The following is a 168,485-nucleotide window of genomic DNA, read 5'->3' on the forward strand; positions in this document are numbered from 1 at the left end:
TTACAGCTTCAACTCGGGAATACACACCCAATTTATTGAATATTTCTGTTATCGTGTATTCAATTGACCTTTGACTTAAATTCAATGTAGAAGCTATACATTTATTTGTCATCCCTTTTTCTATATAGGATAAAACTTCGATTTCTCGATGATTCATCGATATAGGAACTACTCCATTTTTATTAATGTTGATATGTGAATAACGTTCTTGGATACGTAATTGTTTAAACAACTCATATGGAATAACAATCTCTTTTCTCATGATACTTTCAATGGCATTGATTATTGATTCTTGAGAAGCTGTTTTACTTATTATCCCCATTACTCCAGTTTCAATAAGTAAGTTAAAATGCGGTTCAATATCAAACCCAGTATATATAATTATTCTTGCATTAGGATCCTCTTTTAAAATTTTTTTTGATATCTCTAACCCATTTAAATTGGGCATATATAAATCTACCATATATACATCATATTTTTTATTACTCAAATGTGTTTGAAGTTTTTCACTGTAAAACAATACATCGGCTTGTATATTCTCTTGCTCTATTAATACTTTTGTTCCCATACCAACAGCTAAGTGATCATCTATAATCAGTACTTGAATCATTATATTATTCTCACCTTCTCTATCATTTGTACTATTTATATACACTATCCTTGTTAAATTTAATCTTTATGCGTACACCACTACCATGAGTGCTATCTATCGAAACAGAACCGTGTAATCCCCTTACTCTAGCAATAACTCCCGGTATACCTATGGTTGATCTCAAATCTCCTACTTGTTTCCCAATCCCCATGCCAATCCCGTCATCAACATAATATAAGCAAAGGTAATTGTTTTGCTCAAATAGCCTTAATTTTACTACTGTAGCTTGTGAATGTTTTATCGCATTATTTAATAACTCTTGTGTAACTCTATATATACAATGACTGATTTCTGAATTATATATACGCAACTCTTTCTCAATTTTATAATCTAACAAGAAATTTGCTTCTCGATTAATCTTTTTGATTAAATTTAATAACGCTTTTTCTAATCCTAATTCTTCTAAAAATGGAGGCCTGAGATTATTACATGTTTCTCGTGTTATATATATGTGATCCATTATTTGTTCACGTATTTGCCGTAAGGTCACTTTAAATTCTTCATTAGTCTCTTTTTTTTCACGTACCTCTATTTTTCTATATAAGCGTAATTGATCTTGTAGAATGCCATCATGTATATCTCTTGACAAATTTTCACGTTCTTTTTCAGCAATCATAAAGGAAAATCGCGCATACTCTGCTGGATAATTAGTATCAAAATTTACATATTCTAGACTCTTTGCCAGTATTTCTATTTTCCGTAAACATTCAAATTGAAGGTTCGCATAGTTAGCAAGGGTCTCCAGCCATATAATTTCATCGATATTAAATTTTTTTCCCTTTGCTAATAGTACGACACGGTAGTCTGGTAATATAGCAATTATTATTACAGAATACCCTTCTATGTAAATGATAGAACCAATACCATAACTATTCCAATTAATTTTATGTAATTTGGATAAAGAAATACTTTGTTCTTTTTCAAAAAAACTTATTTTATTACTCATATTGTTGACTGAAATACATATAGGATTCGTAACGCTCAGAACATCTTTCACTTCTCTTTTAATAAACTTTATTATTTTTTTTACTTCATACTCTTTCTTTGTCTGATGCATAAAACGATTTAAGCTATTTGTATAATTTTTTTTATGATTATATAAAATTTTGCGAAAGGTAAAATCTAAATAGTCTTTCAAATAAATTGCTATTAATATACTAATATATATAAGAATACTGAATTGAATAACTTCTAGTAAACTCTCTCTTCTTTTTTCAAAAATAATTAAGTTAATTATAAATAAAACACCAGAAATTCCAAAAGAAATCAATAAATAGTATTGTAATCGATTTATAATTAAGTCAAAATCAAATTTTTTAAAAATTAATATATACAGGGAGTATACGGGGATAAAAATGAAGCATACTGCTGATAGTTCAAAGGTAATTAACTCTTTATCTAAAATTAAATTTGGTATAATAAATAAAACTATACGGGTAAATATCGTTGGGGTTATTATATGATACATTCTTTGTTTGTCACCTTTTTCATATGAAACTCGGTATTTAAGTAGGTTATTCCTATGCATTATATCAATAGTATCTATTTTTTTAACTCTCAAAAAGGTCTTTAATCTTATATTTTTATTTAGTTCTTTATTGTTAACCTTTCTAACAATGCCTCCTACCTGTATTCCGTTTTTTGCAGTCAAAGTATTTTCATAAATATATGTAGTATAATAAATTGAATTTGATTTTTTAACTTCAATACCCGTGAATGGATACCGAAAAATGGTGCTTAAAAAATAAGATAAAAGAACAAGAGATAAAATTAATAGTAACAGCTCATTTATATATTCTTTCAAATAATCCATTACAGATTCACCTATTTTAGTCCAAAAAAATATTTTTCAGCTGAATTATATCTAACATAATGAGAGAGAATAAAAGAATCATAGAATTCATAATTAAATACCAACTCCTTTTCATAAAATTAAAATATATTATGAACATTTTTCTTTTTAATAGAAAGAAAAATGACGATTTTCTACCATGTTTATTTCAACTATTTTAAAATTATTAATTATCTAATTTAAAAAGATCTCAATTCATGGAAGGAAAGCATTTGAATTATCATTTGTTAGGTGAAATTAAAGGAATACCATATACATAATATTTATATTGAGTGAAAATCCAGTTAATAATACACTTGCACTACTGATTTACCCACTACTGGAATTTTATAACATTCTTTCATCTTCCTGTATCTAACCGCCTCGCTTTTTGTGAACATTCTTTTTTTAAGACTTTTAGTTTTTAAATACGATATAAACCTCTAACTTTTTCTTTCTCCATGTAAGTTTTTTTAATATAGACAAATATTTAGAATTTTCAAAAATAACAGCTGAGCCAGCGATTTTAATAATTAAATATTAGCTTCAGAAATTTGGTTATAAATCTTTTATTTACTAGTACATTCATACTATATTCTCATTTATTTTTATTTCGTTTATACAGATATTTATACATTCCTATTATATAATATGGATATTTTTTAAAAGTTAAATTATTGTTTGTTTACGATGAAATTTGTGTAAATATCCCCTTATTTTGAATACACAAAAAAACCATGAGGATTAATCTTCATAGTTTTTAATTAATGTGTTATGAAAGATCGTAAAGACTGAAAGAAAATAAACTCCCATTCTCCATTAACCATCACAAATAAAAATCAACCACCCCCGCTACTTTCTCCTTACAACGCTCCCAAAAAGATAACTTCTCAAAAAACTCTTTCGTCATTTCTTTTGAATCATGAAAATCTTGGGCTAATGCTTCGTTCACTTCTGATACAATAGTTCCACCATGAATATACAAGTTCATTTCATCATTTATATTGAAGCTACGCGAAGTAAAGTTTGTTGTGCCAATAACGGTTAATTCATTATCAATAAGCATTAATTTACCATGGAACATTCCTTTTTTATACCCATATACAGTAATCCCATTATTAACAGCTTGACGTATATATGGATACGCTGCTTCTTTTATAAGAGGTAGATCTGGTTTATATGACCAAAGTATTTTTACTGTAACACCACGCTTTTGTGCTGCAATTAAAGCATTCATTGATTCTTTATTTTTCGCTATAAAATACGGCGTTGCAATTACAATTGAGTGCTGAGCTTGTTTTATTAGCTCTATATATTTTTTAGCAACGTAATGTCCATTGTAACTGACCATAGTATGCAATGTATTCCCTTTGCTAGCCTTATTTGTGCTCCTCTTTATATCCTCTTTCGTATCTCGTTTCCAATCTAAAGCAAATTGTTCCTCTAAATCTTTTGCTCCTTCTCCTTTAAGCCGCACATGATAGTCACGCCAATATCCAAATCGCTTATCTTTTCCTAAGTACTCATCTCCTATATTAAAACCACCCGTATAACCAATCTCTCCATCAATCGTCGTAATACGGCGATGATTGCGATGGTGAAGTGAATAAAACCCGAATGGTAATTCAGGTTTTCTACTATACGTAAAATGTACACCACTTTCCCGCAATACATTTATCATCTTTCTTTCAAATGATAAATCATTAATGCGATCCACTGATAAATAGACGTTTACTCCTTCTTTTGCCTTCTCTTTTAATAAATTTAAAAAAGTATGGCTACTTTTATCATCCGACAAAATAAAAAAATACGTGTAAATAGATTGCTTTGCTTCTCTTATGTCAGTAAATAGCTGTTTATAAAACGACTTCCCTTCTACATATAATTGAAAATCACTATAGTGAGGAGCATACTCTGTCGGCATATTTTTGCCAGCTTCCATTTTCCTTCCTAAGGTAACGTCAATATGCATCCAAATTAAAATAAAAACGAAAATAGCAATAATAATAGAAGTAACTCGCAATATTTTTTTAATCATTTTAATTTCCTTCCGCTCGTTTTCTTTCCTCCTTTCTATTTTGTCATTCAAATTTAGATTTCATGCTTCATACAAAAAAGGATGTGACTTTACATCACACCCTTTTTGTATTAAACAAAGTTTCTCGCATCATTATTTCTTCCAAATTTATAAATGGCAATTAAGAAGAACGCAATCGCAAAAGCGAATAAAATTAATATGTTTAAATACAACTCAGAGAACGGAATTCCTTGTTGTAATTTTGCTATCGTATCTAATAACCAACGCTGCGGAAGAAAATTAGCTACTTTTTGTACTGCATTTGGCATAATGTCGTACGGGAAATAACATCCAGCAAGCAAACATGTTGGTACTATCACTAAATTTTGCATTGCATTTGAAGCAGCTGAACTTTTTGAAAAAGACACAATGACTAATGATAAACCAATTGCAATTAAAGCGAATATCATAAGCACACCAATCATTACTATGAAAGGCATATTAATATTTGTATGAAAAACATTCGTCAGAAATAGTACTGCAATGACAATTTGCAATGTTAATATCATCATATTTACTGCCACATTGGATAATATAAATTTCTTTCCGTCAATTGGTGTTGATAATAATCTAAAATACGTTCTATTCTCTTTTTCTTTTAAAATAAATCCTGATAAGTTCACTGCTGAAAACAGCATAAACATAATAAGATAACCCATCGTTTGATTTGTCATATCTTTATTTTTCGAAGTATCTTCTAGCGTCTCCGTTTTCATTTTAAATGAACTTTTTTGATACCCTGCGTACATCTTATCAAATGCACTTTGATCTGTTCCTGCTACTTTACTAATAGCTGCTACATTATCAATATAATTGTATAAATATGATTTTATAAATCCTGTTACTTGATCACCTTTAATCGATGCAATTTCAACATGATCTGGTTTCCCTTCTCGAACGCTTTTTGAAAAACCAGAAGCTAATGTAATAACTCCATCAAGTTTTTTAGAAGTGAGTTTATCTTCTATTTCAGACTCCTTAACCTTACTCACATTCACATGATTTAATCCTTCCAAAAACTTTATCGTATCGTTTGCTATCGGCTCATTTTCTTTATTTACAATCCCGATATTTAACGTTCCTTGCCCTGCATTTCCGTATATCGAAAAAGAGATGAGCGTCCCGATTATTGGCAAACTAATAATAATCAATAACCCTTTTTTATTTTTCAAAAGTACAGATAACGTTTTTTGTATGAGCCATAAAATATCTTTCATACTATAGCCCCTCCCGTCTACGTAATGCAATAATTGCAATTAATAAAAAGAGTGCTGATATTCCAATATTTAAAGAAATGACTGGTAGTGCTGCCCCTACATCATTCGCATAAATAATTTTCATAACAGCTGTATTTGCCCACGTTAATGGTGATAAATTCGTAACGAAATTTTCTTCTATTACGAAATATGCACCGCCAAAAATAGAAGCTAATTGCACGACTACCATAATAATTGCTCTTGATGCTTCAGCTGTTTTCGTAATATATCCAATCCCTAAACCGAAGCTAATTGCTAGAAAGACTTCTGTTAATAAAATAAGAAATATGATTCCAAGGTGATCTCCCCAATTCGCTTGAAAGACAAATTTACTAAATAACATAACGAGTAATATGCACAGGGCATTTGCTACTAGACTACCAAGCACTTTCCCAATGAAAATTTCAGCCTTACTTATAGGTGCAGCAATAAGACGATCTCCTGTTTTACGTATTCGTTCTCCTCGAATTAGAAAACTTGCTCCCATCGCAGCATACAGCGCAATCATCGTCGTCATTACAACCGCATAGTAATCCATAGAACCCGGTTTATTCGCAGCTTGTAAAGATGTTTCTTTTATATAATCATTATGATTTCCATTTGAAATAACTGCGCTCACCTTACTAGGATCAACTTTTGCAACTTCGGCTGCTACATTGTACTTATCAACAAATGTTATAAGCATACCTTCCACAATACTTCCCTCAATACTACTTTTGTCACTTCCGTAAGTTTTTGCACCATCTTTATTTAATTCTACATAAGCAGCATATTTATTTTGCTTCACTGCTTCCTTCCCATCTATACCTTCAGAAGCTTTTTTAAAATGAATCCCCGATTTATCAACTTCTTTCGCAAATGCTTCAAATGCTTGAGAAAACGTGCTACTCGCTTCATCTTTATATAGCACCCGTATATCTTTAATTGAATGACTATCACTATTAAACGCATTACTTAATGCTGTACCTAACACAAGCATAAGCACAATCGGAAAAGCTAACATAAAAACTAAAGTTCTTACGTCTCTGAAATCTCTTTTCATATGCATAATTGCAATATTGAAGATGTTCAATTGATGAACCTCCCTTTACCTTTTCTTCATTTACTCTTTATTTATCTCGTAAGTTTCTTCCAGTTAACGTAAGGAATACCGTTTCTAAGTTAGGAGCCTGCTCCTCTAACGAACGGATTTCAATGTCATGATTGATGAAGTGCTGAACAATTTTATTTAAATTATTTAATCCTGCATCAGAATTTACTTTAATTACGTTCTCTTCAATTTGAACAGCTTTCACACCGTTTATCTCTTTTAATTTTTCTACATCTAAATTCTCTACCGATTTCACTTCAATCCAAATATCTTTCGTATCAGTAATAATCGCTTTTAACTGCTCTTTCGTTCCTTCTGCAATCACTTTACCGTGATCTACTATCGCTATTTTCGTACAAATCTCTTCTACCTCTTCCATATAGTGACTCGTATAAATAATCGTACTTCCCATTTCGTTTAATTTCCGAACAGACTGCAGGATATAATTTCTTGACTGTGGATCAATTCCAACTGTCGGCTCATCCATAATAATTAACTTCGGTCTATGAGCAATTGCACAAGCGATATTCAGTCTTCGCTTCATCCCACCAGAAAAGTTCTTTGGATAGCTTTTCTGTTTATCACTAAGTCCTACAAATTGAAGAGCTTCCTCGACCCTAGCTTTTAATTCAGCTCCCCGTAATCCGTACAATCCAGCAAAGAATTTCACATTTTCATAAGCTGTTAACTCTTCATAAATTGCAATATCTTGCGGAACAATACCGATATTCATCTTCGCAAATCGATTATGTTTCTTTATATTTTTTCCTAGTATGCTAATTTCACCTTCATTACTTCTTAACAAACCAGCAATCATGTTGATTGTCGTACTCTTACCAGCACCATTCGATCCTAAAAAGCCAAATATTTCTCCTTCTTTAATAGATAAAGACATATTATCAACTGCGATGAAATCACCAAATTTTTTCGTTAAATTTTTAATTTCTAAAGTATTCATCGTTTCACCCCTATTTCGGTTTCTCTGCTTTTAGTATAAACAAAAAGAATGAACCTGCTCAGTGCAGAAGTTCATTCTTTTCACATGAGATTATTCACTTTTTTCATATGAGATGATTCATCCTCATATCGGCAGCAACATTGTTACTGAAAAACCACTTGTTCCATCTACAATAATTTTACCATTTACAGACGCCGTTCGTTCCTCCATCCCCATAATCCCGAGACCTTTTTTAACAAGTGTTGCACCTTTTCCATTATCCTTCACTTGCACTTTCACCATCTTGTTAAGTACATGAATATCGATTGAAATGACTGTCGCATCAGCATATTTCATCGCATTTGTTAATGCCTCCGTAACATTTTCACCGATAATCTTCCACTGAATCGGCGAAATCATATCTAAATTCCCTTTATATACGAAAGGAATATTTATATCATGCTTACCGGCAAATTCCTCTATGAATAATTTCATACGATGAATGCCAATTTGCTCAGTTGGTGGCTTCATATTTTTTAATGTAATCCGAATGCTTTCAATACCATCTTTTGAAATATGAATTGCATTTTGTAATAACTCGGCAGATTTTTCTTTATCTATCCCCATTAATCTCTTTGCTGCTTCCATTTGAATGAGTGCCCCTGTCATCGAGTGGCCAATTTTATCATGAATTTCCTGTGATAACCGGTTTCTCTCTTCTAACTTAAATGTGTACTCCGATTGTCTTATATACTCTTTATTTTCATTTAAGCTTTTCGTCAGCCGCTGCATATCTTTTCGCATCTGATCATTTTGTGATTCAAGCTTTAATACGCGCGATATATACCGTTCTGCCATAGTTAATACGAGAAAGGAAAATGCAACAATTAATCCATATGTCATTCTAATACTTTCATTTGTAAAGATAATAGGAATCATCATAATGATAAAGAGTTGCCATCTCTTCTCTATATAACGGAATATAATTTCATATAAGTTCAATGGTAAAAACAATATAAAGAACGAATGAATCTTCCATGTAAATAACATAACTAAGCCAATCGATACAGAAGTTAATATGTTTTTGTACGTATCTTTTTTACATATAGAAATTAGCACGTTTACAGAAAGATATAAAAGCAAAGTAAGTATAATCCATGGTAAGTTCGCAACATTTAAATACATGTAACTAAACACAATATATATAAAGACAATTAATTTACTTACAATTAACCAAAATTCCATATCTTTAATCTACTTTCCCTGTTAAATAATAAATCGCGATTTGTGTACGATGTTCCAGTCCAGTTTTCCCTAAAACTGACGTAATATAATTTGCAATTGTTCCTTCTGATATGAAAAGTTGCTTCGAGATTTCTTTATTCGAAAAGCCTTTTGCAATTAATGCGATAATACTCAGCTCTCTTTCAGTAAAAAGACTTTTATCTATTTTACATTCTTCCTCTTTACTTTCCATTAAATTAGACTTAATTTTATCGAGAACTATATCTTGCATAACGGTTTGGCCGTTATATACTCCTTTTATCGCATCACGAATACGCTCTGGATCATTATTTTTTAATAAATAACCTTTCGCTCCGTTCTTCACTGCGTCCAAAATATATTCATCATCATCGAACGTCGTTAAAATTAGCGGCTTCGTTTTCGTCTCTTCACAAATGACTTTCGTCGCCTCTACCCCGTTCATATTTGGCATGCGAACATCTAAAAGGGCGATATCAACGTCGTTCTTTTTGCAATATTCCACTGCTTCTTTCCCATCATTTACTGTATCTACTACTTCGAACTCTTCATATGTATTTAAAATAATTTTCATGCCTTCTCTAATAAAAGAGTTATCATCTGCTATTAATATTTTAATTTTCATGTTTGTTAGTATGGACCTTCCCCTACTAACATTCACATCCTTTCTTCCCGTAACATTTCTTACTTGCTCATTATATACTTCTCTTTACCATTTTTTCACACCTTTTTTCATCTAGCCCCCTTCCTAAAAATATATTATTCTTTTTTTACAACATGTGTAGGGTGACTTATCATTCTTTACGTCTATATAATAGAATGCGTCAAAAAGGAGGGAGAGACCCATTGAGGAAAAACAATTAATTGAAAAAGCACAGCAAGGAAGCGAACATGCTTTTCGTATCCTTGTGCAAACATATCGTCATTATATTTTTCAAGTTATCTTTTCTATTTTAAGACATGAAGAAGATGCGAAAGATGTTACACAAGAAGTATTCGTAAAAATTCACGCCTCTCTCCCAAATTATCAATTTCGCGGATTAAAAACGTGGATGGCGCGTATTGCCACCAATCACGCTATTGATTATAAGAGAAAGAAAGCTAGAGAAAACGAAGAGCTCTCTTTATGTAAAGAAACTGAGGAAAATATAAAATCCTCTCATAATATTGAGACTTTATTATTGACGAAAGAGCAAAAATTACTCATTGCTCAAAAACTGAGAGAACTTCCCAATAATTACCGTGACGTCGTTCTCGCACATTACTTAGAAGAAAAAAGCTATCAAGAAATTGCTTTACAGGAAAACATCGAAGTGAAAACAGTTGAAATGAAACTGTATCGGGCAAGAAAATGGATTAAAAAACATTGGAAGGAGGAAGAGTTTCTATGATGCATTATTCAAAAGAAGATTGGCGCAATTATACATTAAATGTTATAGAAAGCAATGAACGTGAATCTATGGAAGAACATCTTTATGAATGTGATCATTGTTTAGCACTTTATATGGAAAGTATTGATGAACAACAGGAAAACCTTCCAATGATAAATGATGATTCATTTACGAACGAAGTTATGACGCAAATTAATTTTGAAACGCTACAACCTAATGAAAATATAAAAACAAACTCACTAAAGCGCACCATCGTTCACTACATAATTGCGACCGCGGCTACAATTATTTTTATGGTAAGTGGTTTATTCCAATATATTTTCACAGCGACATCAAATTTCGAGAAATCTTCAAAACATAACGAGTCTTCTATCTCACAACAAATTGTAAACAAATCGGTAGACACATCAAAAAAGGACGGAGGTTCAAAGCATGAATAAAAATCCCTTTTTAGCACTTGTATTAGGGCTAATTCCTGGGCTTGGACATTTATATTTAAAGAAATTTGGACGGTTTATTTTATATAGCGGGGGAGCTTTATTTCTATTTATCTTCGCAGTATTTTGTACAGTAGAATTAGGAGAGCGCACCATTGCTTTTCTTTCCCTATTTTTACTAGCTGTTTTATGGGTAATTAACTTACTAGATTTAGTTATCACCATTATAAACCAAACGAAAAAACAAGAAGCTGGAGAATTGACAGATTCCTCTAAAGAAAGCGAACGATTTTACATCATTCTTCTATCAATCATTCCTGGACTTGGACATTTTCAACTAGGACTTATGCAACGTGGACTTACATTTTTAGTAGCTTGTACAGGAATTGGAAGTATGATCATTTTCGTTGCCCTTTTAACATCTCAAGAAAGTTTTCTTATCTTTCTCGTGACATTACCTGTTTTATGGATTTACAATTTCTTCGATGTTGTTCAGCAACTACAGAAAAAAGAACGTGGTGAGCAATTAGTTGATCGTACTATTTTCGAAGATTTTGAAGAACATCGTGAACAAGGAAAGAAAAGTAAAACATTCGCTTCTATTTTAGCGATGTTCCCTGGAGCAGGACATATGTATTTAGGTTTACAACGCCGCGGTCTTCAGCTTATGGCAGCCTTTTTACTATCTATTTATTTACTCGACTTATTAAGACTTTCTGCATTTTTATTTTTAGTGCCAATCATTTGGTTCTATAGCTTTTTTGATGCTTTACAGCAAACTGCAAAATATGGAAAAGAACGTGTAAATGATGAACCTATCATTGATTATTTTATCAATCATCAAAGGTGGATCGGTATTGGATTAATTACACTCGGTGGTTATTATTTATTAGATCAAACAGTCCTTCCTATTTTGAATGATTACTTCGCAACTATATTTAACATTCATCTTAGCGAGCTGTATTATCGCTATTTCCAAACATCTATCGTTGCACTCCTCTTAATTGGTGGCGGCTTTAAATTGTTACTTGGAAATAAAGAAAATAAAGGTGGTACGAAAGAATGAGAACATGGCGCGTTGGAACATTTTCAATGGGGCTTTCTATTATTGCATTAGGTTGCTTCTTACTATTTTCAGTTATAAAAGGTACTGAGGTATTAGATTCTTTAACAGCATGGTGGCCTGTTTTACTTATTATACTTGGCGCGGAAATTTTACTTTACCTTCTATTTTCTAAGAAGGAACAATCATTTATTAAATATGATATTTTTAGTATTTTCTTTATCGGTGTTTTAGGAAGTGTTGGCATTGCTTTTTACTGTTTATTATCAACTGGATTGCTAGAAGAAGTTCGCTACGCCATTCATACAACTAGACAAACGAACACGATTCCAGAAAGCAAACTTAGCATTCCTGAATCTATCAATAAAATTGTCGTAGATGCAGGTACAGACAACCATCCTCTAACGATAGACGGAAGAAACTCAAATGAAGTTAGCCTTCTTGGAACATACGAAATGACAACAAAAGGAAATGAAAAACCAAATTTAAAACAAGAAGATTTTCTTTCAGTTCAAACGACCGGAGAAACAATGTATATAACATTAAAGTCGTTACCGTTTCATCAAAGACTGTTTGGTCATGAACCACGCGTAAAGCCGACACTTGTACTACCGCAAACGAAACATGTAGAAATTCGTGCTTCTAATCGCGATCTTTCTCTTTATCCAGGTCAATTACAAAACAATTGGTTTGTACAAGAAAGCTCAGGTGTATCTGTTCATTTAATAAAAGAAAGTGACATCTCTCTAACAGCAGTAACAAACCAAAAAGAAGCTATCGGAAATACACCTTGGGAACAAGTAGAAGATTTAACGAAAAAAGAAAATAATTCTTCAGAAGAAAATCCAGAATTCAACGGGCAAGAACATTGGTATAAAAATTCTATTAAAACTGGAAATGGAACGTACAAGTTAAATATTGAGAAAGCTTACAATTTAAATATGAGCGTTATTGAAAAATAAAAAAAACCTTCCGCAATTGCGGAAGGTTTTTCTCATATAATCGCTTTAATTCCCTCTAACACTAAGCCAATCATAAATCCGCAAACAGCTCCGTTTACTCGGATCCATTGCAAATCTTTACCGACGTTATTTTCAATCATTTCAATTAACGTTTTATCATCTAACTTATCAAGATTTTCTTGCACAAGCTTTCCGATTTTCGAATGGTTATTCTCAACAAGCTTCACAACTTGTTTTTGTAACCAATCTTCTATTTTTTGAACAGTCACTTCGTCATCTTTTATTTTATTCATTTGTTTTTGTAAAAATGGAATAACATACTTATCCGCAAATTCTTCATTGTTTACAAAGGCAACTGCTTTTTGCTGCACTTGTTCCAGCATCTCTTTAATTTTGTCAGTAGCGTTCCAATTGGCAATCCATTTTTCTTTCCAATTTTCTAATTCTTGTAGTAAAGCTTCATTTTCTTTTACATTTATTATTTCTTGACGAATTTTCGCTAATATAAGTTGTCTCGTGCTATTATCAGCATCTTGTAAGCTGCTAATATTACTAATAATAAACTTCTGCAAAATACCGCCAATTTTATCTTCATCTACAATATTCATAAATGATTTCAAAGTAAACTGCAAGAATCCATCTACTTTTATATTTTCCATCGCCTTCATACCTAAGCTTCCGAGTTGGTAACGCGCTTCATCTTGCGCTGTCCAGTCTTTCACTTTTACTAATATGTAATCAAGTGTCTTTTCATCATATTCTTGCACAACTAATTGATCAACAAGCACTTGTAAAATGTTACTTGTATTCATTGTATGCAAATATGTTTTTAATTCTTTTTCAATAATAACCGCTAATTTTTCCGTATCTATTGAAACAATCGCTTTCTCCGCAATCGTTACAATCCCTTTTTTCACAGCATCAGACTGCATTTCTCTCTCTGCAATTTGCAGCACCATTTGTGCTAGTTGCATTTCTTTTACTTTATTCGTAATACTTTCTTTCGTTAGCCACTCATTTTCTAACGTATTGATGAGCCCTTTCGTTACTCGTTTACGGTTTTTCGGTAACAAAGCTGTATGCGGAATTGGAATTCCCATCGGGTGACGGAATAATGCTGTAACTGCGAACCAATCCGCAAGTCCACCAACTAACCCAGCTTCAAATCCACCTTGAATAATCTCACCAGCTACCGTCCCTTGAAAAGGAATAGAAGCCGCAAAACCTACTCCCATAACCCCAAGCGAAATACCCGCTATATATTTAGTCTGTAATGACATCGTATACACATCCTCTTATTATGTAAAATAAAGCTTTTTTGTTATATTTATTCGATCTTAGTAATCCTTTATATCTATACTATAAAGAACATATGTGAAAATAACAAAGATTTTTATGTACATGAAAAAATGAGACTATAACTAGCCTCATTTTCCTTACAGTATTAATTCTAAACCTTTCTTATAATACCCATTCATCACATCTTCTGGAACCATACTACCGCCAGTTCCCCACACAATATGAGTACCTTCCTTCATCTTCTCTGTTAACTGTTGTTTTTGTAAATAATCATCTTCTGCACATACTTTCACTGGTCCTATCATACCGGCTAATGCAGAAGGCTCTAAATAAATCTTTTCCGTATCAGCTAGTTCTTTTAATAATCTATATAACTCTTCATCACTTACTGTGTAATTTCCACTCAAAAATGGTTCTATCGTTTTACCGACAAATCCAGACGGTCTTCCTACCGCTAGTCCGTCCGCGTCTGTTACATTATCAATCCCGATATCTTGAACGGCAATTTTATCATGAAGTCCTGTCATTAAACCGAGTAACATGCATGGAGAATGCGTAGGCTCGGCAAAGAAACAGTGTACGTTGTCTTTATACAATAACTTTAAACCAAATGCGACTCCGCCAGGCCCGCCCCCTACTCCGCATGGTAGATAAACGAATAAAGGATGTTCTTCATCCACTACAATCTCTAACTCTTCTAATTGTTTTTGTAAACGCGATGCTGCTACTGCGTATCCTAAAAATAAATCATGTGAGTTTTCATCATCTACAAAATAACAGCTAGGATCTGCATCTGCTTGCCTTCTTCCTTCTTCTACAGCTTTACTATAATCAGCTTCATATTCAATAACATTTACACCTTTGCTTCTTAATAAATCTTTTTTCCATTGTTTCGCATCTGCTGACATATGAACCGTTACGTTAAAACCTAGTTTCGCACTCATAATCCCAATGCTTAGCCCTAAATTCCCTGTTGAACCGACCGCAATTGAATATTTGGCAAAAAACTCTCTACATGTATCACTATCTAAAATGGAATAATCATCTTCTTCTGTTAACATACCTTGCTGCAAAGCTAATTGTTCAGCATGTTTCAACACTTCATAAATGCCGCCTCTAGCTTTAATTGACCCTGATATCGGAAGATGACTATCACATTTTAATAATAATTCCCCTAAAATAGGTTGCTTGTAATGTTTCTCTAAAGCTTGTTTCATTGAAGGGATTTTTAGTAAGGGTGATTCAATTATGCCGTTAGTCTCTTTCGTTTCAGGAAAAACTTTCGCAATATATGGTGCAAAACGCTTTAATCTCTCTTCCGCACCTTTTACATTCTCTTCATTCAGTGGCGAATCTTTTATTGCCGTTTCATACTTTTCCATGTTCGGATTCACCCAAAACACTTCTTCTGTTGCGATTAATTTATTTAAGAGTGGATATCCCTCTTTTAATTTCTCTATTCCCTTCATTTCTCTTCCTCCTCATCACCTTGTAGCTTACGATTTAATAAATTATAATTAAATTAATTTTAATATAGTTTAACATAAATTTTTCACTTTAGTTAATTTTAATTTAATTTATTTAAATATAATTTAATAATTAGTAAGGAGATTTTCATTATGGAAAATATAGATATTGGTAAAAAAATTGAAAAACAAAGAAAAGAAAAAGGTTTAACGAGTAAAGAACTTGCAAAGATGGCTGATATTACACCATCTATGTTAAGTCAAATTGAGCGTGGATCTGCTAACCCTTCTATCCAAACATTAAAAGTACTCGCTAAAGCTCTTGATGTTCCAACATTTAGCTTTTTACTTGAAGATACCAATACAGACGATTTAATTGTACGTTCTCATAAGCGCAAAAAAATGATTATCGATAATTTATCATATGAAATGCTATCACCTGATTTCACAGGAAATTTAGCAACAGCAATTATGACCGTCCCGCCGAATACAGCTTCATCAGAAAATGTGCTAGAACATAAAGGTGAAGAATTAGCATTTGTATTAGAAGGGAAAATCACATTACATTTAAATGAAGAAGAATACATATTAGAAACGGGTGATAGCGTAAAAATACCCGCTTATTTAAAACATAAATGGGTAAATCAATTCGAGAAAAATGCCATTGTTTTATTTTCTGTTACTCCGCCGATTTTTTAATAGATGTAATAAAAATAGCCACGTGCGGATTCCTCCGTACATGGCTATTTTTATCTTTTCGGCACGAACAAAATCCCTAAACTCATAACAAAAAAACTTAGTATTTGCTGCATCGATAAACCAAATAGAACTGAATTCTGTTCACTAACAAGCGAAATAATAATATGAGCAAACCCCTCAATAATTAGAAAAACACTTATATTCTTTCCATTTCCAAGTCTTTCATTTTTCATCCATAACAAGCCCACTATACAAAGAGCCAGGATGATCTCATATACGAATATAGGATGATATAAAAATTTAGATTCATATATTTTCACACCCCAAGGCAATGTCGTTTGTACACCTATTTTGTGGTGGAATAGAAAATAAAAAATAATACTCATACAAAACCCAATAGGCAATGCATCAAGTAAAATACGAAGCGAAAATTTCTCCTTTTTACTTTTCCAAACAATGTATACACTTGCAATTATGCATCCTACTACAATGTGTTTCATACTTCCTATAGCTAATATCGCTTGCAATGGCGACCTAATGGCCCATACTGGATTTAAAAACGCCGGTGCAAATTTCCATACAAATACGATGATAAAAAAAGCATTTGTTACTGCATCCATCATTTTTTCATATGGTACACTTTGTTTCTTCATCTTTCGTTTCATCAATATAAATCCAATTAAACTTCCAATTATAAGAGATACGGGTTGTAACCTCACGATCCACTCCATTAATACAAAATCCCCTCTTTAACTCTCAATTAATTTCTTAAATTTCTCTTCTAATTGATCTGGAGGTAATACGCCTCGTACTTGCTCTACAATAATTCCATCTTTATTAACAAAAAACGTCGTTGGTAAAGAAAATACTTTATAATCTAATCCAGCTACTCCGTCCATATCTAGTAAAACAGGAAACTGAAATCCATGACGATCTGCAAAAGCGCTCGCTTCTTGCACTGGATCTCCTATTGTTGCATTTACCGCAAAGATTTCAACATCCTTTTTATATTTATCATACATACGAACTAAGTCAGGTGCCTCCATTTCACATGGACCACACCATGATGCCCAAAAATTAATAAGATATGGTTTACCTTTTGCATCATTTAACGAATACAGCTTCCCGTCTAATCCTTTTAATGTTATGTCTGGTGCTTTAAATCCTACTTGTGGTAATACTTCTGTTTTCTGTAATTCCGCTTGTTTCGCTTTTCTTTCTTTTTCTTCTTTCTTTGCATTATAAAAATTAACTCCGGCCCAAATTAGTGCTCCGGCTAGTATAATAGCAATTAGTTTCTTCACTTTTCTTCCTCCCAAAACACTACATAAAGTAGTGTTAATTCTTAAAAAAAAGAGGCTATATGCACTCTCCTACAATCAGTACAACCGACATACAGAATAAACCTACTGTTACATATACCGAATTCGTATGTAACGGAATAGTAAGCTTAACAACTTTTTCATGTAACACTTGCTCAATTCGTAAATTTATTGCTGTTTTTGCAAATGAAGCTGTCACACATCGGTTTTCCATTGCCTTTATTTTAATTAATTTTAATAACGCGCTACCTAACTCAAACGAAGACTCCATTTTTTGCATCGCATATTTATCAGCAGCTAGCTCCTGATACGTGTGATACCGCTGTAACAACCCTTTTAATATCGGTATGTACATCATTCCTTCTGCTAATAACGTAAAACAAAATAATTTTAGCGGATCTCGATTGTTTTGATGATATTCTTCATGAAAAATAATCGCATCCATTTCTTCATCTGAAAATGTTTGAAGCATCCCTTTTGACACGACAACTTTCGGACGAAATAATCCAATTGTAAATGCCGCAACTTCCGCATTCGGCAATATATATATTTGTTTTCCTTTTCGAACGAAAGGAATAAGTACTTTTTGTAATCTTTTAGTATCAAAAAATTGTCGCCACATTCTTTTGCACACGATAAACAATGTAAGTAGTAGAAATCCAGCGATTATAATACGAATGAGCGATAATTCTTTCATATGTTTTTCTAACTGAAACAAGCAAAAATTTGAAAGAAAGAACGCCTTATTTTGAAAAAGAAATGGATATGTAACGTAATACACTAACATACTGAAAAAGACGGTACTAACAATTATTGCTAACAATACGATTTTACGCATTTGCCATTTCATTTCATTAATCCTCTTTTTTTAACTGACTCAATTTATCTTCTAACTTTTTTATTAAAGTCGGATCAACTTGCTCTAACTCATCTAGCATATGATTTACAACCAAATCTCCAAATTCCCCCATCAATTCCTGTGTCATTTTCTTCGTTTGATTGGATAAGAATTCTTCTTTTGTTTGTACAGCACGATATATGCCACTTCTTTTCACAGTCTGTTTTTCTAAATGTAATTTCTCTACTAACCTGTTCATAACTGTCATCACAGTATTAAAATTCACAGGTGATTCTTCGCTTAATTTCTGCTGTACTTCTTTAATCGTAATACCCTCGCTAGACCAAACAATCTCCATAATTTTTGCTTCAAGCGGTCCAAAGAAATGATTTAACCCTTGCTCATTTAGCTTATAGTTTTGAGTAAACATCATGCGTCTCCTTTCACACTACGAATTGTAGTATAAATTAATTGAAAGGTCAAACGTAGATGATATATACGAAAATGAACTACCTATAAATACATAGGCAATTCCATTCATTTTAAACCTAATTTTTCTCCAAATGTATCAAAGAGATACTGCTCTAATATTTGTACACTAAATTTCTCATTACGCCCAAGTGCAAACAATTCCCGATTTTTCGCTACGATCGTATCTAACGGGATAACGACATTATCTACTATTTTTGTAATTTCAATGATGTTACTTTTTACATTTACCTCTGTTTTAAATTCAATGTTTTCTAATACGATATGCGAGCGTCTTCCTGATGCAAAAAAAGTAAAGTTAGGATTTTTATAAATACCAATTTCACTCTCTAGCGGATATAAATACTGAAAAATGATATCTCTATGTCCATCTTTTATTATTTTTTCATCCTTCTCATCATCCAAGTATTCCTTCACCTTCGTTGTAAATTCGAATCGAAAATCCACTTTTCTCACGCTCCCTCTTTGTATTTTTATATTAAATAAATATATTGAAATAATTTTACCATATTGTAATACAAGTTCCTATTAAAAGTAAAAACTCATTTGTAAAATCTCTATTATTGCCGATTCCTTTTTAAAGGATAAGTACTCATTCAATATGAATACATGCTTCTTTATATCCATTTAAACATATTGTTTCCATATTTTGAAACAATAGTATGAAGTATTATATATTAATAAATTGTTTCTAATTCATTTCTCAATATAACCAGCCTTTGCTTTACTATTCCGATATATTCAAACTATACTTTCTACTTAATCATTACATCGCAGAAGGAATGTAACTCTCTTCTATCGAATTTTTATATAACGAAAATGATTAGGTGGTGCTTTACTATGAAATTAGCTGTCATTGGTGGCGGTGATTTACAAGATTCAAATCACTCGCCTATTAATGAGCGACTTATAGAATTAACAAATAAACAGTATCCGAAAGTATTATTCATTCCTACAGCTAGTCATGATGATGAAAGCTATATAAAATTATTTTTAGACACATTCGAAAAACAATTACACTGTGACGTACAAATTTTACGTATTATAGCCGATACACCTTCTAAATATGAAATAGACGAAATGATTCAGTCTGCTGATTTAATTTATCTCAGTGGCGGAAACTATATTCAAATGATTTCAGAATGGAAAGAACATAAGCTCGATGAAAAATTACTATCGGCTCTGCAGCAAGGAACGCTCATTGCAGGGTGTAGCGCTGGTGCTATGTGCTGGTTCACATCTAGCATCCGCTCAGATTATGAAGGTTCCGGTTATATAGAGAGCAACGGCTGGGGAATTGTGAACAAAAGGTTTTGTCCACATTATAATCAATTAAATAGAATGAACGCCTTCCATTCCTTTTTACAAAATCATCAAGGGAATATAGAAGGCATTGCACTAGAGGATAATTGTGCCTTATATATTACAGAAGAATCTTTTGAAATTATCGGTGAACCAGAAAAAGCGTGGGAGTTTTATATGAGTGATAACAAACTCATTAGACAACATTTTGATATTACTTTAAAAAGCTATTTGTAACCTACACTTACAAAAAATGTCCCTAAGTATAATAACTTAGGGACATTTTCAATATTTAACTCACTAATCGTGTAATTCGTTTCTTCTGCCATGAAAGCTTATAATATGCATATTGTAGTATTAAACTGACAATAAACGCTGCTGGGTACCCAATCCATATCCCTTCTATGCCAAGACTTGTATGGTAAGAAAGGTAATACGCTACAGGTACTTCTACAAGCCATATTGATACGACGCCGATAACAGTTGGCCATAATACTGTACCACTCGCTCGCATTGTCGCACTAATAATTTGCGCATGCCCGAAAATTAAATAACTCCATAATGTAATCATAACTAGGCTATGAGCAATTTCAATTGTAGTTTGACTCGTTAAAAATAGTGATAGAATGTCTCTTGAGAACAAGTAAATGAGAGATATTAGCACACCACCGATGACGTAGTTCATAATAATTCCGGCCTTCACAACTTTCTGCAATCGATCAAATTGATTCGCACCAATTGATTGGGCAGCAAAAATGGAGACTGTAATACCAAGACTAACTGCTGGCATTTGCACATAACTTGCAACTTGGTTCACAACGCCATAAGCTGCTGTTGCATCCGAACCGTAACGATTTACAAACGCGATTACCGCAATTTCTGATAATGAAACTAATATCATATTAATACTCGCTGGAATACCAAGTCGTAGTAAAAGCTTTAATAACCCCCAATCCATTCGAAGATATTTCCTTACCGTACTATCTAATTGTAGTGGGTGATTTTTTTTCTTTAAATACACTAACATGACAATAAACGTAATAACTGTAGATATAACAGAAGCATAGGCTGCTCCATACACATCTAATTTTGGAGCACCTAACCATCCAAAAATAAGGATTGGTAATAAGATCATATTTAGCGCTGTACTTACAATTAAAAAGTAAAATGGCGTTTTAGAATCTCCTGTACCTCTCATAAACGTTGTGTATGCGAAATATAAAAATAAGATTGGCATCGATATAAATAAAATACGTGCATAATGTACACTTATTTCAATAATATTTTCTGGCGTCCCCATAAGGCGCATAATATCCATCGCAAAAATACTACCTACTATCGCTAACACAACTCCAATAATAAAGGTAAATGTTAGCGTCGTACCAACAATCGCTTTTAAACGATCTTCGTTTTTTGCCCCAAACGCCTGACCAATTAAAATGGAACTCCCTGAACCAATACCAATTACGAATGAAACAAGTAAGAAAAATAATGGGAAGAATGCCGATATGGCCGCTAAATCATTCACTCCAAGCCATCTTCCTACTACTACCATACCGAATAATTGTCCAACTGATTGTAGTACATTACTTAATAGTAACGGTACTAAAAACATGGACATCGATTTCCAAATCGGTTTACTCTCACTTTCTAACTTATGTGACTCCGCACCTTCTTTATTGTTATTTGTAGGTGGTTTCAAATTTCATTTCTCCTTTTATTAAAAATCTGTTTTTCAACTTCTATCTCTTTGTATAGTTGTTATAACGATGTGCTTCTATTCATTTTCTTGTCCCTATATTATAACTTCACCCAATATTGGCTTCCATCAGCTGTTCTATCTAAAAACCCGTATTCGATTAAATATCTTCTCAAAGTTACAAAATCCGGATATACGCTTTCTATAATAGCATTTACTTCTTTTTCAGTGTACTTTTTATGACTATCAAACTTCGTCACTAAATGACGTAATATAATTAATTTACGCTTTTGCTTTTTTGGAAATTTAGAAAGCGGTCCATCTAATCCCTCTGTAAAATGTGTTTTTAACACTTCATCATTTTCTTCTTCTGTAATATTGTAACGATCATCTACCATCGTTGCTGTTCTATGAATGGGTACAAATTTCGTTTGTACTTTTGATTTTTCTTCTGACAGTTCCATTAACGCTAAAAACACTTTCGCTTGCTTCATTTTCTCTCGAAGTGTAAACCGATGATTGCGGATGGTTGAAGTACTTCCGCCATCCATCTCTTTCACAATCTCTTTATCATTCAGCCCCATATGGAAAAACTGAACCATCTTCTTTTGCAAATCCGTTAAACCCGTATACTTCTTATCAAGGTTTAATAAATAGTCAAACATAGATGTATGTTCGTTTTGCACATGCAATTGTACAAACTTCTCTGCTTCATACAAAACTTGATTATCTTGATAAATAACACCCTTAATAAACGTTTCTCCACAAGCTAAACAAATATACTCTTCCGTTTCCTCATCAAACACATACCCTTTTTTCAATTCCTCTACCGACGCATCCCAAAACTTCTCTGAAACATCGTTCATACTAAACACTCCTTTAAAATGTCCGTTTTAAAATAAACAAATTCCAATAACGTTTATTATTACTTCATCATCTTAACATAAACGAAATAAACATTTCAATGTTTCGTTTACCTATTTTTCAAACCTTTATAAAAAATGTCTATAAAATATTCTTTAAAAAGGACATGAAGCAATAAAAAGCGAATGTATTTAATAAATAAATTACGATAGGATGTGAAACAAAACATGACTATTCTGCACGACCCTTGGTTTACTGTTAAACAAATTGCCCAAAATACATATGCAATTAGTGAATATGGACATTGGGAGAAAGTACATTCAATTTTAACTACAAAAAAGGTGTTTCCGTATACGAAAACACCTTTTACTTTTTATATATTCTATTTACAGTCTCTACCAAAACCTTACTTGCTTGTACAAATGTATGCTTTCGGTTTCTATCTTCAACAAATGTATTAGCACAACTTCCCATAATCACCATACAACTAATTATAACTAACGCTATCTTTCTATTCTTGTAAGTCACTTCATGCCACTCCACTATTACAAAACTTCTTTTGAATGTATCCCATCAAGAAATTTTACATGAATAATAAAACGCGTGAATATGCAATTCTGCATATTCACATGTTTTATTACGATGTTATGATTTAATTTAGTTAAAGTACACGTATACCGAGGTGACTAACTTGAAATTTAAAGCGAAAAAAAATCCATTTCACGTCATTTTTATTACAGATTTTCCGAATAGGAAAGCCCACTACGGTGCGATAGTACCCCCTTTAGGGGTGGGATGATAGTGAGGTCAAATGCGATGTATAGATAAAATACCGAAAATATGTTCTGTACATCAAGTATTTGAAATGGTATAATTTTCATAACAGACGAGTGAAAGTCTCTAAAACAATCTTGTTCTCTGAAAACAGAATACATATGAGGTTGGAGTAACAAATTCTTCTGCTCCGTAAAATGTATTGAGTCGTCAAGTACAAGACGCTAAAACACATTTGAGAACTCACAATCTGACTCGTTTGGTAATAGAACGAGTGCCGTATCTGCTAGATGCACTGGATATGGAGTGGTGATGGCACACCGCAATCTTGCACGTCAGCGATACTAGAAATAGACTTCGCCTTTGGTAGCAAGAATCCCACTGACGTTAGTCAGCTTGCGGCTTTAGCCGTGGGAGTGTCAAATTATTTATCATGATTTTTTTCATTTCACTATTTTTCCAAAATGAAAATTCTATTTTTTTCACCCTCATGATGCTGCTAAATATCGTGAATCTTTCTTCATTCTATTTCTCTCACTACAACGTAACAGAATCATCTCTTTTCGTAAAACACGGTTTCATACTACGTACTGAAATTCCCTTTGAAGATATTCGCCACATTAAATACTCTGGTAAAAAACTTCATTCAAAGAAATGGACTAGACAGCAATTAGAAATCCATTATAATTTATTCGACTCTGTGACAACTTTCGTACCACAAGAAGAAGAAAAATTCATTGCACTTTTAAAAGAAAACTGCCCACATATGAAAATATTGAATATGTCTGCTAACAAATAATATATTTTGGCATTTACAGTAATAAAAAAACCAAGATTCTAAACAAAGAATCTTGGCGTTTTTATTACTCTTTCGGAGCAATCATTTTTTTCGGATCGACAATTTCATCAAATTGTGCTTCTGTTAGTAATCCAGATTGCAATGCTGCTTCTTTTAAAGTTAACCCTTCTTTGTGAGCATGCTTCGCAATTTTCGCTGCATTTTCATATCCGATATGCGGATTTAATGCTGTAACAAGCATTAATGAACGATTCACATTCTCTTTAATGACTTCTTCATCTGCTTCAATACCAACTGCACAATTATCATTAAATGAAACAATTGCATCTGCTAATAAGTGAGCAGATTGTAAGAAGTTATATGCAATAACAGGTTTAAATACATTTAACTCAAAATTGCCTTGGCTCGCTGCAAATCCGATTGTTGCGTCATTTCCCATCACTTGTGCTACAACCATCGTTAACGCTTCACTTTGCGTTGGATTTACTTTACCTGGCATAATAGAGCTTCCTGGCTCATTTGCTGGAATAATAATTTCTCCTAGCCCACTACGTGGACCACTTGCCAGCCAGCGCACATCGTTAGCGATTTTCATTAAATCCGCTGCTAATGCTTTTAATGCCCCATGCGTATATACAACTTCATCATGACTCGTTAATGCATGGAATTTATTTGGTGCAGAAATAAATTGCTTACCTGTAAATTGGCTAATTTCCTCAGATACCATCTCACCAAATTTAGGATGGGCGTTTATACCTGTTCCAACCGCAGTACCACCAATCGCAAGCTCTTTCATATATGTATTGCTCTCTGCAATCATACGCTCTGTTTTTTCAAGCATACGGTGCCATCCACTAATTTCTTGTCCTAATGTTAACGGTGTCGCATCTTGTAAATGTGTACGACCAATTTTTATAATATGTTCAAATGCTTTTACTTTTTCTGCTAACGTTTCTTTTAATTTCGTAATTGCTGGTAACACGTGATTTTCTACTGCGAGTACACATGCTACATGAAGCGCAGTTGGGAAAGTATCATTTGAACTTTGAGACATGTTCACATCATCATTCGGATGAATATGTACGTCAAATCCTTTCTCTTTCAAAATTTGATTCCCTCGGTTTGCAATTACTTCATTCACATTCATGTTTGACTGAGTACCACTACCTGTTTGCCATACGACAAGTGGAAAATGTTCATTCCATTTCCCTGCTATCACTTCGTCAGCTGCTGTCACAATTGCTTCTGCTTTTTCTTCTGATAGCTTTCCTAATTTTTTATTAGTAAGTGCTGCACTCTTCTTTAAAATGGCAAATGCTTTTACAATTTCAAGCGGCATTTGCTCTGTTCCAATCGGGAAGTTTTCTTTACTACGTTGTGTTTGTGCTGCCCATAATTTATCAGCTGGAACTTTAATTTCTCCTAATGTATCTCTTTCAATTCTGTACTCCATGTTTTCATCCCCTTGAAAATATAATACCTACATTTCTTATAATAACAGACTTCCATTTGAATGATAAGAATTCTCACTCATATGAATAGATATTTTATATTTATTTTAAAAACTCCTCTTGACCTAAACTTAAGTTTAGGTTGTATTCTTTCCTTTGTAACCTACTATAACAATACTGGAGGAATTCAATATGAAAAAGTATGTTTTCATAATAAAAAATCACCTTCTACAACACGTAGAAGGTGATTTTTTATTTATGACGCTTCTTTTCCTTTTTCAGCATCATCTACATACCAAATGAACTTGCCTGTATATCCGTAAATAACTGCTAAAATTAACGATACGAAGCTTAACCACATAAATGGAATGTATGATATCGTCGCAACACCTAAAATACCAGCCATAAAAATACCGTTATCCGACCATGGAACCATACCTGAAGTTAATGTTCCACCTACTTCTGAGTTACGCGCTAATACGCGGCGGTCGATTTTTAGTTTATCATAACTTTCTTGCATAATTTTCGGTGTTAAAATAAGTGATACGTACATCGCACATCCAAATATGTTCGCTAAAAATGCAACGATTAATGTAGATAATGTTACATTACCAGCAGAATTTAATTTCTTTTCGAATTTTGATACGATTACTTTTAAAACACCTAATTTTTCAAGTAATCCACCAAACCCTAAACCGAAAATAATTACGGCTACTGAACCGAGCATACCGTTAATTCCGCCACGGTTTAATAACTTATCGACAAACTCAACGCCTGATTGAATTGAGAATCCATTATATGCTGTTCCAATTGCGTCTCCAAAGTGCATTCCTTGGAAAACAGTTGCCCAAATTGCGCCAAGTAAAGCTCCCATTGCAATTGTAGGCATAGAAGGCTTCTTCATTGCTAATAGGACAATGACAATAATCGCCGGAACTAACATCCATATTTTAATATCAAAGTGTTTTAATAATGATTCCTTTAAAAATTCTACTCGATTTAAATCTACGTTATCTCCGCCATACATCCAACCAGCTACAGTAAACATAATGCTAGTAATAATATACGCTGGAACGTCTAATACAAGCATAGCTCGTACGTGTGCAATAACATCTACTTTTGCCATAGATGCTGCAAGTACTGTACTATCAGAAAGTGGCGATAATTTATCCCCGAAATAAGCACCTGAAAGAACTGCACCAGCAACAAGTGGTAATGGTAACCCAAGACCTTCACCAATCGCCATCATAGCAATACCTGCTGTTCCTACCGTTCCCCAAGATGTTCCTGTTGCGATAGAAGTGATCGAACAAATAATTAATGTTGCTAATAGGAATATACTAGGGTGAATAAATTCTAATCCATAATAAATTAATGTTGGTACTATCCCACCAGCAATCCATGTTCCAATTAAAGCACCTACTGCAACTAAAATGAGTATTGCTTCTAATCCGTTAGAAATCCCTTTCGTAATTGCATCTTGCAATTCTTGATAACGAAATCCTAATCTTAATCCAAGCGCAATTACTAAAAACCATGAAATAAATAGCGCTAATTGAATTGGGAGATCAAAAATCGTTTGGAAGGAAAAGACAACAGCAAGAAATAATAATAAAAGAACTATGATTTCTAGCATCGATGGTAATCTTACACTTTTCATTTTTTTCTCTCCTTACAAGTCGATAACATGACGTGTGTCGTCTTACATGTATGTAATATACAATTAGCGAAGACAAAACAAAATTTTCATATTATTTCGATTTATTTTTCCAGTATAATATATTGGACACCTTTTCTATTGTAAAAGTAGATGCTACTTTTCGCAATGGAAAATATAAAAAATGTTACATTTTTTATATTTAACAATCAAAGAGTAACTTTTTTAATATTTGCCAACATAAAACTTTTTACTATTATCCTCACCGTTTAAAGGAATATCATTATTCCCCACACAAAAAAGCACGCATCATTCAAATGATGCATGCTCCACTTTTATTTATACATATTTTGTATTTCTTCTTTATTTTTAAGTATTTCCACAAACTTATCGCTATAACCTTTCGGAAATAATACGCCGAGTCCATATGAATGCTGGAACTGAAAATGAGGGTGCTTTGCTGTGACTTCATCCCAAAACTTATACACGCCGAAGTTTCGATCTTTCACCTCAATATCATGAAATAACACAATACCGTTATTCGCAAGTTTCGGTAACCATGTTTTATAATCATGAGAAACTGCTTCATACGTATGATAGCCATCAATATGCAACAAATTTATCGTTCCATCTTGAAATTGATCAACAGCCTCATCAAAAGTAGATTTAATTAAATTACCTATATTGGGATAGCTCATTTTCACCACTTTATCTACAATTTGGAAAACACCTTCTCCATATGGACCTGTATGCCCGTCTCCTGTCCAAGTATCTACAGCATAACATTTTGTAGATAATCCCCCATCCTTTACCCCTTGACAAAAACTGAAAAAAGAAGCGCCTAAATGTGTACCTAGCTCAACTAATATTTCTGGTTTTTCAAATCTTACTAAATCGTATGCGAACTCCAAATGCCCAAGCCACGCAGTATTCGCACGAATAAATGGACTAAAATTATCAAATTCAAATGTTGGTTTATGAGTAACCCAGTTCATCGCGTATCTCCTTCTACACATATTTTTAACAAACCAAATTACTCTTATCTTTATTTTTTTATCCGCTTGATTATGATTTAATTTTATAATTTTCTCTCACTTTATTTAACCTGCTCGCTTGTATCGTAAATATAACTGGAACTATTCAAATCTCCACCATACAACACAGAAATTTCAGTTTATTTTTTATTCATTTCGTGATATATTGCATATTGTATATAAGATATTTTCTGAAAGGAGGACTCTATACATGATGGATCCAAATCGTTTAAAAGGAATCATTATGGTTGTCATCGGTGCTTGTTTATGGGGCTTGTCCGGAACAGCTGCACAACAACTTTTTCAATATGACAATATTTCTACTGAATGGTTAGTTACAATTCGATTGCTTATATCGGGCGTTATCTTACTCATTATTTCATCATTCGGAACGAGAAAAAAAGAAATATTCAGCATATGGAAACAAAGATCTGATGCTACTAAAATGATATTGTTTGGCCTATTCGGTATGCTTGCTGTACAATACACGTACTTCGCTTCTATTAAAGAAGGAAATGCTGCCGTTGCAACATTATTGCAATATTTAGCTCCTATATTTATTACTGTATACTTACTTTTCAAATGGAACGTTCGTCCATCAAAAATTGATTTTATTTCAATTGCCCTTTCATTAGTAGGCACTTTTCTCTTACTAACAAACGGGTCTGTTCATAACTTAGCTGTTTCTACACCAGCTATCGTTTGGGGTATTTTATCTGGATTATCTCTTGCTTTTTATAGTTTATATTCAAAAGAATTACTAGATAGATGGTCTTCCTCAGTTATCGTTGGATGGGGCATGATTATTGGGGGTATGGGTGTAACGATTGTACACTTTATTACTACGAAAGAATTCATTTTATTGTCAACGATGAAATATGTAAAACTAAATACCTTACCGCTCATCACATTTGTCATCATTTTCGGAACACTTATTGCCTTTTATTTATACTTAGACAGCATACGATACTTAACCCCGAAAGAAACGACATTATTCGGTTGTACAGAACCACTCGCAGCTATTATTTCTTCTGTACTTATATTACATGTACCGTTTCAATCTTTTCAGTTATTAGGGGCTTTTTGTGTCATTGTAATGGTGCTTATCTTAAGCCAAAAACCGGATGAAGGGAAACCCGAATTAAAGCTTGTTCATGAGAAAAAGGAAAATATACAATGAAAGGATTGAATTCACTATGCCTATCCCTCAAAATAATAAAAAACTAGGAAGAGTTTCAGCAAAATCACTCGTTTTAAATCAACTACAAGATTGGATTATTGAAGGTGTACTGAAGCCCGATGAAAAAATTAATGATGGGGAACTGGCTGAAGCACTAGGAGTAAGTAGAACACCTGTAAGAGAAGCACTTCAAATATTAGAGCTTTCTGGATTAGTGGAAATGGTACCTGGGCAAAAAACAAAAATTGCTCCTATTCAGTTAGACGACATACCTACTATTTATGAAACGATGGCTGGTCTTCACTCTATTATAGGTAAGCAAGCACTTCAAAACATTACAGACGCTGATCTGAAGCTACTTTCTGAAATAAATGATGACTTTCAGTACTCTATAGAGAAAAAAAACGCAAAACAAGCTTTAGAATTAGATATACAATTTCACAATGCAATTTCTTCTATTGCTAAAAATCAATATATTGAACCCTTTCTAGAAAATATGCAACTTCACGTCTTACGCCTTGAATATTTATTTTTCCAAAACTTTGTTCCAGCAAGTCAATCTATTGATGAACATCACGCTATCATTCAAGCACTGCAGAAGCAGGATGAAAAACAAATGGAACAAATGATGACTCAAAACTGGCTCCGTCCAATGAAAGAAATACAAAAAATAATTTCTACGAAATAGAAAGAGAGCTGGCTACATAAAATCGTAACCAGCTCTCTTTTTACTAATATATATAGTTACGCCTGAATATTTGCATAATCTTCCATATCTTCGTATTCTTTTTCCAATTCCTCTAAAGACAGCTCGTATAATTGTCGATCGCGAATTTTAAACACACCTGCTCCAATTAACTCATCAATTAAATGCCTCTTACGATTTTCAACAGCAAAACGGAGTTGACTACTCATCTTTTAAAAAAACTCCTTTCTACGATTATTGAAAATGATAATCTTTATCAATTACCACTTTTGATTATAAAAGATGACTCTTTATAAGTAAAGTAATTTCATGAAATATTTACCTTACAAAGTATTTGTGGCCACATTATATATATGTATGCCGCGCGAAAAATGTTATGACACTTTTTCTTATCCTTTTTCTTTCATACTTTGCAAGTTGTCTCACTATGATGAAATTCACCATCTATTTCTACTTGAATGGTGACATGTTCTACATGAAACTTCTCTTTTAATACTTCCGTAGCCTCTTTTAATACACTTTGTGTTTCATTTCCTTTAATAATCAAGTGGCAAGTTAATACTTGAAAATCCGATGTGACAGACCATATGTGCAAATCATGAACTTCTTTTACAATCGTAATATTTAACAATGTACTTTTTACCTCTTCAACATTTATGTTCTGCGGTGCACCTTCCATTAATATATGGACCGTATCACGTGTTACACGCCATCCACTAATAATGACTAAAATAGACACAAGAATACTAGCAATCGCATCTGCAGCAGTCCATCCGAAAAATTTAATAAGTAACGCAGCAATAATCGCTCCAACTGATCCTAATAAATCGCCTAATACGTGTAAGAAAGCACTTCTTAAATTTAAATTACCCTTCACATCTCCGCCTCTCATTAATATCCCAGCTGATAAAATATTAATAAGCAGACCAAGTACAGCAATAATAAGCATCCCATTACTAGCAATCTCAACTGGCTCTTTAAAACGGCGAATTGCTTCAATAAAAATGTATATTGAAATGACAATAAGGACGACACCGTTACATAATGCCGCTAACATCTCGACTCGCTTATATCCATATGTTTTCGCAGTTGTTGCTGTTTTTTCTCCGAGTTTAAACGCAAGTAAACTTAAAGCTAAAGATACTGCATCACTTAGCATATGCCCCGCGTCAGATAGTAGTGCTAAGCTATTTGTTACAAATCCCCCAATAACTTCAGCGATCATAAAACTTGTTGTTAGTAAAAATGCAAGTAATAACGCTTTTTTATTATTAGAATTACCATGATTATGTGAATGTCCCATACTAATGCTCCTTTAAGGATAATATCTGTACATTAGTATGAAACAAACTCCCCATCTTTATCCCGCTTCCTCTGTATAAACACTTCGCTACATTTCAAACAAGTCCTTTTTCTCAACAAAAAATAAGACTACTTCTTTTTCAGCTTCATATTGTTTACTAATGAAAGAATTTTTAAGGAGGTTACGAAAATGAAACGTTTATTTCTCTGTATGGAACGTGAACTTGTTGTAGTGAAAGAACGATATGGTAACTATGAAGCGGCGTATCACTTACAAAATATGCAACCTACCTGTATCGCTGTTGATCCATTTCAAAAAAATCGTGTATATTGCGGCACTTTTGGACGAGGTCTCTGGTTAAGTGACGATAGCGGAGATTCATGGAGACCAATTGGAGATTCTTATCGTTACTTTGATTTTCCAAAAGAAGATGGTATTTTACATTCTTCGATCACTTCCATTACGATAAGCCCGAATGAACAAGTTAACGGATATGGCGTCGTTTATGTCGGCACAGAACCGAGTGCTTTATTCCGTTCAGAAAATGGTGGTGAAACATGGACGGAACTGAAAAATATGAAATCATTATTATCTTCTTATACGTGGGCTTTCCCGCCTAGACCTTTTACTCATCACGTACGCTGGATTACAGTTGATCCAAACAATCCAAATACAATCCACGTTTCAATTGAAGCTGGTGCTGTTATTCAAAGTAACGATAAAGGCCATACATGGATTGATAAAAAATTCGGTGCTCCTATCGATGCTCATCAATTACTTATGCACCCTGAAGCCCCAAATCGTCTTTATGCATCATGTGGTGACGGATTTATGGGCGGACCTGATCGTGCATACCTTGAAAGTTATAACAGTGGAAACAGCTGGATTTCATGTAGTGACGGACTTGAGCATCATTACTTATATAGCATGGCTATCGATCCAGCTGATTGTAATACAATTCTCGTTTCTGCCGCACCGAGTGCAGATCTCGCTCATCACCGTATTCCTTATGAATCTTATATTTATCGTAAAACGAAAGACACTCCGTTCCAGCAAGTACAGCAAGGACTACCATCTGCAATCGGTACAGTCATTTCGATGTTTGCGACAAACGAAGCAGAACCACATACATTTTACACTTTAAATAACAACGGCGTGTTTCAATCCAATGATAGCGGCGAATCGTGGGAACAACTAAACATTCCGTGGAAAGATGAGTATAAAACGCAGCATCCGCATGCATTACTTGTTACTACTCCTTAACGAAAAAAAGACTGCCTAATGTTTTAGGCGGTCTCTCTTTTATTTCTTTAAATCAATAACGATATCATCTAAAACAATATCTTTGCTCTTCGCTTCTTTTTTCGGTACTTCTATTTTCTTCTCTTTCCCATTCACATACTCCACTCCACCATGATTTTCAGGTGTATGAACCCGCAAGTGCACATGAGGTGTAACAATAAGCTTTGTTGCATTTTCGTTTAGCTTTTGGAATGTAGAACTCCAACTACTTTTATGCGGTTCTGCTACTGTACTAGTTCCACCATTTCCTTCACCTGCATATTTATTTCCTAAATCATCTTTTATTTCTAATTCCACATCAGCGCTATCCCATATACTTCGTAATGCCTTAGATTCTTCCTGATTGAAAAAAACGATAAATGACATCGGAGTTACTTCCATTTTGTCTATATTTACTTTTATTAATTCATTTTCAGAAACCCCATTAACCTTTACTTCTTTACCCTCCATTGCTTTTAAACTAAGTGCGAAGTTCCAATTCCCCTTAATTGAATTACCTTTATAATCCAACTTAATCTCTTCCATATTCCACCAAACATTTGCAACATCTAACCTTTTACTACTATTACCACTCATTGTAGTCATACCTACGTACTTTTTCTCTCCAACTTTTGTTACTTGAGAGCTTCCTCCCCCTCCATTAAACCCCATCACCTGCGGATATCCAAATATATTTGGCTTCTCACCTAAATCTTTATCACTCTCAATAGAGTATGTGATTGTAATTGTTCTACCATCGAATACAGCATCATTAATTGTAACCTTAACCCCATTACTCTCTCGCGTCATATTCAGCTCAGTCGAAAACTCTTTATAATTTTCATATAACCCTGTTCTACCATTATCTAAAAATCGGAATATGTCACCTACTATTGGTAATCCTCCAGCGTATGTCGGAAATCCGATGCCAAGCATGGCAACCGATACGCCGACTAAAATAGATGCAGCAGCAACGCCTTTTTTCCAACTTTTCATCTTTTTCTTCGTACGCATCGATTGTTTTACATTACGCTTCACTTTTTCTTTTTCAATTTCAGAAGCCTCAATTTCCTCAAGTTCTTTTTCATCTATATCAATATCATTTAATAGTTCATAAATGTCTTTCATATTACACTACCTCCAAAACTAATATTCGTAGCATTTTGTTGTAGTTTCTTTTTCCCACGGTACACTCGATTATCAATTGCTGCCCGGGTTAATCCTAACTTGTCACCTATTTCCTCCGTCTTCATACCGAGTAGATATTTCATAATGAATACTTTTTGATCTAGCGGTTCTAATTGATTAATAAGTTTCAATAATTCTTCTCTATCTTCCATAACAATTAATTCATCTTCCGCTGACTTTTCTGTACTGATATGAAACTCATCCGAAATAATTTCTACTTTTTTAGTTGCCTTCCGGTAATAATCAATTGCTTTAAACTTCGCAATCGCTGCAATCCATTTTTTAAAATCATTTGGTTCTCCATGAAATTTATTTGCGTTATTCCATATGGAAAGAAATATATCGTTTACACATTCCTCTATGAGTCCATCATTTTGAACCGGAAGAAGAACTTTGTGGGTTATTCCTTTTATGAGCGGTAAGTATGTATCGACAACAAATTCTAGCGCATCTTCTTTTTGTCGCTGTAATCTTTTTATATAATTTTTCTCATTTGATTTCATGTAGCGATTCCCCTTATTTTTTTGTAAAAGCTTTTACACCCTATATAACGTCTAAAAAAATATTTTCTCTCATCTTTTAATTATTTTTTGTATGTAATGGAATACTTTCCCTTAGCCATTGTCTCACATAACTATGCATCCAAAGAAAATTTTCTCAAGTCTGTAATTTGATTCATGTAGTACACTATTTATATAGCCATTCTTTAACTTAGTGTACATTTTATTTCGTTAACCTACTATTTAAAATTAGGAGATGAGATGTGTATGTGTGGAATTACAGGTTGGGTAAATTGGAAAGAAGACCTTTCAAATCAACATGTTATTTTAAAAAAGATGGCAAATCGTATTCAGCATCGTGGTCCGGATGCTGAAGGGTTTTGGTTTTCACCTCGCGCGGCCTTTGCACACCGGCGTTTAATTGTAATTGATCCAGAAGGCGGGACGCAGCCGAAGACATTTCGTGCTGGTGATTATACGTATGCTCTTACTTATAATGGAGAAATTTATAATTTCCGTGAGCTGAGAGAACAACTTAGGAAATGTGGTCATACATTTGAAACGCATTCAGATACAGAAGTGTTACTACATGCTTATTTAGAATGGAAAGAAGACTGCGTACAACATTTAAACGGCATTTTCGCTTTCGCCTTATGGGATGATCAGAAGCAACAACTGTTTTTAGCACGTGATCATTTAGGCGTAAAACCACTCTTTTATACAGAAAGAAATGACAGTATTATTTTCGGATCTGAAATTAAAGCATTATTAGCTCATCCATCTGTCCCTGCTGAAATTGATACGGATGGCATAAATGAAATATTTGGATTAGGGTTATTTCGAACTCCAGGATGTGGCGTCTTTAAACATATTCAAGAAGTGCGTGCTGGACATTCTATAACGTTTACACGTGATAAAAAAGTAGTTACGAAGTATTGGAATTTAGAAAGTAAGGTCCATACAGATTCTATAGAAGATACATCATCGCATATTTTATCTATTTTACAAGATACAGTAAAAAGACAATTAATTGCCGATGTCCCTCTCGTTTGCATGTTATCAGGAGGATTAGATTCTAGCGGTATTACTGCACTAGCGGGGAAAGAATTTGCTGCTGAAAATAAAACACTTCATACGTATTCCGTTGACTTTGTAAATAGTGCAAAAGATTTCGAGCTGACCTTTGCTCGCACTGGTTTAGACGCTCCTTGGGTAAAACGCGTTTCTGAACATGTAGGGACATCTCATCATGATATTATTGTGAATGCTGAAGAATTAGCAAATCACTTATTCGTTCCCCTCCATGCAAAAGATTTACCGAGTGCTGGCGAAATGGAAACTTCACTATATTTACTATTTTGCGAAATGAAAAAAGATGCGACCGTAGCTTTATCCGGCGAATCTGCTGATGAAGTATTCGGTGGATATCCTTGGTTTCATCAAGAAGAATTACTATATGTAGATAAATTTCCTTGGCTAACAAATTGGAAAAATACATCTCCTCTTCTACTACATGAAGTAAGTAACCAATGTAATCTAGAAAACTATATTGATACACGATTCCAAGAAGCGATACTTGAAGTACCTACTCTTGAAGGTGAAAGTAAAAAATCCGCGAAACAACGTCAAATGTTTTATTTATTTTTAACGAGATTTCTTCCGTTCTTACTTGACCGTAAAGACCGTATGAGTATGGCTGTAGGATTTGAAGTTCGTGTACCGTTTTGCGATTATAGATTAGTTGAATATTTATGGAACGTTCCTTTCAACATAAAAAGCATTGATAATATTGAAAAAGGCATTTTACGTAGAGCACTGAAACCTGCTTTACCTGACGATGTACGCAATAGAAGAAAAAGTGCGTATCCAACTTCACAAGACCCACATTATTTACAAACAATTCGTCATTTATCACTCGACATGTGCAGTAATAAAAACAATCCTATTTTCTCACTTATTAATCATTCCACATTACTTGCTATTGCCAATCAGAGTAATAAAGAAATTAACAATTTCGAAGCAAGAAGCGCTATGGAATACATGCTACAAGTAAATGAATGGTTAAAAACGTATCACATCCATATTGCTTAACAAAAAGGAGTTCAAGGATAAAAACCTTGAACTCCTTTTATATTAATTAGCACATTGTTTATTTTCAGTGTCAATGGACCATCCAATAATTGTAGCACAATCTCTACCTTTCCACTGCAGTACATTTGTTAATACTGGCTCAATCTGTAAGCAACTTCCGTCGTGTAATATTTCTATCAAAGATTGGTCATCATCAAACCTTCGTTTATCACACTCTAAAATACCGTCCGTTGCCATTACAATGTGATTCATTCCTTTTTCTAATCCTCTTACACCTGACGTAAAGCAAGGTGTATTTGCTGCAAAAATATTTTTCCTACCGATATATTCGTAATTCTTCCGTTTATTTAATCGCCCTTTCCCATTCTTCGTTTTCTCAGAATGGAATAAATATGCGAAACAATTACCAACTGATAACCAATATAAAAATTCGCCTTTTCGCAAACATATTAAACATGCGAGTTCCTCATCATCTTGATCACATTTTTCAATAAACAGCTCATCTGTAAATAAAGCTAACAAATACATATGTGTATGATGAAAAGCTAAATGTATCGGGTAGGAAAATAACTCTTTTAGTTTCTCTTTTCTTTCCGAAATTGCTTCTACTATATAATCTATATTTTTTGTTTTGTGATGTGTATCAAAAATCATAACAAATTCAAATTGTAATTCAGGATCCCACCAAGCAAGCACCGCATCTCCTCGTTCATATGCATCACTCTCTTGATTTCCCCCATATACGCCGACTGAAAGAGGACCACATTTTTCAACATGTATTTCATCTACATACATCTGTTCATGACTCATCCATTTGAATGTATTCACAGCTATCATCCTCTCTCTTGCTAAATGTATACCTTTACACATAGATTACCTTATATTTCAATAAAAATAAACTTTTTCAACATTTTTTATCCAAATAAAAGGATTTTATTTCTATACCAACGAATATATCTTAATATACGATATAAAAACAGGAGGATTTATTATTATGAAAGACATCAATCAGCATTGGGAGAACATTTATTATCACTTACGATATGAATATGAAGACAATCTTTCTCACCAAGCCATTCGTATTTTACAAATCATTTCTCGTGAGAAAGATATAACAATTGGAAAAGTCGCTACTGAGCTTACTCTCTCTCATAACACAGCATCTGAACACGTAAAGCGCCTTATTCAAAAAGGATTTATCATGAAAGAAAGAAACAAACAAGATGAAAGAGTTGTGAACCTTACTTTAACGAAAGAAGGCATTGAAGTATTAGAAAAGCATACTTTACTAGATAAAGAAAAGATAAAAGTATTAGAATCGCAGTTATCGAAAGAAGAACAACAATTAATTGAAAAAGCTTTTTCATTATTAGCGAAGGAGGCAAAGTATGCATTTCCTCGTTAAAGTAATCGTTTCGGCACTTATTATCGGTGTTATTACTGAAGTAGCTAAACATTATAGTACGATTGGCGGGTTTATTGCTGCCCTTCCTCTCGTAAGTTTACTGAGCCTATTTTGGATTTCTTTCGAAGGCGGGAACAAACAAGAATTAAGTCAATTTGCTTTAGGTGTATTATATGGATTTCCTGCATCCGCACTACTATTATTTATCGTTTATATCGGTTTAAAAAACTCATTTGCACTTAGTACATCTGTCCTATTCGGTATAGGTGTCTGGTGTATTGTTTTCGCTTGTCAAAAATTATTTCAAGCTTAATTAGGAGGGTTTACTATTTATAAATTTGTAGAAGTATTGGGGCAAACTATAGAAGTATATATAAAAGGATGTAATACACAAACTGTAGTCATTCAAACCGGAATGGGTTGCTCATTTTATAATTGGCTTCCTATTATAAACAAGCTTTCACAGCACTTTACAGTCGTTTCCTACCATCGCCCAGGTTACGGAAAAAGTGAACTAGGAAATGATTCGCGTACTATAAGGCAAGTGACAAAAGAATTACATATGTTACTACAGAAATTAGCTATTCACGAGCCTATCATTCTAATTGGTCATTCCTACGGAGGCTTATGCGCACAACATTTTACGATGTTACATGAAGATAAGTTGCAAGCACTTATTTTAGTTGATTCTACTTCTATGAACTTACACAGATTAGATGAACTTCATTTACCAATTTCTGATCAGACTGATTCTGATGATATGTGGCTTCAAAAATATAATACATATTCCAAAATGGGTGTAGACCTGCTTTCTAAGGAACTAAAACCTATGCTAGCCGGTCAATCAAGACAGCAAATTGAATTTTCTACCTCTCCTTCATTATATAAAGCCACAGCTTCTGAACTATCGGAGTGGAAAAATTGTGCTCGCTCAATAAAAGAACTCTATAAAACATTAGAAGTACCTTTAATCGTTATCGGTAGAGACCCTCAATATTCTATTACTCAGTTGACTGAGGGCGGCATGCAAAAAGAGGAAGCGACACAACTTGAAGCAATGTGGCAAGAACTGATTCATGAACAATTACAACTCTCAATAAACAGCCAATATATACTTGCTGAACATGCTGGTCACGGAATAGAAAATGACCGACCAGATATTATCATTGAAGCTGTTCACTCCCTAAAAATAAAAAAAGGAAGCAACTAAAGCTGCTTCCTTACTTATCTATTCATAATCTTCTTCATCATCGATTTCTTCGTAATACGCATTCCCATTACTTACATATATAGGACCATTCGCAACGTCAATACGTAATACCCATGCCCATGGCACAGCTAAACGCTTATGTATTGCTCGCCAAAAGCTCATTGATTTTCTTTCGTACTCCTGGAACTCCTGAAGTAACTCTTTGTAGGAGGAACCGTCTAACTGAATATTTGTTTCTAACAAACGAGAATGGGCATAGTACTGCAGCTCTAGCTCAGCAGCAATTTCCATTTCTTCTTCCGTTGCCATACCTATAATTGTTCCATCTGCTGGTGCAATTTCATATACGTTGTGAACTTCAATAAGCCCTTCTTTCTCTTTCTCAAACATGTAAACAGCCTCCTTTAACATATATTTTTTATGTTACAAAGTCATACTTCTACAATAACATCTCTCTTTCCTCTTTTTTTGATAAACTTTTACAAATTATTTATCTGATGACCCGTATTCTCTATCCTTTCGGCAGAAACTAAATCTTCATTATGAAAATTCAACTTAAATATATCAGGCATACGAATTGTTTTCCAAAATCGAAAATCATATTTTGAATCAAAATAATTCATGAGTAATACCATAATATTCCCATGAGTTCCTATTACAATATTCTTATCTTTATATTTTTTTAATATATTTTGCATACATATTACAGCACGCCTTTGCGCTACATCATTCGATTCTCCGCCTTCGTGTGCAAAATCCCAATCTTCCCACACATTCTCAATGGCATCATTAAAATCTGCTACCGGCTCTGAACTTAATAACCTTTCTCGTAAATCTTCTTCTATTTCTATTGATACATGATATGTATTCGCAATTCCTTGTACAGTTTGAATTGCTCTTTTGTACGGGCTAGAAATCACTACATCAATATGTCTATCTTTTAATAAGTTTGTTACATTCTCTGCATCCAAGTGTCCTTTTTCTGATAAAGGACGCTCCCGTTCTTCTTTTGTATAGGTAGAATGGGCATGGCGAACGAAATATATTGTTGTCATTATTCAACTTCCTTTCTTATTTTCAATCTATATTCAATAATAAGATGGGGGAATCCTGTATTTAAAAAGAGCGCTTTTCATAAGCGCTCCTTTGTTTACATAATAAAATTATTTCATTATAATTTATTTCTAAATTCCTCACTTATGACAATATCTCGAGTAAAGTAATCCATATTACTTAGAAGTTTTTCAAATGCTTTTTCACTCAAATTGTTCATCATAAAGACAATCTCAATCTTATTCCCTTTTTTATCAGTACCATAGAAACTATTTGTTAATACAAATGCCGTAGAACCACCTTTCTGTCCAGCAAATTCGAACATACCCTCTCCTACGGTTCCTTTAAATATATTCTCAATCTCACCTTGCATTTGTGGTGTAAAATAATTTCTGCTATTTATCTTTTCCAGTAAACTCATGTAATCTTTCGCATTTGCACCTACAAACCGATCTGACCAAATACGCTGAGAGTCCATATCGGCTTTTAACGATATATCGTGTTTTGTCCATTCTTTCTCGTCTTTCATCCATTCATGTATTTGCCATACATGCTTAACATATTCATCATTAGACATATTACGTAGCTTGTCCAATGCTTTATTTTGAGGAATATGCAGTTCTTTTTCAACATAGCCCCTCATATATAGTGCCCCTGTATACGTTGGATAAAATTCATCGTGACTATTTAAGCCTAACTCTTTCAAACTTTCATTTATCCGCGCTACTCCAAGCTTGTCCAATAAATATGATGCATTTGCATTCGAACTATGATGGATCATTCCTTTCACTACTTCTTCTAAAGAAGTTTGACCACCCTTCACTAACTCTTTAGCTTTTACATCATCTAGCCATGCAGAGTGTGCACCACCATCAGTATTTTTCACATAGTATTTTTCTAATTCTTTCAATGAAATTTGCTCGTCTTTTCTTATTTTCCCTCCAGCTACTTGCTTAGCATATTCAATTGCTATAACGATTTTCGACATACTTGCTAGCGGTAATTTTTCTTTTTCATTTATTGATGTCAATGTTTTACCATTTCTTTTAACAATTAAAGAAGTTGTTTTATCATCCTTATGTTCTTTTATGTAATTTAGCACATAATTAGAATCTTCTTTGGAATTGACATATTCCTTCACTGAAAAGAAAGCTATACAGCCTACTATAGTAATTCCAGCTATAGTTCTAACAATTTTTAACCCCCTCATAATACTCCCCCTAAAATGAATATATTATATATTATACTAAATCAATTTACCTTTTTAAGTAATATTTAGATTAATTATACAAAATTACTTCTTTTCTTAAACAACAAAAAACATGCCTTCATTAGACAAGCATGTTTTGTGATATCCTTCACATTATTTAGCTAAAAATAAACTTTTTACTTACCATGATGTAACATTAAATCACTAAGTTCTTCTTCAATGTGATTTAATTTCGCAACGCCTTCTTTCCATTTATGAATATAACGTGAAACCCCAACAAAAAACAAAACAATAATTGTGGAAAGAATAATACCATATACGATTGCTACAGTACTCATAGTTACACTTCCTTATAATTAGTAATGTGGTTATTAGTTATATTTTTATTATAAACCTTTTTCTTTTAAAATACTTCAATTTCAACTTTTTGTAACAAAATTGATTTTTCTAATATTTCGTTCGTAAAAATGGCATATTTTTCACAAATTATACAAAACTTCACCATATGTACTATTACCATATGAGTTATATTATTAAATAGAATAAAGGGGATGATATACTATGACGACTTGGTTTATTGTAATGTTAGTTGTATTTGGAGCATTTAAAATTATCGTTTCTAGCCTTCCTAACACTGTTATTGAATCCATTATTAGCAAGTACGAAACACATCCAAAACTTGAAGAAGAGAATGTGACTATTACAATTCACGGAAATAACGTAGAAGGCGAACAGAAATCAAAAATTATTCATGATTTTAACGAAGGTTTATTTTTAGATCGCTATTATGCACCACCCCATAATGAAGGCACTCCTTTAATTATCCATGCAAAACGTGGTAAAAAAGATTTCACATTTTATATTTACAGTCATGAAGAGCATGTTGATGTTGTAAAACAATATAAAAAGAAGGTAGTTGCTTATAGTTTACGCTCTAAAAATCTTCAAAATAGTGATATGTTCGTGTCAGCTGATTTAGCTTAATACTCATATATAAAAAGGAATCCATGGCATATGGATTCCTTTTTACTATTTACTGAAAAATAAGCTCTGTCTTCAAACTATCTTTCGGTAACAACCAGCCTTTTTTCTCTAAACTCGCCATTAATAATTCCCTTTGTTTTGTCGCAATACTTTCTTCATTTGTTTTAAATGACACTTCTATTACGAAGTCATCTTCTAATTTCCCAGTATTACTTAGTGGCCACACTTCAATATTCGTTTTACTATTTTCAAACTCCCCTGTATACCGTTTCATTAATACAGGACCATAAATACGAGAATTCTTAAGCATTTCTTCTCCCCAATTCGTATACAACCATTTGTTCATTTTCCCTGGTAATTTTTCTATTAACATGTTTTGAGCAGCTTGTTTATTTGGTAAATCAAGTATTCCATATCCTTTCGCACTGTAACTTTTCTTATTTGAAATGCTTAATGTTTTCTTCTCAAATCCCCAGTCTATTTCCGCCTCATAACTATCCGTATTACTATCGAATCCTTCTTTTTTAGCTACTTCTAGTGCATCTTGAATTACACCATTTGGAATAGGATATCTTTTTTTATATGTTAGCTCAAAATCTTTACTAAATTCTTTCTTTCGTATTCTGGCAAACCAGCCTTCATTACTTAAATTTTTATTTGCAGTATCTAAAAACTGTACTTGTATTCTTTCATAATTTGTACCAGCCTGGAAATGCTCTAGTACATCTTGCTTCATCTCTTTGTTAGGACCTAGTACTTGTTCTGGCTTTAATAATAACTTCACTTCAAAACTAGGTGTCATTGGACTAGCGGCAAATCCTTCCTTAACGTTATAAAGGAAACAACAAAAGAAAATACTTACGAATACAAATACGCTTTTCATATACCTATCCCCTTTACATTTCAAATGACTTCTATTCGTTCCATAGTAAGTGAATATACATTTTCATACCCTGCGGTGCTAAGCTTTTTTTGTAATCGATCCGTATCCTCTTTCAAAGCGTGTACTAACACCGTATGTTCTGGTGATAATGTATTTAACATCTCTTTCACATCTCTTATACTTTGGTGAACTTTATATGGAACTCGCTTCACCCTACATTCTTTACCTACACGTTCCTTCAAAACTTTTTCTGCAAAACTCCCTTTCGCAATATGTCCAGTAAAGATAATAGAATTTCGTTCGTCACGTCGAAGTTGTTCATAATATAACTGCGCTCGCTTCGTTTGCATATTCGCATCACTCATTACAACTATTCCATAACTATGTTGCGTACCGCTGTCATCATCCATAACTATTATGTTTCTTTTTAAACTCTCCATTAGCTCTTCAAGTTCTTCATTATTTTTGATCCAATCTTTATATGCGAACATCTGTTGAAATCCATCCAAAATTTCTTGATCTACTATAATAGGGAGTTCTTTATATTTTTTATATAAATACAATACGATATCTTGCGCCCTACCAAGGGGGGGCAATGGTAGTAATGTTATCCCTTTGTTCCCGGCGGCGCGTTCAATTTCTGTACATAGTTCGTTTATTCGTTCATGTTGCGAAACATCATCAGTATGATAAGCGGCATCTACGATTGCGACTTTTATATCGCCGTGCAACTTCTCAGGTAAATTAGCTCGCAATATGTTAGACTCTGCTGAGTAATCGCCAGAATAGAATACATATGTATGATTCATATCCACTAAAAACCAAACAGCTCCTAATACATGCCCACTATACCCCCATTGAAAACGCAATGTAGGAGTAATCTGTACCCATTCATTCGGATTGCTAATCTCATCGATATATACATAATTTAAATCTTTTACATTTTGGTCGGTATAAGGTACATGCCATCCTTGCGCCAAATTGTAGTTTCTCCATTTTTCATAATAAGCGGGAAGTTGCTCCTTCGTATAACGAGTTGTCCATATTTTTTTCTTATATCCATACTTCGCTAATAAAGGTAAGCCCATCGTATGATCTTCATGAATATGTGACAAAAATACTGCATCTAAAAACGGTACAACTTCTCGTTCTATTTTTGGATAACTATCCTCATATGACCGATTAATACCACAATCAAATAATATTTTTGTCTCTTTATTTTTTACGAAGTAGCAGGAGCGACCGTATTCTCCCGCTCCTCCCCACACTTCTACCCTCATCATGCTACCCCTTTTCGTTTGTGCTCCATATGCTGCAGAAGTAATAAACATAGTGTTGTAAGTCCAACTGAAACGACAGCCATCGCCATTCCAATAGATACTTCTCCTTGTTCAAATTGAGCAAAAATAAATGTTGCTGACGTTTCTACCGATGGAGGTAGTACGAGAAGCGATGCTACTAACTCCCTTATCGAGATTGTAAATGTCATCGCCCATCCGGCAAGAATACCCGGGATAATAAGAGGGAATATTATTTTTCTAAAAATATACATATAATTCCCAGAAAAAATACTTCCTGCCTGCACGAGAGAATCATCAATTTGCCCGAGCGATGCTTTTACATACTGCACCGTATAAGGTAAAAAAAGAACAACGTACGTTACGATTACCATGACTGGTGTATTGTAAATGGACAGGGGCATATAGGGGGAATTCCAAAATAAAATAAGCCCTACAACCATTACGATTCCTGGTACCATGTTCGGTAACATACCGCACATATCCAGCCATTTTTCAGAGGACTTTTTCCCCTTTCGAATCATAAGTGCTAAAAAGACGCCAATCATAACAGCAATAATCGCTGTTATAAGTGAAAAAAGAAAACTGTTCCATAGAGCTTCTAATCCTGGAGATCCGATTGTAAATAATGCTTCATAATGGCTCGTTGTAAAGTTATTTACATGTAAGCCACCGCCTCTTAATTTTGATAAAGAAGCAATCAATATAGAAAAATACGGGATTCCAATTGATACGAGTAATAAACCAATTACATAGCCCCATGTTACAACACGCGTAACGATAGACAAATTATACCTTTTAGATTTCACACCTTTTCCACTAACCATTGCATATGAGTACTTTCGATTCAATACATTTTGCATATACCAAATGAGCATACACGCACTAAGTAATAAAGAAGATAATGCTGTTGCACTACCAAAATCAATCGGCCAACTCGAAATAAATTTATGAATCTCAGATGTTAACACATGAAATCCTATTCTTCGTCCGAATGTAGCTGGTGTCCCAAATTCAGCAATCGTCTTTACGAAAATGAGTAAGGCACCCATTACATAACTTGATACCAATAGCGGCAATATGATTTTTCGTAAACGATAGAAAAAGTTTCCACCATGAACTGCTGCCGCTTCTTCTTTACTACTCCCAATTTGAAGTAATGTATTCTTCAACATGAAGTAAAGAAATGAGAATAAATGCAGACTCATAATTAAAACCATACCTCCTAAACTAAAAAACGAGGATGATATCGTCTTTAGCATCGGAAAAAACTGTTCGAAATAGCCGTTAGGTTGCATGAACAAAATCCAGCCCATTGACCCAATATACGGCGGTGTCATAAATGGGATCATAAAAACAACATCTAACTTGCTATACTTTCCAACATCTGTTTTGCTCATAATGAACGCTAATGGAAATGCAAATACGGTAGCTCCTATTACTACAAGTACACCGAGAAGCATCGAATTTAGAAAAATCCCAGCTAATCCACCACTCTGCATCACTTCAAAAGGCTTTAAAAAATTCCAACTACTATTTTCATATACACTAGAAAATAAAATGAGAAAAAGCGGAACGACGATTAACATCGCCACAAGTAACAACGCTACCGTCATTCCAATTTGCCTTACTGATACGAATCGATTTACCATGTAATCACCATCTTATTGAAATACTTTCTTAAATTGTTTTCCTATTTCATCCTGTTCTTTCTCCACTGTTTTCCAATCAACATTTAATACTGGAATCTCTTCTACATTCGGTCTATTTTCAGCTTTTATATCTGTTCTACCAGGCAATAAATATGCTTTAGAAATTTGTTTTTGCACATCATCTGATAATAAATAATCAATAAACTCTTTTGCACCTTCTACATTTTTACTATCCTTCATAATGCCTGCTGCGCGTGGACTAATGACTGTTCCGCTTTTTGGATATACGATATCAACTGGTTCACCCTTTGCTTTTGCACTGTACGTCATATAATCAACACCCGCAATGACCATATCTTTTGCACCTGTTACTACTGGATCTAATGCTTCTTGGTTTGCCCCCGCTACTGTAACTTCATTTTTCTTAAGCTGTTCAAATAAATTCCATCCATCTTTTCCATTCTTTTTCACGTATCCTGTTACAAAGTCTAAAGCCGAACCTGAAAGTGCTGGATCCGGAAAATTCACCTTCCCTTTCCATTCTCCTTTTGTTATATCGCTCCAATCTTCAGGTGCTGCCTTCACATTTTTTGTATTGTACACAATTCCTAATGCTGAAGCACTATATCCGAAATAATGCCCTTTATCATCCGACCATTCAGAACGAAGCTTATCAGCTTGTTTCGCTTCTTTATAAGCTAACGTTTGACCATCTTTCTTTAATCCTTCCATCGCTGGTAAAGAAGCAAGTACGACTACGTCAACGACTGGTTTTTTCTTTTCGGCTTCCATTCGCGCTAAAATCTTACCTGTTGTTCCTTGAAACATTTCCACTTTTATACCCGTTTTCTTTTCAAAGTCCTTTTGAATTTTTTCTGCTAATCCTTTTGGTCCAGCACTATATACAACAATTTTCTTTTCATTCGTAGTTTTACTTTTTGCATCTGCATTACCTGTCTTTGAACTACACCCTGTTACTACGGCAGAAAATAATAAAGTACATACAAATAACGACTTAAGCGAACTGAATTTCTTCATACGATTCTCCCCCTATATGATGAATACATTTTTTCGGTACATATAACGATACTGGCTTTCCGATGCTTATCTTACTATTGTGATAAGCTGTCCATATTCCGAGTGTCCCCATATTTACTTTCACTTCATAACGCTCTCCTACATATGTAACGTGCTGGACTTCACCTGTATACATTTCACACACTTCATTTTTTGTCCAGCTCACATGCTCTGGACGAACCATTTGTTTACCCTCTACAAGCCAATTTGCCTTACCAACAAATTTTGCAACAAATTCATGAGATGGCTTCACATAAATATCTTCTGGTGTTCCTTTTTGTAATACTTCTCCTTGTTTCATGACAATAATTTGGTCTGACATTGACATAGCTTCTGTTTGATCGTGGGTTACATACAATGCCGTTAAACCAATGGAATGAACGATATCCATAAGCTCTAACCGCATTTCTTCTCGCAAAATTGCATCGAGTGCACTAAGCGGTTCATCAAACAAAATAAAATGCGGCTTTGTTACAATCGCTCTAGCAAATGCGACACGTTGCTGCTGTCCGCCAGAGAGTTCATGCGGATATCTTTTCTCCATCCCTTGCAAACGAACTCGCTTTATTGCCTCTTCTACTTTTTCTCGTAATTGATTCGTTTGCTTTGTAGCTCTTAAACCAAATGCAACATTTTCAAAAACAGTCATGTGCGGCCATAAAGCAAAATCTTGAAATACCATTCCGATATTACGTTCATGAGGAGATGTTTTTATTTTTTTAGAAGAAGAATACATGCACGTATCTCCAAAATATATTTCACCTTTATCTGGCTCTTCCAGTCCTGCAATCATTCTAAGTAATGTCGTTTTCCCGCATCCCGAAGGTCCTAACAGTGTGGTGAATTCACCTTGTTTCATCACAATTTGTAACGGCTTTAACGCTTGTACTTTTCCAAATGATTTTTCTAATCCACTAATTTTAATATCCATCGTTTCACCTCTCTCCCCTCACTCTTAACCTGCTTTCATTCTATATGGAAGATTTATACTGAATGTTAATGTACTGTAAAGATTAAATTAAAAAACTTCTAATAAACTATTTATTTCTATAGATTTTTTCTATAGTTAGAAGAAAAAGGGGCAACTTGCCATGAATCTCTTAAAATTAGAAATTGTAGTGCTTATTAAGAAATACAAAAAGCTCACGATTGTTGCAGAACAGCTTGGTGTTAAACAACCTACTATTACATTCCATATAAAAAGCTTAGAAGAGGAACTCGGTGTACCTTTATTTGAATTACGTTCTGGAAGATATTTCTTAACAGAGGCTGGCGAGGCATTGCATCATTATGCTTGTAAAATAGATGCGCTTATGAAAGAAGCTAGGCGAGTCACGCAAGAGTTTAAAGATTTTCATAAAGGAGCTATAACAATTGGCGCTAGTTATGTACCAGCGACATATCTTTTACCAGAAATTGTTCATCAATTTCAATGTGAATTTCCAAATATAAAAATAACACTCATGGTAAAAACAGCTCCTGAAATTCGAACGATGCTACAAAATCATGAAATTGATCTCGGTGTAATTTCAGCAGCACCGTTTGATGAATCACTTTTAAAACAGACGAATGTAATGCCTGATACACTTGTTCTTGCTTTCTCCAAAGAACATCATTTTTCAAAAAAAGAAAATGTATCATTACAAGATATCGAAAAGGAACGGATATTACTACATCGTAATCCATCTACAACAAGAGATTTACTTACAAAATGGATGTTAGCTCATAACATTACATTCCAATCAGAAATTGAATTAGATTCATTAGAAACGATGAAACAAATTTTAAAATACGGTAATGGGGTTGCCTTTATTTCTAAACTTGCTATTGAACAAGAAGTACAACGAAATGAACTACGCTACATACCCATCCCTGAATTTGAATTTCAACGTAACATTTATACGATTCATCATGAGGACAGGTGGAATTCTAAAATTATTTCTTTTTTACTACATAACATCACTTCTTATGCAACAAAAAATTAAAAGACTGTCGCTTTACACGACAGTCTTTTAAGCTATAACTCTATTTATTTTTCTTCGCTTCAATTTTTGCTTGCGCCTCTTCAGCCTTATCTAATGCTTCTGAAACTTTTTTCTCTTTTTCTTTCACATCATCTATACTATCTACAGCTTTAATGAGTTTATCAATTCCTTCTTCTTCTACTTTTCTACGTTTTGCTACTCTTTCATTTACTTTCTCTTCTACATCTTTTGCTTTTTGAAGCATATTCTCTGCATTTGATGTTACAGCTGTTTCAAGTGCATCGTCTTTTTTCATTTGTAACACTTCATTTGCAATGTCTTTCGCTTCTAAATACTTACCGTCTTTTAATGCCGTTGCTCCATTATCCATTTTCTCGGCCATTTCTTTATATGATTTCGCTTCATTTCCCGATTTCTCTTTTTCTGCTTTTTCAAACCACATTGTTGCATCACTATATTTTTCATCTTTCAATGATTGCATACCTGTTTCAATATATGTGTCATAATTACTACATCCAGCCATTACGACTAACAGAAAAAGCATAACAAAACTTAATTTTTTCATGCTGTTGTCTCCTTTTCTTTACCTGCTCACTATACTGTAACATACATGAAAAAGAGTTTCAAAAACTAAAATACTAATTTGGTCATTTTTATTATTTTCTTGTTTTTAAGCCGACACATCCACTTGTTTTTTCGCCATATGTTGCCTTACTCCAACTAATACAACTAACAATAAACCTCCGCCTATTGTCATCATAACAATGCTAGTTGGCAACATGTCTAACAATAATCCATATACAATCATACCGAGCGGTGCGATTGCAGTCGCAATTGTTTCAAGTAGACCAAACACACGCCCTAAGTAGCTCGGATCTGTCGTCTTTTGCATATGTACTTGCATCGGAATATTTACAATCATAATTGCTATACCAGTTAACATCATGAAAGCAATATAGTAAATAAAACTTGCTACTTTTGGAATGGTAACTAACAACGGGAATACTGTACATAAACTTAAACCTGCAAACAAAAACAGTCCAGTATAAATAGAACGAAACGGATTATTCACTTCTTTACGCACTGATAAAGTAATCGCACCCATTAGCATCCCGACCGCTAACATTCCCTCTACAGTACCGAGTTGCTTTGAAGATAAATGTAATGTACGTATGATAATGTATGGCAGTGCAACGGTTAGCCCACAAGCAAAAAAGTTTACCCACAATGCTATTTTCATTAAACCGTATATTTCATGTTGTCGTTTTACATATGAAAAACCTTCTTTTATACTCGTCAAGAAATGTTCTTTTCTTTCAGCCACTTCTTTTTTATATAAATCAAATACGATAAACAATTGCAAAATCACCGCTAAAAAGAACGTAATACTATTTAATAAAAAGAACGACTGAATGGAAAAGAAACCAAATACAACTCCGCCAATAATCGGTCCTAAAATATTTGATAAAGAAGCTGCCGTTTGATTTAAAGCACTCGCTTTTTGAATACGCCCCTCATCTACTAAATTAGGAATAGACGAAGTTAATGCAACAGAATAAAAACTTGCACAAATTGATAATAATGCTGCTGAAACATAAATAAAAAGAAGTGATGGTCCAAATATAGTAGCAAGGATAAACATGATAAGCATCGTTAAACTACTTAATAAATCAGTACCGATGACAAGCCATTTTCGATTCACACGGTCAGCTACAGCACCCGCAATTGGTCCACAGATCATCCTTGGAAGTGATCCGCAAACGAGCGTAGTAGCAAAGCCCATCCCAGAACCCGTTGTCTTTAATACGTATAACCCCATTGCGAACGTATAAATACCTGCGCCTAATAAAGACGTCATTTTTCCAATCATCATTAAAATGATATTTCTCGTTGCAATCTTCATTCTTGAATCGGTTTGACCTATACTTACATCTTCCATTCTGACACTCTCCCTTTAAAAGTTAAATTGTGTTAAACTTATTATATAATCAACTTTCCAATTATCACAACAAAAAGTTTAATTGTATTTAACTTTTTAATTATAAAGGAGCTACAATATGGCAACTCTCGGAGAAAAAATTAAAGCATTACGAAAAGAAAAAAAGCTTACGCAAACAGCACTGGCAGGTTCGGAACTGACAAAAAGTATGCTTAGTCAAATTGAAAATGGAAAAGCTACACCTTCTATGAAAACATTACAATATATTGCAGAAAAACTTGAATGTGAACCGAGCTTTTTATTAGAAGAAGATGAAGGAAAAATTGTAGAACTCATTCAAAAAATGGAGCCACTAATAAAGGCAAATGGCGATGAAGTATACAAAACTTTACTACCTATCGTTCAAACAGATTTACCTCCAACTTTAAATACAGCACGTTTATATAAACAGTTCATAACTGGAGCGGCTATTATGAACGATTATAATATTGAATATTACGTTGAAACAGCTGTTTCTATATTTGAAAAATATACTTTGTATCGCGAAAGTACTGAAACGAAACTACTGTTTTACTATATGCTCTTCAAACGTAAAAAATATAAAGAATGTTTACAGTTGATCGCCACAATTCGTGATGAATATAAGGCGAAGAATTTAGAAATGGATCTTATTACACATATACAACTATACTTAAAAGAGGCAATTATTTTACTCGCATACGGCAATTATGAAAAATGTGAAAAAGTCATTTTAGATGCACTTGCATTTTCAAAAAAACATCAAGTGTATTATAAAACAGATGAATTTTACCGTATTTTATCTTATCAAAAAATCATTGTAGCTGATAAAGAACGATATTTATATTACATAAAAAAATCTGAGCAATTTGCCATTTTTACAGAAGATACTTTATCCGCTGCAAATGTAGATATATTAAAAGCTTATTACTACAACACTGTTACGAATGAATATACAATCGCATTGGAACATCTAGAACAATTTCGAGAAAAACTAAAAAATGATCCAATTTTCCAAGACGATGGGCTGTATTATCTTGAAAAAGGAAAATCTTTGTATGGTTTAAAACGTTATAAGGAAGCTTTGGAAACATTAAAACACGCTACCATACCAGATTATATGAATCATCCACTTGATCAATCGTGGGTATTAACAGCTGGGTCTTATCGTGCCCTTTGCTATATAGAACTTCAAGATAAAAAATCTGCCTTAACAGAGGCAAAAGAAGCTGCTCAAGCAATAGATAGCCATCCTGATTCGATCTTCACTTCATTTATTAAAGAAACATTACAAATAATACAAAAACTTTAAGAATGTCTCGAAATGGTATATTATTCCTCTTTTTTAGCAAAGATAATAATGATGGGAGGAATATAAATGAATATTCAACGTGCAAAAGAGCTTTCTGTGTCAGCGGAGCAAGCGAATGTTAGTTTTCAAGGCATGCCTGTTATGATTCAACACGTCGACGAAAGCAATGAAACCGCCCGCATATATGAAGTAAAAAACCCAGGACGCGAATTAACAGTTCCAGTTAATAGCTTAGAGGAAATATAAGAAATGCCACTTCATTTTTGAAGTGGCATTTTTCTTTTTCTATATAAATGTCATTCCTATTTTCTCTTTAGTAATCCATACAAACCAATACAAATTACAATGAAGCCTACTATTCCACAAGCTAGTTTTATAAATATGTCTCTTGTTTCATAGCTTCTAACTTCGACTACACTCTTTTTAAGACGTTTCATTTCCTTTTGCTCACTTTCTACTCGCTCCCCATATACTAACAAACGATATTTACTTGATGTATATGGTTCACATGTAAGCAGTGTAACTTTATCTTTTCCTTTTATTACATTTAATTTATCTACTTGATTTGGATAAATGATTTCACGGCCAATTACTTTATACACGTGCTGCTTTCCAAATACCTTTACATAGAATACATCTCCATCACTTAACCAATCAAGATGACGAAACATCATTGCCCCATGATATCCACGATGTCCTGCCAATACAGCATGTGTATCATTCCCACCAATCGGTAATGAAGTCCCTTCAATTTGCCCTACTCCTTTACTTAAGTTTTCTTGACTTGCTCCTAAGTAAATTGGCAATTCCTCTTTTATTTTCGGAATAGAAATCGTACCAAATATTTCATCTTTGTTTATATAATGTAACGGTTCCGTACTTATTTCATCATCCTGTACAAATGGGTCACTCATTTTGAAAATAGTTTTCCCTAACGATTTATTATATGTTTCCATCTTTCGAAACTTCTCATTTACATCTTCTATTTTTAAATCATCAACCATTTTTTCATAACGTATCACTTCTGTCTTATATACATACTTGTTTATATAATTAGCAATCATTGGATATAAAAATAGGGATAATCCTGTAAGAAACAATACTACGCTTATAACTCCCCTTCTCACACACTCACCACACAATACATACTATTTTCGTTTTTTTAAATAGATTATTAGAAGGATAATGCAAATAATACCAATAGGAAAAATGATCATCCAATCTTCTAAAATGAAAGGTTTTGTAATCATTTCTTTTTCTCTAGCATCATATGGAACACGGTGTCCTCTCACTAGTAACCTGTGCGTGTTCACTCCATAAGGGGTACACGTAATTAATGTTGCGTAATCTTGTCCTTGTACTACTAATAAATCTTCTGTCTCATTTGGTAACACAACTTTTATTTGATCTACCTTATAGGCAAGTACTTTATCTAATATATGAATATAAAATATATCTTTCTTTTCAATTTTGTCTAAATGAGTAAACATTATCGCTGAAGGTAAACCGCGATGTCCCGTTAAAACTGTATGCGTATTTTCTCCTCCTACTGGTAATGAGGTTTCATTCAACTGACCAATCCCACGGCTTAACACTTCTTCTGTTGTCCCTTGATAAATTGGAAGGTTCACATCAATTTTTGGAATTTCAATATACCCCATAACATCACCAACATTTAACATATCCACAGTAGAACTTTTACGTTCACCATCCTTTTCCCGAAAAGGATCTGAAAATGTTTGCGTTGTATTTTGGACCTTCTTATTATACTCTCGTGCTTCCATTTCTTTACGATCAATCTCTTCCTGCTCCAGCCTCTTTATCGCTTCATCATATGTACTTACTTCTGAATAATGTGTTCTTGTTGCAAACCAATTGCTTACAGTTGGATAGAGAAATATACTTAATCCTAGTAAAAAAATACTTCCAAAAATTATATTTCGTTTCATAATAGCCTCTTTCACTACGGATAAAATGTGGAAAAGAGGAAAGCGATATGCCTTTCCTCTTCTCAAAACTCAATTATTATAAACATATAAATTAAGAATTCTTTACAGGTTTTTTTCTAAAGAAAATAAATGTTGCTACCGCCATTAGCATAAGACCCACTACCGTGAAGAAAATTGTACCCATACCACCTGTTGCTGGAATAATCCAACCGCTCTTATTATTCTCAACTTGTAGCTCTATTTTTGGGTGTTTTTCATCAATTGTAATATCAATCGGATCTCTTAACTTTTGATAGTGCTCGACTGCACCGTCTTTATCTTTATACTTTGGTGCTTCCGTTTCAACAATTTGATATTCACCGTACGGGATTTCATTCCATGTAATAATACCATTTGCATCTGTTATATCATTCATTTCTTTCCCATTAACTTTTATAACATTACCTTTTTTATCTTGTAATTGGAACTTCGCACCTTCTAATTTAAGCGTCTTATCCTTACCATCAACTTTTTCAATTTTAATATTTCCCGTTGTCGGTGTAACCACCACTTCATTAGATGGCTTTCCGTCTTTTTCTGATGAAACATCATCTTTGTTTACAAAATCAAGTACTGCTTTGTTTGGAATTTTCACTCCAGATTCAACATCACTTTTAATTTTTGCAGTAATTTGCAAATGAAGTTCTTTCCCATTAATTTTTGAAAAATCTTCAATTGTAGCGGTTACTTTTTGACCTTCTACAACTACTTTTACACTACCATCTTCAACTTTCTTTCCGTCAATCATAACAATTGGTAGGCCTTTTATTTCCAAACGATCATCTAAAATATCTTTTACAACATATTTTTTATATGATTGAATATCTTCAGGAAGTAGTGTTTTAATATCATACGTATAATCTGTCTCTTTATTAATTCCAGCTACTTTTGAACCGTTATTTATACTTTTAGTAATGGTAGGTTCTTTATAGTTCTTTATATCATCCAGCTTAACGACTTCACCAGATTCCTTAATAGAGAAAGGACGCTCCTCTTTACTAGTTAAATAACCTGTTGGAGCCTTATGCTCAATAAAATAATAATAATCCCCATATTCTAGCGAATCAACACGAACTTTACCATCTTCACCTGTTACTAATGAACTCGGTGTCTTAACTTGTGTGCTTGTTCCATCTTTATTCTTTTTAAATAAATGGAACTCTGCATCTTTTAATACTTTACCGGCTTCACCTCTTTTTACGAATTCTACTGAACCACGTTTTGTTTCATTTTTAGGGTAAATATGAACATCGTAATTTAAATCTTTACCGTCTGCACTTGTCATTGGAATATCGACAATAAAAGTAGTCTTATCCAACGCAATATGTTTTGGACCCTCAATTGCTTTTACTTCATAACGCCCTAGCGGAAGATTTGAAAAAACAGCTTCCCCTTTTGCGTTTGTTACCTTTGTTATTGCAGCGTCTTTTACTGGTTTTGCATCTTCTTTTATAACAGTTCCATCATTTGAAATTTTTTCAAATGACTCAATTCGTTTAATTTCAAAAGTTACACCTTCTAAAGGTTTTGCATCTTCTGGAACAGTTTGTCCTTCTTTTCCATTACCTTCTGTAGTTGTTTTTAATTCTTTACTTCGTTCAAACTTGTGAATCGTTAAAGTACCTGTACTTTTTGATTCCGCACTAACAATCATGTTAGATAACGTCGAAAAAGCTAACATACAGATTAAAAATAAACTAAAAATCTTTTTCATTGTTGTCCACTCCCTATCATTTTGCATTGCCTTTGTTATTTCTATCTCTCATTATTTCTCTTTCTAACAAAGAGGAACAATGTAACAAACATCAATATTCCACCAATTACATAATAAATAATTGTCCCTATTCCACCAGTCTCTGGAATAACAAATTCACTCTTTTTATTTACTACTCTTATTTTTTGTGAATCCATTCCAGATTTCACTTCAATTTCTACTGGTTCTCTCATTAACATATATCCTTTTGGTGCTTGTACTTCTTTTAATGTATATTTGCCAACCATTAATGGAATAGAAGTTGCCAAACCATCTTTATTGGTTGTTAATTTACATACTATGGTTCCATCTTTACTAATCACATCAAATACTGCGCCTTCCAACTTGAGATTTTCATCGTTCGCATCTACTTTTTCAATCTCAAATTTCCCTAATGTTGGCGATACTACAAACACTTCGTTTGATACAAAATTCTTCTGGTCAAATAGTAATTCTGCTTTATTTGGAATACCATCATTTGCATTGTATTTCGTTAGTATATCTGCATCTACATTATCGTTTAGTCTTGACTTAATATGCATTGTATACGATTGATTCGCAAGATAAGTATAATTTCCGTCCTGCTTCGGTAACTCAATACTTACTTTCTTTAATTGTTCATCAATTTGCGGTATAACTTCTATTTCTTCTCCATCGCTGTTTACAAGTTTTACTTGTAAGATAGTTAAAATATCCTCTAAGTCATCCTGCAATACTACTTTTTCAAGGTTCATAATGTCATTACCAAAATTATAGTTTACATGCCATGTAAACTCTTCATCTATACTTTGTAATGTCGCTTTTTCCACTTCTTTTTCATCTGCATCCGAAACCATCTTTCTTACTTTAGGTTCCTTTGCTTCCACATTCGTTTTTACATTCGGTTTTTGTGGAGGTAAATCTTCATTATCTGGTGTTTTTCCCTCAACAACTGCTATGTTCTCAATTTCCTTCGTTTTTAATGCATCTTGCGTAACTTTCACTTTAAAAGTTACCGTTCGTTCTTCTGTATCAAGTACGTCACCAAAGTTTAATTTAATCGTGTTATCCTCATACGATCCCTCATCCTCGTCAACTGCATCTGTCAATAAATTTCCATTTAACTTCATGCTACCAGTTATATACTCTATACCTTCAGGAAGCTTATCCGTTAGACGCATATCTTTAATAAGCCCATTTTCTACCTTATTTCGAAGTTTAATTTGATACTCAAATTCATCATTAACATGAAATTTTTCTTGCTTTATACCAATAATCTCTTTTTTCGACTCTAGTTGTCCAGACAACGAATCGACCGGTGTTTCAACTTCTGGCTTTTCCTTATCTTTCGAACTATCAGTCTCAACTATTGCTATATTTTTTATTTTCTTATTTGCCATCTCCGGCTTTACAACAACTTCAAACGTAATTGCTTTCTCTTCCTCACCTTTAAGGTCACCGAGATGAGCATAAATCGTTCCATCTTTTATATGTGCATGATCTTCATCTTCAACATCCGTTTGTTCCTTACCGTCTATCTTCAACGTATTTGGAACATATTCTACTCCTTCAGGAAGTTTATCCGTAATTTTAACAGATTTTAAGAGAGAATCTGGCACACTATTTTTAGTATGAATTGTATACTCTAATTTGTCGCCAACTTTCAGCGTACCGCCGTTTATATCTTTAGCTAGTTTAGTGGTTACTAACTTCCCAGGCTTCTCTTCTCTTTCTGGTAATACTTTAACTACTACTTTATTAGAATCGTTAGCTTCAACCTGACTTCCTGTTAACTCATCAATCCCTTGAACGACAGCGATATTAGGAACTTCTGTTTCTACCTTTTCTCCCCTTAGTTTCGCTTTAAATTCAATGATTGTCTCAGGTGTTTTATCCGTATAGATTCCACCTTTTGTAGCAATTGCTCCTTCACCAATTCTTATTGTTAACTTTCTTGTCTTTGCATCATAGTCAACTTGTTCTGTTTCATTTCCAGCATTCGGACCAGAAATGATTTTCGCCGAATTTGGTACAAATTCTAGACGCGAATCTAAAACATCTTCAATTTTTGTATTAACAGAACTCGAATTTGGTTCAATGTTTTTCACCCGTAAACGATATGTAACCTCATCACCTGGCTCATACTTTTCTTTTGCATCTACTACTTCCTTATCGATGACAAGCTCTGGCGCTGTTGCATTTACTGCAAAAGCTAATGTGTTTAAGACGTAGTCATCACCAGCTGTCGCAGCTTTTAGGCGTATTTCTTTTTGCTCTGGTTTAATATATCCTGCTGGTAACTTAATTAAATCTGCATCAACTCCCAAATTATTTTTATAATCTGGATTAAATGTACCTGGATACTTATCTCGCATATGTTCCTCATATTCAGAAATAGTGGAATTGAATATATTACCTGTTGGATTCAGCTTATCAGTAACTTCCTTCCAAGTATTATCTGTATGAACAAAGAGTTTATCACCTTGCCAATATCTATCACCTTGGACAGCAAAAACAGAAACTTTTGGATCTAAATCTCCAGTTTTTGAAGCAAGAAAGTTTTTCACAGTGAATTCTTTTTCACCAGATCCAGTAGCTCTTTTCAATCCACCATCATAAACAGTAAATGCTTTTCTTGTTTTTGACTTATCTTTCGTGATCACTAGCATGTACCATCCGGCAAAAGAATAATATCCATAATTATACGCAAGCTTTGTATTTGGATAAGGAATATTTGCTAAAGTATAGCTTCCTCCTTTTGAATTAGAGGACTGTAAAAGCTTTGTAACATCTGCATAATTAGAATAATAAGTACCATCAATACCGAAACCATAAAGCAAGCCACTTCCGTAATACGTATTACTTGGTTTTACTTGAAAGCTCTTCCCTGCCGGAGTCGTGAACTTAACTGGTGCTACATACTGTTGCTGCGTTAATTCATAACGTGTTGAACTCCAATATAATCCAGCCCATTCAATTTCAGCATCTTCTGGAACGGGAATATATGCCTTAGATGAATTTGTAGTTGTTGGATCATCATCTATATCAATAAGTTCACGGGTATAGCCATTCGGTGCTGTATACGCAATATTCGTTATATCTGAATACAATGCCGTTTTCTTCTGAGATTCAGTAGCTTTAATACCTAAATTCACATTACCGGTAGAATACATCTCACCTTTATGAATAGATTGATAAGTTGGTTTATCAAAACCTTCTTCATCTGTAACTGCTGCCGTTGCCGTATCAATCGGACTTAAAAACTGTAATTGGGATAATAGCAAGAATAAACTCATAACAACTACAAATACATTTAATATTTTTTTATTTTCTTTCCTCCTACTGTGCAAAGAGGTCACCTCCTTCAATAAATTTTACTAACATATTATACATATATACTTTATATGTATTATTCTAATATGAATCACATATTTCGTTAACAAAATATGTGATTTTTTCCTATTTTAAACATTTATATATAAATATATTTATATTTAGCGATAAAAAATTTCGAGCATCAATATAGAAACCATCTTACTTCATTCAAGTGACAATAAAAAAACGAAATATTAATAAGAAGCCATAACTTCTTTTCTATTTATTACATGCTAAACTATATGAAAAGGGGGAATGTATATGAAAAATAATTTACAAAAAACAAGTCATTATTATGCAGTTATTTTCACTTCTCATTTATCAAATGATACGACAGATTATGGTGTCGCCTCTGACAAAATGGAGGAACTTGCAAAGCAACAACCTGGATTTCTAGGTGTAGAAAGTGCACGAGATCATTCAGGGATCGGAATCACAATTTCTTATTGGGAATCACTTGAGGCAATTGAAAGTTGGAAACAGAACGCCTTACATAAAGAAGCAAAACAAAGAGGTCGTGAGCAATGGTATGAAAACTTTCAACTACGTATCTGCCTTGTTGAGCAAGAATTTAAGTTTCATAGGGATACATTGTAATTATGAAGAAAAAATTAGCTCTCGTTATTGTTCATGAAATATATGGTGTGAACGACCATATGCATCATGTTATAGACCGCTTCACTTCATCTCAAATAGATGTATTCTGCCCTAATCTGCTACAATCGCAACATGCATTTCCTTATAGTGATGAAGAAAAAGCATATCATTTTTTTATGAATCATATTGGATTTGAAGATGGAAAAAAGCAAATTGAAACATTCATTACTTCTCTTTCTAGTAGTTACACACATACTGGACTTATCGGCTTTAGTGTTGGTGCTACCATCTCATGGCTATGTAGTAACAATCCGAACATAGATTTTATTATCGGATGCTACGGTTCCCGTATACGTGACTATATTCATATGAAACCAACATGTGCTACCTTACTTATTTTCCCTGAAAAAGAAGCTAGTTTTTCAGTATCCTCTTTCATTCAAACATTGCAGCAACAAAAGAACCCTTTATTAGAAATACAGCAACTACCTGGTGAACATGGTTTTCTAAATCCGTACACTGAAAAATATAACGGGCACACTACAAATCAAGCATACAATGTAATAGATTCATTTCTTGTAAAAAACACTCTTATAAAGGAGATGTAAATGACACTTACATTACTCTTACTTATTTTCCTATTCATTGCCTTTTTCTCAGTACTAACTATTATTTTAGCAACTGTAAAAAAGGGGGAGTTTTCCAAACGTCCCTACTTACAATCTATTATCGTTTGCATTTTATTTTTTACAAATTGGATTTTATATTTATCAACTTTTTATGCGTTACTTCCCGAGAAAATTAGCGAGTTCCTATTTCTGCCTATTTGGTTTTTCCTTTGTATTTTAGGTTTTATCACTTTTTGGCGCGAATGGAGAAACAACCGTGTGTTCTCCATATGTATCGGTTTTCTTTCCTTTATTAGTTTTTTATTTGGGGTATTGTTGTTAGTTCTTTCGGGGATGTGACTGTTATAAGGAGGATAAAAATCCTCTTTATAACAGTCTTTTTCGTTCCATAACGAAAGGAATTATTAAATAAAGAGCGTAAGCAATTACCATCCAAATGGTAAATGACATGATTTGCTGTGAGGTTAATTGTGAGAATATATTAGAAGAATGATACAAGATGTAAGAATCTAAAGTTAAACCAATCGCTGTGCCACATATACCTAACTTAATAACTGCATATTTCGAGGTATCCAGTTTTTGATATAACCACATTACAAAATATAAAGCTATAGCTGTCCCTAATTCAAGCAACGCCATTTGTAGAAAAAATCTATTTGAAGTGTATTCTAATAAAACAGAAGAACCGAAAATAATGAAGAACACTGAGGCAAAAAGCCAAATGCCGATAGAAAATAAAATAGTGAGCCAAAGTCTATTATTCACTGACATTACCTCCCTTTTGTAGCACTGTAAACTTTTCCAAGAGCATATATAAATCACCATATACTTTGTCTGTAGAAAAAGATGGATTGAATAACGCTTGCAATGCCAATCCATCAATTAATGCATTACATAAAACGCTCCACGTTTCAGTTGAAATTTGAGATGTCATTGTACCTCCTATTTTTTTATTTAACACTCTTGTCAATTCTTGGTTTTCATAATGTAACAATCCACCAATTTTATTTTTCATCGCATCATTTTGTAATCCACTAGCTACTAATTGAAAAAACAAATGATGATACATTGAATCTTTCACGCATCTACTTTCAGCAGACTGTAAAGCCTTTTCTAACTGTACATCCTTTCCTATTTGTTCCCACGACGCTTTACAAAACGATTCAGTTACTTCAAGTAATAATTGATCTTTCGTTTTAAAATGATAATATACGGTACCTTGAGTAACTTGAGCACTCTCTGCAACTGCTTTTAATGTCAACTTTTCCATCCCATGCTCTGCAATAATTTCTTTTGCTGCTTCTAGTAACTTCTCTTTATTAACAACATTCGGTTTTGCCATTTCTATGCCCCCTTTTAAGTTAGTTGGATAACTAACTTAAATTATACAGAAAAATCAGACAAAACAAAAGGAAGAAAAGCCACCATTCAACTTTTCTTCCTTTTATGTTTACCTTTAGCTTTCACTGTCACTGATTCACAAGGTGTATAATATATTTGAGGTGTCGCCTTATCAACAAACATCATAAACGTAATAAAGCCGATAATAAAGAAAATAAACAACGTTAACAAAATTGCTCCTATCGTTAAAAGTATCATAACACCACCCCTATATTTTTCATGTTATTACACTTTTCGCTATTATATGAGCGTAATCCTTTTTAGAAAAAGAAACGTAACAAAATAATCACAATCACTCCCGTTAATACTGTACCTAATAAACTACGGGTATATATGGCGACAAGAAATGTTGGAATTGCTGCGATCAAGTAATCCCACTGCATCGTCTCATGCATAAATAAAACTTGCGCTAAAAGCGCTGCTAATATCGCGATTGGTATGTAATTTAACCATTTTAAACCCCAGTCTGGAATTTGTAGTTTGCTAAATACGAGTAGAGGTAAAATACGTGGCACGAGTGTGACAGCTCCTGCTGCTAATAAAAGTAATAATACGTCTAATCTCATTTCCATTTTTCAATCACCACTCCAATCGTCGCAGCTAGTAATGTTGCGATAATAACCGCTATACTATCTGGCATAAATAAGTGCGAAACGTACGCAATTATAATTGCTACAATTGCAACAGTAAGATGAATTGCCAGTTTCGGTTTACTACTTATGAGCTGAAGTACAAATAACCCGATAAACATTGCTGGTAATGCATAATCCATGCCGTACGTATGTGGATCTGGTATCCACTCACCAAACAGCCCGCCGATAATAGTAGCAAGAATCCAATTTAAATACGCTGTTACGTTAAGACCAATCATCCATCTTTCACCTAAATATCCTTTTTGCGCTGCATGCTGCACTGCAACACCAAACGTTTCATCTGTAATTTGCGAACCGATTAGTAAGTTTTTAAATAGAGGCAGTTTCGTAAAGTACGGCGCAAGTGCAGCACTCATAAGAAGGTGACGCAAGTTAACAAAAAATACAGTAAAAATAATTGCAGAAGCAGGAGCACCAGCTGCATACATACCAGCTAATATAAATTGGGCAGAACCTGCATAAATTAAAGTGGACATAAACGCAATTTCAATAATGGAGAAACCAGCTGTTTTTGCAATTACACCAGCTGCTATACCGATGCTTAAATAACCAAATACAGTTGGTAAACAATCTTTTACTCCTTGCTGAAATGTATCATCGCTCTGCAAAGCTACATGAGCCTCAGCTTTACTCATCTCTATCATCCCCCATTCCTTTTAAAGTTCGTTTTCCTGTTACGACATGAACTAAATCTATATTTTCACGCCACAACGTATCTAACTTATCAGCTCCAAATTCCTTCGTAATTTCTTCAACCATAATATCGTGTCGCACATACTCTGTAGCAACGAGAACTAGAGCTGGGTCATACGTTGTAACAGCCCATGAAGTGCTATCATTTGAGAAGTTCGCAATTAATACTTCTTCCCCGTCACGCGCGATTACAGTTAAATGACCACCCATTCTCTCTTCAACAACGTGAGGCGTCATATAATTATGGTGAAACGTCGCGCCTATTTTTGTATCAGGAGCGCCAAATAAGATTGAAAATATATGTACACCTTCCTCTTCCTTTTGATGAATGTATGGCTCAATTTCATGCACTTGATCTTCCCATACAGAAATCCATAACTCTTCCTTCGCTCTATTAATTATATTGCATATTTCCTTCAAAACCCGATCATTTGAGCGAATATGCGAAATTACATCTATTTGTCGCTCTTGTTCTAAACTATTTAATTTCTCATCTAAAAATTCAAAGGACTTTTCAAAGTCTTTTCGCATTCGATTCATTAATTCGGTAGCCGGTACTGGTACATATTTAACTGGTTCAGAAGGTACAATATGTACCGCTCCTTTATCCATTAACTTACCGAGTACCTCGTAAATCATAGAACGAGGTACTCCTGTTTGTTTACTCACTTCATACCCAGTTACTGGGGAATGTTTTAGTAATCCAATATACGCTTTACATTCGTACTGGGAAAAACCTAACTTTTGTAATTCTTTTATAATTCCATCCATCAGTACCCCTCACAATCTATATAACTCTCATTTCAAAACGATGTATGCACATTAGTAGTTATTAGTATACCTACTAATATAAAAAAACAGACCTGCAAAGTCAATTGAGAATTCTGAAATTTAAATGGGAAATAAAAAAGACTTCCACTAACGGAAGTCCTTTATCTCAATATTTCATTCGCTTCTTTTTCATAAATTTTATCAAATGAAGTCATAACGCGTTGTGATGCTGAAATCATTCTTTGATCCGTCATAAGATCTGCCATCTCTTTCGTCATATCTACATTTGAATTTTCTAGCATATGATTTTTCACTAATCCTGTTCCGTTCGGTAAATCAGCAATGTTTCCTTCTGCTAGTGTAAAGCTTTTGTTTTCACGTTGCACGAGACGATTATTCGCTTCTGCATCTACTGTTTTCGTTTGCAGGCGAGCAATATTATTTTGTGTTACTTCATCATATAATGTACCATCTGCTTGTACAGCTACCTTTGCTCCTTCAGGAATACGAATACGTTCATTATTCTCTCCCATAACAAAAGCACCAGATGATGTTTGCAAGTAACGATCACTATTTATTGTAAAACTACCATCCCTCGTTAAGAATGTTTCATCGTTTTTAGATGTAACGAAAAATGATGTTGTACCGTTTGCACCGTCATCTAAAAAGAAATCTGTAGCACTATTTGTCATTTGTATATTTCCTTGTACTAAGTTCACATGCGTTGCGGCTGGCACTACAGCATAATCGACCGAACCGATATTTGTTACAGCCCCATCTCCGCGACGATATGTATCTTGTACATCAAATACTTTAGAAGTCATATTTTCTGCTTTAAATCCTGTCGTTTGCGCATTTGCAACGTTATTCGAATGAACATTAATGCGCTGCATGTAATTCATCATACCCATAGAACCTATATAAAGACCGTTCATACTCGTTTGAATAAGGCAGTTGCCTTATCCTTCACCTCTTTTCTATGATGTTTGCAACATTTGTTTCGCTAAATGTTCCGCTGTAGCAATATGTATGTTTTTCTTTACGTCTTGTCCGTCTGTCATTAATACAATAGGAGCTGATGATACTGCTGGAATTTTCAACAATTCACCACTACTTGCCGTTTCATCAAATTTCGTAAAGACGATACCATCAATATGGATATCCTTAAAGTTCGTAATGATTTCGATCATGTCTTTACTTTTCATCGAAGCTGATAACGTTAAACAAATATAATCTGGCTCTACTTGTCCCATCGTTTCAATCATTTCTTCCACTGTTTCTGACGCACGATAATTTTTTCCAGCTGTATCAATTAAAATATAATCGACGCGCGCTTCTTCTTTAAAGTACGTAAGCGCTCTTGTCATTGCAGCTTCATCACGTACAGCGATTACTTCAAATCCAATTGTCTTTACGTAATCTTGCAATTGCTGCACTGTTCCAATGCGAGAATGGTCGGTCGTAATGAAACCAACCGTTTTTTTCTTACCGTGAAATTGCCATGCCATTTTCGCAAGTGTCGTTGTTTTTCCAACACCCGTTGGACCGATTAATGCAATTGTTTGTACTTCTTTTTCAAATACGTTTTCTGTGTTGAAATGAGAGCTCATATCTTCCAATATATATTTGATCACTTCTTCTTCTGTAATCATCGTTGCATTCTCAAACTTCACTTTTAACTTTTCAGCATATGCATGAATGAAGTATTGTTCTACGTCGTTTTGCTCTAGCATACGAATTACTTTTTGAATAATAAATGGTACAGATTCTTGCTTTTCTTTCTTTACAACCACTTCTTCTTTCTTGACAGGAACGACTTTTTTCACAGCTTTTTGCTTTTTCGTTACTTTCGTTTCTTCCGTCTGTTTCACAACGACGATACCTTTTTCAAACAGCTTTAATAGTTTCTCTTTCTTTCTTGCCCATTCTTCACTATTTCCTGTTTGCATCGCCGCGTATGACATAGGAGTCGTCACGTTTTCTAAATTGTGCAGTACCGATTGAATTCCGTTCGCCTTCACAATTTGTTCTGAAGGATCATTCACAACATCCATTAATTGTTCATGAAATTCAGCTGTACCTTCGTTCACTTCTTCCTGTTTATCCTCTGGAAAAGCAACTAACATTTCATAATTCTTTTTCCAAAAAAACGGGATATTTCGTTTTACACTTTCATCGACAACGTAATAATAATCTGTACCATATTGGTCAAATAACTTTCGATACAATTCATTTTTCGAAGCTGCTTTTATTCGCATTAACGCTTCTTTCTTTTCTGTACTTTCCATTACTTCACCCCCTACTATTCAATATAGGCAATTTGATCTACAACAATTTCTGGTGCTAATTCGCTAATACAAAGTACTTGCGCTTCTACTTGGTAGCGCTCAAGAAGTCTTACAATCGCAAATCTGAAATCTTTTCTACGCGTTAATAATACTGGTTCTCTTCCCATTAACCTCGCTTGTTTCAATACGCGTTGTACTTGCTCAACGACTCGCGTTTCTAAATCTAAATCCCAGTTTAATAAATAACCTTGATAAGAATTGTTCACAACGTCTGCGTCTAACTCAATTGTATCTGAGAAGAGCGCCGCATATATTTTACCGTCAGGATTTTTCGCATTTTCACAAATCACTTTTGAAATACATTCACGGACGAATGATGTTACACCGTCAACATGATTTTGATAAATTTCTTTTCCGTCAATAATACCTTCAATAATGGTTGGTAAATCACGAATAGAAATACCTTCTTTTAGTAGTTGTTTAATAACATTTTGAACGAGTGATAAGTCAATTTCTTTCTTCTTAATCTCTTCTAATAAAACGCCGTTATCATTTTCAAGCGAATTAATTAAGTCTTTTACATGTTGACGCTGAATTAACTCATGAAGATTACGTCTAACGACAACATCTAAATGCGTAATTAATATGCTAAGTGGCTCTAATACTTGATAGCCTTTCATTTGTGCATCTTGTACCATATGCTCTAAAATCCAATATCCATCCTCGCCAAAAATTGGATCTTTCGCTGGTTCTGCATCTAAATCGGCCATTACGTTCGGTGTTTTCAGTGCTAATAAGTAACCTGATTTTAAAACACCTTCAGCTGCCTTCGCACCTTTAATACGAATAATGTAACGTCCACGTGGTCTAAAACTCGTATTATCTTTAAAGTTAATTCCAGGAACGTTAATACCAAGGTCGGTAATAATCGATTTCCTCATAAGAACAACTTTATCACGAGCTGTTTCCCCGTTAATTTTCTGCTTTACAAGTGCTGCTAAATCTAAGCCGAGTTCTACAATAATTGGATATTTATCTGTAAATACGCCAAATGAATCTTCCACTTGTTGCAGTTGTTCATCTTCGCCTTGAATCATTTCTATTTCTTTTTGAAGCTCGTCTTCTTTTTCTTTCTTTATTCGGTTTTTATTACGAATTCCTAAGAAGATAATTGTTCCACCAACGAGTGCAAATGGTAGAAATGGTAGCGGAGTAAAAATACCCATTGCGATAAATAAACCACCGAGCGCATATACAACTACTTCATGTGCTAATAACTCTTTAAAGATACCTTCCGTTACCGTATCCGGTGAACCGTCAAATACACGCGTTACAATAATACCAGTTGAAATCGCAAGCATTAAAGAGCCAATTTGGTTTACAATCCCGTCACCGACAGTTAACTGCGTATAATGAAGAGCCGCTTCACCAAAACTCATTCCTTGCTGCATCATTCCGACAATTAAACCGAAAATAATATTTACGAATAAAATGACAATCCCGAAAATAACGTCCCCTTTAATGAACTTCCCGGCACCATCCATCGCTCCGTAAAACTCTGTTTCCATATTTAATTTTTTTCGTTTTGCCTGTGCATCTTTTTCTGTAATAATGCGCTGGTTTAAATCAGCATCAATCGACATTTGTTTCCCTGGTAAAGAATCAAGTGTAAAACGTGCTGCTACTTCAGCTGTACGAGATGCACCGTTTGCAACGATAAACTGGAATATGATTAATACTGTAAAAATAACGATACCAATTAATAAGTTCCCGCCAATTACGAATTGACCGAACTCTTCAATAACATGACCGGCATTTCCGTTTGTCAAAATCGCTCGCGTCGTCGATACGTTAATCGATACGCGGAAAATCCCGATTAATAACAACATCGTCGGAAATGACTTTAATTCATCCCACTCGTTAATACTTGTCGCTCGCATATAAATAAGCACTGACATACTTAGTAGAAAAACGATAATGATATCAAGTATAAATGGTGGAAGTGGAATTAAGAGCGCCACTACGAATGACGCTGCTAAAAAGATAGAAAAATAGGTTCTTGCAGAATCTATCTTAAACAAAGAGATCTCCTCCAAACGCGCTATTATACTTCAAGTTCATTCGTTTGAATTAAATAGCGCATAACTTCAATTACAGCTACGTATAAATCTTCTGGAATCGCCATATCTTCCTCGACTTGATAATATAAAGAACGAGCAAGCGGACGATTTTCCACCATTGGTATTTCTTGTTCACGGGCAAGCGTTCGTATATATAATGCGAGTTCATCTTCCCCTTTTGCAACGACAATTGGTGCTGCATCAACGTGTTTATTGTATCTGAGTACGACCGAAATATGAGTCGGGTTATTTACAATAAATGTTGCGCCATCCATCTTCTTCGCAATTGTTCCTTGCAATATGGCATGCATAAAGTTTTTTCGTTTTCCCTTTACTTGCGGGTCCCCTTCATTATCTTTATGCTCTTGTTTTACTTCTTCTTTTTTCATCTTAATATCTTGTTCGTACTCCCACTTTTGATAAATAAAATCAATAATAGAAAGAACGATTAATATAATTAAAATAGCTAAGAAGATAAATTTAATTTGCCTAATAATTTCAGTAAGTGACGCAGTCCAGTTAAATCCAATCATACTCACGATTTTCTCTAAATTCTTTTTAAAGAGAACGTAAGCAACGTAACCGATTAATCCCATATAAAACAGTGATTTCAAAATATCTACTAAACTTTTACGACTAAACAATCGCGTAAAATAGTTTTTTGGGTTAATACGTGACGCTTTCGGCTTAATAACTTTAGAAGAAAATAAGAAACCGACTTGAATCATATAATTGAATAAATGAAAAGCGTATACGAGTATTAATATGGGAGCTGATACTTTTAATAGTAAAATCCCCATTAAATAAAAGTACTCGGTCGAATCTGTATTTTTTCCAATTTGATCAAACAGCACCGATACGGAATTGGCAATCTCAAACCCTAGCCAATCTCCGAAAAAGTAAACGACAACTGCTAATACAAGAATGGAAAATAAATTATTTAAATCTTTACTCCGGGCAATATTCCCTTCTTCACGCGATTTCTTACGCTTCTGCGGGGTGGCCTTTTCTGTTTTATTATCCTTTGCCATGAGCGTCCCCCTACTTCGTTAAGAAAAAGTTAAATAGTTTCGTATATTCCTCAAGCAATACATCCGTCATATTTTTAAACACATAACCGAGCATCGGTACACTCATCGCAATAAACAAAATGCCACACGTAATTTTAATAACATACGCATTCATAAAAACGTTTAATTGCGGAGCGTTTTTTGCGATTAAAATTAAAACAAAGTTAATGATGAATAAACTTCCCATGAGCGGAAGAGCAATTTCAACCGCTGATGTGATCGCAAATAATAACGTTGCGAGTAGACTATCTAAAAAACTAGTCGTCAGCAATTTTGAAATCGCCTCTGTATATTGAAACGACTTTAAAATCGTGGCAACGAAATAATTAATGCCGCCAAGTGAAATAAAAATAATAAGAAAAAATATATCAAAAATGGTTGATAGTAAAGTAGACTGTGAGCCTGCATTTACATCAAACAAACTTGCTTGTGATAAACCGATATCAAAGTCTAAAATATGCCCGGCCATTTTTGGAATGTTCCACAGCATTTCTACAATTTTTGAAAGTGATAATCCAATTACAATTTGCGTACCAGCATAAGCTGCAACGTCCCAAGTTGTCTTTATGTGAGAGACATCCACTTGATCGGCAACAGTAATGGAAAGAGCAAGTCCAAATGTAACCTTCGCCATCGCTGGAATGGATCGACCTGAGAAAAACGGTAAAAAATATAAAAATGAAGTAATGCGGCAAAACGCAAAAAACGTCGCCGCCCATAATTCCATATTCATTTCAGTTCCCCTATCTTAGTACGAACGCAATAGCGATGGAATTTTATCAAATAAATCTAAAATAAGCGTCGTTAACTCTTGAAACATCCACGGACCTAAAATGATAATAACGAGTACAATACTCGCCATTTTCGGTAAAAACGTCAGCGTTTGTTCTTGAATTTGCATCATCGCCATAATGACAGCGATGATAATAACGACAATCATACTAACACCGGCAACCGGCATTAAAATCATAACCCCTTTATAAAAAAAGGTTTGAAAAATATCTATAATTGGTGACGTATTCATTTATATGACTCCTATCACATAGCATCAAACGCTTCAGGCGACCGTTTTAAACATAATGTCGACGATTTTTGTATATCCACCTAAATATACGAAAACGAGTATTTTAAATGGTAAACTTAAAATCATCGGCGGTACCATCATCATCCCGAGGTACATTAACAGTGTACTAATAATCAAATCTATAAATACAAACGCTAAATAAATGAACATCCCTGTTAACAATCCCTTTTGAATTTGCGTTAACGTAAAGGATGGTACGAGCGTAAATAGTGAAAGATCTTTTAAATCTTTCGGCAACTCTTCTCCGCGCACTTTCAGCATCATTTTTAAATCATGCTTATACGTATGTTTTGACATATACTCTTTCATAATCGGCGCTGTCGTTTCCGCAGCTTGACTTACCGTTATTTTCTCTTTCGTCATCGGATCCCACACATCGCTCTTTAGCTGCCCAAGAACAGGCTGCATCGTAAAGAGTGATAAAAATAAGGCAAGTCCAACAAGTACTTGGTTCGGTGGTAAATTCATTACCCCAAGCCCTTGACGTGTAATCCCAAGAACAATCATAAAATAAGTAAAATGTGTAAATAATAGAACGATAGATGAAGATAATGATAAAAGGGTAACGAGCGCAAATAGCTGTACACTTGAATTACTCGTAAACTCTTTTCCATTTTCGAAATTAATAAAACCGTTTTGGGCTGCATACGCTGGATTTACAAAAATAATTGAAAAAACGATAGAAAATACGAAAATAACGGCTAATAACGATAACTGTTTCTTTATTCTCATGATGGATCCTCTACTTTTTTCGTTTCACTCTTCACCGCGTCTTCTAGCGCTTGTTGAAACTGATTTCCTGTTCCTGTTAATTGCACAGATTGTACACCGTTATTACTAATAACAGTGAACACTTGCTTGCCGTCTACTTCAAATAAAAAGGCGCTCGTTTGATGATTTAAATAAACGCCGTCTTTTACCTGAATATGACCATTTTCACCTTGTTTAAAAAACTGCTGTTTGCGCGTCTTTTTCGTCATATAATATGCACCGTAGCCGAGCGCACCAAACAGTAAAACGACTTGAAATAAGGTCGTCATATACGACATATGACTCCTCCTCTACTCTTTATCTTGCATTTGACTTTGCGCTTTCATAAGCGCAGCTTGCTTCTTGTCAGCTTCAATTTCAGAAATGATAATACCGAACTTCTCGTCCATTACGATCGCTTCCCCAATGCCGACTTTCATATTACTTAAATATACATCTACTTTATGTCCTAAGTTTTTCTCTACCTCCAGAACATCGCCCACTTTTAACTGTTTCACATCACCGAGCCTAATAGATGTTTTCCCAAGCTTTACACCAAGTTCAATCGAAATATCTGAAACAGTATCAATATGTGCTTTACTTGCTTCATTTCGCTTTCCTGCAAATTCTTCTAACCCCATTAATGACACAGGAGATACTTCATGCTTCATATGGATCCTCCTACTCTACAAAACTTTTAAATAGGAGCGCCTTACGCGTTCCATCTTTTCCAATAAAACAATTAAATTTATGCTTTCCATCTACATAACCAATTAATTCATCTGAAACTTTCGTATGAAGCGGAATAATATCGCCCTCTTCAATTTGTTCAATCTCGCCCATCGTCATCTTCTGCTCACCAATTGCAACGTGAACAGGTTTGTACACTTGATTTACTTTCACTTCCACTTCAGACGTATACTTTTTACGTTTATCTGAAGAATGTTCAACAATATTTTCAGACGTTAACTTATCCATAATTTCTTCAACAGATAAGAACGGAATACCGATACGAACTGTCGTATTCCAAAAATCCGTTTTCATATTTACATTCATTAATGAAATAATATCACTCGCTGTCGTAATCTTAAGTGCATTTGGATCTGTCTCTGTCGTTACAAATGTCGGTTTAATCGCTACAACACTTTCAAACGATTGCTCTAAATTTTTGCATAGAAGCGCAAATATATTATCAAGCGTTAAAAACTCGAATGCCGTCAGTGGTCTACGCATCGTAAAATTACGCTTACTATCTCCGCCAAGCCAGCACTCATGAATGTAAATAACAAATGCTAAATCAATCTCAATAACAATTTCTCCAAGCTCTGGAAGTCCGAGATCAATGACGCAATATAAATAGTAATCTTTCGGCATTTTCTCCACATACTCACTCGTAAATGGAACTTGCTCCACTGTCGAAGGCTCTAAGTCAATCGGAATACGCATACGCGCTGACAACGTCTGTGACGTCTGTTTACCAAACGTAGAAGCAATCGCTTGCAAGCTACGTAAATGTTCAACACCGAACTTCTCCGGTCTATTAAAATCATACTCTTGAAATTTATCTTGCTTCCCTGCTTCTTGTGCGAAAGCTGGCATTTCCTCGCCTTCATTTACCGCCTTCAGCAGGGCATCAATTTGCTCTTGGCTTAATTTATCGCCACTCATGAAAATCCCCTTCCCTACCTTTTCAATTCAACGATTTCAACGTACATTTTTCCATTCTTCGTCAAAATCTTTCCGGTTCCAATCTCTTCATTCTCAAGCATAAGACGCACCGTATTTTTCGTTGAATTTTCAAGACGATACAATGTACCTTTCGTAATATGAAGCAGATCTTCAATTTTCTTTTTCGTATTTCCGATTTCAAAATAAATTGTTAACGGAATATCATCTTGTAATTTCAATCTAGCCACTCCCATATCATGTTCACGAAAATTTCATGTTCTCTCTATATATGAAACTTCTTATTTTGAAACGTCGATATTTAATATTTTTTTAATATATCCTTGCGTTTCTTTAAATGGTGGTACGCCTCCGTACTTTCTCACATTACCAGGGCCAGCATTATAAGAAGCAAGCGCTAAAACTAAATCACCGTTATTTTTCTTTAAATAACCACTTAACTCTTTCACGCCGCCTTCAATACTTTCAGCTGGTGAAAATGGATTTTTTATACCCATCTCTTTCACATTCGCTGGCATAAGTTGCATAAGGCCCATCGCCCCTGCATGCGACACCGTTTTCGGATTAAAATTAGACTCTACTTCAATCATTTTTTGAATTAACGTTTTCGGAATTCCGTATGTACGACTTACTCTATCTATAATATCCTCATACTTCCCTTCGTTTGAATAACGTATTTTTTGAATATTATACTTCTTCGTTAATCCCCACGTATCAACTGCCTCATTTTTCGTTTCCGGGAAACGTCGTTCAAACTCTTTTTGCGCGACTTGCACGTCATCAACTTTCTTCGTTTCAGGCTTTTCTTCCGGCTTACTTACTTCCTCTACTTTATGAATAGATGCTTCCGGTTTATTCACAACCGCTTCTATTTTCGTAGATTGTACAGGCTGACTCATATCTTCTACTTTAGCCGGTTGCGCCGTAGCCTTCGTCTCCTTCATAGGTTCGCTCTGCAACTTTTCTTGAAAGCGACTACTAACGAAAGCCTCCGGACTACTTAACTTTTGCTGAAACTGTCCTTTTTTATATGCAAGTACTTCTTTTACTATATTTCCAATTACCATAATATCACCTTTTCGGTAAACAAAGATAATCTAATATTAGAGTTTTTTCGTAAAGTTTGCAATAATCCTTTGCAATTATATTGTAATAAAAAAACGACTAAATTGTTAAACTGTTATTTTTTTATATTTATTAATTCAAATTTTCAGTTGACACCCATTATAGCAAGGCTTACAATAAATTCGAAATTGTTTTTTTTGCATATTACCGTTTTTCAATTTGCAGAAAACTCAATATAAAAAAATGGGGGTTCTTAACATGAGAATTAATACAAACATTAATAGCATGCGTACACAAGAGTACATGCGCCAAAACCAAGCTAAAATGAGTACTGCTATGGACCGTTTATCAAGCGGTAAACGTATCAACAGCGCTTCTGACGATGCAGCAGGTCTTGCAATCGCAACTCGTATGCGTGCACGTGAAAGCGGTCTAAACGTTGCTTCTCGTAACACTCAAGATGGTATGTCTTTAATTCGTACTGCTGACTCAGCGATGAATTCTGTAACTAATATCCTACTTCGTATGCGTGATCTTGCAAACCAATCTGCAACTGGTACGAATACGAAAGGTAACCAAGCTTCACTACAAAAAGAGTTTAGCGAATTAACAAAACAAATCACATATATTGCTGAAAACACAAAATTCAATGACCAAAGCTTATTAGATGGAAATGAAAGCCTAGCTGATACCTCTGGTAGCGGTGGAGCTTCTGGTAGCGGTGGAGCTTCTGGTAGCGGTGGAGCTTCTGGTAGCGGTGGAGCTTCTGGTAGCGGTGGAGCTTCTGGTAGTGGTGGAGCTTCTGGTAGTGGTGGAGCTCCTAGTAGCGCTCCTGCAGCTACACCTTCTAATACAGGAACAAAAATTACAATTCAAACTCTTGATTCAAATGCAGGAGACCAGCAAATTGATGTTAAAATTGGTAGTGTAACTTTAGCATCTTTAGGATTAGGTAGCGTTTCAATTGGTGAATCAACTGTAGCTGAAAATGAAGTAAATAATGCCGGTGATGCTACTAATGCTCGTAGTGCACTTGAAGCAATTGATAAAGCTCTTACAAAAATTGCTGATAATCGTGCAACACTTGGTGCTACATTAAATCGTCTTGACTTTAACGTAACAAATCTTAAGAGCCAAGAAAACTCTATGGCATCTTCAGCTTCTCAAATCGAAGACGCTGATATGGCGAAAGAAATGTCTGAAATGACTAAGTTCAAAATCTTGAACGAAGCTGGTATCAGCATGCTTTCTCAAGCAAACCAAACTCCACAAATGGTTTCTAAATTATTACAATAATCCATTTGAGATGAATAAACCTCTCCGCTTGCGGAGAGGTTTATTTTTTCTATATAGATAGATTCAAAGCTTTCTTTTTAGCTTAAATAGAAGCTCTAGCCATATTTTGAAGCGGTCAGGGCTTATTTTCGTTCTCTTCCCTTGTTTTAAAACAAAAAGATACAATAAGCATAAGGCTTTCTATCCTTCCATAGCCGTTTATTAGCCTTAAAACACCTACCGCATATACCAATCTATAAAGAGTTGCTATTATGCGTATTGATACGAATGTTTTGATTATGATTGCTAGGCAGTCGTTGTATGGAAATGAGCAACACATCAATACTATGGATTATTTTGCGCCAAGTAAGACGTTAAATGCACTTCAAATAATCCACCCCTGTGGCTCATTTTTATGCAAAAGCAAAAGGGAAATACATATAAACTATGTACTTCCCTTTTATTTTGTACCCAATACTTTTATGGTGCTACCGTCATAACTTGTCCTCTACGGTCGATCCTTATTTTCATTTTTCCGTCTTGTGCGTTATATAGTCCTAATTTATTTAATTCTGTTTTACAATCTTGTACGAAAGTTGGTAATTTACGAATTTGATCGACGTCAGAACTTTTAATGAAATAAACTAACTGTTGCGTCATATCTTTCACATCTTGCACAAGTTCTTCTTTTTCTCGTTTTAATCGTTCATTTTCCGATCGTAGCGCTCGCAACTCACTTTCCAGACTACTTCTATTAGACTCTTCTTTAAAATGCCCTGCGGCCATGCTAGAAAGCTTATAAATACCTTCCATAAACTGATGCAGTTCATCTTCTTTTCTTTCACTATGTTGACTAATTGTTTCAAAGTTATCAACGATACCCGATATAACTGTTACGAGGCTTTTTTCACTCTCTTTATGCTGTACTTCCTCTTTTAATACTTGATTGTTTTCTTTTTTTGTTTCAACATTTGTTTCTTTTACAGGTATATATTTGCGTTTTCGTCCAGGTTTTTGTTTTTCAATATTTTCAAACGGTATTTCACGTTTTTTTAATTTGTAATACGTATTTTGTAACTGACTTTCTGTTTTCGGGAAAAGATTTAGTTCGTTTTTACTAACATACTTTGAAATATTAATAATGTTTAAACCGTGACGTTGGCAAAATTGATACACTTCATACAGTAACTCCAGTTCAGATTTGAGCCATGTAATCGTTGATTTTTCATATGCTCGCATCCCGCCATGTTTTTCTATATCTATTTGAAATAATACCATTCTATTATATAAATCAACTAGTTCTTCATATTTCACTTGGAATTGTTTTTCTATTTTTTTAAATTCCACTTCTAGTTGCATATCGTTCATTTTATTATTTGACATGTTTTGTAAGAGACTTAATACATTAATTGCTGTGTGGTGATACATAATCTGTGCCACTCCCCCTCATCCTTTCACAATTCTCATCAGACTCCCATGTCCATTCAGAAAATAGAAAATTTTACATATCCATATTATAACATTTCGAAATTGTCTGTCAAATAATAAACATACAAAAATGTATAGAAAGTATAGAAATAGAAAAAGATTTTTTCATTTATATGCATAATTGCATATGAATGACTTTTAATTATATTATATGGTATTTAGAATGTAATTTCACCGAAAAAATTTGCGTTATCACGAAAAATTACTAAAATAATCCAAGAATATTTTTTATATTTTCAAACCAAAAATCTTTAAATGAAGATTGTTTATACATACAGCCACAACCACTCCAACAACGTTCCATCTTTCCAACTATACAGCATATAGAACACCAAAAAGGAACTAACCAATACTACACATGGCTAGTTCCCTTCTCTCCACTAAAAGGATAGAGCTATAAATAGAATCTACAAATCTTCAATTAAAATCTCACATCGCACGGGGCTCTATTAAGCACTGACCGCTCCACACATGGCTAGTTTCCTATTCTAGAAAAAAGTAGAAAATTGTTCACCAGTTCTTCTAAAAAGCTCTCGGCGATCCACTTCTTCCATTCCCCCTAAAGCCTGCTCGACATCTCTGTTCTGAACATGGCATGGGACTCTATTAGGTACCGACCGCCACCACACATGGCTAGATCCTCTATTCCAGCTAAACAGAATAAAATTGTACACCAACTACCACTCTCGATGTCCCACTTCTTCCGTTTAGCTAAAAAACTAGCTCCATATCTCTGGTCTCACATCGCATGGGGCTCTATTAGGCACTGACCGCCACCATATATGGCTAGAGCTTCTATTCCAGCTAAAAAAGCTTTTAAAGCACTAACTTATCTACTAAACCGATTAACTCTTGAATATCTGGCTTACTTACTTGCGCATTTGCCCCTACCGCTTCGCCTTTATGGAATAATTCATTTGTAATTAAGGAAGAGAAAATAACGACTGGTAAACGATTCATTATTTCACTATCTTTAATTACTTTCGTTAAATGGTGTCCATCCATTTTCGGCATTTCAATATCCGTAATTAACATGTGAATATGTTCAAACATTTTTTCTCCTTGCTCTTTCGCTAGCTTTTCAATTTGCGCTAACGCTTCTGCACCATTGCTAAAGAAGTTCATTTTCGTATATCCAGCTGATGATAATGTTTCTTCTAATATTTGACGAAGCATTGCTGAATCTTCCGCAATATAAATAATTTTTTCACCGCGATCTGTTTTTTGTTCTAATTTTGAAAGTGATTTATTATCATAACCAGTACCGCTAATTTCACATACAATTTTCTCGTAATCTAATAGTAAGATGATTTTTCCATCTAGTTTTACAATACCAGATGTCGTTTCTTCTAATCCCATAGATAATGAAGCTGGTTCATCAATTTGCTCCCAAGAAATACGTTGAATACGATGCACTTCATCCACGCGGAAAATAACTTTCATTTGGTTTAATTCTGAAATGATAAATTTCGTTTGATCAAGTGGCTTTGTCGATTTTAAATTAAGAGCTGTCGCTAAGTTAATAACTGGTAAAATTTCACCGCGTACTTGAACAACACCTTCAACTGCATGATGAGATTCTGGCACAGTTGTAACAGGGAATGGATTAATGATTTCACGTACTTTCATTACGTTAATACTAAATAGGTTTTCACCAACAGTATATGTAACAATCTCTAATTCATTTGTTCCGCTTTCTAATAAAATACTTTGTGCTTGTGACATAAAAGTGTCGCTCCCCTTTCATTATTTCCGTATATCTAATTATTAAGCTTTATTAAAACGAAAAAGTCAACTACCTATATAAAAAATATAGATAGTCGAACGATTCATTTCTTTATTTAAACAGGCGATTAATCTTTTATAAACGAAGCAAGGGCCTCTAGTAACACTTCTTGTGCTCCTACAATTTCTGTCGGCATCGCTTCCCATTTTTTTGAAAGCTTTGCTTCGACTCTTATTCTTAACTCGGTATTCATTACTTCTAGCACATATTCTTTCGTTGCTATATCAACATCCAGTAGCGCAAGTGCATATAATTCCGGATCGTTTATTTTTTCAAATAATCGCTTTAATACTGCCGGTGCTATATGTTTTAATTTTTCAATATGAATCTCTTTATCTGAAAATAGCAACTCATATTGAATGAAAGTAACATTTTCTTTCATCACTTTAAAATAGCAATTATTTTTTTTATCATTTACAAAATAACCATTCGGATCAGCAATAATACCCTCTACTTTACGAATTAAATCTGGCAAACTACTCGCCGTCATTACAGTCCGCTGCTCAACCTCACTCGGCGAAATGAATGTAACGCGATACTTATTCTGCGCCATCCTCCTCACCTCTCCTTTTATAAAAATCTATCACCACAAATAAACTTATTAGTCCATCTAACACGTTAAAACCACAGGTATTATTCATACTACACTTCGCTTAAATCTTCTTAAACTAACCTAGTAACTCTTCATATCTCTGGTCTTACACAACGGTCGAGCACCTACATAGGCACTAACCGCTACCACACACCGCTCGGCCCTCTCTCAAAACCTAAAAAAGAGCTTTTAAGAGCTTTTCCAACTACACTTCACTTACCTCTTCTTCAACTAACCTAACGACTCTCCATATCTCTGGTCTTACACAACGGTCGAGACACTATTAGGCACTGACCGCCACCACACATCGCCAGGTCCTCTCTCAAAACCTAAAAAAAGAGCTTTTAAAATCTTTTAAGATCTTTTCAGTAACTCGATGTTATTAAACCAAAACGCAATTTGCTGATCCGTTATCCCTGATAACGTAACAAAAAACTCACGGCACTTCATCTCATCCTTAAACAGTTGATACTTCCACTCGCCTTCACTACCAACACTTACGAAATAAAACTCGTGAATACGGCCAATGATTGCTTGTTTTTCACCAAATGAGTACGGAGGTACTTGCTTAATTTCAAATTGATCTGGTAAATATACATGCTCTTCTCGTTCCATTTTTAACACTTGCTCGGCAAGTTCACGTTTATTTTCGAAAAAAGGCAATTGTAAAATTCGCTCTTGTCTTGTCATACGAGTAAAAAACCCTTTCTACTACATTACAATTTTTCTTTATTATATATTATCGAATTAAGTTTACAACTTCATTTAATACTTCATCTGAAATTTTAATTACTTTCGCATTCCCTTGGAAACCGCGTTGGTATAACATTAAATCAACGAATTCTACAGATAAATCTACGTTTGCGCCTTCTTGCGCACTACCACGTACTTTCCCTGCACCATTTTGACCAGATACGCCAAGTGCTAAAATACCAGTTGTATTTGTCGCTGTAAAGTTACCATTACCAGTTTTCATTAAGCCACCTTCATTCGGGAACATACCAATAGCTAATTGACCTGCCGCTTTCATACTTCCATCAGAATACTTTACCATCACATATCCACCATCAGCAATAAAGCAATCTTTCACAGTGGCCGCTGGTCTACCATCTACATTTGTTACTGCTATCGTTTTCTCAGTCGGGTGGTTTGTTAATTTACTAAAGTCTATTTTTACTGTTCCATTATTAAATGGTATATTCGCTTCAGGGTTTACCGGATCTGGCTTCCCTACCTCATTGAATTTTACATTACCACCTGCGCCTTGAACCTCTGTAAACTCTGTTTCTTTCTTCGATTCGTTACGCATCTTTACTGTATATTTGTAATTATGTTCACCATCTTGTGTAAACTCTACGCGCATTGTCCATGTATTACCGGCATCATCGTATGCAGGCAATTCTTGCGTAATTTGTTTTGCATCAGCTGGAATGTTTCCTCCAACGATTCCTTGTGACGTTCGAATACCACCGATTGCTGATCCCATTGGAATTTGCAATGGTCCTGGGATACCAGATAAATCAACATTACCAGTTGATGGATCAGCTGGATAAGCAAATACATATTGACCTTCTGTATTCGTAATATAATAATCTGAAGATATTGTAAATGTCCCTTTACGTGTAAATTCCATATTTCCGCCTTTTGAATCACCTACAACGAAGAAACCATTACCTTCCAATGCTGCTTGTGTTTTACCACCAGTTAACGTAATTGTACCATCGGTATAATCCGTCACCGTTCCGCTCATTTTCACACCGTTACCGATACTTTTTGGGTTCGTCCCTGCGTATCTATCGTCACCTTTTGCACCAACTGAATTGTTGTACAGTAAATCATCAAACATCGCTTTTTGTTTTTTATAACCTACTGTTTGTGCATTCGCAATATTATTTGAAGTTACACTTAATGCATTTTGTGTTGCATTCATCCCTGAAATACTTGTATATAATGCTTTAATCATAACGTATGAACACTCCCTTATGAATTTGTTGTTTTTACTTCTTCAGTTACTTTCTGGTCGTCTTTCTTTACATCTTCTAGATTCGTTTCTCCAATCGGTTTATCAGACACTCTCTCAACAAAGCGAAGAGAGACAACTTTATTATCAATTACGAGCTGTACATCGTTATTTTCTGCAAGGCGAACTGTCTCTACTTGACCAGTTACTTTTTTACCGTCACCGTCAATACCTCTTACGTACTTCCCTAAAAACTTCATCCCACCATCAAGCGCTGTTGAATACATCGTTGATTGCAGTTTATCTACCGCTTTCGTCATATTCTGTACTTGTTCCATAAGAGATAATTGTGCTGTCTGATTCATCATTTGATTCATATCCATCGCATTAAATGGATCTTGGTGCTGGAAACTCGATAAAAACAATTTCAGAAAATCATCTTTTCCCATTACTCCAGGAGTTTTTTGTTCTCCTGCTGATACTCCATTCATTTGCCCTACTGCCGGTTGTGCACCGTTAACAGGTGCGTTCCTATTCTGCGCTCCTGCTTGCAACGGAATATGATTTGTACTCGTTGTATTTAATCCAACTGTTGGCACGCTTTATTCCTCCAATAATCCCGCAAATTCTTTTGATTCTTGTTTCTCATGTTTCGTACTTGCTAATTGCTGCTTTTGCCTTTGCTCTTGTTCTCGCTGTTCTTTACGATTTTCATCTTTATCTGAATAGCTAATTTGAATATTAATTTCTTTTTCTTTTAACTTCAGTCTCAATTCATCAAAAATGATTTCAACACGTTTCTTCGCATCGTGTTTTTCCATTTCCACATGAACATCAATTTGATCTCCATGTTTTTTCATAAACACTGTCAATGTACCAAGTTTTTCTGGATTTAGCTGGAATAAAACACGCTCTTGTTTCACTACAAACTTTTGCAAGGCTTCTACTTGTGCTTCCATTTTCTTTCCTAAGTCAGGCAATGAAACTTTCTCAGCGCCACTATTTGATTTCCCTATGTGATCGGTACTTATCGCTTTATTTAATAACTCTGCACCGGCAGAATTCGAATCGTTGAATACATCACCTTCTGGCAACTCTACCTTGACATCTTCGCTCTCAGCTTTCAGAAGATCTCCATCTAAGTCTTTGAACTCTTCCTGTTGCTTTGCAATATTACAAGCTTCTTTTTCTACAACGTTCAATATTTGCATCATTTGCTCTAGCATCTTCACTTTGTCTAATGCCATTTGCATTGTATCTTCTAAACATATAGCATTTTTGATATTCATATTAGAAATGAGTTCTTGTAATTGTTGTAATTCACCTGCGGGTAATTCGTTAAGTTTTATATTTCCATATTCTTTATATAGCTCTTGTATTTTTTGTATGTATTGATATAACAATTCTGGCTGCACACGTAATTGCTCAATTGCAACCATTTGCTCAGATACAGCTAACAATAACTGTTCTGTCTCTTTTTTTTCTTCTTTCTTTACATTAGGCTCTTCTTTCGTTGCCGATTTTTTAGAAAGAATGTTTTCTTTTCTATCCCCTGGTGCATTTTCTTGCTTTGTTTTCTCCGTTTTCGGCTGCTTTTTGTTTTCCATTCTCATCGCACGATCGAATGAAGAATCTTCACTTTTAGATTGTACTTCTAGCCCTTTTTCTTTTTGCGGAGGTAAACTTTGTTGCACCGGTAATACAGACTGTATCACTACATTCACCTCATCCATTCATACACATTTTCAAATCAAGAAGCATTTTTTCTTCCTGCTTTTCTCGTATTTTCGCAAGCTTTCTACAATCTTCTTGATACATCTCATCAATGACACGTTCTTTTTCTTTTACTTGTTCTAAAAGGCTTTCATTTTTTCGAATAAAATCCTCTGTTTTTTTAATTTTCCGATTCCATTCTTCTATTCTTTCAGGTGAAAACGTATGTGACGAAAGCATGCCAGCCATTATACGTTGCCCAGCTTGTACAACTTTACTACGCGATTTTACAACATATAAATCATATTCTTTTTTTTGTTCTATTTTTCTTTTTTCAGCTGTTAATTCATACACTTCTTTCAAAATCTGTTCTTTTTCTTGATTTATTTGCAATTTGATCGTGTCGTACTGCTGCTTATCCACCTGTTTTCATAGCCCCTTCCTATTATAACGTTCTCTTTTTCTATTATATAGTTTTTTTCCAAAAAAATCTGTGAAATATTAAAAAACAAAAAAATAAGACCTGCGAAGCGCAAGGTCTTATACTATATGGTGCATTGCTTCAACAATATCGTTAAATTGGAAACTATCAGATCGACCTTGTTTTAAAAACGTATTTATACCTTCTACTTTATTTTTACATTCAAAAATATAAGCATTTTCTGTATTTTCTTGAATCGTTCCTAATTTGAAATACAATTCATTTTCTTTATAAATAGATAAAATTTTTCGCATTTCATTTGCCAGTTGCCAATGAGTTGGCGACACGATTTCTTCCATAATCCGACTTACTGAGTCTAGCACTGAAATAGCAGGATAATGACTGAGCGTTGCAAGTTCACGTTTTAATACAATATGTCCATCTAAAATACCACGTGCTAAATCCGGTACAGGACCGTTTAAATCGTCTCCATCAACGAGTACAGTATAAATACCTGTTATAGACCCCTTTTGCGTTTTTCCAGATCGCTCTAACAGCTTCTTCATATAACTTTCCATTAAAAGTGTTTTACCACCAATCGGTAACTCTTTAACTGCAATATCAACACTTCTACGCGCGTCAGCAAAACGTGTGACAGAGTCCATCATAAGTAATACGTTATTGCCTTCGTCTCGGAAGTATTCAGCAATAGATGTTGCAAGCTTAGCTGCACGAAGCTGCATAAGGTGACTTTCATCTGACGTCGCTACGACAACGACGCTTTTCCTCATACCTTCCTCGCCTAATTCTTTTCGAATAAAATCTTTTACTTCCCGGCCACGTTCTCCTACTAAACTAATAACGTTAATATCCGCTTTTGCGTTTTTTGCAATCATTCCAAGTAAAGTAGATTTACCAACACCTGACCCAGCAAAAATACCAATCTTTTGACCGATACCAATTGTTAGCATTGAATCAATTGATTTTATTCCCGTTTCAAATACTTCAGTAATCTCTTCACGTTCAAATGCATGAATCGGCGGAGCATCTAATTTTATTTTTTGTAATGGAATGTTTTCAGCATTCTCATTTAACACTTCACCATTTGCACTTAACACTTTTCCAAGTAAATGTTTGCCACGAGGTACAGCAACATCTTCTGCAATTAATGTAACTGAATCTCCGTAACATACTCTTTCTGTTTGTTCAAATGGAAGTAACATATTGTTTTCTTTCTCAATCGCAATTACTTCACATAAAACATTATGTTCCCCAACGAAGCAAACATCTCCAATTTTTGCTTTCGGTCCTTTCGCTACGAAAAACTGTTCTTGTACACTATGAACTTTACCGACTTTCGTATAGAACGGCGTTTCAATAAACGTATTCCATTTACTATGTTCGATTATGAGCTGGTTGTTCATACATTTTGCTCCTCAAATAATTTCTCTTCTTCCCATTTTTGACGAAGTTTCGCAAATATAGGTGCAAATTTAAATTCAAAGAACTCTTTCTCTTCTTCCAGAACAAATTCACCAAACTGTAAGGAAAAATCATATTTCCATTCTACTAATTGTAGTAGCCAATACTCTTTCGTATTTTCCTTCTCTTCTTGAATACGTTCAAATGTTTCTGGATGTACTGTAATGACTAGTTTTTCAAACGAAGTGGGCAATGTTTGAACAATACCAGTTAAAATAGGTAATACATCAAGTAATCGCGAATCTACTGCTTGGTTCACAATTTTTTCTGCTAGTTGGAAAGATTGATCCCATAATAATTCTGTCCATTCGTATGCTGTTTCTTGTTGCTCTTTTTGAAACTGCAAACGTGCAGATTCTATCTGTTCCATTTGCTGCTGAACATGCATTTGAAATTGTTCCTTATCTTGCAATAGCTGTTGACGCTCTCGTTCTAACACTTGCTGCTCTTGCCTTAGTTGGTGCATTTCAATATGTAACGATTCTTGCTGTGCACGAAGCTCTTCATGATCTACTTGTATTTCTTCTTCAGCGTAAACTGGTATTGGTTTTGGAAATTGTAATTCATACGTTTCTTCAGAAAAAGAAACAGAATTCTTCGGAATTCTGTTTTTAAATAAGGACATCATCTTCACCTCTTTGAATGATAATTCTTCCTTCTTTCTCTAGCTTTTTCACCGCACCTGTAATCATTTGCTGCGCTTTCTCAGCATCTGTCATCTTAAGTGGTCCTAAGCCATCTAATTCTTCCAGAATCATCTCTTTACGGTTTGAAGACATACATGTAAATAATTTCTCTTTAATTTCTTCTTTTGCAATTTTAAGCGCTTTTGCAATGACACCGTTATCTGTAATTTCCTCTAACACACGGCGAAGCGCAAGATCTTCAAGACCAAGTAAGTCTTCAAAGACAAACATATTTTCTTTAATTCTCTCAGATAACTCATAATCAACTTCATCGAGCTTTTGAAAGACTGTTTTTTCAACGCCTCGTGAAACGTTATTTAAAATGTTCACGATTGTTTTCAAGCCATCTGTTTTATTAATTGCACTAAATGCCATATTATTTAATTTCGCTTTTAATAGCTCACCAATTTGATTAATGAGTTCACCGTCAACTTGTTCTAGTTTCGCAATACCCATTACCGTTTCTACTCGCTTATGATCTGGCAATCTCTCAATTAATTGAGAAGCAAGTTGCGGTTTAATGTAAGAAGCGATAATTGCAATTGTTTGTGGTGATTCATCATTAAGCACTGTAAGAAGTGGCTCTAAATCTGTAAGTGAATTTAAGAATTCAAATGGATTATCCTTGTTGTACCAAAGGTCTTCCAATAATTTTTCAAGCTCGTCTTCTGGCATATTTTTAAATATGCGACGAATGTACTCTTTATCTGGAGTGACTAAGTTCAATTCTTTTACATTTAGTTCATATAAGAACTCCCCTAGCACATTCTCTAACGTTTCTGGTTTATATACACGAAACTTCGCGATTTCACGAAGCAACACTTCTTTTTCCTCAGCCGTCATATATTCAATGACTTTTGCTGCCACCTCTTCATCTAATGTACGAATGAGGATGGCAGCTTTTTCTTTGGAGGAGATTTCATCTAACATCGTTGTTCCTCCCTTACTGTCCGTTTAACCATTTTTTAATTACTTTTGCAGTACCTTCTACATGTTCTTTCGTAGCATCCTGCACTTGTTCATCTAACGTTGGTTCTTTCGGTTGTTCTGGCTCTGGTTTTGGCTCTGGTACTATTTTCTCTTCCGGAATTTCCATAATACTTTCACTACTTGCAGCAACTTCCTCTTCTGCTAAGTATTCTTCATATTCCTCTTCTTCTTTCTTTCTCTTACGTCTAGCTAAGAAGAACCATATTAGACCAAAGAGCGCTAATAAGCCACCTGTAATACCACCGATTAACCACCAGTTTATACCACTTTCTTCTGGTTCTTTCTTCTTCTCTTCTTTCGGCTGATCAAACTGAACAGTTACAACGTTAACTTGACCATTTGTAAAGTTCCCATTTGGATCAGCTTGAAGTCCAGCTGCTGTACCAATCGCTTCTTTGAAAGTCGTCATATCAATTCTTCGTTTTACTAACGTATCATTATCCACCCATACAACAACATTTGTTTTCGTTAACTCTGGGTGTTTCTTAATCGTTTCAACTGTTTTATCTATTTCATAGTTTTCGATTTTGTTACTATTGTTATTCTCATAGACGACCTTACCGTCTTGATTATTGTTCGTACCGTAATTTGGCACTTCACCGTTCGCTGTAATCCCCGCACTCGGCTTCGCATTATCTTGTGCCGTCGATCGCTCTTCTTGCTCTTGTTTACTACGCAACACACCTTTATCGCCATATTTTTCAGATTGACGTGTAACTTCATCGTAGTTTACAGATACTTTCGTATTCACTTTATATTCATTCGGCTTAAACATCGTCATTAATGTTGCATCGATATCTTGCTTTAATTTCCCTTCAATTTGGTGCTGCATCTCTACTTCTTTCTCATAAGAAGAGGAACTAGTAGCATGCGCTTCATCTGCCCCTTTTGAGATAACACCTTTTTTGCTATCAATAACACTTACTTCTTCTGCTTTTACACCAGGAACTGCTGCACTGATCATTTGCTGTACACCCGCAACTTGATCAGCCGTTAATAGTTGACCACGCTTTACACCAACCGTAATTGCGGCTGTTCCTTTTGCTTTTTCTTCATCAAAAATTGTTTCTTTTTCAGGTAATGTAATTTGAACATTTGCCGTTTCAACTGTCGCAAAGTTTCTTACAATGTCTTGCTCTAATTGCTTTTTCGTACCGACAATTTGCTTCATTTTTTTATCTTGCTCACTTGAACCGAGCGAGCTTTCTAATAAAATTTCCTCACCGCTTTTTGAGTTAAACGGTAAGCCCATTCCATTCATTTCTTTTCGAACCCATGGAGCATCATTTTTTTGCACACGAATCGAACCATCGGTTGCTAATTGGTAATCGACACCTAGCTTCGATAATTCTGCTGTAATCTCTTGCTTGTCTGCATCATTTAAATTTTGATATACAACAACATATTTATCTGGCAAGGTGAAGTATAAAAGTGCTCCTGTTACAATTGCTAAAAGCGCAGCACCAATGACTAACTTATGCCACGTTTTTAACGATTGGAAAACATTTTTTAACTTTTCCATTTAAACACACCCGTCCATTTTCCTAAATTTGCATATTAATTAGTGACTTATAATTTTCAATAAGATTATCACGTACAAGAGCAGCCGTTTTCATTTGAGACTCAGCTTTCTTTTGCTGAATTAAAACGTCATGTGTTTCTCCTACTCCTTTTGTTAATAAATCATATACAGCTGTTTGCGCATTGTTTTGTGTTTGATTCATATCTTCCAATAAATCGATAAACTTCTTCCCCTCGACTACAGATGTTTGTGTATTTTTCGGTGCACCAATTGACTGAATCGCGCCAAATGGCTGTGTATGTAACATTGGTTGGATTTTCATCTTCCCATATTCCCCCTTTATCCTCGGCCGATTTCTAAATCTTTATCCAGCATTTTTTTATTCGCATTTAATACACTTGTATTTGCTTCGTACATTTTTTGAGCAACCATTACATTCGTCATTTCAGCAGTCACATCAACATTCGGATAACGTACATATCCTTCTTCATTTGCATGCGGATGCGTCGGATCATACACTAAGTTTTCAGTTTTGTCTGCCTCAATACTTTTTATTTTCACCCCGTTAGTCGGTGCACTGTCTAACATATTCGCAAAACTATTATTTGATTCAAGCACTACACTACGGCGCTCATACAAATCCGCCCCCGGAGCTGCCGTTGTATTTGCATTTACAATATTATTTGAAGTAACTTCCATCCATTTTCTCGCTGTTGTTAGCCCTGATCCACTTGCATTAATTGCCTGAAACATCGTTGTCTCTCCTTCTACTATTAACGTCCGCGAGCTGCTTGGTTAATTGCATATTGTGTATTAATTGCATTAATTGAGATCCCATACAATTGGTTTGCTTTCATTAAATCTAGCATTTCTGTCGTTACATCCACACTATTTCCATCTTTATTCGTTTGCATTGACTTCGTTTGAATCTTTGCATATGTATTTTTCGCATTTACTGTCGGTAAGTGCATTTCATTCGTTTGATATAAATCTGCATTAGTTTTTAAATCCGCAGTATTACTCTTATATAATGCACTACTTTTATTCATTTGCTCAGCAAATGTAACGTCTTGTGCTTTATAGCCAGGTGTATTCGCATTTGCAATATTACTAGAAACAGCATTTCGTTTCGTCACTAAATAATTCATATAATGGCTTACATCAGTTACTAAATCTGGCATACTCCACACCCTTCCTTTTTAACTTATCATTTTGGCATAATAATCCACTGATGGAAGTTTCACTTCATTATTTAATTTCTTATATGTATTTATTAAAATATTAACTATTATGTACCCTTACATATTTTATTCCATTTTTACATTGTTGTCTTTAGAAAAATACAAAAATATAAAAAAGAATACAAAAAAACTGTATACGCGTAGTAATCTATATACTATTTGAACATATTTACGACTAGCTGTAGATTATTTTTATATTATTTAGATTACTTCTATTTTTTACAGTCATAAAATGAAACCTCAATCAGCGGAACTCTTTATTTACATGAAGGAATGGACCCCCTTGTAATAAGGGGGATCCGTTTCCACACTTTATAATTAATATTTACCGTAAAATGAATTGGCTTTCATTCGCCCATCATTTGTCATAATCATTTCTTCCAAAATCTTTTGCTTATCTCGAATATGCTGTGCTGCCTTAATAATAAATGGACTTACTTCTGCCGCAACTTGTGCGCGCGTTTCTTCATCCAATGTTATCATCCAGCGATTTAACATCGCACTCTTCTCAGCAAACTCTTCATCTGACACTTGCAATTCACCGATTTCATTAAAACAGCCGACAAATGCTCGATAAATATCATTGTTCATTTTCAAGCGCTCCGCGATAACCGTCTATTAAATCTTGTAACACTTTCACAATCGCATCAATATCTTTCGCTTCACGTGTTACTTTCATCGTTTGAATTTGAACGCCAATCCAATCATATAAACTATAAAGACTATCATATAAATCTTTCGTAATCTCAGGGTTTAATTGAAGCTTTAATTCTTCAAAAATACGTTCTAACTTCTCAAGAAGCGCATCTCCCTCTTGTAGTTTAAAAGTATGTAAAAGCTCTTCTAAATTACGAAACTCTACAATGCATCTTTCATAAATAAAAATTGTATTTTTAATCGGATTACTCGTCATAATATCATTTTGCATATAACGTTGCCATGCTTGCATACGATCACTTCCTCAACTTTCATTAATCATCACTTTTTTGTTTTGTCATTGCTTTAATTGTTTTTAATTGGCTATCTAGCGCCGCTAATGTACTTTCTAGCTTTTGATACTTCTTCACAATTTCATCTTGTTTTTGCAAGTTTTGTGCTTCAATATCTTTAATCTTTTTATCTAAATCACTTACACGTGAATCAATACTTTTTACTCGTTCTCCTACTACACCTTTATCACCAAATAATTTTTCAAGTGGTTCTTCCATCATTTTTCCTATACCATTTGAACTAAAGAAGAACTGCTTCGCTGCATCCGGATTATCTTTTAACGCCTTAGTTAATTTTTCATCGTCCACTTGCATTGTTCCGTCTTGTTTTAATTGAATACCATACGTGAACAAATAGTTACCGTCCTTTGAAAACGTGACAACATTATTCATCATTTGACGTACACTTTGCATAACTGCTTGTCCTTGAAAAGCACCATTTTTCCCATCGAAAATATCAACTGTACCTACAGCTTTATTGTAATCAGCAACCATTTTTTTAATTAAATTAGCTGCATCTGTTACATTTGAATCACTAACTGTAAACTTTAAATCTATACCTTTTTGGTCTGCAGCTTTTGTATCTGTACCCGTTTCACCACTAGGCTTATTATCAACAATTGGATCTGTTACTTTTAAAAGCTCAATCTTTACACCAGGAAGTGTTTCAATTGTGTTGCTTGCGCTTTTTTCTTCAATACCATTAATACTATATATTGCATCTAACGCTTCATTAATTGTATTTAATTTCATTTCCGTTTTTGGCAAGCCTGTTTCTGTTTCTGTTTCTTTAACTTCCACCTCTGAATAAAACAACTCTGTTAGTACGTTAGGTGGTGTCTGTTGTAAATTAATAGCGTGCGCTTCCCCTTCTTTCGTAGAAGACATGAAGATTTTTTTACCAAGTGTATATGCTGATACGCCATAATCTCCATCATTAATTTTAGTAATTAAATCTTTATATGTCATATCAGTTGTTACTTTAAGTTCTTTTTCACCTAGTTTTATCGTTTCATTTCTAGGAAGCTTGTCATCTAATTTAATTTCTTTAGATGCGATTTGATGACGCTGTGCAAGTTGATTAATTTTTATATTAAATGTCCCTGCAATAGCTCCACCATCTGCTTTTATGTTAATATAGCCATCTTGTGATGTCGTTACTTTTTTCTCATTCCCTTTAAAAGCCGCTAAGTTTTTAAAGGTTTGCGTGAAAGAACTAAATTCCGATTTTAAACTTGTATATAATAGTTTATCTTGAGAAAGTTGGTTTTTTTCATTTGAATACGGTGTTTTTCTCATATCTAACGCATTCATTTCTAATTCAACGAAGTTAGAAGTATCGATCATATTATTTCCGAGATTCCAAATCTGTTGTCTACCGCCAATACCTGTTATCGTTCCTGCCATATTTCTCACTCCTTATTCTTTACATGTAGTCTAAAATACTCGTTTTACTCATCGTACTAACTGCTTTAAGCGTCGCTTCATACGTCGCATTTATGTAAGCTAACTCTGAAATGGCTGCTGCTAAATCAACATCTTCAATTTCTTTACGGTTTTCTTGAAGCGCTAAGTTTTGCTCACTTAAAATCGTCTTAAACGTATCTACAGTGTTCATTGTTGATCCTACTTCTGTTGTACGGTTAATAACACTGTCTAAGTTTTTCTTATTTTCTTCTAAAAACGGTTGTAACGCTTTTTGATCACCGCTTTGCAAAGCATCTTTCATTTTTACTAACGTTTGAATAACAGGGGTTAATAAATCTTCACCTTTACGAAATGCTTTAATTTCATAACCATCATTTAGCTTCCACATTACATCTTTTTCGCCACCTTGGTATGTCCCATCATCCGCAAATGGAGGTTTCTCTGCACTATTTCCACCAAAAAGATAACGACCTTGCTCTTTCGTATTTGCTAAATAAACGACTTGTTTTAGAAGTTGATCCACTTCTGCTCCAATTGCTTTTAATTCTTTTTCACTATTCGTGCCATTTAACGCTTGTATCGTTAACTGATCCACCCTCGTTAAAGATTTCGCAATACCTTGCAATGTATTTTCTGTTTGACTTAGCATATTTCTAGAATCCGCTATATCTTTTTGCATTTGTTCAATATTCGCCAATGAATGTTGAATCGCAAATGATTTACTTGCTGCAAGTGGATCTTCACTCATAAGAAGATTTTTCTTCCCTGAAGTTACTTGATTTCTATGGTATTGCTGTTGGGCATTCAAATCCATTAACTGGTTCTTTGCCCAGTTTGCATTTTGAAATGTAGATACTCTCATTTCTATCTCCTCCTTTATCTATTGAAAATTGATTGGAAGCTGAAACCGGAACTATACTCCGCTGGCTCTTTCTTCAAACATAAAAGAAAAAGGTTTTGCTTTTACCTCTCATTCATCGTTATACAAAAGGTGCTACAAAGCGTTCCATTCTCAAATCTAGGTCGTTTCCTCTTCTACTTTATCTGGCACCCGCTCCATATCTCTGGTCTCACACCGATAGGTCCTCTATTAGGCACTGACCGCTTCTACACTCTGCTGGCCCTCTCTTCAAACATAAAAGAAAAAGCTTTTGTTTTTACCTCTCATTATCTAATAATTGAAAACAGACTATCAAACACTTCATTCATTGTAGTAATAGCTTTAGAATTCGCAACGAAGTATTTTTGGAAGGCCATTAAATTAACCATTTCTTCTTCCATATTCACGCCTTCGATACTCATTTTTTCTTGCTGAATACCATCCAATAAATCGCCATGAATACTTTGATAAGCATTCACTGCACTTTTGTCAGAAGCTATTCCAACTATGAATTGGTCTAATGCTTGTTTATAAGAAAGTCCCTCTTTATAATCTCCATCTGTAATTCCTGCCAGTTTATTTGCTGTTTCAGCAGATATTTTCATTTTCGAAACATCTTGTGCAAATTCCGGATTTAATTTCATCTCTTGCGCATAATCTCCAACGAAGAAATCTTTTCCCATCACTGTATTCACTTGGTTTTTCACTGAACTCATTAAATCTTCAAGATTTTTCTTATATCCTGCAATCTTCGCTTTCGTATCTATCGCAGATTGAATTGCACCACTAGTTAAAGGAATTTCCGAACCATAAATTTCAACAGACATTGGTTCTTTTTCTTTATTTAATTGAATTGGATATGCATCTTGTCCATTGACTGTTAAAACACCATTCATTCTAACACTTGCGATATTAGGATTCATAGATTCATAAGATACTTCTATATTTGCATACTTAGACATCTCTGTAACGATACGATCACGTTCGTCTAAAAGTTGATTTGGTACTTGTGTACCAGCTTGCCCGATTTTTTTATTTGCTTCTGCTAAACTAGCCGCAAGACGATTAAATTCATTAACATGCGCTTCAATATCTTCGGTCGTCTGGATTTCCGCTGTAGCTAAATTCTTTGCAAGACGATTTACCTGACTTGTGAATTTCCCCGTTTCAGCAATTAATGTATCATAGTAATTTGATTGCTCCGGATTTTTTGCAACTTCACGGAAAGCATTAAAGAAACCGTCCATTAAACTAGATAACGAATTCTTTCCAGTCACACCTACCATAGACTCTACTCTTGATAAATTAGAATTCATATATGCATAATAAGAGAACTGTGACAATTGATCATTATATTGCTTCGTTTTCACTTCATCCGTAATACGATCAACACCTAATACTTGTACACCGTAACCAATTCTTTGTGCTGGTATATGGCCATTACCCGCTCCAGCAGAGGTAATATTCACTGCTTGACGTACATACCCAGGAGTATGAATGTTAGATAAGTTTTGCTTTGTTGTTTGTAACCCCATTTGGGCCGCTAACATACCCGATAACGGGGTATTATAATCAGATAATCTCATAATGCTTCACTTCCCCTTTACAATAGTTCGTTCATAAAGATTTGCGAATTATTGTTTCGTTCTAAGTTATATTCAGAAACTGAATCCACAATACTTTCTGTAGTTTTTAATAGTACGTTTAAGTAATATTGATTTTTCAAAAGAAGCATTTTTACATTTTCTTCTAATCCAATTAAGTTTTTTTGTATTTTTTCCATTTTCTCAATTTCTTCTTGAGAAAAATGCGAAAATAACGCACTTACGCGAAATGATTCCACTCCCTGTTCTTTACAAAACTGAACAACCATTTCTTCAAATGATCTCGATAATTGTTTTAAACCTTCAATGTACTGCAATTGCTCTGCTTGTAACTTTTGAACTGCATTTACATTTTTATTTTTTAAATTCTCATATATTTGTTCTCCAAGCGTTTGAATGTTTTCATATGCTTTTTGAATAATAACGAGCTTTTCATATAATTGTATATACATATAGCTTCCTTCCCTTTTACAAGACTAAATTTACAATTAAACCGTGGATTTCTCCAATTTGATTTAACATTTCTAAATGTCCCGTTTTTGTATTAATTAAGTTCATAACATCTTCTAACTCATTCAATCCCATTTCCGCCTGCTTTACAATCGTCATTTTCTGTGAATAGCCATAACGCGGATGACGAGACATGACATCTTTATATTGCAATACATTATCAACGTAAAAATTCAAAAATGATTTTACTGTATTTTTGTATTCCATTACGTTATCAAGTGTTAATTCCATTTCGATTTTTTCTTTAATTTCTCCAATATTATCAACAAACGCTTCCATTTGTTCTAACAACTTATCTTTTTTCGGATCTGCATGCAAATTATCCGAAAATGCAAGTCCAGTCCTGACATTTGCTTCTTTCGGCATTTGAGTAGCAGGCGGTATATGCGATAAGATTGGATTATGCGAGATTGAACGCAGCATATATATCACCTATTTATTTTTTTATTTCTTCCAAAAGTTAATCGTAAAATCTAGTTATTTATAATTATACTCTGAACACTAATATTTTGCAGTTATTTTTTATAGAAGATATGTTACAATTTAGCATGAGGTGGCACAATTCTATGAATATTTTTCTTTGTGGTTCAAATCAATTAACAGCATTAGATCAAGAAGAAATTAAAAAATTTTTAACTGACTATGCTCACAAACATAAAATTTACATATTATGTTATAAATCTATTGAAAATGAGGTACTTCGTTTTTTCGTTGAAAACGAAAGGCTCGCTCAAAATTTATGCCTTTACACGCTCCAACCGTTACAAGCAGTAACAGATGAATTCCAAGAAATCGTAGATTATTTAAAATCACACGGAGCCGAGTATGTTGCTTTTGATCATCCTTCCGACTCTATTTATCGATCTGATTATATGTTTTTTGTGAAACAAATTATTGAAGATACCGATTTAGTTCTCTGTTTTTATAACGGAGACAAACATACATCTGTCATTCCCGTTGACATTGCAAAAGAAGCTGGGATTGATGCTGTCATTTATGATTTACCAGGTTTACATGAAAAACAAATGAAAAAAAGCTTTGAACAAAAAATTCGTATAATGTAAAGGGGGCGGCACAATATCGTTATTGTGCCCATTGTAAATATGATAATTGAACAAGATTATGATCATTTTATCACGAGTTTTAAACAACAATTCAATATGGATATCGCTTCGTATAAACAAGATAGGATGCGCCGTAGAATCGATGCTTTTATTTCAAGAAAAGGTTTTGAAAACTACACTACATTTTTAAGTACTTTACGTGTTGATCAAAACTTATTTTTAAGTTTTATTGACTATATTACAATTAACGTTTCAGAGTTTTTTAGAAATAAAGAACGTTGGCAAACGTTAGAATCGAAAGCACTGCCAAAATTACTCGAACAAAATAACGGAAAATTAAAAGTATGGAGTGCCGCTTGCGCTGCTGGTGAAGAACCATATACACTCTCTTTAATTTTATCGAAACATCTCTCTCCATTTCGCTATGAAATACTAGCAACGGATCTTGATTTTCATATTTTAGAGAGTGCAAAACGTGGTCAATATACGGAACGTTCTTTGAAAGAATTACCTAGCGATTTGAAAGAACGTCATTTCACAAAAGAAGATGATATATATTCATTACATCAAAATATTAAGCAACACGTCACGTTTAAACAGCATGACCTATTAATGCAATCGTTCGATACAAATTACGATTTAATTGTTTGTCGTAATGTAATGATCTATTTCACAGAAGAAGCAAGAGTCAAGCTGTATGAAAAGTTTAGCCGTTCTTTACGAAAAGGCGGTGTGCTATTTGTCGGTAGCACAGAGCAAATTTTAACACCTGAACGATTCAATCTTCAGCGTTTTGATACATTCTTTTATGAAAAAATATAGAAAAAAGCAGGATTATTGCACCCTGCTTTTTTGTATTTATTTACTAAAATCATAACAAAGAATTGCGTGATTCCGTTCATTTTTTATATAACTCGAATTAAAATAATACAAGCAACCCATATAAAGAGAAAAAGAAACGTCATAGACCATTTATGTTCTTGCACCGTTTGTTTCAATGCCTGTGATAATTGTGTCATATTCATTTCTGCAAGTGCTCTCCATACACTTGCATCCCGCTCTTTAGCTGTGCGATCCGTGACGCTAATTAAAATGGTTTCGTTAGACAATTTCGTGATATACGCAGTAATAACCGTTACCATTAAATTTATATTTCCTTCTGACGAGTCACTCTCCACGCTAGAGAGGAGTGCACTTACATCTAATAACGGAATGTGTACCTTTCTACCAAATGATAGTTGTACTTCAGCGAAATCATACGTTCCATCTAATAAAGGCAGTTCTTTTATATGCGCCTGTTTCACAAGCCCTTGTAAGCTTCTCATTACTTGTTCAAATATTTTATCTGTTTGCTTTCCTTCTCCAGATAATGTATGTAACTTTTTAAAGAGTTGTAATACTGTATCCATCTCTTTAGAAAGCATTTCCTTCATAACCTTTCCATCACCTAAACTCGCAAGTAAAATCCCTATTTCGTTATTTTTCGAAATAATTTTAGACTGTCCAGTAAACACTAGATTGCTATACTTTCGTTCTTTCTGGATTTCATGTTCTGAAATAGCTGCAGGCTGTTTTAATGGTTGTAGCGTCTTATTTTCAATTGTCGTACGTTTAATTTCCATTTAAGCGCCTCCACTATGATGAAATTAATTAGCCCCATTCTTTATTGCTCTTTAAAACTAAAAATAGTACGAATAAACCTGACATAATAGCAAATACATTAGAAGCTTGTATTCCATGGTCACTTTTAGTTTCTTTCTTATCTTCTGGCTCTTCTTTTTTTTCTTTCTTCTTCAAAATGACTTGATTGTTATTATCTTTATCTTTTTGAGCCTTCGTATTATTTACTTCCTTGTTGTCTGTGAGAGGCTCTTTTATAACATAAGTAATTTTTTCTTTCTCTTTCAATGGTTCTTTTATAAGGTCGTTTACTTTCTCTTCTTTTTTCGGAATTTGAACAACTGGCTGTTTTTCTTCCTGAAGCGGGATTTCTACTTTCGTGTCTTCCTGCTTCTCAGTTTCTTTCTTATCTTCTAGTTTATTTTCTAATTTATCTTCGTTCTCTTGTTCTTCTGTCTTTTTATCCTCTTCTGTTTTTTGTTCCAAAACAGAAACGACATACTCACTTTCTTCAACGAGTTTATTTCCAGCCGCATCTACTACCTCTACAAGTAGCTCGTATGTCCCATTTGATAGTGCATCCGTTATTTCAAATACTTTTTGCCATTCCATGTCGCGCTTATTGTAATCTAATAAAAATGTAATCTCTTTATTTTCTTTTCCTTTTAATGTAACACGAACTTCTTTCACAACCGATTCCACGTCTGCCGCCTTCACTCTTACACGTATAGAATCGCCTCGTTTTCGTTCGATTACATTCTCCTTCGCCTCGTCAATAGTGACTTTATGCAACTTCGGCATCTCTTTATCTATTGTTGGCGTTTCATTATTTATACGAATAAGTGGGACTTTCACTTCATTTTCTATCAGCTCTTCTTTCTCATTTTCTTTAAAACTTTGAATAAGCTGAAGGTTCCAATTACCTTGCAAATCAAAAATCCCGACCTTATAGTTAGCAATCCATCGCTTCGTCTCTTCTTCATAGTCAAAAGGTATCATTCTTTCTTGCTCATACAGATTACTGTTTTTTGGCAAACGCAACATACCTTTTATACTTTGAATATTTGTCTCTTTTGGCTCTACAATAATCCGTATTTCTTCGCCAACTTTTAATTCTCGCTTATTTATTGTAATAATCCCTTGATCCGTCTCTATCTTTTTTTCGGTTTCTTGCTCATTCTTTACTTCTTGTTGTTCCTCTTTATCTTGCTTTATTTCCACTTGTTCTGGCTGTTCTTGAACTTCCTTATTCTCTTCTTGTACATCCACTTCATTTATATTTTGTTCTGGCACATTTTGCTCTTCCGCCTGACTTTGCAGTGGGAAGAGCAAGCACACATGTATGCATAGCCAGCAAATTAGAAAAAACTTTACGCTTTTCATCTACTATTTCAACGCCTTATAGTGATTTTGTCACTTTTACTCCGAAAAATCCATCTACATTTACAAGTTCACCATACGCCACCAATACATCATTTACATAAATTCGAATTGGTTCATCAATATCTTCATCTAATACAACGGCTTCATTTTCTTGTAAACTTAATATATCTTGAATCGTTTTCACTGTACTTCCAAATACAAATTTCACATTCATTTCTACATTTTGTAGAATAGATGTATCCATATACACTGGCTCAATTTGTTTCACTTCTTTAAATTCAATAGGTTGTACAACAGGTTCTACAACCTCTTCTTCCATTTCTTCCTCTGCAATCTCTTCTTCTGCTTCCACCATTGGATATAGCAGTCGTCTTACCATTTCTTTCGCTTCTGAAATCGGTAAAATTTGATACATTTTCGATTGAAGCAAGTCGCCAATTTCAAGGTTGAACGTAATTTGAACGAGTTCATCCACTTCCATTGACTCTCCCAAATATTCCATTTCTTCTTTTAACGTGACAAATTTGACGTCTGGCGGCGTCATGTCCATCTTCTCTTTAAACATTTCTGACATCGCTGTTGCCGCATGCCCCATCATTTGGTTCATGATTTCTTTAATACCGCTCAGCTCTAATTCACTAAGCTCTTTCTCTGGATCAATCTCCCCTGTTCCCATCATCATTAAATCTACCATTGTCAAAGCAACATCTTTCGTAAATACGAATACGTTCTCATTCTTTAAACCTTCAACAAAATCGACATTTAAAATCACAAAGGGAACCGGTACACCGTCATAATGACGCACATTAATCGCTTCTACATTGGGTGTACTAATCGTAACCGGCTGATTTAAAAGCGTTGATAATACCGTTGAGGCTGAACCGATGGAAATGTTGGCAATTTCCCCAAGTACATCTTTCTCCTCTTGCGTTAACTGCTCTTTTTCAACATGTTCTTCTACAATCTCGGCTTCCGCTACTTCTGCTGGCTCGTCTTGCTCTTCTACGCCACCAGATAATTGTAGTAATTTATTTATCATTTGTTTCGCATGTTCAACTGAAACAATTTGTACGAGTTTAGAGTTTACAAGATTATCTATTTTAAGGTCAAACGACACTTTCACAATCGTGTTATTTCCAGTTATTCCAGAGATTTTCTCCATCTCTTCTAATAACTTTACAACTTTAATTGTCGGTGGTGACATGTCTACTGTATCTTGGAAGAATTCCGACATAGACGTCGCTGCGAATCCCATCATCTGGTTCATCGCTTCTTGTACAGCACTTAGCTCTAATTCGCCAAGTTCTTTTCCCTCTTCCACTTCACCTGTCCCCATCATCATTAAATCAGCAATAGATAAAGCAACATCTTGTTGAAGGACAAGTAGATTTTCCATATCTAATCCTTTTGTAAAATGAATATTTAATACAACATGAGGAACCTCAACATCACTTGTATCGTATAAATCCACTAACTCTACATGAGGAGCAGTTATACTTACTTGCCTATTTAAAATCGTTGATAATACTGTCGAAGCAGAGCCAAATGATATATTTGCAATTTCGCCAAGAATATCACATTCTTGAGGCGTTAAAAGCTCCTTTTCTTTTTCTAGCACAATTGTGCTCGTATCCCCTTTTGTGTGTTGCTCAGGCATTTTCCCTGCCTCCTCATTTTTGTTTTTCTATTAAATAAATACACTCATTACATTTTAACAAATTTATTACGTAAATCGTGAACATGTATTTATTTCCTGTTATATATTAGTATGTAATTAACCAAAAAGCTCCCCAATTGTATACAAGTGGGGAGCTTTCCTTCATTCCTATTATAAACCTTCTGGGTTTAAAATGAGGACCACTCGTCCATCGCCGAGAATCGTCGCGCCAGAGAAATAGTTCGAACTCTCTGCAAAGAAATCGCCTAATGACTTTAAGACAATTTCTCTTTGGCCGATAATTGTGTTTACAATAAGTCCATAGCTACGATGTGTATTACGAACAATTAACACAGGAACCATTTGACTTTCATATGATTCAAATGCCTCATCTACTGATTTTTCACCAAATACAGTACTCAAATGCTTCACTTCAATAATTTGATCACGATAGTTTAACACGTCTTTTCCTTGTAAGGTTTGGATGTCTTCTCTCTTAATACGAATCGCTTCAACAATGTTACCAAGAGGTAGAGCATAACGTTTATCATTCGTTTGAACAAGCATAGATTGAATAATGGACAACGTTAATGGAAGTTCAATTCTAAATGTACTTCCCTTTCCTTCTTCTGAATCAATAATTAAATGTCCACCTAAACTATGGATTGTATGTTTTACAACATCTAATCCAACCCCGCGCCCTGAAAGATCCGATACTACTTCTGCTGTACTAAATCCTGGTTGGAAAATGAGATCAAACACTTCACGATCCGTTAATTTATTTGCCTCAGATTCTGTTACAACACCATTTTTAATCGCTTTTTCTAATACTTTCCCTTTATGAATTCCATTTCCATCATCCGTAATTTGAATTACGACATGATTTCCACTATGGAACGCTTCTAATTTAATTGTACCCGTCTCATTTTTCCCTGCATCACGACGTTTTTCAACAGTCTCAATACCATGATCAATTGCATTACGAATTAAATGAACGAGTGGATCACCGATTTCATCAATAACAATTTTATCAACTTCTGTATCTTCACCCGTAATTTGCAAATCGATTTTCTTCCCTAAATCTTTCGCTAACATACGCACCATACGCGGGAAACGATTAAAGACTGTTTCAATCGGCACCATACGCATGTTTAGAAGTACATTTTGAATATCTTTTGAAATATCGCCTAATCGATTTAAATGCTCAATTAATTCTTTGTTTTGAATTGCTTGTGCCAATTCATCTATGCGACCACGCTCAATTACACTCTCTTCAAACATGTTCATTAATCGTTCAATTTTCTCTAGCTGCACACGAATGGAACGATTCTCACCTTTAGCATTTTTCGTTTTTGCAGTGCTTTTAGTTGGCGTAGCACTTGCAGGTTGCTTCGTTGTCTCAATAGGTGCTTCCACCTGCGCAACTACAGACGACTGTATCATTTCTTCTACTCGCGTAGTTTCTTGCGTAGCAACCATCGAATCTACTTCCTGTAATGATTCTCCTTGTTTCACTACTACTTTCTCAATTTCAGAAACGTGAAGCACTACCTGTTTCACTTCTTCTTCACTACGATCCGTATTCATAAATACTGTAAACTCAAAACCGAAAGCATCCGCTTCGATTTCTTCAATACTAGGAACCGTTTTTTGTATATCGCCTATATTTTGCAGTGCTTCAATACACATAATGGCACGTACTGCTTTTAAAATAGCTTGCTGTTCAACGGTTATATGCACTTCATGCGAAACTGCATCATCATTGTTTATAGACTCTTGCTCTACATGTTCCATAGAAGTTTCTACATTTCCGTTCAATAACGCTTCTAATTTTTGCTTCGTTGCGACTACATCAATATTACCCATTCCGCCTTGCTGCACATCTGCAACCATTTTCTCTAAATTATCAATGCATTCAAAAATCACATCAATAATATCCGCACGTACTACTATATTCCCATGACGAATTTCATCTAAAACGTTTTCCATTTTATGCGTTAAATCCGCCATTTCCGTAAATTCCATACTCGCAGACATACCTTTGAACGTATGAGCTGAGCGGAATATTTCTCCCACTACATCCATATCTGTAGGATTCTGCTCTAAAATTAGCACATTTTCATTTAGCGACTGTAAATGTTCTTCCGACTCTTCAAAAAATATATTTAATAGATCTGTTTGCATTTTCATCCCCTACCTGTCTAACAAACATTTCATTTATGTATAACAATTTAGTGTTTTAAAATGAGAAAAAAGGGGCCACACATCTATCCGTTATCACTGTTTTGATTCCTTGTGGCACCCCTTTTATATTAGCTATTTGCTACTTTTGTTAAAGCTTCGATTACGCGATCTGCTTGGAATGGCTTTACAATAAAGTCTTTTGCCCCGCCCTTAATTGCATCTAATACCATACCTTGTTGTCCCATTGCTGAACAAATAACAACCTTTGCACTTGAATCAATTTTCATAATTTCTTTTAATGCTTCAAGTCCGTCCATTTCTGGCATAGTAATATCTAATGTTACAATATCAGGTTGAAGTTCTTTATATTTTTGAATTGCCTCCACTCCATTTTCCGCTTCTCCGATTACTTCAAATTCAGTATTACTTTTTAATAAGTTTTTAATCATTGTTCGCATGAACATCGCATCATCTACAACTAAAATTTTATGTGCCATTCTTTTTGATTCTCTCCTTCTATGTATAAATATATCTTAATATTTCACCTTATCATTCTCACTCATTATACAAAATAAAACGATAAAATTTAATATTTTTTTAAAAGAATTTCTTCATTTTAGTATTTTATTACTAAAATACTAAAATACTATTCTTTAATATAAATGACAACGCGACGGTTTTTCTCCCAATTTTGCGGTGAATCATTCGGTACAACTGGCTTTGTGTCTGCATATCCTACCGCAGCTAACCTTTTATCCTCCACATTATACACTTCAATTAAATGGTGGATCATATTAGCTGCTCGTGCTGAAGATAATTCCCAATTAGAAGGGAACTTTTCATTATGGATCGGTCTACTATCTGTATGCCCCTCCACAACAATTGAGTTTGGTACGGATTGAAAAAATCCGACTAATTTGCTAATAATTTCTTTTGCTTCAGGCTTAACGTTCGCATCACCTGTATCAAATATTAAATTATCTACTATAACAACGCTTACCCCTGTATCTTCTCGATATACATTCACTTGACTAATACCGTTATTATCTACATATGCTTTTAACTTTTTGTACAAGTCGTCCATTCGCTTTTTTGAGACCATTTTTTCATCATTTTTTTCATGTGAAATATCTGGTATAGTATTTTCCATTACTTTTGCATCAACTTGCTCCGTATCACTAAACTTTTCAAGCATCTTTGACAATTTTACTGCATCCTGCTTTGAAGTAGCAACTAGTAATACAAAGAAAGTTAATAATAACATCGTTAAATCTGTAAAAGTCGTCATCCAACGAGGCGATCCCTTTTGCGGTCGTTTTATCATCACCATACCACTCCTTGCAATATTAGGCTGCTCGTTTTACTTTTTTTATCTTTGTTTCGTATACATACGTATCGAGTTTTAACTTTAATTTAGACGGAATTTGTCCACGATACAATTCTGAAATTGCTTCAATAACAAACTTCTTCTCTGTATATAAATCTTCAATACCACGATACACTTTTTCAGCAAGAGGGATTGCAATCATATTTGCAAGTACTGATCCATACAATGTCGTTAACATCGCAACTGCCATCCCTGTACCAATTTGCGATGTGTCTTGCAAGTTTTGAAGCATAATGATAAGACCAATTAAAGTCCCTATCATACCCCAAGCCGGAGCGAAATCGCCAATTTTATCTAATAATACTGCCCCTTTTCTTAATTCATACACTTCCGTTTCAACATCTTTCATTAACACTTCTTTTAATTCATCTTCATCGTAACCACTTAACATTAATCGAATTCCTTTTTGAATAAAAGGATTGTCCACCTGCTCTCCATCAACCTCTAAAGAAAGCAAACCGTGTTTTTTAGATTTTTTTGAAAAATCAACAAACAAATCCGTTAACTGTTCTAAATCTTCTTCTTTTCTATGTAAAACAGTAAAAATACTTTTCGTATATTTTTTTATTTCTCCAAATCGATATGCCACAACAATTGTCGCAGTTGTTCCCCCTATGACAATTAAAATAGATGAAACATCTAAAAAGTTTTTAAAAGCTTTTATTCCGCCTCCACCAAGCATAATTGCCGCTATCACTATGGCAAAACCTACTAAAATGCCAAATGGGCTAGAAATGTCAAACTTCCTTTTTTTTCTTTCCGGTCTAGCAAATCCTTGATTTTCGTCTCCCATATTCCTGCCCTTTCCTTTTCATTTTTATAAAACATTTTTTTATTTTAATAATGCGTTTTCACATATAATGCTTATTATACGCTCATCATCTATTTATCGCAATATACTCATAAAATTGACACATTTCATTTCCATATTAGAATTATAGTATGGAAATACGAGGAGGATCACGATGGAACATAACATTTTACAAGTCATTGCACTAGCAGAAAAACTAAAATATGAAATGCGACATAGCTGGCTTTCTAACGGACGTCAAGAAAGTGTTGCTGAACATACGTGGCGCATGTCTCTAATGGCCATTTTAGTTGAACCTTATTTAGATCAGAAAGTAAACATTGAAAAATTACTTAAAATGGTTATTATTCACGATCTAGTGGAAGCAGAAGCTGGTGATATTCCTGCTTTTGATACAATGAATAGTCATGAATTACAATTACAAAAACAAATAAATGAACAAGAAGCAATTTCAAATATTAAACGAACATTAAAAGGTTCTCTCGGCGAGGAATTATATGATTTATGGATGGAGTTTGAAGCGAAAGAAACGTACGAAGCAAAAGTTGCTAACGCACTTGATAAACTTGAGGTAAAAATTCAGCATAACGAAGCTGATATTGATACGTGGCTGCCAATTGAGCATAAAATGACATTCCAAGTAGCAAAGCATACAAACTTTGATTCTTTCCTATCTAAATTACAAAAAATCATTGAGCAAGATGGTGAAAAAAAATTATTAGCTGCCGGCATTGACGTTGAAGCCTGCAAGCAATAATGAAATAAGACACTCAGTACGAGTGTCTTATTTCATTATTGTTGATACAGCCTGCTTGTAAATAAGTTGTTGTTTTCCATCAACTAACATTAAAACGGTAAATTTGTCTATTGCAACAACTTCTCCTACTATTCTAACGCCACTCTTTAAAAAAATTGTAACAATACCTTTTTCTTCTTTTATTTGTTTATATAGCTCTTCTTGTAAATGTTCCAAATATATCTCTCTCCTCTTTGTTGAATATCTTAATATAAAAAACTACAAATTATTTATTTATGTACTTTATCTTTCACATTCATAAACTTATTAATAAGTATATCTAAATCTCGGCTAAATAACAAAACTTTATCATGATCCAATCCATGTCTAGCAACAAGTTGAATTAGCTCTTTCTTTTTAGTTTCTATTTTATTTTGTAGTTGTCCCATCTCCATCTCTTCACTAAAACTCCCTTTTCCCATAATATTACTTGTAAAATTATAGTACAAATCCTCTCATAAAAAAATATAAAAATGGTTTTTTTTACAATTTTTATGTTTTTTTATGAACAAATCGCGAAATATATAACGATTTCTTCACATACACCTAGCTCCATATACAATCAAAATGACCATACAGGCATTTGTCTAATTACAAAAGAGACTGGCTCCTTTTCCATACGAAAAACATACTGTATACAGTAGTCCATGAATTATATAGATTAACTTACTCAAAAGGAGGAAAACATATGAGTTATGGTGGAAGTTGCGCTGGTTTCGGCGGTGGATTTGCTTTGCTTATCGTACTATTCATCCTTCTAATCATCATCGGATGTAGCTGTTGGGGTGGCGGCGGATACGGATACTAATATATCCTATCCTTAACAAATGAACGAAAAACTATAAGAAAACAGCTCATATTTGAGCTGTTTTTTCATACTTTCGTATGAAGTTATGTCCCTCCTTTTTCTGATTTCAACTCATAAAAAAACGTTTACTATGAAATAAGAAATATTTTTACTTAGGAGGATTACAATGATTAAAGGTCTTTACGAAGCACATTTACCCGTCCGCAACTTAGAGGTATCAATATCTTTTTATGAATCACTTGGACTGAAATTATATAAAAGAGGAGATGATATTGCTTTCTTTTGGATTAAAGAAAATGAAAGCTGGCTCGGCCTTTGGGAAGGTACAGAATATAAAGTGAATTATCATCCCTCTTTACGACACATCGCCTTTCAAGTAAGTTTACATGATTTAGAAAATGCGATTCATTGGCTAAATCAAAAAGGAATTTCAGCACGAAAAGACTTTGGAATGGAACCAATTGAACCAATTGTTTTTCCTGAATTAGCACATGCTGCTGTATACTTTAACGATCCTGATGGAAATAGTTTAGAATTGATTGCACAATTACCAGTTGGACTTCCTACAGGGGAGAAAGTGTATTTAAGTGAGTGGAAAAAACAAGTTCAAGCATCATTATTACATAAAGATTAATCTTTTATGTCAGTTTCTTATTCCGCGCTTCTTAAAACAAATACTAACTTCAAAAAACTATTTTATGGGCAAACATTAAGTGTGCTTGGAGATTGGTTTCATACAGTAGCTTTATTAACATTCGTCTATAGCATAACGGAATCTCCGTTTATGATCGCACTTACTTTTATAAGTAAAGGTTTACCACAACTCCTTCTTAGTCCATTCATAGGCGGAATTGTAGACCTTTTTTCTAAAAAGAATATTATGATTTTTACCGATATTACACGGGGAATTCTAGTCCTTACATACTTATTCGCCAGCTATAAAATTGAAATTATTTTCATTACTAATATATGTTTATCTGTACTTTCTTGCTTATTTGAGCCGGCTAAACAAGCAACCTTAAAAAACATCGTACATCAAAATCATTTCGTAACTGCTAACTCTCTTTCTAGTACAATGAATGGTTTTATGTCTATTATGGGTGCTTCTGTAGGCGGGATAATTGCACAATCTTTACATATTGAGTTCGCTTTTTTAGTAAATAGCCTATCATACTTTATTTCAGCCTATTTTATTTATAATATGAGTGTTCCCTCTTATGATACTTGTAAGAAGAAAAAAGCATTTTTTACTGATATAAAAGATGGTTACACATACATATTACAAACAAAAATCATTTTAATATTAATTCTTGTAGGCATTTCATGGGGGCTTATTGGAGGTGCTTATCAGCTACTTCTAACAATCTATGCCGAAAAAATTTTCCACACGAACATTGGGATTTTATATACGGTTCAAGGGTCTGGGCTTATGATAGGAAGCCTTCTCGTTAATCTTTACATATCCAGCAATAAAGAAAAAATGAAAAAAGCATTTGGTTGGGCCTACTTCCTACAAGGCTTTTTCTTTCTTGGATTCATTCTATCCGATCAACTTATTTTCGGTATCATTACATTACTCTGTATGCGCATAGCAGGAGGAATCATCGTTCCACTTGATACGACATTACTTCAAACTTACACGCGTGAAAATATGATTGGTAAAGTTTTTTCCTTTCATTACTCTATTTATAGCTCACTTATACAGTTATCTATGCTCATGACAGGATGGTTATTAGAAATCCTTTCTCCTCAAATAATTGGTAGTTTTCTAGCTACATGTTGTATTTTTGTTAGTTTTATATGGCTGTTCTTGTATTATCGCGGGAAACTTAATGAAGAATCTACTATTGCTTAATAGCATGTTTATGTACATGCTATTTTTATTTATGTCGAAATATAAAGGAAAAAGACGATTTATTTTCCTTACGTTCTATTTTTTTAGAATGTACAATAAATTTAGATTATAAGAAAGGGGATGCCATAATGTTTGACGATAGACTTACTATTTCAGCTGAACAGCAGAAGCTCATTTCCAACGCAACTCGTATTCAAATTCTTCACCTTTTAAAAGACGAAGCTCTCACTGCAAAACAAGTAGCTACGAAACTAAATAAATCTACTGGTAGCGTACATTATCACGTTCAAATTTTATATGATGGAGGGTTACTTGAATTAGTAGACACGAAGGAAAAACGAGGGATTATTGAAAAATATTACAAGGCAAAATCTGCTCATTTCTATATTGAAGAAAGCGGCACAGAGGGAACGAATACAGGTAGTCATATTGTTTCTCATTTATTTTTAACTCCAGAGGAATTACAACAGCTTACTTGGGAGGTTACACAAGTTTTATTACGCTGGGAAAACAAAACCGCTCGTCAATCTAACTCTGAAGAGGAATACGCTATTTCCTGCAGGATAAAAAAACAATGAAAGAAAGGTTCAGCTGCTCATGAAAAATAAATTATTATTATTGTCGGGAACAGGAATTTCTCGTTTAGGTGATTTTATGTATCTCATCGCCTTAAACGTAATGGTGTTACATAGCACAAACTCTCCTGCTGCTGTAGCAGGATTATGGATTGTCGGTCCAATTGCGACCGTTGTTACAAAAATATGGTCTGGTAGTATAGTAGATCGATTAAACAAACGGTCTATTATGCTCATCACAGATATCATTCGGGCAGCTCTTATTGGCTGTGTTCCACTATTTGATTCTATTTGGGCCATTTACATTTTTATCTTTTTGACTCGCATTGCTGCATCATTTTTCGATCCAGCTTCATTTTCTTATAAAACAATGCTTATACCTGCTGAAGAACGCGCTCAATTCAACGCTTGGAGTAGCTTTTGTACAAGCGGGGCTTTTATTATCGGTCCAGCTCTTGCTGGAATACTTCTCACCACGCACTCAGCATCCTTTGTAATTTACTGCAACTCACTTTCCTTTCTACTTTCTACTATTCTCATTTATTTCTTACCTAATATTACGTTACAAACAAAGCAAAGCGAAGAAGTTGCAAATACTTTCGTACAAACATTACGAAGTGATTGGAAACAAGTTTTTTCATTCGCTCGAACTGAAACGTACATTATTCTCATATTCGTTTTATTTCAAGCGACTATGCTTGTCGCTATGGCACTTGATTCACAAGAAGTTGTTTTTACAAGACAAGTACTGTTTTTAACCGATATAGAATACAGTATGCTTGTTAGTATAACTGGCGCTGCTTACGTTTCCGGTTCATTTCTTGTCTCTCTCTTTGCCAAACGTTTACCAATTCAATATTGTATCGGATTAGGGACAATTTTCACAGCAATAGGCTATGTAATTTTCGCCTTTTCAAATTCATTTATCGTCGCGGCAGGCGGTTTCATTTTACTTGGCATTTCTTCATCATTTGCTGGTACTGGCTTTTTTACATTTTATCAAAATAACATCCCAGTTCATATGATAGGACGTATCGATAGCGTATTTGATTCCATAAAAAGTTTTATCCAAATCTTTTTCATTTTAGCAATTGGAGCATCCGCACAATTTCTTTCCGTTCAAATGACTGTAATAAGTAGCGCATTACTCATTCTTTTCCTTTCCTGTTTATTAGCAATCCGAGTAATGACTCCTTCACGTGAAAAATATTTTAAGGCTACAGGATCATCATTGGAATATTAACCGCAACATAACAAGCGGCGATTTGCTAGGTAGTAAGCCCTCACTGATTAAAGTTTTACTTTATGTTAAAATATTAATGAAATTTGATTATGTGGGGGGGCTTTTTTGAATACTATATTCATGTTCATTTGTATTATATTAGTAGCTTCTATTTTACAAACAAGTACCGGTTTTGGCTTTTCTATTATGGCAACATCTTTCTTACTCATGTTATTTCTACCACAGGAAGCTATACAAATAAATATCATTTTATCATTCATTATTTCTATATCACTCATTTGGAAAATAAGAACGGACATTGATTGTATTCTACTGAAAAGATTAATTTTCGGCAGTATAGTTGGTGTTCCTTTTGGTATTATCATTTTCACTTCTATTAACATCAACACATTTAAATTAGCAATTAGCATCCTACTCTTACTATTAACTTTGATGCTAATCTGTAACTTTAAGATTCAATCAACAAAATCTAGAGATTTCATAGTTGGCGGATTATCCGGTCTTTTAACGACAAGTATCGGTATGCCAGGACCACCCCTATTACTGTACTTTACAGGAACTGATACAAAAAAAGAGAAGCTGAGAGCAACTACTTTAGCTTTTTATCTATTTATATATTTCATTAGTCTACTAACGCAAATACTCTTTACTGGCACAAACAAGACAATTTGGGAATCAAGTTTTTACGCTATTCCAATCGTATTTCTAGGTTTGTATATAGGCCAAATTATTTTCAAATGGCTTAATCAACGGATTTTTAAAATATTTACGTACATCCTTTTAAGTTGCACGGGCATATATCTTCTTATTGAAAGTTTGCATTCGTTATAGAAGGTGCTTTAGTATGTGTCATAACGGCGGATAAGTTTTCAATATTTTTAAACGTGATAACAATAAAAAGCGGCTATTTTGCCGCTTTTTATTTTCAAATTAAATATTTTAAAACTAGAAGCCCACCTACCGCTATTACAAACACATTGAAAAAAATCAACCAACCTTTTTCAAAATCTTTATATCTCTCTTCTTTCACTCCACGTTGTTTTAACTTCTCAATTACGTTTTTCAATTCTTGTTCATGCTCGGTACTTCCTAATTGTATATAGTTATTATCTATAGTAATTCCATATACATTCTTCATTTTTTTATGTCGCGAAACTGCTTGAATTGAGTTTATTAGTACATTGTATTCATTTAATTTTTTAAAATAACAATCTAACGCTATAATGTGTAACCTTGTATTAGTTAAAACAATGTAATAATAAAAGGTAGCACCTGCCGTGAATATATTCGGTATAACTTTAGAATTTACAAGGCTCCCCTCTTCCACTAATATTTCACATTCAATTTCTTCTCCTTCTTGTAACTCTTTACGAACTGATTCTTCCAACATTTGCACCGTTAATTTCTTCAATAATTCTCCGTTTTTCACATAATACTTATCTACATTTATAGTCTCATCCGCTTCTTTCTCTAAACGTGTAATCTCTTCCTCTGAATATTGGAGCTCATTTAACATAGATAATAATCTTTTATCCATATTACACACTCCCTTTCCACAGTTTTTGAATTTTTTTCTTCCCACGAGAAATTCGATTGTATATGTAATCCACCGTTACTTTTAATTCTTTCGCAATATCATCAATGGAATATCCATCAATATACCTCTTTAAAAAGATATATCGATCTTTCTTATTTAAATCTTGAACTATTTCCATAATCTCTTCTTCTTGTTCTATTTCATACCTATCATGGACACCTGTATCTATTTCTACGTCTTTATCGATTTTATTCTCTTTATATACTTTCTTTTTATATTCCAGTGCCTTTAATTTAGTAATACCAATCATCCAAGATTTTAAGTTCCCCTTGTCTATATCAAATTGATCGATATGAAACCAAATGACAGTAAATACATCGTTATAACAATCATCCACATATTGTTTCTCCATAGGGGTACTTAACGATTTATGAATAATGTACAAAATTAATTTTCCATATTGATCAATCACTTCTTTCAAAGCATCTTGATCGCGTTTTTTCATAGCTATAATTAAATCCTCTTCAGAATTGAAAATCATAAGCATCTTCCTTCCTCAATTCCCCTTTAGCAGCTGCCTTTACTTACTATTGGCATTTCATTCTCATTTTCTATCACTTTTGTAAAAAATTATTAATTTTTATTTCTATGTATATGATAACAAACAAAATACCTAAGTTCAGAAAGTAGTATCTACATTCTGAACTTAGGTATTAACAATCAAACTATTCACTTATGCTAACGTTTCATCACAAGTCTCTGTTACGTTTTTAAAATATTGCAAGCTCTCCTTCGCTGCAGGTCTGCCTTTTTACTCACTTCTTATTAAATCCTTTTTCACTTAAAAACTCTTTCATATGCATTCTTTTTTCTTTAGACATAAACGAACTCATCGATTCCGTCCATGTTACGTTTTTTTGATTTGATGATCTTTCTTTATAATACGCGCTCATCGTTTCGTCGTATTCGTTTAATAATTCATCATATTTCTTTTCATCATATCCATTTTCATGAAGGATTGCTGCTATCGGTAAACGTGGTTTCACTCCGTGATCTTCATCTGGTACACCGACTGTCATTCCGAATACAGGATATACTTTATCTGGTAAATGAAGCAATTCACTCACTTCTCTTGGGTTATTACGAATACCACCAATGTAACAAATACCGTATCCTAACGATTCTGCTGCTAACGCCAAGTTTTGTGCGAAAAGTGAAGCATCTACTGTTGCTACGATAAAGTCTTCTACTCCTTCATGCTTTATCTCGGTACCATGTTTTTCACATGCCATTTCAAGTCGTTTTAAATCTGCACAACAAACAAAGAATGCTGCGCAATCTTTCACATGACGATTTCCGGATAACTCTGCTAGTTTCGCCTTTAAGTCTTGATCGGTTACATATATAACAGAGTAAGCCTGTACAAAATGCGAGGAAGCAGCATGCTGCGCAGCTTGTACCATTCTTTCTACTACATCTTTCGGAATAGATTCTTCTTTATATTTACGAACTGAAACGTGTTGCTCTATTTTATGTATCATCTCATTCATGAAAATCACTCCTTTTTCTCTTCATAATGAAAAATTAACATATCTTTTCCAATATTCACAACTTATAAGCACAAAAAGAGCAATTCTTTTTGAATTGCTCTTTTTAAAAGATCTATTAATACGGTAAATGAAATTATATCGTCGATTTTTTCAATATATCAACGATTCCCTGCACTATATCGACGATTTTTCAAATATATCGTCGATTCGACAAAGAATATCGACTTACCGACAAATAACGACAAACTCACTACGAATTATTCCTTATCTTATTACGCTGTTTTCAACACTTTAACACCTTTTACGATATTCCAAATGAAGTAATAAATTCCTACAAGAATGAACACTGCATATGTGATCATGATCCCAATTCCAGCACCATCAGATTGATTGAATCCTAAACCGTATATTCCTGATATCGCTACCCCTCCGAATAAAATTGCATATGGGAAAATATGTGACCAAAATGCTTTTTTCGCGTGATATTTCACTTCATCCTCTGCAACGAAGTACACGATAATTGGTAATAAAAATGGGGCAAAAAAGATACTAAAGTAACATAGTGAAGATAATATATTATTTCCTTTCATCCGATTCACCTCTAAATAGTTTTTGTTATCTTCATTATGTCAGGAATCCATTCTAGAAACTATCGCTTTACCTTTCATTAAGATGACATATTTGTAAGATTCCCCTCAAAAAATCCCGCCTAGAATGCTAGGCGGAATCACTTCCACTATATTCGATTCATAAACCAATATTGCGTAATGGCTAAATATTCACGTATATTCGATGGAATGACAATTCGCTTTGGCGTTTCGGCCGGAAGACCTTCTAATTGTAAACCTTGCTTAGCTGCTATTTTTTTCGCTCTAAACATGTGGAAATCGTTTGTTACGATCATTCCTTTTTTCATATTGTCCGGAATTAAAGGTTTTGAGAATTTAATATTTTCATCTGTACTCGTTGACTTATCTTCCATGATAATGCGGTCTTCTGCAATTTTTAGTTTCATTAATCCATTTTTCATTGCTAATGCTTCTGAAATATCTTCCCCTTTTCCTTTTCCTCCAGACACAATAGCAATTGCTTTCTCATGTGCTTTCAAATACTCAGCTGCTTTATCGATACGATATTGCAATGAGTACGATGGTTTCGTTCCGTTTACTTTCGAGCCTAAAACAATGATATAATCAGCTTCATAGGTCGCATTCATGTGCCCATGCTTATAAATGTTATATTGTAAAAATCCCACATAAACGGCGCAAACCATTATAATTCCTATCATATACTTCATTATTTTTTTCTTTCTCATATCTATATACTCCTATGTTCTTTGCTTCTTTCATGATAATATCCATTTATTTGTTTGTATACAGACAAATTCCAAATCACCCTAATTTATCCTCTAGAAAGTAATATTTATATTTCTTTCGGGAACAGTAAGTACAACTTTGCACGAAGGAGTGTCTCTATTGCTTCTCTTTTTATGTAACGTATCGTTCTTTTTTATTTTATTTTTACTATCACTTAAGATGCTCGGTAAATCAGCTTTAGCACAACTAACTCCTCATGATTTTGGTGCTATTATCTTTTTATCTTATTTAGCTTTTCAAGCCATACCAGTCTCTGGTGCTTTGCAAGCTTTTCTCGGTATGGTTGTAATTACATGTTTACATTTAATCCTTACAAAATTAAGTCTATTCAACAAACTAAATCGTTTTATTCTCGGGCACCCGATTATTTTAATTAAACATGGTGATATTATTTTTGAGAACTTACAAAAAAGTAGGTATCCCATTGCTGAATTACTTTCTAATCTTCGCGTCGCAGGATACCCAAGTGTTCATGAAATTGAATACGCTATTTTAGAAGCGAATGGAGCCATTAGCATTTTACCAAAGCGTGAACTTGTACCATTAACTCCGAAAGATTTGAATATAGATGTTAAGTATGCTGGATTACCAATTGCCCTTATCGTCGATTCACAAATTCAATACGATAACTTAAAGTTAATTCATAAGGACGAAAAGTGGTTATATAAAGAATTAAAAGAAAAAGGAATTACAAACATTAAAAATGTTGCCTTTGCGTCTGTTCAAGAAATTGATGGATCTTTTGCTATTAGTTTAAAAAAATAGAAAATCCCCTTCATTTCTTAAGGGGATTTTCTTCATTATATCGCTTCTTTCTTTCCCGCCATATTTAATGGAACAGGATGTTTCATACGATTCATCGTAAATACGATAATCGCTGTCAATACTTCCGCTACTGGCATAACGAGCCAAATTCCGTTTATCCCAAATAATTTCGGCATAATCCATAATAATGGAATAATAAATAGTAACCCTCGGCTCATTATAATAAGTACTGATTTTGTCGTTTGTCGCACTGATTGGAAGTACTCTCCATATACAATGTTATAGCCTAAAAATACATATTGGATAAAGAACAAGCTCATACCCGTTAATGTTAACTCCAATAACTCTGGAGATTGGACATCAAATAGACCAATAATATATTTCCCAAAGAATAATCCGACAATTATTGCAACGCCTCCAAGTACAACTGCAATTTTCACAGCAAACTGTAATCCTTCACGTAATCTTTCTGATAAATTTGCACCATAATGGAAACTAGCAATTGGTTGTAAAGCAGCACCTACACCAAAGAATAATAGTAATGTCATTGCATGAATACTATTCACCATCGCATAAGAAGCGACTCCTACTTCTCCTGCATATTGAACGAATGCAATATTAAAACCAATCGTTACAATCGCTACTGTACTTTCTGCTGTAAAGCTCGGGAAACCGATTATCATAATTTGTTTTACTGTATCCCATTCAAAATGGAATTTCGTCCATTTTAAAATACTACTTTTTCTAAAGAAATGCGTTAATAATACAAGGAAACCAATCGCTGCCGAAAGAATAGTTGCTGAAGCAGCTCCTGTTACGCCCCATTTAAAGATGAAAATAAAGATATAGTCAAACACTATATTTAATACAGCTGTTACAACTAAACCTGCCATTGCTAAATTAGGATTTCCATCATTTCGTATAAATGTACTTAAAATATTTTCTAAAACGTATATCATTCCAAATGTTAATAATACGTGTAAATAGTCTAATGCATACGGTAAAATCACTTCGTTTGCACCGAATAAGTATGCTAAATCTTCTATTCTCCATAAGCAAATCGCCGCTAAAACGCCTACAATAATGACTGCTACTGTCATGGATTGAGTAAAAATAGACCTTGCTCTTTCAATTTTATTTTCACCTAATGCAATGGAATATAACGTTGCCCCGCCCATTCCAATCCATAATGAAATAGAGAAGAAAATTGAAAACGCTGGAATAGCCACGTTTACTCCTGCTAAACCGTTCGCCCCAACTCCTCTACTAATCATGACCGCGTCAATTACAATATTCACTGACATTAATACCATTCCAAGAACGGCTGGTATTAAATAAGAAATAAATAAATTTTTTATCGGTTTTTCTCTTAATTTTTCTGTTGCTTCCATACTATTATGCTCCTTTTTTCAACTCTCTTTTCTTAGTTTAAACCTTCAAGTAACTTGAAGGTCAATAGAGAATTTGAAAAATAGGTAACTTACTTATCTTGTTTCATGCCAATTTGTAATGATACGAGTGCTACAACTTATTGCTTTATTTTTTCATTATAGGAATTTGAATTTCTGTTACTTGCTCCTCTGGATTTTCTGTTACAGACCAATCGATTAATCCAATCTCAATCGCATCTCCACTTACCTCATATCCTTCTTGATCAATGTATGCAAGTAATTCCTTATACGTTGCACCTGTTTCTTCATACGGTCCATGATGATAAGAACAAGCATATAAACCTTCCTTAATCTCATCTGAACTCTGTACTTGGAAAGGCATGTAATCCAAAAGAATAAAAACACTGCTATATGCTTGAAACTCATTTTGCATGAATCCTTTTTTCGCGACTGTTACACCGATATCTCCAGAAAATAAGCTATCATCCATTTGCCTCATATTTTTTTGCAACGAATGAATGTAGTACTCAAACATATCATCCGTCGTATCCGGGGCAACCGCAATAGCTGTTATTTTTCGCTGCGGGATCTCTTTTATTACCACTTGTTCAGCTTTTGCTTTTGTTGCTTCCTTAATTAAATGAATTCTATGCTCCATTTTCGCCAAAGCATACTCAATTTCTCTTTGTTTTTTCAACATCATCTCTTGTTGTTTTTCCAGTAAATTGAGTGCATATGCTGGATTTCTTTCATCAATATATTTCTTAATTTCCTTTAATGGAATGTTTAATTGGCGTAAAAACTTAATCGTATCTAATAGTGAAAATTGATCGATTGTATAATAACGATAATTTGTTTGCGGGTCCACAGTGGACGGATGAAAAATTCCCTTCTCATCATAATAGCGTAAAGTAGATTCCGCTATATTATGCATTTTTGCCATTTCTCCAATTGTAAAGCGTTTATTTAATAACATCTTTTATTTCCTTCCATTTCTATTTATTTCATTATATGTTCATTCTGTCTTCAAAACAAAAAAGAATTCCCCTACGAGAATTCTTTTTATTAACTCTTAAACCTCTATTATTATAGGAAGGATCATCGGTTTTCTTTTCGTATTAGTATATATAAACTTCCCTAAAGCCTCTCTTACTTCTCTTTTCAAAATACCCCAACTATTCACATTCTCTTTCTTCAAATTATTAATTGTAATAACAGCTAATTTATTTAATTCCTTCAAAAATTCTTCTGAATCACGAACATAGACGAATCCACGAGAAATAATATCAGGACCTGAAATTATTTCTCCATCCACTTTATTAAAAGTAATAACTATAACGAGCATTCCATCTTCTGAAAGTTGTTTTCGATCACGTAATAATGCATTTCCAACATCACCAATTCCTAATCCATCTACATATATATTTCCTGCTTGTATTTTTCTCGATTGAATTGCCACTTCATTACTTATATCTACAACATCTCCATTACGAACGATAAAGATATTCTCTTTTTCAACACCAATTGATTCCGCTAGCAAGCTATGGTGATGTAGCATTCTAAACTCTCCATGAATTGGGATAAAATATTTTGGCTTCATTAATGTGAGCATTAACTTTAATTCTTCTTGATATGCATGGCCAGATACATGGACTCCAGTAGAACTGCCTGATCCGTAAATCACTCTTGCCCCTAATGCAAATAAGTTATCGATAATTCGCGAAACGTTACGTTCATTTCCTGGAATAGGAGTCGCAGCTATAATAACTGTATCTTCTGGTAAAACATCTACTTGCCTATAGTTTCCACTAGCTAAACGGGCTAAAGCTGCCATTGGTTCTCCTTGACTTCCTGTACAAAGTATTGCGACCTGCGATGGATCTAAACGATTTACCTCACTTGCTTCAATTAACATACCATCTGGAATATTTAGATACCCTTTCTCTAGAGCAACTTCTACTACATTTACCATACTTCTGCCGAGCAAAGCCAGTTTTCGATTTGTTTTTATACAAGCTTCAACTATTTGCTGAACACGATTCACATTAGAAGCAAATGTAGAAATAATTACTTTTCTATTTGCTTTCATAAATATTTCCTCTATCCGTTCTCCTACCGATCTCTCTGATGGAGTAAAACCTGGTCGTTCTGCATTTGTACTTTCCGATAGTAAAGCTAGTACACCTTCACTACCTATTTTAGCCATTTTATGAATATCAGGATGTTGGTTATTTACTGGTGTTAAATCAAATTTAAAATCCCCAGTATGTACTACATTACCTTCTCGAGTATGAAACACAATACCGAGACAATCTGGAATACTATGATTCGTTTTAAAAAATGTCGTCTTAATAGAACCGAGATCAATTTCTGATTCTGCGTGAATGACGATTAATTCTGTATCATTTTGAAGATTATGCTCTTTTAATTTAATTTCAATTAAACCTAACGTTAACTTCGTCGCATAAATTGGTACGTTTAGTTGTTTTAAAAAATATGGTATTCCGCCAATATGGTCTTCATGTCCGTGCGTCACGACTAACCCGCGAATTTTTTCTTTATTTTCTTGTAAGTATGTGATGTCTGGAATTATTAAATCAATTCCTAATAAACTTTCATCTGGAAATTTAGATCCACAATCAATAACGACAATATCATTTTCATATTGAATAGCGTACATATTTTTCCCTATTTCATTTACTCCACCTAAAGCAACGATAGACAAGTTGTTTTTTAATGAATTCAAATGATAAAACCTCCCTTTCACATTTATAATTCGTGAAATAGCATTTAGGCTTTATTATTTGTAATAAAAAAGGACTTCATACTATTTCATACATATAAAATCCACACGCTAATCTTATATGTATATCTCTAATAACACCGTCTCTCTCTAAAAAAGCTCCCATTTTTTCATTGATTTTTTGCAAAATATATTATATATTAATTACAGGTTCAAATTACGAGTTCAAAAGAACTTGTAATCAGACCCTTTGTTTAATGGGTTTTACATATTTTCATTAGGCAAATTCCGAGAAATCGTATGATAAAAATAAAAATGATAAGGAGAGGATCCGATGGAATTCGAATTTTTCTTTCAAATTGCACTTATTTTATTAAGTACAAAGCTTGCTGGTGATCTTAGTGTTAGATTAGGCCAACCTTCTGTACTAGGTAAATTAATTGTCGGTATCGTTATCGGTCCAGCTGTATTAGGTTGGATTGAAAACTCAGAACTTCTAACACAATTAAGTAATGTTGGTGTTATTCTTTTAATGTTTATGGCAGGACTTGAAACAGACTTAGAGGAATTAAACGCAAATCGTAATTCTTCTTTAGCTGTTGCACTTGGAGGTATCATTCTTCCATTCGTAGGTGGTTACGTTTCTGGTCTTATTATGGGAATGGAACAAGGAAATGCTGTATTTTTAGGATTACTTCTATGTGCGACAAGTGTTAGTATTTCCGTACAAACACTTCGCGATTTAGGAAAGATGAAAACACGTGAAAGTACAACTATGCTGGGCGCAGCTGTATTTGATGACATTCTTGTCGTTATTTTATTAGCATTTGCAATGAGTTTCCTAGGTACAGACGATGTTAACTTAACAATGATTATCTTGAAGAAAGTTGTATTCTTCGCTTCTATTATTTTAATCGGATGGAAAGGTGTTCCTGCGATTATGCGCTGGTTATCACCGCTACGCGTATCTGAGTCTATCGTGAGCGCGGCTCTTATCATCTGTTTCTCATTCGCATATTTCGGCGAATTATTAGGAATTGCTGGTATTATCGGTGCTTTCGCAGCTGGTATCGCTATTTCTCAAACGAACTACAAACATGAAGTAGAAAAGAAAGTAGAGCCAATCGCTTACGCTATGTTCGTTCCAGTATTCTTCGTAAGTATCGGTATGAATATTACATTTGACGGTATTGGCGATCAAATTTGGTTCATCCTAGCATTAACAGTAATCGCTGTATTAACGAAACTAATCGGTTGTGGCTTAGGTGCACGAATGACTGGATTTGATGCTAAGTCTTCTGCAATTATCGGTTCTGGAATGGTTTCTCGTGGTGAAGTTGCACTTATCATCGCAGGAACAGGACTTTCTTCAGGTCTACTAGCACAAGATTACTTTACAGCTATCGTTATTGTCGTTATTTTAACTACAATGATTACACCACCAATGTTAAAATACACTTTTGGTGCAAAAGATAAAGCAATGAAAGCAAGTAAATAAGTTTAATAAAAAAGAAGCTTACTATCTTATAAGATAGTAAGCTTCTTTTTCGTTTTATCTTTAAACAATCCCGTTCGTTTTTAACCATTTTTCAAAAATAATTCGTGCTTCATCATCATCAATACCATTACGAAATGAATACACCATAATGCCATAATCATCTACATATTCACCTAGCTTCATTTCCTCCACTTTCTTATAAAAATCGTCTACCTCATAGTGTGGAATATACGCATCCCAAACTGGTTCATGTATTCTTTTGTACGCTGTCACTTCTAAATCATATCCGTCTTCATAATATCCGATGTGATAATGTTGACTAGAATCATATTTCTTCATAATAAATTCCCCTCTCTTTGAAAATTTATCATATTTCACATCATAAACAAAAGCGAGCTGTATATTACAGCTCGCTTCATTCATTAAATACGTTCCATCGCTGTCTTCAACGTTCCAACAACAAAGGCAATTTCTTCACTTGAAATAATAAGCGGTGGTGCTAGCGTTAAAACGTTATTATATCCTGCTGTTGTCATACCGTTTCGTCCTATAATTAACCCTTTTTCTTTACAAGCATTTACAACACTTGCAATTTTGTCGTTATCAATTGGCTCTTTCGTCTCTTTATCATTTACTAGTTCAATTCCAACTAGTAGTCCTTTTCCTCTAATATCCCCTACAAGTGGATGTTCTCCAATTTCTTCTTTTAATTGCTCTAATAAAAGCGAGCCCATTTGTGCAGATCGCTCAATTAAATTTTCATTTTCCATGATCTCTAAGTTTTTAAGTGCTAATGCACAAGCTGCAGGGTTCCCACCAAATGTATTAATGTGGCGTAAAAATTCATATTCTCCTTTTCCTTTAAATTCTTCATATATTTCTTTTTTCACAGCTGTTGCTGATAATGGTAAATATGCACTTGTAATCCCTTTTGCCATTGTAATAATATCTGGTTTCACATCATAATTCATAAATCCAAATGCCTTTCCTGTACGCCCAAAACCGCAAATCACTTCATCGCTAATGAGCAAGGCACCGTGTTTTTGACACGTTTCATGAACAGCTTTCATATAGTCTTGTGGCGGCATTAAAATGCCTCCGCCTGTAATAATTGGTTCCATAATAAAAGCTGCAATCGTTTCACTTAGTTCCCATGTCATGACCCGATCTACTTCTTTTACACATTCTACATCATAAATGTTCTCTCTTTCTATTCCAGGCATACGATAACAATCTGGCGGCGTTACATGTAAAAATCCTGAAGCAAATGGCTCATATTGATATCTACGCTGTGCTTGTCCCGTCGCTGCCATCGTTGCCATTGTATTCCCATGATAGCCGCGGTAACGTGACATAAATTTATAACGATGTGGTTCACCTTTTTGCGCATAGTATTGTCTTGCTATTTTAAAAGCTGTTTCGTTCGCTTCCGAACCACTATTAGAGAAGAAAATAACATACTCTCCTCCAAGCCATTCATTTAATTTTTCTGCAAGCTTTATAGCCGGTTCATGTGATTGTGACATTGGAAAGTATGATAATGTTTGTAATTGCTTATATGCCGCTTCTGCAAGCTCTTTTCTGCCATATCCACTATTCACACACCAAAGACCACTCATACCATCTAAATATCTTTTTCCTTGTATATCTTCAACCCAGCACCCTTCTGCTTTTGCCCCTACCATTGTACTATTTGGACTAAAGGGACGCATTCCGTGCCAAACATATTGCTCATCTTTTGCTAATAATTCATCAGTCTGTTTCGTTTTCATCATTTCTTCCACCTTCCATAACAACTTATTTTTCACAAAAGCTGCGCTGGTACCATGATGATTTAAATTTCTCCCTGCTTATTTTCATTCCACAAAATTAAGACAAATCCTACTTACAAAGCAGTATTATTTACAAGAAAATGACAAAAGAAAAAGGAGCTTTTCTTATCTATCGAAAAGCTCCTCTTTTTTAATGCGAAGACGCGTCACTAATACCATGCCCAGTATTAGATTTCACGAGAATTTCATCAAATTTCGCTGCATCTTCTTTCTTACTAGATAAAACAGTTCCTAAATACGCTGCAAGAAATCCAAGCGGAATCGAAATAATTCCAGGTGTCGTATATGGGAATATCGCTTCCCCAACAAATATAGCTTTTCCAGCTACAGGGTTCCATACATTTGGGCTTAACGCGACAAGAACAATAGCTGATACAAGACCAGCAATCATACCAGAGATGGCACCTGTTGTATTGAAGCGCTTCCAATATATTGTAAATAATATAACTGGCAAGTTTGCACTCGCTGCAACTGCAAATGCTAACGAAACTAAAAATGCTACGTTCAATGTTTGAGCAAATAACGCTAGTATAATAGACAATACCGCTACTCCAATAGACGCATAACGAGCCATGGATACTTGCTCTTTTTCCGTTGATTTCCCCTTGCGGATAATTTCATTATAAAAATCATGTGCGAATGCGGATGCTGCTGTTAATACAAGGCCTGCCACTACAGCTAAAATCGTTGCAAAGGCAATTGCTGATACGAAAGCAAATAAGAAATCTCCGCCCAGTGCTTTCGCTAATAAAGGTGCTGCCATATTACCAGCAGGGTTTGCTTTCATAATCGCCTCATTCCCTACAAACGCCGCTGCCCCAAATCCTAAGAAAATTGTCATAATATAAAATGCGCCAATTAACCACGTAGCGTATACGACAGATTGACGTGCTGTTTTTGCATCACGTACTGTAAAAAAGCGAACAAGAATGTGTGGTAATCCTGCCGTACCAAGGACTAGTCCTAAATTTAAAGATAGTGTATCAAGACCATCTTTATACTTTACTCCTGGATTTAAAAACGAATCTTTTAATGGAGTTGCTGTTTTCATTTGAGCAAACATTTCCGTCACACTAAAATTAAATTTTGCGAAAACGATAACAGAAATAATAAATGTACCAGCCATAAGTAATACAGCCTTAACAATTTGCACCCAGCTCGTCGCGGTCATTCCGCCAAAAATAACGTACACTGTCATTAATGTACCAACAATTAAAACGGATGTTGTATATTCAATCCCTAATAATAACTTAATAAGTGCACCCGCCCCAACTAATTGTGCAATCATATAAAAAATTGAAATCGTCATCGTATTAAGCGCTGCAACTCCGCGAACTTTTTTCGCGTCAAAACGCGCCGCAATCATATCCGCTAACGTGTACTTCCCTAAATTCCTTAGCGGTTCTGCGACAAGGTATAGAACAACTAAATAAGCAACTAAAAAGCCGATACTATAAAAGAAACCATCAAACCCAGTTAATGCGATCGCTCCAGCTATACCAAGAAAAGACGCAGCAGACATATAATCTCCCGCAATGGCCAGACCATTTTGCCAACCAGTTAATCCCCCTCCAGCTGTATAAAACTCACTCGCATTTTTCGTTTTTTTCGATGCAAAATAGGTTATGACGAGCGTACCAAGGACAATAATTAAAAATAGTGCAAATGCCGTCGTATTCAAGTTCAGCCCCTCCCTTTTTGCATATTTTGTAGAATTTTTTGCGAGATTTCATCAAAGGATTCCGCCTTTTTGCTATAAATCATACATAAAGCCCAAGTCATAATAAATTGTGCAAAAGCAAATACCCACGCCCACGTAACATCACCAAATGCCGGTGTATTGAGTACCTTTGAATACGATGTTAAAATAGGTAACGCAATAAAAAAACTTAAAAAGAAAATACTCATTGGAACGATAAACTTCTTTTTCTTATTTAATAACAATTGAAATTCTTCTGACTGAACAACCTCTGTATAATTCACCTCATTTTGTAACTTACGTGCTGACGTATCATCTCTTTTCATTCTCTTATCCCCTCTCTTACTAGAAATGCAATTCCCCCTTGTATACCTAAAGACTAAATTTTATAAATATTCAGAAACTTATTTTCATTTTAGACAATCCATACATTCCTGCAAAGATTTTTCGATAGACATTTTTCGGCATTTTCCCCTAAGTTTTTAATATACTTTTTCAAAATAAAGTGACACCTTACTTATTTTTTCCTCATTAAAACAAAAGCAGTGCTTAACGCACTACTTTTTTCTTTTTTTCCTTTTCTAAATTACGAGCTGTTTCGCTTAATTCAACGTCTTTTCCATCTTTAAGCGTTCCAAATATGAAATCGAATACTGGATTTGAAACACCAAACCAAAACTTTTCATTTTTATAATGGTGTAATATGTGCTGTTTTTTTAGCCATCTTCCAAACTTAGTAACAGGACGAATTGGCTTATGTGCAATATAATGTTTCCATTCATAAACGAGAAGCATAATAATCATTCCAATTCCGAACGAAAGTGCAATAGTAACACTTTTTGTTATAGCATATGATATAAGTAAATATATAGTAAAACTCGGTATACTAAACCATACAGGTAAAAATAACAGTTTTAAATCATCTGGATAGACGTGATGGTCATAATGTAATCTTCTTAGCATTTTTAATAAAAATACGTTTTTAGGTGGTTTTAAGTGAAATAAAAAACGGTGTGTCATATATTCGTTTAGCGTATAAAAAATAATACCAAACAAACAAGCTAACAAACCGATCCATGTGAAAAATTGCATTTTTAAAATAATGATAAAAACAAATAAAATACTATACATAATAACGATATCATGTTGTAAAAAGAACTCTTTCCCCACCCTCTTCATCTTCCTTCCCCCTTTTCAAAAAAAACAGTCGCAACATATCGTTACGACTATTTCTTTTCTATATCTTATTCTATACGCTTTACAAATTTGCCTGTTGCTCTATTGTCGAGAAAAAATTGTTCGGTCCAAATATATTTTGCTTCGGAATAATATGTTCCACCGCAAACACTGTTACTTCTCCTCTTTGTACCTCTCCAATGATAAGCCCAAATATTTCATGATTTACAGCAAACGTTGGTTGCTTTGTTTGTAGTAATCTTGCTGCATTCTGAAATACCGCTTCATATAGTGGATTTCTATCAGTAATTTCTTTTCTGATTTTTGGTGCTAACGTAATAATGATTTCTTTTCCGTCAATAGTGGTTCGATACATAAAAATCTCCCCTTCAATCTTATGTGAACAACTGTAAAGCTTTGTATGCAAAATGGATAGAATATCCTACTAAAATAATACCTGCTCCGGCTGTTATATAGCCAAGTGCTTTTTGCTTTAATAAAGTTCTGCCAAAATGGACAGAAAAAGCAATATTTACATTCCATAAAATAATACCAGCGATAATACAAAGACTATACAAAAAGGCTTCTTGTTTCGTTACCTTCGTAAGCAATGAGCTAAGTGTACTTCCGTATATACCAAACCAAAAAACAAGATTTAATGGATTGGATATCGCAATTAAAAAACCTGCTATAAACGATTGTTTAAGGCCGCCTACCTCTTCTTTTTTATATTCCATATTCGATTGAGAAATTCCTTGTTTTACACTTTGAAATCCTAAATAAAATAATAAGAAAAACCCTGTGCAATACATAAAAGCTTGTACATATGTATACATAAACAGAGAAGATAAACCGAAATAGATGAGAAGCATAAACAAAATATCTGCTGTCATTCCACCAATTCCAACAACCCACGCATGCCAAAAACCTCGTTCAATTCCTCGTTTTAACATTTCAATATTAATCGGACCTACTGGCGCAGCTAATGAAATACCTAATACAATTTGTTGTATTATCGCTCCAAACATCACTCTATCCTTTCTACTTCCTTTACTATTAAGTAATGATGTAATAATTAAAAATAGACTAGCTTCCCTCAAAATATTTACTACTAAAATACCCTTTTTTATCCAAAATATGCAAAAGAGCCATCCAGATGATGACTCTTACTTTTCTATCTTATGAAGAAAAGGACATTTTCCTTTTAACGGTTCTACATCGTCTCCTATAAAGTATTGTTTCCATTCACGATGATCCGGATCACCATAATGACTAATGTTAGGATGTTTCGGCAGCTGATCCCACTTTTCAACTCGCTCACGGACCGTTTGCCTAGAATATGCTCCTTTAGGACGATCCCCTTCTAATCCATCAAATATAGTACGTGGCTGAAATCCAATAACGAGAGAATTTCCTAAATGCCTAGTTTTTCGTTGTTTATAGGCTGGTGCGTTTCCAAATGCGAATATCGGTTCCCCGCCAAATGAAAATTCCCATAAGTAATGGTCTGGGTCTTTAGGAATTTGCTTTGGCCATGTTTCCTTATCGTTTTCATGTAAATATTGTAGTACTTTCCAAAAGTAATCACGGTAATATTCCAGTGATTGCTCCTCACATTCCGGTTCTACAAAAAGAAAAAAGCCTCTTCTTACAATTGGACGCTCTTTCATTAGCTCTAAAAAAGATAACATTGTATGCGGCAAATGACTCCAATCATTATGAGATAGAAAGGAATAGCGAAGTTCATTCTTTTTCAAAGCAGTTAAACCAAAATAACATGGGAAAGTTGGTTCTAATACGACGTTAGAAAAATTTTCAAATTCTTTTGCAACCCAATTCGGTATATCCGTTCTCATTCTCATTCCTTCATTATCTAATAAATAAGACTCATTCATTCTTTCACCCCATTATGTATAGCATTCAATTAAGACTATTACATACTTGGCCTGTCCTATACCTATTTAAAAATTTGGTTAAAAAATTATTTAAAAATACAAAAAAATAAAATCGCTTACTTGACTAAATTCTCCCAATTCGTGTATATTTAAATTAATCATTTAGCAGAATATTCAAGATTATAGCATTTTTAGTTTATATTATCTTTTCAAATGAATTTCACTAAATGAAAAAAGCAAATGTTTTTAGGAGGAATTGTAACATGCAAGGAAAAGTAAAATGGTTTAACAACGAAAAAGGTTTTGGATTTATCGAAATTGAAGGCGCTGACGATGTATTCGTACATTTCTCTGCTATTCAAGGCGAAGGCTACAAAGCTTTAGAAGAAGGTCAAGAAGTATCTTTCGATATCACTGAAGGAAACCGTGGACCTCAAGCTGCTAACGTAGTAAAACTTTAATCCAACATATGACAGGAGGTTACCTTACTTGGTAACCTCCTTTGTTATTCCTTTGTATATTTCCGTTTTCCAGAGCAAAAACTATGTGAAATGCGCACTATACAAAGGAGGAATTATTAATGGGATCAGAAGTAAATGATTTTGAAGAAGTGAAATTCCGTGTAGAAACAGCACAAAAAATGGTAGGATCAGCGACAATTTCAATGGATCCAGATACATTAGAGCATGCTACTACTGCTGTAGAAGCAGCTCGCTCTCAGCTTGAAATTATGAAATCTGTTGCAACAGATTTAGACGAGCCATTTTTAATAAATGAGGAAAAGAAATTAAGCGAGTGTGAGCATCAATTAAATGAAGCGAAGCACTAAAAAACATCCAGAGAGTTTTCTCTGGATGTTTTTTCATGACAACTGTTCCCCATATTTTTTCAATGTTTCTCCAACTGTACATTGTCTTATACAAAAGGAATGAGCATAATACTTACTATTTGTCTTTCGATTATGTTCTCGCAAAAAACATCCTTCACAATACGTTTCTAATAAGTCATTTACCTCTGTAATGAGTTGCTTTTTATCCACCTTTGCACCTCTCTATTCGGTTATTTCTTTATGACTATCAATCACTGTTCCTTCTAATGCTTGCGTAGCTAATTGATGTGCTTCTTTATTTTGTTTTCTTGATATAGGCTCACATACAAGTTTTAATTTCATTTGCTTTGCTTTTTGCTCAATTTGGTCTAAATAATGATTTAAATGTTCATCATAACAAGGCCATTCTCCAGCCAATTGCTGCAGTACAACTTGAGAATCTCCGCGAAGCGTGACCGCTTCATACTTAATCCCTAATTCCTCGAGTATATTCATGCTATATAGTAATGATGCATATTCCGCTTCATTATTATCATATATGCCTTCTATATATGCATTACGGCGAATTCGGTATTTTGTATTTCCTTTTTTATAGTATACACATATGCCTATACCAGCTTCTTTCGTCTGTACATCATAGCCGCCATCAAAATAAACGAGTATTTCTTGGGGTTCTTCCTCCACTTGTTTGCTCAGCTTCTTCATTTCCTTTAATGACCATTCTGCATCCATTTCATCGTAAAATAATAATTCTTTCACTCTTCCTGTTTTCTCGAAATCCTCCGCAAATTGAAGTGCTTCTTCTATGTTCATATAATCTGTCGTTAATTCCGTCTGAAAACCGCGTTTTGTTTTATACAACCAATGAATTTTATATTTCATACTAGATTCCCCTTATGTAAGACTTCTTATATGTATCCAGCTAATGAAAGCCTCACTTTATTTTATTATATTTTATCAAGAGTCAAAGAATTATATTCAATATTATCACATGCAAAAAGAGCTATCCCTATAGGAATAGCTCTTTCATCTATTACATAAATCTTTCAAATTGTACTCGTTTATTAATCCAGTACATTACAGGCATACCAATCGCCATAACAACAAATTCACCGATTGCACATGTTAACCAAGTCAACATGAATGGTAAATCAAATGCAAGATGAAGTTCAATTGCAATCATAAACATTGTAATTGTAAAAATGACTGTATTAAAAATCATACGAGCCCAAACACCTTTAATAAATCGCATAGAAATAATCGTTGCAACTAATGCAAGAATAGATTGCCCTACTCCAAATACTAAATCGTAAGCGATCATAGGTGAGAAAAAGAGATTCGTTAAAAATACACCTAATACAATTCCGTAAATTGCTTTCTTATTAAATACAACGAGATGATTAAACATCTCTGAAATACGAAACTGTACATTCGTAAAGCCAAATGGTTGAATAAGCATAGAAACAGCAATATATAATGCCGCTAAAATACCATTACCGACTAAAGTTCTAATATTCATGACAAAATCTCCTTAGTTTTTTTACGTGGGATGGTTTCGAACCACGTTATTCGTTTTTTAAGCAACAAGATTATATTTTACGCGGTAGCCCCCCTTTCGTCAATAGATTCCTACCATGAACTACCCTTTTTCTTTTAGACAACGTATAATGAAATATATGAAAGATTTAGGAGGTTTTACTTCATGACTGCAACAATTCAAAATGAAAAAGTGATCGTTTCCATTTCTGACAAAGGTGCAGAATTACAAAGCGTTCGCTTAAAAGAAGATAACACTGAATACTTATGGCAAGGCGATTCTACTTATTGGGGGCGCCGCGCACCAATTTTATTCCCAATTGTCGGTCGATTAGTAGATAATACATACTACGTAGATGGTAAACCATATTCTTTAACACAACACGGCTTTGCTCGTGACCTTACATTCTCTGTGAAAGAACAAAGTGAAACGAAAATCACTTATATTGTTACTAGTAATGAAGAAACATTAAAAAAATATCCATACGAATTCGAATTACTTGTTTCTTATGAGCTAGACGGACAAATCGTTCATGTAACATATGAAGTAACTAATCCTGCTTCAAAAGAGATGTTCTTCTCAATCGGAGCACATCCTGGTTTCAACTTCCCATTATTAGAGGGCGAATCATTTACAGATTATCATTTATCCTTTAATGGTTCTGAACGCTTAGAAACTAGCGTATTAGAAGGTCCTTACCTTTCAAGCAAAAAACAATTAATCGCTGAAAATACGAATGAATTACCACTTACATACGATTTATTTAAAAATGATGCACTTATTTTTGAAAATATGAATACGGATGAAATCTCTATTCGTTCTCATAAACATAATAAATTTGTAAAAGTAGAATTTGATGGCTTCCCATTTGTCGGCGTATGGACACCAGGCGAGAATGCACCTTTCTTATGTATTGAACCTTGGTACGGAATTGCCGATGAAGTAACTCCAGCAAAAGATTTCAAGGAAAAAAAAGGAATTCAATCTTTACAAGCGAATGAAACATTTACATGTCGTTATAGCATTACAATCGGCTAATTACTCTATCCCCTACTTCAAAGAAACATATAAGTAGGGGATTATCTTATCATTTGGAGGTTTCTCATTTTGATTGAAGTATATATTGATGGTGCATCAAAAGGAAATCCTGGTCCTTCTGGTGCGGGAGTATTTATTAAAGGGATTCAACCAGCTGTACAATTATCATTACCCCTTGGGACAATGTCCAATCATGAAGCAGAATACCACGCTTTACTTGCGGCATTAAAATATTGCACGGAGCATAATTATAACATTGTCTCTTTTCGTACAGATTCGCAACTTGTTGAGCGAGCTGTCGAAAAAGAATACGCAAAAAATAAAATGTTTGCGCCACTATTAGAAGAAGCACTGCAGTACATAAAAAGTTTCGATCTCTTTTTTATTAAATGGATTCCAAGTAGTCAAAATAAAGTTGCTGATGAGTTAGCTAGAAAGGCTATTTTACAAAATTAACGGGGGTATGAGTGTGAAAAAAGATTGGATTGCTCCTCTAGCTTTATTATTTGTCTCTTTTATTTGGGGAGCTACGTTTGTTGTCGTTCAAAATGCTATGTCTTTCGTTGGCCCATTTACTTTTAATGGTATTCGCTTTTTATTCGCCGGAATTATTTTATTGTTCGTTCAAATGATTTTCGCAAAAAAAACTTCAAAACAAGATATAAAACAGAGTAGTCTTGCCGGATTAATCGTTGGATTCTTTTTATGTGTTGGCTATGTATTACAAACATTCGGCTTACTTTATACAACCTCTTCAAAAGCAGGATTCTTAACAGGGCTTAGTATCGTTATGGTGCCCATTTTGTCTTTTATCTTTTTAAAACAAAAAGCTACTATTTTTATCGTAATGGGCATTGCTGTAGCAACGGCAGGTTTATACTTATTAACAGCTGGTGATTCATTTCAATTAAACATTGGAGATATACTCGTTCTCGGTTGCGCAGTTGCTTTCGCTGCTCATATTCTCGTTAACGGCTTCTTCTCTAAAAAAATATCACCTTTATTGTTAAGCACATCGCAAGTATTAGCTGTCGGTATATTTTCTTCTATTTGCGCCTTTTTGTTTGAAGATTGGGAAAAATTATTTTCAGTAGCACTATGGACGAATTCTTCCTTTTTATTTGCTCTCTTTCTAACTTCCCTATTTGCAACATCCATTGCTTTTTTCATTCAAACATCAGCGCAAAAACATACGTCTCCAACGAGAGTAGCCATTATTTTCGCAATGGAGCCCGTTTTCGCTGCCTTAACAGGCGTTCTCGTTGCAAACGAACAACTTTCTATTTCTGCTATTATCGGATGCCTATGTATTTTCCTAGGCATGGTTTTTGTTGAATTACCTTCCAAAACAAAAAAAGAAGCGCAGGCTGCGTGAAGTTACGCTTGTAACTTCCGCATAAAAGCCTTAGCGCTTTTTTTATCTGTAATCTCTTCTTCTTTCAATCGTTCTAATAACGCAACAAAATAACTCCCATCAAACTGTAATTGATGTTTAATTGTCGCTTCTATTGCTGCGTTCACAATTCCATCAGATGCACCAGTATATCCTTGTCCGAACATAATAAATCCTTGTGCTTCCTCTGATAGTTTAAATCCTTTCGTATGTAAGAATGAAAGATAATCTTCTACTGTTTGCATGTTATTCCCACCTACTCAAAAATTCTCCATCTCCTATCATACATGTTTTTACACGCTATGAGAATGAAATTTCTTTGACAACTTTGTAAATCAATCGTCTACTTCGTTTGTAATGGAGGATTTCCTAACAATATAAAGGAATATGTACAGTGGAACTTATTTCATATTAAAGGGGAGACACGATGAAACAAGCACTATTAATTATCGATGCGCAGCAAGAATTAATGGATGGAAATGAACAAGAAAAAGAAGTTTTTCGTAAAACCGAGTTACTATCTACACTAAATACAGCCGTACAGAAAGCGATAGATGCAAATGCCCTTATTGTTTTCGTAAGAGATATCGATGTTGCTTCTGGTAGCGGAGAAGGATTTGAAGTACATAATGAAATTAAAGTACCTCAGTCTGCAATCCTTATTAATAAAGCAGCAACAAACTCATTCTATGGCACTTCTTTACTTGAACTTTTAAAAGAAGAAAAAATTAATCATATTGTTATCGGTGGATGTAAAACAGAACATTGCATCGACACCGCCGTTAGAACAGCTACTGTACAAGGATTTGACGTTACATTAATTAAAAATGGTCATTCAACAACTGACTCTAACGTGTTATCTGCAGAGCAAATTATTGGTCATCATAATAAAACTTTACATGGCCATTATAACGTTGATCATTTTTCTATGGTGAGAGATATCGAAGAAGACCTCTTTCAACCAACTCACGACCAATATCGTGATTAAATTACCTAAAAAAGAATCCTTACGTGAAAAGGATTCTTTTTTCATCCAAAAATTTGTGCTGCAATGCTATATAGCCCATTATTCCGTTTTAATAATTGATCACTATTTCTCATCATAATTGGTGGTGTATTAACCTTTTGAAAGCCAACAGCCTCTAATTGATTTAGAAAATCTTTTTTCCCCTCTGGTACATCAATTCTTACTTTACCATGATGTTCTCTTGCTAAATCATGTACAATTCTCATTGCCATCGCATCATTTTTAGCAACGACCGGACCTATTATTTTATTTTCGGGTGTTTGTACACTCAAACCATATCCTAATGCATTTTGTTCCTTATCCTTTACAACGATACACTGTTCACTTTGCATAATTCTTTTCATTAAAAACTCTTTTCTATTTGTTCCAAACGCATATTCATCTAATTTTATTATTTCTTCTAAATCATACTCTTTATAATTCATTATATAATCTTCATTTCCTATACAATAATCATTCACATTGTACGAGTTACATATGTATTTAGAAACATAGCTTACTGCTCTAAATCCTAATTTTTCATATAAAAGTTTTCCCTCGTCCGTAGCAATAAGCATAATTGGAGTTTGAGTCGATACGCTCTTAATACATGAATCTGTTATCGCCTTTCCAATCCCCCTCCCCTTATAATTTGGATGTACAATGACCATTCCGATAGACGCTAATTCCTCCCCATATAATATTATTGCCGCGCTAGCAATAAGTTCCTTCCTCCCATTCCACACACCGTATACAATACCTGAGTCAAAAATAGTCTCAATTTCTTCTCCGTTATAATCCCAGCCAATATAAGAAGATAATGAAACAATATCATTTATACTTTCTTTTCTAAGACGCTCCACTCTCATTTCCAAGTCAATCATTCTCCATCTCTTTATCTAGACTCTTAAATCATTCTTTCCGAATCAACCTGTACATGTTTCCCTTTATTTGTCACATACATATCCTATTTTGACCAAGACTATATTGTAAATGAGGTGACAACATGCCCATTACGAATCGATTTTCTACCACCACTAACGGCGCACTCGCAATTACAGGGAATACTTTAGGTTTAAGTAAAATTAGTAATCAAAACCGTGCTGGTACAATCGGGGCAATTGGTGCATTCGCAACTACGAATACCGCTTTACAAGTACCTACTTTTCCTGCTGGTACAACGTTAAACTATACACAAAATAGTTCTACCGCCCTTTTAAATATCCCTGCTGGTAGTACTATTCTTTACGCAGAACTCGTTTGGGGAGGAAACTACTTATCTCGTGATCAAAATATTACGAGTGTATTAGGAAATCCTATTTCTTTTACAACACCTGTGTCAACATACTCGATTACCCCTTCAGGTGTTACAGCCTCTAATCAAACATTCGTTTCTGGATCTGTCACATTTGGATTCTATACACGATCCGCAGATGTAACATCGCTCATTCAAGCCGGAGGGGCTGGCTCTTATACAGCCGGCTCTGTCCCTGGACTTGTAGATCCTATAGATGCTTCTAATGGAACAATTAATTCAGCTGGATGGACACTTATCGTTGCTTATCAAAACGGGACATTGCCTGCAAGGAACTTAACCATTTATGTAGCTGGTAACCGTGTTTCTGCGGAAACTGGTAGTGCCGATGTATCTGTTTCAGGATTTTTAACACCTTCAGGAGGACCTGTAAGTGGGAGGTTATTTTTAAGTTCTACTGAAGGAGATGCTGATTTAACTGGGGATCAAGCATTATTTGGACCAAATTTCAGTTCATTAAATGCTTTATCCGGGCCAAATAATGCTGTAAATAATTTCTTCGGTTCTCAAGTGAATAATGCTGCCGGAAATTTAGATACAACTGGGACATTTGGAACACGGAATCAAAGTGCTTCTACAAGTACAAATATCTCGGCAGGAAGGCAAGGCTGGGACATTACTTCTATTGATATTTCTCCTTATTTAACAAATTCCCAAGTATCCGCTGCAATCCGTTTAACAACTAACGGAGATGCATATATGTTAAATACAGTCGGATTACAAATTAATATAAATTCACCTAACATACAAGCAACGAAAAGCGTGAATAAAAGTGTCGCTGCAATTGGAGACGTCCTCACTTATACCGTTACGATCCCTAATACCGGACTTCTTCCCGCCAATAACGTTATTTTTATAGATAGTCTTCCTAACGGCACTTCCTTTATACCTGGCACTGTAACGGTAGATAACATACCACAAACAAATGCAAATCCGGCTGCGGGTATATCTCTTGGAACAATTAATAACAGCGCTTCTCGTACAGTAACTTTCCAAGCAACTGTCGTTTCTCTTCCAAATCAAAATCCGATTTCTAACACTGCGAACATTACATTTCAATATACACCAATAGCCGGTGGAACGACTTTTAACGGTCTTGCAACAAGCAACTCTGCAGGAACACAAATTAACCTCGCAGATATTAATGGAACAAAATCAGTTAACAAAATCTTTACTGATATTGGCGAAACGTTAACTTACAGTATTGCCTTAGCTAATATAGGAAATATCGCCGCAACGAACGTTTTATATACAGATCCGATTCCTAGCGGGACTACTTTCATTCCAGGAAGTGTAACTATTAACGGAGTTACGCAAGCTAGCGCAAATCCCGCTAATGGCATAGCAATTGGATCTATTGCCGCTAATTCTACGACTACTGTTTCATTTCAAGTATTCGTTCCTTCTATTCCCCAAACAAATCCAATATTAAATAGTGGTACAACAACATATCAATATATTCCTGTACCAAATCAGCCTGCAGTAAGCGGGACTGATACGACGAATATTGTCTCCACTCAAGTGAATAATGCTACTGTAACAATGACGAAAGCAGTAGATAAAATTTTTGCAGATATTGGTGATACGCTAACGTACACTGTTTCCTTTACAAGTACAGGTAATACGAATGCAAACAATGTTATTTTTACAGATGTCATTCCTACTGGAACAACATTCGTTCTAAACAGTCTAACAATTGACGGTACGACACAAGTTGGAGCAAACCCCGCCACTGGTGTGAATATAGGATCTATTCCAACTGGTACAACAAAAAATGTTTCATTTCAAGTAGTAGTAAATACAATTCCAGCGTCGAATGTCGTATCTAATGGTTCAAGCGCTTCTTATCAATATACCGTCAACCCTAGCCAATCACCCGTTACGAAAAACATTTCTTCGAATCTCGTTTCCACTCAAATTAACAATGCGAATGTAACATTAACAAAATCAACAAATAAACCATTTGCTACAGTTGGCGAAACAATCAGTTATACAATTCTTATTACAAACAGTGGAAATACAGCTGCAACTAACGTACAACTAACAGACCCACTTCCAAATGGAACGATATTGACTCCTGGTACTGTAACACTAAACGGAGTTTTGCAAAATGTAGATTCTCTCGTTGCTTTACCTATCGGAACAATTCCTGGCGGAGCTACTTTTACTCTTTCTTTCCAAGTAACAGTTATCAATATTACCGCCCAAAATCCTATCATTAATAATGCTTTCGCTTCTTATCTATATACTGTAAACGCAAGTCTGCCACCAACTTCAAAAACAGCAAATTCTAATTCTGTTACATCAACAATTAGACTAGCAAACATTCAAGCTACTAAGTCTGTAGATAAAACATTTGCGGAAGTTGGAGATGTATTAACTTATACCTTTTCTCTTACAAACGATGGAAATGTTTCGGCGAACAATGTAGTACTATCCGATTCAATTGCGAATGGTACTGCCTTTGTACCAAACAGTGTTATAGTTAACAATGTTACTCAACCAGGCGTTACACCAACTAGCATTACTATTGGTAGTATTAATGCCGGTACTACAATTACAGCTTCATTCCAAGTATTAATAACTAGCATCCCAAATCCAAACCCTATTTCAAATAGCGCTTCTATTTCCTATAACTTTATCGTGGATCCAAATGCTTCCCCTGTAAGTAAGAACACAACTTCAACCACTACATTTACTCAAGTAAATGACGCAAATGTCATTTCAGCAAAAACAGTGGATCGAGCGTTCGCTACTGTAGGGGATGTATTAACTTATACCGTCGTTTTAACGAATGAAGGAAGTGTTTCCGCTGATAGTCCTACTTTCGTTGATACGAATCCAGACGGTACTACCTTTATCCCAAACACTTTCCTTATTAATGGTGCACTCCAAAATAACGCCGATCCAAATGTCGGTGTTCCGTTACCTTCTATTCCTGCTAACGGCTCACTTACTGTCTCTTATCAAGTAACTGTCACCTCTTTACCAGCGCAAAATCCAACAATAAATTCATCTAGTACACAGTATAGCTTTATTCTAAATCCAGGAGATCCACCAACTATAGAAACATCTTTAAGTAACACTGTAAGTACACAAATCAACTTAGCAAATGTAATTATTTTCAAGGATGTAGATTTAACTATCGCCGATGTTGGGCAACCAATCACATATACAATTGCCCTAGCTAACCCTGGAAATACTCCAGCAAATAACGTAGTCGTTACCGATATACTCCCTCCTGGTACGACACTCGTACCAAATAGTATTTTTATAGGCGGTGCTTTACAGCTAGGTGCGGATCCAAGTGTTGGTCTTCAAGTTGGTACGATTCCCGCTGGCGGCATTACAACAATTGTTTTCCAAATTAGTGCAAATAGTTTACCTTCACCTAATCCAGTTCAAAACAGTGCTGCACTTCAATATAGCTTTATTGCAGATCCAAATTTACCTGCTGTTGTTAGGAACGCTATTAGCAATATCGTAGCTACACAAATTAATACTGCTAATATTGTTGCTACGAAACTAACAAGCACAAACTTTGCTGATGTTGGCGACATCATAACGTATGCAACGATTTTAACGAATAACGGCAATATCCCTGCCTCTAATGTAACGTTTACAGATATCATTCCAGCTGGTACCATTTTCCTTCCTAATACTGTAACGATTAACGGTGTCCCTATAGCTAATGCAAATCCTGCTAACGGCATTTTAATTGGTACAATTGGAGCGAATTCATCACGTACTGTTGCATTCCAGGTTTTTGTACCAACTATTCCTAGTGCAAATCCGCTTACAAATCAATCCGGCACTACTTTCCAATACACATATGACCCATCTAAACCAGCTATAATGCAGATGGTTGCCTCCAACACCGTACAGACAACTATTAATAACGCTACGATTACCTCTGTAAAATCTGCAGATAAGCAGTTTGCGAACGTAAATGATATCATTACGTACACGACTACTTTAACGAATAACGGAAACACACTTGCATCAAATATAGTGTTTACCGATGCAATTCCAAGCGGTACATCTTTTATTCCAAATAGTGTAACAGTAAACGGGAATATACTGCCTAATGTAAATCCAGCAAATGGAATAGCGATTGATCCAATAAATCCGAATGCAAATACGATAATTTCGTTCCAAGTGCAAGTAAATTCCATCCCGAATCCGAATCCAATCCCGAACCAAAGTAACACAACGTACCAATATGTAGTAGACCCGAACTTACCTCCAGCATCCGCCAATGCATCAAGTAATGTAATAACAACTCAAATTAACAACGCTACTATTATCGCAACGAAATCAGTGAACACACCGAATGCTGCAATTGGAGATATCGTTACTTATACGATTGCAGTTACGAACACAGGAAACATCCCTGCTAGTGCTACAGTTTTAACAGATGGACTTGGACCAGGTGCATCCTTCATCCCGAATTCTGTTACGATAAATAACGTATCTCAACCTGGTTTAGACCCTTCATTAGGTATTCATTTAGACGATATTTCACCAGGAGGGACTACTTTTATTACATTCCAAGTGAAAATTCTTGAGATTCCTCCTAGTGGCACTTTAACGAATAACGCCCTTGTAAATTATGAATATACAGTGAATCCAAACCAAACACCTGCTGTTGGAAGCACTGTAACAAACACGACAGTTACTCCAATTATTGACGCTACTTTAGTTTTAAATAAAAATGCGAGTACAACTTTCGCTACGATTGGTGATATGATTACATTCACTTCATCTGTTACAAACACAGGAAATACTACTGCGAACAACATTGTATTTACAGATACAATTCCAAACGGTACCACCTTTGTCCCAAATAGCTTTAAAATAAATGGTGTAACAATCCCGAATACAAATCCACAAAACGGTATCAATATTGGTAACTTAAATGCAAATGCATCGATTACACTCAGTTTTCAAGTAAACATTACAACTCTTCCAAACCCTAATCCAATTCCTAACAAATCATCGCTTCAATATAGCTTTATTGTTGATATAAACGAACCTCCTGTTTCACGAACAGTTCAATCCAATAAAACTTTTACACAAGTAAATACTGCCTCCGTTATCGCAACAAAAACTGCGAGTAATGCATTTGCCGCTGTTGGAGATACAATTACGTATACAACTACTCTCACTAATAATGGAAATACTACCGCTAACACACCTGTTTTTATCGATATATTACCACCTGAACTTTCATTCGTACCTGATAGCGTACAAATTAACACTATCCCACAACTCGGCTTTAAACCAGATAGCGGGATTTCTTTAGACGCAATTCCAGTTGGAGGAACGACAACAATTAGTTTTCAAGCGATCCTCGGCTCAATACCAGCTACAAACCCAACATTGAATCAATCTAGCACAACTTATTCTATCATTGTGGATCCTACCCAGCCGCCAGTGACAGAAACCGCTACAAGTAATCCAACTTTAGTGCAAATTAACGAAGCAATCATCCAAGCAACGAAAAGCGTGGATCGTCTATTTTCTGACATCGCTCCTGGAAATTCATTTTTAACGTATACAGTTTTATTAGACAATATCGGGAACACGACTGCTACGAATATCATTTTTACAGATCCAATTCCAAATAACACAATATTCATAGAAGATAGCGTTCGAGTAGGTGGAGTTTTATTACCTGGGGTAAATCCAGCGAATGGAATACCAATTGGGGATATTATTGCAGGAGATTTTATAAACGTTACCTTCCGCGTGCAAGTAGTTAGTATCCCAAATCCTATTTTTACAATCGGACCTGGAGGGCCAAATTCACCGGTTGTAAACGGATCTTCCATTGATTATCAATTTATGACAGGACCTAATTTACCACTTGTTTCACGAAGTACGACATCTAATTCTGTTTCAACACAAATAAATTCTGGAGAAGTTGCGGCAATCAAATCTGTAGATAAAACTTTCGCAACGATTGGCGATACAATTTCTTATACTATTTCTTTAAGCAATCCTGGAAATGTAGCATCACAAAATGTGATATTTACTGATATTTTACCTGAAGGCACAACATTTATTTCTGGAACTCTTATAAATGAATTAGGCACTCAACAAATTGGAAATCCAGCGAACGGGATTCAGGTTGGAAATATAAACCCTGGCAGTACGGTTTCTATTACGATAAACGTACTTGTTACAAACATTCCAAGTATAAATCCAATTTCGAATTTTAGTTCTGTGCAATTTGAACATGTGGTCGATCCTAGCCAACCTGCCGTATCACAAACGAATGTATCTAATGCAGTTTCAACAACAATTAATAGTGCAATATTAAATACGACAAAAACTGTTGATAAATCTATTATTTCCGTCGGGGATACAATTACGTATACAACTACGATTACGAATACAGGAAATACACCAGCAACGAATATTACTTTTACAAGTGCCATTCCTCCTAGCACTACTTTCGTACCAGATTCGGTCACAATAAATGGTATCCAACAGTTTGGTGCACAGCCAGCACTTGGAGTAACTATACCAAATATCGCTCCAGGTGAAACAGTAACTGTTACTTTCCAAGTAAATGTTATTTCCGTTCCCCCTTCAAGCTCGATTATGGGTAACGATACGATTTTATACTCTTATACTGTTGATCCAAACGGAGCCCCTGCTACTACTTCTACTTCAACGAATATTGTTACAAACCCTGTATTAGATGCTATGATTACGATGATTAAATCAGTCGATCAAACACTTGTAACGCTAGGTGATACCATTACCTATACGACAATTTTAACGAATAGTGGTAATACAAATGCTACGAATATTACGTTCACTGACCTTATACCAGATGGTACAACATTTATTGCTGATAGCGTTACAATTGATGGCATCACACAAATTGGACTTAATCCTAATACAGGCATAACAATTGGAGCAATTGCTCCTAACAGCTCAATAGCAATAGCATTTCAAGTTACCGCTACTTCTACTCCTGTTCAAAATCCTATTGCCAATTCCGCTAGTGCTTCTTACACATTTATCGCTGATCCTAATGCCCCTATTGTTTCAAGGAATGTGAATTCAAACACAGTGTTCACTACAATTAACACAGCTACCATCCTTTCATTAAAACAAGTCGATAAATCCTTTAGTCGTATTGGAGACACACTCACCTATACCGTCACCCTATCAAACAACGGAAATTCCGCCGCACAAAATGTTATATTCACTGATACAATGCCAAGCGGAACTACATTTATTACAAACTCTTTTTCTATTAATGGCATTCCCCAAAGCGGTGCGGACCCATCGAACGGTGTAAATATTGGGACTATAACAGCTGGGACTACAGTAACAGTTTCGTTCCAAGTTACTGTAGCTTCATTACCAACCGAAAACCCAGTTGTAAATTTCTCATCAACATCGTATCAATTAGTCTCACCGCCTGATGCAGAAACTTCAATTAGCAATCCTGTTTCAACGCAAATTAAAGAAGCTATATTATCCATGACGAAAAACGAAAGTGTATCCTTTATAGACGTCGGGCAAACTGCCTTTTACACTACTTCTATTTCGAATATAGGAAATGCGGATGCGACTACTATTGTATTCACGGATGTATTACCGAGCGGACTCACATTTGTTCCTAACACATTAACTGTTGATGGTATTTTACAACCTGACGCGAATCCAAATACCGGTGTATTACTTGCAACACTTCCGCCTAATGAAATATATAGTATCGTCTTTCAAGTTACAGTGAACAGCATCCCACCTATTAATCCTGCACCAAATACAGCATCAACGACGTATGAGTTTACTGTTGATCCTGTCAATCCTCCCGTTTCAAGTACAGCTAATTCTAACACGACGCTTCTTCAAATAAACAATGCAACTATTATTAGTACAAAAACAGCAAATCTTAGTTTTGCGGATGTTGGTAATACAATAACATTTACACTTAACCTTCCTAATACCGGGAATGTTGCTGCAACCGATGTTACCGTTATCGATATACTTGATAGCAATTTAAGTTTCGTCCCAAACAGTTTTACAGTTAATGGGCAAACTATTCCAAACGCTGATTTATCTACTGGTGTAAATATCGGTTCAATTAATGGTGGAAGCACATCAATTGTCACATTCCAAGCCATCGTTTCAGCCCTTCCAATCAACAATCCTATTTCTAATTCAGCACTTACCAATTACCGTTATATTGTTGATCCAGATCAGCCGTTCATTTCAACTTCTAATCAATCTAATACAACGACAGCGCAAATTAATAGCGCTATCCTTACTGCACAAAAAAATTCAAATGTATCAACAGTAGATATTGGGCAAGATATTATCTACTCCGTTACGATTACAAATAGCGGAAATGTTAGTGCGACGAATGTTATTTTTACCGACCTAATTCCAGATGGAACTTCCTTTGAACCGAATAGTTTTACACTTAACGGAACTACCATCCCAAATGCAGACCTAATTACAGGCGTTCCAATTGGTGATATCGCGCCAAACCAGTCAGTCATCGTAGCATTTCATATTAATGCGGATGAAATTCCGCCTATAAATCCAATTTCTAATCAAGCTAGCGTTAGCTTCCAGCATATCGTTAATCCAGCTAATCCTCCTGTTTCAAAAAACATTACTTCAAATAGTGTTACAACAACAATTGAAAGTGCTATTTTAACTACTACTAAAATCGGAGATAAAGCTTTTGCAACAATTGGTGATACGATTACGTATACAACTACGATTACGAATACAGGAAATATCCCTGCTAATAACGTTATTTTCTCAGACCCTATACCATCGTGGACACAATTTGTTGCAGGATCAGTTATTGTTGATGGTACTCCGTTACCATCCGCTTCTATCACCAGCGGTATTGGCATAAATACGATCATTCCAAATCAAACTGTAACAATCATATTCCAAGTTCAAATCGTAAGTAATCCAACAACATTCACACCTGAACTCCAAAACTTAGGATTTGTAAACTTCCAATATAACGTAGGAAATGCATTACAGGCTCAGCCTGGAAATGTGGAAACGAACGTCTTCGTTACTTCTATTAACTCAGCAATACTTTCAGCTGTAAAAACTGCTAGTACAGCCTTTGCGAATATTGGAGACACGATCACTTATACAGTTCTAATTCAAAATAGCGGCAATACAAACGCTACGAATGTAAATTTCTCAGACCTCATTCCGGCAGGAACGACCTTTGTTGAAAATAGTTTTGCTGTAAATGGAAGTACCATTCCAGGTGCAAATCCAAATAACGGAGTTAATATCGGGACCGTGAACGCGGGTAGTTCCTTAACTGTTACTTTCCAAGTCGTAGTTACATCTACTCCACCTTCGAACCCAATTACAAATGTTGCATCTATTCAATTCGAATTTATAGTTAATCCGGCCTCTCCTCCTGTTACAGGTACAATAACTTCTAATAGTGCTTCCACACAAATTAATAACGCGACTGTTACTACTGTTTTAGAAGCAAATCGTACAATCGTATCTATCGGCGATATCATTACGTATACAGCAACATTAACGAATACTGGAAACTTCCCTGCAAATTCTGTATTACTCATTAACGGAGTTCCTGAAGGGGCATTATTTGTTCCAAATAGTGTTACGCTTAATGGAATTTCACTTCCAGACGCCAGTCCAACTCTCGGTATTCCAGTTGGCATTATCGCACCAGGTGATTCTGCTACGATTACGTTCCAATTTCTTGCAAGTTCTATTCCACCGCAAGGAGCGATTATAAATCAAGCACTTACAAGTTACACGTATATTGTCGACCCAAGTCAACCTCCAGTTACAGCAACATCTTCATCTAATACGGTAAATACAGCTGTCGTTGATGCATCACTATCTATAATTAAAAATACAGATTCCCTCGTACAGTCTACTGACGGTACAATCACTTACACTGGAGTCATTCAAAATAACGGGAATACAACTGCAAATACAGTTACTTTAACAGATTTAGTCCCAGAAGGAACTGCATTTATTCCGAATAGCGTGACCATTAATGGCGTTTCAGCCCCAGGTGCCGATCCAAACGTAGGAATCCCCTTAAACGCCATTGCACCTTCAGAAATCGTCACAGTCACATTCCAAGTTATCGTTCAATCCATTCCAAGCGTGAATCCAATTTCTAATATAGCTCGTATTGACTATACTTTTATCGCCGATCCAACTGCTCCTATCATCTCTCGAACCATTACGTCTAATCCAGCTTTCACACAAATTTCGGATGCAAATGTTCTTTCTTTAAAAGCAGTCAATGCAGAGCAAGCAACAACAGGCGATATTTTGACCTATACGATAACACTAGAAAATACTGGAAATATTCCAGCTACTAATCTATTATTTTCAGATACGATTCCAGAAGGGACTACATTCGTAGAAAATAGTTTTACACTTAACGGAACAGCTATACTTGGTGCAAATCCAAATGTAGGTGTTACTTTGCCTAACCTAGCAGCAAACGCTACTCACCTAATTTCATTCCAAATTCTAATTAACGATTCATTCTCGCAACAATCGATTACAAATCAATCTAATACAACATATACAATTCAACCAGACCCAGGACAACCGCCTATTACTGAAACATCTACAAGTAATATTGTCATTACAAATTTCGTGCTAGCACAATTGACAGTTACAAAAACGTCCAATCCAATAACTGTAGATATTGGCGGAACTATACTTTATATTTCTGAAGTGAAAAATATCGGCAATGTTGACGCAATAAATATTACTTTTACAGATGCTATTCCAGCTGGGACTACATTCGTTCCAGACAGTGTCACAATTAACGGTGTACTTCAGCCTGGTGTAACTCCAGAAAACGGAATACCAATTGGAACGATTCCACCAAACAGTTCCAAAACAATACTATTTCAAGTACAAACAAATAATCCACCTACTGAAACCGAAATTGTAAATCAATCATCTGTAAATTACCAATATGTAAGTATTCCTACAGCTCCACCAGTGAATCGCACTGCAAATTCTAATATCGTTACAACATCACTTCAAAATGCAAATATTATTTCTGTTAAACAGGCGGATGTTACTTTCGTATCCACCGGGCAAAATATCACCTACACAAATACACTACAAAATATAGGAAATGTTCCAGCTAACAACACGGTGTTCATTGACAACATTCCAGAAGGTACTATATTCATTGAAGATAGTTTATCAATAAATAATGTCATTCAGCCTGGTGTAAACCCTGAAAATGGAGTAACCCTCGGCACAATACAACCAAATGAAACAGTCACTATTTCATTCCAAGTACAACTTATAAGTATACCAGAGGGCAACACAGTCATTAACATTTCAGACACTTCGTATGAATATCAAATTGATCCTAGTTCTCCGATTATTCAGCGCAGGTCATTATCAAATGCAGTAAATACTGAAGTGCGGACGGCAAATGTTAGTGCAATTAAATCCGCTAACAGATCTATTACACGTATCGGTCAAATCATCACATATACAATCGCAGTTACAAACGCTGGTACAGTACCTATTACAAATACTCTCCTAATTGACGCAATTGCTGCTGGCACCACATTCGTTCCAAATAGCATTCTTGTAGATGGCATACCAAGACCTAACGAAAATCCAATTACCGGAATCACCCTTGATATTATCCTTCCAAACAATACAATTATCGTTACATTCCAAGTAAATGTAGTCTCTACACCTTCTCAAAATAACATTAATAATATCGCCGTCATCCACTATGAGTATCGACCAGACCCAAGCTTACCACCAATTTCAGAAACGACATCTTCCAATACTACAAATATACAATTTATTGATGCCATTCTTATCGCTACAAAATCCACTAATACAGTATTAGCTAATATTGATGAAACCATTGAATATACAGTACTCATTCAAAATAACGGATCCACTACAACTAACTCCATCTTTTTTACTGATATTATAGAAGATGGAACAGTATTTATTCCGGGGAGTGTAACAGTTAACAACACTGTACTTCCTGCAGCAGATCCAAATATCGGCTTTTCTATTCCTAATATTCCGTCAGGTCAATTGACTACAATAACGTTCCAAGTTTCTGTTACAAATTTACCTGCTGTAAACCCAACACCTAATACTGCAAACATCGTCTACGACTTTATTTTCAACCCTGACTTTGCACCAATTCAAAAATCTACTACTTCCAATACTACTTTCGTTCAAATTAATGATGCTGATATCGTTTCACTGAAAACTGTTGATTTGACCTCTATAGCAATTGGGGACATTTTAACTTATACAACAACTTTAACGAATACAGGGAATACAGATGCTACTGCTGTTATATTTACAGACAGTATTCCTGATGGAACTACCTTTATAGACGGTAGCGTTTTAGTAAATAATATCCCTCAGCTTAACGCGAATCCAAGTACTGGTATACTTGTAGGAACGATTGCTCCTAACGTTTCTATCCCGGTCACATTTTCAGTTACCGTCGTAGCTCTTCCAGCTAGCGGTCGCATTCAAAATCAATCAACTTCTCGTTATACGATAAACGGGGCAGAACAAATATCGACTAGTAACATTACCTTCACTGAAGTTATTTCTGCTAATGTAACCGCAACAAAAACAACGCCTATCCAATATGCTGACCTACAAACGATTATCCCTTACACAATTTCCATTACAAACAATGGGAATATACAAATAGAAAACATTATTGTTACAGATATCATCCCAGCAAATACGAGCTTTATAGAGAATAGTGTTATTGTAAATGGAAACACTCGTCCAAATGACAATCCACTTAGCGGGATACAAATTGACAACATTCCGCCCAATACAACAGCAACTATTCTATTCCAAGTACGGGTTACTTCAATTCCGCAAACAAATCCAATCTCTAACACGAGTACAATTGAATACCAATACACGTTACCGAATCGACCACCTATTACCGAAACTATTATTTCATCAGCTGCCGTAACAACAATTAATCATGCGACTTTGAATAGTAATAAAACTGTTGACCTAGCATTTGCAACAGTCGGTGATACGTTAACGTATACGATTACGCTCAATCAAACTGGTAATGTTGCAGCAAATGATGTAGTCATTCAAGATATTATTCCTCAAGGTACTACATTTATAGAAAATAGCGTCATTGTAAACGGAGAAACTCTTCCGGGAGTTAATCCAGTAAGCGGTATACCAATTGGTCCTATAACTGTTGGCGGAAATGCTATCGTTTCATTCCAAGTTTCTGTGACTTCTATCCCAACACCAAATGAACTCAACAACAATGCAATTACTACCTTTAACTATACAGTCAACCCAAATAACGCACCTGTTACGAATACAACTACAACAAATACCGTCACAACTACTGTCCAAAATGATAATGTCACTACCATAAAATCTGTTGATGTAACGAATGCCTTACCTGGTCAAACTTTAACGTATACAATTACGATTACGAATGGCGGTAATATAACGATTGAAGATCTTCTTGTCCTAGACACCGTACCAGTAGATACAACCTTCGTTACGGGCAGCGTTACAGTTAACGGAATCAATCAACCTAATGCAAATCCTGAAAATGGTATTACATTAGGAAACCTTGCTCCTAATGAATCTACTATCATTACTTTCCAAGTAACAATATCTCCTTCAACTCTTCAATCTGCAATCAATAATGATGCTTCTGTTTCCTACACTGTTATCATTGATCCAAATGAACCACCTATTACAATTACAAAGCAAACCAATACCGTTACAACACCAATAATCGAGCCAATAATTAATATTGAGAAAACAGCCGACAAATCTATTGTCGTTATAGGAGATATTATTACATTCACATTAGAGATATTTAATCATTCCCCAATTCCTACAGTAAGCACTTCCGTTTTAGATACTATTCCAGCAGGTACAACATTTATAGAAAACAGCGTAACAATTAATGGCACTCAAGTTCCAAATGTCCGTCCAGATACTGGTATTAATATCGGCTCTTTACCTGCAGATTCAGTAGCAACGATAACATTTAAAGTTCTCGTCACTTCTATCCCTTCAAACAGTACAATTATCAATTCCGCTTCCGTCACAGCTGCCTTCCAATTGACACCACAGGACCCAATTATTACTTTTATAGTTAATTCAAATATCGTTCGTATACCAGTTCAATTTATAACTGCAGCAGTAGTAAAAAACGCTTCCGTCAGCTCAGCTTATTTAAATCAATATTTTGATTATACGGTGCGCATTACGAATACTTCTGATATTTCACTTTCAAACGTTTCGTTACAAGATACCATTCCAGCAGGTTTACAATTTACGAATGGCACTGTCTTTATTAACGGGGAACGCTCTCCACTAGCGAATCCGAATATTGGTTTCCAAGTCGCTACTAATCTGGAACCGAACGAAACCATTATCGTGTTATTCACAGTGCAAGTGATACATCCACCTGTTAATAATGAATTTAAAAATAGCGCAAATGTTTCATTACAACTTCAAGTCTCGCCTACGGATCCACCAATTACAGTAACGGTTACAAGTAACGAAAACATCGTCACCTTTGTTCCAGAAAATCCAGATGAAACACTTCCAAACTTTAATTGTTTCTTTGACGGGGAACGTTTTATACGCATTACTCCTCGAAATATACGAAACTACTTTTGGATATGGTGGAAGTAATTAAAAAAGAAAAAGCTTCAAGTTTGGATCCGTATCCAAACTTGAAGCTTTTTTCATGAACAAAATTATAATACTCAATTACTAGCCGCTCTGTATGTGACATGTCGTTTCTCAATTCTCTCTTCAATTTCTTTCATATTTTCTTTATTATTTAATAGTGATTGTTTATTTTCAATTAATAATTGTTTAAATGATTTTCTCACTTTTTTTCTCATTTTTATTGTCCTCCTTGGGGGATGGTTTATATAAAAGATAAAGAATTATCTGGTTGTTCTTATAATAATTGATTGTTGTGAATTCCATTTGAACTTCATATGAAAATTCCGTTTATTTTCTGACAACTTTGTGAACACGAAAAAAAAGAGATTCTCCTAAAACCGTTTTGAAGTTGCTATTTTCATCATCTTATGTCGAATTATCTCTTAAAATATTTATATATTTTAAGAGAAATTCCACATACTTTCACTTACTAAAATTCTCTTTTTCAAAATAATAAAGAGGGATGTTGCATAAGTCGAACTTTGACTTATGCAACATCCCTCTCTCAAAACTATTTACAGCATATTGATTAATATTTCAGGTCTTCCCCAATTCATTTCTTCACAAACGAATCTTAGCTTTTCTTCATCCATTGTGTGTAATCCTTCTTCTAGTGAACATGAAATTGGAACTTCACAATGAATTTGCGCTAATTGTAATGAAATATTTAAATTTTCTAAATCACTTTCAATCTTCGTACGTTGTGCTTTCGTTAAAGATGCCACATTTTCTAGTACAGTTGCTACTGTACCATGCTCTTGAATAAGCTTATATGCTGTTTTTTCACCGATACCTTTTACACCTGGATAATTATCGCTCGTATCTCCCATGAAAGCTTTTGCATGCACGATTTGCCACGGTTCCACACCTTTTTCTTCCATAATTTTCTCTGGTGTGTAATACTCGTAATTTCCAATTCCTTTGCGCAGAAGCATAACTGTAACGCTCTTATCAACAAGCTGCAGTAAGTCCGTATCACCTGTTAAAATGTAAACTTCCGCTTCATTACAATATTGTTTTGCAAGCGTACCGATGCAATCATCCGCTTCATACCCTTTCATACCGATAACTGGAATAGACAATTTCGCAGTCATTTCTTGTACTAAATCAAATTGCGGAATTAATTCTTCAGGCGGCGCTGCACGATTCGCTTTATAATTTGAGAACGATTCTGTTCTAAATGTCGTACTTCCCATATCCCAGCATGTTACGATGTGTGTCGGTTCAATTGCTTGCATAGCTGTTAATAAATGTTTCATATAACCATGAATCCCGTTTGTAGGGGTACCATCTTGTCGTTTCATAAATTGTCCATAGACACTTGTTGCATAAAAAGCACGAAATAATAGTGCCATACCATCAACTAATAATACTTTTTTCATAATTCCTCTCCTACTACAAAAAATAATAACCTCACGTCATCACGTAAGGTTATATAAATAGATTACCATTCTACGTTTTTTCAACTTTGTCTATTATACATTGTTTTTGTATATTTAGCATCATTTACACATTAAGACGTTCTACTGCAACAAGTATGAAGAATTCCTGAATACGTATTTTTCCCAGTAGAAACAACTACAGCTTTTGCATTTCCACCAACAATATACGTCCCTTTGAAACATACATTTTCAAGTTCAAGTGGATTATAGTCTTTCATTCGTTTTAGAGGAATAAATCGTTTACGCTCAAGATGATAGCAACTTTCAAATTTCTCAATACTTGCATCTTTTCCTGTTAACACAGATTCATTTACTAATAAATCATTCGCGTAAATGATACGTACATCTGCTGGTACTGTATCACCTTCTGAAAGAAAAATCATATCGCCAGGAACAAGCTCTTGTACTGGCAAAGTCATCATTTTCAATTCACCGTTTAAACCCGTTACACTAGAACATTCTACTCGAGACACAGTAATTTTCTCACATTGTAATCCATCACGCACATGTTGTTTTGAAAGACCTGGGATCATTCTAGTTAGCTTCATCATGACTTCCGCAATACGCGCTCTTTTTGAAATTAATTCATTTCGGCCGTATACTTGAATACGTTTTTGTGCCTCTTTCATAGATAATCCGTCTCTTGTTGTTTTAAAATACGCAAATACAGATTTTACATCTCTCGTTGCGATTTCAATTAATAAATCTTTATTTTTTTGAAGCATTGTTTGTTCTTTCATTGATTTTTTACTTAATTTATATGACGTGTTACCCACAGTTTTGTTTGCATATAACATATTATCGTCTCCTCCATTACAACATAGGAAGAAACGCTTTGTTTCTCAATTTATCCACTTTACTGTGAAAGTGTCTAGCGCTTAAACATACATATAAACGCTACATGATGATAAATATAGAGGGAGGAACAAGTCGTTTCCTGCCTACATCATATATTTTTGATTTGAAGTATATGGGTAACGGAACCGAGTCAGAATTTGACATGCTCCTCACCTCCTCGTTTCATTTTATAGTTTATACTATGAAATTACTCATAGCTTTGTAACAAAAAGACCTTTACTCCGAAAAGAGTAAAGGTCATGACATACACAAATAAACGATTCCTAATACAATTAGAAATCTACGGACCTCTCCCTCGCCGAGTTTTAGCACTGTATAGCATAGGTTCATTACCAGCTACGTTAAGAAAAACCTTAATTCGATCATTCCTGTTGACCCATTGGCGTCTCTCGACATTTTTGGGCAGTAGCATTTCTCTATACAGGAGCCTCACCTAACAGAGACTTATTTTAATTACATAGAAAATGTTACTCTTATTTAAAATAGATGTCAACACTTTGAATGGAATCTTTTCCTTATTACAACAACCCCCTCTCATAATACACTACTTCTCTTTCGACTCATTAAATGAATCAAACACACATTTCAAAATTAGCAAAAATAAAAACCTTACGTTTAAACGTAAGGTTTTTAATAAGTTATACAACCAGCAATTACAATCCCAATTGAAAGCGATACAAACATAAGAAAAAGACCGACTGCTTGATTATCTTCTTCAAGACTTTTATTTATATTAAAGCGTGGTGTAAGCCACTCAGCTAAATAAAAGACGATAATTTGAGCCAAAATCCCAACTGCTCCCCACGAAACCATATCAAGAAGTGAAATAGAATTAGCTGCTGTTGAATATAAAACAATAGCTAACCCAAGTAATCGCCCTCCAAGTACATAGCTTACCGCCTTATTCCCTTGGGCCATTAGCTTAAACTCTTTTACTTTCGTTGTTACTTCCATTAGGAAAAGACCAAGGCATAAAAGGCCAAGTGTTACTGCTAAATATAATAAAAAATTAATCATATACTTTCCTCCTTTTTTATACCTACCGGTAAATAGTACGATTCATTCCCCGTAATTTTTTCCCCCGCACGAATACCGATACTACTCGCTTTTCCGGCAATTAAAAACGAACCAAACACATACGACAGTTTCTCCATCCCTTTTTCTGTTTGCAAGGATATGATTGGAAGTTCTGTATATTTTTGAAATATCGGCAGTGACGCTTTATACGTTTGATGTGCATTTTGAAGCATAATATGTTCGTCCTTATCGCGAATGGTAATTGTGTCCCCTTCTCTACCAAATGAAGGTTTTTGAACGAAAGAACCTTTTCCTAAAAATAAATCTGGTTCTAAATATGTAGGTAACATATATTCTTTAATCCATTGTTGTTCCTCATTTGTATAAAAGGCCCCTTCTTCTGCTAACCCCCAAATAAGACACTGGATTGATTTTGGCTGAAGTAAAAATGCTGACAATGGATTTATTATAAAAAGCTTTCCGGCTTTTACAAGCTGCAACAGTTCCACACCTACCAGATCTCCTGTTTCAGGATCTTGATCCTCAATTAAATCTTCTATCGGATATGTTTGGCGATATAAAACATCAATTTGCACTCCATCCCTATCCACTAAAGCATCTTTTGTAATTCTAAGTTCTGACATTGGCACTACTTTATTTTCAACATGGCATAACTGACTCAAATACATAGTCGTATTCCAATCCTCAATATGTTCATGATGTGCTGTAAAAACAACATTTGGGTTATCTATTCCCTTTGTCGCTTCCATTACGGCTTTTGTAATACCAGAAGATAGTAATCGTTCTTGATCCGAATTTGGGTCATCATAGCCTAGTTGCTCGCAAACTTTCCCATTCATTTGAAAGCATTCCATAATAAAAGTTGGTGTATCACTATTAAATTCAAGCATTTTAATTTGGTTATCATCTGTTAAAACGAAATCAAACCGTGAAATAACAGATTCAGGATATAATCCTTTTATTCTAATGAACGATAAGCTCGCAGGAGGAAACCCAAGTTCAAGAAGCTGGTCATCATTTAAATTACGCAGAAGTCTAGCAGTCTTAAAAAATATTTTCCCCATTCGTTCAGTTGCTAACTGTAATTGTTTCATAGTCTCATTTGTTATAGAGAAAACATGAAACAAACTATACTCACATTCATATAAATCCGACCAAAAATTCGGATATTTCGAATAAAAATCCTTTCGATCCCTTATGTATTGCGACATATTTTAGCCCCCAAATCCTCCCTTTGAACCGCTTCCAATTCCACCTTTAAATTCCGCAGACGATTGATACGATTTAAACGCCGATGAATTTTTGAAAGTCGATTTATTTTGATAGTATCTCCCGCCATAGAAATAATGCCCACGATATCCTGAACTACTATCATCACACTGCCATACCCCAAGTTCATCATCCCAATCCCAATCTGCACAACTTTTATCATTCGGTTTTGGGGGAAGATCTTGTGCGCAGCCAAATAAGGTGCCGGTCATTAAAGACGTTACGACACCGCCTACTAGCCATTTCGTTTTTGTCACCTTCGCACTCCCCTTTTTAAATTCTATTCCTATTATATAGGATAGCATGATAAAGTAGAAGAAAAAGGAAGAAGAGGGATGAAATGCGCTTAGAATATCGACTTAATGATGAAACAAAAGGGTATCCTGCTTTATGGAACTACGCAAATATTTCTAATTCTGAAATCATCGCACGCATGACTTGTGAATATTTTATAAAAGATAAAAATACATATGTTGTTACTGCAACTTCAGTAGATCCAGATGGAACAGCAGTTATATATATTCAACAAGAAATTTTTTCTAACGATCCTTCAGATCCTACTTACTTCCACATCGGTTTTGAAATTAGAGAGCTGAAGGATACGAGTTCAAACTTGATTAAAAGTAAAGATGTATGGAACTATGAAGAAATTTTACCATCTCTTCATTCCGATATCATATATATTCAGCGCGACGGCATGCATATGGAGTTCACTTTAGATTCAAGAGAAATTGATGAAGACAGAAAGTGCTATATTTATTATGGAAATTTCACAGGTGAATCAAGATAACATGGATAAATGTATGCAATAAAAAAACCTTACGTATAAAACGTAAGGTTTTTATTTAGCCCCACATATGCCGTTCTCTCTAGATGTCCATAAACCTGCTCTCACAGGTGGATGCTCTCACAAATGTTTGTAACTTCCTTCTTAAAAAGATGGCTTGTTAGCTACATTTAAATATTGAACTTCCATATTAAACTTATTGGTTTAAGACATACATAAGCTACGTACACCGTAGGAATTTTATATAATGTTAGTTGAAATAAGACCCCCGCACGTGCCGCTCCTCGTAAATGTCCAAAAACCCGCTACTCGCAGGTGGATGCCCTCACAGTTACCGTACATCTTCCTCCACAAGGAAGGCTTGATGATGGTCGCTAAATATTGAGCTTCCGTATAACTAACATCGGTTTTAGACATAAATAAGTTACGTACACCGCAGGATGTATTATTTACTTGTCGTTATATTATCACATTGTTTCCAATGTGTAAAATACAAAGTTTTTCGAGCAATCTCTTGCTTGTGACCTTATTTTAATACAAATTATTTTTGCATGCAAGTGATTAATCTTCTTCTTTTGCAATTTGATTTTCTGGATAGGAAATCCAATCACTCCAGCTACCTGCATACAATTTCACATTTTGGAATCCAGCTAATTTCAATGCAAGGATGTTTGGACATGCTGTCACACCAGAACCACAATACACAATTGTTTCCTTATCTTTCGCAAGATTTTGGAATCGTTCTTGTTGCTGAGCTTCATTCTTAAATTGTCCTGATTGCAGTATTCCATCCTTCCAAAAATGGTTTACTGCTGTTGGAATATGTCCTGCTTTTGAATCAACAAGTTCCTCTACACCAGCATAACGTTTTGGCTCTCTAGAATCAATTAACGTAACATCTGCACCTGCATGAATATTCTCTTTGACCGTTTCCATCGTTACAAGCATATGATCTTGTACATTTGCTTTGAATGCATTTCGTTTAACAACAGGAATTTCCTTTGTTACCCGTAGTCCATTCTCTTTCCAAGCTGGAAATCCGCCATCTAATATATATACTTTCTCATGTCCTACATAGTTTAATAACCACCAGAGACGCGAAGCATTCGCACCCGCTTGACTGTCATATGCAATTACTGTCGTATGTTCATCAATACCAGCTTGCGAAAGCTTGTCTGCAAACTCCTCAATATTTGGCAACGGATGGCGACCACCATGTTCTTTTACAGGACTTGATAAATCTAAATTCAAATCAAAATATAACGCATGAGGGATATGTTCTTCCTCATACTTTTCTCTACCCCAATTAGGATTCGCTAAATCAAAACGACAATCGATTATACGGACGTTCTCATCTTCTATATGCTCACGTAACCATTCGACTGTAACTATCATCTTTAACGACCTTCTTTCTCTTGTAAACGACTTACATACTCCATAACCATTTCTTCTGTAACATATTTACGCTCTAGTGTAACACCATTTTTCGCAAGATCATTAATTTGCTTTGTTACAACATTAATGACATCAACCGAAAATTCTTTCCCATTTGACGCAAGAGATACGGCTGCTTCAATAGCTGCTTCACGCTGCGCATCTAATTGTAAACATGCTTTTACACTTTCATTTTGTTTACGAGAATGTGCTGTAATTGCTTTATGTACTTCCATCTTCTCTTCCCCCTAAATAAGTTATATGTTCTAATTCAATTCCATTGCAAGCCGAATCATATCACGGCATACAATCCCATTTTCAATAATCTCTTCTTCATAATGCTTCGAAAAGTAATCAAAATCAATAGAAAAAATACGAAATCCACATTTTTGATATAAAGCGAGTTGTGAAACACTAGAATTACCTGTACCAACTTCAAGTTTTGACATACCATATCCTTTAGCAGTTTCTATAGCATGACTTAATAGCTTCTTTCCAATCCCTTTTCCTTGCAAATGCTCTACAACCGCAATATTCATAATTTCCATCGTCTTCGGTCTTGTTTCCAAAAGAACGTACGCACCGATAACTCTCTCCTCTTGCTTAGCTACATATGTTAATCCTCTTTGTACATATGCATCAATTTGCTCCTCACTTGGATCAGCAAGCAATAATAAAGGTTTCGGTATAGCTTCTTTCGAAATAAGTTCTATTACAACAGGCATAAAAATTTCCCTCTTTTCTATTGTTCTAATCCCTCCTTGTCTACCATAAATAATAGAAAGGAGGGATTCACCATGGACAACAATGAGAAAAAGTGCAACGTCATCTCTATTGATGGAAAGAAGAAGAAAAGCGACACGTATTCCTATCCAAAATTAGTAGTAGAAAACAAAACATATGAATTTTCTTCATTCGTCTTATGCGGTGAAACACCAGACGGCAGACGGCTCGTTCTTACTCATATGATTTCTACCGATGAATTTGCTGGGTTTGTCAAATCTTTAGATACAGTACTGCAAAAGAAAATTGAACGAATCTTTTTCTCATAACGACTAGATCACATAAATTTCTTTTTCAATCTCCACTAACTGCTTTTGCAATTGTTCTTTACTTTGTTCATATAGTGATACATCAATCGTTTCAGCCAATGCAAATAATATACTTTCATAATAATTCATCACATCTTGCTGCATCACTGTTTGGAATACATTCCATTTCATATCCCATTCTTGTTTATAATGATGAACAAATAAATCTTTTTCATCAGCTACATAGTTTGATACGAAAGGCTCTAATACAAGTTTAGCCTCTTCTTGCATGAAAGCTTTATCGTTCTTTTCAAAAAAGCTTTTTTCATTTTTAAAATGTGTCAGTGCTTTTTTGAAATCTTTGATTTCCACTGAAGGGAACGGTTCTTTATGTGTGATATCTTTATACTCATAATCCACTGTTCCACTCATAGAGATTGATTCATTTTCTACTTTACAGTTCACCACAATTTCATTCTTTGCACGCTTCATCGCTTCATCTATCCATTTTTCAAGGCGTAATGATGTCGCACGCATTTCTTGTAATAAATCATGCTGAATAAATGCGACTAATTCCATAACGCACTGTTGCAACTGCACTTTCACATTTCCGTCCGTTCGAAGCGATGCTGGATTAATAAATTCAGTAAACACATCGTTATAGCGTAGGAATAGACGCTGTTGTACGTAATAAAGCAATTCTTTCACTTCATTTTGCATCGCTTGCTCTTCAGCAAGCACACTATATGATGAAATAATATGAAGTAGTTGATCACGCTCTGCTTCATATTTTTTCGTTTGCTTCTCTTTCTCCTCATTCCCCTGCTTTGCACCATTTATCATATTTACTAAAAGCTGATCCGCTCCTTGCAACGCACCATATAAAGCATGAACAGATACGAGCATTAAATCTCTCATCATAAAGGATGTAAATGATTCCTCGAACTTAGCAACCCCAGAGTTTTGTAAAATACCGTATTTCTCTTTTTCAATATATTTTCCTTGTTTCTCTTCAAGCGCACATAAACTTGAAATCGCAAATAAACGCGGATTTCTAATACCGTATTGCAGTAGCTGGTCTGCAATATACCCTTTTACCATTTCAAGTTCTTCTTCAGACTCTGCTAAATCGGCCGCATTAATTAAGAAGAACATTTTATCAAGAGCGAAAGTATCCTTTACACGACCAAGCTGGATTAAAAATTCACGGTCAGCACGGGAGAACACATGATTATAATACGTTACAAATAAAATAGCATCTGCATTTTTAATATATTGGAACGCAACGTCCGTATGACGGGCGTTAATAGAATCCGCTCCTGGTGTGTCTACAAGCGCTACGCCTTGCCTTGTTAATGCACAATCATAATAAAGCTCCATGTACTCAACAAAACACGATTTTTCTTCATTCGCTACATAATCAGAAAACTCTTCTAATGTAACTTGTACTTGCTCCCCTAAATGAGCAGAAACTGTATCATACCCTTTTTGTACCGCTCGTAAAAAGCTAAATGTTGTTTTTTGCTTCCCAGTTGGTGAAGGATATTTCATAACTTTATCAATTTGTGCTAACGCTTCATCTAACGTAGTAATCTCATAATGAAATAGCTTATATACAGCTTTCATATCTTCTAATAAAGCTTGCTTTGATTTAAATTGAACTATTACTGTTCCGTGTGGTTTTTCTTCTGTAACCGGCAAAATTTGATTAATTGTTGCCGTCGTCGGATTTGGTGACACAGGAAGTACCTTCTCACCAAGCAATGCATTGGCAAATGATGATTTCCCAGCGCTAAAAGCTCCGAATAACGCTACTGTAAATTGTTTCGTTTCCACACGACGCCTTTTTTCTATTACTTCTTGCTGTACATGTTTCAGCGCTGGCAACGGCTCTAATATCGTTTCAGCTTTCTTCACTTTCTCTAATATACGCTGAATATTTAAAGCTGCCGTCCCTTTTATCTCTTCTTCACGAGCTGCTACGTTATCATTTACAATTTCCTGCGCTTGTAATGTAAATTTCTCACTAACAATTTGTTTTTTACTTTGTAATATCTCCTCTATTTGCAATCCTTCTGGTGTAGCAACACGCTCATGCCAAACATTTTGTAAATAGCTTTCATATGTCTCCAAATTGTTACTGTATTGCAATTTCGTTTCTTTTGCCGTTTGCAACATCGTATATTTTTCAATCTCTTCTTCAATGCGAGCAACTGCTTCCTTCACCTTTTGCTTTAAAACAACTGCACTTTTATCAAAAATTTGCTGTGCTTTTGTAAAATAACGTTTCTTCAGTTCATTCGCTACATCCGCTGTATAAAGAAGTAAGTAATCACCTGTGAAACCTGCCCCTTGTTTAATAACTTCAGCCAACATTTCTGGCCTAAAAGCAATCTCTAAAGCATATATGTCTTTCCCAAGTTCCTCTGTAAACAATCCTTCTTCTTTTAAGAAGGCAACAATAAACTCTTTCACATGAAAATCAAGTTGCGTTTCAACAGTCTTTTGCAAAGCAGAATAAAAAGTATCTAAACGTCTCTGTTTTTCTTGCTCCGTCTTTCCTTTCGCAAATAGCAAACCAACCTTAAATTTTGTTAATTTCGTTTCTAAATACGCATTTGCCAACTCTCTCATTTCAAATGGCATTAAATACGCGTTATCTAATATAGCTTGTAAGCCTTTTATAAATTCGTTTCTCACATGAGACTCTTTACTAGCCTCGCGATGTTTCGTTTCCGTTAGCTCTTCTTTCTTTTCAACTATCTCTGAAATGGAAAGCGGTGATGCTAACTCTTCCTCATATTTCAAAAGAGCTTTTTCATTTTCAGAAAGAATAAACGAGAAATGTTCCCCCATTAAATATTCTGTTTCTCTCTCCATTCCATCTCTTACATACTGCTCTTTTTCTTTCATAATAGAAGTAATTAACGTTTCTAAGCTTCCAATTTCATTATGTGGATGGTTCATCATTCGTAATGACGTATAATACACTCCATCTACTTCAATATCCCAATTAGAAAACGATTGTTTTACACTACCTTTATAATTTTCAAACGATAATTCGTTTTCTTTATGTTTATCTATTTGATTTACAACGAGATAAACCGTTTTATTACGTTGTTTCAATTCTTTAACAAATTGCAAATTCACTTCCGATTGAACGTGATTGTAATCCATCATATAAAAAATCACATCTGCTAGATGCAGCGTTGATTCTGTCGCTAGTTGATGGGCATCATCTGTTGAATCAATCCCTGGTGTATCAACTAACATAACTCCTTCAGGAATTGGCGCATCATTCCGATAAATGTGAACACCAATTACCTCATCACCATCTTTACAAATTTGTTTTAATTCTTCAGCTGAATATGCACCGTCATACTCGTACTGCTCTCCAGATTTAACTGTTACAACTACACGATCCATTCCTTTTTCAATTTTGACAACGTTAGCGCTTGTCGGAATTGGACTTGTCGGTAATAACTGCGCTTTATATAGATGATTCATCATCGTTGATTTTCCTGCCGAGAAGTGACCGCAGAACGCAATCATAAGTTGCTCTTGTTTATACTTTTGAATCACCTCAAACAACTTTACACTATTCTCTGCATCGCCGTGTTTTTGCCACTCTTCATAAAAACAAACAAGTTTTTTCATACCGTTTGTCTGTACTATGTTTGTCATCCCCTTGTTCCCCTTTATCCAAGATGTATATACTTTTCCCCGCAATTTGCGAGCTCGTAATCAGTGAGAGTTACACCTATCCATTGATTACAGTTTCACTTTACTATCATACTAAATTTTCAGCATATTCTCATTAAAAATAAAAAATCCCTTTCATTCTTTTTACAAATGAAAGGGATTTTATGTCATATCACTCATTTTGCTGTTCCTACTCCATTTAAAACATACTTTGCAATAACTGCATATACAGCTACTGTACCTGCTACTAATGCATATACCATGCTGATGCACCAACCTTTTTTGATAATGATTATCACTTTTGAATACATTTTATCATTAAAGATAATCATTATCAACACTTTTCATAAAGAAAGCCCCTTATAAGAAGGAGCTTCACTGCCTGTTTTGAAAAAGGGTAAAACTTGTTGTGCACTCTTATTATATCTCATAATACACATCTTAACAGTTTTAAAAATTGGAAATTACCTATATACCCTTCCGTTTACATTTTGTATAATAAAAGGGAATTACTTAACAAGGAGGAAAATAATGACACAAAATATTTCACAAGGCGAGAGGATACACTCCATCGATATTATTAGAGGAATAGCTGTACTAGGTATTTTTCTTGTGAACTGGCCTGTTATCGCCGGGATTGACTCACGTGATATTTCAGGAATTTATGAAGGAATAGACAGCTACATCCGTCTATTTTACGATATGTTTATTCAAACAAAGTTTTATACTATCTTTTCGTTTTTATTTGGCCTAGGCTTTTACATTTTTATGACTCGTGCTGAAGCGAAAACAGATCGACCAAAAACTTTATTTGTTCGTCGCTTACTTATTTTATTATTATTTGGTTTCTTACATTACGTTCTTTTATGGGACGGAGACATTTTACATACTTATGCAATCGCTGGATTTTTCTTATTTTTATTTTATAAGAGAGAACCTCGTACCATTTTAATATGGGCAATCGTTTTATTAAGTATTTTTCAATTTTTCATGCTACTCGCTGGTATTATGATTGCATTCGTCCCAAAGGCAGAGTTAGGATTTTCCTTACCTATCATGCCACTAGAAGACTGGGTGTCACAAATACAAAATCGTTTCCATGCATTTTATGCTGATGGAATTGAACTAAACGCATTCATGCTCCCAGAAACAGTTGGGCTATTTTTACTTGGTTTATACGCCGGCAAAAAGGATATTTTCCGCCGCACGAAAGAGTTAGATCCAAAGCTTAAAAAATGGCAAATTATTATGTTCATTTTAACATTACCAATGTGGTTCTTCATGGTCCGTTATTTCTTATCAAAACCATCTTATGAACCAATTTATATGCAGGTCTTTACAATGTTTAGTGGAAAGACATTATTCATATTCTACATTTTCACGCTCATGCGTTTATTACAAAAAGAAAGATGGCAAACATTATTACGCCCATTCCAATACGTTGGCCGAATGGCGTTAACAAACTACATCTCGCATACAATTGTTACATTACTTGTATTCGGACTATTACTCAAAAATTATTATCCTGCTCCATTGTGGGTAGGACCACTATTTTGCATCGGTTTCTACACATTACAAATCTTTATTAGCCGCTGGTGGCTGTCACGCTACCAATTCGGGCCACTTGAATACATTTGGCGCCTTGGTACGTATGGAAAAATGATGCCACTTAAAAAGAAAAGCAAGGTCTCATAACGAGACCTTGCTTTTTTATGCTTCCCTTACCGCACTTTGCATAGCAACTGGCTCTTCTTTTACTTTCACTTTACGCTGCGGCACCATATTGAATACGATATTTAAAAGTACTGCTGACGCACTTCCAAGTACAATTCCGTTATCTGTTAAAATACGAATATTTTCAGGAAGTTGTGAGAATAAAGTAGGAACGACTGTAACTCCAAGTCCAATTCCGACAGAGCATGCAACGATTAATAAATTTTCTTGTTTACCAAAATCAACGCTACTTAACATTTTAATACCATATGCCATAACCATACCGAACATCGCTAACATTGCACCACCAAGTACTGATTTCGGAATGATTGTAGTAATAGCTGCGATTTTTGGAATGAACCCAAGAACGATTAACATACCACCACAAGTATAAATAATAACGCGATTTCTTACTCCAGTTAATTGAACAAGTCCTACGTTTTGAGAGTATGTTGTATATGGGAACGCGTTGAAAATACCACCTAACACCATTGCTAATCCTTCTGCGCGATACCCTTTTGTTAATTCTTTTTCACCGATCTTTTTATTGCAAATATCAGATAATGCAAAGTAAACACCTGTTGCTTCTACAATGCCTACGCAAGCAACTAAAATCATCGTAATAATTGGCGTCAATTCGAACGTTGGTGTACCGAAATAAAATGGCTGAATACCATGGAACCAATCCGCTTCTCCAACTGCTTGCAAGCTTACTTTTCCCATAAATGCTGCAACGATTGTACCGAACAATAGACCTAGTAAAATAGAGATTGAACGAATAAACCCGTCAAAGAAACGATACATAATGATGATAAATAGTAACACACCAAATGCTAATGCTAAATTTTCAAGACTACCGAAATCTTTACTTCCTACTCCTCCAGCCATATCATTAATCGCTGCTGGAACAAGTGTAACTCCAATTACAGTAACGACAGATCCTGTTACAACAGGTGGAAATAGCTTTACAAGCTTTCCAAATAATTTCGCAAAGATAACAACGAATAACCCGGCGGCAATAATTGCTCCATAAATAGAAGACACGCCGTATTGTTTCCCAATTGCAATCATCGGCCCAACCGCTGTAAATGTACAACCAAGCACAACTGGAAGTCCAATACCGAAAAAGCGATTTGATAGTGCTTGTAAAATTGTCGCAACGCCGCACATTAATAAATCAATTGAGACTAAGTATGTTAATTCTTTTTGATTTAAACCAAGTCCACCGCCCACAATAAGCGGAACGATAATTGCACCAGCATACATAGCGAGCATATGCTGCATACCGAGCGATGCGATTTTAAATGGATGTTGCTTCATCGTTTATTTCACCTCCGCAGTTTCTTGCTGTACAAATGTAACTGCGTTATTATCAAGTGATGCAATTTCTGCTAGTGACTCAACACGAACTCCTTGTTCACGAAGCTTCTTTCCTCCATCTTGAAATGCTTTTTCAATAACAATCCCAATACCTGCAATACTGGCTCCTGCTTGCTCTACTAAACTCATTAAACCTAAAGCAGCCTGACCGTTTGCTAAAAAGTCATCGATAATTAACACGCGATCATTTTCATCGATATGATTTCGGGATAATGAAATTTCATTCGTTTCTTGTTTCGTAAATGAATATACGTTTGCAACATACATATTATCTTGTAACGTTAACGATTTACGTTTTCTTGCAAAGATTACTTTTACACCAAGTTCTAATGCAGCCATAACCGCTGGTGCAATGCCTGAAGATTCAATCGTCACGATTTTTGTAATGTTCTCTTCTTTAAAACGTTTAGCAAATTCTTTTCCGATTTCTTGCATAAGTACTGGGTCAATTTGATGGTTTAAAAAAGCATCTACCTTTAATACGTCACCAGATAAAACCTTTCCTTCGTTCAAAATCTTTTCTTGTAATAATTTCATGTTTGTTCCCCCTCTTATGCAATAAAAAAACTCCAAAAGCAGCCACCACTCGTTACAAGTGAGAGACGCGCTTTTGGAGTTTCGCAAAAAAGAATGCTAAACAAGCAAATATATTCGTCCTCACTCATAGTCAAAGTATTTACGGTACTTCGGTAGAAACTTGCAGGCCATATCCCCGCGATTATATGAGTGTAGCTAACTATTTATTTTATAGATGGATTATAACGCACTTTTTATACTTTGAAAAGTATTTATTAACAAAACACGTACAAATTTTATCAAAACATCATTTTCGTTCGAGTTTTGTAAACTCTTACATATTATTTCAAAGCGTCGTTAAAACGATTGGTCCATCTTTTGTAATGGCAATTGTATGCTCATATTGCGCTGATAATTTCCCGTCCATCGTTCTTGCAGCCCATCCATTTAAATCTACTTTCGAATATCGCATACCTACATTTACAATTGGCTCAATTGTAATTACCATTCCTTCTTGCAGCTCAGGCCCTTGTCCTTGTTTCCCAAAATGAAAAATTGCTGGTTCTTCATGAATCTCCTTACCGATTCCATGTCCCGTAAAGTCTCTTGCGACAGAAAAGCCTTCATTTGCTACGTAACTTTCAATTGCATAGCCAATATCTCCAACATGATTATCGATTACCGCCTGATCAATTCCTTTATACAATGCATTCTCAGCTACTAACAATAACCTTTCTGCTTCATCAGAAACTTTTCCAATTCTATACGTCCAAGCAGAATCTGAAAGACCACCATTTAAGTTTACTACCATGTCAATTGTTACAATATCACCCTCAGTCAAAGGAACATCGGCCGGAAATGCATGACACATTTCATCGTTTACAGATGCACATATCGCATATGGATATCCGTTGTACCCTTTCTGCTCAGACGTTGCACCATGTTTTTCTAAATACGCTTCCACAAACGTATTAATTTCTTTTGTTGTAATACCTGGTTTCATTATCTTCGCAATTTCTCTATGACATGAAGCAAGTAACTTTCCAGATTCATGCATTAAATCTATTTCATTTTTCGTTTTAATTGTAATCATGCTTATCTCTACCTTCCTTGCTAGACCTACTATTTGCTACTAAATTTCAATGATACACATACTCTTTCAACACTTTCAATTAATATTACATCTAGTATTTTTAGTTGATGTTTACTTATAAACAAAGTATATTGTTACTATACTATTAAAAGGAGGATTGTTAAAGATGATGCACGCAGGAAGACTACGTCAGCAAACTTTGAACACTAAGTAACTTAATATGTTCAAAGGCTCTGTTTTCATAAAGCAGAGTAAACGGGATTAGTCTGCACATTTTTAATAATCTTCAACGGAAGAGTACACTTTCCACATGGAGAAAGGCAGATATACATCTGTCTTTTTTTTCGTATATTTTTCATACAAAGAGAGACGTTTATTCCTTATATCCTCGTTTACTCTTAACCACAGACAGAAGCCCGTCTGTGGTTTTTTTATGATTACATTTTTTTAATCATATTGATGTATTTAGGATGATTAGTAACAGAAAACGTATAAAAGCATTAAAATCAAAATAAACAATTGGAGGAAATAAAAATGAATACATTTAAAGTGAAACAATTAGCAAATAAAAAAGGACTAAATATCTTAGAAGATTCAATAGAAATCAATGAATCTGGCGTTGACTTTCAAGTAGCACACGTTACAGAACAAAACGGAGATAAATGGATACTAAGAATTCCTCGTAGACCAGAATCCATGAGACATGCCTTACGAGAAAAAGAAGCGTTAGAAATTATGAAAAAACATGCAGCATTCCAAGTTCCTGATTGGTCTATATTTTCTGAAGAACTAATTGCTTATAAACAACTAAATGGCTTTCCTGCTGCTACTATCGATATAGAACAACAAAGATATGTATGGAACTTTAATGAAAAGAATGTACCAACCGAATACTATATTTCATTAGGAAAAGTTCTAGCGAATGTACATTCATTACCTCAGCAAAAATTTAATAATATAGGTGTTGAAATTCTTACGGCTAATGAATTAAGAACTTCTATGCAACAAAGGATGAATCGAGTGAAGGAACAATACCATATTAATCAAAACTTATGGGATCGTTGGCAAGCATGGCTAGCTGAAGATTCTTTTTGGCCATCTCACGTGGGAGTAAAGCATGGGGATATACATCCAGGTCATATTCTGATTGATAAAAAAAATAATGTAACTGGTTTAATCGATTGGACAGAAGTAGGGATAGGTGATGTATCTATAGATTTCACATCGCATTATCTACTCTTTGGGAAAGATGGATTAACAAAGTTAATTCACTCTTATGACAACGCTGGTGGTAAAACTTGGTCAAGAATGGAAGAACATATTATCGAACTTCTAACAACAAGTAGCATCACTGTTGCTGAATACGCTCAAGTATCAGGTTTGAAAGACATGCATGAAGCAGCTATACACATGCTAGCAACTGAAAGTTAATACAGTTGCTAAAAAAAAACATTAAACTAAAAAACAGAAGAACTCTCTTCTGTTTTTTAGTTATCTTTACATATATAATTCATTTTCAAAAACTCAAAATAACTACCATTCGTCTTCTGTATAAACGTCCCAACTGCTTCAAACCCTGCCCTTTTATACACTTTAATCGCTCTTTTATTAAATGTAGCTACTGATAGTGTTATATAATTACATCCATATTTTTCTTTACTAAAAGCTAGTATAGCATTTATGAACTGTAAACCAAATCCGTTTCCAGTTATATTAGGACTCATTCCAAGACCTATATCAACCGTCCCATCATTTATTTTACAAACAGTAAAATAACCAATGAGAGCGTCATTTTCCTTCACAGAAAATGTATGATCTCCTCTACTCTCATCATGTAAAAATTCGGCTAAATCTTCTTCATCTGCCTCTATATCGTAAAAGGAATATTTCCCTTCATAATGCCAGTTGTATGCAATTTCTTCTGCTTCTTCTTGCGTCATTACTGTATATGTATAATCCATTCTCCCATCCCCTAAAAAAAGAGCTGCAAGTAAGTGAACTGCACCCCAATTGTTAGACACAGTCTAACAATTGGAGGTGCAGTTTTTCTATGGCTAAATTTACAGCTGATGAAAAAATACAAATCGTTCTACGTTATTTGAACGG

The 168,485-nt window shown here is 34.6% G+C and carries 171 protein-coding genes, 2 other RNA genes and 3 riboswitches (1 of these 176 only partly in view); of the genes, 45 read left to right on the plus strand and 128 right to left on the minus strand.

Annotated elements, in window-relative coordinates; all coding sequences use genetic code 11:
- The 8 genes from ACTFNE_RS14290 to ACTFNE_RS14325 all read right to left on the minus strand — a co-directional run.
- Positions 1-610: the 5' portion of a response regulator transcription factor gene (locus tag ACTFNE_RS14290; protein WP_000616900.1), read on the minus strand. Its footprint begins 44 nt before the window's first position; the window shows 610 of its 654 coding nt (coding positions 1-610); it begins with the start codon at positions 608-610; its stop codon lies beyond the left edge, outside the window.
- A gap of 31 nt (positions 611-641) precedes the next feature.
- The gene (locus ACTFNE_RS14295) at positions 642-2,465 is read right to left on the minus strand and encodes a sensor histidine kinase (protein WP_046197741.1); all 1,824 of its coding nucleotides are present in this window, start codon (positions 2,463-2,465) and stop codon (positions 642-644) included.
- Positions 2,466-3,309: 844 nt separating this feature from the next.
- Positions 3,310-4,521 carry a cardiolipin synthase gene (gene cls / locus ACTFNE_RS14300; RefSeq protein WP_046197742.1) on the minus strand — a complete coding sequence of 404 codons (1,212 nt, stop codon included), beginning with the start codon at positions 4,519-4,521 and terminating at the stop codon, positions 3,310-3,312.
- Between the two features lie 110 nt (positions 4,522-4,631).
- Positions 4,632-5,777, minus strand: a complete 1,146-nt coding sequence (locus ACTFNE_RS14305; protein ID WP_046197743.1) for an ABC transporter permease — start codon at positions 5,775-5,777, stop codon at positions 4,632-4,634.
- Between the two features lies 1 nt (position 5,778).
- Entirely contained in the window at positions 5,779-6,888 is a 1,110-nt protein-coding gene (locus tag ACTFNE_RS14310; protein ID WP_270704787.1) for an ABC transporter permease, read from the minus strand.
- Between the two features lie 37 nt (positions 6,889-6,925).
- Positions 6,926-7,864 carry an ABC transporter ATP-binding protein gene (locus ACTFNE_RS14315; RefSeq protein WP_001093819.1) on the minus strand — a complete coding sequence of 313 codons (939 nt, stop codon included), beginning with the start codon at positions 7,862-7,864 and terminating at the stop codon, positions 6,926-6,928.
- Between the two features lie 123 nt (positions 7,865-7,987).
- Positions 7,988-9,088: a sensor histidine kinase gene (locus ACTFNE_RS14320; protein WP_270704788.1), complete on the minus strand. Its 1,101-nt coding sequence runs from the start codon at positions 9,086-9,088 to the stop codon at positions 7,988-7,990.
- A 4-nt stretch (positions 9,089-9,092) separates the two neighbouring features.
- Entirely contained in the window at positions 9,093-9,731 is a 639-nt protein-coding gene (locus ACTFNE_RS14325) for a response regulator transcription factor (RefSeq protein ID WP_270704789.1), read from the minus strand.
- 283 nt (positions 9,732-10,014) lie between these two features.
- On the opposite strand from ACTFNE_RS14325, the gene ACTFNE_RS14330 reads away from it, so the two are divergent.
- Genes ACTFNE_RS14330 through exsE form a run of 4 tightly spaced genes read left to right on the plus strand, consistent with a single transcriptional unit; the run spans position 10,015 to position 12,959 of the window.
- Complete coding sequence (locus tag ACTFNE_RS14330) at positions 10,015-10,497, plus strand: RNA polymerase sigma factor (RefSeq protein ID WP_333563679.1); 483 nt, start codon at positions 10,015-10,017, stop codon at positions 10,495-10,497.
- Complete coding sequence (locus ACTFNE_RS14335) at positions 10,494-10,937, plus strand: hypothetical protein (protein ID WP_000972367.1); 444 nt, start codon at positions 10,494-10,496, stop codon at positions 10,935-10,937. Before ACTFNE_RS14330 ends, ACTFNE_RS14335 begins: the two co-directional genes overlap by 4 nt.
- On the plus strand, positions 10,930-12,000 hold the full coding sequence (locus ACTFNE_RS14340) for a hypothetical protein (protein WP_270704790.1): 1,071 nt from the start codon (positions 10,930-10,932) through the stop codon (positions 11,998-12,000). Before ACTFNE_RS14335 ends, ACTFNE_RS14340 begins: the two co-directional genes overlap by 8 nt.
- Positions 11,997-12,959, plus strand: coding sequence for an exosporium protein ExsE (exsE, locus tag ACTFNE_RS14345; protein WP_270704791.1), 963 nt, complete (start codon positions 11,997-11,999; stop codon positions 12,957-12,959). Before ACTFNE_RS14340 ends, exsE begins: the two co-directional genes overlap by 4 nt.
- Before the next feature lie 32 nt (positions 12,960-12,991).
- Here the strand turns inward: exsE and ACTFNE_RS14350 are convergent, their stop codons facing one another.
- Complete coding sequence (locus ACTFNE_RS14350) at positions 12,992-14,239, minus strand: DUF445 domain-containing protein (RefSeq protein ID WP_000058329.1); 1,248 nt, start codon at positions 14,237-14,239, stop codon at positions 12,992-12,994.
- Between the two features lie 156 nt (positions 14,240-14,395).
- The gene (locus ACTFNE_RS14355; RefSeq protein ID WP_270704792.1) at positions 14,396-15,727 is read right to left on the minus strand and encodes a D-serine ammonia-lyase; all 1,332 of its coding nucleotides are present in this window, start codon (positions 15,725-15,727) and stop codon (positions 14,396-14,398) included.
- A gap of 150 nt (positions 15,728-15,877) precedes the next feature.
- Between ACTFNE_RS14355 and ACTFNE_RS14360 the strand changes: the two genes are divergently transcribed.
- Positions 15,878-16,423 carry a helix-turn-helix domain-containing protein gene (locus ACTFNE_RS14360; protein ID WP_000427640.1) on the plus strand — a complete coding sequence of 182 codons (546 nt, stop codon included), beginning with the start codon at positions 15,878-15,880 and terminating at the stop codon, positions 16,421-16,423.
- A gap of 50 nt (positions 16,424-16,473) precedes the next feature.
- Here ACTFNE_RS14360 and ACTFNE_RS14365 read toward each other — a convergent pair whose 3' ends face one another.
- From ACTFNE_RS14365 to ACTFNE_RS14385, 5 genes are all read right to left on the minus strand, one after another.
- Complete coding sequence (locus ACTFNE_RS14365) at positions 16,474-17,154, minus strand: prolipoprotein diacylglyceryl transferase family protein (RefSeq protein ID WP_270704793.1); 681 nt, start codon at positions 17,152-17,154, stop codon at positions 16,474-16,476.
- An 18-nt stretch (positions 17,155-17,172) separates the two neighbouring features.
- Complete coding sequence (locus tag ACTFNE_RS14370) at positions 17,173-17,727, minus strand: TlpA family protein disulfide reductase (protein WP_046197751.1); 555 nt, start codon at positions 17,725-17,727, stop codon at positions 17,173-17,175.
- A 55-nt stretch (positions 17,728-17,782) separates the two neighbouring features.
- A complete protein-coding gene (locus ACTFNE_RS14375) occupies positions 17,783-18,595 on the minus strand; it encodes a M56 family metallopeptidase (RefSeq protein WP_270704794.1) in 813 nt (270 codons plus the stop codon).
- Between the two features lie 4 nt (positions 18,596-18,599).
- Complete coding sequence (locus ACTFNE_RS14380) at positions 18,600-19,013, minus strand: BlaI/MecI/CopY family transcriptional regulator (protein ID WP_000495065.1); 414 nt, start codon at positions 19,011-19,013, stop codon at positions 18,600-18,602.
- A 107-nt stretch (positions 19,014-19,120) separates the two neighbouring features.
- Positions 19,121-19,519: a DUF3942 family protein gene (locus ACTFNE_RS14385; protein WP_000347533.1), complete on the minus strand. Its 399-nt coding sequence runs from the start codon at positions 19,517-19,519 to the stop codon at positions 19,121-19,123.
- A gap of 393 nt (positions 19,520-19,912) precedes the next feature.
- Between ACTFNE_RS14385 and ACTFNE_RS14390 the strand changes: the two genes are divergently transcribed.
- On the plus strand, positions 19,913-20,611 hold the full coding sequence (locus tag ACTFNE_RS14390; protein WP_000762143.1) for a peptidase E: 699 nt from the start codon (positions 19,913-19,915) through the stop codon (positions 20,609-20,611).
- Between the two features lie 55 nt (positions 20,612-20,666).
- Here the strand turns inward: ACTFNE_RS14390 and ACTFNE_RS14395 are convergent, their stop codons facing one another.
- On the minus strand, positions 20,667-22,076 hold the full coding sequence (locus ACTFNE_RS14395) for an MATE family efflux transporter (RefSeq protein ID WP_000804168.1): 1,410 nt from the start codon (positions 22,074-22,076) through the stop codon (positions 20,667-20,669).
- 98 nt (positions 22,077-22,174) lie between these two features.
- Positions 22,175-22,939 carry a DUF2087 domain-containing protein gene (locus tag ACTFNE_RS14400; protein WP_046197754.1) on the minus strand — a complete coding sequence of 255 codons (765 nt, stop codon included), beginning with the start codon at positions 22,937-22,939 and terminating at the stop codon, positions 22,175-22,177.
- 225 nt (positions 22,940-23,164) lie between these two features.
- On the opposite strand from ACTFNE_RS14400, the gene ACTFNE_RS14405 reads away from it, so the two are divergent.
- Both ACTFNE_RS14405 and ACTFNE_RS14410 read left to right on the plus strand, forming a co-directional pair.
- The gene (locus ACTFNE_RS14405; RefSeq protein ID WP_046197755.1) at positions 23,165-23,398 is read left to right on the plus strand and encodes a hypothetical protein; all 234 of its coding nucleotides are present in this window, start codon (positions 23,165-23,167) and stop codon (positions 23,396-23,398) included.
- Positions 23,399-24,144: 746 nt separating this feature from the next.
- Positions 24,145-24,510, plus strand: a complete 366-nt coding sequence (locus ACTFNE_RS14410) for a PH domain-containing protein (protein WP_043896957.1) — start codon at positions 24,145-24,147, stop codon at positions 24,508-24,510.
- Positions 24,511-24,574: 64 nt separating this feature from the next.
- Here the strand turns inward: ACTFNE_RS14410 and fumC are convergent, their stop codons facing one another.
- From fumC to ACTFNE_RS14425, 3 genes are all read right to left on the minus strand, one after another.
- The gene (gene fumC, locus ACTFNE_RS14415; RefSeq protein WP_000456627.1) at positions 24,575-25,963 is read right to left on the minus strand and encodes a class II fumarate hydratase; all 1,389 of its coding nucleotides are present in this window, start codon (positions 25,961-25,963) and stop codon (positions 24,575-24,577) included.
- Between the two features lie 254 nt (positions 25,964-26,217).
- Entirely contained in the window at positions 26,218-27,621 is a 1,404-nt protein-coding gene (nhaC, locus tag ACTFNE_RS14420; protein ID WP_000843974.1) for a Na+/H+ antiporter NhaC, read from the minus strand.
- 332 nt (positions 27,622-27,953) lie between these two features.
- Entirely contained in the window at positions 27,954-28,613 is a 660-nt protein-coding gene (locus ACTFNE_RS14425) for a class I SAM-dependent methyltransferase (protein WP_046197347.1), read from the minus strand.
- A gap of 253 nt (positions 28,614-28,866) precedes the next feature.
- On the opposite strand from ACTFNE_RS14425, the gene ACTFNE_RS14430 reads away from it, so the two are divergent.
- Together ACTFNE_RS14430 and ACTFNE_RS14435 are read left to right on the plus strand one after the other, a co-directional pair.
- Entirely contained in the window at positions 28,867-29,832 is a 966-nt protein-coding gene (locus ACTFNE_RS14430) for a DMT family transporter (protein WP_033674222.1), read from the plus strand.
- A gap of 16 nt (positions 29,833-29,848) precedes the next feature.
- Positions 29,849-30,520: a GntR family transcriptional regulator gene (locus ACTFNE_RS14435; protein ID WP_002163700.1), complete on the plus strand. Its 672-nt coding sequence runs from the start codon at positions 29,849-29,851 to the stop codon at positions 30,518-30,520.
- Positions 30,521-30,576: 56 nt separating this feature from the next.
- On the opposite strand, the gene fbpA is transcribed toward ACTFNE_RS14435, so the two are convergent.
- Positions 30,577-30,747 carry a Fur-regulated basic protein FbpA gene (gene fbpA / locus ACTFNE_RS14440; protein ID WP_000098302.1) on the minus strand — a complete coding sequence of 57 codons (171 nt, stop codon included), beginning with the start codon at positions 30,745-30,747 and terminating at the stop codon, positions 30,577-30,579.
- A 194-nt stretch (positions 30,748-30,941) separates the two neighbouring features.
- Entirely contained in the window at positions 30,942-31,841 is a 900-nt protein-coding gene (locus ACTFNE_RS14445; protein ID WP_000510072.1) for a cation diffusion facilitator family transporter, read from the minus strand.
- A gap of 189 nt (positions 31,842-32,030) precedes the next feature.
- Between ACTFNE_RS14445 and ACTFNE_RS14450 the strand changes: the two genes are divergently transcribed.
- The gene (locus tag ACTFNE_RS14450) at positions 32,031-33,104 is read left to right on the plus strand and encodes a WD40/YVTN/BNR-like repeat-containing protein (RefSeq protein ID WP_046197346.1); all 1,074 of its coding nucleotides are present in this window, start codon (positions 32,031-32,033) and stop codon (positions 33,102-33,104) included.
- A 39-nt stretch (positions 33,105-33,143) separates the two neighbouring features.
- On the opposite strand, the gene ACTFNE_RS14455 is transcribed toward ACTFNE_RS14450, so the two are convergent.
- Positions 33,144-34,250 (minus strand): DUF4179 domain-containing protein, encoded by a 1,107-nt coding sequence (locus tag ACTFNE_RS14455; RefSeq protein ID WP_046197345.1) that lies wholly within the window; start codon positions 34,248-34,250, stop codon positions 33,144-33,146.
- Positions 34,247-34,813, minus strand: coding sequence for a sigma-70 family RNA polymerase sigma factor (locus ACTFNE_RS14460; protein WP_000840043.1), 567 nt, complete (start codon positions 34,811-34,813; stop codon positions 34,247-34,249). Before ACTFNE_RS14460 ends, ACTFNE_RS14455 begins: the two co-directional genes overlap by 4 nt.
- A gap of 264 nt (positions 34,814-35,077) precedes the next feature.
- On the opposite strand from ACTFNE_RS14460, the gene asnB reads away from it, so the two are divergent.
- Complete coding sequence (asnB, locus tag ACTFNE_RS14465) at positions 35,078-36,901, plus strand: asparagine synthase (glutamine-hydrolyzing) (protein ID WP_270705552.1); 1,824 nt, start codon at positions 35,078-35,080, stop codon at positions 36,899-36,901.
- Positions 36,902-36,943: 42 nt separating this feature from the next.
- On the opposite strand, the gene ACTFNE_RS14470 is transcribed toward asnB, so the two are convergent.
- Positions 36,944-37,771, minus strand: a complete 828-nt coding sequence (locus tag ACTFNE_RS14470; protein WP_046197343.1) for a protein phosphatase 2C domain-containing protein — start codon at positions 37,769-37,771, stop codon at positions 36,944-36,946.
- Between the two features lie 124 nt (positions 37,772-37,895).
- Between ACTFNE_RS14470 and ACTFNE_RS14475 the strand changes: the two genes are divergently transcribed.
- The 3 genes from ACTFNE_RS14475 to ACTFNE_RS14485 are packed head-to-tail and all read left to right on the plus strand — an operon-like array spanning position 37,896 to position 39,516.
- A complete protein-coding gene (locus ACTFNE_RS14475; RefSeq protein WP_270705553.1) occupies positions 37,896-38,306 on the plus strand; it encodes a MarR family winged helix-turn-helix transcriptional regulator in 411 nt (136 codons plus the stop codon).
- A complete protein-coding gene (locus tag ACTFNE_RS14480) occupies positions 38,290-38,619 on the plus strand; it encodes a DUF3147 family protein (RefSeq protein WP_000545636.1) in 330 nt (109 codons plus the stop codon). The genes ACTFNE_RS14475 and ACTFNE_RS14480 overlap by 17 nt, the downstream gene beginning before the upstream one ends.
- 36 nt (positions 38,620-38,655) lie before the next feature.
- Positions 38,656-39,516: an alpha/beta hydrolase gene (locus ACTFNE_RS14485; RefSeq protein ID WP_046197341.1), complete on the plus strand. Its 861-nt coding sequence runs from the start codon at positions 38,656-38,658 to the stop codon at positions 39,514-39,516.
- A gap of 18 nt (positions 39,517-39,534) precedes the next feature.
- On the opposite strand, the gene ACTFNE_RS14490 is transcribed toward ACTFNE_RS14485, so the two are convergent.
- From ACTFNE_RS14490 to ACTFNE_RS14510, 5 genes are all read right to left on the minus strand, one after another.
- A complete protein-coding gene (locus ACTFNE_RS14490) occupies positions 39,535-39,906 on the minus strand; it encodes a hypothetical protein (protein ID WP_000461770.1) in 372 nt (123 codons plus the stop codon).
- A gap of 89 nt (positions 39,907-39,995) precedes the next feature.
- Entirely contained in the window at positions 39,996-40,571 is a 576-nt protein-coding gene (locus ACTFNE_RS14495; RefSeq protein WP_046197340.1) for a histidine phosphatase family protein, read from the minus strand.
- Between the two features lie 116 nt (positions 40,572-40,687).
- Positions 40,688-41,779 carry a serine hydrolase gene (locus ACTFNE_RS14500; RefSeq protein ID WP_001214642.1) on the minus strand — a complete coding sequence of 364 codons (1,092 nt, stop codon included), beginning with the start codon at positions 41,777-41,779 and terminating at the stop codon, positions 40,688-40,690.
- Positions 41,780-41,955: 176 nt separating this feature from the next.
- Positions 41,956-42,117, minus strand: coding sequence for a hypothetical protein (locus tag ACTFNE_RS14505; RefSeq protein WP_000108701.1), 162 nt, complete (start codon positions 42,115-42,117; stop codon positions 41,956-41,958).
- A 65-nt stretch (positions 42,118-42,182) separates the two neighbouring features.
- Positions 42,183-42,299: a hypothetical protein gene (locus ACTFNE_RS14510; protein WP_002011946.1), complete on the minus strand. Its 117-nt coding sequence runs from the start codon at positions 42,297-42,299 to the stop codon at positions 42,183-42,185.
- A 41-nt stretch (positions 42,300-42,340) separates the two neighbouring features.
- Here ACTFNE_RS14510 and ACTFNE_RS14515 point away from each other — a divergent pair, with 41 nt between their 5' ends.
- The gene (locus tag ACTFNE_RS14515; RefSeq protein ID WP_000214586.1) at positions 42,341-42,763 is read left to right on the plus strand and encodes a YfmQ family protein; all 423 of its coding nucleotides are present in this window, start codon (positions 42,341-42,343) and stop codon (positions 42,761-42,763) included.
- Positions 42,764-42,812: 49 nt separating this feature from the next.
- Here ACTFNE_RS14515 and ACTFNE_RS14520 read toward each other — a convergent pair whose 3' ends face one another.
- From ACTFNE_RS14520 to ACTFNE_RS14540, 5 genes are read right to left on the minus strand one after another with little or no spacing between them, the layout of a single operon-like run.
- Positions 42,813-43,646, minus strand: a complete 834-nt coding sequence (locus tag ACTFNE_RS14520) for a hypothetical protein (protein ID WP_046197339.1) — start codon at positions 43,644-43,646, stop codon at positions 42,813-42,815.
- A gap of 20 nt (positions 43,647-43,666) precedes the next feature.
- Positions 43,667-44,929, minus strand: a complete 1,263-nt coding sequence (locus ACTFNE_RS14525) for an MBL fold metallo-hydrolase (protein ID WP_046197338.1) — start codon at positions 44,927-44,929, stop codon at positions 43,667-43,669.
- Positions 44,926-46,596 carry an ABC transporter permease gene (locus tag ACTFNE_RS14530; protein ID WP_270705556.1) on the minus strand — a complete coding sequence of 557 codons (1,671 nt, stop codon included), beginning with the start codon at positions 46,594-46,596 and terminating at the stop codon, positions 44,926-44,928. The genes ACTFNE_RS14525 and ACTFNE_RS14530 overlap by 4 nt, the downstream gene beginning before the upstream one ends.
- A gap of 12 nt (positions 46,597-46,608) precedes the next feature.
- The gene (locus tag ACTFNE_RS14535; protein WP_270705557.1) at positions 46,609-47,634 is read right to left on the minus strand and encodes an ABC transporter substrate-binding protein; all 1,026 of its coding nucleotides are present in this window, start codon (positions 47,632-47,634) and stop codon (positions 46,609-46,611) included.
- Entirely contained in the window at positions 47,612-48,604 is a 993-nt protein-coding gene (locus ACTFNE_RS14540) for an ABC transporter ATP-binding protein (RefSeq protein ID WP_000351828.1), read from the minus strand. Before ACTFNE_RS14540 ends, ACTFNE_RS14535 begins: the two co-directional genes overlap by 23 nt.
- A 160-nt stretch (positions 48,605-48,764) precedes the next feature.
- Here ACTFNE_RS14540 and ACTFNE_RS14545 point away from each other — a divergent pair, with 160 nt between their 5' ends.
- Complete coding sequence (locus tag ACTFNE_RS14545) at positions 48,765-49,658, plus strand: LysR family transcriptional regulator (RefSeq protein ID WP_001050629.1); 894 nt, start codon at positions 48,765-48,767, stop codon at positions 49,656-49,658.
- Positions 49,659-49,698: 40 nt separating this feature from the next.
- On the opposite strand, the gene ACTFNE_RS14550 is transcribed toward ACTFNE_RS14545, so the two are convergent.
- Both ACTFNE_RS14550 and ACTFNE_RS14555 read right to left on the minus strand, forming a co-directional pair.
- Positions 49,699-50,223 (minus strand): DUF4398 domain-containing protein, encoded by a 525-nt coding sequence (locus ACTFNE_RS14550; protein WP_000736435.1) that lies wholly within the window; start codon positions 50,221-50,223, stop codon positions 49,699-49,701.
- Positions 50,224-50,328: 105 nt separating this feature from the next.
- Positions 50,329-51,597: an MFS transporter gene (locus ACTFNE_RS14555; protein WP_270705558.1), complete on the minus strand. Its 1,269-nt coding sequence runs from the start codon at positions 51,595-51,597 to the stop codon at positions 50,329-50,331.
- Between the two features lie 118 nt (positions 51,598-51,715).
- Here ACTFNE_RS14555 and ACTFNE_RS14560 point away from each other — a divergent pair, with 118 nt between their 5' ends.
- Positions 51,716-52,927: a helix-turn-helix transcriptional regulator gene (locus ACTFNE_RS14560; protein ID WP_270705559.1), complete on the plus strand. Its 1,212-nt coding sequence runs from the start codon at positions 51,716-51,718 to the stop codon at positions 52,925-52,927.
- A 66-nt stretch (positions 52,928-52,993) separates the two neighbouring features.
- The gene (locus ACTFNE_RS14565) at positions 52,994-53,173 is read left to right on the plus strand and encodes an H-type small acid-soluble spore protein (RefSeq protein ID WP_001025740.1); all 180 of its coding nucleotides are present in this window, start codon (positions 52,994-52,996) and stop codon (positions 53,171-53,173) included.
- Positions 53,174-53,229: 56 nt separating this feature from the next.
- On the opposite strand, the gene ACTFNE_RS14570 is transcribed toward ACTFNE_RS14565, so the two are convergent.
- The 4 genes from ACTFNE_RS14570 to ACTFNE_RS14585 all read right to left on the minus strand — a co-directional run bounded on the left by ACTFNE_RS14570 (position 53,230) and on the right by ACTFNE_RS14585 (position 60,006).
- Positions 53,230-54,054, minus strand: a complete 825-nt coding sequence (locus tag ACTFNE_RS14570) for a class C sortase (RefSeq protein ID WP_270705560.1) — start codon at positions 54,052-54,054, stop codon at positions 53,230-53,232.
- A gap of 21 nt (positions 54,055-54,075) precedes the next feature.
- Positions 54,076-54,876 carry a class C sortase gene (locus tag ACTFNE_RS14575; RefSeq protein ID WP_270705561.1) on the minus strand — a complete coding sequence of 267 codons (801 nt, stop codon included), beginning with the start codon at positions 54,874-54,876 and terminating at the stop codon, positions 54,076-54,078.
- Positions 54,877-54,967: 91 nt separating this feature from the next.
- On the minus strand, positions 54,968-56,629 hold the full coding sequence (locus ACTFNE_RS14580; RefSeq protein ID WP_270705563.1) for a SpaH/EbpB family LPXTG-anchored major pilin: 1,662 nt from the start codon (positions 56,627-56,629) through the stop codon (positions 54,968-54,970).
- A 41-nt stretch (positions 56,630-56,670) separates the two neighbouring features.
- Positions 56,671-60,006: an isopeptide-forming domain-containing fimbrial protein gene (locus ACTFNE_RS14585; protein WP_439998133.1), complete on the minus strand. Its 3,336-nt coding sequence runs from the start codon at positions 60,004-60,006 to the stop codon at positions 56,671-56,673.
- Between the two features lie 277 nt (positions 60,007-60,283).
- On the opposite strand from ACTFNE_RS14585, the gene ACTFNE_RS14590 reads away from it, so the two are divergent.
- From ACTFNE_RS14590 to ACTFNE_RS14600, 3 genes are read left to right on the plus strand one after another with little or no spacing between them, the layout of a single operon-like run.
- On the plus strand, positions 60,284-60,619 hold the full coding sequence (locus ACTFNE_RS14590) for an antibiotic biosynthesis monooxygenase family protein (protein WP_270705566.1): 336 nt from the start codon (positions 60,284-60,286) through the stop codon (positions 60,617-60,619).
- Positions 60,620-60,621: 2 nt separating this feature from the next.
- The gene (locus ACTFNE_RS14595; protein ID WP_270705567.1) at positions 60,622-61,227 is read left to right on the plus strand and encodes a dienelactone hydrolase family protein; all 606 of its coding nucleotides are present in this window, start codon (positions 60,622-60,624) and stop codon (positions 61,225-61,227) included.
- The gene (locus ACTFNE_RS14600; RefSeq protein WP_270705569.1) at positions 61,228-61,587 is read left to right on the plus strand and encodes a hypothetical protein; all 360 of its coding nucleotides are present in this window, start codon (positions 61,228-61,230) and stop codon (positions 61,585-61,587) included. It begins immediately after the preceding gene.
- Positions 61,588-61,614: 27 nt separating this feature from the next.
- Here the strand turns inward: ACTFNE_RS14600 and ACTFNE_RS14605 are convergent, their stop codons facing one another.
- The 18 genes from ACTFNE_RS14605 to ACTFNE_RS14690 form a co-directional block, all read right to left on the minus strand.
- Positions 61,615-62,013, minus strand: a complete 399-nt coding sequence (locus ACTFNE_RS14605) for a DUF5367 family protein (protein ID WP_046197328.1) — start codon at positions 62,011-62,013, stop codon at positions 61,615-61,617.
- A complete protein-coding gene (locus ACTFNE_RS14610; RefSeq protein WP_046197327.1) occupies positions 62,006-62,590 on the minus strand; it encodes a TetR/AcrR family transcriptional regulator in 585 nt (194 codons plus the stop codon). Before ACTFNE_RS14610 ends, ACTFNE_RS14605 begins: the two co-directional genes overlap by 8 nt.
- 86 nt (positions 62,591-62,676) lie before the next feature.
- The gene (locus tag ACTFNE_RS14615; RefSeq protein ID WP_000602230.1) at positions 62,677-62,847 is read right to left on the minus strand and encodes a DUF3951 domain-containing protein; all 171 of its coding nucleotides are present in this window, start codon (positions 62,845-62,847) and stop codon (positions 62,677-62,679) included.
- A gap of 62 nt (positions 62,848-62,909) precedes the next feature.
- Complete coding sequence (locus tag ACTFNE_RS14620) at positions 62,910-63,221, minus strand: AzlD domain-containing protein (RefSeq protein WP_000425942.1); 312 nt, start codon at positions 63,219-63,221, stop codon at positions 62,910-62,912.
- Positions 63,212-63,937: an AzlC family ABC transporter permease gene (locus ACTFNE_RS14625; RefSeq protein WP_000029966.1), complete on the minus strand. Its 726-nt coding sequence runs from the start codon at positions 63,935-63,937 to the stop codon at positions 63,212-63,214. Before ACTFNE_RS14625 ends, ACTFNE_RS14620 begins: the two co-directional genes overlap by 10 nt.
- Positions 63,930-64,766, minus strand: a complete 837-nt coding sequence (locus tag ACTFNE_RS14630) for a TrmB family transcriptional regulator (protein WP_046197325.1) — start codon at positions 64,764-64,766, stop codon at positions 63,930-63,932. The genes ACTFNE_RS14625 and ACTFNE_RS14630 overlap by 8 nt, the downstream gene beginning before the upstream one ends.
- 161 nt (positions 64,767-64,927) lie before the next feature.
- Positions 64,928-65,701: a flagellar basal-body rod protein FlgG gene (locus ACTFNE_RS14635; RefSeq protein ID WP_001013941.1), complete on the minus strand. Its 774-nt coding sequence runs from the start codon at positions 65,699-65,701 to the stop codon at positions 64,928-64,930.
- Positions 65,702-65,743: 42 nt separating this feature from the next.
- Positions 65,744-67,054: a flagellar biosynthesis protein FlhF gene (gene flhF, locus ACTFNE_RS14640; RefSeq protein WP_270705571.1), complete on the minus strand. Its 1,311-nt coding sequence runs from the start codon at positions 67,052-67,054 to the stop codon at positions 65,744-65,746.
- A 14-nt stretch (positions 67,055-67,068) separates the two neighbouring features.
- The gene (gene flhA / locus ACTFNE_RS14645) at positions 67,069-69,135 is read right to left on the minus strand and encodes a flagellar biosynthesis protein FlhA (RefSeq protein ID WP_078438036.1); all 2,067 of its coding nucleotides are present in this window, start codon (positions 69,133-69,135) and stop codon (positions 67,069-67,071) included.
- Between the two features lie 23 nt (positions 69,136-69,158).
- Positions 69,159-70,205 carry a flagellar type III secretion system protein FlhB gene (flhB, locus tag ACTFNE_RS14650; RefSeq protein WP_001989740.1) on the minus strand — a complete coding sequence of 349 codons (1,047 nt, stop codon included), beginning with the start codon at positions 70,203-70,205 and terminating at the stop codon, positions 69,159-69,161.
- Between the two features lie 10 nt (positions 70,206-70,215).
- Complete coding sequence (locus tag ACTFNE_RS14655; RefSeq protein ID WP_001055694.1) at positions 70,216-70,977, minus strand: flagellar biosynthetic protein FliR; 762 nt, start codon at positions 70,975-70,977, stop codon at positions 70,216-70,218.
- 15 nt (positions 70,978-70,992) lie between these two features.
- On the minus strand, positions 70,993-71,268 hold the full coding sequence (locus ACTFNE_RS14660) for a flagellar biosynthetic protein FliQ (RefSeq protein ID WP_001098085.1): 276 nt from the start codon (positions 71,266-71,268) through the stop codon (positions 70,993-70,995).
- Positions 71,269-71,301: 33 nt separating this feature from the next.
- Entirely contained in the window at positions 71,302-72,060 is a 759-nt protein-coding gene (locus ACTFNE_RS14665; protein ID WP_001220586.1) for a flagellar type III secretion system pore protein FliP, read from the minus strand.
- On the minus strand, positions 72,057-72,377 hold the full coding sequence (locus ACTFNE_RS14670) for a hypothetical protein (protein ID WP_000121176.1): 321 nt from the start codon (positions 72,375-72,377) through the stop codon (positions 72,057-72,059). Before ACTFNE_RS14670 ends, ACTFNE_RS14665 begins: the two co-directional genes overlap by 4 nt.
- Positions 72,378-72,389: 12 nt before the next feature.
- Complete coding sequence (gene fliN / locus ACTFNE_RS14675; RefSeq protein ID WP_270705576.1) at positions 72,390-72,749, minus strand: flagellar motor switch protein FliN; 360 nt, start codon at positions 72,747-72,749, stop codon at positions 72,390-72,392.
- 10 nt (positions 72,750-72,759) lie between these two features.
- Positions 72,760-73,746 carry a flagellar motor switch protein FliM gene (fliM, locus tag ACTFNE_RS14680; protein ID WP_000012189.1) on the minus strand — a complete coding sequence of 329 codons (987 nt, stop codon included), beginning with the start codon at positions 73,744-73,746 and terminating at the stop codon, positions 72,760-72,762.
- Positions 73,747-73,760: 14 nt separating this feature from the next.
- A complete protein-coding gene (locus tag ACTFNE_RS14685) occupies positions 73,761-73,985 on the minus strand; it encodes a flagellar motor switch protein FliN (protein ID WP_000775712.1) in 225 nt (74 codons plus the stop codon).
- Between the two features lie 60 nt (positions 73,986-74,045).
- The gene (locus tag ACTFNE_RS14690; protein ID WP_270705578.1) at positions 74,046-74,831 is read right to left on the minus strand and encodes a lytic transglycosylase domain-containing protein; all 786 of its coding nucleotides are present in this window, start codon (positions 74,829-74,831) and stop codon (positions 74,046-74,048) included.
- A 256-nt stretch (positions 74,832-75,087) separates the two neighbouring features.
- On the opposite strand from ACTFNE_RS14690, the gene ACTFNE_RS14695 reads away from it, so the two are divergent.
- On the plus strand, positions 75,088-76,125 hold the full coding sequence (locus ACTFNE_RS14695) for a flagellin N-terminal helical domain-containing protein (protein WP_439998135.1): 1,038 nt from the start codon (positions 75,088-75,090) through the stop codon (positions 76,123-76,125).
- A 459-nt stretch (positions 76,126-76,584) separates the two neighbouring features.
- Here the strand turns inward: ACTFNE_RS14695 and ACTFNE_RS14700 are convergent, their stop codons facing one another.
- The 22 genes from ACTFNE_RS14700 to ACTFNE_RS14805 all read right to left on the minus strand — a co-directional run bounded on the left by ACTFNE_RS14700 (position 76,585) and on the right by ACTFNE_RS14805 (position 95,819).
- A complete protein-coding gene (locus ACTFNE_RS14700) occupies positions 76,585-77,532 on the minus strand; it encodes a DNA-binding domain-containing protein (protein WP_242301199.1) in 948 nt (315 codons plus the stop codon).
- Positions 77,533-78,408: 876 nt separating this feature from the next.
- Complete coding sequence (locus tag ACTFNE_RS14705) at positions 78,409-79,317, minus strand: chemotaxis protein (protein ID WP_000075952.1); 909 nt, start codon at positions 79,315-79,317, stop codon at positions 78,409-78,411.
- Positions 79,318-79,445: 128 nt separating this feature from the next.
- On the minus strand, positions 79,446-79,931 hold the full coding sequence (locus ACTFNE_RS14710; RefSeq protein WP_046197319.1) for a hypothetical protein: 486 nt from the start codon (positions 79,929-79,931) through the stop codon (positions 79,446-79,448).
- Between the two features lie 393 nt (positions 79,932-80,324).
- Positions 80,325-80,660 carry a DUF3964 family protein gene (locus tag ACTFNE_RS14715; protein WP_000198182.1) on the minus strand — a complete coding sequence of 112 codons (336 nt, stop codon included), beginning with the start codon at positions 80,658-80,660 and terminating at the stop codon, positions 80,325-80,327.
- A 49-nt stretch (positions 80,661-80,709) separates the two neighbouring features.
- A complete protein-coding gene (locus tag ACTFNE_RS14720; protein ID WP_000588289.1) occupies positions 80,710-81,933 on the minus strand; it encodes a flagellar hook protein FlgE in 1,224 nt (407 codons plus the stop codon).
- Between the two features lie 17 nt (positions 81,934-81,950).
- Positions 81,951-82,529, minus strand: a complete 579-nt coding sequence (locus ACTFNE_RS14725) for a flagellar hook assembly protein FlgD (RefSeq protein WP_001143465.1) — start codon at positions 82,527-82,529, stop codon at positions 81,951-81,953.
- A 3-nt stretch (positions 82,530-82,532) separates the two neighbouring features.
- Positions 82,533-83,663 (minus strand): flagellar hook-length control protein FliK, encoded by a 1,131-nt coding sequence (locus ACTFNE_RS14730; RefSeq protein ID WP_270705583.1) that lies wholly within the window; start codon positions 83,661-83,663, stop codon positions 82,533-82,535.
- Positions 83,656-84,066 carry a hypothetical protein gene (locus ACTFNE_RS14735; protein ID WP_000360867.1) on the minus strand — a complete coding sequence of 137 codons (411 nt, stop codon included), beginning with the start codon at positions 84,064-84,066 and terminating at the stop codon, positions 83,656-83,658. Before ACTFNE_RS14735 ends, ACTFNE_RS14730 begins: the two co-directional genes overlap by 8 nt.
- A gap of 117 nt (positions 84,067-84,183) precedes the next feature.
- Complete coding sequence (locus tag ACTFNE_RS14740; protein WP_270705584.1) at positions 84,184-85,488, minus strand: flagellar protein export ATPase FliI; 1,305 nt, start codon at positions 85,486-85,488, stop codon at positions 84,184-84,186.
- Positions 85,485-86,171, minus strand: coding sequence for a FliH/SctL family protein (locus ACTFNE_RS14745; protein WP_103141645.1), 687 nt, complete (start codon positions 86,169-86,171; stop codon positions 85,485-85,487). Before ACTFNE_RS14745 ends, ACTFNE_RS14740 begins: the two co-directional genes overlap by 4 nt.
- On the minus strand, positions 86,158-87,162 hold the full coding sequence (gene fliG, locus ACTFNE_RS14750; RefSeq protein WP_270705585.1) for a flagellar motor switch protein FliG: 1,005 nt from the start codon (positions 87,160-87,162) through the stop codon (positions 86,158-86,160). The genes ACTFNE_RS14745 and fliG overlap by 14 nt, the downstream gene beginning before the upstream one ends.
- 13 nt (positions 87,163-87,175) lie before the next feature.
- A complete protein-coding gene (locus ACTFNE_RS14755; protein WP_270705587.1) occupies positions 87,176-88,744 on the minus strand; it encodes a flagellar M-ring protein FliF C-terminal domain-containing protein in 1,569 nt (522 codons plus the stop codon).
- 22 nt (positions 88,745-88,766) lie between these two features.
- Complete coding sequence (gene fliE / locus ACTFNE_RS14760; protein ID WP_000701666.1) at positions 88,767-89,066, minus strand: flagellar hook-basal body complex protein FliE; 300 nt, start codon at positions 89,064-89,066, stop codon at positions 88,767-88,769.
- Between the two features lie 17 nt (positions 89,067-89,083).
- Positions 89,084-89,497 carry a flagellar basal body rod protein FlgC gene (flgC, locus tag ACTFNE_RS14765; protein WP_000484677.1) on the minus strand — a complete coding sequence of 138 codons (414 nt, stop codon included), beginning with the start codon at positions 89,495-89,497 and terminating at the stop codon, positions 89,084-89,086.
- Positions 89,498-89,517: 20 nt separating this feature from the next.
- Complete coding sequence (gene flgB, locus ACTFNE_RS14770; protein WP_001113117.1) at positions 89,518-89,925, minus strand: flagellar basal body rod protein FlgB; 408 nt, start codon at positions 89,923-89,925, stop codon at positions 89,518-89,520.
- A gap of 378 nt (positions 89,926-90,303) precedes the next feature.
- The gene (locus ACTFNE_RS14775; protein WP_001058065.1) at positions 90,304-90,576 is read right to left on the minus strand and encodes a hypothetical protein; all 273 of its coding nucleotides are present in this window, start codon (positions 90,574-90,576) and stop codon (positions 90,304-90,306) included.
- Positions 90,566-90,934, minus strand: a complete 369-nt coding sequence (locus ACTFNE_RS14780; RefSeq protein ID WP_270705588.1) for a flagellar export chaperone FliS — start codon at positions 90,932-90,934, stop codon at positions 90,566-90,568. Before ACTFNE_RS14780 ends, ACTFNE_RS14775 begins: the two co-directional genes overlap by 11 nt.
- Before the next feature lie 22 nt (positions 90,935-90,956).
- Positions 90,957-92,381: a flagellar hook-associated protein 2 gene (locus ACTFNE_RS14785; RefSeq protein WP_270705589.1), complete on the minus strand. Its 1,425-nt coding sequence runs from the start codon at positions 92,379-92,381 to the stop codon at positions 90,957-90,959.
- Between the two features lie 19 nt (positions 92,382-92,400).
- Positions 92,401-93,264, minus strand: a complete 864-nt coding sequence (locus ACTFNE_RS14790; protein ID WP_270705590.1) for a flagellar hook-associated protein 3 — start codon at positions 93,262-93,264, stop codon at positions 92,401-92,403.
- 305 nt (positions 93,265-93,569) lie between these two features.
- The gene (gene flgK, locus ACTFNE_RS14795) at positions 93,570-94,868 is read right to left on the minus strand and encodes a flagellar hook-associated protein FlgK (RefSeq protein WP_270705591.1); all 1,299 of its coding nucleotides are present in this window, start codon (positions 94,866-94,868) and stop codon (positions 93,570-93,572) included.
- Between the two features lie 17 nt (positions 94,869-94,885).
- The gene (locus ACTFNE_RS14800; RefSeq protein ID WP_061536777.1) at positions 94,886-95,338 is read right to left on the minus strand and encodes a hypothetical protein; all 453 of its coding nucleotides are present in this window, start codon (positions 95,336-95,338) and stop codon (positions 94,886-94,888) included.
- Between the two features lie 16 nt (positions 95,339-95,354).
- Positions 95,355-95,819: a YaaR family protein gene (locus ACTFNE_RS14805; protein WP_000946323.1), complete on the minus strand. Its 465-nt coding sequence runs from the start codon at positions 95,817-95,819 to the stop codon at positions 95,355-95,357.
- 143 nt (positions 95,820-95,962) lie between these two features.
- Between ACTFNE_RS14805 and ACTFNE_RS14810 the strand changes: the two genes are divergently transcribed.
- Positions 95,963-96,460 carry a flagellar motor switch protein FliG gene (locus tag ACTFNE_RS14810; RefSeq protein WP_270705593.1) on the plus strand — a complete coding sequence of 166 codons (498 nt, stop codon included), beginning with the start codon at positions 95,963-95,965 and terminating at the stop codon, positions 96,458-96,460.
- A 39-nt stretch (positions 96,461-96,499) separates the two neighbouring features.
- Positions 96,500-97,282 (plus strand): CheR family methyltransferase, encoded by a 783-nt coding sequence (locus tag ACTFNE_RS14815; protein WP_000582906.1) that lies wholly within the window; start codon positions 96,500-96,502, stop codon positions 97,280-97,282.
- An 83-nt stretch (positions 97,283-97,365) separates the two neighbouring features.
- Here ACTFNE_RS14815 and ACTFNE_RS14820 read toward each other — a convergent pair whose 3' ends face one another.
- The 7 genes from ACTFNE_RS14820 to ACTFNE_RS14850 all read right to left on the minus strand — a co-directional run bounded on the left by ACTFNE_RS14820 (position 97,366) and on the right by ACTFNE_RS14850 (position 105,484).
- A complete protein-coding gene (locus ACTFNE_RS14820; RefSeq protein WP_048557456.1) occupies positions 97,366-98,082 on the minus strand; it encodes a hypothetical protein in 717 nt (238 codons plus the stop codon).
- A gap of 28 nt (positions 98,083-98,110) precedes the next feature.
- Positions 98,111-99,463, minus strand: coding sequence for a transglycosylase (locus ACTFNE_RS14825; protein ID WP_270705595.1), 1,353 nt, complete (start codon positions 99,461-99,463; stop codon positions 98,111-98,113).
- A gap of 16 nt (positions 99,464-99,479) precedes the next feature.
- Positions 99,480-101,120 (minus strand): flagellar motor switch protein, encoded by a 1,641-nt coding sequence (locus ACTFNE_RS14830; RefSeq protein WP_001114993.1) that lies wholly within the window; start codon positions 101,118-101,120, stop codon positions 99,480-99,482.
- Positions 101,121-101,291: 171 nt separating this feature from the next.
- Entirely contained in the window at positions 101,292-103,304 is a 2,013-nt protein-coding gene (locus ACTFNE_RS14835) for a chemotaxis protein CheA (protein WP_270705596.1), read from the minus strand.
- A gap of 128 nt (positions 103,305-103,432) precedes the next feature.
- A complete protein-coding gene (locus tag ACTFNE_RS14840) occupies positions 103,433-103,801 on the minus strand; it encodes a response regulator (RefSeq protein ID WP_098267313.1) in 369 nt (122 codons plus the stop codon).
- Positions 103,802-103,950: 149 nt separating this feature from the next.
- The gene (locus ACTFNE_RS14845) at positions 103,951-104,628 is read right to left on the minus strand and encodes an OmpA family protein (protein WP_000596046.1); all 678 of its coding nucleotides are present in this window, start codon (positions 104,626-104,628) and stop codon (positions 103,951-103,953) included.
- A gap of 22 nt (positions 104,629-104,650) precedes the next feature.
- Positions 104,651-105,484 carry a flagellar motor protein MotP gene (locus ACTFNE_RS14850; RefSeq protein WP_000502135.1) on the minus strand — a complete coding sequence of 278 codons (834 nt, stop codon included), beginning with the start codon at positions 105,482-105,484 and terminating at the stop codon, positions 104,651-104,653.
- A gap of 172 nt (positions 105,485-105,656) precedes the next feature.
- Between ACTFNE_RS14850 and ACTFNE_RS14855 the strand changes: the two genes are divergently transcribed.
- On the plus strand, positions 105,657-106,259 hold the full coding sequence (locus tag ACTFNE_RS14855; RefSeq protein WP_000400760.1) for an HD domain-containing protein: 603 nt from the start codon (positions 105,657-105,659) through the stop codon (positions 106,257-106,259).
- A 27-nt stretch (positions 106,260-106,286) separates the two neighbouring features.
- Here ACTFNE_RS14855 and hfq read toward each other — a convergent pair whose 3' ends face one another.
- Both hfq and ACTFNE_RS14865 read right to left on the minus strand, forming a co-directional pair.
- The gene (gene hfq, locus ACTFNE_RS14860; protein WP_000400661.1) at positions 106,287-106,475 is read right to left on the minus strand and encodes an RNA chaperone Hfq; all 189 of its coding nucleotides are present in this window, start codon (positions 106,473-106,475) and stop codon (positions 106,287-106,289) included.
- Positions 106,476-106,528: 53 nt separating this feature from the next.
- Positions 106,529-106,747 (minus strand): aspartyl-phosphate phosphatase Spo0E family protein, encoded by a 219-nt coding sequence (locus ACTFNE_RS14865; protein WP_002091864.1) that lies wholly within the window; start codon positions 106,745-106,747, stop codon positions 106,529-106,531.
- Positions 106,748-106,986: 239 nt separating this feature from the next.
- Here ACTFNE_RS14865 and ACTFNE_RS14870 point away from each other — a divergent pair, with 239 nt between their 5' ends.
- The 6 genes from ACTFNE_RS14870 to ACTFNE_RS14895 all read left to right on the plus strand — a co-directional run bounded on the left by ACTFNE_RS14870 (position 106,987) and on the right by ACTFNE_RS14895 (position 111,610).
- On the plus strand, positions 106,987-107,106 hold the full coding sequence (locus ACTFNE_RS14870; protein ID WP_000120179.1) for a YjcZ family sporulation protein: 120 nt from the start codon (positions 106,987-106,989) through the stop codon (positions 107,104-107,106).
- A gap of 166 nt (positions 107,107-107,272) precedes the next feature.
- Positions 107,273-107,740 carry a VOC family protein gene (locus tag ACTFNE_RS14875; RefSeq protein ID WP_046197306.1) on the plus strand — a complete coding sequence of 156 codons (468 nt, stop codon included), beginning with the start codon at positions 107,273-107,275 and terminating at the stop codon, positions 107,738-107,740.
- A gap of 6 nt (positions 107,741-107,746) precedes the next feature.
- Positions 107,747-108,961, plus strand: coding sequence for an MFS transporter (locus tag ACTFNE_RS14880; protein WP_270705597.1), 1,215 nt, complete (start codon positions 107,747-107,749; stop codon positions 108,959-108,961).
- Between the two features lie 128 nt (positions 108,962-109,089).
- Positions 109,090-109,539, plus strand: coding sequence for an ArsR/SmtB family transcription factor (locus tag ACTFNE_RS14885; RefSeq protein ID WP_000459093.1), 450 nt, complete (start codon positions 109,090-109,092; stop codon positions 109,537-109,539).
- Positions 109,540-109,558: 19 nt separating this feature from the next.
- Positions 109,559-110,779 carry an MFS transporter gene (locus tag ACTFNE_RS14890; RefSeq protein WP_270705599.1) on the plus strand — a complete coding sequence of 407 codons (1,221 nt, stop codon included), beginning with the start codon at positions 109,559-109,561 and terminating at the stop codon, positions 110,777-110,779.
- Positions 110,780-110,884: 105 nt separating this feature from the next.
- The gene (locus tag ACTFNE_RS14895; protein ID WP_270705601.1) at positions 110,885-111,610 is read left to right on the plus strand and encodes a sulfite exporter TauE/SafE family protein; all 726 of its coding nucleotides are present in this window, start codon (positions 110,885-110,887) and stop codon (positions 111,608-111,610) included.
- A 94-nt stretch (positions 111,611-111,704) separates the two neighbouring features.
- Here the strand turns inward: ACTFNE_RS14895 and ACTFNE_RS14900 are convergent, their stop codons facing one another.
- From ACTFNE_RS14900 to ACTFNE_RS14920, 5 genes are all read right to left on the minus strand, one after another.
- Positions 111,705-112,316, minus strand: a complete 612-nt coding sequence (locus tag ACTFNE_RS14900) for a flagellar motor switch protein FliG (RefSeq protein ID WP_270705602.1) — start codon at positions 112,314-112,316, stop codon at positions 111,705-111,707.
- Between the two features lies 1 nt (position 112,317).
- Positions 112,318-112,863, minus strand: a complete 546-nt coding sequence (locus ACTFNE_RS14905; protein WP_139242225.1) for a sigma-70 family RNA polymerase sigma factor — start codon at positions 112,861-112,863, stop codon at positions 112,318-112,320.
- Between the two features lie 268 nt (positions 112,864-113,131).
- The gene (gene nfsA, locus ACTFNE_RS14910) at positions 113,132-113,866 is read right to left on the minus strand and encodes an oxygen-insensitive NADPH nitroreductase (protein WP_046197300.1); all 735 of its coding nucleotides are present in this window, start codon (positions 113,864-113,866) and stop codon (positions 113,132-113,134) included.
- A gap of 272 nt (positions 113,867-114,138) precedes the next feature.
- On the minus strand, positions 114,139-114,456 hold the full coding sequence (locus ACTFNE_RS14915; RefSeq protein ID WP_000678046.1) for a DUF4870 domain-containing protein: 318 nt from the start codon (positions 114,454-114,456) through the stop codon (positions 114,139-114,141).
- Between the two features lie 146 nt (positions 114,457-114,602).
- Entirely contained in the window at positions 114,603-115,154 is a 552-nt protein-coding gene (locus tag ACTFNE_RS14920) for a YdcF family protein (protein ID WP_306447215.1), read from the minus strand.
- A gap of 187 nt (positions 115,155-115,341) precedes the next feature.
- Here ACTFNE_RS14920 and ACTFNE_RS14925 point away from each other — a divergent pair, with 187 nt between their 5' ends.
- Complete coding sequence (locus ACTFNE_RS14925) at positions 115,342-116,007, plus strand: DUF421 domain-containing protein (protein ID WP_000923930.1); 666 nt, start codon at positions 115,342-115,344, stop codon at positions 116,005-116,007.
- Positions 116,008-116,042: 35 nt separating this feature from the next.
- On the opposite strand, the gene ACTFNE_RS14930 is transcribed toward ACTFNE_RS14925, so the two are convergent.
- The 3 genes from ACTFNE_RS14930 to ACTFNE_RS14940 form a co-directional block, all read right to left on the minus strand.
- Positions 116,043-117,398 (minus strand): MATE family efflux transporter, encoded by a 1,356-nt coding sequence (locus tag ACTFNE_RS14930; RefSeq protein ID WP_000388375.1) that lies wholly within the window; start codon positions 117,396-117,398, stop codon positions 116,043-116,045.
- A gap of 145 nt (positions 117,399-117,543) precedes the next feature.
- Entirely contained in the window at positions 117,544-118,374 is an 831-nt protein-coding gene (locus ACTFNE_RS14935; RefSeq protein WP_000925955.1) for a MerR family transcriptional regulator, read from the minus strand.
- Positions 118,375-118,470: 96 nt separating this feature from the next.
- Positions 118,471-120,144 (minus strand): ribonuclease J, encoded by a 1,674-nt coding sequence (locus ACTFNE_RS14940; RefSeq protein WP_270705604.1) that lies wholly within the window; start codon positions 120,142-120,144, stop codon positions 118,471-118,473.
- A gap of 331 nt (positions 120,145-120,475) precedes the next feature.
- Between ACTFNE_RS14940 and ACTFNE_RS14945 the strand changes: the two genes are divergently transcribed.
- The gene (locus ACTFNE_RS14945; protein ID WP_000393887.1) at positions 120,476-121,639 is read left to right on the plus strand and encodes a cation:proton antiporter; all 1,164 of its coding nucleotides are present in this window, start codon (positions 120,476-120,478) and stop codon (positions 121,637-121,639) included.
- 60 nt (positions 121,640-121,699) lie between these two features.
- Here the strand turns inward: ACTFNE_RS14945 and ACTFNE_RS14950 are convergent, their stop codons facing one another.
- The 8 genes from ACTFNE_RS14950 to ACTFNE_RS14985 form a co-directional block, all read right to left on the minus strand.
- On the minus strand, positions 121,700-122,062 hold the full coding sequence (locus ACTFNE_RS14950; protein WP_001001115.1) for a DUF3986 family protein: 363 nt from the start codon (positions 122,060-122,062) through the stop codon (positions 121,700-121,702).
- Positions 122,062-123,411 carry an aspartate aminotransferase family protein gene (locus ACTFNE_RS14955; RefSeq protein WP_270705634.1) on the minus strand — a complete coding sequence of 450 codons (1,350 nt, stop codon included), beginning with the start codon at positions 123,409-123,411 and terminating at the stop codon, positions 122,062-122,064. Before ACTFNE_RS14955 ends, ACTFNE_RS14950 begins: the two co-directional genes overlap by 1 nt.
- A gap of 190 nt (positions 123,412-123,601) precedes the next feature.
- Complete coding sequence (locus tag ACTFNE_RS14960) at positions 123,602-125,152, minus strand: solute symporter family protein (protein WP_001098246.1); 1,551 nt, start codon at positions 125,150-125,152, stop codon at positions 123,602-123,604.
- Between the two features lie 2 nt (positions 125,153-125,154).
- Entirely contained in the window at positions 125,155-125,496 is a 342-nt protein-coding gene (locus ACTFNE_RS14965) for a DUF485 domain-containing protein (RefSeq protein ID WP_000817360.1), read from the minus strand.
- Positions 125,497-125,719: 223 nt separating this feature from the next.
- A complete protein-coding gene (locus ACTFNE_RS14970) occupies positions 125,720-126,349 on the minus strand; it encodes a sterol desaturase family protein (RefSeq protein WP_000832150.1) in 630 nt (209 codons plus the stop codon).
- 79 nt (positions 126,350-126,428) lie between these two features.
- Positions 126,429-126,722 (minus strand): hypothetical protein, encoded by a 294-nt coding sequence (locus ACTFNE_RS14975; protein WP_000286373.1) that lies wholly within the window; start codon positions 126,720-126,722, stop codon positions 126,429-126,431.
- Positions 126,723-126,741: 19 nt separating this feature from the next.
- The gene (locus ACTFNE_RS14980) at positions 126,742-127,374 is read right to left on the minus strand and encodes a LysE family transporter (protein ID WP_270705635.1); all 633 of its coding nucleotides are present in this window, start codon (positions 127,372-127,374) and stop codon (positions 126,742-126,744) included.
- Between the two features lie 138 nt (positions 127,375-127,512).
- Entirely contained in the window at positions 127,513-128,241 is a 729-nt protein-coding gene (locus tag ACTFNE_RS14985) for a YqcI/YcgG family protein (RefSeq protein ID WP_074542986.1), read from the minus strand.
- A 263-nt stretch (positions 128,242-128,504) separates the two neighbouring features.
- Here ACTFNE_RS14985 and cspB point away from each other — a divergent pair, with 263 nt between their 5' ends.
- Together cspB and ACTFNE_RS14995 are read left to right on the plus strand one after the other, a co-directional pair.
- Entirely contained in the window at positions 128,505-128,702 is a 198-nt protein-coding gene (gene cspB, locus ACTFNE_RS14990; protein WP_001161727.1) for a cold shock-like protein CspB, read from the plus strand.
- A gap of 119 nt (positions 128,703-128,821) precedes the next feature.
- Positions 128,822-129,070 carry a DUF2564 family protein gene (locus ACTFNE_RS14995; protein WP_000534391.1) on the plus strand — a complete coding sequence of 83 codons (249 nt, stop codon included), beginning with the start codon at positions 128,822-128,824 and terminating at the stop codon, positions 129,068-129,070.
- A 33-nt stretch (positions 129,071-129,103) separates the two neighbouring features.
- On the opposite strand, the gene ACTFNE_RS15000 is transcribed toward ACTFNE_RS14995, so the two are convergent.
- From ACTFNE_RS15000 to ACTFNE_RS15010, 3 genes are all read right to left on the minus strand, one after another.
- Positions 129,104-129,280 (minus strand): zinc-finger domain-containing protein, encoded by a 177-nt coding sequence (locus ACTFNE_RS15000; RefSeq protein ID WP_000358801.1) that lies wholly within the window; start codon positions 129,278-129,280, stop codon positions 129,104-129,106.
- Positions 129,281-129,292: 12 nt separating this feature from the next.
- Positions 129,293-129,952, minus strand: coding sequence for a ribonuclease H family protein (locus tag ACTFNE_RS15005; RefSeq protein WP_000875518.1), 660 nt, complete (start codon positions 129,950-129,952; stop codon positions 129,293-129,295).
- Positions 129,953-130,103: 151 nt separating this feature from the next.
- Positions 130,104-130,589 carry a QueT transporter family protein gene (locus tag ACTFNE_RS15010; protein WP_001026467.1) on the minus strand — a complete coding sequence of 162 codons (486 nt, stop codon included), beginning with the start codon at positions 130,587-130,589 and terminating at the stop codon, positions 130,104-130,106.
- Between the two features lie 6 nt (positions 130,590-130,595).
- Positions 130,596-130,640, minus strand: a riboswitch (PreQ1 riboswitch).
- 132 nt (positions 130,641-130,772) lie between these two features.
- Here ACTFNE_RS15010 and ACTFNE_RS15015 point away from each other — a divergent pair.
- From ACTFNE_RS15015 to ACTFNE_RS15025, 3 genes are all read left to right on the plus strand, one after another.
- Complete coding sequence (locus ACTFNE_RS15015; protein WP_270705605.1) at positions 130,773-131,645, plus strand: aldose 1-epimerase family protein; 873 nt, start codon at positions 130,773-130,775, stop codon at positions 131,643-131,645.
- A 69-nt stretch (positions 131,646-131,714) separates the two neighbouring features.
- Complete coding sequence (locus tag ACTFNE_RS15020) at positions 131,715-132,101, plus strand: reverse transcriptase-like protein (protein WP_061131060.1); 387 nt, start codon at positions 131,715-131,717, stop codon at positions 132,099-132,101.
- A gap of 13 nt (positions 132,102-132,114) precedes the next feature.
- A complete protein-coding gene (locus ACTFNE_RS15025; protein ID WP_270705606.1) occupies positions 132,115-133,020 on the plus strand; it encodes a DMT family transporter in 906 nt (301 codons plus the stop codon).
- 2 nt (positions 133,021-133,022) lie between these two features.
- Here the strand turns inward: ACTFNE_RS15025 and ACTFNE_RS15030 are convergent, their stop codons facing one another.
- Positions 133,023-133,283 carry a DUF6123 family protein gene (locus ACTFNE_RS15030; protein ID WP_001195212.1) on the minus strand — a complete coding sequence of 87 codons (261 nt, stop codon included), beginning with the start codon at positions 133,281-133,283 and terminating at the stop codon, positions 133,023-133,025.
- A 182-nt stretch (positions 133,284-133,465) separates the two neighbouring features.
- On the opposite strand from ACTFNE_RS15030, the gene ACTFNE_RS15035 reads away from it, so the two are divergent.
- Complete coding sequence (locus ACTFNE_RS15035; protein WP_270705607.1) at positions 133,466-134,026, plus strand: cysteine hydrolase family protein; 561 nt, start codon at positions 133,466-133,468, stop codon at positions 134,024-134,026.
- A gap of 41 nt (positions 134,027-134,067) precedes the next feature.
- Here the strand turns inward: ACTFNE_RS15035 and ACTFNE_RS15040 are convergent, their stop codons facing one another.
- The gene (locus tag ACTFNE_RS15040) at positions 134,068-134,928 is read right to left on the minus strand and encodes a GNAT family N-acetyltransferase (protein ID WP_270705608.1); all 861 of its coding nucleotides are present in this window, start codon (positions 134,926-134,928) and stop codon (positions 134,068-134,070) included.
- A gap of 122 nt (positions 134,929-135,050) precedes the next feature.
- Between ACTFNE_RS15040 and ACTFNE_RS15045 the strand changes: the two genes are divergently transcribed.
- The gene (locus ACTFNE_RS15045) at positions 135,051-150,077 is read left to right on the plus strand and encodes a DUF7507 domain-containing protein (RefSeq protein WP_439998144.1); all 15,027 of its coding nucleotides are present in this window, start codon (positions 135,051-135,053) and stop codon (positions 150,075-150,077) included.
- Between the two features lie 74 nt (positions 150,078-150,151).
- Here the strand turns inward: ACTFNE_RS15045 and ACTFNE_RS15050 are convergent, their stop codons facing one another.
- The 6 genes from ACTFNE_RS15050 to ACTFNE_RS15075 form a co-directional block, all read right to left on the minus strand.
- The gene (locus tag ACTFNE_RS15050; protein ID WP_166702223.1) at positions 150,152-150,292 is read right to left on the minus strand and encodes an FbpB family small basic protein; all 141 of its coding nucleotides are present in this window, start codon (positions 150,290-150,292) and stop codon (positions 150,152-150,154) included.
- Positions 150,293-150,631: 339 nt separating this feature from the next.
- Positions 150,632-151,498: a 5'-3' exonuclease gene (locus ACTFNE_RS15055; protein ID WP_270705612.1), complete on the minus strand. Its 867-nt coding sequence runs from the start codon at positions 151,496-151,498 to the stop codon at positions 150,632-150,634.
- 131 nt (positions 151,499-151,629) lie between these two features.
- A complete protein-coding gene (locus ACTFNE_RS15060; protein ID WP_270705613.1) occupies positions 151,630-152,355 on the minus strand; it encodes a P-type ATPase in 726 nt (241 codons plus the stop codon).
- A gap of 343 nt (positions 152,356-152,698) precedes the next feature.
- Positions 152,699-152,864: riboswitch (M-box (ykoK) riboswitch) on the minus strand.
- 182 nt (positions 152,865-153,046) lie between these two features.
- Positions 153,047-153,433 carry a DUF350 domain-containing protein gene (locus tag ACTFNE_RS15065; RefSeq protein WP_060630227.1) on the minus strand — a complete coding sequence of 129 codons (387 nt, stop codon included), beginning with the start codon at positions 153,431-153,433 and terminating at the stop codon, positions 153,047-153,049.
- Entirely contained in the window at positions 153,430-154,665 is a 1,236-nt protein-coding gene (locus ACTFNE_RS15070) for a glutathionylspermidine synthase family protein (protein WP_270705614.1), read from the minus strand. Before ACTFNE_RS15070 ends, ACTFNE_RS15065 begins: the two co-directional genes overlap by 4 nt.
- Positions 154,666-154,668: 3 nt before the next feature.
- Entirely contained in the window at positions 154,669-154,980 is a 312-nt protein-coding gene (locus tag ACTFNE_RS15075; protein ID WP_000169020.1) for a hypothetical protein, read from the minus strand.
- A gap of 83 nt (positions 154,981-155,063) precedes the next feature.
- Here ACTFNE_RS15075 and ACTFNE_RS15080 point away from each other — a divergent pair, with 83 nt between their 5' ends.
- On the plus strand, positions 155,064-155,513 hold the full coding sequence (locus ACTFNE_RS15080) for a hypothetical protein (RefSeq protein WP_270705617.1): 450 nt from the start codon (positions 155,064-155,066) through the stop codon (positions 155,511-155,513).
- A 54-nt stretch (positions 155,514-155,567) separates the two neighbouring features.
- Here the strand turns inward: ACTFNE_RS15080 and ssrS (ACTFNE_RS15085) are convergent.
- The 5 genes from ssrS (ACTFNE_RS15085) to ACTFNE_RS15105 form a co-directional block, all read right to left on the minus strand.
- A non-coding RNA gene (gene ssrS / locus ACTFNE_RS15085) (6S RNA) lies at positions 155,568-155,751 on the minus strand.
- Positions 155,752-155,772: 21 nt separating this feature from the next.
- Positions 155,773-155,955: non-coding RNA, 6S RNA (gene ssrS / locus ACTFNE_RS15090), on the minus strand.
- Between the two features lie 116 nt (positions 155,956-156,071).
- Entirely contained in the window at positions 156,072-156,905 is an 834-nt protein-coding gene (locus ACTFNE_RS15095; RefSeq protein WP_270705620.1) for a sulfurtransferase, read from the minus strand.
- A gap of 2 nt (positions 156,906-156,907) precedes the next feature.
- A complete protein-coding gene (locus ACTFNE_RS15100; RefSeq protein WP_000451816.1) occupies positions 156,908-157,180 on the minus strand; it encodes a YpbS family protein in 273 nt (90 codons plus the stop codon).
- 30 nt (positions 157,181-157,210) lie between these two features.
- A complete protein-coding gene (locus ACTFNE_RS15105) occupies positions 157,211-157,669 on the minus strand; it encodes a GNAT family N-acetyltransferase (RefSeq protein WP_270705623.1) in 459 nt (152 codons plus the stop codon).
- Positions 157,670-157,741: 72 nt separating this feature from the next.
- Here ACTFNE_RS15105 and ACTFNE_RS15110 point away from each other — a divergent pair, with 72 nt between their 5' ends.
- Complete coding sequence (locus ACTFNE_RS15110) at positions 157,742-157,996, plus strand: DUF3931 domain-containing protein (protein WP_000369740.1); 255 nt, start codon at positions 157,742-157,744, stop codon at positions 157,994-157,996.
- A 3-nt stretch (positions 157,997-157,999) separates the two neighbouring features.
- On the opposite strand, the gene ACTFNE_RS15115 is transcribed toward ACTFNE_RS15110, so the two are convergent.
- Together ACTFNE_RS15115 and ACTFNE_RS15120 are read right to left on the minus strand one after the other, a co-directional pair.
- Entirely contained in the window at positions 158,000-161,659 is a 3,660-nt protein-coding gene (locus tag ACTFNE_RS15115; protein ID WP_270705626.1) for a dynamin family protein, read from the minus strand.
- A 194-nt stretch (positions 161,660-161,853) separates the two neighbouring features.
- Positions 161,854-162,018 carry a hypothetical protein gene (locus tag ACTFNE_RS15120; RefSeq protein ID WP_439998154.1) on the minus strand — a complete coding sequence of 55 codons (165 nt, stop codon included), beginning with the start codon at positions 162,016-162,018 and terminating at the stop codon, positions 161,854-161,856.
- 190 nt (positions 162,019-162,208) lie between these two features.
- Here ACTFNE_RS15120 and ACTFNE_RS15125 point away from each other — a divergent pair, with 190 nt between their 5' ends.
- Positions 162,209-163,372 carry a DUF418 domain-containing protein gene (locus ACTFNE_RS15125; RefSeq protein WP_270705628.1) on the plus strand — a complete coding sequence of 388 codons (1,164 nt, stop codon included), beginning with the start codon at positions 162,209-162,211 and terminating at the stop codon, positions 163,370-163,372.
- Positions 163,373-163,387: 15 nt separating this feature from the next.
- Here ACTFNE_RS15125 and pbuX read toward each other — a convergent pair whose 3' ends face one another.
- The 3 genes from pbuX to ACTFNE_RS15140 all read right to left on the minus strand — a co-directional run bounded on the left by pbuX (position 163,388) and on the right by ACTFNE_RS15140 (position 166,379).
- Entirely contained in the window at positions 163,388-164,710 is a 1,323-nt protein-coding gene (pbuX, locus tag ACTFNE_RS15130; RefSeq protein WP_087958159.1) for a xanthine permease PbuX, read from the minus strand.
- A 3-nt stretch (positions 164,711-164,713) separates the two neighbouring features.
- Positions 164,714-165,307: a xanthine phosphoribosyltransferase gene (locus ACTFNE_RS15135; protein ID WP_270705631.1), complete on the minus strand. Its 594-nt coding sequence runs from the start codon at positions 165,305-165,307 to the stop codon at positions 164,714-164,716.
- Between the two features lie 107 nt (positions 165,308-165,414).
- A riboswitch (purine riboswitch) is annotated at positions 165,415-165,516 on the minus strand.
- Positions 165,517-165,632: 116 nt separating this feature from the next.
- Positions 165,633-166,379: a type I methionyl aminopeptidase gene (locus ACTFNE_RS15140; RefSeq protein WP_270705632.1), complete on the minus strand. Its 747-nt coding sequence runs from the start codon at positions 166,377-166,379 to the stop codon at positions 165,633-165,635.
- Between the two features lie 534 nt (positions 166,380-166,913).
- On the opposite strand from ACTFNE_RS15140, the gene mphL reads away from it, so the two are divergent.
- Positions 166,914-167,810: a macrolide 2'-phosphotransferase MphL gene (gene mphL / locus ACTFNE_RS15145; protein ID WP_046197281.1), complete on the plus strand. Its 897-nt coding sequence runs from the start codon at positions 166,914-166,916 to the stop codon at positions 167,808-167,810.
- A 56-nt stretch (positions 167,811-167,866) separates the two neighbouring features.
- On the opposite strand, the gene ACTFNE_RS15150 is transcribed toward mphL, so the two are convergent.
- Positions 167,867-168,340 (minus strand): GNAT family N-acetyltransferase, encoded by a 474-nt coding sequence (locus tag ACTFNE_RS15150; protein ID WP_046197280.1) that lies wholly within the window; start codon positions 168,338-168,340, stop codon positions 167,867-167,869.
- Between the last annotated feature and the right edge of the window lie 145 nt (positions 168,341-168,485).

Source organism: Bacillus cereus group sp. MYBKT111-2 (assembly GCF_051915205.1).
GTDB lineage: Bacteria > Bacillota > Bacilli > Bacillales > Bacillaceae_G > Bacillus_A > Bacillus_A paranthracis.

Bases quoted from the DNA above. Each gene is read 5' to 3' on its own strand.
- ACTFNE_RS14355 (WP_270704792.1), bottom strand. From the start codon at position 15,727: ATGAAGGGAATAGAGAAATTAAAAGAGGGATATCCACTCTTAAATAAA.
- ACTFNE_RS14610 (WP_046197327.1), bottom strand. From the start codon at position 62,590: ATGGCAAAACCGAATGTTGTTAATAAAGAGAAGTTACTAGAAGCAGCA.
- ACTFNE_RS14950 (WP_001001115.1), bottom strand. From the start codon at position 122,062: ATGAATGAAGCGAGCTGTAATATACAGCTCGCTTTTGTTTATGATGTG.
- ACTFNE_RS14920 (WP_306447215.1), bottom strand. From the start codon at position 115,154: ATGATAGGAATTATAATGGTTTGCGCCGTTTATGTGGGATTTTTACAA.
- ACTFNE_RS14825 (WP_270705595.1), bottom strand. From the start codon at position 99,463: ATGAAAAGCGTAAAGTTTTTTCTAATTTGCTGGCTATGCATACATGTG.
- ACTFNE_RS14295 (WP_046197741.1), bottom strand. From the start codon at position 2,465: ATGGATTATTTGAAAGAATATATAAATGAGCTGTTACTATTAATTTTA.
- ACTFNE_RS14780 (WP_270705588.1), bottom strand. From the start codon at position 90,934: ATGCAAGCATGGCAACGTTATATGCAAAATGATATTATGACGAGTAAT.
- ACTFNE_RS14880 (WP_270705597.1), top strand. From the start codon at position 107,747: ATGTCAGTTTCTTATTCCGCGCTTCTTAAAACAAATACTAACTTCAAA.
- ACTFNE_RS14730 (WP_270705583.1), bottom strand. From the start codon at position 83,663: ATGGATGAGGTGAATGTAGTGATACAGTCTGTATTACCGGTGCAACAA.
- ACTFNE_RS15105 (WP_270705623.1), bottom strand. From the start codon at position 157,669: ATGCCTGTTGTAATAGAACTTATTTCGAAAGAAGCTATACCGAAACCT.
- ACTFNE_RS14500 (WP_001214642.1), bottom strand. From the start codon at position 41,779: ATGAGGGGGTTAAAAATTGTTAGAACTATAGCTGGAATTACTATAGTA.
- ACTFNE_RS14670 (WP_000121176.1), bottom strand. From the start codon at position 72,377: ATGTCGTATATGACGACCTTATTTCAAGTCGTTTTACTGTTTGGTGCG.
- cspB (WP_001161727.1), top strand. From the start codon at position 128,505: ATGCAAGGAAAAGTAAAATGGTTTAACAACGAAAAAGGTTTTGGATTT.
- ACTFNE_RS14425 (WP_046197347.1), bottom strand. From the start codon at position 28,613: ATGAACTGGGTTACTCATAAACCAACATTTGAATTTGATAATTTTAGT.
- ACTFNE_RS14410 (WP_043896957.1), top strand. From the start codon at position 24,145: ATGATTTTTTTCATTTCACTATTTTTCCAAAATGAAAATTCTATTTTT.
- ACTFNE_RS15055 (WP_270705612.1), bottom strand. From the start codon at position 151,498: ATGAAAAAAGTATTATTAGTTGATGGTATGGCACTATTATTTCGTGCT.
- ACTFNE_RS14905 (WP_139242225.1), bottom strand. From the start codon at position 112,863: ATGCTTATGATTTTCAATTCTGAAGAGGATTTAATTATAGCTATGAAA.
- ACTFNE_RS14970 (WP_000832150.1), bottom strand. From the start codon at position 126,349: ATGAAGAGGGTGGGGAAAGAGTTCTTTTTACAACATGATATCGTTATT.
- ACTFNE_RS15135 (WP_270705631.1), bottom strand. From the start codon at position 165,307: ATGAAATTATTACAAGAAAAGATTTTGAACGAAGGAAAGGTTTTATCT.
- ACTFNE_RS14445 (WP_000510072.1), bottom strand. From the start codon at position 31,841: ATGGGACATTCACATAATCATGGTAATTCTAATAATAAAAAAGCGTTA.
- ACTFNE_RS14565 (WP_001025740.1), top strand. From the start codon at position 52,994: ATGAATATTCAACGTGCAAAAGAGCTTTCTGTGTCAGCGGAGCAAGCG.
- ACTFNE_RS14365 (WP_270704793.1), bottom strand. From the start codon at position 17,154: ATGGAGTGGATCGTGAGGTTACAACCCGTATCTCTTATAATTGGAAGT.
- ACTFNE_RS14305 (WP_046197743.1), bottom strand. From the start codon at position 5,777: ATGAAAGATATTTTATGGCTCATACAAAAAACGTTATCTGTACTTTTG.
- ACTFNE_RS15050 (WP_166702223.1), bottom strand. From the start codon at position 150,292: ATGAGAAAAAAAGTGAGAAAATCATTTAAACAATTATTAATTGAAAAT.
- ACTFNE_RS14380 (WP_000495065.1), bottom strand. From the start codon at position 19,013: ATGTTTACTCAAAACTATAAGCTAAATGAGCAAGGGTTAAATCATTTC.
- ACTFNE_RS14615 (WP_000602230.1), bottom strand. From the start codon at position 62,847: ATGATACTTTTAACGATAGGAGCAATTTTGTTAACGTTGTTTATTTTC.
- ACTFNE_RS14665 (WP_001220586.1), bottom strand. From the start codon at position 72,060: ATGAGAATAAAGAAACAGTTATCGTTATTAGCCGTTATTTTCGTATTT.
- ACTFNE_RS14835 (WP_270705596.1), bottom strand. From the start codon at position 103,304: ATGCAAACAGATCTATTAAATATATTTTTTGAAGAGTCGGAAGAACAT.
- ACTFNE_RS15080 (WP_270705617.1), top strand. From the start codon at position 155,064: ATGCGCTTAGAATATCGACTTAATGATGAAACAAAAGGGTATCCTGCT.
- exsE (WP_270704791.1), top strand. From the start codon at position 11,997: ATGAGAACATGGCGCGTTGGAACATTTTCAATGGGGCTTTCTATTATT.
- ACTFNE_RS14785 (WP_270705589.1), bottom strand. From the start codon at position 92,381: ATGGCAGGAACGATAACAGGTATTGGCGGTAGACAACAGATTTGGAAT.
- ACTFNE_RS14935 (WP_000925955.1), bottom strand. From the start codon at position 118,374: ATGTTATTAAATAAACGCTTTACAATTGGAGAAATGGCAAAAATGCAT.
- asnB (WP_270705552.1), top strand. From the start codon at position 35,078: ATGTGTGGAATTACAGGTTGGGTAAATTGGAAAGAAGACCTTTCAAAT.
- ACTFNE_RS14815 (WP_000582906.1), top strand. From the start codon at position 96,500: ATGATAATTGAACAAGATTATGATCATTTTATCACGAGTTTTAAACAA.
- ACTFNE_RS14535 (WP_270705557.1), bottom strand. From the start codon at position 47,634: ATGAAGAAATTCAGTTCGCTTAAGTCGTTATTTGTATGTACTTTATTA.
- flhF (WP_270705571.1), bottom strand. From the start codon at position 67,054: ATGGAAAGTACAGAAAAGAAAGAAGCGTTAATGCGAATAAAAGCAGCT.
- ACTFNE_RS14350 (WP_000058329.1), bottom strand. From the start codon at position 14,239: ATGTCATTACAGACTAAATATATAGCGGGTATTTCGCTTGGGGTTATG.
- ACTFNE_RS14530 (WP_270705556.1), bottom strand. From the start codon at position 46,596: ATGGTAAATCGATTCGTATCAGTAAGGCAAATTGGAATGACGGTAGCG.
- ACTFNE_RS14580 (WP_270705563.1), bottom strand. From the start codon at position 56,629: ATGAAAAAGATTTTTAGTTTATTTTTAATCTGTATGTTAGCTTTTTCG.
- ACTFNE_RS14720 (WP_000588289.1), bottom strand. From the start codon at position 81,933: ATGATTAAAGCATTATATACAAGTATTTCAGGGATGAATGCAACACAA.
- ACTFNE_RS15100 (WP_000451816.1), bottom strand. From the start codon at position 157,180: ATGGAAGTACATAAAGCAATTACAGCACATTCTCGTAAACAAAATGAA.
- ACTFNE_RS14955 (WP_270705634.1), bottom strand. From the start codon at position 123,411: ATGAAAACGAAACAGACTGATGAATTATTAGCAAAAGATGAGCAATAT.
- ACTFNE_RS14915 (WP_000678046.1), bottom strand. From the start codon at position 114,456: ATGAAAGGAAATAATATATTATCTTCACTATGTTACTTTAGTATCTTT.
- ACTFNE_RS14335 (WP_000972367.1), top strand. From the start codon at position 10,494: ATGATGCATTATTCAAAAGAAGATTGGCGCAATTATACATTAAATGTT.
- ACTFNE_RS14755 (WP_270705587.1), bottom strand. From the start codon at position 88,744: ATGGAAAAGTTAAAAAATGTTTTCCAATCGTTAAAAACGTGGCATAAG.
- ACTFNE_RS15040 (WP_270705608.1), bottom strand. From the start codon at position 134,928: ATGATTGACTTGGAAATGAGAGTGGAGCGTCTTAGAAAAGAAAGTATA.
- ACTFNE_RS15035 (WP_270705607.1), top strand. From the start codon at position 133,466: ATGAAACAAGCACTATTAATTATCGATGCGCAGCAAGAATTAATGGAT.
- ACTFNE_RS14870 (WP_000120179.1), top strand. From the start codon at position 106,987: ATGAGTTATGGTGGAAGTTGCGCTGGTTTCGGCGGTGGATTTGCTTTG.
- ACTFNE_RS15060 (WP_270705613.1), bottom strand. From the start codon at position 152,355: ATGTTATATGCAAACAAAACTGTGGGTAACACGTCATATAAATTAAGT.
- ACTFNE_RS14455 (WP_046197345.1), bottom strand. From the start codon at position 34,250: ATGAAAGACATTTATGAACTATTAAATGATATTGATATAGATGAAAAA.
- ACTFNE_RS14980 (WP_270705635.1), bottom strand. From the start codon at position 127,374: ATGTTTGGAGCGATAATACAACAAATTGTATTAGGTATTTCATTAGCT.
- ACTFNE_RS14555 (WP_270705558.1), bottom strand. From the start codon at position 51,597: ATGGAAGATGTAAGTATAGGTCAAACCGATTCAAGAATGAAGATTGCA.
- ACTFNE_RS14320 (WP_270704788.1), bottom strand. From the start codon at position 9,088: ATGGAATTTTGGTTAATTGTAAGTAAATTAATTGTCTTTATATATATT.
- ACTFNE_RS14885 (WP_000459093.1), top strand. From the start codon at position 109,090: ATGTTTGACGATAGACTTACTATTTCAGCTGAACAGCAGAAGCTCATT.
- ACTFNE_RS14890 (WP_270705599.1), top strand. From the start codon at position 109,559: ATGAAAAATAAATTATTATTATTGTCGGGAACAGGAATTTCTCGTTTA.
- ACTFNE_RS14745 (WP_103141645.1), bottom strand. From the start codon at position 86,171: ATGTCCTTATTTAAAAACAGAATTCCGAAGAATTCTGTTTCTTTTTCT.
- ACTFNE_RS14525 (WP_046197338.1), bottom strand. From the start codon at position 44,929: ATGATGAGGGTAGAAGTGTGGGGAGGAGCGGGAGAATACGGTCGCTCC.
- ACTFNE_RS14715 (WP_000198182.1), bottom strand. From the start codon at position 80,660: ATGACAAGACAAGAGCGAATTTTACAATTGCCTTTTTTCGAAAATAAA.
- ACTFNE_RS14600 (WP_270705569.1), top strand. From the start codon at position 61,228: ATGACACTTACATTACTCTTACTTATTTTCCTATTCATTGCCTTTTTC.
- ACTFNE_RS14660 (WP_001098085.1), bottom strand. From the start codon at position 71,268: ATGAATACGTCACCAATTATAGATATTTTTCAAACCTTTTTTTATAAA.
- ACTFNE_RS15125 (WP_270705628.1), top strand. From the start codon at position 162,209: ATGACACAAAATATTTCACAAGGCGAGAGGATACACTCCATCGATATT.
- fliN (WP_270705576.1), bottom strand. From the start codon at position 72,749: ATGAAGCATGAAGTATCTCCTGTGTCATTAATGGGGTTAGAAGAATTT.
- ACTFNE_RS14810 (WP_270705593.1), top strand. From the start codon at position 95,963: ATGAATATTTTTCTTTGTGGTTCAAATCAATTAACAGCATTAGATCAA.
- ACTFNE_RS14595 (WP_270705567.1), top strand. From the start codon at position 60,622: ATGAAGAAAAAATTAGCTCTCGTTATTGTTCATGAAATATATGGTGTG.
- ACTFNE_RS15150 (WP_046197280.1), bottom strand. From the start codon at position 168,340: ATGGATTATACATATACAGTAATGACGCAAGAAGAAGCAGAAGAAATT.
- ACTFNE_RS14710 (WP_046197319.1), bottom strand. From the start codon at position 79,931: ATGGCGCAGAATAAGTATCGCGTTACATTCATTTCGCCGAGTGAGGTT.
- ACTFNE_RS15065 (WP_060630227.1), bottom strand. From the start codon at position 153,433: ATGATTAATTTTTTATTATATTTAGCAGTAACACTTGGCCTTTTATGC.
- nfsA (WP_046197300.1), bottom strand. From the start codon at position 113,866: ATGAATGAGATGATACATAAAATAGAGCAACACGTTTCAGTTCGTAAA.
- ACTFNE_RS14540 (WP_000351828.1), bottom strand. From the start codon at position 48,604: ATGGATATTAAAATTAGTGGATTAGAAAAATCATTTGGAAAAGTACAA.
- ACTFNE_RS14805 (WP_000946323.1), bottom strand. From the start codon at position 95,819: ATGCTGCGTTCAATCTCGCATAATCCAATCTTATCGCATATACCGCCT.
- ACTFNE_RS14520 (WP_046197339.1), bottom strand. From the start codon at position 43,646: ATGAAAAGCGTATTTGTATTCGTAAGTATTTTCTTTTGTTGTTTCCTT.
- ACTFNE_RS14700 (WP_242301199.1), bottom strand. From the start codon at position 77,532: ATGTATCACCACACAGCAATTAATGTATTAAGTCTCTTACAAAACATG.
- ACTFNE_RS14430 (WP_033674222.1), top strand. From the start codon at position 28,867: ATGGATCCAAATCGTTTAAAAGGAATCATTATGGTTGTCATCGGTGCT.
- ACTFNE_RS14705 (WP_000075952.1), bottom strand. From the start codon at position 79,317: ATGTCACAAGCACAAAGTATTTTATTAGAAAGCGGAACAAATGAATTA.
- ACTFNE_RS14965 (WP_000817360.1), bottom strand. From the start codon at position 125,496: ATGAAAAGAGATGATACGTCAGCACGTAAGTTACAAAATGAGGTGAAT.
- ACTFNE_RS14375 (WP_270704794.1), bottom strand. From the start codon at position 18,595: ATGAAATGGCAAATGCGTAAAATCGTATTGTTAGCAATAATTGTTAGT.
- ACTFNE_RS15010 (WP_001026467.1), bottom strand. From the start codon at position 130,589: ATGAATATTAGAACTTTAGTCGGTAATGGTATTTTAGCGGCATTATAT.
- ACTFNE_RS14995 (WP_000534391.1), top strand. From the start codon at position 128,822: ATGGGATCAGAAGTAAATGATTTTGAAGAAGTGAAATTCCGTGTAGAA.
- ACTFNE_RS14690 (WP_270705578.1), bottom strand. From the start codon at position 74,831: ATGGTAATTGGAAATATAGTAAAAGAAGTACTTGCATATAAAAAAGGA.
- ACTFNE_RS14550 (WP_000736435.1), bottom strand. From the start codon at position 50,223: ATGAAAAAATTAAGTTTTGTTATGCTTTTTCTGTTAGTCGTAATGGCT.
- pbuX (WP_087958159.1), bottom strand. From the start codon at position 164,710: ATGAAGCAACATCCATTTAAAATCGCATCGCTCGGTATGCAGCATATG.
- ACTFNE_RS14945 (WP_000393887.1), top strand. From the start codon at position 120,476: ATGGAATTCGAATTTTTCTTTCAAATTGCACTTATTTTATTAAGTACA.
- ACTFNE_RS14740 (WP_270705584.1), bottom strand. From the start codon at position 85,488: ATGAACAACCAGCTCATAATCGAACATAGTAAATGGAATACGTTTATT.
- fliE (WP_000701666.1), bottom strand. From the start codon at position 89,066: ATGAAAATCCAACCAATGTTACATACACAGCCATTTGGCGCGATTCAG.
- ACTFNE_RS14775 (WP_001058065.1), bottom strand. From the start codon at position 90,576: ATGAACAATGATATTTATCGAGCATTTGTCGGCTGTTTTAATGAAATC.
- ACTFNE_RS14790 (WP_270705590.1), bottom strand. From the start codon at position 93,264: ATGAGAGTATCTACATTTCAAAATGCAAACTGGGCAAAGAACCAGTTA.
- cls (WP_046197742.1), bottom strand. From the start codon at position 4,521: ATGATTAAAAAAATATTGCGAGTTACTTCTATTATTATTGCTATTTTC.
- flgB (WP_001113117.1), bottom strand. From the start codon at position 89,925: ATGCCAGATTTAGTAACTGATGTAAGCCATTATATGAATTATTTAGTG.
- ACTFNE_RS14435 (WP_002163700.1), top strand. From the start codon at position 29,849: ATGCCTATCCCTCAAAATAATAAAAAACTAGGAAGAGTTTCAGCAAAA.
- ACTFNE_RS14560 (WP_270705559.1), top strand. From the start codon at position 51,716: ATGGCAACTCTCGGAGAAAAAATTAAAGCATTACGAAAAGAAAAAAAG.
- ACTFNE_RS15140 (WP_270705632.1), bottom strand. From the start codon at position 166,379: ATGATTACAATTAAAACGAAAAATGAAATAGATTTAATGCATGAATCT.
- ACTFNE_RS14930 (WP_000388375.1), bottom strand. From the start codon at position 117,398: ATGGAAGCAACAGAAAAATTAAGAGAAAAACCGATAAAAAATTTATTT.
- ACTFNE_RS15005 (WP_000875518.1), bottom strand. From the start codon at position 129,952: ATGAAATATAAAATTCATTGGTTGTATAAAACAAAACGCGGTTTTCAG.
- flhB (WP_001989740.1), bottom strand. From the start codon at position 70,205: ATGGCAAAGGATAATAAAACAGAAAAGGCCACCCCGCAGAAGCGTAAG.
- ACTFNE_RS14845 (WP_000596046.1), bottom strand. From the start codon at position 104,628: ATGATAAAACGACCGCAAAAGGGATCGCCTCGTTGGATGACGACTTTT.
- ACTFNE_RS14545 (WP_001050629.1), top strand. From the start codon at position 48,765: ATGAATCTCTTAAAATTAGAAATTGTAGTGCTTATTAAGAAATACAAA.
- ACTFNE_RS14495 (WP_046197340.1), bottom strand. From the start codon at position 40,571: ATGACAACAATATATTTCGTTCGCCATGCCCATTCTACCTATACAAAA.
- ACTFNE_RS14855 (WP_000400760.1), top strand. From the start codon at position 105,657: ATGGAACATAACATTTTACAAGTCATTGCACTAGCAGAAAAACTAAAA.
- ACTFNE_RS14800 (WP_061536777.1), bottom strand. From the start codon at position 95,338: ATGTATATACAATTATATGAAAAGCTCGTTATTATTCAAAAAGCATAT.
- ACTFNE_RS14390 (WP_000762143.1), top strand. From the start codon at position 19,913: ATGAAATTAGCTGTCATTGGTGGCGGTGATTTACAAGATTCAAATCAC.
- mphL (WP_046197281.1), top strand. From the start codon at position 166,914: ATGAATACATTTAAAGTGAAACAATTAGCAAATAAAAAAGGACTAAAT.
- ACTFNE_RS14620 (WP_000425942.1), bottom strand. From the start codon at position 63,221: ATGGAAATGAGATTAGACGTATTATTACTTTTATTAGCAGCAGGAGCT.
- fliM (WP_000012189.1), bottom strand. From the start codon at position 73,746: ATGAGTGGCGATAAATTAAGCCAAGAGCAAATTGATGCCCTGCTGAAG.
- ACTFNE_RS14695 (WP_439998135.1), top strand. From the start codon at position 75,088: ATGAGAATTAATACAAACATTAATAGCATGCGTACACAAGAGTACATG.
- flgC (WP_000484677.1), bottom strand. From the start codon at position 89,497: ATGTTTCAGGCAATTAATGCAAGTGGATCAGGGCTAACAACAGCGAGA.
- ACTFNE_RS14625 (WP_000029966.1), bottom strand. From the start codon at position 63,937: ATGAGTAAAGCTGAGGCTCATGTAGCTTTGCAGAGCGATGATACATTT.
- ACTFNE_RS14630 (WP_046197325.1), bottom strand. From the start codon at position 64,766: ATGGATGGAATTATAAAAGAATTACAAAAGTTAGGTTTTTCCCAGTAC.
- ACTFNE_RS14840 (WP_098267313.1), bottom strand. From the start codon at position 103,801: ATGGCACATAAAATTTTAGTTGTAGATGATGCGATGTTCATGCGAACA.
- ACTFNE_RS14450 (WP_046197346.1), top strand. From the start codon at position 32,031: ATGAAACGTTTATTTCTCTGTATGGAACGTGAACTTGTTGTAGTGAAA.
- ACTFNE_RS14875 (WP_046197306.1), top strand. From the start codon at position 107,273: ATGATTAAAGGTCTTTACGAAGCACATTTACCCGTCCGCAACTTAGAG.
- ACTFNE_RS14820 (WP_048557456.1), bottom strand. From the start codon at position 98,082: ATGGAAATTAAACGTACGACAATTGAAAATAAGACGCTACAACCATTA.
- ACTFNE_RS14490 (WP_000461770.1), bottom strand. From the start codon at position 39,906: ATGTTTGAGAAAGAGAAAGAAGGGCTTATTGAAGTTCACAACGTATAT.
- ACTFNE_RS14850 (WP_000502135.1), bottom strand. From the start codon at position 105,484: ATGGGAGACGAAAATCAAGGATTTGCTAGACCGGAAAGAAAAAAAAGG.
- ACTFNE_RS14510 (WP_002011946.1), bottom strand. From the start codon at position 42,299: ATGGTAATAGTACATATGGTGAAGTTTTGTATAATTTGTGAAAAATAT.
- ACTFNE_RS14460 (WP_000840043.1), bottom strand. From the start codon at position 34,813: ATGAAATCAAATGAGAAAAATTATATAAAAAGATTACAGCGACAAAAA.
- flgK (WP_270705591.1), bottom strand. From the start codon at position 94,868: ATGAGATTATCTGATTATAATACCCCGTTATCGGGTATGTTAGCGGCC.
- ACTFNE_RS14470 (WP_046197343.1), bottom strand. From the start codon at position 37,771: ATGTGTAAAGGTATACATTTAGCAAGAGAGAGGATGATAGCTGTGAAT.
- ACTFNE_RS14830 (WP_001114993.1), bottom strand. From the start codon at position 101,120: ATGCCTGAGCAACACACAAAAGGGGATACGAGCACAATTGTGCTAGAA.
- ACTFNE_RS14975 (WP_000286373.1), bottom strand. From the start codon at position 126,722: ATGTATCGAACCACTATTGACGGAAAAGAAATCATTATTACGTTAGCA.
- ACTFNE_RS15095 (WP_270705620.1), bottom strand. From the start codon at position 156,905: ATGATAGTTACAGTCGAATGGTTACGTGAGCATATAGAAGATGAGAAC.
- ACTFNE_RS14360 (WP_000427640.1), top strand. From the start codon at position 15,878: ATGGAAAATATAGATATTGGTAAAAAAATTGAAAAACAAAGAAAAGAA.
- fumC (WP_000456627.1), bottom strand. From the start codon at position 25,963: ATGGAGTACAGAATTGAAAGAGATACATTAGGAGAAATTAAAGTTCCA.
- ACTFNE_RS14590 (WP_270705566.1), top strand. From the start codon at position 60,284: ATGAAAAATAATTTACAAAAAACAAGTCATTATTATGCAGTTATTTTC.
- ACTFNE_RS15070 (WP_270705614.1), bottom strand. From the start codon at position 154,665: ATGTCGCAATACATAAGGGATCGAAAGGATTTTTATTCGAAATATCCG.
- ACTFNE_RS14900 (WP_270705602.1), bottom strand. From the start codon at position 112,316: ATGGATAAAAGATTATTATCTATGTTAAATGAGCTCCAATATTCAGAG.
- ACTFNE_RS14405 (WP_046197755.1), top strand. From the start codon at position 23,165: ATGACTATTCTGCACGACCCTTGGTTTACTGTTAAACAAATTGCCCAA.
- ACTFNE_RS14635 (WP_001013941.1), bottom strand. From the start codon at position 65,701: ATGAACGGTCTTTATATAGGTTCTATGGGTATGATGAATTACATGCAG.
- ACTFNE_RS14475 (WP_270705553.1), top strand. From the start codon at position 37,896: ATGAAAGACATCAATCAGCATTGGGAGAACATTTATTATCACTTACGA.
- ACTFNE_RS14575 (WP_270705561.1), bottom strand. From the start codon at position 54,876: ATGAAACGAAATATAATTTTTGGAAGTATTTTTTTACTAGGATTAAGT.
- ACTFNE_RS14340 (WP_270704790.1), top strand. From the start codon at position 10,930: ATGAATAAAAATCCCTTTTTAGCACTTGTATTAGGGCTAATTCCTGGG.
- fbpA (WP_000098302.1), bottom strand. From the start codon at position 30,747: ATGAGTAGTCAACTCCGTTTTGCTGTTGAAAATCGTAAGAGGCATTTA.
- fliG (WP_270705585.1), bottom strand. From the start codon at position 87,162: ATGTTAGATGAAATCTCCTCCAAAGAAAAAGCTGCCATCCTCATTCGT.
- ACTFNE_RS15115 (WP_270705626.1), bottom strand. From the start codon at position 161,659: ATGACAAACATAGTACAGACAAACGGTATGAAAAAACTTGTTTGTTTT.
- ACTFNE_RS15030 (WP_001195212.1), bottom strand. From the start codon at position 133,283: ATGCAAACAGTAGAAGATTATCTTTCATTCTTACATACGAAAGGATTT.
- ACTFNE_RS15045 (WP_439998144.1), top strand. From the start codon at position 135,051: ATGCCCATTACGAATCGATTTTCTACCACCACTAACGGCGCACTCGCA.
- ACTFNE_RS14505 (WP_000108701.1), bottom strand. From the start codon at position 42,117: ATGAGTACTGTAGCAATCGTATATGGTATTATTCTTTCCACAATTATT.
- ACTFNE_RS14400 (WP_046197754.1), bottom strand. From the start codon at position 22,939: ATGAACGATGTTTCAGAGAAGTTTTGGGATGCGTCGGTAGAGGAATTG.
- ACTFNE_RS14315 (WP_001093819.1), bottom strand. From the start codon at position 7,864: ATGAATACTTTAGAAATTAAAAATTTAACGAAAAAATTTGGTGATTTC.
- ACTFNE_RS14985 (WP_074542986.1), bottom strand. From the start codon at position 128,241: ATGAATGAGTCTTATTTATTAGATAATGAAGGAATGAGAATGAGAACG.
- ACTFNE_RS14325 (WP_270704789.1), bottom strand. From the start codon at position 9,731: ATGAAAATTAAAATATTAATAGCAGATGATAACTCTTTTATTAGAGAA.
- ACTFNE_RS14655 (WP_001055694.1), bottom strand. From the start codon at position 70,977: ATGAATATGGAATTATGGGCGGCGACGTTTTTTGCGTTTTGCCGCATT.
- ACTFNE_RS14515 (WP_000214586.1), top strand. From the start codon at position 42,341: ATGACGACTTGGTTTATTGTAATGTTAGTTGTATTTGGAGCATTTAAA.
- ACTFNE_RS14480 (WP_000545636.1), top strand. From the start codon at position 38,290: ATGCATTTCCTCGTTAAAGTAATCGTTTCGGCACTTATTATCGGTGTT.
- ACTFNE_RS15015 (WP_270705605.1), top strand. From the start codon at position 130,773: ATGACTGCAACAATTCAAAATGAAAAAGTGATCGTTTCCATTTCTGAC.
- nhaC (WP_000843974.1), bottom strand. From the start codon at position 27,621: ATGAAAAGTGTAAGATTACCATCGATGCTAGAAATCATAGTTCTTTTA.
- ACTFNE_RS15110 (WP_000369740.1), top strand. From the start codon at position 157,742: ATGGACAACAATGAGAAAAAGTGCAACGTCATCTCTATTGATGGAAAG.